The sequence below is a fragment of the Bosea sp. BIWAKO-01 genome, assembly GCF_001748145.1.
Lineage (GTDB): Bacteria > Pseudomonadota > Alphaproteobacteria > Rhizobiales > Beijerinckiaceae > Allobosea.
This window is the reverse complement of record NZ_BCQA01000001.1, coordinates 1658823-1889508: the sequence shown is the minus strand read 5'-3', so window position 1 is coordinate 1889508 and position 230686 is coordinate 1658823. Positions and strand designations below refer to the sequence as shown.

Sequence of the window (230686 nt, the reverse complement as noted above, 5' to 3'; positions counted from 1 at the left end):
CAACAGCTCAGCAGACGATGGTCTTGGCGGCGCTGCCAGTTCCCTGGATTCGCGCGACCTGCTCGATACTGAGCGCGCCTGCCTTCGCAGCCATGCGTGGGCGCATGTAGATCCTGTCGCCGCCCAGGGTGAGGGCGTCTTTGAATACCAGTTTGCCGAGGAAGGGTTCGTAGACGTGGCTGGCTTCGGCCATGATCACGGACGTTTTGGGAAGGAGCAGCCCAGCCGGCAATATGACGTTTGTTGGCGGGGCGGTCGTGTTTCTCTGCGCGCTCCAGCAGACCTTTGCCACCCCCTTATCGTCCACGGTGACGCTGGCGAACATCATCCTTGGCGTCGTGGTGAAGGGGGCCATGATCATTTGCCCGACGAGGAAGATCGTATCGACATCGGCGTCAGACAATGCGGTTCCCCGCGGGGCGCTTCCCGACGCGGCGGCGCTATCCGGCGGGAGGTTGCCCTGCGCGGCAAGATCGACGAGGGCCCGGTTGAGCTGGGTCACTCGGCGATCGGCCATGGCCGCCTGCCCGATCTCGGCAATGCCATAATATAGCAAGAGCATCACAGGCAGGATCAGAGCGAACTCGACAGCGGCTACGCCGTTTGCGTCCCTCTGCAGGTGACACCTGAGGCGGCGCAGCGCGGCCCTGTTGCGGCGGATCGAGAAGAACTGCCTCATGGTCGTTCTCATGGAGGTTCGCTTCGGAACGTCGCGACAGCCATGAGCCCGCGCTCACCGCCATCGATATTGGCCAGGGTGTTAGTCCAGCCGGTCAGGTAGAGCGAATAACGCAATGTCGCCCGCACGACGACGATCTCGCCTTTTCCGGGTTGGTTGTAGCTGAAATTACTGGTGTTCAGTGTGTTCCCGCTGAACGGGTTGAGCTTGGCAAGATCGGTTTGAGCCGCCGCTGGTGATACGTAGCCGCGCACGTCGACGCGCAGCTTCTCGCAATCGACGAGCGCCGGAGCCTGCGCGCAGACCTCGCGCCTGAATGCCTCAGTGGATGTCTTGGCATCGTGCGGAAGGGGGTTCGAGGGGGTGCTGTAGATTGCGACCGATTCCCCGGTCAGGAGCGTCCGCGACGCCTGCTTCACGGCGTCGTCGAGCACCTGGTAGGTCCACAGCATCAGCCCGGTTTCGATGATCGTGAACACGAGCAGGAGGAACGGAAACGCGACGAGCCCGAACTCGACGGCGGTCGCGCCGCGTTGGTTCCTGCAAAAGCCGTTGGATCCCAACCACGGGGTCCTGAGGAGGCGTCGCGCGACACGTCCGTTCGTTCGAGAAGGAGATGTGACCATGACCAGTTAAGCCAACCATCCGGATGCAGAGGCCGCGAGGGATCTCCGCTCTTCAGTGGAGGCACCCTAGCCGCAAAGCATTGCCGACTTGTTAGGGCATGGTTCGCCGAAGCCGCACTGGCGTTAGCGAAACCTTCACCTTGAGCGTTACGAAGCCTATTTGTCGCTGCCGCTGGCGAGAGCGTTGCGTCTTGTCGTCTGCCCGCCGACATCGCCGAAATATTTGGTTGCGTCCCCGAGCTGCACGGTCGGTTGGCAGGTCGGGGTGCAGGAATAGCTCTCCCGCTCCATGCCGCGCTGGACCGTGAGAATGGAATCCGCGGCCGCGCTGACGCGCACGAGCGATTCCGCCAATAGGCTGCCACTGGCATCGAGCGCGATCAGATTGGTGACGCCAAAACTCTTGCCGGTCACCACCATCACTCCGTTCCTTTGCACGGAGACATCGGCGATCGCCGGATTGCCGACGATCACGGTCTGGGCCTTTTCCGGCAGTCTGACGAGCTTGGCGTGATCGACGATGACGGCGACCGTGTCGGGCCGGACTGGTTCCGGCGCCGATCGCGCTACGGGCGCGCTTCCCAGAAGGATCGCGCCGGACGCGGCCATGGCCAGCACTCTGAGGCGCAGGGCACAGCTGAGGACAGTCGACATGGTGGCGCCCTAGGTTTCCAACGTCTGGAGTAAAGCCGAAAATGATGAATCGAATCCTAATGCCCCCCGCGAACATGTTTATTGAGCAGGCAATTTCTAAAATGAGAAATGGAGCATCGCTTAAGGTCACGCTCTCCCGCGAGATAAACATTGCTAGAATGGCCAAATTCAATCGCGATGACACGTATAGTCGTAATTAAATTCAAATACTAATTGATGTTCATCATGATTATGGGTGGTGAATTCAATAAATATGGCGTTAACCATCCGGTAAATGTCTGATATCGACGTCGAGTTCTTTGTTTCGTTTAACCGAAACGCAACGGCTTCTGGGTAGTGTCTGTCTTGTCGCTGACCGAAGCCGTTCAGAGCGAAGGCAGCAGTCAAACCGTGGTGCAATAGGAGTTCCGTCATGAAGAATCTGTTCGCTCGCTTTGCCAAGGACGAGTCCGGCGCGACCGCCATCGAATACGGCCTGATCGCTGGCCTGATCGCCGTCGTCATCATCGGCACCGTCACGACGCTCGGCACCGACCTCAGCGATCTGTTCAAGCGCATTTCCGGCGAGCTGACCAAGGTCGCTAAGCCCGCGGCCTAAGCCATCCTCTGCTCGAAGCAGCGAACGCCCCGGCTGGTCCGGGGCGTTTTGCGTCCCGGTTCTCGCCTGGCCGACCAGATACTGTTTCTACAGAGTTGGATGCGATGCTGGCGCATTGTTCGTGAAGCTGCATTGCCCGGAGCCTTTTCGATGTCGCTTCCACTGCTGTTCCTCCTTGTCCTCTTTCCCGCAGCGATGACCTATGCTGCGGCGAGCGATCTGTTTTCGATGACGATCTCGAACAGGCTCTGCCTCGGTCTCGTCGTGCTTTTCGTGCCCAGCGCTCTCATCATCGGCCTGCCCTGGGTTCAGATCGCCTGGCATTTCGCTGCTGGTGGCCTGGTCCTTGCTGTTTGTTTCGGTCTGTTCGCCGCGGGCTGGATCGGCGGCGGGGACGCCAAGCTGGCTGCCGCCACGGCGCTCTGGTTCGGCTTTGGGCACCTAATGCCCTATCTGGTTGTGGCTGCGATGTTCGGCGCGGTACTGACCCTGATCGTGATGAAGCTGCGCACTGCCCCCTTGCCGGCACTGGGGCAGAACTGGCTTTGGCTGCGCCGGCTTCATGCCGCGAACCAGGGGGTGCCCTATGGGATCGCCCTTGCCTGCTCGGCTCTCTTCGTCCTGCCGGACACGGCGATCTGGCGCGCTGCCATCGGTCTCTAGGCGGTTGATGAAAGTTACGCCGGGTTAACCATAATTTGACGAATCCCGGGTCACGATCCTCTTCGAGAGCCAACGCAGCTTGGCCGAGGATCGGCGTTCATGAGTCCAGCCCGTATCATCATCCTGGTTGTCGCGCTTGTTGCGGGGCTTGGCGCAGCATTGCTGATCCAACGTCCCAAGGCGACACCGGCACCGGTGACACGCTATGAGCCGGCGCCGACGGTTCCGGTCCTGGTCGCAGCTGCCGATATTCCGGTCGGCAATACGCTCGCTGCCAGCGACATGCGCTGGATCGACTGGCCGGCTGACAGTGTTCCGGCCGGGGTCATCCGCAAGAGCGAGGCGCCTGAGGCCGAAACCGAATTGGCCGGGCAGCTGGCGCGTTTCGCGGTGTCTGGTGGAGAACCGATCCGTCGCGAGAAGCTGATCAAGACGGACGGTACCGGATTCCTCTCGGCGGTTCTGCCGGCCGGCAAGAGGGCAACAGCGATCGCTACCGATAGCCGCGGCGCCAATACGGCCGGTGGCTTCATCCTGCCGAACGACCGTGTGGATGTCATCCGGACTCACCAGGAGGGAGGCGGCGGCAACGCGAATAGCGGCGGCGAGAGCTTCATCAGCGAAACGATCCTGACCAATGTCCGGGTGCTGGCGATCGGTCAGAATATTCAGGAACGCAATGGCGAGAAGGTCGTCATCGGCGAGACGGCGACGCTCGAACTCGAGCCCCGTCAAGTTGAGATCGTCGCTCAGGCGCAACGCAACGGCACGCTTTCGCTCGCCTTGCGCAGCCTCAAGGATGCCGGCGACGCCGGGCGCCCCGACACCGAAGGCGGCCTGACCCTCGTGCGCTACGGCGTCACCAGCAAAAGCGTGAAGCCATGATCCCAAGGCGCATTCTTCGTTCCGTCGCGGCGCCGGTTCTGGCACTCCTGCTCGGCCTGCCGGCCATGGCTCAGTCGACGGGGCCTGCCCCGGTTCTGAATGTCGGCTCCAGCGAGCATGCCATTGCCCGCAAGCTCACGCTCTCGATCGGTCGTTCACTGATCGTGGAATTGCCGCGCGACGCCAAGGAAGTCTTCGTCGCCAACCCCAAAGTGGCCAACGCGGTCGTCCGCTCGGCGCGCAAGCTCTTCATCATCGGCATCGCCGATGGTTCGACCTCGATGTTCGTGATCGACTCCGAAGGCCGTCAGATTTCCGCGCTCGAGATCGAAGTCGGGCGGGATCTCAACGTGCTGCGCCAGACGCTGCGTGCGGCGATGCCCAGAGCCCAGATCGAGGTCAAGCCAGCAGGCAATTCCATCCTCCTGCTCGGCAATGTCGCCAATGCGTCGGAAGCGACCCAGGCGGTCGACATCGCGAATGCCTTCGTCGGGACCGCCTCCGGCATCTTCTCCTCGTCCAAGGGCGCCGTGATCAACTCGTTGACGATCCGCGATCGCGACCAGGTGATGGTCAAGGTCGTGATCTCCGAGGTTTCGCGCAAGGCGATCAAGCAGCTCGGCATCAACTCGTCCGGCGAGTGGAAGCTCGGCAATTTCTCGATCACGCCGTCGATCGAGAACCCGCTTCCGTTGCAACCGCAGTCCCTGGCTGCGACGGCGATCGGAGCCGGGATCGGGAACTCGACCAATTTCACCTTGCGTGCGCTGGAGCGCGCAGGCCTCGCCCGCGTTCTGGCGGAACCGATGGTCACTGCGATCTCGGGGGAGAGCGCCAAGTTCACGGCCGGCGGCGATGTCCCTGTGCCCAACGGCTATTCCTGCGACTCGTCGGGCATCTGCACGCTCGGCATCGTCTATAAGCCGGTCGGCGTTTCCTTGAACTTTACCCCGATTGTCCTGTCCGACAACAAGATCAGCATGCGCATTGCCACCGAAGTCACGGAACTCGATTTCGAGAACCAGCTCCGGCTCAGCAATACGAGCAATGTATCGCGGGGCACCAATACCCGGGAATCGGTAAATGCCCCCGCCTTCCGCGTGCGCAAGTCCGACACCACGGTCGAACTGCCATCGGGCGGGACCCTGGCGACGGCCGGGCTGATCCAGCGCGTCTCGAAACAGTCGATCAACGGCTTCCCGGGGCTGATGAACCTGCCGGTAATCGGCGTGCTCTTCCGCTCGCGCGACTATCAGCGCGAGGAGACCGAACTGATGATCACGGTGACGCCCTACATCGCCAAGCCGATGGAGCCGAACCAGATCCAACGCCCGGATGACGGCTTCGTCGATGCCCATGATGCGCAGGCCGTGCTGCTCGGCCGCCTGAACAAGATCTATGGCACCAATAGCGGGCCGTTGCCTCAGGCCTACAGGGGCCGGGTCGGCTTCATTGCCGACTAAGGGGGCTCTCATGAACGCGCAAGGGGTGGCTCGGGCCATGACAGATCGAGGACAGCTGCGGATGAGCCATTGGCCTCTGGCCGCCGTTCTGGCCGCCGGCGTTGCTCTTGGAGCCTGCGCGTCGAAGACCGACACGACGGGGTCGATCAGCGCCAGCGATCTGCGCGAGCGGCACCCGATTGTGCTGCGTGACGCGCCACGTTCGCTAGATGTCTTCATCGTGCGGGCCGGTGCGGGTCTCGATCGTCGCCAGGCCGAGGATGTCGCCAGTTTCGCCGCGGACTACCGGCGCAGTGGACGTGGCGGGCTCGTAGCACAGGTGCCAACCGGTGCCGGCCGGGAGATGGCAACCCATGGCACGCTCGAAGCGATCCGCAGAGCCCTGGCGCAGGGCGGGGTGCCGCCCGGATCGCTCTCGGTCAGGACCTATCCCATCGCGGACCCGAATCTCGCCTCGCCTATTCGCCTGACATTCGCCTCGCTGCAGGCGGGCCTGCCGCATTCCTGCGGACAATGGACGCAGGACGCGGGCGTCTCCGACTGGAAACTGGACATGGCCAACGAACCGCTCTGGAATTTCGGCTGTTCCAGCCAGGCGACATTGGCCGCGCAGGTGGCCGATCCGATCGACCTCGTCCGTGGCCGGACCGAGGGCCGCGCCGATATCGTCAAGCGCATGAACGCGATCGGCAAGCTGCGTGAGGGCAAGGACCCCTCGACCCTGTACCGGCAGGAAACGCCGCAGATCAACCAGTCGGTCGGAGGCCACTGATGGATCCGGCGCAGAATTTCGAAGCCCACGCGGCGAGCAGTGCCGGCGACGAGGTCATCGCGCCGCTGCCGCGCATCACGCTGCAGGCCTTTTGCGAAACGCCCGCCATCGCTGCTGCCATGCAGACGGCAACCACTGACCGGCGCATGGAGAAGACCCATTCGCGCGTCCAGATGGGGGGACCCGCGGCCGCAGTCGAGGCGTTCCGCAGCGCACCCACGCCCAATGTCATCGTGCTCGAAACGGTGTCCGACGGTGCCACGCTTGTCGGCCATCTCGATGCGTTGGCGCAGAGCTGTGACGCCGGCACAAAGGTCGTCGTCATCGGGCATGTCAATGACGTCCAGCTCTACCGCGATCTGATCCGCCGAGGCGTCAGCGATTACCTGATTGCCCCCCTTGAGCCGCTCGACATCCTGCGCACCCTGTCTGAGCTCTATGTCGCGCCGGGCGCTCGCAATCTCGGGCGCATCGTCGCCGTCATGGGCGCCAAGGGCGGGGTCGGCGCTTCGACGGTGGCCCATAACGTCGCCTGGGCGATGGCGCGCAATCTCGATTTATCGACCGTGATCGTCGATCTCGACATCGCCTTCGGCACGGCGGGGCTCGACTTCAATCAGGATCCGCCGCAGGGCATCGCGGAGGCGGTGTTCGCACCGGAGCGGCTTGATGCCAATATGCTGGATCGCCTGCTCTCGCGTTGCAGCGACAATCTCGCCTTGCTGGCGGCGCCGGCGATGCTGGATCGGACACTCGACCTGCAGGAGGAAGCGTTCGAGCAACTCTTCGATCTCTTGCGCGCCAGCGTGCCCTGCGTGGTTCTCGATGTGCCGCATCTCTGGAGCGGCTGGGTCAGGCGCTGTCTGATCGGTGCAGACGAGGTCGTGATTGTTGCCGGCCCCGAACTTGCCTCGCTGCGGAACGCCAAGAACCTGATCGATCTGGCGCGGGCCAGCCGACCGAATGATTCGCCGCCACGTCTGGTGCTCAATCAGGTCGGCTTGCCCAAGCGGCCCGAGATCGACGCGGGAGAATTTGCCAAGGCCTTGGGCGTCGAGGTGCTCGTCGCGATTCCCTTCGACGCGCAGGTCTTCGGCACGGCTGCGAATAACGGGCAGATGGTTGCGGAAGTCCAGGCGGGCGGCAAGATCAACGAGGCCTTCATTCATGTTGCAAGCACCCTGACCGGCCGCGGTGAGGCCAGGCGCGGAAAGCGCAGCCTGCTGGAACCGCTGGTCGCCAAGCTCAAGCGTCGCAAGGCCTGAGCCGTGACGGTTTTGTGCGCTGTTGCCTGCTCGCTCCGATCGGCCCGCCGGCCGTGCCGTAGCGTGAAGGAGGGGTGACATGTTCGGAAAGCGATCCTCGAACGCTGCGACGACGCAGCCGCTGAATGCGAAGGTCTCGGGCCCGGCTTCGGCTGCGCGCCCGCTTGAATCGTCTGCGCCGCCTCCCGACATGCGTCGTCAGGTGTCGGCAGCGCCCGTCGCTCCGGTCGAAACGCCGAAGTCCGACGATTACTACCAGATGAAGAGCATGATCTTCGGGGCGCTGATCGAGGCGATCGACCTCTCTCAGCTCGCGAAGCTCGATGGTGAATCGGCGCGGGAGGAAATCCGCGACATCATCAACGAGATCATTTCGCTCAAGAACGTCGTGCTTTCCATCGCCGAGCAGGAGGAACTGCTCGACGATATCTGCAACGACGTGCTCGGCTACGGGCCCCTGGAGCCGCTGCTGGCGCGGGACGATATCGCCGACATCATGGTCAACGGAGCCTCGCGCACCTTCATCGAGACCGGCGGCAAGATCCAGCTGACCAATGTTCGCTTTCGCGACAACGCGCAGCTGATGAACATCTGTCAGCGCATCGTCAGCCAGGTTGGCCGGCGCGTCGACGAATCCTCGCCGATCTGCGACGCTCGTCTTGCCGACGGTTCACGCGTCAATGTCATCGCGCCGCCGCTGGCGATCGACGGGCCGGCTCTCACCATCCGCAAATTCAAGAAGGACAAGCTGACGCTGGATCAGCTCGTCCGTTTTGGTGCGATCTCGCCACCCGGTGCCGAAATCCTCAAGATCATCGGTAAGGTCCGCTGCAATATCGTTATTTCCGGCGGTACGGGCTCGGGCAAGACGACCCTGCTGAACTGCCTGACCAACTATATCGAGCATGACGAGCGGGTCATCACCTGCGAGGACGCTGCCGAACTGCAGCTCCAGCAGCCCCATGTCGTGCGCCTCGAGACGCGCCCGCCCAATCTCGAGGGTACGGGCGCGGTCACCATGCGCGACCTCGTCAAGAACTGCCTGCGCATGCGGCCCGAGCGGATCATCGTCGGTGAGGTGCGCGGCCCGGAAGCGTTCGACCTGCTGCAGGCGATGAACACCGGCCACGACGGATCGATGGGGACGCTCCATGCCAATACGCCGCGCGAATGCCTGAGCCGCATCGAATCCATGATCACCATGGGTGGGTTCAGCCTGCCTTCGAAGACATTGCGGGAAATGATCTGCTCCTCCGTCGATGTCGTCATTCAGGCCCAGCGCATGCGCGACGGCTCGCGCCGGATCACCCATATCACCGAGGTGATGGGGATGGAGGGCGACGTCATCATCACCCAGGACCTGATGAACTATGAGGTGCTCGGCGAGGATGCGGCGGGCAAGCTGATCGGGCGGCACCGCTCGACCGGTATCGGCCGGCCGCGCTTCTGGGAGCGCGCCCGCTATTTCGGTGAGGAGCAGCGGCTGGCCACGGCGATCGATCAACTCGCCGTCCAGGATGAAGCCAATGCTGCTTGAGCGCGGCTATGGGCGGACTTGAGCCATGGACCTGAGTGTCATCGCGGTTGTCGTATTGGCGACCTTTGCGGCAGGCGGTGTGGTCTACGCGCTGTTCTATCCGGCGCTGAGCGGGCAGACCCGGGTGGAGAAGCGCCGCAAGGAGTTCGCAGCCCCGGTCGCCGTACGGACGGTCGATCGCGAAGTCCAGGCGCGGCAGAAGCGCGGCCAGATCGCCCAGAGCCTGAAAGACATCGAAACCCGGGAAAACGCTCGCAACAAGGTCACGCTCGAACTCCTGTTGCTCCAGGCGGGGCTGAGCTGGGACCGCCGCAAGTTTTACATCATCAGCGCCATTTCTGGCGTGATTGTCGGCTTCCTGTTCTTCCTGGCAACAGCCAATCTCCTGCTCCTTCTGGTCGGTCTGTTCATTGGCGGCTTCGGCCTGCCGCGTTGGCTTCTGTCGCGGACCCGGGCGAAGCGGCTGAAGAAGTTCGGCAACGAATTTCCGAACGCGCTCGACATCATCGTGCGCGGCGTCAAGTCTGGCCTGCCGCTCAACGACTGCCTGCGCATCATCGCTGCCGAAGCCGTCGAGCCCGTCCGGACGGAATTTCGACTGATCATCGAGAGCCAGACCTTGGGGCTGCCGCTGACCGAGGCTGCCGCCAAGCTCTTCGAGCGCATGCCCTGCGCCGAGGCCAATTTCTTCGGCATCGTGCTGGCGATCCAGCAGAAGACGGGCGGCAATCTCGCGGAGACCCTCGGCAATTTGTCGAAAGTCATTCGCGAACGTCGCAAGATGCGCGACAAGATCCAGGCGGTTTCGATGGAAGCGAAGGCCTCGGCAGCGATCATCGGGGCCTTGCCCCCGGTGGTTGCGACCCTCGTCTACGTGACCAGCCCGAGATATATCGAGCTTCTCTGGCTCACGCAGATTGGCAAGGTCGCGCTCGTCGCCAGCGGAGTCTGGATGCTGATCGGCATCATGACGATGCGCAAGATGATCAATTTCGACATTTGAGGCTGCGGGAATGATTGCCCTCATCGCCGACAAGCTCGCCGACAGCCAGTTCCTGGTTGCGTTGCTTGCTGCCGTCGCTGCCGCTGCGACAGTTCTGACCCTGGCGATGCCCTTGGTCGAGGGCAACGACCTCAACAAGCGCATGAAGAATGTTGCGATCGAGCGCGACAAGATCCGTGCGCGCGAGCGGGATCGCCTGAACCGGCAGAAGGACAAGGTCTCGCTGCGCCAGGAACCAAAGGCGTTCATGCGGCGCATTGTCGATCAGTTCAAGCTGGGTGACTGGCTCGGCACCGAAACGGCGAAGAAGCAGCTCGCCATGGCGGGTTATCGCGGGCCACAGGCCGAGATCGGCTTCCTGTTCTTCCGCCTGGTGACGCCGATCGGCCTCTTCCTGTTCACGCTCTTCTATGTCTTCTTCATCAAGGATTTCGGTCAGCCGCCCTTGATCCGGTTCGGCATGGCGATCGGCGGCGCCTATCTGGGCATCAAGGCGCCGGAGATATTCCTGTCGAACCAGATCTCGAAGCGCCAGGCGTCTATGCGGCAGGCCTTTCCCGATGCGCTCGACTTGTTGCTGATCTGTGTCGAGGCGGGCATGTCGATCGAACATGGTTTCCGCAAGGTCTCGACCGAGATTGGCGGTCAGTCGGTCCCCCTCGCCGAGGAGTTCGCGCTCTGCACGGCCGAACTCTCCTACCTCGCCGAAAGACGCCAGGCCTATGAGAACCTGGCCGCTCGCACCGGGCTCGAGGGAGTGAAGTCGGTCTCGACTGCACTGGTTCAGGCCGAGCGCTACGGCACGCCGCTCGGTACTGCGCTGCGCACATTGGCGCAGGAAAGTCGCGACCAACGCATGATGGCGGCGGAGAAGAAGGCCGCGGCATTGCCGCCGAAGCTGACGGTGCCGATGATCCTGTTCTTTCTGCCGGTGCTCTTCGTCGTGATCATGACGCCGGCGATCATTCAGGTGATGAGGCTGAAATAGCTTCGTCCGCTCGGCCGGCGAGCCGCCACGCGCATATTGGCGCCGAGCAAGGGCAAAGGGCGCGCGCGGATGATGCTGCGGATGCCTCCGGCGGCTCATATGCTCGTGGTTGGAGGCCCCACCGAAGCGGCCGGCGTGCCTAACCCTGTGGGGTTGATCGATCCGCTTGCTCAGGCTGGGCAGATGCTGCTGTTTTTGCCTTGTTGCTGCCCTTGAGCATGTTCCAGCTATTGGGCTGGCTGACGCTGCGCTTGAGATAGGCGATGGTTGCGGCTGCTTCGGCCGGGCTCTGGTCCTGCTGTGCCAGCGTTTCCGCTTCGCCAAACCTGCCCTGCAGGCCGAGCACCAACACGAGATTCTGTCGGATGCGGGCGTCGGCCCGGTTGGAGTTCGAAGCCTCGCGCAGCACGCGCTCGGCCTCGGGCAGGCGCTTCGACAGCGCGAGCGACAGGCCGAGATTGGACATCACCGTGGGCTCGCCGGGAGCGAGCTTGAGGGCGGTTTCGTAGATCTGCTGGGCGCGGGCATGCTCGCCGAGCTGGTCGGCGACGGTGCCTTGTGCCGACAGGACACGCCAGTCAGGTCGTTCCGGCGAATGGGCACGCGAGAGCACCTCGTCCGCTTCCTTGTAGCGGCCATTATCGGCCAGCGAACGACCATAGGCACCGAGCATCTCGCGATCCTCGCTGTGCACGAGCACCGCGTTCTGCAGGACGGCGAGGGCCTGGGCATTCTGGTCGAGCGCCCGCAGCGCGCGGGCATAGTAGAAGGCGGAGTTCCGGTCCTTCTGGTTCGCGTCGTAGCGCTTGCCCCATTGGTCGGCCTCGGCGCGCCATTCGGCGGGTCCGCGTGGCTGGGTCGGGGCGGATCGCCCGATGGAGCCGGTGATGTCGCCGATCCCGCCGCGGCTTTGGCAGCCGGCCAGGGCGAGCGAGGCGAGGCAGACGGCTGCCAACAGCCGGCCGCGGGAGGCCGCAGACGAAGGATACAAAACTGCGGAGAAGCAGCGGGACATGGGCCAGAGTGCCTTGCCACGAGAGAGAACTGGTCGTTCTGGTGGTAAAACGTTAACCCTAATGCTTCCTTAACTGGCTTCGCCGCTCACTCCTTCGAACAGGTTCCTTCAGCCGTGCACAGCCTGCTCCTTGCCTCTGCGCCGTCCGCCGTCCCGGTTCATCTCGTCTCGAAGGCGGGCTGGCCGGCACTCATCGAGCACCTCGCGCCCGAGGCCGCGCGCTTTGCGAAGGCCCATGGCTTCGCCGCGCGTCCCGGACAGCATGTCGTGCTGCCGGATGGGCTGGGCGCTGTCAGCGCTGTGCTCCTTGGTGTCGAGGGAGCATCGGCGCGCCGCCGCGATCCATTTGCTCCCGGCCGGCTCGCCGCGGTACTGCCGGAGGGCGATTATCGTCTGGAGGGCGAGATCGATGATTTCGGCCTTGCGGCGCTCGGTTGGCTGCTCCAGTCCTATCGTTTCGAGCGCTACCGCAAGCCGCAGCCGGTCCGCGCCCGGTTGGTATTGCCCAAGGGTGTGGATGGTGTGGAGCTGAGCGCGCTCGCCGAGGCGGTCGCCTTTGCCCGCGATCTCGTCAATACGCCGGCAAGCGACATGGGGCCCGCTGAGATCGAGGCTGCGATCCGTCAGCTCGGGCAGGATTTTGGTGCGAGCGTCACCAGCCAGGTCGGGGACGATCTGCTCGAGCGCAACTTCCCGATGATCCATGCGGTTGGCCGGGCGTCGCCGCGCGCTCCGCGCCTGATCGACCTTGTCTGGGGCAATCCGGCCGATCCCAAGGTGACACTCGTCGGCAAGGGTGTGGCGTTCGATACGGGCGGGCTCAACCTCAAGACAGATGCCGGCATGCTGCTGATGAAGAAGGACATGGGCGGCGCCGCGGCCGCGGCTGCCGCTGCGCGCATGATCATGCAGGCGAAACTTCCGGTACGGCTGCGCCTCCTTGTGCCTGCCGTCGAGAATGCCGTTTCCGGGGCATCGTTCCGCCCGGGCGATGTGCTCCGGAGCCGCAAGGGGCTGACGGTCGAAATCGGCAATACCGACGCCGAGGGCCGGCTCATCCTGGCCGATGCATTGGCCTTGGCGGATGAGGAAGTCCCGGAGCTGTTGATCGACTATGCGACGCTGACCGGTGCCGCCCGCGTTGCGCTCGGTCCCGAGTTGCCACCCTTCTACACCCATGACGAAGGGCTCGCGGTCGAAATCTCCCGGCTGGGGCAGGTGGTAAACGACCCGGTCTGGCGCATGCCGCTCTGGCCGCCCTATGACGGGCTGCTCGACTCCAAGATCGCCGACGTCAACCACGTCTCCGGGGGCTCGTTTGCCGGCTCCGTCACGGCTGCGCTCTTCCTCCATCGTTTCGTCGAGAAGACACAGTCCTACGCGCATTTCGATATCTATGCCTGGAACCCGTCGTCGAAGCCCGGCCGCCCCGAGGGCGGCGAATGCCAGGCCGCGCGTCTGACCTATGCATTGGTCAAGCAGCTCTATCCGAAGGTCCAGGGATGAAGCCCGGCGATCTCCGCGCGGCATGCCCTTGATAGTCGGCGGTTAAGTCTGTTCGACGAGAGCGATTGCAGCCGCAGGTTGGCGCGATAATGATACGGACCCGTAACGATCGGGGTTCGTATCAGTCATGGCGTTGGAGATCAGGCCTTCGCAGGCGCTCAGGCTCTGGCGGCAGGTGCATCTCGATCTGGTGCATGACGGTCAGGCGGACCTCTCGGCCCGCCAGACCGCGATCCTGTTGACGATCTATCTCGAGCTGCCGCCGCATACCGTGCGCGGGCTTGCTCAGCAGCTCGGCGTCACCAAGCCCGTGATCACCCGCGCACTCGACACGATGGGCAAGCTCGGCCTCGTCACGCGCAGGCGCGACGAGTTCGACCGGCGCAATGTCGTGATCCAGCGGACCGTGGCCGGGGCGCTGGCTGTCGAACGGCTTGCCGATCTGGTGGTGCAACGGGCGCGCGATCTCGGGCCGGGCTGAGCAAAGGCATCTTCGCGCTATAGCAGGCTCCGGCTATGGTGCCCCCATGAACACGATTCTCGACCGCCGCCTGACCCCAGCCCGTTCCGACCTCGCCGCCCGGCACCTGATGGGCCAGGTCGAGGCCCGCGCCTTCGCCGATCCCGTCACCATGCGCGTCGTTGCCCCTTCCGCACCGGTTCGGCGCGAGCCGCGCCCCGATGCCCCTCTCGATACCGAGGCACTCGCGGGCGAGGTCGTACAGGTCTATGAGCAGCATGAGGGCTGGGCCTGGGGCCAGCTCGGCGCCGACGGCTATGTCGGCTATTTGCCGGACGATGCGCTGCGCGCCGATATGCCCGCGCCGACGCACCGTGTTCGTGCGCTGCGGACCTTCGTCTATCCCGGAGCCTCGATCAAACTGCCGCCGCTTGCCGCGCTATCGCTGGGCGCCGGCCTGACCATTGCCGGCGAGAGCGGCAATTTTCTTGTACTCGCCGATGGCGGCCATGTCTGGCGCACGCATCTCGCGGAACTCAGCGAGGGCGAAGCCGATTTCGTCGCCGTTGCCGAGCGCTTCGAGCATGTCCCCTATCTCTGGGGCGGTAAGACAAGCCTCGGTCTCGATTGCTCCGGCCTCACTCAGTTGGCTCTGGCCGCGGCCAGGATCGCTTCGCCGCGTGATTCCGACATGCTGGAAGCGGCGATAGGCGAGCCAATCGCTTTCGACGAGAGCCTCCTCGGCCTGAAGCGCGGGGACCTCGTTTTCTGGAAGGGGCATGTCGGCATCATGACCGATGCCGAGACGCTGCTGCACGCCAACGGCTATACGATGACGGTCCATCGCGAGCCGTTGCGCACCGCTCGCGACCGGATCCTGGACAAAAGCTTCGGCGCCATCACCAGCATCCGGCGGATTGCTGGCGCCTAATCCAGCGCTTTCAGCCGATAGAGGGCGTCAAGCGCAGCGCGTGGCGTCATCTCGTCGAGATCGAGCGCGGCGAGCGCTTCGCGCAATACATCCGGGCCAGGTTCGGCCGCCGCAACTGGTGCAGGTCGCCGGGCCGGCGCCGCAAAGAGCGGCAGATCATCGACCAGCGAGGCGACAGGCTTCTCGCGCTCCGTCTTCTCCAGCTCTCCGAGAATGGCGCGGGCCCGCTCGACCACGGCCGGCGGCAGGCCGGCAAGCTTGGCGACCTGGATGCCATAGGAGCGGTCGGCGGCACCGGGCACGACCTCGTGTAGAAAGACGACCTCGCCATTCCACTCTGTCACGCGCACAGTGGCGTTGGTGACGCGGGCCAGCCGGTCTCCAAGCGCTGTCAGCTCGTGATAATGCGTCGCGAACAACGACCGGCAGCGATTGATCTCGTGCAGGTTTTCGATGGCCGCCCAGGCGATCGACAGGCCGTCGAAGGTCGCCGTGCCGCGGCCGATCTCGTCGAGAATGACGAGCGCGCGCGGCCCGGCCTGATTCAGGATCGCGGCGGTCTCGACCATTTCGACCATGAAGGTCGAGCGACCCCTGGCGAGATCGTCGGCGGCGCCGACGCGTGAGAACAGCCGGTCGACAATGCCGATATGGGCGCTGGCGGCGGGCACATAGGAGCCCATCTGCGCCAGTACGGCGATCAGTGCGTTTTGCCGCAGGAAAGTCGATTTACCCGCCATGTTCGGGCCGGTGATGAGGCAGATGCGTCCGCCGGTGTCGGCTGCGCCAAGCGCCGAGAGCTCGCTGTCATTGGCGACGAAGGGTTTTCCGTCGCGCTTCAGTGCGGCTTCGACAACCGGGTGGCGCCCGCCCTTGATGGTGAAGTCGGCGCCGTCATCGACGAGCGGCCTCGTCCAGTTTTCGTTGGCCGCGAGTGCCGCAAGGGCAGCGGCAACATCGATCTCGGCGAGCGCGAGCGCTCCCGCCTTCACAGGCTCGGCTTCGTCGAGAACGGCGGCATTGAGCGAGGCGAAGACCGAGAGTTCGAGCTTCAGTGCGCGGTCGGCGGCGGAGGCGATCTTCGATTCGAGCTCGCCGAGCTCGACCGAGGAGAAGCGCATCGCGTCCGACATGGTCTGACGGTGGACGAAGGTGGCGCGCCAGGGCTCCCTCAGGAAGTCCTCGCCGGCGGCCTGCGGCACCTCGACGAAATAGCCGAGCATCGAATTATGCTTGATCCGCAGGGTGCGGCAGCCGGTCTCGGCCGCATAGCGCGCCTGGAGTTGGGCAATGACCTTTCGCGAATCGACCTGGAGCAGCCTGAGTTCGTCGAGTGCCGGGTCATAGCCGTCGCGCACGAAGCGTCCGTCGCGGCGGTTGAGCGGCAGATCGTCGGCCAGCGCCTCGGTCAACCGGGCGGGCAGGGTCGGGTCGGTCGCGGCCAGCGTTCGGGCGGCCTGCGTCAGGGCTTCCGGCAGAGTATCATGGTCGGCGAGCGACTGCGCGATCGCCCGTGCCGCACTCAGGCCTGCGCCCAGCGCCGCCAGGTCGCGCGGACCGCCGCGATCGAGCGAGAGCCGGGCGAGGGCGCGGGCGATGTCCGGCACGTGGTCGAGCTCTCGGCGCAGGCTCTCGCGCAGGGGCGCATCGTTCAGCAGCGCCTCGACGGCGTCGTGCCGCGTGGCGATCGCTGCCGGCTCGGTCAACGGTCCGGCAAGCCGCTCCGCCAGCAGCCGCGCTCCGCCGGGGGTCACCGTCCGGTCGATGCTGGAGAGAAGGCTGCCGGTTCGTTCGCCCGAAAGCGTGCGTGTCAGCTCGAGATTGGCGCGTGTCGCAGCGTCGATCAGCATGGTCGCGCTGCCGGAATCGCGTACGGGTGGCGACAGGGGTGGGCGCGCGCCGAACTGAGTCCGCTCGACATAGGCCAGCGCTGCGCCTGCGGCTGCAATCTCGGCGCGGCTGAAGGCACCGAATGCATCCAGAGTGGCTACGCCGAAGAATTCCTTGAGTCGGCGCTCGGCCGAAGCCGCATCGAGGCCCTCGCGAGCCAGTGGGGTCACCGGCACCGTGAGTTCGCGCCAGAATTCCTTCAGCTCGGGGTCGTCGTGGATCGCCTCCGGGCAAACGATCTCGCGGGGCTCAAGCCGGGCGAACTCGACGGCAAGCCGCTCCGGAGGGGCCTCCATGACCGAGAAACGTCCTGTCGAGATGTCGACCGACGCGAGGCCGTAGAGAGCGCTCGAATCGCTGAGCTTGCGGCGTGCAACCGCGACCAGAAGGCTGGCGCGGCCGGGTTCCAGCAATCGCTCTTCGGTGATGGTGCCGGGCGTCACCAGTCGCACGACGTCACGCTGGACCACGGATTTGCCGCCGCGCTTCTTGGCTTCAGCGGGGTCTTCGGTCTGCTCGCAGACGGCGACGCGGTGTCCGGCGGCGATCAGGCGCTGGAGATAGTCATCGGCGCGGTCGACCGGCACACCGCACATCGGGATGTCCTCGCCGAGATGCTTGCCGCGCTTGGTCAGCACGATGCCGAGTGTGCGCGAGGCGATCTCGGCGTCCCGGAAGAACAGCTCGTAGAAATCGCCCATCCGGTAAAACAGCAGGCAATCGGGATTGGCGGCTTTGATCTCGACATATTGCGCCATCATCGGCGTGACGCGGCCGGCGTCGACCGCGGCCGCAGCCTTCGGGACGGAACTCGCTGCTTCGGGAAGGCTCGGGGATTCTGGAATGTCGCGGCGCATGGCCGGCGGACGCTATCAAAAACCACGCGCGCCGCCATCTGTTAGCGAGACTTTCAACAATTGAAAGCACGGTCATTTCATCATTCCGCCCCAAGGCCCGTTCATGCTGCTTCTGGTCAGTCTCGTCGAAAGCCTTTCGTTCCTGCTGCTTGCGGCGTTGATCCTGACCATTGCGGCCCCGTTGATCGAGGGGCGGCCCTGGCTGCGCCAATGCTGCGTCGGAGCCCTGTTTTCGCTCGGCGGTCTGCTCAGCATGGCGCATCCCTTTATTCTCCAGCCCGGCATCGCCATTGATTCCCGCAATGTCTTCGCCATTCTGGCCGGCCCGGTTGGAGGGCCCTTGGCCGCCGCTGTGACGGCTGTTTCGCTTTCGGCCATTCGCTACGCCAATGGCGGGGCCGGCATGCCGACCGGGGTAGCGGGAATCGTCCTGCACGCCCTTGCCGGTGTCGCCTACGCCACCTGGCTGGGTCGGCGCAGGCGACCGCTGACGTTCCGCGATCTTGCGGCGCTGAGCCTTGTCGGGGCCGGCTGTCTGCTCGCCTCGGTGGCCTTCATGCCGAGCTGGGTTGTCGCCGAGCGGTTTCTCCGCGAGGCCGTGCCGGCCATGATTGCTGTCAGCGCTGCGGGCACGATGCTCGTTGGTCTGGTCATCAATAATGATCGTGAGCGGCGCGAGAATTCCTACAGGCTACGGACATTGATCCAGCGGGCGCCGGGGACGCTCTATCAACGTATCCTCCATCCCGAGGGGGGGACGACCTATCGGTTTGCCTCCTTCTCCATCGACAAGTCGCTTGGCATTGCCAGGGAAGAGGTCGAGCGCGACCCCGAGATCTGGCTCGGCAGGATGCTGCCCGAGGATCGGGAGCGCTTCGAGCAGCTGCGGGCGGCGCCGGAAGGGGCCGCCACGCTCTGGCGTTTCGAGGCTCGCTACCGCGGCGCTGGCGGATCAATCGTCTGGCTGCGCAGCGAATCGACGCGACGCAAGATGGCGGACGGATCTGTCGTCTGGGACGGCATCTTGCTCGACATCACCGACGAGAAGACCCTCGAAGCGCGCCAGCAGACCCTGGAGGAACAGCGCAAGGCAGCCTTGACCGAACTTGCCGGTGACCTCGAGGTCACCGTGGGGCAGGCCTTGCGACAGGTTGGCGCTTCGGTGCGCGATATGCACCAGGCTGCGAGCCAGATGGCCGAGAACGCCAATAGCACGGCACTGCGCGCTGTCGATGTGACGCGCCAGGCCGAGAACGCCTCCCAGCGCGTCGGCAGCGTCGCGGTCGCCGCCGAGGAGATCGATGCCTCGATCCGCGAGCTGACGCGCCAGACCTTGCACGCCGACGACACCGCGCGCGAGGCGGCAAGCTATGTCCGCTCCACGCGCCGCGATGTTGCCGGTCTCACCGAGGCTGCCGACAAGGTCAGCTCCGTGCTCGCCTTCATCGAGGACATCGCCTCCCGCACCAATCTGCTCGCGCTCAATGCCACGATCGAGGCAGCGCGTGCCGGGGCGGCAGGGCGCGGGTTTGCCGTCGTTGCCGGGGAGGTGAAGAACCTGGCGGAACAAACGCAGAAGGCGACACGCGACATTGCCGATACGCTGCAGGATATCCGCTCCGCTGCCTCCACCGCTTCGGACGCGATCGCGCGGATCGAAGGCACGATGAGCGCGATCGAGCAGACCTCCAGCGCCATTGCCGAGGTCGTCGGCCGGCAGGCCGGGATTGTCTCCGGCATCGCCTCGGACGCGGTGCTTGTCGCCGGCAGCACCAACGCCGTCAGCGAAAGCGTCGGCAGCGTCGGCGGCGAGGCCCGGATGACCGGCGAGAGTGCCATTCAGGTGGTGGAGGCTGCGCGCCAGGTCAGCGAACAGACGGTTGCGCTCGATCGCTATGTCGGTGATTTCGTCCGCAGCGTCCGCGGCAGGCTCTGAAGCCGGCGACCGTCCGTCATTCGTGCGTCATCGTCATCAGCCCTGATCCGCAATCGCGCCTTGTGGAGCGGCTGCCGGCTGACCTAATGTCGATACCCTTCAGGAAACGCTCACAAAAAGAACAGTCGCATGAACGATAGCCCGCCGACCAAACGCGCCCGCCCGACCTTCACCGATCAGGAGGCGTTGCTGTTCCACTCGCAGGGGCGGCCGGGCAAGCTCGAGATCGTGCCGACCAAGCCGATGGCGACCCAGCGAGACCTCTCGCTGGCCTATTCGCCGGGCGTTGCGGTGCCGGTGCTGGCGATCGCAGAAGATCCGTCGCGAGCCTATGACTACACCACCCGTTCGAATCTCGTGGCGGTGATCACCAACGGAACGGCGATCCTCGGTCTCGGCAATCTCGGCGCGCTCGCCTCCAAGCCGGTGATGGAAGGCAAGTCGGTGCTGTTCAAGCGCTTCGCTGACGTCGACTCGATCGATCTCGAGGTCGACACTGAAGACGCCGACGCCTTCATCAATGCGGTGCGCTATCTCGGGCCGTCTTTCGGCGGCATCAATCTCGAGGATATCAAGGCGCCGGAATGCTTCATCATTGAAGAGCGCCTGCGCGAATTGATGGATATTCCGGTCTTTCATGACGATCAGCACGGGACTGCGATCATCGCGGCCGCCGGCCTGATCAACGCGCTCGATCTGACGGGCCGCGACGTCAAGACAACCAGGCTCGTCGTCAACGGCGCGGGCGCTGCCGCCATCGCCTGCACCGAGTTGCTCAAGGCAATGGGCTTCAAGCCCGACAATGTCATCCTCTGCGATACCAAGGGCGTGATCTATCAGGGCCGCACCGAAGGCATGAACCAGTGGAAGTCGGCCCATGCCGCCATCACCGACCGGCGCACGCTCGCCCAGGCGATGGAGGGCGCCGACGCCTTCTTCGGCCTCAGCCAGAAGGGTGCAGTGACGCCGGACATGGTTCGCTCCATGGCTCCGAACCCGATCATCTTCGCGATGGCCAATCCCGACCCGGAGATCACGCCGGAGGAGGTCGCGGCGGTGCGTGACGACGCCATCATGGCGACGGGGCGCTCGGATTATCCGAACCAGGTCAACAACGTCCTCGGCTTCCCCTTCATCTTCCGTGGCGCGCTCGATGTCCGCGCCACCACGATCAACATGGAGATGAAAATCGCTGCTGCCGAGGCTCTCGCCTCGCTCGCACGCGAGGATGTGCCGGACGAGGTGGCCGCCGCCTATCAGGGTGCGCGCCCGCGCTACGGCAAGGACTATATCATCCCGGTCCCGTTCGACCCGCGTCTGATCCATGTCGTGCCGATGGCTGTCGCCAAGGCCGCGATGGAAACAGGCGTTGCCGGCAAACCGATTGTCGATACCGGCGCCTACAAGGCGCAGCTCTCGGCGCGGCGCGATCCGGTCGCGGGCACGCTGAACCGCATCTTCGAGCGGGTTCGCCGCTACCCCAAGCGCGTCGTCTTCGCCGAGGGCGAGGAGGAGCAGGTCATTCGCGCCGCGACCTCCTTCGTCAATCAAGGACTGGGCCACGCCATTCTCGTCGGCCGCGAGGACCGGATCAGCGAAACCGCGACCTTCCTCGGCGTCGATCTTGAAGCCAAGGGCATCGAAATCCAGAACGCGCGGCTCTCGCATCGAAACACCGCCTATGCCCAGTATGTCTATGAGCGCCTGCAGCGGCACGGCTACCTGTTCCGCGACTGCCAGCGCCTGATCAACCAGGACCGCAACCATTTCGCCGCTGCGATGGTGGCGCTCGGTGATGCCGACGCGATGGTGACGGGCGTCACCCGCAACTACTCGATCGCCCTGGAGGAGGTCCGGCGTGTCATCGACGACAAGCCGGGGCACCGGCTGATCGGCGTCTCCGTCGTGATCTCTCGCGGCCGCACGGTGCTTGTCGCCGACACGGCGATCACGGAGATGCCTTCGGCGCAGGAACTGTCCGAAATCGCCATCGAGGCAGCAGGCGTGGCGCGCCGTCTCGGCTATGAGCCGAAGGTTGCAATGCTCGCTTTTTCGACCTTCGGCCATCCGGCGGGCGAGCGCTCCGAGAAGGTGCGCGAGGCCGTCAAGATCCTCGATGGGCAGCGCGTCGATTTCGAATATGACGGCGAGATGGCGGCCGATGTCGCGCTCAATCGCGACGTGATGAGCCAGTACCCGTTCTGTCGCCTGACCGCACCGGCCAATGTGCTTGTCATGCCGGCGTTCCACTCGGCGTCGATCTCGACCAAGATGCTGCAGGAACTCGGAGGCTCGACCGTGATCGGTCCGCTGATCGTCGGTCTCGACAAGCCGGTGCAGATCGTGCCGCTCGGCGCCAAGGATTCCGACATCGTCAACATGGCGGCGCTCGCCGCCTTCAATATCGGCGGCTGAGCGCGCTGGCCGTCATTGCGACGGTATCACGGCAATCCAGCGCCTCTCCGGTGCTGGATTGCGTCGCCGCCTCTTGGCGATGACGGCAGGTGTTCAGGACGCCTTCTTCCTGCGGGTCTCGGCGGTCTTCCTGCCCGGGGCCAAGTATTCGGCGGCCGGCCTTTGGTGCAGCGCTCGCAGTTGGTGTGCCCCGGCCCGAACATGTCTTGTTGCCGCCGCCGCTCTCATGAGTGCGCCCGGCCTCGCGCCTTTGCTTGTCGGCGTCGGCGGATTTGTTGCCGTGCGGCATGGCTCCATCCTTTTGAAGGATTTTCGGTGGGGCAACGCACTGTTCCAGATCGGGTTCGAGCCGGGCGCCGGCGCAGCCCGAAGGCTGGGCCAGTCCTGAAATTGCCACGGATAGGGCGGAATCTGCGCTCTCGGTTCTTCTTCTGCTCAACCCAGCTTGGAACGGGACTCGTCTGTCGATGCCGGATGAGTTCGCTCGACCGGGAGGACGTGATGCGTGAACCCGATATGCAAAAGCTCGACGCCCTGATCGGGAATCTCGTGGGCGATGTTGGCGCCTCCGTTTCGGGCGCCCTTGTTGTGCTCGGGGACAGACTTGGGCTCTTCAAGGCGATGGCGGATGGAGAGCCCGTCAGCCCGCAGATGCTCGCGCAAAGGACCGGCTTGAAGGAGCGCTATTTGCGGGAGTGGCTGTCTGCGCAGGCGGCCGCCGGCTACGTGACCTATGACGAGGGCGAAGACCGCTTCAGCCTGACCGCGGAACAGGCGATGGTCTTCGCGGAGGACGACAGTCCCGCCTTTTTCGCGGGTGCCTTCGAAATCGTCCAGTCGATGTGGATCGATGAACCGAAGGTCGCGGAAGCGTTCCGGACCGGCAAGGGCTTAGGCTGGCATGAGCACAGCAACTGCCTGTTTCGCGGCACCGAGCGATTCTTCCGGCCCGGGTACAACAGCCACCTTGTGGCGGACTGGCTTCCGGCACTGGACGGTGTGCAGGAGCGCCTGGAGGAGGGGGCCGTCGTTGCCGATGTCGGCTGCGGCCATGGCGCTTCGACCATTCTGATGGCCTTGGCCTATCCCAAGTCCACCTTTACGGGCTTCGACTATCACGGGCCCTCGATAGAGCGCGCGCGCGCCGCGGCAGAGGAAGCCGGTGTCGCCGAGCGGGTGTCCTTTGCACAGGCCAGCGCGAAGGACTTTCCAGGTCGGTCCTGGGATCTCGTCGCCATGTTCGACTGCCTGCACGACATGGGCGATCCCGTCGGCGCGGGCAGGCACGTCAAGGAGACCTTGGGCCCGAACGGCACCTGGATGATCGTCGAACCCTTTGCGCATGATAGCTTGAAGGACAATCTCAACCCGGTAGGCCGGATCTATTATGGCGCCTCGACTTTGATCTGCACACCGGCCTCCCTGTCTCAGGAGGTGGGCCTCGGGCTTGGCGCCCAGGCCGGCGAGATGCGCCTTCGCAAGGTTGTGCTCGATGCCGGATTCTCGCATTTCCGCCGTGCGACCGAGACCCCGTTCAACATGGTCTTCGAGGTTCGGGCCTGAAGGTGCCCCTGCCGGAGTTCAGCCGGTGGCCGTTGCCGCGTCATAGGCATCCTGCAGCATCAAGCGGCAGGCTTCCGCCTGGTCCCGTGCCGAGGGGAGGGTGATGTGCTGGGTGATCTCGGCAAGGTCGCGTAGCGCGACGTCAACAGCCGTCAGAAGGTCGATGTCCAGCGGTTCCGGCATGGTGAGCGGCTGTACGGGTAAGCGGAACTGGAGGATCTGGCCCATTGGGAACTCTAACTGACGGCGAATCGTGCCGTCAGTTTCGTTCCGCAGGGTCAGTAAGACGTTAACGCCGAAGCGGAATGTGGCGGGAACAGCTTCCGGCCCGAAATCCGTGGCCGCGCTCGCTCTACACAGTTCAATCATCGTTGAACTATTTGCAAGGATGCTGAAGTATCCAGGCCGTGCTCGGGATTAGTCCAAGAGTCCGCAGTCGCGCCGAAATGCTCCCCGGGAAATGATCCCGCGCACTCTGCTTAAAGCGTTCTTTACAGATTTTGGTGATTTGATGGGAAATGCACGGCCCTGCCGTGCAGCCTGTCCGCCAGCCCTTGCGTGCAAGGGCTCCTTCTTCTTGGCCGCAAACACGCGCGAGCGTGTCGCGTTGATAACAAAAAAGATAATGCGTCGGGGCGCAGTTCGATGAAGTCCATCCGTATCAAGATTCTGACCATGCTGGTCATTGTTGCAGCGGCCGCGGTCATTTCGGCAGTGCTGAGTTTCTATGCACTCTCAAAGGCGGATAGTCTGAACGAACGCGCGAGCAACCAAGGCGACATCGCCTTGCTGACGGAGCGGCTCAACGGGCACGTAACGGGTGTCGTGATGGAGTCGCGCGGCATCTACATGGCCAAGAACGCGCAGGAGATCGAGCAATACGGCAAGGGGATGGAAGATCGCTTCCCCCAGATGCGGCAGCTCGTCGAACGGCTGAAGGTGCTCTCCCCGGCGAGCGAACGGGAACGTGTTTCTCAGATCGAGAAGGCGGTCGCGGATTTTATTACCTATCGGACTGAAACCGTTCGTATCGGGCGGCAGGTATCGGCCGCTGCGGCCAATGCGCAGGGCAATACCGATGTGAACCGGGCGAACCGGAAGGCCGTGAACGATCTTCTGGTCGCATTCAGCAAGCGCAACGAGGATGTTGGCAACGCGCTCGGCGACGAGGCGGCCGCCTTCACCCAGCAGGCCAGGCTGGTTCTGCCGCTGGTGCTGCTCGTGACCCTGGTGGGTGCGCTCGGTGCAGCATTGATCTTCGCGCAGCGCTCGATCACCTCGCCGATCCTCGCCCTCAGTGCTGTCATGGAGCGCCTGACCGCCGGCGATACCAAGATCGATGTGCCGCATGTCGCCCGTCAGGACGAGATCGGCACCATGGCCCGCGCCGTCTCGGTGCTGCGTGAGAGCACCGAGCAAGTCGCCGCACTGCAGGCGGAGGAACGCGCAAGTGCGGAGCGTCGCCTGCGTCAGGCCGAGTCGATGGCCTCGGTGGTGTCGGATGTCGGCGAGGTCGTTGCGGCCGCTGCGTCCGGTGACTTCTCGGCGCGGCTCGCCATCGATGGCGCTGACGAACAGATGCAGAAGCTGATCAGCGGCATCAACGAGATCAACGCGGTGGTTGATTCTGCCACGACCGAGTTCGCGAAGGTGTTGCAGGCTGTTGCCTCAGGTGACCTGACGAACCGGGTCGATACCACCTATCGCGGTCGCTTCGCCGATCTGAAGGGTGCGATCAACGAGACAGTCGATCGGCTGTCCTCGACCGTGCGCACGATCCAGGTGACCGCCGGCGATGTCGGTCTGGCGTCCCGCGAGATCAACACGGGCGCCGACGACCTGTCGAAGCGCACCGAGGAGCAGGCTTCCTCGCTCGAGGAGACCGCCGCGACGACGGAGGAACTTGCTGCTTCGGTCAAGGCTTCGGCCCAGTCTTCGAAACAGGCCGCGACGATCGCCGAGGACGCGATGCGCGCTGCACAGTCGGGCGGCGAGATTGCCGGCAGGGCCGTCGAGGCCATGGCGCGCATCGAAAGCGCTTCGAAGAAGATCTCCGACATTATCCGCGTGATCGACGATATCGCTTTCCAGACCAATCTGCTCGCGCTCAACGCGGCGGTCGAGGCGGCGCGCGCGGGCGATGCCGGCAAGGGGTTTGCGGTCGTTGCGTCGGAAGTGCGTACCCTGGCGCAGCGCTCAGGCGCCGCCGCCAAGGATATCTCCGGGCTGATCTCCTCCTCGAATGCAGAGGTCACCGAGGGCGTCGAACTCGTGCGCCAGGCCGGTGCGGCCCTGACCGAAATCCTCGATGCGTCGCAGAAGGTTGCGGCCACCATCGCCGAGATCTCGACCGCGTCGGGCGAACAGGCCAATGGCATTGACGAGATGAGCCAGGCTGTCGCGCATCTGGACGAAATGACCCAGCAGAACGCGGCTTTGGCCGAGCAGAGTGCTGCCTCCGCCGCGTCGCTGACGTCGCGGATCGGCCAGCTCAACGACCTCGTTGCGGCCTTCCGGACTGGACCGGAGCAGGGACGGCAGATGGCTGCCCCGATCGCGACTGCGGCCGTCACCCAGATGGCACCCCGCCCCGCGCGCCTTGCGACCAGGGCGGCGTCTTACGCGCCGCCCGCGTTGCGCGCTTCCGACATCGAGGCGATCGATGCAGGAGGTCCCGAGCCCGAGCGCCTGCGCCAGCTTGCCGAGGCTGCCTTCGCCCAGACCAAGGCTGCGCCGAAGCGCCCCGTCATGCCGGCCAAGAAGGTCGTCAACGGCCGCGCGTCTGATGCGGGCTGGGAAGAGTTCTGAGCGGTCGCTCAAGGGCACGACGCACATCAAATGAAAGGGCCACCGGGTTTGCCCGGTGGCCCTTTCGTATCAGCGGACAGACGTTGCCTGTGCGAGGCCGCTCAGGCCCATTCGCCCTGGCGGAAGACTGCGACGCGGCTGCCATCGGCATGCACACCGTCGATATCGACTTGGTTCGAGCCGATCATCCAGTCGATATGGATGAAGCTCTTGTTGCCACCTTGCGCAGCAATCTGCTCGGGCGTGAGCCGGGCGCCATCGACGAAACATTTCGAATAGCACTGTCCGAGCGCGACATGGCAGGAGGCATTCTCGTCGAAGAGCGTATTGTAGAACAGGATGCCGCTCTGCGAGATCGGCGAGGAATGCGGCACCAGCGCCACTTCGCCGAGGCGACGCGCACCCTCGTCGGTGTCGAGAACCTTGTTCAGCACCTCCTCGCCACGCGTGGCCTTGGCCTCGACGATGCGCCCTTCTTCAAAGCGCACCGAGATGCCATCGATCAGTGTGCCCTGATGCGAGAGCGGCTTGGTGCTGACGACATGGCCGGAAACCCGCCTTGCATGCGGCGTGGTGAAGACCTCTTCGGTCGGGATGTTGGCATTGCAGGTCACGCCGTTTTTGGCCGTGGAGGCGCCGCCCTGCCATTCATGGCCTTCGGCAAGTCCGATCGTCAGGTCCGTGCCGGGCCCGGAAAAGTGCAGCGACTGGAAGTTCTGCCCGTTCAGCCACTGCGTCCGGCTACGGAGCGTCGCATTATGCGCAGCCCAGGCCGAAATGGGGTCGGCACGGTCAACCCGTGAGGCGGCGAAAATCGCCTCGGCCAACTTGGCGACTGCGATGTCCTCTGCCTCGTCCGGGAAGACCTGGCGGGCCCAGGGCGCGGTCGGATAGGCCAGGATGTTCCAGTTGATATCGAAGCCGGCGATCTTCTCGAGAGCGGGCTGATAGGCGATCGAATTGGCCTTGTTGGCGCGCGCGACCTTGGCCGGATCCTGCCCTGAGAGCAGCATCGGGTTGTCGCCCACGATGGCGAGGCGCGCGGTGTTGGCGGCGAAGGCTTTGCCGACGCCTTCATAGAGCCAGCCCGGCGCCCGGTCGAAACTTGCATCCGGGGCGTGGCGATAGCGTGAGAGCGTTACCTCCTCATCCGCCAGCATCGGCGTCACGAGCCCGGCGCCGGCCTTGTAGGCATGCTCGGCGATCCGCCGCACCAGCGGCAGGGCGGCGACTGGTGCGGTCAGGAACAGATCCTGCCCGGCCTGGAGATTCAGGCCGACCTTGACGGCGACTTCGGCGAGCTTGTCGAGCTTGGCCGGATCGATCGATGCCAGGATATTCGGCTGATGCGTGGTCATGGAATGCGGCCTCTCATGCTTGGCAAATCCCTGATCGGCATCATGCAGCCGATCAGGGCGTCTTTGCGGTTTGGCAACAAGAACATCGCCCGCTTGGTCCGGTGCAATGGGCTAGCCGAGCAAATTGCGCAGCGTTCGCATGAAGGCGCGCGAACCGGGCTCGATCAGGGCATCGGGAAAATCGAAATCCGGGTTGTGCAGCTGCGGCGAGGTTTCGCCCGAGCCGAGGATGAACATCGCCGATTTCGCCTGGCGGCCGAACAGGCCGAAATCCTCGGAGCCGCGCGATGGCGAGCCCTCGCCGTGCCGGAGCTTCTCGTCATCGAAGGCCTTGCGCAGGAGCGCCACCGCCTCGGCATCGTTTTCGCAATGATGGAAGACGTCGTGATAGCTCAGCTCGACGCCAAGACCCGATGCTTCAGCCGTTTCGCGCACCAGCGCTTCGGCCCGTGTGCAAAGCGCGCCCATTTGCGCATCGTTCAGCGTGCGCAGCGTCGCCCAGATTTCGGCCCGGCCGGGTGCGATCCCAAAGGCAGCTTCGCCGATCGCAGCGTGGGTCACGGTGACGAGCGCATAGGCGGCATCGAGCGGACCGCCGGGGCCGAGCGCCGTCAATGCCGGCATCAGCCGGGCCACCGCCGCAACCGGCGAGATGCCGTGTTCCGGCATGGAGGCATGCGAGGTCTTGCCGGTCAGCACGATCTGCAGTCCGCGCGAGGCACAGTTTGCGGGGCCTTCGGAGAGCGTGATGTAGCCCAATGGCAGGCCGGGTTTATTGTGGAGCGAGAAGGCGTAGTCCGGTGCGATTTCCGCGAATTTCGGATCGGCGATGACGGCGGCGGCACCTGCGCCGTTCTCCTCTGCCGGCTGGAACAGCAGCACCGCACGACCGCGCTGCGGCCGTTGGCGGCCGAGCCCGCGCGAGAGCGCGGCGACCATGGTCATGTGCCCGTCATGGCCGCAGGCATGGGATTTGCCGGGCACCTGCGAGCGATGGGGGCTCTCCGAGATTTCCTCGATCGGCAGGGCGTCCAGTTCGCAGCGAACCATCACTGTCGGCCCCGGCTCGCGCCCTTCATAAATCGCAGCGACGCCGTGGCCGCCGAGCCCGGTCACGATACGGTCCGGCTCGCTCGGGGCAAGGAAGGCAACCACTGCCTTCGCCGTCTCCTGTTCCTCGCCCGATATCTCGGGAGAGCGGTGCAGCTGCTGCCGCCAAGCGACAAGCTCGACCATGTCGGAGTTGGTGAGAAACATTCCGTTATCCCCTGAGCGCCGGCTGAACCAGAGCTGATGCCGGCTTCGTATGGCCAGAGAATTATCAGCTTGCGTGGAGCGGCAAGCGCCATTCTTGCCTGCGGGGGGCGCGCTGTGCTCATTCCACGCCCCCAAACCGATGAGTTTACTGCGGAGGCAGCCTCCCGAAGCAAGCCCTCACCGGCTGCCTTCGAAACCCGCCAGATACTTGCCCAGCAGTGCGTTGAGGGCCGCGTTCTCATCCGCGGAGAGTATGGAACTCAGCTGCGCCTGGGTTGCGACATGTGCCGTGACAGCAGCCTCGATTATCGCAAATCCACGCTCGGTCAGTGAAATGATGAAACTGCGGCGATCCTCGGGGTTATGGGTGCGCTCGACGAGGCCCGCCTTCTCCAGCTGGTCGATGCGGTTCGTCAGCGTGCCCGAGGTGATCATCATCGTCGCCAGCAGATCTCCCGGCGACAGGCTATAGGGAGGGCCGGACCGTCGCAGTGTCGCCAGCACGTCGAAACTAGCGCTGTTGAGGCCATGCTCGGCGAAGGTCTTCTCCATCTCACGGCCGAGATGCTGCGAGAGCCGCTTCAGACGGCCGAACAACCCCATCGGGGTGACGTCGAGGTCCGGTCTTTCCCGGTTCCACTGCGCGAGAATTCCGTCGACATGGTCCATGCCCCCATCGTTGCGACAGAATATCTTGACGTCAAGATATTTGTCATTATCTTGACGTCGAGATAATGAGTGAGACCGCCATCATGGCCCGCAATGCCGACTTGCTGCTGACCGCGATCGCCCCAGCTATCTGGGGCAGCACCTATCTGGTGACGACGGAGTTCCTGCCGCAGGGCTACCCCCTGACCGTGTCGATGCTGCGTGCGCTCCCGGCCGGCCTCCTGCTGCTGCTCGCCGTCCGGCAATTGCCGCAGGGAATCTGGTGGGGACGGGTTCTCCTCCTCGGCGCGCTCAATTTCTCGCTGTTCTGGTGGATGCTGTTCATCGCGGCCTATCGGCTGCCCGGCGGGGTCGCGGCGACCGTAGGGGCGATCCAGCCGCTCGTCGTCCTGCTCCTCGCGCGTCTGCTGCTCGGTTCCGCCATCCGCCCGCTCGCCATCGTCGCGGCCATCGCCGGCATGGCAGGTGTCGCGCTGCTGATTCTGACGCCGCAGGCGGCGCTCGATCCGCTCGGCATCGCCGCTGGTCTCGCCAGTGCGCTGTCGATGGCGGCGGGCACGGTCCTGAGCCGGCGCTGGCAGCCGCCGGTCTCGCCACTGACCTTCACCGCCTGGCAGCTGACCGCTGGGGGAACCCTGTTGCTGCCGGTGGTCTTCTGGCTCGAACCCGCGCCGCCGACGCTGACCGGCACGAACATCCTCGGCCTTGCCTATCTCGGGTTGGTCGGCGCTGCCCTGACCTATATCCTCTGGTTTCGTGGCATTGCCCGACTGGGTCCCTCGACGGTTTCGCCACTCGGCTTTCTCAGCCCGATGACGGCGGTCATCCTCGGCTGGTCGGTCCTGGGCCAATCGCTCAGCCCCGCCCAGATCGCCGGCATGGCGATCGTCCTCGGCAGCGTCTGGCTGAGCCAGCGCGCTCAGCAGGCTGTGCCAGCCAGCGCTCCCACGGTGGGGAAACACCAGGAGGCATGACAGGGCACGCCTCGGGCCATGCGTTCCGTCAGTCGTCCTGGAACAGCTCTTCGTAGGCGAACAGCCCCTGATGGCCGCCGGTGTGCCAGAACACCACTGTTTCGTCGGGCCTGAACGCACCATGCCGAACCAGCGAAAACAGCCCGGCCATGGCCTTGCCGGTATAGACCGGATCGAGAAGGATGCCCTCCAGCCGTGCAACGCTTGTCACGGCCTCGAGCATCGCCGCCGTCGGCTGGCCGTATCCAGGTCCGATCTGCGATGCGTCGATCGTGATCGGGACATCGGCGACATTCTGGGGTCCGGCGAGCGCGAGCGTGTCGCGCGCAAGGCCAGCGACGATACCGCGGGCTTCTTCGGCCTGCCGCGAGACGCTGATGCCGTGGACCGCGCAAGCGAGGCCCTGCGTCTGCACACCTGCAACGATGCCGGCATGGGTGCCGCCGCTGCCGGTCGCGAGCACGATATGGTCGATCTGTCGGCCTGCGGCCTTGGCCTGCCCGGCGAGTTCGACGAGCGCGTCATGATAGGCGAGTCCGCCCAGTGCATTGGAGCCGCCGATCGGGATGAAATAGGGCCGCCGGCCCTGCGCGCGCAGCGCAGCAAGCGTCTGTTCGAGCGCCTCCATGGCGTCCTGCTCGGCGGTTAGGAGGTGGATATCGGCGCCGAGCAATCGGTCGAGCAGGATGTTGCCGTTGGTCCGGTAGCTCGCGCCGCGGCCGCTGATCTTGTCGGTCAGGAGCAGAACGCAGCCGAGGCCGTTCCTGGCGGCGGCAGCGGCCGTCTGCCGCGCGTGATTGGATTGGACGGCCCCGAGCGTGACCAGCGTGTCGGCCCCCTGGAGAAGCGCGTCGCCGACGAGATATTCGAGCTTGCGGGCCTTGTTGCCGCCGCCTGCGAGACCTGTGCAATCGTCGCGCTTGATCAGGATCGTCGGTCCGGGGCCATGACGTCGGAGTTCCTGCGTCAGGCGGGGCAGATCCTCGAGGGGCGTCGGCACGATCGCAAGGGGAGCCCGGCTCCGTTCAGCCAGTGACCAGGGCTTGTTCATGTCGCTTCTTCCTCACCGAGCCTGGCGCAGAGGCGCCGCAGCCCACCATAGCGGTCGTGCCGGAAAAGGCAGCAGCGCCGTTGCTGGACCGCCATGCGAATTTGCTCCCGAGCCCAGCGTCATGCCGCACTCGCCATGGCTGGACTGTCCCGCTGTGAAATCGTCCCTTGCCCGTCGGGCTGGCCGACGGGTGGGAGGAGTCACATCCTCCGCGAGATCCGCGGATCGAGCTTGTCGCGCAGCCCGTCGCCCAGCAGGTTGACCGCGAGCACCACCAACGCCAGCGCGATCGCCGGACAAAAGATCGTCCAGGGCGCGCGCGCCAGATAGAGCCTGCTCGACGCGATCATGTTGCCCCAGCTCGGCGTTTCCGGCGGCACGCCGGCGCCGAGGAATGACAGCGACGCTTCGACCAGGATTGCCGATGCGCAGATATAGGTCGCCTGCACGATCAGGGGCGCGATGGTGCTCGGCATGATGTGAAGCACCAGAATCCGCGGCGTGCGTGCGCCGCAGGCAATGACGGCCTCGACAAAAGGGAGCTCGCGGACGCTGAGGACGATCGAGCGGACCAGCCTGACCACGCGCGGCAGTTCCGGAATGGCAATCGCGGCGACGACGATGCCGATACTGCCCTGGTTGAGAGCGACCAGGGCGATAGCCAGCAAGATCGCCGGGATCGCCATTAGCCCGTCCATCAGACGCATGACCGGGGTCTCGATCCAGCGGTAATAGCCGGCCATCAGTCCGATCAGCAGCCCGGCGCTGATCGAGATCGTCGCGACGCTGAGACCGACAATCAGTGAGACGCGTGCACCGTAGACGGTGCGGGCGAAGACGTCCTGGCCGAGATGGTCGGTGCCGAACCAGAACTGCGCGGATGGCGGCAGCAGCCGGCGTGTTGGCGCCTTAAGCATCGGGTCGCCGGCGAGCAGTGGCGCGAAGATCGCGATCGCGACGAAGAAGATCAGGATGGCGCCGCCCAGCAGCATCGTAGGGTTGCGCCGGGCGAAGCGCCTGAACCGGGCGCCGAGACTGCGCGGCGCAGGGCTGAGGGCTGAAGGGGCGGTATGGGCCGTGATCACGCTCATCGCTTCGCTCCCTCAGTACCGGATCCGGGGATCGATCAGCGAATAGGAAAGATCGACGAGCAGATTGACCAGGACATAGATGCCGGAGAACAGCAGGATCACGCCCTGGATGATCGGGTAGTCGCGCTTCGAAATGGCATCGACCACGAGCCGTCCGATGCCGGGAATGTTGAACACCGTCTCAGTGATGACGACGCCGCCGATGAGAAGCGCGACGCCTATCCCGATCACTGTGATGATCGGCACGCCCGCGTTCTTGAGCGCATGCTTCATCAGCATCTTCTTCGTCGTGACACCTTTGGCCTTGGCAGTCCGGATATAGTCTTCCTCAAGCACCTCCAGCATCGAAGCGCGCGTCATGCGTGCGATCAGCGCGATATAGGCGAGACCGAGCGTGACCGTTGGCAGGATCAGGTGGAGCAGCCACGGCCCCACGCCATCGGCGAGCGGCTTGTAGCCCTGGACGGGAAGCCAGCGCAGCTCGATCGCGAAGATGTAGATCAGGCCGTAGCCGACGACGAAGGCCGGCATTGAGAAGCCTAGAACGGAAAATCCCATCAGGGCACGGTCGACCAGGCTCCCGACCCTCCAGGCCGCGATCACACCGAGACTGACCGCGATGCTCACGGCGAAGAGCATGGTCAGCAGCGCGAGCGAAAGCGTCGGCTCCAAGCGTTGGATGATCAGCCTGCTGACCGGTGTGTTCGAAAAGATCGAAACCCCGAGATCTCCGCTCAGCACGCGTGCGGCCCAGCGCCAGAATTGTATCAGCAGCGGATCGTCGAGCCCGAGCCGCTGACGGATGGCAACGATCTGCTGAGGCGTCGCGTAATCGCCGGCGATGATTGCGGCAGGATCGCCGGCCGAGAAATGCAGCAGCAGGAAGACGAAGATGCCGACGAGCGTCATCACCAGCAGGGTCTGGGCCAGCCGTTGGGCGATGTAACTGAGCATGGGGTCGATCGTCCTCCTTCAACCTAAGCAGGCTGGAAGCGGCAGGCCGGTCGCGCCGCGCGCCGGCTGCACCGTCGACCAGCCCGCCGGAATGGTTCGATGCCGGCCGGGACGGAGCCCGGCCGGTGGAGGCGGCTACCCCTTCTTGACGTTCCAGAACGGGATCAGCTCCGGCATGCCGATCAACCCGGTGAGATTGCGCAGGGCCGCGGGCTGGAACCATTGCCCGTAATACATGTGCGGCACGAAATCCCAGGCGTTCTGTTGCATGTCGCGCGCGATCTGGCGGCGTTCTGCATCATTCGAAGCTGCCGCCCACTTGTCACGGAAGGCTTCGTGCTTCTCGTCGGAAGGCCAGCCGAACCAGCCTTTCTCGCCATTGGCGGCATGGCCGCTGAGCGCCACGGGATTGCCGAAGGCGTTGACCGAGCCCGAGGTGAAGAAGACGTTCCAGCCGCCCTGGTCCGGGGGGCTCTTAACGGCACGCCGCGTGATGACCGCGCCCCAGTCCGAGGCCTGCAGCGAGACGTTGAAGCCGGCCTGGCGCATCCACTGCGCGATCAGGTTCGCGGCATTGTTCATGTAGGCTATGTTGGTGGCGTGCAGCACGACGACGGGGCGGCCGTCATAGCCGGATTCCTTGACGAGCTGCCTGGCCTTCTCGATGTTCTGGCCGCCCTTGAACCAGTCGATATTGGCGTCGTTCTCCATCGGCGTGCCCATGCCGAATAGCGAAGAGCAGCCCTTGAAGTATTTCTCGTCGCCGAAGGTCGCCTTCATCACCTCGGTCGGGTGAATGAGGTAGAGCATCGCCTGGCGGGCCTTGACGTTGTTGAATGGCGGGTGGAGCCAGTTGACGCGGGCCCAGCCGAGCTGGCCCTGCTTGTTCAGGACCTCGAGCTTGATCTCCTTCTCGCCCTCCAGGGAGGAGAGCAGATCGACATTCGGATACTCGATCATGTCGATCTCGCCGGCGCGGATGGCGGCGATCGCCGTCGCCTCGTCGGCGATGTTCTCGTAGACGACGCGGTCGACATTCACGACCTTGCCGCCGGAGGTGAAGACGGCCGGCTCCGAACGCGGCACATAGTTCGGGTTCTTGTCGTAGACGTAGCGCTGGCCCTGGACGACGGCGTCCTGGTTCATGACGAACGGGCCGGAGCCGATGATCGTCTGGATCTGCTGCATCGGGTCGGTCTGCGCTTCCTTCTCGCGCATGATGTAGCAGGCATTGGTCGCCGCCTTGGCGAGCCACTCGACGGCCAGGCTGTAGGGCTCCTTCATCACGAGCTGGAAGGATTTGTCGTCCTTCACGGGAGTGTCGGCGAGGCGGGTCATCATGTGCTGGCCGCCGCCGTCGCGCGCACCCCAGCGCCGGATCGAGGCGACGCAATCGCGCGCTGTCACCGGCGTGCCGTCGGTGAAGCGCAGGCCGTCGCGGAGCTCGAAGCTGTAGGTCTTGCGGTCGTCCGAGAGCGAGTATTTCGACACCATCTGTGGCTTCGGCTCGAACTTGTCGTCGACCCCGAACAGCGTGTCGTAGACCATCGCAGCATGATACGAGGTCATGTTCGCGGTGGTCCAGACTGGATCGAATACGCGAAGATCGCCATGCAGCACGGCGCGGATGGTGCGTGAGACGGGTGGGGTGGTCTGGGCCCTAAGGCGGGCAGGGGCGGCGGTCAGTGCTCCAGCGGCGAGACTGCCCTGGACGAATCTGCGGCGTGTGGTCGTCATGTCTCTCTCCCTCCAAGAGATGCTGAATGACCGCGAGCATTCGCTTCGTCTGGCCACCCTCGATGATCAAATCACGGTCAAGTCTCCTTCGACGCGGCCAGGCTCAGACGACGATGCGGCCGGGTGGCAGCGGGTCGTGAGGCCAAAGCGGCCGGGCGATCTTGCGATAGGGGTATTTGCGCACGTCGAGATGCGATGGCCCGCCGCCGTCGGTGTAGATCACCGCGCTGGCGATCGGCCCGTAAGCGGCATGGAAATGGTTGGTCGACTTGACGCTGACGATACGCTTCTGCGTCGGGTCGATGCCGACGCTGGTAAAGATCTCGAGCCCCAGCGCCTGCGTGCGGTGCGATAACAGCGCGACGTCGATGCCGTCGATGCGGATGCCTACGGCATTGCCGATCGGGACTTTGGCTGTGCCGAAGCTCTGGGTGCCATTGCGGATCGCTCCGAGCACGGTGACGTCGCCATCGACCGGCTTGCCCGAGGTCGAGGCGGCCTTGCCGCCGAAGCGCAGCGGGATGGTGGCGCCGACACCGGCGGTCAGGCAGAATTCGACGGCGACAGGGTCCCAGACCGGACCGATCGCCGCATCGCGAATACCCCGTTCGCGCAGGCGGTGGATGATGTTGGTATTGTCGGACGCCGCCCCTCCTCCGGCATTGTCGGTCGAATCTGCAATGACGCTCGGGCCGTTGGCAGAACTGCCGAGAGCCCGGTCGAGCGCTTCGTCTAGCGGAACCACCGGCGGAGCGAATTGCCCCTTCAGCGAGCGGAACTCCTCGCCGAGCCGCGCGGCGAGCGCATCTCCGGCGGCCTTGGCATTGTCGGTGACGACCAGGACCCGCGTGCCGATCTCGGGCACGTCGCCTTGCTGGAAACCGTGAGCCAGCGAGACCGAAAGCACGCCGTCCTTGCCCTCGAGTGCGCTCATCCGGTCGACGAAGGAGCGCCCGGGCTCGCGCGTGGTCGGCACCAGCTCGATCATCCGGCAGTCATAGAGCGACATCATCGGCTTGATCGTGCCGCGGATCGTCGCAAGGATGATGTCGACCAATTCCTCGGCCCGCTCGACGAAGTCGATATGCGGGTACTCCTTGTAGAGAATGATGGCATCCGCCAGCCGCACGCGCTTTTCGGTCAGGTGGCAATGCGGATCGAGCTCGACCCCGATCGGCACCTTCGGGCCGACGATGGCGCGGACATGTTCCAGGATGTCGCCCTCGCAATCGTCACAGCCATGCGCGACCATGGCCCCGTGCAGCCCGAGCAGGACGCCGTCGACCGGCATTGCGGCTTTGAGTTGACCGAGGATCTCGTCCCGCATCTCCTCGTAATCGGCCTGGGCACAGGTTCCCGAGGGCTCGGCCCAGAAGCAGGAACCTTCGATCAGCGTGAAACCGTCTCGCTCTGCCCGCTGGCGCGCCACATAAAGTGGCGCGGTGCAATGCGTCGCCCGGTCGGGATGCTGACCTGCGGGAAAATAGGCCGATGCCTCGAAGTTCGCGCGGGATGTCGGGATAGGCGAAAACGTATTCGTCTCGGTAGCAAGCGACGCGGCGAACAGACGCATAATCAGAGCCTTCCCGTTTCGTGCGGAGGCAAGCTCCGACGTGAGCAATGCGCCTGTCAAGCTGCGTCGCAGCAAGAAAACCCGCTTTGTGAGGCTCGCAATCCCGGAGCTGAGGTCAATGGCCACTGACGACGGCGATGGGGGCATTCGTCGTTTTACATCCTATCCGCGCAAATCCACTTTTCTCTGTCATCAGGGATGTAGGAGAATCGCGCCGGCCGCGCGAACCTTGGGCCCTCGGATACCGCTCATCATGTCGCTGCGGGCCGCTGTGGCCGTCGGCCCGCCTGCGCTTTGGACGACTTCGGACGACACAGCGTTGGGAACCGCCGGCCGTCGGCGGCGTTAGCCAGCAAGACGGGTCGCGAGGATTTGCCCCATGAACAGCACTCGAATTGGCGGGCTGCTCAGCATTGGCCTGAGCACACTTGTTCTTGTGACACCCGCTCACTCTGCCGGGTTCTTCGATGAACTGGCCCGCGCCGTGTTCGGGAGGCCACCTCCGCAGGTTTACCCGACTGCGCCTGAACCGCTCGATGTGACCGTTCGGCCGACGCGTCGTTCGCCTCAGCGGAAAGCCGTCGTATCCAGGCCGGTGCCCCCCATCGTAAAACTCGATCCGGCTACCGATCACTATTGGTACCTGGACGACCCGACCCTGCGCCGCGGCGATATCGTCGTGACACGTTCGGACGTTCTGGTCTTTGAGGGGCGTGCCAGTCAAAACCACAGTGCCAGCGATTTTACTGCCCTTGGGCAGTCTCGCCTCGTATCCAGGTCCACCCAGCAGAGGGTCGAGGCGGCGGCGGGCGGTCGCAAGTTCGAGCCAGACCCCGGCCCACGAACCATCGCCGAGCGCGACCCAGCGAATTAATCAGCGGCGCATGGATCATTGCACCGTAGGCGGCCGCTCGCAGGGCGGCGTAACCCGGTTCTGCTTCGCGAACTTGCCCGCACGATGCGCCCTGCATCGCGTTCGATCGAGAAGTGCTGCTGATCCCCGCGGAGAGCGATATAATCACCTCGATCGAGAGGAATCCGCCTGACCAATCCTGCTGCTGAACCGTTGAAATCCCCTGGAGGAGGACCCGGATCATGGCCGCCAAGGAGTTGAAGTTCTCGTCCGACGCCCGCGAGAGGATGCTGCGCGGCGTCGAAATCCTGGCCAACGCCGTCAGGGTCACGCTTGGTCCCAAGGGGCGCAACGTCGTGATCGAGAAGTCGTTCGGTGCGCCCCGCATCACCAAGGACGGTGTCGCCGTCGCCAGGGAGATCGAACTTGCCGACAAGTTCGAGAACATGGGCGCTCAGATGGTGCGCGAGGTCGCCTCAAAACAGCATGATGCTGCCGGCGATGGCACCACGACCGCAACGGTGCTGGCCCACGCCATCGTCCGGGAGGGGGCCAAGGCCGTCGCCGCCGGCATGAACCCGATGGATCTGAAGCGCGGCATCGACTTGGCGGTCGAGGCTGCGGTGGCAGATTTCAAGAAGAACGCCAAGATGGTCACGGCCAATAGCGAGATCGCTCAGATCGGAACCATCTCGGCCAATGGCGACACCAAGATCGGGGCGATGATCGCGGCGGCGATGAAGAAGGTCGGCAACGAGGGTGTCATCACGGTCGAGGAGGCAAAATCGCTCGAGATCGAACTCGACGTGGTCGAGGGCATGCGGTTCGATCGTGGCTATATTTCACCCTATTTCATCACAGATGCGGAACGGATGCGGGCCGAATTGGAAGACGCCTATATCCTGATCCACGAGAAGAAACTCTCCTCGCTCCAGCCGATGTTGCCGCTGCTCGAGGCCGTGGTGCAAACCGGCAGGCCGCTGCTGATCATCGCCGAGGACGTGGAAGGGGAGGCTCTCGCCACGCTCGTGGTCAACAAGCTGCGGGGTGGCCTCAAGGTCGCGGCCGTCAAGGCCCCGGGCTTCGGCGATCGCCGCAAGGCCATGCTGGAGGATATTGCGATCCTCACTGGCGGAACCGCCATTTCCGACGATCTCGGCATCAAGCTCGAGACCGTCACGCTCCAAATGCTCGGCGGTGCCAAGAAAATCATGATCGAGAAGGAAAGCACCACCATCGTCGACGGTGCCGGCAAGAAGAAGGAGATCGGAGCTCGCGTGGCACAGATCAAGGCGCAGATCGAGGAGACCAACTCGGACTACGATCGCGAGAAGCTCCAGGAGCGTCTGGCCAAGCTCGCCGGTGGCGTTGCGGTCATCCGCGTCGGCGGCGCGACTGAGGTCGAGGTCAAGGAGAAGAAGGATCGTGTCGACGATGCCATGCACGCGACCCGCGCGGCGGTCGAGGAAGGTATCCTGCCGGGGGGCGGCGTGGCTCTGCTGAGGGCGATGAAGGCCCTTGCCGCCGTCAAGCCCGCCAATGCCGACCAGAAGACCGGCGTCGAAATCGTGTACCGCGCCCTGCAGGCTCCGGCCCGCCAGATCGTCGACAACGCCGGCGCCGACGGTGCGGTCATCGTCGGCAAGCTGATTGAGAAGGATGATTACAACCGGGGCTACAACGCAGCGACAGGTGAATATCAGGATCTTGTGGCGAACGGAGTGATCGATCCAGCCAAGGTGGTGCGGACCGCCCTTCAGGATGCTGCGTCGATCGCCTCGCTGCTGATCACCACAGAAGCGATCATTGCCGAGCTGCCGAAGAGGGAATCGGCTCCGGCGATGCCGGGTGGCATGGATTTCTGATGATCGACACGGCGCGGCCCCTTTGGAGGGGGCGGTCGCGAAGAAGATCCGGCCGCATCATTCGGGAGGAGAATTGCGCGCCATCTCGGAGATTTTCGGCACTGCCTCTCACGCGTTACGCCGGTGTGCCCGGTAAGTATGGGCCAGGTTCAGCTGGGTTGTGGCTTGTTGCGCCTCACGCCAATCGCGACGGCGAGCCCTGGAATGAGATCGAGACGGTTGTAGACGCAAATGGCGGTCGCGACATTCCAGAGCACCATGGTCGCCGTGCTGGCCACTGCTGCGCCGATTGCTCCGAAAAGCGCGATTCCTATGGCGCAGGCTGCAACATTCGCGACGGCGCTCACGACCATTATGACGGCGGCGGCGCGCTCATGTCCGGTCATGGTCAGGACGTTCTGATGCGGGCCGGCTGCCGCAGCAAAGACCTGACCGATCATCAGGATCTCAGCAACATGAACTGCGGCGACGAAATCCTCGCCAAACCATCGCAGCAGCGGCTCGAGCACCACCAGAAGCGGCACGGCGAGCATCATCGCCCCGACGAAGGACAACACGCTGGCGCGCGCGAACAGCGTCTGCAGGCCTAGCCGGTCCCCACGCGCGTGAAGGTCCGCGATCGTGGGGGCAAATACGGTGCTTACGGCGACGCGCGGCAGCAGGAGCAGCATCGCCACATTGAAGCCGACCGCAAACGTGCCGGCATCCCGGATGTTTCCGGTCCAGCCGAGCAGCATCACCCCGGTGCGGTTCATCAGGGTGTCGACGGCCGTCATGATCATGATGGGAAAGACGGCGGTCAACCAATAGCGAGGAGCGTAGGTCGAGCTGACGCCCCGCAGAGCAAGGGGCCAGAGCTGGCGCATGGTCACGCAGACCACGCCCACCGTGACCGCCGAACTGATCAACAGCGCAGCCATGACGAGCGCTGCGTCCAGCCGCCATGAAACCGCAGTGCCGGCCGCGACGACAAGCACCAGCAAAAGACCGTCGCGGACGATGCGTTCCGGCAGAAGAGCCGAAACGATACCGCCGAAGGCGCGTAGCAGCGTTGCTCCAATCAGATACATCGTGACCAGCGGGATTGTGGCCATCCCGATCAGCAGGCTGGTGGAAAGCTCCGAGTGCGGGCGAGCGGAGGAAACGGCCACGATCCCGGCACCAATTCCGGCGAGAACGATGGCTGCCACGAGGGTCCAGCCCACGGCAAACTGAATCACCCCGCGCGCCAGAGACCACTCCCCCTTCGCACCATAGGCCGGCACGAACCGAAGCAGGGCGACATTGAAGCCGAGGGTCGCGCTGTAGGCCAGGAGGCTGACCCAGGCAAACGCATAGGAATAAGTGCCATAGCTGGAAAGGCCGACCAACCGGGCAATCTCGAATTGAGCAACACTGGTAAGCCCTGCGCCGCCGACATAGACGACGAGAGCCCAAACGCTCCCGGACGAGAGCCGGTGAGCCAGGTCACTGCTGCCCTTCGAGCTGGTTTCGCCGCTTGTCGGTGCGGCCGCAGGCTTGGATAGAGCGGCCGTCGTCGGCGGATTGTCGCTGCGGGGCGGCCGGGTGACGGTGTCGTTGGCGTAACCTGTCAACATCAGATCAATACCCAGCGTTGTGGCTGTAATCGATCATGACCGACGCCAGCTCTTGAAGCCGCGGATGTCCTTGAAATGGAAACCGGCATCGCGCTCGGTATCGACCCAGGTCAGCACCGACGCCACGCGGGGAGCGCCATCGGCGTCGGCCCCCGGAGCGCCGCCGACGAGCCGCAGCGCACTTTGCGCCATTTCCCGGCCGGTCTGTGCCCAGCGCACCACGAGCAGTACCTGATCGGCCCAGCCCGCGAGAAAACTCGCTTCCAGCCGATCGACCGCTGCAGGTCCATCGATCACGATGAAGTCGTAGGTCTCGCGGAACTGATCAAGCCAGTGCGGAACCTGCGGGTTTGCGAGGAAATGAAGCAGGTTGCCATCGAGTCGAGGCGGCGGAATGTAGTCGACCCCAAGCTCAGGAAGGTGCTCCACCGCTTCGGCGATCGGTCGGCCGCGGCTCAGGACGTCGACGAGATCGACGCCGGGGGCGGCGGCGCGCGCCATCGTCACGATGTCCCGTTCAGGGAGTCCGCTTGGTTCGCCGAGGTCGATCAGGAGTACGCGCAGTCGAAGGCGCGCCGCCGAGAGGACAAGGCTCCGCGCGACCGTGGTCTTGCCTTCGCCCGGAAGGGCGGAGCTGACAAGGATGATCTTCGACGCGAAGCTGCCGGAGCCCCTGGGCAACACGGAGATCAGCAATGAGCGGATTGACCGCGCATAGATTGATTGAGGCTTCTGCCGCAGCAGATCCTCGATCCGCTTTGCGTGCCGGAGCGTGACCTGCGGGACCTGCCCGAGGCAAGGAACGCCCAGCGCCTCGGCGGCTTCATCCGTGCTGCGAAGGGTATGATCAAGTCTGTCGATGCCGAGCGCAAGCAGGACGCCCATAATGCCGAAGACCATCACGCCGGGCGGAATGAGGAAGGCCGGGTGAATCGAACTTGGCCTTTCCGGCGGCCACGCCGAGGCCATTACCCGGACGTCCGGCTGAATGAGTTGGACCTGTTCGTTCGCCTGCTGCTGACGGCTCAGAAGGGCATCGTAAAGCTGGGCTACCGCGGCCGCCTGACGCTCGAGAGCCCGCAATCCGGACATGCTGGCCGCGGTTTCGGTCGCCGCCGCCTTCAGGGACTGCAGCCGCTCCTCGATTGATCTGGCCTGAGCCTGGAGAATGCGACCGTCGGTCTCGACTTGGCTGAGCGCCTGATCGATCGCCTGCTCCGTTACACGGTCCGCTTCCCGGCGCGCCTCCGGCTGAGGCTCCTGACCGACGGTCGCTGGGGTTGCTTCGCTGTGGGCGAACTCGGCCAGACTCGCTGATCCCAATGCATCCGCAAGGGCGGCGGTGGGTGCGCCGCGCTGGCGCAAGTCGTTGAACCGGTTCAGCCGTTGTTGCGTCGCGGCGAAATCGGACTTGGCCAGGGCCAACTGCCGGGCCAGCTGTGCGATTTGCTGGCCGGTTACATCAGGGGTGCCATCGACCGTTGCGCCATGGAGCAAGCGGTAGGCCTGCAGCTCCTCTTCGGCACGCGCCACCTCCAACCTCATTTCGGGAACGCGCTTGGCGAGCCAAACCACAAGCTGCTCCGCATCGGTGCGCTTTCGTTGCGCAGTATCCTCGATGTAGACATGCGCGACGGTGTTCGCGATCTCGGCTGCACGTCGCGGATCGGAATCGGTTGCAACAACAGACAAGACTCTCGAACGCCGCTCTTGGCCGATCTTGACGGAGCGCTTCAGCTGCTGGGCCAGCGCGCTTTCGTTACTGTCGGGGGATTGGCTGTCGGAGCTACGCTTGAACGGCTGCGTGATAAACGACCAGGCGGCACCGAGCCCATCCTGGACACGGTGCAGCCAGGAATCCGGTTGGTTGCCTGCCGCCACCCCTTCCTCATGGGCGAGAAGGAGCGCCGAAGCGACCCGTCGCAGATGCGCATCGGAGGAAAGCACGGCCAAGTGCGTGTCGATCGCCGCATCGTCGATGGCTTGAGAGGCCTGGGATGTGCCACTCGACCCTTCCGAGGCGCGATCGACGACGATTTGCGTCGTTGCCGTATAGGCGGGCGACATGATCAGGCCAACGATTGCGACCCCTCCGCCGCCGAGTAGCATCATTGCGAGGATCAAACCCCGCCGCCTCGACAGCGCGTGGACGATCCGCTGGAATGGCAGCGGGCCTGGCGCCGATCCAATGATCGGCCTGGTTATCCGCGTCGTCGGTTCGAGTGGCGGCAGATCCGAAGGTCGTGCCGTCGCGATGAACCGCTGGCCCTTGCCGGTCAACGCTTCCATCGTCAGCTCCCCTGCAATGCGAGGTCGAATTCACCGACCGGTGTGGTGGCTGGCGGACCTGCGACTTCGTCGAGCCAGGCCTCGAGCATCAGCACGGCCCAAAGCGCCTGCGAATGGTCGCGACGGCCGCTCAGGTGCTCCGCCCAGCACGCCTGGACCGCCCCCGCGTCGAGAAGATCATGGCGCCGCAGCCGCGATTCGGTCAGCAAGTCGGCTGCCCAGGCCCGTAGCGGGCCCTTCAGCCAGGCACCGACAGGCACGTCGAAGCCCTGCTTGGGGCGCTCGAACAGGTGCCGGGGCAAGTAGCGCGCAAGAACCTGTCGCAGGATCCACTTGCCCTGGCCGTGGCGCACCTTGACCGCTGTCGGCAGGCGCCAGGCGAATTCGACGACGCGATGATCCAAAAGCGGACAGCGGGCTTCCAGGCTCGTCGCCATGCTTGCCCGGTCGAGCTTCACCAGAATGTCGCTCGTCAGATATCCGGTCATGTCCCGAAAGATCAGTTGCGACACCAGGTCGTCGAGGACGGGAGCATCGGGCTCGGCCGCTTCGGCGTCGCGCGCCAGGGTCAGCTCCGAGACACGCGTCAGCCGCCGGTAGATTTCCCGGTCTCCGTTTGCGGCGAAAAGATCGGAAAGACGCCTCAGGCGGTCGCCGCGCAGCGAGCGCCTCAGCCCGTCCGGCACCGGCAGCCGATTGACGATCTCCTCGCTTGCGCCATTCGCCAGGTGAACGAGGAAATCTGCAGCGGTGCGGCGGAGAATTGGGGGCATGCCAAGCAGAGAAGCCAGCCGCACCGCAAGAAAATGCCTGGAGTAGCCGGCAAAGCATTCGTCGCCACCATCGCCCGACAGAGCCACGGTCACGTCGCTGCGAGCGAGGCGGGAGACGAGCAGGGTCGGGATTTGCGACGAGTCGGCGAATGGCTCGTCCCAGATGCGTGGCAATTCTGGGATGACCTCGCGCGCCTCCGCCGGCGTCAGGTGCAGCTCCGTATGATCTGTCCCGATGTGCCGAGCGATACGACCGGCCTCGGCCGACTCGTCATAGCCTCGTTCGCGAAATGCAATCGTGAACGTGCGCACCGGCCTGTTGGACTGGGCCTGCATCAGCGCGACGACGGTCGAGCTGTCGATTCCTCCGGAGAGGAATGCGCCGAGCGGAACGTCGGCGACCATCCGCTCGCGCACGGTGAGACGAAGCAGTTCGTCAAGCTCCGCGACCAGTGCGACATCGTCGGAAACGAACGGATTCTTCCGCCCCTCTTCGGCTACGGCAGCCAGGGACCACCACTGGTGGATCCTCGACTTGAGAGTTGCTGTGTCGGGAGCGTCGGCGATCTCGTCGGCGCTCACTGACAGCATGGCTCCAGGGGGCAGCTTGAACACATCGTGCCAGATGCAGCACCGATCCGGCATCGTGCCGCGCGCCAGCATGGCGGCCACAGCCTCCCGATCGATCCGGGCTTGAAAGCCCGGAAACATACGAATTGCCTTCAACTCGGAAGCAAACACCAGGGCACGTCCGATGCGCGCGATGTAGAGCGGCTTCTTCCCCATCCGATCTCGGACCAGATGGAGAACACGCGCCCTTCTGTCCCAGAGGCCGAGTGCGAACATACCTGTGAAGCGCTGGAGCGCCCTTTCCAGACCCCAGCTTTCGATCGCGCCGAGCATCACCTCGGTGTCGCTGCCTCCACGGAAGCTATGCCCCAGATCTTCGAGTTCGCGGCGCAGGGCTTGGAAATTGTAGACCTCGCCGTTGAAGGTCATGACCAGCCGTCCGCTATGGGAAAGCATCGGCTGGTGCCCGCCCTCGGTCAGGTCGACGATTGCGAGGCGTCGATGACCCAGCGCGACGCCGGCCTCGCGGTCACTCCAAAACCCGTCGCTGTCGGGCCCGCGATGGCGAATGGAAGCCGTCATCGGCCTGATCGCACTCAGCAACCCGGGGTCCGCAGCGTCGGGGGGCAGAAAGATACCCGCAATCCCGCACATCCTGTCATCTCCCGTAGTGAGCGGACGCCGTCCGCCTTCGTGTGCTGCCCTCGGCCAAACACAGGGCGAGGGCGAACCAGAAGATCGGATGGCGAAGAATGAAGTGGCTGATGCTGAACACGGCCACAGAGCAGATCAGTGCCGAGAGGGCATCGAACCGGGCGCGCAGCGTCAGCAAGAGGGTACTGCCGACGAGCCACGCCAGAGTGGCGAGGCCGAGTACGCCTCCTTGGGTGTACAGGTCCAGGGGCGTGCTGTGGGCCTCGAACGGGCCGGGCAGGTTCTGCGGGTTGGGACCTGTGGGGCGTTCGGAATGAGGCCCCGGACCGAGGCCCAGGGAGGCCGACCCCAACCCTTTCAGCAGTGCTTGCTGCCAAAGCAGAAACCGCAGATTGGCTGTGGCTACGGTACCGTCCCCGCCCTTGTCCTTGGCCAGGCTTTTGGCGAAATCCTCAGCCTCATCGGCCGCGGCGACGCCGTAGGGCAACAGTGCGATCGCGGTGGGCGGGGCTGCCAGGATGAAGAGGACAGCTGCGATGTAACGCATGCTGTATCCAGGCATGGCCAGCCAGGTCCGCAGCCGCAACCCGATCAGGAACGTGCTCGAGACGACCGTCGCACCCAGGAAGGCGTCGCTCTTCGTCAATCGCCCGAAGACCACGGGCAGGACCGCCAAAGCGAAGCCGGAGACGCGGCCGAAACCCGTCTCCGCGCTCATCGCCAGATGGAGCGCGAGCGGGCCAAACACGGCGCAATAGAGCGCAGCCTGGTTGGGGTTCTCGGACCAGCCGCGAAAGCGGTCCCAGTACCATGGATCGAGCGAGCCCTGAGGAAGCAGTCCCCAGCCGAGGGCAATCTGCAGCGCGAGGCCGATATTGCCGAAGACGATGACGAACCAGGCCGTCTGCCGCAGGCGGTTGTCACTGTCTGGTTCGGCCATGGACAATATCGTCATGCAGGCCATGAGCAGATAGGCCGTGGAGTCATGCACCATGGCGCCGACGTCGATCAGCGGATCGAAGAGAAGTCCAATGCACGCGCCTATGCCCAAGGTGAGCGCGAACACGGCCCAGAATCCGCTCAGACGGGTCAAGGCGGAACTGGCCGCCATCGGGTACCCGGCCAGAAATCGGGTCGCCGACAGGCCGATCCAGAGCGCGAGGCAGAGCTCGCCTAAGCCGATCGGCAGGCCGGGAAGGCGGAGCTGCGATGCGGAAGAGAGCACGAGCCCCGCTCCGAGGAGCGCATTTCGGATCATTCCCCTTCTCCGACACCGCGGAGCGCGCTGGCCCCCTCCAGAACCGGTGATCGCGACCTGCCCGCAGCCTTGTCCGTACGACCCTGTTCCGACAGAACCTGCCGATAAAGCTCTGTGTAATGTCCAACGATTGTCGAGAGCCCGAATTCGCGCCGAACCAGCGCCACGGATCGACCACCCATTTCAAGCGCGCCGCGCCGGTCTTCCAGGAGTTCGAGGATGCGGCTGGCAAGAGCACCCGGGTTGCGCGGCGGCACGAGGAGGCCGTTCCAGTGATGCGTAACCACATCGCTGCAGCCGGGCATGTCGGTCGTGACGATCGGCAAGCCCGCAAGGCCGGCCTCCAGCAGAACGCGCGGGATCCCCTCCCGATATTCCGTCGGCAGGACGAACAGGTCTGCAAGGCCGAGCAGGGCCGGCACGTCTTTCCGCGCGCCCAGCGCCATCACATGCGGAGCCTGCCGGTCTATCTCGTCCTGAGCGACCGCGAAGGGCCCTTCACTTTCTCGTGGACCGACGAGCAGGAAGCGCACACCCGGGCGCGCTTTCCTGACCAGCGAAGCAGCCTCCAGCAGCGTCGGAATTCCCTTCTGCTGCGTCAGCCTGCTGACCGTGATGACGATCTCGTCCGTCCCGAGGCCGAGCTGTTCCCTTAGCGCCGCAGTGGCGGAGCCACGGGCGTGCGAACGATCGAAGGCGGCAATGTCGATACCCGATCCGCGGATCAAATGAGCGCGATCCCTCCGAACCAGCCTGTGACTCTCGAAATAGGCTTTGTCGTCGCGGTTCTGGAAAACCGTAGCCGCGGTCCAGCGGGAGGCGAGCCATTGCAAGGCGCAGTAGACCGGCCGGAGGGCGAGCGCGCGGGCCGTCTCGGACGAGAACACCCAGCCCATCCCATTGATGGTTCGCACCACGGCGACCTTGCCCCGGACCGCAAGGGGGGCCAGCAGATTGGGCTTGGTATCGAAGGTTTGGACAATGTCTGGGCCGATATCCGCGATCATCTTCGCGAGCTGGCGGATGGCCGCGAGATCCGCGCCGCGACTGTCGAACCGGTCGAACTGATAGCGCCGATGAGCCAAGCCGGCTTGCAAGAAGGCAGCCCCATCTGTGGTCGAGGCTGCCGTTATCCGAAAGCCGCGGTCCTGCAAGGCTGCGAGGAACGGGATGCGCAGCGAATGGTCCTCCCCTCCCACGCAAAGCACATGCGGAACCATTTTGACTCCTCCTGCCAGGAACTGGGACTGCGGGGGCCTGACCCCCGAGTGCAAGCGCTCGGCCTGATGACCTTTCCGGCGCGTTCCTGCCCCACAGGACCGTATCCGGTAGGAAATCACGGTATGGAGCAGGCTCTGCACTGTCCTCATTCATTTGGATGACGGATCGGAACCGGACGTGAATGGCGTAAGGCAACGGCATCGGTGCGGTTCCGCGTAGTCGGGGCAACAATCCGGCGATCGCGGGCCTCGTCGCTTCTGAGGCGGCAGGGTGTTCGCCGTGAAGCCGACAGCGTCTGCCTCATCCTATGGTTTGCATAGAAGAGGCAGACGCGGCCCCGTCTGCCAGCCGGTTCACATGCCGGCACGCGTAGGATGCCAGCATTCGGCGGGGCCGCCGGACGAGGCGTCGCGGAAGCATCCGGGGGCGCGAAAACCGGACAGCCGGCCAACTGTGCAGGGACCGGCGAGAGCGTGTTGTCTCCCGGCGCATTTCCGGGTCGTCACGAATTTGTGCGTGCAGCCGCCAGGGTTGATTTCGAAACGGCCCTGGAGCGACCGCTCTACCTTGGCCACACGAATCGCGTGCCGCACGTCGACCGTCAGCATTCCGTGTTACGCTGGCATAGCCCGCCTGCTGCCCCGACGCAGCCCGCTAGTCCAATTTGGGTAGCCCTTTCTTGCCGGGGACAGCGGCCGGTGTACGCAGACCCGCTGGCATGACCTTTCGGGGGGCGGGAACTTAACCTTTGGGTGTAGGCTGACCGGCTCCTTTGAATGCGTTTTCGCTCGGGGGTTTTCTGATATTGTCCCTCATGGTTCCGATATTGTTCTATAGTAATATAATCTGAGTGCGATGATATATAAGATTGTTTTCCAGATTTACGACATAATCAAAGGTAATTTTAGTACAATACATAGTAAATCCTCTCTCCTTGTGCGCGATGTCTTGCAGCAATTGAGTTTAGCAGAGCTGTGAGTGGCCGCGTCATCTCAACCAACATGGTTTGTGGAGTGAGGTCGGGCGGATGGTCTCTGATCCGGAATGCCGAACATCGAGGAGAGTGCCGATATGTCATTGGTCAGCGGATCTGTCGAAGCGCCGGTGCCACGGGGTGCGCCCGTCCGTCATGCGATGCCCTTGAATGCCGGCCTCGTCGGGCCACTTTGCGCGACCCCAGTTCTCGACCAGGAGGAGGGCGGGGCGAGCGTAGCGCCCCCGAGCAATTATCGCGGCACCGTGGCCCTGAGCATGCTCGACCGCATCGGTTGTGGCTATCTTGTCCTTGAGGACCGCCGGAAGATCGTCGAAGCCAACGCCACGGCCCGACTGATCCTCGGCCGTGAAGCGGGCTCGGTTCAAGGCCTCGACCAACTGACGAGCGCCTTCAAGCGATTGATCGCGCGCGCGCCGAACCGCCCGTCACTCGGCCCGCTGACCTGGATCGTCATTTCGGACAAGGACGATGCGCCTCTCGTTCTCAATCAGGTCGCGGACGACATGCCGGACGGCACCAGCGTAGTCATGCTTCTCGATCTTGATGCTCATCTGGAGCCTAATCCCTTCATGCTTCAGCGCATGTTTGGCCTGACCATGGCGGAGACGCGCCTGGCGATTCAAATGGCGCGCGGCGATGTGCCGGCGGATGTCGCCCGCAGTCGGCGTCTCAGCCGAACCACCATTCGCTCCCAGCTGGCCTCGGTCTTCGCCAAGACGCAGACCAGGCGCCAGGCGGAGTTGGTCACGTTGCTTGCCCGTGTCGCGGTCCTGCCGTGAGGGGCGAACTCGCTTCGGCGCGCCGCCTCGACCCGGAGCAACGCAGCGCCGGTATCGACAGGCTCGTCCGCTGGAGGCACTGGCGGGCGGTCGCCTGGTGCGCCTTCTGCCTCATCGGCATTGCCTCGATCCTGCCCGGAAGCATCGAGTTCAGAACCCGGGCGCCACCCGAGCTCGAGCACGTGTTTGCCTATGCGGTCACGGGCGGAATTTTCGCGGTTGTCTACGGGCGCAAGGGCGCCCCTTTGTCTGCCGCCTTGCTGATCGTTGGCGCCGTCGGGTTCGAACTGGCCCAATTTTGGATTCCGGGCCGCACGCCACGGGTTGTTGATGCGGCCTGCAGTATCGCCGGCAGCATGATCGGCCTGGCGGCTGGTCTTGTTTTGCGCCAAGCGTGGTCGAAGCGATCTCGGGTTTCGGAGTAGCACGTTCGGCGAGGCGGATTGGTGCTTTTGACTCCGAACGGGGACATCGGTTGCGGTGCGGAGCCAAGACATCGCGGCGATGTGGGCCGTTCAGCGAGCGGAAGCTCTGCATCGCGTCTCCTCACATCGTAAAGACAGGTGAGGAGACGGCCGCTACTCCCTTGCGGGTGCGCCAGCCTGTTGCCTGCCCTGCTCCGACGCGAGAGTGGTCTGATGGGGCCAATGGCATTCCAGGCGGATTGCAGGCGAAGGCGTGATCTTTCCAGCGATCGGCTGGCATTCCCGATGGCCTTTCGGCACGCCGGGCATCCGCAGTATCCTTCGAATGGACGATGATGCTCACAAGGCGTCTCCATAGTGTCCCGTAACAGCCTGACCCGCTGCTTCGCGAGACTGCGCAGCCATGATGTGCTCGGGGCCACAGGCAGAAGTCGATTGGCGCCGGAGCTCGACGAGACGCTTGGAGCGAAGCTTCGTCGATCTGGGTGGATGGATACTTGGATAGGAATGGGTCGGCGCGTGGCGGGTAAGGCCGCACATCGCTCAAGGCGTATTGCAGTCATGGAGGTAGGAATGACTAACGCCGCAATGGGGACAGCCGGACGTCTCAGTGCCAGACACTCGGCGAGGCTTCAGCAGTCAGCCGACGTCTTGCAGGACGAGGGTACGCTCCGGCTTCTGGAATTGCCCGCGCTATCGCTGAGCTCGCCGGTTCGATCAACGCGCGTGCGGATTGCCGTGTCCGCTGACGCCAAGCGCGCTATCGCCAAGATAAAGAGCGGCTCCTGTGGGCGAGGGCTTTTCATCGATTGCGGATCAAATGTCGGGCAGGGATATAGCGTATTCAGTCGGTACTATACCGAAGAGTATTTCGATTTCATCATGATAGAGCCCAACAAGAGTTGTCTGCCATATCTTCAGGCCCTGCAGGCGAGTTCGAGCGCGAATATCGAGATCATCGGTAAGGCGGCGAGCGTCCGGGAGGGCTTTACCACGTTGTTTGGGCCTCCGTCGGATCGACGCCAACCTACCTATGAAAGGCGATCGATCGTTCCCGAGCACAACAGCAGCCTGTATGATGCACGGGATGCGGATTCTGACGTCGTAGAGACATTCTCGCTGTCGAATCTCATCATGGCAAAGAAAGCTCTGTATGATGTCGTCATTCTAAAGCTTGATGTCGATGGTTCGGAATATCAAATACTGTTTGATATGATAAATACAGGAGCTCATAGAGAATTATACGCGACATATATAGAGTTCCATTCCTTTTACATGAAGCGCCTCGAGCGAGAAATCAAAGTAATGGCGGAATCTAATATCCGAAAGACGATAGAGAGCGATGGGATATTGTTTAGGGAGTGGATATAGATCCTCTTCGATTTGAATAGATTGGGCTCCTGGCGGTTTTCTAGGCATGGAGATCAACATCCCTCTGTTCGGCCTAATTTTCCGAAGTCAGGTCGCGGCTCCGGGCGTCAAGGCAAGAGGAAGAGGCTTGTAATGATCCTCGAGATGTTCGGCCGTCCGGGGCGGGAAAGACGACGATGGCGTCGGCCCTGACAGCCCATCTACGAGGTCTGGCTATGTCGTGCCCCCCGGATCGGTGTGCGGGCTCACCCGCTGAGGCGCGTTGTCCTCAAATGCCTCGCCAGCGCCCGATTGCTCAACTCCGCTGGTCCGGCCAACGGCGTCGCGGATCTCTTCAGGATCCTGCCACCGAAGGATCGGCTCTGGGGCGTTCGCCTGCATTGGCACCCGGCGCTGCTCCGTCGCGAATGGACTGCGGCGCATTCCTCGGATGCGATCACGATCTTCGATCAGGGCATGGTCCAGGCGGTGGCCTCGCTCGTTCTGCTCAGCGGTATACTTGAGCGCGACCTCATCGGACGCGCGCTCGACTGCCTGCCGAAGCCGGACCTGCTCATCCGCTTCGAGTCGCCACGACCCGTTCTGGGGGCGCGCCTTCGGGATCGTCGGCAGAAGATCGGCCCGCTTCAGCGCTACCTCGAGATCGGCTTGCAAGGCAGCCTGGACCACGTGGACCATGTTGATCTGATCTCGGGCCTGGTCGGCGCGCGGGGGCTCCCGATGATCCGGGTCAGCAGCATCGATGCCCCAAGCCGGAATCTGTCGATCGATCGGATCGCCGCCGCAGTTCTCGCCAGGATGCGCCCATCGCGAGCCGTTGCGGAGGAGCCCGCAGGCGGCTATGCGGCGCTCTCGATTAGAGCATCCGACCGGATCCCGTTTCTGGCCCGATGACTCAACTTGCTGCGATTGCGACAGCTTTTCCGAGAACTGCAATCCATTTCACGGGCTGATGCTCACGATCCGGCGTCGAGGCGGGGACAGGCATTGGGTGGAGTGACTCAAGTTGCCGGCAGGGGCGGAAGGCGACCGCGATCATCGGCTGCAACCCGGGCTGTCGCCCGTGAGAGCCTGGTATCTCCCAGCGCCAGGTGGACTGTGCAGGACGAGGGCAGCCGCTGCGCAGGTTGCGATCAGCGTGCGTCCGTAGCCCGTATCGCACAACCTCCAGAGACACGCAGCATCGGTCGTCCTCCCGTCGAAGGGGCCGTCTGGAACTGTATCGGACCCGGCCAGCCGGCTTCTCAGGAGAGGCGGGATCAGGAGGCGCGCGGGCCGGGAGTGAAGGCTATCGCGGGAAATACGCGGCGCCGGGCCCTGAGGCAGAAGAGCCGATGGCGGCATGCCCCGCCTCCATCATGCAAACGAACGAAGACAGTGGGTTACGGCGCTCATAGCATCCTCTCCCAGATGACCGGGTGAACTCTGTGCGTGGTGATCCAACCGGTGCCTTGTGCCGTGACGTTTCGGGCACTCCGACACCGCTCCACCGCTGTCATGCCCGGCGCCACACGTAGCAAGCCGGAGCGGCACGCAGCCGCAGACCACTTATAGGAGGCTCGGATGAAGGCTGTGATCCAATGCGGCGGCAAGGGCACCCGTCTGCGCCCCTACACTTCGGTCCTGCCGAAGCCGCTGATGCCTATCGGATCGAGGCCGGTCCTGGAGCTGCTGCTCAAGTGGCTCCGCCGGAATGGCATCCAGGAGGTTTTCGTCACGACCGGATATCTCGGCCATCTCATTCGCAGTTTCTGCGGAGACGGCGCGCAGTGGAACATGAAGATCACCTACACCCAGGAAGTCGAGCCGCTCGGTACGATCGGCCCGCTTTCGCTGCTGCGGGACCAGCTCGACAGCACATTCCTCGTGCTCAACGGCGATGTGCTCACCGATATCAGCCTCAGCCAGTTTGCCAGCTTCCATCGGCGCCATCCGGGGCCGGTCACCATTGCTACGACCACACGGACGATCAAGATGGATTTCGGCGTGATCGACGAGGTTGATGGCGAGGTCAAGACCTTCCGCGAAAAGCCGGCGCTACCGCATCTGGTGAGCATGGGCCTGTACTGCATGGATCCGTCGGTATTCGAGTTCATTCCGTCGGGAGTACCCTTCGGGTTCGACGACTTGATGTTCCAGATGCTGGAAACTGGCACGCCCGTGCACGTCTTCAAGCACGAGGGTGTGTGGCTCGACATCGGCCGCGTCGACGACTTCCACAAGGCGCAGGACGTCGCCTGGGACGAGCAGTCGGTAGTGATCGAGCACCCTGTCGCGGCCTGACGACGCCCGTCCGGCCGGCGCCGCTCGGCGCCGGCGACTTGTCCGCCACGCGTGATGGAGCCTTCCATGTTGCTGGTTGCCGAGCCCATCCTGGGTCCCGAAGAGAAGACTGCCCTTGCAGAGGTCATCGACAGTGGCTGGCTGACCATGGGGGACCGGGTCAGAGCTTTCGAGCGGGCCTTTGCCGAAGTCCATGGCGTCGAGGATTCCGTCGCGGTCAATTCCTGTACAGCGGCCCTCCACCTCATTCTGCATGCCTTGGGGCTGGGGCCAGGCGACGAGGTCCTGGTTCCCGCCCTGACCTTCGTCGCCACCGCCAATTGCGTGGTCTATGTCGGCGCGACGCCCGTCTTCGTCGATATCGAGTCGGCCGACGTCCCGCTGATGTCGTTGGCCGACGCCGAGGCCCGCTGCACCGCGCGGACCAAGGCCGTCATTCTCGTTCATTTCGCCGGCTATCTCGCCGATCGTGAGGCCTGGCAGAACTTCGCTCGCCGGAAAGGGCTGCTGCTGCTCGAGGACGCTGCACATGCGCCCGGGTTAAAGCAGGTCGGGACCTTCGGCGAAGCGGCTGCGTTCAGCTTCTACGGCAACAAGAACATGACCACTGCCGAGGGCGGCGCGATCATCGCCCGCGATTCCGCCCTGCTCGAGACGATCCGGCAGGCGCGGGGGCACGGCATGACCAGCGGAACGCGCCAGCGCCTGAATGCGCGCACGCCGACCTATGATGTCACCATGCTTGGCTTCAACTACCGCATGGACGAGATGCGGGCCGCCATCGGTCTTGTCCAGCTGCGGAAGCTGCCAGGCTGGAACGAGGTCAGGAGCCGCCTGGTGGCCGATTACCGGCAGCTCATTGCCGAACGCTGCCCGTCCGTCACGGTACCTTTCCAGCAGCCGCGGCTATCCACGTTCCACATCATGCCGGTTGTCTTGCCGGCCGGTGTGGTGCGGCAGGAGGTCATCGATCACCTGCGCGAGAACGGCATTCAGACGACGATACACTACCCTCCGGTCCATCTCATGACGCTTTACCGTGAGCTCTGCCCCGGCGTGCAGCTGCCGCGGACCGAAGACTTCGCGCAGCGTGAGCTGACCTTGCCCCTCCACCCGCGGATGGGAGCCGAAACCGTCGAACTGGTCGTGGCCACATTGGCGCGTGCCGTGCAGGCCGAAACAGTCGTCAAGGCCGTCGCATGATGCCCCGCCAGATCCGTGTCGGGCATTCTGCGGCGGGCGTCGATATGAACGCGGTCGCGAGTCGCGCCTTCGACGTCTTCGTCGCATCTGCCGCCGCCCTGGTCCTGGCCTTGCCCATGCTGGTCATCGCCTGCGCCATCTGGCTGGAGGGCGGTCGGCCAATCCTCTTCTCCCAGGCGCGCCTGGGAAAGGGCGGGCAGCCCTTTCGCATGTACAAGTTCCGTAAGTTCGCAGCCACCTGCGGCACCGAGGGATGTCCCCTGACCATGGCCAAGGACGGGCGGATGACGCCCGTCGGCCGCGTTCTGGCCGCGACCAAGCTCGATGAGCTGCCGCAGCTTTGGAACGTCCTGAGGGGCGACATGGCCATTATCGGACCGCGCCCCGAGTCGCTGGCCTTTGCCGATTGCTTCCAGAATGGTTTCGAACAGGTTCTGGAGCACAAGCCAGGTCTGTTGGGGCCTAGTCAGATTCTGTTCCGCAACGAAGGCAGTCTCTACCCGCCGGACATGGACCCGACGCGCTTCTATCGGGATGTGCTGTTTCCGACCAAGGCACGGCTGGATCTCGCCTATTTCCCCCATCACAGCGTCGTCGGCGACATTGGTTGGCTCATGCGGGGCGTGCTGGCCGTCTTCGGCTGGGTCCCGTCGCAGGCCGTGCCCGCTCAGCGGACAGGCCGGCCAAGTGTTGCCGAAACCCGCGAAGCAACCAAGTCCGAGGGAGCAGCTCAATGAGCTACAGCGGCATGCGCGTGCTGGTGACCGGAGCCGACGGCTTCATCGGGTCCCATCTGACCGAGGCGCTGGTGCGCGACGGCGCCAAGGTCACGGCCCTTGCCCTCTACAACTCCTTCGACAGCCATGGCTGGCTCGACGATGTTCCCGAGGCCACTCGCAATCAGCTGAATCTCGTGCGGGGGGACGTTCGCGACGCCGCGTTCATCGGGCGAATCGTGCAGGGCCAGGAGATCGTTTTCCACCTCGCCGCTCTGATCGCCATTCCCCATTCCTACTTGGCCGCCCAGTCCTACGTGGAGACCAACGTGCTGGGGACGCTGAACGTGCTCGAAGCGGCACGCCAGCATGGCACGGAGAGGATCGTGCACACCTCGACCAGCGAGGTCTATGGCACTGCGCTGACCATGCCGATCAGCGAAACCCATCCGCTCCAGGGCCAGTCGCCCTATTCGGCGTCCAAGATCGGCGCCGATATGATGGCGGAGGCCTTTGCGCGGTCCTTCGGGCTTCCGGTCGTGACGCTCAGGCCTTTCAACACGTTTGGGCCGCGTCAAAGCGAGCGGGCAATCATCCCTACCATCATTCGCCAGGCGCTCGACCCGGCCTGCACGGCCATCATGGTGGGCGACACCACGCCGATCAGGGACCTGACCTTCGTCGAGGACACCGCCGCAGCGTTCATGGCCGCGGGCAGCGCGGTCGCGGTCGATTACGGACACGCCTATAACGCGGGCAGTCAGCGGGCGGTGACCGTTGCGGACCTGATCGAACTGATCCGAGAGCTGAGCGCGTGCCAGAAGCCGGTTCTGCGCGACGAGACGCGGATGCGGCCGGTCAATTCCGAGGTGCGGGCACTGCTGGCCGACTGCTCCCGCTTCGAGCGCGAAACCGGCTGGCGACCGCGCACGAGTCTGCGCGAGGGCCTGGAACGGACGATCGCGTGGTGGCTCACCCGCGTGGCGGCGGGGCAGGTTCGACGCCAGAAGGACTTCATCACATGAAGCCGGTTCTTCCGAGATCATGGCTTGGCGCACTCCTGGCCGCCGCGCTCATGCCGGCATTCTGGCCCGCGGCTGCAGCCGACAACCTCTCCGCCGCGCAGCTGGTCGCGCCAGTGGACATGCCACTGCCCGGATATCTGCAGCCCGCATCGGACCCGGCCTTCGGCGTGGCATTCACGCGGGTGACCCGGCCGGGGCCACTGGGCTCGGGCATCGTGTGCGGCCCCGGCCACTGCAGCCATCGCTATTCGAGCGCCCAGGCCTGGAACGCGGATCAGAGCCTCCTCGTCATCGTCAATGGCTGCAACGGGCTGTGCTTTCTCGATGGCCGCAGCTATGCGCCGCTTTTCCGGCGCACCCGGAGCGGCGAATGCGAATGGCACCCGCGCAATCCGGAGCTGATGATCTGCGTCGGGGGGCAAACCGTTTCGTTCTGGGCGCCGCGAACCAATCTCGAGCGCGTGGTCTACACCGCGGACCATCATCGCAACCTTCAATTCGGCCCCTACAAGGGAAACCCATCCTGGGACGGTCGCCGGATCGTCGTGCGGGCACTTTCGGAGAGTGGGGCACTCGTTGCCTTCGCCTACGACCTGACGACCCGCACGAAGTTTCCCGACATTGCGCTCGCCAAGCTCCCAGGCCAGAGCAATGCGTGCTCCATCTCTCCCTTGGGCGTGCATGTCTATTGTCTCCAGAGCTTGCCGGACGAGACCAACCAGACCTTCATTTTCACGCTCGAAGGGGCTCTGGTGCAGAGCTGGACCGAGAACCACCGGCCCGGTCATGGTGACATGACGGTCGATGCGGACGGGCGCGAGGTCTATGTCGGCATCAGCAAGGCGCCTCCCGATAGGTTCCAGGTCATCAAGCGGCGTCTCGATGACGGTGTCGTCACCGCCTTGACCCGCTACGGCGAGGCTCAGCACGCTTCCCTGGCGATGCGACGGCCCGGCTGGGTCTTCCTGAGCTATTCCGGGGTGCCGGACGAGGTCGGTCGCCACGCGGCGTGGGCGCCGTTCGCGCAGGAAATCCTGGCACTCAAGATCGACGGCAGCGGCGAGTTCCGGCGGATCGCCCAGACCAGAAATGCGCCCCATGACTACTGGAGTGAGACCCACGCTTCGCCGTCGCCCGATGGGTCGCAGATCATCTGGTCGAGCAACTGGGGGCAGGCAGGCGGCCCCGTCTTCGATTTCGTCTCGCGCCTGGATTGGCCCGACGAGGTCGCCCCTGCCGGGCAGCACGCGAGAGGCCAGTGAAATGACCCTGTTTGCAGTCAAGCGTCCCAGCCTCGGCAGGCTCGCATCCGGCGTCCTGCTGGCCGCCTGCCTGAGCGGCGGAGCCCATGCCGGAGCGCCGTACCGGCTTGCCCCCGGCGATACCATCGAGATGGCCCTGGCCGGATTGCCGGATCAGCGTCAGCGGGCGACGGTCCAGCTCGACGGCACGATTGCATTGCCGGCCGTCGGCTCGGTAGTCGTCGCAGGCCTCACCCCGGCGGAGTTCCAGAGCCGGATGGAGGCCCTGATGCCGACCAAGGTCTTCCGATTTCGCGCTCCAGATGGCCGCGAACAGGTCCAGGTCGTCAGGCCGGGCGACGTGACCACCTGGGTCGCCGAATACCGGCCGATCTATGTCGCCGGCGACGTGCTCACCCCCGGCCAGCAGGCCTATCGGCCGACCATGACGGTCCGGCAGGCCATTACCGTTGCTGGCGGATACAGCCTGCTTCGCTCTCGTGCCGGCCAGCTCGGCCCGGACCCTGTTGACATGCGGCGCGATCATGACTCGCTCTGGACCGAGTATCTGAAGGAATATTTCCACGCTCTGCGCGTGCGCGCTGAATTGGATGATCAGGAGACCTTTGATCAGCGCCCGCCGAGGAGTTCGCCCCTGCCCACGATCGTGGCCTCGGGCGTTGCCCAGAGCGAGGCGGAATCGCTCAAGATCTCGCTGGCCGATTTCCGCGAGGAGCGGAGTTTCCTGGAGCGCGCTGTAAGGGAGGCAGGCGAGCAGGTCACGGTGCTGATCCAGCGCGAGCAGGAAGAGGAAAAGGGCGTGCAGGCTGATTCCCAGGAGCTTGAGCGGGTCAATAAGCTGTTTGGAAGCGGCGCCCTGGTCAGTCAGCGTATCAGCGAGAGCCGACGCGCGCTGCTCCTGTCGTCATCGCGCCGCCTGGAAACCACTGCCCAGTTGATGCGGACGCGGCTGCAGGTCGAAGAATATGGTCGCCAACTCGAGCGCGTCGCCAATCAGCGGCGGATCACTCTGTTGCGCGAGCTGAGGGACTCAAATCTACGCTTGGCGGATCTCAGCGTGAGAATTCAGGCGATCAGCGAAAAGCTCCGTCCCCTCGGCAATGTGAGTTCGACGCCAGCTGCAGGCAACGACCTTCGCTCCGAGGTCGTCATCGTCCGGAAAGCTGGCCAGCAATGGCAACGCCTGCCCTCCACCGAAGACACCGAGGTGGAGCCGGGCGATGTCATCGAGGCCGTGTTTCGCGGAGAGGGCGCCACTGCTGCAGCCGTGCAATAACGGCCAGCAGGATCGCGCAGAGGACGCTCATCGGCCCTCGGGTGAGGTCCACCCACCCGCTCCCTTTTCTCGCTCGAACAGCTTGATGTTCGAGCGGCTGATTCCGGGTCTGCGAGGAAACGGGGAGGCGAATTTTATGAGGATGCTTGCGGTCGGCGAAGGGCGCCTTCGCTTCAGATTTCGAAGGTCCTACGGGGCTCGGGGCAGCACGTCATTGCCGAAGAAATCGGTTTGCCGCGGCGCGCTTGTCGTGTTCGCCTGGATATAGGCTGGGCCGCCTCGGCCGGGAGCGGGACCGACGTCGAGATAGCTGCGCTCGGCCGTGGTGCGGGGCGCGGCAGTGGAGGCAACTGACGGTGCGGCGAATTCCTCGCGCGGCGTGCAGCCTGCAATGCTGGTCAACAGAATAAGACTGGAAACAACCAGAGCAGCTCTCATCGCGCGATCTTTCAACTCATTTCATGCGGATAACAGTATCCGAGAAAAACATGGGGCCGGCAAGTTGGCGATCTCCACCGACCCGATGGATCAACCCCGTCGGAACGGCGGTCGCGGAGCTTGAGCGCCGGGATCGCGAGGGCGCACATTGCGCTCACACCCTGCTTTCGGCGACGGCTTTCAGACCCTCGGCTGGCGGACGTGCCATTCATCGCGGGTACGGTTTGCTGCCGGCGCGCCAGGAGATGCCGTTCGTTCGCCTCAGGCATCTCCTGGAATCAGGTCGCCGTGGGTGAAGCTGCGCTGACCGGTCCATGCAGCAGCGAGCTCAGCAATTCGCTCGCACCCGACCACAGGATCTGTACGCCCAGGCAGAATAGAATGAACGCCGAAAGGCGAACCGCGATTTCCGTGCCGCCTCGCCCGAGAAGTTTTTGCACGCGAACGGCATAGGCAAAGCAGAACCAGATGCTGAGCGCGATCACGGCGATTGCCAGGAGACTGGCGAGAACGAAGACGAGCTCGCCGGACGACGCGGTGAAGGTTGCTCGCGAAAGCCCGATACTGATCGTGACGGCGATCGTGCCGGGCCCGGTGGTCAGTGGCAGGGTCAGCGGATAGAAGGCCTGGGTCAGGAGGTTGGCGCGTGACACATCGTCCGCAGACGCCTCGAAATCCTTCTGGCTGCCTTGGTTGAGCAGCTTCCATCCGGATACCGCTACGATCAGCCCACCCGCCACGCGGAGGATGGGGATCGAGATCCCGTAGAACTGCAGGATGAGCGCGCCCAGAAGGAATGAACCCATCAGGACGAAGAGCGAGTTCACCGCGATACGCCGCGCGAGAATGCGCCTTGTGTCGGGCACCGCGCCGCGCGTCAATCCCAGGAAGACGAGTGCTGATCCCGGCGGATTGACCACGGGAAAGATCGCTGCGAGCACGACCAGGAATGTATTGATGGCCGCCGACATTCAAATCGACTCGAGATGGCCGGGGCCGACAATTCCAGGACCTTGGAACGTCTCCGCGGAGGGCCGTTCTCCGGAAGAAGCGAAGCACGCATCGTCGCCTCCGATCGCATCTTTCATAGCTAAGCCCTCAAATTGTCATGGCACCCTATTCAGGTTCTCCGCTGTGCTGCGCCTCCTGTGGGGCCATAGGACGGCACCGCATCAAGCCGGACCGTGACCGGCAAGCCTGGTTCGCGCGGCGGATGTAGGCACGGTATGGTGCCGCGATCATGTCTCGGCCATCGATCGTCACCGTACGCCTTGCTGTAACTGGACGTCAAAGCCTGCAGGTCAGTCAAACTCTGGCTTGGAACGAGCCTTCAGATGCCAGTTCCTGCGCGTGATCGAGGGCGCGAAAGTCGCGGGCCGATTATGGCTATGATCGCTTCATCGAAACTGCGCGCACTGCTTGCTGACCCGCTCGAAAGTGGGCGCAGCTAGATGGTCATTACGTTATTGAAAGAAATGGCGCGCCGTCGCGAGCGAAGATGAGAAATATATCTACGCTATAGCCCTCTACGGCCCTCCCTCTTCGCAAATTTGGCGGCAAATACTCTGCCTCATCGAGGTGATTGTTGGGCCGTTCTCGTTTCTAGTCGGCTGTCGGTACTTCGCCGCACCTCACACGCTCCTTCCATCGTCGAGGCCCCTTCCGTTAAGGGCGAAGCCGCCAGGCGCTGGTGCGGGAAGCAGGCGAAAAGCAGATTTTTATATTTTATATCAATATCTTATAGGCGTATCGATTTGCGCTCAGCATGCATTTTTGGTATGATTTTTAAACATTTCCGGCTGCCCGGCGTCGGCGCTTTACTCTTCTGCGAGAAGAAGCATGACCTCGCAAATACCTGAGCGGATACTTATCGATGGTAAGCCACATTGGCTATACGCGCAGCCGCTCTATCGCCTGCTTGCGACGCGCAGGACCAAAATAGAAGCGCCCGACGCCTGGACAACGGCGTGTCATTGGTCTGCCCCCATTGGGTGGCCCGGTTTCAGTCTAATGCATGGTCGGCTTTGCGGCCATGTCTGAGATGGATTTGGCGGAGGCATAATGGCGGCCGGTACCGGAGCCCTGTATCCGAGCGATGAGTGGGGCCGCACGGTGTTGTAGTGCTTTCGCCAGCTTTCGATGACGGCTTTTGCCTCGGCGAGGCTGTAGAAGATCTCGCCGTTGAGGAGCTCGTCGCGAAGCTTGGAGTTGAAGCTCTCGCAATAGCCGTTCTCCCAAGGCGAGCCTGGCTCGATGAAGGCCGTCTTCGCGCCGACCGCTGTGATCCACTCCCGCACCGCTTTGGCGGCGAACTCGGGACCATTGTCCGAACGAACATTCCCCGGCACGCCGCGCAGGACGAAGAGGTCCGACAAGACGTCAATGACATCGGTGGACTTGAGCTTCCGGTCTATCCGGATCGCGATGCATTCCCGGGTAAACTCGTCGATCACGTTCAACATGCGGAACTTGCGGCCATCGTGGGTGCGATCCTCCACAAAGTCGTAGGACCAGACATGGTTGGGACACTCCGGTCGTAGCCGAACGCAGGATCCATCGTTCAACCATAAGCGGCCCTTCTTCGGTTGCTTTGCAGGGACCTTGAGCCCTTCGCGCCGCCAGATCCTCTCGACACGTTTGACGTTCACGGCCCAGCCTGACGAACGCAGCATCGCTGCGATCCGGCGATAGCCATAGCGGCCATACTGGGTCGCAAGCTCGACGATGTCGGCTGTCAGCGCTGCCTCGTCGCTCCGTCCCACCGGCACCCTGCGTTGCGTAGACCGATGCTGCCCCAGGACCCGGCACGCCAGCCGCTCCGACACGCCAAACTTCATGATGGCGTGGTCGATGCAGCGTCGGCGGCGGGAGGGGCTCAGAAGTTTCCCGAGGCAGCCTCCTTGAGAATGAGCTTCTCAAGCGTCAGATCCGAGACAGCCTTCCGTAGCCGCTCGTTTTCCTTCTCCAGATCCTTGAGCCGTTTCACCTGGTCGGACTTCAGGCCGCCAAACTCCTTGCGCCAACGGTAATAGGTGAACGCCGTCACACTGATCGTTCGGATTGAAGAATCACGGTCGGCTGAAGAAGGTTGAGCGCGTAGATCGGCATCGCAAACTGCGGAAGATGTTCGAGGTGGTAGCGTCTGCCAAGGAGGTGCCCCCCTAGCCCACCAAGCCATTTGCGTCAGTGCGCCAGTGCGTGGCGCAATCATTGACGCAAACCTCGTTGCGCCAGGGCGCCAGTGCGCCAGCCCCTATAGGGGCTGGCGCACTGGCGCGGCGCAGAACGTGAACCGCCAACTCTGAGGCCAAACATGTATGCTGCCATCTCCAATCATGTTGCGGAGCTGTTTCAGAGCGTAGTTCAGGGCCCCCCGGGCCTTCGCACTAATCCGGTGACCGGAGATAAGTTCATGTTTCCAGACGATCCGGTCAGGGACCAGATGGATCAGGCGAAGCGCGTCTTGATCGCCGAGGCTTGGCACAATGGCCACAGTTTTCCGAATTCGCCACCGTTCCCCGTTAGCAGGGAACAGCGTGACCAACTGAAGTACACGACCCCCCTCGGACATCTCATGGCGATGTTCAGGGACTCTTTGAGCGCAAACGACTTCGATATCGGTCGGCATCCGACGTTCGGTGAGTACGTTTCTGGCGTCTTGGCGTCGCCTGGCGCACCCGAATTCGTGCGAGGCGCCGTTGTGAATGCGAGCTTTAGGCCCAGGGTTGCGCTTAACCTGGATCGGCACTTCCGCTGGAGGCCGCAGGACTGCGGGCGAGATGCTGTCCCAGATAAGGTTCAGTAGCTGAATGGCAATTCAAGTCGACAACTGGACAGACGACAACGCGCCCGCGGCAAGCGCATGCGCTCAGGAGCCTTCGTCGAAGAGTGATGCCTTCATGACCGTGCTTCAGCGTGCGCGAGATGAAGTCCGACAGAGGGCCGCACGCGACGACTGGCATGAGGCTCTGGCGCGTCTTCACGGCACGGTAGGCTCGGACGGCGTCGAGCGTATTCTCACACGCGAGGTGTTCGACTGGCTCGACGTGCCGCTCCGCAAGCGACCTGCACAGACGATTAGGCTATCCCGAATAATGCAGCAGTTGGGCTGGACCCGCATCCGTGCGCGCGGGTTGACGCCCGGATCCTACTTGGACCGAGTGCGGGGGTACGCGCGCATTCGAGACGCGGACGCCGGATCGGTTTCAGCAGCTTGAAGATCTATGCAATGGCGGCCGCTACGAGGAATCCACAGTGTTGCCGTCAAGGCAAATATGACGTCCGCGAGTCAATGCACCTTGGGAGGGGAAGGCAGTCTGGCTAGAGCAGTGGCTCCAGGCGAAACGTCGGTTTCGAGATGGCGTATTATGCGCGCGCTAAAGCGGTACAGCCTCAAAAATTCAATGCTGAATCAAGCGGCCACAAATTTTTCCCATCCTGCACGGCGCAGATCGCAGGCAGGACACGCGCCGCATCCCTTCCCCCAGAGGTGGTCATGCGTCCGGTCGCCATAGTAGCACGTGTGCGTATCATCCCGGATCAGATCAACGAGGGCATCTCCACCAAGGTCATGGGCCAATGCCCAAGTCTGCGCCTTATCGATCCACATCAAAGGCGTGTGGATGACAAATCGGCTTTCCATGCCGAGATTGAGGGCCAGTTGCATCGCCTTGATCGTGTCATCGCGGCAGTCGGGATAGCCCGAATAGTCCGTCTCACAAACACCGGTCACGATATGCTTCAAGCCGCGCCGATACGCAACCGCAGCAGCAAAGGTCAAAAACGCCAGATTCCGACCAGGTACGAATGTATTGGGAAGCCCCCGTTCGGTCATCTCGAGGGCAACACCGCGCGTCAGTGCCGTCTCGCTGACCTGTCCGAGGATCGTCATGTCGATCATGTGATCCTGGCAGAGCTTTTCTGCCCACCGCGGAAAATCACGGCGCAAGCGCGTGATGGCAGTCTGTCGAACCTTTAACTCAATGCGATGGCGTTGCCCGTAGTCGAAACCGATCGTCTCGACGTTCTCGAAGCGATCGAGCGCCCAGGCCAAACATGTCATCGAATCTTGGCCGCCCGAAAACAGAACCAGCGCTTTGTCGGGCTGTGTCATGCCATTGCCTTCGGCTCAAGGTACCGGCAGGTTTCACCTGCGATTTCGCTCCGAACAGTCACGCAGGACAGTCCGGGAAGCTTGGGCTCAAAGCGGTGCCAGATCCACATCGCAACCTCGGCCCGGTGCGAATGGCCGTGGAAGCGACGACTGGGTTCCGCCTTGATGGACCGCTGAAGTGTGGGGCCAGTATCGAAGTTGAAGGATTTCGACAACTCGATCATCAGCGAATTCCTAGGTGTTTGTGGGTCTGGACGCTCAGGCGCCACCTTGGGTGATGAAGGCAGTACCTGATGGCCAGGGCGATGTTTTCAGCGACATTCGGACCATCCATCGGCTGCAAAGAGAAGCGGTCGAAGGCCAGATCTTCGAAGATGTCCGGCAAAGCGCCCTTCTGGGGGTAAACCAATTTCAACTCATGCCCTGACCTCAGTTTCAAGTCAGCTCCGGCTTTGGGACTCACGCAGATCCAATCTAAGCCTTCTGGCGGCAACAGTGTGCCGTTGGTCTCCACGGCAATCTCAAAACCATGATCGTGCAGCGCCGCGATCAAGTCGGCATCAATTTGCAGCATCGGTTCGCCGCCCGTCAGGACGCACAGACGGCCTTCACGACCGCCTCGCCATTCGCCAGAAATCGCATCTGCCAAGTCGGCGGCCGAGCGGTATCGGCCGCCACGCATCCCATTGATCCCCACAAAATCAGTATCGCAAAACGTGCAAATCGCCTTGGCCCGATCCTCTTCCCGGCCTGACCAGAGATTGCATCCTGAAAAGCGGCAGAACACGGCGGCACGTCCCTGATGGGCGCCCTCTCCCTGCAGCGTCAGAAAGATCTCTTTGACAGCGTACGTGCTCATGCGACCGCCACCGCGCGAATGGGTGGTGCATGACGCAACAAACGCATGAGATGATCGCTCACCAAACGATAGTCGGCGCTCGTGTTTTGTAGCGTGTCCCAGCGTCGGCTCTGATCGGGGAAGACCCATTCGCCACTCGACCAGTGCGTGCGGCCCACGAGTGGCCGCAGGCCGAGCACGAAGTCTTCCAACGTACGGCAGCCCTTGTGGTCCAGCTGATCGAGCACGTAGCCCATTGCGATCAGACCTACGCCATGCAGGAGGCGCGACGATTTTGGCTTGTGATCGACCCAATCGCTGGCAAAGACCTGCTGCACGGCGGCGAAGAAATTGCTGACCAGTTCAAAGCCTTCAGTCATCAACCGATCGTTCCGGGCCGCGTGACGGAGTGCGCCATTCTGTAGCGAATTGATCAGCATCTTCTGGATCAGGGTGTCCTTGAGGATCCCGTCCGGATTGGTCTGCTGATGGATCTGGCCGAACAGCGATGAAACTCGCCGATAATTCAGAGCCTCAATCATCCATGCGGCTTCTGACCGGTTCGAAAGCCGGAACGGCAGTCCCGCAACTCCTGGCAGCAGTTCATAAATCAGAGGCTTGGCCAACGGCTTGGTATTGTTGATCAAGATGAACTGGCGATTGAGTTCCGCGCGATCCTCGCAAAGGAACGCCGACACAACGAACTCAAATGGGTTATCATCGCCCAAACGCTTCGACGCGCTGAAGCGCTGCTGGCCGTCAACCACCCATCCCGGAGGCCCGTCGGTAACGTCGACGCACAAACACCCTTGGTCATCTACATAGGCCTTTTCGGAGAAGGCCAACACGATCGCATTCGGTAACATTGCATCCGGCCGGCGCAGATAAGCTTCGATCTCACTGACGTGGGTCGAAATCTGTTGGCGCTGAAAGCCTTTGAGCTTGCCGTCGAGATCTCGGCTGATCCGGTCGATTCGGGCAATCGTGTCAACCTGACGCGGAGTCGCTGTAAAGCAAACGACACGCGGACCACTGCCCTGGCGCGGAGAAATGGTCGGGCCAAAACGCAAGATCGTCATACTGTCTCCTCCAGAGCAACCGGCTCGGATGTCTTTAAATGGCGGTGAAACACGTGCAGGTTGTGCATGCCGCGACGCTTGTTTCTGTTCGAGGAACGGAAGATCAGAGCATCGACGCCGGCCTCCCGGCAGACACGGCAATCGCAACGCTCCCAAGGTCGATCGCCGAGCGTTCGTGTGTAAGCAGTCTCAAGTGTTGCAAGCTTCGCTTCGTTGCGCGCATCGCTCGCCTTATCGTCCCACAGGGCATAGCGACCATAGGTCAAAACCGCTTGGACAGCGGCTTCGACCGTGTCTTTGCGTGCAGCCGACGCCCGCACCGTCTCCAACGCATCCCGCTCCAGGCGCAGCAAGCTTTCCTGGTCAAGGTGACCGCGCTTGGCCCGCCGCATCAGCTTGTCGTTGTCGAGAGCCTGTGGGATCCGAACCGCCGTGTAATAGTCGAGCGATCCGTCAGAGTTGAGACTGTAGTAGTTTCGCTTGCCGTCTTTGAAGGCCCGCAACAGCGGTGAAGTTGTGTCGAAACTCGACACGCCGAAGGCCCGTACGGACTGCAACTCTTCCGTCTTACCAAATCCAAGAAGATGCAATTGGACAGAACTTGGGATGGCCTCTCGGATCGCCTGCAGCGCTTGCCTGATCTGATCGATCTGCAGCGGGACCATGCCACCAACTGCTAGGTAAGAGAATCCGATCTTCACGAGAGCGGCCGCGGACGTAGCCATACTGGCAGCCGACCACCCTTGAATAACCCCAACTGGTGTGAAGTTAGGCCCTAGTGGTCGCGAGGCTGGCAAGAACTTTTCAGCGTACGATAGAGTGATGTCATACCGCCGCTGCGCTTCGTCCGAAGGCGGCAAACCATCGGCCTGGAAATCGAAGATCAAGTGATCGATCGAGCAGCCATGGGTAAAGCCAGCATCATGGTAAAACTCGAGTGTGTTCTCAACGGTATGCGGGGGCACAGCTTCGTTGCGGTAGGTGAACGCGCCGTTATCGCCCATGAGCATGCTGCCAGGATATTGGCTCTCGGGAAAACGCAAGAAAGAGCGCGCACCCTCGCGGCGGAAGCGCATCGCCTGCGAGTCATTGTATTTTCCGACGCGCTTGACGTCGCCGACGATCGCCCGCGAGACCAGCAGTCCGTCATAAGGTGGCGTGTCCAGAAATTCGTGCGGAAACAGGTCGTCATGATGGACCCGGCGTGTGCTGCTCCGCTGATCTTTGACAAAATCGAAAAGCGGATCGACGAAATCGAGACTGTCGGAATAGAGAAACTTCATGCGGCCACCTGGCGGGAGATATCCCGCTCCAAAGCGACCAACAGATTTGACAGCGAGCGCACATCCTTCGGAACGCACTGAATATCGTTCCAGTCGCGACCCAGATGGTCCCAGCGCCCTTCCGTCCAGTGACAGTGCGGGGCAATCCGCTTCAAAACCGTATAGGCCATATTGTAGTCGTTGGAGGCATCGCTGGGTCGGGTCATCACCTGGTCCATCAAGACACCCATCGCTGCCATGCCGGCCGCATGCATCAATCGGCTGCGATCGGGCGGCAGCCCCCAAGCCTGTGAGAAAACGTCGCGAACAGCGCCCCAGAACGAAGCCATGACATGGTACATCGCATCAAGATCGGCAGGGCCGTCCGGTCCGATGTGCACAGCAAGCGCACCGCGCGGATCTTGCAAGCTCCGTCGGATCAAGTTTGTCAGGCTGGTGTCGGTGATCACCGCTGTAGCGGAGACCGCCGACGGTCGCTTGATTAATTGGTAGAATGGCGACCCTGGTGTTTCATTCAAGATAGTGCACAGCATGCTGGGCACGCGGCGCGCCGAGAGATCGCGCGGCAGAACCGAGCCGACTTTCGGTAAGAGTTCATCGATCAAACGGCGATCAAGCGGCTTAGCCTTGTTCACCAGAATGAACTGTTCGCGGTTGATACTGAGATCGCCCGATACAAACGCGATCACCGGCACCGGGAAGCTGCCGCACTCCGATTGGGAAAGTGCAAGCGCCCGTTGTTGGCCATCGACGATCCAGGCCGATTTGCGATTGGGGCGGACGGGAATGGACAGCACGCCGCTATCGCTGCCCTGTTCTACATACTGGTTTTTGGTCCCGCGCTTTGCCGTGAATTTGACGCCAGGGACCAGCGCGAGGATCACCGCATTGGGAAACAGCACATCACCGCGGTTGAGGTACTCTGCGATGCCGCGCACATGCGCTTTGATTTCCGGCCGCTGAAAGCCTTCGATATCACCATTCGGGCCCGGTCCAATGCGGGCGATTTCGGCGATCTCCAGGATTTTTGATCCGGGAAGAAACATGGCGAACACTTCTGTGCCAGCTTGCCGTGTACGGACAGCATGGAGATCAAGATGGAAAGGTGAGGTCACGGGCAGACCTCCGCCTTGACCGCGCGGAACAGCGTTGCAAACCGCCTCTGTTCGCACGAAACACCGGCGACGTGCCGCAGATGTGCCAACATGTCGGAGTTCCGCCAGCCGACGGCCGGGGCAAGCGCCAAGATCAAATCCTTGACAGCCGCATCGTCGACCCGCCGCTGCGGTGGGCGCGAGGGCTTTGGCCGCGCGCCCACCAAGCGCTGCTCCACCCCCCGCCGTTGGGCCGCAAGGTCGAGGGATGTTGGCAGCACGTGGTTGACGAAGTCTGAAAGCGCGCGTTGCGGAAAATCAACCCGAGTCCCTGCTGGGCCGACCGTCTCCAGACGCTCATCGTATGGCATTACGAACGGCTGCAGCGCCTGTGGCAAGGCGCTTGCAATCGAGAGCCCGAAGATCCGTAAGGCAGTCGGATTGGCCTTCGCAATCTGAAGGAGATCGGAGACGACCATTTCGGCATAAGCGCGTGACAAACACAGGAGGATCAGCTTCCTGCCTTTGGCATCGTCGACAAAGTTTGTGGCGAACGGCCCCTTCTGGATGTCTTGCCACCAGCCGACCGGATCAAACGATCCCTCGATCCGCGCAACAACAGATCCAGGGCCAGAAGGCCTGACGGTGAGATCATATGTGGGGATGATCGTCGGCGCAGTCACGTAGCCGAGGCCCGCGGAGAGCACCCGAAAATCGGCCCCCGTGGCCTTTGCCAGTTCGCGCGCCACGCTGAATGCTCGACCTCGATACAGGTGATCTGCGCGCTTGGCCGTCGCGGCGTTCTCTAGGGTCGTCCGCCATTGCGCAGCAACGGTCGCCTGCGGCCCTTTGCCAATCGCATCGGCGATCAAAGCGGTCTGTCGGACGCGCTTTCCAGCCGAGCAAATCGTGATGATAGCCGGTTTCTGATGCATTTCTTCCAGGGTCTTACAGTTTTTAAACGACCATTGTCGTGATTCGTTGCATCAACTGCGGTCCACATCTAGCGCCTAGATGGCACGCCAGTGCTAGATGCGGGATATTTCCACAGTTGCAGTGATTAGCTTATAGCGGGAGTGTGAACTGTCAACGTCGCAATTCAATGCAGTTAATTCGAGGATCTCCAAGAATTGTCGCGCGGTTTCTGGCGCCCCACTAGGGCACCAACCGGCCGGACCCGTTCACTGGCCCGTATCAATTTTTCGGCAAGTAAAATTCTTCCACTGCCCGCACGATGCTGGTGAACCCTCGCCCCTGCGCGTAGGCGAGCGGTTTGTCGCCGCGATGTTGTCGAATAAAGTCCGTCGCCGCGTGTTTCGCCGATAGGGCGGTGATCACCATCAAGTCGGCATTCTCGGAGAGCGCCCGTAAGGGCGTTGTGCCCCCATGATCGTGCGAGATATCGACTATCACGCTCGGGCAAAGCTCCTGGAGGACAATTTGCGCCTGCCGGGTGGCAGACCCCGTTAGCGAGTAAAGACCAATGCGCTGATTCTCGAGGGCCGCGGAAAGCGAGACGTGGCCGGCCTGAGCAGCGGGCGGCGTCGCAAACGCGGTGGTTGGCCAACCCAAAGCCCCCGCCAGGCGCCGCAGGCTGAGACGCTGCAGTTCTCGAAGATGGGCCTCTACGCCTTCAAATCGCCGCAGACATTTGTGCCAGAAATGCAGCCTCGCCCCTTCATCGGGAGTAGAGAATCGAACCGTGCAGTCGACAATCTCTAGAACCCAGTACACGACGTCCGTGCCAAGGGCCTGCCCGATGATTTCATCGATATCATCAAGGACGGCGCGATAGTCGGGCGCCCGCAGGCCGCTTTCGATGAGTGCACAGGCGAGGAGCCCGGCGGACTCATACACACCGTTCCCACGGCGACTATCCAGCGCAAAGAGCGTCAGGATATCGCTATAAAATCTCGACAACGAGGTGCGGGGGAAATGCGGATCTCTGAGGAACCACGCCACTAGAAGGGGAAGAGCCGCGGCAATTCGTTCGGACCCGATCGCAGTCTCAGAGGCATATTGAAGGCTCTGCGCCAAACGGGCGACCGCCGTAGGATCCAACGCCTGATCGTCGATTGGCCATTCGTCCTTACCACGCCGCGCGATTTCCAGGGCCTGGGTGAAGGCGGGGTCTTTGATGGCCTCAAACCACTCAGCCCAATCGCGCGGAACGATCGGAGCATCTGCGATCTCTGCGGTCTCGTCCCAAATATCCTCGAAAGGAGCTTGGCTTAGCAACGCCCGGCGTGCCTCTGGCCCGAGGCGCGCCAACATTTCACGAGCAAGGCGCAAGTTGTCGAGGGTCTCGTTCGCTTCGGTCGAGGCGAGCGAGATCTGAGCCGCAGCTAGATCGGACGGAGCCTTGTCGGCAACCGGAGCAGTCTGGCTCCCCGACGCAAACAGCGCATTGGCCAAAAGCGGGGACTGATGCGGATCGTCACGGGCAAGGGCTGTAAGCGCTGGATCTTCACTCTCCAACGCCTCGAGGCCATAGATGATGCCGCAGCCTGCTCCGAGGGGCGGAGGCTGCGGCACGCCAAGCATGGGCCGAGCAATAGGCCGGGCGCTGTCCCGGTAAGAAGAGCGCAGTGCCGCAAGATCACCCGCCTCGAACGCGCCGCGCAACCGCGTATGAAAAAGAGTTTCGAGTAAGGCCGCGGCAATGCCGGGCGGCTTTCGTGCGGCGCACAGAGGGATGAAGCCCTGCATCGCCCCGATCGCTCGCCAATCCTCGAACGCGGCATGCAATTGGATCTCGAGGAACTGGAGATTGAGGGCATCAAGTCGCAGTTCGGCGCGCATCTGCTCCAAAATGGCGATCGCGTCAGCGCGTGCCAGAACATTGAGCCGATCCTGAAAGCGCGCGAGCAGGGTGCTGGTTGCCACAGTGAATGCCGCCTGCGGTCGTGGCGCTTTTCGCAGTGTCTCCGGTAGGCGGGCCAGAGCCCGCAGGGCTGTCTCTTTGAGACGCGGATTAGCAGGCAATCGGATGATGGCGGTAACGGCCGGATCAAGATCACGGACAAATCGTTCGGTTGGTGTGCCCGTAGAGAGCGCCGTAGATCGCCCATCGAACGAGGTCACCGTTGGACCGGCAAATGATATCAGCAACGGCCGGAGAGCGCGCCACTGCGAACGGCTGTTGGCAATTACCACCACATGCGCTTGATCGCCGTCCAGTGACCCGGGAAACAGCGCCCCTGGAAAATGCTCATCCGTAAGTGTCGAGAGGATGGTGTTGACCGCCACGGCAAGGGCCGGCGGCAAGGCGCCACGCTCGGGCAACGCATCAAATCTTGCGCGAATGGCTGCCGCGTCTGCGCTGTCACTCCCAATCATGACATCCGGCTTTCCCAGACGGTTTCAAGCTCGATCGCCTGCTCAGCCACGATCGCTGGATCACAACGCAGCAGCACGTGTTCATCGTTCACGGTCACCCCATTGAATGTCAGGTTCATCGACCCACTGAGAAAGTAATCAGATCCCAACAGCCCTTTGGCGTGAAACTCCCGCTCAATCGCCCATTTAAGCTGGTCGCCATACTCGCGTTTCAGATCCACCAATCGCTGGAGGAAGGTCTCGTTATGCTCGTGTTGGCGCACGATGACGCGGACGGTTGTCCCGCGCGCTAACAATGCGGCCAGCACCGCTGACAAACGCATCGGCCGCGCGGGCCAATCGGGCTGGATCGCCGAGAATTGCCGGGCGCTGTTGTCGAGAATTTCGAGATCGCTGATCCACGCGAAGAATAGCCAGACTTTCGGGCTCGGCGCCAAGAGTTCCGCCGCAAATAGACTTTGCAGCAAATCGCGGACAGCCCGTGATTGCGAGGGGCCGTGAAGGTCGCGCGCAATGGGCACTAAACCTGTTCCCTTAAAATCAGCCTGACCGCGATGTCCGCGCCGTCGTTCTCGATCCGATCAATGGCGGCGTAGAACTGAAGGTAGCCGACGTCGATGGGAGTTGCAGTCAGCACAACAAGCATCGTTCGTAGAGCTGCGCCCTCAGACGGTGCGGCGACGATGGTAACAGTGCCACGGGCTTCGAGCGCAGCGATCATGGCGTCTCGCCACCCCTCCGGACCAAAGATCACTCGTGGGCCAGCATCGGCCAGGATTAGATGCCGAACCAAGGCGGCGTCACTCGTCCGACGATTGCGGAACGGGTTGTATGACTGCAAAGATCGCTGTCGGATTTCAGCAGCGCGGGGCCAAAGGATGTCGCTGACAAGACCGACAACATCAACGCCTGTTGCGATCGCATGCGGAATAGTGTGGCGGGCAAATGTACGAACGACCTCCGCAATAGGCTCGCAACGGCTCGCAATCACGGAGAATTCCCGCACGCCGACGGCAACCCCGAAGCGCGCCTCCAGACTGTCCCAGAACGCCAGCAATCGCGCCAGCAAGTCGTCTAGCAGCGGCCCGGCACCCGGACGCAGCAGACGACCGTTGAGGGAGACAACAAAGGCGTGTCCGAGATAAAAACCACCACGCCGAGTGAGCTGTCTCGAAAACGCCTTCCAGAGTTCGGCGCGCTCCCGGTGACTGTTTGTCCCTCGCAAGCGCGCAATGCCCGAACCGATCTCAGGATCCTGCACCGAAAAATCGACAAAGCGGCGCAGGCCCTCTGCTGCCAACTCGAGGTCGCTGGGTGCAAGAGCCGCTTCCAAAGCATCAAGAAACACGCGCGGTTCAGCGGCGAACCGTTCGGCAAACGCTTGCAGAACGCCAGCCCCGCCAAGGGTGGACTCGGTAATCCAAATCCGTGCCGACCCGTCATCCGTTTCTGCGAAGTCGAGCAAGAGAGCGTCGGCCGTAATATGCCGTGGCGCCGCCGCGATGCAGGCGTGCAAGAAGGCCTCGCCGAGCGTTTCCAGCAGGGTATGGCGCAAAAAGGCGCCGAAGGCAGTGGGATCAGGCGTTTCAAACTCTTCTGCCAGCGCCCGCAAACGCTCGCGAATGATCGGCCGCTCGAAATGTGATCCGAGCGATCTGGCCAAGCGCGGAATGGCGCCGCCCCGATGCGGACCACGGTCGTCGTCATCATCGTCCTCATCATCTTCAGCATCGGCCTCCTCGGCAGGCGGCGGCGTCGACGCAAAAAAATCCGCCACCGACGCTGCCAAGGGATCGTGCTGGCTAGGCGCATCCAGGATGGCCAATGCAGCCACCATCAGCGTTTGGTCCGTGTTCACGGCCGCCGACAGGGCGGTCACGAGCAGAATTTGGAACAACCACTCCCGTTGAAAGATGTTTAGGTCGTCTGGTAATTGGCGATCGCCGGCAAAGCGCTGGCGCAGATAGGCAAGCCGCAGATTGCTGGCGATCTCCACCGGTAAGTCGGCGGCAAGCGTTGCGGCATCGGGAAGAGTAATATCCACGTGAAGGCCATCGACGTCGATCTCAAAACCAACGGCGGCGGCGGCGCCATCCTCCGCCCGGAACGTTGTTGAAAACGGCATCTCTGTCGATAGAGTCCGCAACGTGCCATGAGCCGTCGAGGCAAAGCGGCGAACGCGGACGCTGCTATTGAAGCGGTGAATATGGAAGGCGATCTCCTGCACCGTCCCGTGCCAGGTCGATCGCGAGGGCAAAGGCACCGTCAGCGCTTCGCCAGTCGGCTCCATATCGCCGCACCAGACAAACCGCGCATTTGTGCTCGGCAGCGCCTCCGCACGCGTCACCTTTGCCAGGGCAATCCGCCAAGGCCGAAAAACCTGGACCTCTTCGCCGGTCCCGCCATTGAGCGTCGCGCTAAATGCGCCGAAAGCATCAAATTCGAGCGCGTAAGTGGCGATCGGAATCGCTTGCACGGGCGCTGCGGGGTCAATTGGAAACCAATGGCTCAACTTTCCCCGTTCCGGGCCGAAGCGGCGTGTGACGCGCCCCGGCGCAAGGTGAGACAGTGCCTGACCGATCGGCAATTCTTCGCGTTTGGGCTCTGAGTTTACGTCGGCCGGCGGGATGTCGATTTTGACCTCAGGCAGACTGAGATCGCTGAACAGACTGCGCGGGGCAAAGTCCGGCAATGGATGATAATCGACATAATGGTCATGGATGCGGCCATCCGTCGGAAACGCCAACCGCCAATCTCGAAACAGTCGCCGCAGCATCGTTGGTACTGCCTCCAAGATGAGAGAGCGCGGCGCCTCCCAGAGGATCGCATCCGCTGTGTCGGCAGAGATTTTCAAAGCGCCAACAAGATGGGTCTTCAGATCTCTGACCGCGTCCGCTTCGCCTTTTGCCAGGGCGCTGAGCGACCCCTGCACATGCTTGCGCACGCGTTGGATCGGATCGGACGGTTTCGGTTGCGGATGGCTCAGAATGTCCCACATCCACACTTTGTCCGAGCCGCTCGTCCGATCAGCAAGCCAATCATACAGCGCGTAAACCGCCTGCATGCGCAGGATCGCCAGATTGTGGATTGGCAAAGATTGCTGCGGCACCGTAGGTTCGAAAAGGTGCTCGTAGCTTTGAAACGCGATGCGATCTCTTCCGTAGTCCGAGAGCACAGTCAGCGTCATGGGGCGCATGATCCGATCACGGCCGGCGCGCCCTTTGCGCTGCACGAACGACGCCATCCCGAACGGCGCCTTGTGTTGAATGACCGCGCCCACGAAGGGATCGTTGTACCCCACCTCCAGGGCGGCCGTCGCAACGACCACATTTGCATCGTTGTTCACACCGGCATCTTGCGAAGTCGTTCGGCCAATCAGCAGTCGTTGCTCGAGCGGATGGCCGATGTCTTCGCACATCCGCCACCGCTGACCCTCAAGATCACGGTCAATTTGACCCGGCAACTGACGTCTGAGACTGGCGAGCGTATCCCTGCCCGGATTGGGCTTTCCATAGATGTCATATGCTTCGGCATCACGAAGATCATGAAACAGCCTGTTCGTGACATCGAGATCGTCCGTAAACAGGAACGCGCGACGCCCAAAGGTGCCCTCGGAAATGGTAGGGCGATGAGGATCGCCAATGCGCGGCGGATCAAGTGAGCGCGCAACCAGCATCGCTGTCTGGATCGTGGTTGATAGAAGGGAGGCCCGCGATGCTGGGTCTCCCCGCAGGAGAACCTGATATTCTGTGCCCTCTTCTATCATCTCGCCGGACAAAGGAGTCACTTCGACGACGTGCTCAACCCGAACCCCTGTAAGCGAGGCAAAGAACTCTTGCGCGCCCTCCAGCGTCGCCGACAAGCCGGCGAAAGTGACGGGTGAGCCCAGCAGGTGGCGCCAGCGCCGAAGGACCAAACCTGCGTGGGCACCACTAGGTCCGACATAGGTATGAACCTCGTCGAGAAGCGCCAGGAACGGCCGCTTGGCGGCGACTTTCCCGATGCCAAAGACAGGTCGCATCCACTGATCGGAAAGACGCTGGTTCAGGGTCTCTGTCGTCGTGAATAAGATATCAGGCGGTTGGCTCTGAATCCTCTGGCGAGTGAGAATAAGCGCGTCATCACCGATGACGGCCCCGCAATCTGTCTCCGTGCAGACGAGGCGTTCTCGTGCCGCATCGAGATCGGCCGCCGGCCAGATCAGTTCCCCCTTGCCGCGGCAGGTAGGGCAACGCAGCCATGGGCATACAAAACCATTCTGTTTGAACGTCCACCTTCGGCGTCGAACCTCGTCCTGCGTCGCCCGTCGCGGCGTTGCCCCAAACAAGGCACCAATTTTAACAATGCGCCGGCCCGTTGCCCGCAGCACGGTGTCTGTGCGCCGCGCCAGCCGATAGGCCTCTGCAATTTGATCCTTGAGCAACTCAATCCGGGGATAGATCGCTATCGCTTTGACCCAATGATCGCTATCGACCCTCTCAGCCACCCGCATGAACGCAGGCAGATAAAACGCCAGCGTTTTGCCGCTGCCTGTCCCGGCCGTTACAATCGTTCCGGTGTCGCCGGTCGAGTCCAGCAGCCGCACGATTGAGCGCTCCTGAAAGGCTGCGAGCGCTAAACCAGGCTCGCCACTGAGCGCGTCCCACAGAGAAGTGCGCAGGGAACTGGCACCGATCGTATTGGCGTGTTGGCGAATCAGCACTGCAGGCAATAGATCCCGTCGCGGGAAACGCCGGCGCCGCCGATCAACGCGGAAGTCAGCGACCAACCGCGGCGCATTCCGCCACGGCCGGCCATCAAACAGTTGGCGCAGCCGATAGAGCAGTCGCATCATTTCTGCGAAACGGGAGCGATAGCGGTGCCCGCCACCGTCGGTGGGCAATTCGTTGATCAGCCGCAATTTGATCAACCGGTCGATCAACTCATCGGCGGCGTCCTCCGATCCTGCGAGATCGAGAGCAAGGTCGAGCAGCTCATCTTCGGCCAAGCTACCATCGACATAGCCCCAACTCAGGGACCGCATCTCCAAGGTTTCGATTTGATCGAGAAGGGTAAGCTCGCGGGAAGAAACGGTCACCGGCTGCCCTTCACGCGGATGCGGAAAACATGGCTGAGTTTGCGATCACTCAACCACTTGAGCACTGTGTCATCCAACAACTCTAGCGACGCTCCGTCTTGGCCGCAGGCCTTCAGGAAACGGATGACTGCCTCTGGAAGACCGCCCGCCGTCATAGTGTCCCACGCAACGGTGTAGGCCTCACGGGCAGCGTTCAATTGAGCGAGAGCGACAGTGAAGTCGGCGGGCAGAGTGCGGGCGAGCCCCGCCAAGGTATTGCGGCACTCTCGAATGCGCGCGACAGGGGCTTGGTAGTCTGGGATCGTTGCTAGGGCTGCAATCAAATCATCGGCAAAGACGGGGCTGTTCTCTGCAACATGCTGCTGCCAAGACACCAAAAGGCTTTCTCCAATGGCCTTGGTGATCCCAGAAAGCCGATCCAAGAAGTCGTACTTAAGGTTATAATCTACCTCGTCCAGTGCTTTTGGATCCGCGTTGAATCCAGACCGCAGCGCAATGGCTTTCTTGCGCAAATCGGCGGCATTCTTGGGCGTGAACGGGACCCTGACACCAGCGGCGGTAAGTGCCTTTAGCCGGGCGCACTGCGACGCCAACGAAGCAGACACTGTGTTGAATTGCGTGGCGCGGGTTTCAAACGATTTCGCCTCATCCGCGTTTTCGCGCAGACGCTGAAAGTTTTGCAGCGAGTCGCGCAGTGACTGAGCTTTCTCAAGCAGCATGATCGTTCTCGGCGGCGCAATTGTCTTCGATCGCAATGATGGTTTCGGCAATCGTACCGAGCGCGTGATCGATCATCTCGAGACTATCAGCGAGCGTCCCGTGTTTCGCCTCGAATTCGGATTGCCGTGTCTTTATATTCACATCGAGTTCGTCGAGCACCGCCTCTGTGCGCGTGCTCAACATGCGCGCGGCCTCGATCGCTGCGACACGCGGTCGGGCAAAAAGCGGCAAGCTGGCAACGATCTCGGGGTTTTCCACGATCGCTTTCGATGCTTGAATCGCATCGTCAAACGTAACCCGCCGAAACGTTTCCAACGCCTCCTGCCAACTCTGAAGGGAGCGCGCATTCACGCCATTCGCGACCACGAGATCATTCAACTCAGACAGAGCTACGACGATCGCGGCTCTACCGGATGCCGCACCGAATGCGCGTTCCATGTCGACCAACCAGGTTGCGCGAAGCGTGTGCTCTGATCGGCAAGCCTCTTCCAATTGCTTGCTGATCTTTCCGTAGGCCGTTGCTATCACTGCGTAGTCGCCGACCGGATCTGTAGGGGGCTTTTGGGTGAGAACCCACTTCGCTGCGCGCAGCCGCTTGAGTGCCGTCACGACAGGTCGCGCATCGATCATCGCCCCTGCCTGACCGCCCTTTGTCGCCGAGATGTGAGCGTGAAGAAAGTCGGCGAATGTTTCATGATCGGTCGAGAGGCTCAGATAGAGCCGCCGAAGATCAGTTGATTCGACCAACGGATCCGGCCATTTTTCAAACAAAGCCGTGACCATATCGCTGTACGTGGCATCGGACTTAAAACGACCTCCAAGGGCAGCGCCAAGCGCGAGAAGTTCAGTTGCGGCCGCCACCGGCGACCAGTCGGGCGCAGGATTGTTCAACGCACGCAACTGCATTTCGACGTCTGCGGTCCAGATGGCGAGGCAATCCAGAAATGCCGCGAGCATATTTATGCCATCGGGGAAATCCCAGCGAAAGTCGGATCCTGCCCGCAGAAGTCCTTCGAGCGCGTATCCGGTTCTCTCAATGCTGACCGCAGTTCCCGGCAGTTCCAATTTGATCAAAACGGCCGCCGGGCGCGCGGTGGTTTGGCGCTCGAACGTAATACTTTGCGTTCGGAGCGGTCGGGTGTTGCCTGCAAATCGCGTTCGCTCCAAGCCAAGGCGATCCCAATCAATTCCCTCTGAAATAGCTGAGAACAGCGAGGTTCTGAGCGTCTGGGCGAGCGTTTGGTCGAGGTCACCACCACGAGCCCAATCTTTGAGCCGCGTGATTTGAGGATCCTCGATGAGCCGCTCAGACACCGGTTGCGGTGGACTCTCATAGACGGCATCAACCGGCGAAACGACCACCTGCGCGTCACTGATCTCCGGAATAGAGAAGGCCGACCGCACCTCTTCGGGCATGTTCCGCAAGCGGCCGCTGCCATCATAGAGTTCGAGAAAGGTTGTCAAACGCCCGGCTGCTTCTGGAAACTGCCGCTTTAGTTTATCGGCACTGCCGAGGTCGAGGCTGGATCTGCCGCCGAGTTGTTCCAACAGTCTCGCAGGCGGAAAGGTGCCGGCGGCAAGTGAATCGGCGCTGTTATCGAAAAACGGCACAAGGACGTTGTTCTGCAAGATGCGAGGATTGAGCTTATCTGGAAGGCCTTGATCAGCCAGGCTCGCTGCTTTGAACAGGGCCGTTTTCGTAAAGGGATATAGCCCATAGCCATCGATTTCTCCGAAGGCGGGATGGCAGGTTTCTCGAAAGTCACACCGCTCGCATCGGCTTGGTGGCGGTTCCGTGGGACGTTCATCGTGCCACGCATCAACCGCCGATCGCCCAATTCGGACAGCATTCAGATAGCGAGCGGCAAACTTGGCGACGGATTCGGGCGTCGCTGTTTTTCCGCCAGGTCGCCCCGCAGAACGATCCATATCAACGATATGGGTCGTTCGCATGTAGGCGGTGTCCGCGACAGTTTCGAAGAAGCCCGTTGTCACCGCGAGCGCAGACCGCATTTTGCAAAAGCGCTCATCTTCAGAATGCGTGATAGCTTGAAGCAGAGCCCGATCGATGCCTTGGAGGCGCGCAAACTCCTCGATTAACAAGACTAGTTCGAGGTTTTTCGTTTTCAGATGGGCTCGCAACCGCCCCATGAGTTCTTCGATCCGATCACCAGAAAAGCTGAGCGTGCGTGCGATCGCCTTGTCCAAGTTGCGATTAATAATATCGACACAGAGAGGCAGCGATACGCTGCGCTCAGTATCGATAGCCAACAGCGCGTTTCGCGCCTGGCGAGAAGCTTCTCTGTAGTCAGTATTACCCAGAGGCAAGTCGTCCACCGCGAAGTCGCGTCGTCCTTCGGGGCGGTCACTTGCTTGCGAAACCGCAAACACGTGGTCAACGATCTCAGCAACGATGGTACCTTCCTTCATAAAGTGGGCATCGCGCATATATGGGTCTTGGAATATGTTGGGCAGATGCTGGATAAGTTCTTGCTCAATCTCTGATCCGCTGTCGCGTGGGACATCTTCTCGGATCGACTGGGCGAGTTCATTGAGGAGGCGCTGACGTTGACCGGCGGTCGTTGTGGTCGCGTCTCCAGCGCGGTTTAGGGTATCCAAGAAGCCCTGGCGCTCTGAGACGGGTAATTCGGCGATGATCATCTCGACGATCGCGCGTAGACTAGTCCCTGATTTGCGGACGACCAGCACAACACGATGGCTGTTTTTCGGTATGTTCAGGCGCATCCAATGGATGAGATGTGACTTTCCGGAGCCTGTCGTTCCTAAGACAACTGCCAAAGCGTGGGGTCGTGTTGAGGATAGAAAGTCTTCGAGAAATGCCCGCGGGGTGACGCTAGAGAGCGCGTTTAAATTAAGCGCTTGAAAGGAGGTACCAGCGGGTGGCCCCACTGGGATCTCCCACTCCGTGTGTACAGCGCGGAAAACGGAATCAGGAATGTGTTCCGCAAACGGATTGACGATGTCACGGACCTTTGCGGGGTCCCAGCAAACGACGTTGCGCATCAGGACGCCCTCACCAGCGATATATGACTGATACGGCGCGGGGCTTCGCCGCCAAGATCTAGGATCATCACATCGGCATCCGACTTTGTCGTCAGCGCGATAACGCCACTGTGCTCTAGGCGCACGAGGGCCAGACTGGTGCTAATCGAGAGCCGTTGATCACTGTCTCGCCCAAACCCGGGAAGGGCAGCCTCTTCGACAAACTGCCGAAAGCTGCCCCCCTCGAAGACGGGATAATGGGCAACGAGTCCCGCCATGAACGCGTGCAATCTCAGTTCATTTTGATCCGCAAAGATCTGAGGCAGGACCGCTAGGATCGCCTCGATCGGATCGGCTACGACAAACCGGCCACGCGTTGACCCGACCAACGTGGCAAAACCCAGGTATCGAGCCCAATATACGAGGTTTTGGAACGTGTTGATGTTCGTGACGCTCATCGCTTCAGTTAGATCCCCGATCTGACTTTTCATCCGGATCTGAGGGGCATCGCCAAACGGCATCGGCGACAAAGGATTTTGCATGAGCAACCATGTGAGCGCAGGAGCGAAATCGCTTTGATCTGCCTCCTTTGCGCGGGCCGCATCGAATAGAACCTGCCTAAGGTACTGGCGAAACTGGTCCTCTAACGGCGCAGATTTTTTCCCTGCCGACACGATGCCGGCGCGTGCAAAGTACTTCTCGCCGCGCTCTTCGATGAGACCGAGGTTGCGGGCCTCCCTCATCGGAGACGAAAACAGGCTTGTCCGCCGATCCTCCTCATCCTTGCCGCGCTTGCGAAGCGGGGGCGGTGTGATTGCCGCTTCAAAACGAACCTTGTCCTCGCCAGACTCACTTTCGAGAAGCGATGCGAAGAGAAGCAGAATGCGATTGGGCACGGCCGGTGCCACGGTAATGATGCTCATGCAGCGACGCGTCCAAAAAATTCATCCAGGTCCAGAGTTTTTCCGCCAAAGACATCGACCAATCGACGGCTCGGCGTCTCGGGCGATGGCAGCTTCTTGTTAGCTATAAAGATCCGCTGGCGACCAACTCTTGGCTCCAAGCTTGACGTCATCAATACGGCATCCGCACCAACAAGGACCACCTCCGGCCCAACCGGCAGCCGGACCTGTGCCAGGCTGTCGACCGTGGTCAGGAAGAGAGCGGCCTGTCCCGCAAAGGCGAGGCCTCGTTCGATGTCGAGTGGTGGAGACCCAAGGACAATGAAATTGTGAACATCGAAGCCATGGAGCCGGCGCATTGTTTCGCCAAAGCGACGGGCGTCGGATCTTGAGAACGGTTCCCGGTCATACGTCACGAGCAAGCGTCCATCTGAGCCAAGCAGCGCTGCGAGGCGGGGATCGAGTGCTACCGCTGGCCAGGGTGAACGCGGCTCTCCCACTGGCTTGCTAGGCTTGCGTTTGGTGGGATCGCTGCGGCAGGTTTTGCAGCGACTGCACACGCGACCGATCCGATCCTTCCCGTAAAGCTCTTCGAAGGTGTCAGCTGCGCAGCAATCATCTCGCAGATAGGACTGCATCAGTTCGAAATTGCGCGCGGCAGCGTCGACCGCGAGGCGACGAACCGGTTCAACGGCGACGAGCCACCGATCGGCTTCCAGATGGCCGTGATCGAGGATCTCAATCCCCATCCACATCCCAGGAGGCAGCGAACCACGTGGTTTGCCAAGCAGCCGGATCAGTCCGGCGCGCGACATCAGCATCAGGACGCGAAGATTCCAGTCTGTATTGCGATCGCCGATCATATCGATGTCGCGCTCGCTCGTTCCCGGCCGATCATCAAGACGTACCGCAAACCCGCCGCCGTTCGGGAGCGTGATCTTCCGAGAAAACATGGTCTCCCATCGTTCGCGACCACGATCTTTTCCGATCAGCCATTTTCTGCTGATCCTCTCGGCCTTTGCGAAATCGCTGGCCGCGGGCACAATCAAAGAAATCGCGGTGCGGCCATCGCGTCCTGCCCGGCCGACCTCTTGATAGAACCGGTCAAGAGTTTCCGGAACGCAAGCATGTACGACCGAACGAGCATGGGCGTAATCGATGCCCAATCCAAATGCCGATGTTCCAACTACAATATCGATCGCGCCGTGGCGCCATTGATTGACAACCTTTTCCCGCATGTCCTGGCTGCTGTCGCCATGCACGAGCCCAAGCCGTCGGAAACCTGTCTCTTTCAACCGCTGGTGCCACAGAATGGCTTGCTCGACCTCGGTGACATAAAGAGCCAGAGGGCGAGGCAAATGATACAGTGCTTCAAGGACGCGCGTGGTTTGGATTTCATCGTTGGTGGGGCGCGCGATCCAGTAGTCCGGCTCCGGGCGCAGTTGAACGGCACTGATCATCTCGAAGCCTTCGCCTTCTCCAAAGAAGATGCGCAGCGTTTCGGTCGAGCTGTCCGTCAACGTTGCGGACAAAAGCAAGGTCCGGAGGCGGGCCTCAGGTTGGGCCTTTCGGAGTAACTCCTGGCGCAGCGCGCCGAGTTCCTGAAATTCAGTACGAAAGCCCGAGCCCCACTGATCGACCAAATGCGCTTCATCAACGACAAGGGCCTTCAGATGCCCTCCCTCCGCCGCCTTGCCCAGAGCGCTGCGAAGCGGGCCGCAAGCAGCCTCCGGTGACGCGAAGCACAAGGCCTGACGACCGTCTGAGATCCGTTCGACCAGGACCGAATTGCGATCCTGGTCACCACTTGAATAACTCAGCGGTGCGTCCAATCCGCATGTTTCAATCGCGGCCTTCTCATGATTGATGCCCAGTGCGACCGTTGGCACGATGACAAGCGTGACGCCGCGCCGCGCCTGCGCCTCCGGCATGCCGGTAAACCCAACGGCCTGTACGATCTGGAAGATGAGACTTTTGCCTTCACCTGTCGCCAACGCGATCGCCAGTGTGGCACCCGGCGGCGTGCTCAGCGCGGCCCGTACCGCTGCGCGCTGCCCAATGCTGCGATAGCCTGGGCGATGAACAGCCTTTAAAAACGGATCGCCGGAGACGACGATATCGTCTTCAAACCGGCGGACCACTTCGGCCTGGGCGAGCGCATCGACACCGCGATCGTCATCAACGCTCAGCCAATCGGGTTTCCACCGTTTGGCCGACACATACAGTTTTCCGCCGGTGACGCGCTTCTCGAGCCCGACGGTCTCCCACGCATCGAAGGCGGCGAAAGCGATGTGCGAGATCTGAGCACCAGGGACACTGGTCCAACCGCGCTTCGCCTCTTCATGGCGAAGGGCCTGCCGTAACAGGACGGCGAGATCAAGAGAGCTTGCCTGGACCGGTGACGCGGTTAGTGCAGCCTGGCATCGCGCAAAGGCTGGCTCCTGAAAACGGGCGCCATCGATCCGATGTCCAGCCAGCAATTGCGTCAACGCTGCAAACTCAGCACCGTCGACGCGATCACGCATGCCGACCTCGCGCGGGTAAGGCGGCCGCGACCACGAAACATCCCATTGCGTCGAGCCTGATGGTCGGATTTGCAATGCCTGCAACCATCTCCTCAGCAGCTTTCAGGGCGGCGGCAGCACAAGCATCACCATCTTTGGCACGCACGGCGAAGCGCTGCCGATGGCGCGCAAGGTCTCGTTGAGCGAACTCCAATGCCTTCGCTACTTGCCCGTCGATATCCAATGCAGCCATCATCGCGCTACGGCCCTGGACGTGGACATGTTCAATGGCCCTTGTCAGAGATGCTCGGTCAATAACGGTGTCAAGGATCGAGATCCGGCTGCCAAGGTTGAGATCGCAGTTTGCTGTTTCGTCGCGCTGATAGGGCCGCGTCAAAACCGCGAGGAGATCAGGATCCCGGACCTCATTGCCCTCAATATCAACATGGAGGACCACGTATTGCTGCGGGAAGTATTGCTGGGCCCGCCGCGACAGGGCCCGTTCCTGCACCGTCGGAAACAACGGATTTGCGCGATCAATTTGGGGCTCGACGGCAAAACAGAGCCGAAAGCCAATCCATGGTTCCAACGTCCACGCGGGATCCGCTCGCCACGTCAGGAACGCGGTCCCCCGGTCGTCCCAGAATGTAAAGCGTTCGATGGCATCGACGAGGGGCGTGCCCGGTCGAAGAAGGGTGATACGAGCGCCTTGGGACGCGACTCGGCGGCGCCAAGTCAAACAGGTCTCATCGATGCCGATACTGGAAAGCCACGGCAGCCGCGGGATCAACGTCTGCGGAGATGCGGTTATGAAAAAAGGATCCTCGGTCGTTGCCGATGAGCGTCGGCGCCTGAGATGTAGAGCGCCGCCCCACCAAAAATCGACGCTTTCATCCAGGCTATCCTCCCGTTCCTCAGCGCGTTCAATCGCCTCGATAACGTCGGCATTAGCCTCCTCATCGAGTGCAATTTGATCAAGGACGGCCTGCTCCGTCTGAGCACCACGCTCGTCGGATATACGAGCACGGATTGACGGGATCATCGCTTCGAGCGCGCGAGCGCCACGCTCGAACAGCGCTAGAACGATTTCCTCTTCGATATCTTCCAAAAGGAACTGCACGTCGCTGATGGAGCGGTTGTATATAAGGAAGCCTTCTGCGAGCAGCTTTTGCCAAGCGGCCCAAGGATAGTGTTCGTCATCTGACGGCATCATGATCCGGTGCCGGATCTGGTCCTGCTTGCGCCCAAAGCGGTCCAGTCTTCCCAGTCGCTGTTCGAGGCGGGTCGCAGAAAATGGGAGATCGAGATGCACAATCGCATCCGCACAACTGAAGTTGAGACCTTCTTCGCAAGCCGCGTCGAAGACGCACACTGCCGCTCCCTTGTGATGGCGAAAGCCAAGAGAGATGGGCGCCTGGTCGGCAAAGCGGTTTTCGCGATCGAGCAGAAAGATCTTCAGATCGGGCTGCTGCTCGCCCAATCTGGCAGCAAAGGCCCGCGCTTGCTCGGTAGAGGAGGAAAAGACTACGACTTTGCGCGATGATCCCCCAATCGCTTTCAGTAGCCGATTGAGGCTGTCGAATGCGATGTTGAAGGGCTCGTTGTCATGCACACCGCGATCTGAAATTGACTGAATGGCGTCGAAGATGTCCCGTTCGTCATCGAACAGGGGAGATAAGCGCTTGGTCGTCTCGGCCAGGTGGTCACAGCCGATGCCAAGCGCTTCGAGGAGGTCGACGTGGCGACGGGCAAGCACCATCGCCGAGATGGAGGTGTCGCGAGCCCGGAAAGCACAAGCCGCAAGCCGCCAACTCTCAAGCTCCGTGAGGCACTCATCAATGCGTGGATCGCCGTCAGGCTCTTCACGCACATGCGATAGACTAGGGGGTTCGCCATCTTTCGGCTGCGGGCCTCGGTTTCGGAATTCCCACCCTTGTGCATCGACCCGCCGTGATCGAATAAGGCGTTGGTGGATCCGGTACGTGTCTGCGATGTGGTAGCGCAGGGCCGAGCAGAGTTGAACGAGATCGGCGCTTCCTGATTGCGCGGCGGCAATCATGCGTGGCGCTAGGTCCAAGACAGTTGGATCATCTGCAAAAAGCCGGGTTGCCTCAAGGCCGCGTTGTTTGAGCACGAACGTGGGTGCCTCTGGATCGAGGCCCAGTAGCAGGCGCCCGTACTGACGCCTTTGTTCCAATTTGGTCCGGAACCCAGCAATGTCATCGAGAGGATGACTGTCCGGGTCGAGCAGGTTCAGGAGAGCTAGGAACTGTTGCTCTCGTCCAAGAACCGGCGTCGCAGACAGAAGCAGCAGTGAGGCGGTGCGATGCGCCAAATTGCGCAGCGCCTGCGCTTGCGCCGATAATGTGCCAGTCTCAATGCCAACTAGGTGGTGTGCCTCATCGACCACGAGGAGGTCGCACGATCCCGCGATCTCGCCGATCGCCTCATGTGAGACGAGCGACCAACTGCCGGGAAACTGATCGAGCCTGAGTTTTGCAACCAGTTCATCCCTCCACTGCGAGAGCAACACGGCGGGGACGCAGACAACCACATTGCACGACGGATCATCGATCAGCCGCTGACGGATCACCAGACCCGCCTCAATAGTTTTCCCAAGGCCAACCTCGTCAGCAAGAAGGTAGCGTTGGATGGGATCCTTCAAAATTCGACGGGCAGCAACGACTTGGTGGGGGACCAACTCCACGCTCGCCGACAACAGCGCTGTCATCCCCTGCGCAGCGGCCCGCATGGATACAAGAGATTGGGTGGCGGACAAACGACGATCGTGCAGGAACTGGCTTTCAGCGCTCCCGCCGAGCAGAACATTTGCAGGTACTTCTGGCACTGACCACGGCCGAACGTAGAGCGTCCGCTCATCAGCGCTGTCCCTCAAGCCGTTTGGAAATTTGAGGTCGTATTCGACCAGCTTGTCGGGAAGGACGTGAAAGCCGACGACGCGGCCAATGCGAAATCCTTGGCCCGAGCGAACATAGACCCGCGTTTGAGGACTGAGATATGCGCGGGACACCTCCTCGATCTTAAATAACGCTGTCTCGATCCGAGAGACGCCATAGAAGATCTCCACGCGGCAGGTACGCCCCTCAACTGCTGCAAGCCTTCCAATCCCTTGGTTGCGCGGCAATTCCACAAGCAGGCCAGTCACTGCAAACTGCAAAGGTGCCGCAGCTTGAGAAGGATATTGAACGCTAAGCGGATCCATGAGAATCGATGCACTGGAAAGAGAGCCAAATCAGCATACTGATGAAAAATTGAAGAACTAGCGATGAAATATATCGTTCGACGTTAGTTCAATTCGCCTCGCCAAGCGCGAAGAGACTGACCCGTGGCGGCGCGTGTGGGCGGCGTAGAACGCCGGCTCAGTCTGTCGGCGGCTCGAAAGAAAAGCGAGGCAGACCGTCTGCCCTCCCTCGGGACGTCGAGGTCCGACATCGGACACGGCTCAACGTGGTCGAGCCGATCGCTAAACAGAAAAGTATGCCGCTGCCGCTCGTGGCGTGTCCGGACCAATTCGAGCGCTTTCCGATGTTGACGAACTGTCAGCCAATTTTTCCGGCCCTGTCTGAGCATGGGGCCCCAAATTCCACCCCGCCCCCGCCCAGGGGGTGGTCCCCTGGTAGTCTCTCTTGGGGCGAGGGACGGGGCCAAGCCTCTAGGGATTTGGGGAGGTCGAGCGCCTGGTTGACGTCGCTCAACATTCTCCGCGCCGCGCCCCAACAGTGGGTCCGCGAGCGCTTTTCTTCCCCCAATCTTCCCCAGACGAGACGCCTGCAAGTCAACTGGGATTTAAGTCATTGAAAAATATGGCGCGCCCGACACGATTCGAACGTGTGACCTTTGCCTTCGGAGGGCAACGCTCTATCCAGCTGAGCTACGGGCGCAATCCGTGGATGGTGGATAGCTGATTGCCGGACGCTCGGCAACAGGCGTTTGAACGAGGGCCGAACTGGATGGGCACAGGTTCAAATCGTGTCGGCGCGTCGATTAAGTCGAAGTTAGAAAGCCCCTGCTGTCTTCTTCGTGGAACATTTCGCTGGCGGCGATGCCGTCAGGGCTGCCGGGATGTTTGGCTTCCGGTACGCTCGAGAGGATCTGCTATGGCATTGCAGCTGCTCTGACCGGAATCCGCTTCGCGACATACAGGCTTGCCACGAATATTCCGGGACTGGCAGCCGTCGCGGAGCGGCGTCTCGTTGTGATCGTCAGGAAGCAGCTTGCCGCCTGGGGCCATGCCCACTCCACGACGGACGCATCCGCCCACCGGCCGGCCGCGACCTGACGCGCCGCCGATCGATTGATCCGTTCGATTATCCATGACCAATCGGTTGCGACCCCCGATGCGGGCAGCGGGGTCGCGTAGGGCGCGTGCCAAGCGGCGGTTTTTCGCCTCCGGTTCGGAGCTGCAAGAAACGCCATGCACATAGATTGGGACGCAGGGCGATGGCGGGTTCGGCTGCTTGGCCTAGATTGACGCGTTCGCATTCGCGCGCACTCTTGAACAAGGAGCCCCATAATGATCCGTTCGATCACGTTCGCCGGCTTTATCGGCCTCGGCCTCTTACTCGCAGGCTGCAATCCCGAATCTCAGTCACAGCGCACGCTTGGCGGCGCCGCAATTGGTGCTGGCGGTGGCGCGCTCATCGGCGGGATCGCGGGTGGCGGACGCGGTGCCGCGATCGGTGCCCTCGCTGGTGGCGTGACCGGTGCGGTTGTCGGCCGGGCGACAACTCCGAACAACTGCATCTTCCAGGACACGAGCGGCCGCCGCTTTACGGGCCCCTGCCCATAAAGCGCCTGAGCGCAGCTGCCGGGCCAAAGGGCGAACCGCCCGGCAGCATCTGGTCTCGTTCGCGGCCGCTCCGATGGGGTGGCCGTCATGCGTGAGGGCCAACATCGCAACCCTGTCGGGGCGGCCCGTCGCGCCGGCGACGGTCCGGCCTTCTTGAGTGAACGAGACTGCCTCGAATGCCGGCACAGTCAATGCGCGGGGGCCCGAGCCAGGACGTGATTGCTGGTTGCAATTTGAATCGAGCGGTTGGGCCGAATCGGCTATCTGCCGGGATGTCAGTTACGTAACCAGTCATCGTGCGACGGTGCCGGAGAGCGAATGAGGCTGCTTGCTGCGAAGGGCGTGAAGGCCATCTGGCTGATGGCCTCGCTCATCCTCTGCGCCTGCTCGGCAGCGGATGTCGGGCCCGTCAACAGTCACGCGGAGAAGGCGCCGCCACCGTCGCCGGAATTCGTCACCGATCGCGGGGATGACGGCTCGATGGTCGTTGGCCTCGCCTTCTCGGGAGGCGGCGTTCGCGCTTCGGCCTTCTCCTATGGTGTCTTGCGTGCGCTTGACGAGATCATCGTCGATCAGAAGCCCTATGAGCGGACGATGATCGACAATGTCCGCATGATTTCCGGGGTCTCCGGAGGAGCTATCACTGCGGCCTATTTCGGCTATCGTGGCCGCGACGATTATCGTGATTTCGATGAGCGCTTCTTGTTTCAACATGCAGAAGCGAGCATGGAAACTTCGCTGGCGTCACCGTTCAGCCTGTCCCGAGCAGTGGCGGGCGGCGTGAATGACCGAAATACCTTTGCGCGCTGGTTGAACGATAACCTGTTCGATGGGGCAGATTTTACCCGCTTCAAATGGACGAACGCACCATCCCTCTGGATCAGCGCTTCGGATATCTACAATCGGACGCCTTTTCTCTTTAGCTACGATACCTTTGCGGCACTCTGCAGCGATCTCGACAAGCTGAAGATTTCGGATGCGGTGGCAGCCTCCGCCGCCGTGCCGGTCGTCTTTGCGCCCGTCGTGCTGGCTGCCTCCAAGCAGGATTGCGGCTACCGCCACCCTGCGTGGTTGAAGGGCGCGCTGAGCGGCTCCAACCCATCCTTGCGGCTGACGGCTTACGCCAACGCATTGGACTCCTACCATGCCGAAGACGGCATCAAGTTTGTGCGGCTGATGGATGGCGGCCTGACAGACAATCTGGGCATAACGGGGTTCGTGCTGGAAAGAAGCGCGTCCAAGACCCCGCACGGACCATTATCGGCGGAGCAGGCCGTCAAGCTGCGCCATTTCCTGTTCATTGTTGCCGATGCGGGCCGGGGTCAGACGGAGGATTGGGGAGCTTCGATCAGGGGCCCCTGGCTGGCGCCGCTGGTCGAAGCGGCAATCGACACGGGCATGACCTCATCGTCTCGTCATGCTCTCGACGCTTTGAACTTTGCAGTCGAAAGGTGGAAGGAGCGGGTGGTCGCCTACCGGTGCGGGTTGCCGTTGGAAACCGTGCGCCGGATCCGGGGCAGCGCCGACGGCTGGGACTGCCGCAAAGTTGATTTCAGGGTCGAACACCTCGAATTCGCGGATCTGGAACCAAACGTCGCGTCCAGCCTGAACCGCGTCGAAACGCGGCTCTCGCTGCCGCGCGAGCAGGTGGAACTGCTCATCGAGGCCGGCAAGACGGTTGTTCACCGGAGTGCAGCGGTCAAACAGGTGGTCGACGATGTCCGCCGCGTTGCCGGCGTCACCGGGAGAGAATGACCGGATCAAGCCCTTGCAGTTCGGGAAATGGGGCGTCCCGTTGCAACGCATGCTCAGATGATCGCCATGCGATCACCCGGGGTGGCTCGCGGCTCACCTGGTAAAGCGGAGCTACGGCGCACGATCTCGGCCAACGCGACCAGCGGGCCGGGCGGTCTTCGACGCCGTCCGTGAGCTCGGCCGCTTGGCGATCCCACCACGTCAGCCCCCATGCAGGCTGCTGCCCTCGTCCAGCATTCGGGGATCGATGCGCGAAGAAACCATGACAGGCAGATTGCCTGGACAGGGTCAAAGAGCGTGTGTTGCAGAATGTTCCGCAATACCACCAGGGGGGATGCCTTAGATGAGATTAGCTGCTGCCTTTGCCTTGCTTGCCATCGTCCTAACTGTAGATTCTGCAAATGCTCAAACAAACCCGTATATTAAGAAGGGGATGATGTGCAAATGCGCGAAAGTTGTCGGAGCGCAGGTCCTGAATGGACGATGTAAGTGGAGTAGCCGGATGACGGATCGTATCTCGGCCTGTGCAATCGCCAGATCCCGTTCATAGCGAAACGTCTGTCCGAGCGCAGGCACCGTTCTGCGTTCGGACAGCGTTGACATTGTGCCCAAATCTTATCCGGCGGTGAATTCATCATTGGCGCATTGGAGGCGCTGAGGCCAAGGGGCGATGTCACTCGGGATCAATCCCATCCTGGCCCAGCCCAGGAATCATATCGGAACTTCACGCGCATACATGTTCGCAGTGATGTCCTGATTGGAGCGGCCAGGGGTGTTGCGGGGGGCAGATCCAAGCCTATTCGAACGGATTGAACGGCGTCGGGAAACGTCCGGTGGGAGCGATTTCCGCATAGGCCGATCGCGCAATCAGCTGTCCGGCTCCGGGCTGCGCCAGCACATTGGCGCCGTCGAAAATCAACTGGCCGCGCTGGTAGGTCGCGGTGGGGTAGCCGAGCACCTCGAGCCCCTCATAGGGCGTGTAGTCGCTGCCATGGTGCTGCAGCGCATTAGTCAGGCGCATGCGCCTGGTCGGATCGAAGACGACGATATCGGCATCGGCGCCGATCGCGATGGAGCCCTTGCGCGGGGCAAGCCCGAAACGGCGCGCCGGGTTGGTCGCAACGAGCGAGACGAAGGTGCGCAGATCGATGCGCCCCTTGGCGACCCCCTCGGAATAGAGAATGGGCAAGCGCGCTGCGAGGCCGGGAACGCCGTTCGGGATCTTGTTGAAGGGGGCCGCTTCGCCGTGTTGCTTCTTGCCGCGCGGATCGTCGAAACGCAGTGGCGAGTGATCCGATGAGACGATATCGATGACGCCGTCTCGGATGAGCTGCCACAGCGCCTCGCGATCGGATGGCGGGCGCAGCGCCGGCGAGATCATGAACTTGGCGCCTTCGAAGCCGGGCCGGTCCATGTCGGATTCACCGAGCACGAGATATTGCGTGCAGGTCTCTGCCCAGGCCTTCTGGCCGCGGGCCTGCGCGCGCGCCACCTCCTCCCCGGACTGCGCGCCCGAGACATGGAAGACCTGGACCGGGGTGTCCAGCGCCTCTGCCAGCGCCAGAATGCGGTGGGTCGCTTCGCGCTCGACCACCATGGGCTTCGCCCAGGCGAGATGCCGCGGTGCGGTCAGCCCTGCCGCCAGCAGCGCCTGGGTCAGCCAGCCGATCAGCTCATGATGTTCGGCGTGCACGCAGACGAGCGCGCCGGCACGGCGCGCCGCCGCGAGCGTCTGCAGGATCTGCGCATCGGCGAGGCGGTTGCTCTCATAGGTCATGAAGACCTTCACGGAGCGATGCCCCGCCGCCACCAGCGCCGGCAATTCCCGCTCGAGCACGTCAGGGGTCGGGTCGTTGATCAGCAGATGGAAGCCGTGGTCGATCCGCGCCTGCCTTGCCTTCACGGCATAGGCCGCGACGGCCTCAGTCAGCGACCCGCCGCGCGTCTGAGGCGCGTGGCAGACGATCGTCGTCGTGCCGCCCGCCGTAGCCGACGCCGTCCCGCTCGCAAAATCGTCGGCGATGTCGGCGCCGGACGAGAAGGGCTGGTCGAGATGCACATGCGTGTCGACCCCGCCTGGAAGGACCAGCAATCCCGTCGCATCGATATCGGTGTCGCCTCGAGGCAGACCGGCGCCGATCGCTGCAATCAACCCATCCTTGACGCCGACATCGCAAACAGAGATGTCGGACGTGGTCACCGTCGTTCCGCCACGAATGACAAGATCGAAATCGCTCACTGCAGTTCTCCGGTTCTGGCGGCTGGCTCGCCATTCACAAGCCGGCGCGGCTGCGCCGCAGTCTCGAGGGGATGATGAAGACGGAATTGCGCGTCCGGTTGGGCGAGCGGAGCTTTGGCGTCGAGCGACCTTGGGGGGATCTGTCCCAAACGCCGGGAAAGATCACCGACGTCACGATCGATGCGGACGGTCGCGCCTATGTGCTGCTGCGCTCTGACGTCGCGGTCGATGCTCCGGGCCCCTGCGTCGTGGTTCTCACCGGTGACGGATGCCGGATCGCGAGCTGGGGCGAAGGTCTCTGCGTCGATGCGCACAAGATTGCGGCAGGCCCCAATGGTGTGATCGCCATTGTCGATCGTGATGCTCACCGCATCCTGTTCTGCGACCGGGATGGCGCGGTGCGGAGCCAGATCGGCGAGACGCATCAGCCCGGCGCGCCGTTCAATCATCCCAGCGATATCGCCTTTGCCCCCGACGGAGGATTCTATGTGGCCGATGGCTATGGCCACGCGCTCGTGCATCGTTTCGACCGCGCTGGGCGGCATGTGTCGAGCTGGGGCTCCGTCGGCACGGCGCCGGGCGCATTCCTGACGCCACATGGCATCTGCGTTCTCAGCGATGGCCGCGTGATCGTCGCCGATCGCGAGAACAGCCGCGTGCAGGCCTTCACGGCCACCGGCGATCTGCTCGCAATCTGGGACGGGTTTCTGCGGCCGCAGGATGTCGTCGCCGATGCGGCCGATCGCATCCATATCTGCGACTCGATTCCCACGCTCAGCCTGTTGGCGCCTGATGGAAGCCTGCTCGGCCGCTGTCGTCCGGTGCTGAACGGTGCGCATGGCATGTGGCTCGCGCCGAACGGCGACATCCTCCTTGCGGAGACCAGCCCCAACCGCCTGACACGGCTGTTTCCGGTCTAGAGCATGCTGCGAAAAAGTGGCAACGGCTCTTCGCACTAAGCATGCTCTAAGTTATTAGAGTCGATCACGTTTCCCGCGTTTGGACGATTTCGTCCAAGCGCAGCGTGATCTAAGGCATCGGCCCGAAAAGCGGAATGCGGTTTTCGGGAGAGTCGATGCAAAGGCAGATGACCTGGCCGGTGGTCCAGATTGGGGGCGGCGATCATCCGGCCTGCGCGACGGCCCTGTGCTGCAGGCGCGACACCATCCGGACGAACGGCCAGAACATCAGAAAATAGACGATCGCGACCGCAACCAGAGGCGTCGGGTTGTAGAGAAGACCCTGCGCGAGCTGAGCGGAGCGCAGCAGTTCCTGCAGGGCGACGGCCGAGGCGATCGAGGTCTGTTTGACCAGCTCGACCGTGTTGCTGATCAGGTCGGGCAGGACATTGCGCGCGCCTTGCGGCACCACGACATAGGTCATGCTCTGGCGCCAGGTCAGCCCGGTGGAGCGCGCCGCTTCGCGCTGACCCTTCGGCACGGACTCGATGCCGGCACGAAAGATCTCGGCGAAATAGCTGGACCCGTTGAGGGTCAGTGCGAGCACGGCGGCGGTGAACTCGTTGAGCTTCAGCCCGAGGAAGGGCAGGCCGAAGAAAATGAAGATCAGCAGCACCAGCGGCGGGATCGCCCGCATGACGTCGACATAGGCGACCAGCAGCATCCGCAGCAGCCTGTTGGGCGAATCCTGCGCCATCGCGATGGCGACCCCGCAGGCGACCGATAGCGGCACGGCGACTGCCGCGAGCGCCAGCGTCATCCAGAAGCCCTGCAGGAGCAGTGGCCAGACTTCCCGGAGGACGTCGATATTGAGGAATGTCGTGACGAGTTCGTCCATCACGACCTCGGATGAGCGTAAGCGCGTTCGAGCCAGCGCGTGAAGCGCACGAATGGCAGGAACAGGGCGAGGAACAGCAGCGCACCGACGGTGAGGGCTGTCGGATTGGCGACGTTCGACTGAATGCTCGATGTCACATTGAGCAGTTCGGGGACTGCGACGACCGAGCCGAGCGTCGTGCCCTTGCTGATGCCGATCGCGCGGTTGGTCAGGGGCGGGATCGAGATGCGCACGACCTGCGGCAGGATGATATGGACCAGCGTCTGGTTGAAGCCGAGGCCGGTTGAGCGCCCGGCTTCCCATTGGCCCTTGGCGACTGCATTGATGCCGGCCCAGAAGATCTCTTCGGAGAAGGCCGAGAGCACGATTGCCAGCGCCAGGACGGTGGCGGTGAACGGACTCAGCATCAGGCCGAAAGAGGGCAGCGCGAAATAGGCCAGCATGATCAGAACGAGCTGCGGGATCGAGCGGAAGAAATCGATATAGAGGATGATCGGCGCGTTCAGCGGCCTGAAGCCGTAAAGCCGCAGGATCGCGATGGCGAGGCCGAGCGGTACGCCGATCAGCACCGTCAGGATCGACATTTCGATGGTGATGAGGAAGCCGCGCAGGATATCCGGCCAATAGGCGGACATCAGCGAGAAGTCGAAGAAATAGCGGACGATCTGGTCCATGACGGTTGTCAGGCCCTGGAGCGCGTGACGAAGTCGCGGATGCGCTGATGTTGCGGCGAGACCAGAATGTCTTCCGGGGAGCCTTCCGCCAGCACGGCGCCATGATCCATGAACACGACGCGGTCGGCTACATCGCGCGCGAAATGCATCTCATGCGTCACGACGATCATGGTCATGCCCATCTCCTTGGTGCGGACCATGACGTTCAGGACCTCGCCTACGAGCTCAGGGTCCAGCGCCGAGGTCGGCTCGTCGAAGAGCATCACCTGCGGCTCCAGCGCCATGGCGCGCGCAATGCCGACGCGCTGCTGCTGGCCGCCGGATAACTGTGCCGGATAGGAGTCGGCCTTGTGCGCGAGCCCGACCAGTTCGAGATGATGGCGCGCCTTCTGCTCGGCCTCGGCCTTTCCGAGGCCGGCCACCTTGCGCAGCGCCAGGGTCACGTTTCCCAGGGCGGTCTTGTGCGGGTAGAGATTGATGCCCTGGAACACCATGCCGATACGCCGGCGCAGCAGGTTGAGATCGACCTTGGCGCCGGTCACTTCCTCACCGCCGACGCGGATAGTCCCCGCCGTCGGCTCTTCGAGCCGGTTGATGCAGCGCAGGCAGGTGCTCTTGCCCGAGCCGGACGAGCCGACGATCACGACGGCCTCGCCCTTGCCGACCCTGAGATCGACGCCGCGCAGGACCTCGACATTGCCGAAGCTCTTCCGCAGACCGTCGATGGCGACGATCGGGTCTGCGGATGCAGGCGTGATTGCGGTCGCTGACGTCACTTACAGACGGCCTTGTGTTCGGTCGCGTCGTAGCCCTCGAAGTCCGGAGCACCGACGCCCGGATAGATCTTCGCCGAGGAGGACGAAGCGTCAGGCTTCACCCCGAACCATTTCTCATGGATCTTGGCGAGTGTGCCGTCCGTCTTGATGCATTCGAGGGCTTCCTCGACCTTGGCGCGAAACGCGGCGTCCTCCTTGCGGAAGGCGATGCCGAAATTGCGACCGCTGTCGAGCACGAACGCGACCTCGGCAGCAGGCGTCTGGGTCGAGACATAGCGCGAGACCGGCGCATCGGCGACGTTGGCGAAGGCGCGGCCGATCATCACGGCCTGCACCGCGTCGGCATTCTTGTTGTAGCGCTGGATCGTATAGCCGTACTTGGCTTCGTTATCGGTCAGCCACTTGTCGGAAATGCTGCCATTGTTCACGGTCAGCGCCTTGCCCTTCAGGTCCTCGAGATTGGCGATCTTGCCGCCCTTCTTGACGAGGAAGCCGAGGCCGGTCGGCATATAGGGCTCGCTGAACAGCATCTGCTGGGCGCGCTCCGGCGTGATGTTGGTCGGCGCCGGAATCATCTCATAGCGCTTGGAGAAGAGGCCGGCGAAGATCGCCGAGAAGTTCGAGTCCGTGACATCGACACCCGGGCGACCCAGCTTCTGCGCCAGCGCCAGCGACATGTCGTAGGTGAAGCCGGTGGTCTCGCCGGCTGCTGTCTTGAAGCAGAACGGAGCAAAGCCGAGGTCGCAAGCCACCTTCAGCTTCTCATTGGCTGGATGATCGGCGTCCTGGGCCAGCACAGGGGTGACAAGGAGCGCCGCCACGGCGAATCCCTGAACGGCCGTGCGCGCCGCTTTGACCGACAAAAACCTCATCATCCTGCTCCCGTTAGATGCTGTCGCCGGGGGGCTGCGATCGCCGCGCCTGTCGCTTGCAACGATCCGGCCACCCAGAGGCAAAACTCTAACAGTGCAAATTCATGCCTTACCAATCACTTGTTGTCGGGTTGCCATAACCTTGTGTTAAGTCTTCGGCATCGGCCCCCTGGCCGTCTCCGCCAGGCGGAGGCGGCATAAGATCGCGCAGGATGCCGACGAAGGCACGTGCCGTGCGTGACAAGGGTTCGTAGCGAACGGTTAGCGTGTGCCGCACACGCGAAACTAGCTCGGGTCAGGTCCGGCCGTCAGGACGAATTCGTCGACGACGGCAACCCCGGCCCCGGCTCTGACCATCGCGCAGGCGACGGGCGTGAAACGAACGACGGTGCTGACGCGAATGGGCTCGGGGCCGGAAGCCAGCGCCCTTTGGACAATGTCTCCATAGCGCGTTTGCGGCCCGGAGCCGATCAGCGGATCGGGCGCGATATCGGCTGGCCGGACGACGCGCAATCGGGTCAGCGGGTGGTCACGCGGCATGCGCCATCAGGTGCCCCTCGGTGACCACCTCCGACTGGATGGCCGGCGCATCCACCGGCAGCACGGAAACGCCGAGATCGGCCCGCGCGCTGGTGATCTTGGCGATCACGTCGAGCTGCGTCAGGATCTCGAATTCGACACGCAGATCGGCAAAGTGCTCGCGCAGTTCCTCGGTGAGTTCGTTGACGCGCAGCACGCCCTGAAGGACCTGGTCGACCTCGGTGAAGAGGCGCTGGGCTTCCGGCGTCGGCTGGGTCCCACCGTGCACACGCTCGAACAGGCGCAACTCCAGCCGGTCCTGCGTATAGGCCAGGAGCCGGCTGATGGCTGGCTGCGAGACCGAGAGCAGGCGCGCTGCGCCGCTGATCGATCCGCTGATCATGATCGTGCGGAAAACGTCCAGCTGCCGCAGGGTTCAGTCGCATGCGAATAACATTCAGTTATGACCCCCAGCCGAATTAGCATGTTTGCTTGGACGTGCCGCCATCTAAGCTCGTCCGGGCGCGGCGGGATGCCGGCATGCCAGGTTGATTCGAGGCTGACCGATGGGACGTTTTCTGACGATTGGGGATGTCGAGGCGGCTATTGCTGGCGGCTCGATCTTTGCCGCTGGCGGCGGTGGCTGGTCCGAGCACGGGCGCATGCTGGGGACTGCCGCGGTGATGGCCGGCCGGCCGGAACTGGTTTCGATCGAAGAGGCGCCGGACGACGCTATCATCGCGACGGCAGCTGCCATCGGCGCTCCTGCCGGCACGACGGACTGGGAGATGCAGGGCGTGGACTATGTCCGGGCCGTGCAACTGCTGCAGGACGCGCTGGGCAAGCCTGTCTATGGCCTGATCATCGGGCAGAACGGCATGTCGAGCACGCTCAATGCCTGGCTTCCGAGTGCTCTCCTCGGCGTGAAGGTGATCGACGCCGTGGGTGATATCCGCGCCCATCCCACCGGCGACATGGGGTCGATCGGCCTTGCCAACAGCCCCGAGGCGACGATCCAGACGGCCGTCGGCGGCAATCGCGCCAAGAATTCCTATATCGAGCTTGTGACGCGCGGCGCGACTGCGAAGGTCTCGCCGATTCTGCGCACGGCCTCGGACATGTCGGGGGGGTTCATCGCGTCCTGCCGGAATCCGGTTCCGGCGGCTTATGTGCGCAAGCACGCGGCGCTCGGCGGTATCTCCATGGCGCTGGCGCTCGGGGAGCGGATCCTGGCTGCGACGCCCAAGGGTGGTTCCGCGATCATCGATGCAATCTGCGATCAGGCCGGCGGATCGATCATCGGGCGCGGGACCGTCGTCCGCAAGGCGGTGCAGTACACCAGCGAGGCCTTTGATATCGGGACTATCCAGGTCGGCTCCGGCACCGCAGCGCGCATTCTCCATGTCATGAACGAATACATGGCGGTGACCGATCTCGATGGCGCGCGCCTTGCGAGCTATCCCGATGTCATCACCACGCTCGGTCCGGATGGCCGGCCCGTCAGCGTCGGCCATGTCACCGAGGGCATGGAGCTCTCGATCCTGCGCATCGCCAAGGATCGTATCCCGCTGAGCTCCAGCGTGACCGATCCGAGTGTCTACCCGATCGTCGAGAAGGCGCTCGGGATGGATTTCACGGACTATGCGCTTGGATGAACAGCACGAACCGCACATGCACTGCTTCCGCCGTCGCAATAACGACCGATTATGGGCGACGACGAAATTGGTATGTTTGGCTCTGAGGCCGAGCAGCTATCGTGACACGCGTGGCCTGCGGGCCCGACAGCATCAACCGGGCATCTGACCATGAGTGATTTCGATCTCGTTCTTCGCGGCAATGTCGTTCTCTCCGACCAGATCATCGAGGATGGTTATGTCGCCGTCACCGGTGGCAAGGTCGGCGCTGTCGGCGCCGGTACACCACCTTCGGCGCGCGAGACGCAGGATTTCCGCGGCCAGTGGATCATCCCGGGCGTGATCGACGGCCAGGTCCATTCCGGGAGCCAGGCCAACCACGAGGGCATCGGCATGTGCTCGCGCGCCGCGGCCGCCGGTGGCGTCACCGTCATGGTCGACATGCCCTATGACGAGCCCGAGCCGGTCACCAACGCCAGGCTCTTCAACGAGAAGGTCGCGATCGTCCAACGCGACGCGCATGTCGATGTCGCGCTCTATGCCACGATCACCATCGAAAACGGCCTGCACGCCATTCCGGGCCTCGTCGATGCCGGCGCCTGCGCCTTCAAGTTCTCGACCTTCGAGGCGAATCCGACGCGCTTCCCGCGTATCGGCGACGACACGCTCTACGAGGCGTTCAAGCTGATCGAGCCGACGGGGCTCCTCTGCGGTGTCCATAACCAGGATCAGGAGATGACGCGCCGGAACATCGCGCGCCTGATCGAGGCCGGCGATACTGGCTCCGACGCCTTCCTGCGCGCCCATACCCCATTGGTCGAGAACCTCGCCACGGCGCGCATCTACGAGATCGGCGCCGAGACCGGCGCCCGCGCCCATGCCGTCCATGTCTCGACCTCGCGCGGCTTCGAGATCTGCAATCTCTACAAGCGCGCCGGCTACAAGGCGACGGTCGAGAGCTGCGTGCAGTATTTCATGCTCAACGCCGAAGAGCACGGGCCGCGCTTCGGAGCCAAGATCAAGCACTACCCGCCGATCCGGCCGAAGGCGGAGAGCGAGCTGCTCTGGAGCCACCTCGCCGCCGGTCATTGCGATTTCATCTCCTCCGACCACGTCTCCTGGGGGCTGGAGAAGAAGGGCGATCCCAATATCTTCAAGAACACCTCCGGCGGCCCCGGCATCGAGACCCTGCTGCCGGCGCTCTGGACCGGCTGCGAGGAGCGCGGCATCTCCCCGACCATGGCGGTGAAGCAGCTTTGCGAAGGCCCGGCTAAGGCCTTCCTGCTCGCCGACAAGGGCCGTCTCGCGCCTGGCTCCGATGCCGACATCGTCGTGCTCGAGCCCGGTCGCTTCATCCATGATCCGAGCAGGAGCCTCGCGGCGGTGAAGTGGAGTTCCTTCGAAGGCCGCGAATTCCGCGTGCGGGTGGCGGCGACCTATGTCCGTGGTGCTCTTGCCTGGGATGGCGCGAAGATCTGCAACGAAGCGGGCGATGGCCGCTTCCTGCGGCCTGCGGCGTAAAGCGGCGAGCGATGTCGATCGACGCAGAGCGCTTGTGGCGGCGTATCGAGGCGCTGTCCAAGATCACCGACCCCGATCGCCCCTGGACGCGGCGCTCCTTTACGCCGCGCTTCCTAGAAGGACGCAATTGGCTGGCGGCCGAGTTCCGCGCTGCCGGTCTGGAGACGAGGATCGACGCAGGCGGCAATCTCGTTGGCCACCTTGCCGGCGCCGATCCCTCGTTGAAGCCGATCATCATCGGCTCGCATTCCGACACGGTTCCCTCGGGCGGACGCTATGACGGGATTCTCGGCGTGCTGGCGGGACTGGAAGTCGCGCAGAGCTTCATCGAGCGTGGCGACCGGCTGCGGCATTCGCTCGAGGTCTACGATTTCCTGGCCGAGGAGCCGAGCGAGTTCGGCCTCTCCTGCATCGGCAGCCGTGCGCTTGCCGGTGCGCTCTCCGACGAGATGCTGGCGATGACGCGCCCCGACGGCATGACACTGCGCGAAGGTATCGGTTTCGTCGGCGGCCGGCCCGACGAACTCGCCTCGGTGCGACGCGCCGTTGACAGCGTCGCGGCCTATGTCGAGGTCCATATCGAGCAGGGACGCGTGCTGGAAAGCGAGGGCACGGCGATCGGTGTCGTTACAGACATCGTCGGCATCCGGCGCGAGCGCATCATCGTGTCCGGGCGGGCCGACCATGCGGGTGCGACGCCGATGCCCTTGCGCGCCGATGCGCTCGTCGGCGCGGCCAAGCTGATCGAGGCCGCGTACGAGCGTGCCGGCGCGCGATCGAACGATCCCCAACCTCTGGTCGCCACCTTTGGTCGCATCGAGGTCAGCCCCAATGCCGCCAATGCTGTGCCTGGTGAGGCGATCCTGACGCTCGAGGTGCGCTCGGGCGATGAGGCGGCGGTCAAGGCGTTCGGCGAGGAGCTGGTGGGTGATTTGAAGCCGGCACTGGCGGCGCTGCGTCTCACCGTGCGGTCGGAACCGATCAGCCATGTGCCACCGACGGCCTGCGCGCCGGCCGTGCGCTCGGCGATCGCGGCCGCCGCGGGCTCACTCGGCCTGTCGATGCGGGACCTGCCGAGCGGTGCCGGGCATGATGGCGTGTTCGTCGCCCGCACCGGTCCGATCGGCATGATCTTCGTGCCCTGTCTCGATGGCCGCAGCCACGCCCCGGAAGAGTCGATCGAGCCACAACAGGCCGCGGATGGCGCACGCGTCCTCGGCGAAACGGTGCGCCTGCTCGACGCGACGCTTGGGTGACGCGATGGAGTGGTCCGTCACCGATCTGGCCGAGCGCGATCTCTACAAGCTGCTCGTCAACACCGTGTTGCCGCGGCCGATCGCCCTCGTCACCACGGTGAATGCTCAGGGGCACGCCAATGCTGCGCCCTTCAGCTTCTTCAACGTCTTCAGCCACGCACCGCCGCTCGTCGTGCTCGGCATCGAAGGCCGCGATCTGGGGGATGCCCCGCTGAAGGATACGATGCGCAACATCCGCGCGACGGGGAGCTTCGTCGTCAACCTCGTCGACCGGGCGCTGGTCGATGCGATGCAGGTCTGCGCGATCGATTTTCCCGGCGATGTCGACGAGATCGCGGCCGCCGGGCTTGAAACAGCGCCCGGCCGCAAGGTCGCCGCGCCACGCCTCGCAGCGTCACCGGTCCAGCTCGAATGCCGCGAGACGGTGTCGCTGTCGCTGGGCACACGCCATCGCAACCTCGTCGTCGGCGAAATCCAGTACATCCATATTCGGGATGGCGCGGTCGATGAACGGCTGCATGTCGATATCGACAAGCTCGACCTGGTCGGCCGCCTGCATGGCGCCGACTGGTATGTCACGATGCGCGACCGCTTCCAGGCGCCGCGCCAGACGCTCGACACCTGGCGCGCGCAACAGGGCGCTCTGCGCGCGAAGCCCGAAGGAGAGGCCCCGTGAGCGGCACGATCTTTGTCATCAATCCCAATTCGAACGAAGCAGTGACCGCCGGTATCGATACGGCCGTGGCGCCGCTCCGCTCGGTCGATGGTCCGCCGATCGCGTGCCTGACCCTGGCCGAGGGCCCCGCCGGCATCCAGTCCCAGCGCGATATCGACGGCCTGATCCAGCCCATGCTCAGGCGGGCGGCCGCGCTGGAGAACGAGGCTTCGGCCTTCGTCATCGCCTGCTTTTCCGATCCGGGCATGTACGCGCTGCGCGAGCAGAGCGAGAAGCCGGTGCTGGGCATTGCCGAGTGCGGGGTCCTGACCGCCTTGACGCTGGGCCAGCGCTTCGGCGTGATCGCCATTCTGCCGGCCTCGATCCCGCGTCACTTGCGCTATTTCGGCGCGATGGGCGTGACGGATCGCCTGGCCGGTGACCTGTCGATCGGCCTGACGGTCGCCGAGCTCGCCGATGACGCGCGGACCATGGGACGGATGACCGATGTCGGGCGCACCTTGCGCAATTCCCATCACGCCGATGTGCTGGTGATGGGCTGTGCCGGCATGGCGCGTTTCCGCGAGCCGCTCGAGCAGGAACTCGGTGTACCTGTGGTCGAGCCGACGCAGGCTGCGGTGACCATGGCGATCGGCCGCGCCCGGCTCGGCTGGGGCGGCCGCCCGCTTCGAGGGCATGCCGCGTGATGGATCTTGTTGCGCGCCTCGCCGACATTGTCGGTGAGAGGCATGTGCTTGTCGATGCCGAAGCGCAGGCGCCGTTCCTGACGGATTGGCTCGGAAAATACAGGGGGGCTGCTGCCGCCATCGTCCGGCCCGGCTCGACCGAGGAGGTCGCGGGCGTGATGACGCTTTGCACGGCGCGGAGGATTCCGGTCGTTCCACAGGGCGGTAACACCAGCATGTCGGGCGGCGCGACGCCGGATATGTCGGGGCGCGCCATCGTCCTGTCGCTGACGCGCATGAACCGCATCCGCGCGGTCGATCCGATCGGCAACGCGATGACGGTCGATGCCGGCGCCGTGCTTGCCAAGGTCCAGGAGGCCGCGAAAGCGGCTGGACGCTTCTTTCCGCTCAGCCTTGGAGCCGAAGGGAGCTGCACGATCGGCGGGAATCTTGCGGCCAATGCCGGCGGGGGCGCCGTCCTGCGCTACGGCACCATGCGCGAGCTGACGCTGGGGCTCGAGGTCGTCCTGCCGGACGGGCGGATCTGGGACGGCCTCACTGCGCTGCGCAAGGATAATACCGGCTACGCCTTGCGGGATCTGTTCATCGGATCGGAAGGGACGCTCTGCGTCATCACTGGCGCGGTCCTGAAACTGTTTCCTCAACCCTTGGCGCGCGCGACGGCTTTCGTCGCCTTGCGCGACGCGAACGCCGCCCTGTCCTTGCTGTCTTCGGTGCGTGCGCGCTGTGGCGATCGCCTGACCGCCTTCGAATTCATGACCGGCGCTTGCCTGTCGCTGATCCTGAAGCACAGCGCCGAGGCGCGGTTGCCGCTTGGCGCCGTTCCGCCCGCGGCGGTGCTGATCGAATTGTCCGATACGGATGACGAGTTGGCGCTGACCGAGCGGCTCGAAGGCGCGCTGGCAGAAGCCGTCGAGACGGAGATCGTTCTCGACGCCGCCATCGCCCAGGATGGTGTGCAGGCCAAGGCGTTCTGGCGTATCCGCGAGGGCGTCTCGGAAGCCCTGGTGCGCGAAGGCAAGGCTGCCAAGCACGATGTCTCGGTGCCGGTCGCGGCCATGGCCGATTTCGTCGCAGCCGCCGATGCGGCTGTCATCGCTGCCGCTCCCGGCGTGCGCCCCATCGTGTTCGGCCATCTCGGCGACGGCAACCTGCACTACAATCTTCTGCCGCGGATGGGACAGAGCGATGCGGATTTTGCCGCCCTCGCACCGGAACTCACCCGCATCGTCCATGACGAGACGTGCAAACGCCGCGGATCGATCAGTGCCGAGCATGGCATCGGTCAGCTTCGGGTCTCGGAGATGCCGCGCTGCAAGGCGCCGATCGAGCTGGACCTGATGCGCTCGCTCAAGACCCTGTTCGACCCACACGGTCTGCTCAATCCGGGCAAGTTGCTGCCCGCCCCCGTCGAGAACTGAGGATCATCATGGCGTTGTTGGATGAAGGCGCGAAGGGCGTCTATGTCATCGCGGTCACTCCGTTCACGGAGGATGGCGCGCTCGACCTGCCGAGCACCGACCGCATGGTCGATTTCTACCTCGAGAAGGGCGCCACCGGCCTGACCGTGCTCGGCATGATGGGCGAGGCGCCGAAACTGACGGCAGAGGAATCGCGGATCTTCGTGCGGCGGGTCCTGGCGCGGGTGCAAGGGCGTGTTCCGGTCGTGGTCGGCGTCTCGGCCCCGGGCTTTGCCGCGATGCGGGAGCTGAGCGACAGCGTCATGGCCGACGGAGCCGCGGGCGTGATGGTGGCGCCGCCCGCAAGCTTGCGGACCGATGACCAGATCGTCTCCTATTACGACATGGTCTCAAGGACGCTCGGGCCGAAGAACCCCTTCGTGCTGCAGGATTTCCCGCTGGTCACCAATGTCCAGATCGCCTCCTCGGTGATCCTGCGCATCGTCGCGGCGCAGCCGAGCTGCGTGATGCTGAAGCATGAGGACTGGCCGGGGCTTGCCAAGATCTCGGCCCTGCGTGCGGCCAGCGACAAGAACGGCGGCCGGCGCATCTCGATCCTGGTCGGGAACGGCGCGATGTTCCTGCCCGAGGAACTGTCGCGCGGGGCCGATGGCGCCATGACCGGATTTGCCTATCCGGAGATGATGGTCGATGTCTGGAAGGCCCATGCCGCCGGAGAGGTCGAACGCGCCCATGACCTGTTCGACGCCTATCTGCCGCTGGCGCGCTATGAGCAGCAGCCCGGTCACGGGCTCGCCATTCGGAAATATCTGCTCGCCAAGCGCGGCGCGATCGCATCGGGCATGGTACGCAGCCCCGGGTCGACCCTTTCGGCGGCCGACATCGCTGACATCGAACGTCTCGTCGCCCGTCAGGCGCGGCGCCTCAAGGAGATCAACTGATGGATCTGGGCCTCAACGGAAAGCGCGCATTGGTGCTCGGTGCCAGCCGCGGCCTCGGCGCGACGATCGCACGCACGCTCGCGGCCGAAGGTGCGACGGTGATCGCGGCGGCGCGCAATCAAGATGCGCTCGCTGCCTGGATCGGCGAGCTGCCGGCTGAGCAGCGTGGCCGCGTGGTTGCCGCCACGCTCGACCTTGCGGATATCGCCTCGATCGATGCGCTGGCCGACAAGCTGATTGCCGAGGGCGGCGTCGATATCCTGATCGGCAATTCCGGCGGACCTCCGCCGGGCGAGGCCCGCGACGCGAAGCGCCTGGACTGGCTGGCGCATTTCGAGGCCATGGCGGCCAACCTGTTTCACGTCGCGCAACGCCTGCTCCCTGGCATGACCGAGCGGGGTTGGGGTCGGATCGTCACCATCGTCTCCTCCGGCGTCGAGCAGCCGATTCCGCGTCTCGCGCTCTCCAATGGCGTGCGTGCCGCTGTCGTCGGCTGGTCGAAGACGCTGGCCTCCGAGGTTGCGGGGCAGGGCGTGACGGTGAATGTCGTGCTGCCCGGTCGCATCCACACCGAGCGCGTCGATCAACTCGACGACGCAGCTGCGACGCGGGCCGGCGCGACGAAAGACGCGATCACGAAGGCCTCGATCGCGACGATTCCGGCCGGCCGCTACGGCAAGCCTCAGGAGTTCGCCGATGTCGTCGCGTTCCTTGCCAGCGAGCGGGCATCCTATGTCACGGGCGCCAAGTTTCGGGTTGATGGCGGTCTGATCCGAGGGATCTGATGGCCGTGTCCGCGGGGATGGGAACATGGGGCGCGATCGTGTGATCACCGTGAACAGATCAGCTGCGCGTTGATAGATTCGCGGCACAATGCCCCCCCGCTCTGCCGGCGGCGAGCGCCTCGGCCGGCATGATCCGAGCCAGGTTGCTTTGTCGATACTGATCCTCACGCGACCGGTGCGGGCCGGCAGCACGACTGGGCGCACTGTCTCATCACGACGGCCAGCATGGCCTTCGGTGCGACCATGGCTCGTCGGTTTGTCCCCAATAGAGCGGGCAAGGAAGGGCCTCGTGGTCGCATCGCACGAGAGCCAAACTTTAGTTTAGTTTCCCTTCGAGAGAAAGGTCCGCCCCGAGGTGAGGCCATGAGGCCAAGTCTCCCTCAGACTTGGTGCCCTAGCGCGTCTCGCGCAATCGCCGGAGACTCAGGCGCTCGGCGAACCAGATGCATCAACCGCAAGAATGCTGCGGTTGCGTCTCATCCGGAGGGAACCTGCCATGGCCACGACGCTTTGGGGCTCAACCACCGTCCAGCCGCTCTCGGTCAGCAACGCGCCAGGTGATCAGTTCGATCCGGTGGTCGCAGATAGCGGCGGTGGTTCATTCGGGGTCGCATGGAGCTCCGCGACCGGGGTGATGGCTCAGTTCTACGATGTCATCGGCGCGATCGATCCCGCCATCTCGTCCGGCACGGTGAGCGACGGCTTCTATCTCGGGTCCACCAGTCCGGCCGTCTATGCGGGGACGGCCATGGCGGCGGGAGGCGGTGGCATCGGCTATGGGGTCGTCTGGGAAGAGACCTCGGCCGTCGATGCTGCCGCCCTCTCCGTCTTGCAGATGCGTTACATCGGCCCGAGCGCCCCGGTGGGCGGCGTGTTGACGATTGCCACGGAGGTCGGCCGCAATCAGCACGATGCGGCCATATCCGGTTATGGGATCGACGATGCCAAGGGCAGGCCCATCGTTGACGGTCTGAACGTCGTTTGGGTCTCGACGGATCCGAGCCAGAACTGGCCGTCCGGCTATGGCGAGATCATGTTCCAGCGTTTCGCCGTGCCGCTCAACAGCAAGAAGGATCCGCTTGGCCCGCCGCAAGCCGCCGGCATCGACGGCCAGATCGGTGGAGTGGACGGCGATGCCGCCGTTCGGCTGACCGCGGCAAATGTTCTTGGCCGTGATCCGGTGATCGCCAATGACCACGGTGACAACTCGTCGATGATCGCCTGGATCGGCGTGGACAATGTCATCCACGCCCGCTTCTACGACAATAGCGGGCATGAGATCACGACGGCTTCCGGCGCGATTACCGGTATCCCCAATCTGGACAATCTCGGCACGGTGACGAGCGGGCAGGATGTCAAGCTGATCAGCACCGGCAGCGGCTTCGCGGTCGCCTGGGTCGACAAGACGACCCATGCGATCATGGGCGAGGTTTTCACCGCGCTGGGAGCCGGTGCCGCCGGGCCGAGCACCTTTGCAAGCGGCGGCGTCATTTCCCTCATGAGCGCAGCGGGGCTCGCCGCCCTGCCAGGCGGGGCTGCCTTCACCGGCGAGTTCGCGCTGGGGGCGCGGCTTGACACGGGCGGCTTCGTGATCACCGTCAACGGACAGACGGCCAGCGGTGAGACTGATTATTTCGGGCAATCCTTCAACGCTGGCGGCGGCACGGACGGGATCATCACGGCGATCGTGACCGCGGCGGGCGACCAGGCGCAAGTTTCGCTGGCAGGCCTTGCCGGAGATCGGATCGTGGCCGTCTATCACGACCCTGCGGCCGATGGCGGCAACCTCTCGGCCACGATCGTCGACACCAGGACCGACGGTGTCATCGACAATCCCGTCGGGCTGACGCTGCTCGGCACGGACCGACCGAACAAGCCGCGTGCGGACCTGCTGGTCGGCGGGGTCGGGAACGACAGGATCGATGGCGGGCCCGGAGACGACAATCTCTACGGCGCACTCGGAAACGATCATATCGTCGCAGGTTCCGGCAACGACATCATCGATGGTGGCGGCAATGGCATTGGCGGCGACACGGTCGAGTTCTCCGGAAACGAATCCGACTACACCGTGACCTATCTCGGCGGCTCGATCTTCACGGTCAGCGACAACCGGGCCGGTTCACCCGACGGTGCCGATACTATCACCAATGTCGAGTTCTTCCAGTTCAGGGACGGGTTGGTCGAGACGCGCTCCCTCGTTCCGAGCGGCCCGGGCGTGACGCCCACAGCCTGGGGCCTGACCGACGCCGACAGCAACACCGCTCCTGACCCGGCCGGCGCCCCAGATGTCGACGGCTTCATCGTCAACCGGTCGACGAGCCAAGCCGGGGTCCAGGCCCATCCCTTCGTGGCTGACAGTGTCGGCGAGTTCTTCGGGGTGCTCTGGGAGGCAGGGGCGCCGGGCAGCACGCATATTCGCGGCCAGTTCTACGACGTCGTCGGCCAGCCCGACGCCTTCATTCCCAATGCCATCGACATCAGCGATGGCGTCGGCATCGAGACCAATCCGACGCTGGTGTCGGGCGGCGCCAACTCCGGTTGGGGAGCGGTCTGGGAGGAGAGAACCGACGCGAGTGACGCCACGCGGGAACTGCGCACCAATTTTGTCGGGCCGGGCGCGCTGACCGGCGCGGAAGCATCGATCCTCCATGAGGATGGCGTCGATCAGCATGACGCGGCCATGGCAGGCTCGTTCCTCGATCGAACCATCGACACGCGCGTGCCACCATCCCCGAACGGGGTCGACCCGAAGACGGTTTCAGACGGCTACACGGTTGCCTGGGTCTCGACCCATCTCGATGCGAGCAACGCACCGACGGATGTCGCCGGGGACGGGCGTTACGGCCACATCATGGTGCAGCGCTTCGAAGTGCCGCTCGACGCGCTTGGCAATCCGGGCGCCCCGGTCGGCGCCGGACTCAACGGATTGCGGGATGTCGGCTTCACCAATCCCTCCGAGCCGAATCCGGATGACGACAAACCGTTCTGGGTCGGTACGGAAACGGGAACCTCCACCGGCGTCCTCGGCAGAAATCCTTCCGTTGCCGGGACGCATGGCTTCGAGACGGCGGTCATCTGGATCGAGGGGAACCCCACCGGCGGCGAGCGAGTGGCGGGTCGCATCTATGACGACCTCGGCCAGATCGTGCCGGTCGCCGGGTTCGACAATATCTCCGGCGCCTATGCGGTCGCGCCCGGCACAGTCGCGCATATCGTCCAGGCCGGGGCGGTCAATCTTGGCATCGTCTGGCTGACGCAGGACAGCAGCAGCCCAAGCGGCCTGACCCTGATGGGCACGATGTACGCCCCGACGGGCGCCGGCAATAATGGCACGGGCTTCGGCTTCAGCGCACCGGCCCCCTTCGTTCTCGAGCAATTGCCCGTCGGCGTCGATCCCAATGACCTGCAGTTCCAGGCCACGGGCATCAGCGGCGAGGACAGTTCGGACATTGTGGTCAGCTGGAAGAGCAGCGCGGCTGGCAATGCCGACGTCATGGCGCTGCATGTCAACGTCGCGCTCGATCCCGCGACCGGCTTCGTGATCGCCATGAGGCCGGAAGGCGAGGTCATCACCGTGAACGCCGCCACGGCCGGCGACCAGGACCAGGGCAGCATCGCCGGATTGCTCGGCGACCGCTTCGTCTCGGTCTATCACGACACCTCCGGCGCCTACACCGACGGCAACGACATCATCGGCCGGATCATCGACACCCGCGCGCCGGGGCAGGTCATCACCGGTGACCTGATCCGCAACGGCGACGTCCAGGCGCGCCGCGACGTGCTGATCGGCACCAATGGCGACGACACCATCCGCGGAGACATTTCCGATGCAAACGGCCTGACCGACACGATCTATGCCGGCCTCGGCAACGATGTGATCATCGGCGGCCCGGGCCTGCGCGGCGCGGCCGGGGTCCCCGAGATCATCGACGGGGGGGAAGGCATCGATATCTCGGTCTATAGCGGCAGGCCGGAAGACTACTCGATCACCGTCAATGGCGACGGCAGCTACGAGATCATCGATCTGCGCCCGACCGCCGATGCAACCGGCAATCCCTTGCAGCATGACGGCATCGACAATCTCTTCGGCATCGAGAAGCTGCGCTTCCTGAACCGTGGGGAGGGGGCGCCGACGGAAATCACGCTCGAATTCCCGGGAAAGCCACCCGCACTGCCTGCGAACTACGATGGCACTCCGGTCGCCTGGAGCCTCACCGATACGTCGGTCTTCAAGGAGATTCTGGTCGGCACCGACCCGGGTGGCTCCGGAACGCCCCAGGCTGGTGCCCAGAGCGGAATTGCGGTCACCAATCTCCAGACTGAAACCGCGATGGCCTGGATTTCCGGCGGGAACGAGGTCTGGGGCATCCGTTACGAGGTGCAGGGCGATCCCGACCCGCTCTTCTCGGGCGTGCCGTTCCGGCTCAGCGACGGTTCCGCCGCGGGCGCAACCGTCTCGGACATCGACATCGGCATGACCGGTGGCCTCGGCTTTACCGCCGTCTGGGAATCGACGGTTTTGGGCGATAGCTCGATCCACCTGCGGACGGGCAGCACCAACACCAACGTCGTGCTGGATCCGGCTGCCGGTGTTCCGGGCTCGGGACTTGCTGGTGGCGAGATCACCGTCGTCGGCTCGGAAGCAGGCGCGCAGATCGCTGTCGATCCGGTCGTGCAAGGCTATGAGATCGTCGACGTCAACAATGACACCCTCGAATTCGGGTTCCATGTCGGCTTCGTGCTCAAGGATCCGGCGGCGAGCCCCGCCGATCCCTATGGGGTCATCAAGCTCGCCCGCTACGAGGTGCCGGTCTATGACCTCCGCGTCGATGCGGCGGGCTTGCCGATCCTCGATGCTGCGGGCCAGGGGCAGCTCGCGCGCGATGCTTTCGGCAATCTCGTGCCCTCGACCGACCTCAACAGGGGGGCGGAAAGCGCCCCGATCTCGATTGGGCAGGACGGACTGCGCGGCACGATCGATGACGCCAGCGCCTTCAATCTCGGCCTCGATGCGACGGAGGTGCGCGGCCGCGATCCGTCCATCGCAACCTTGCATGACGGCCAGCTCGTGGTGTCCTACATCGACACGAGTGAACATGTCCGGCTCAGGGTCTATGTGCCAGTCATCGACGAGACGGCGGATCGCGACCAGACGCTGGGCAATCAGGGCGTGGATATCGTCGCACGCGGCGTGACCACCTATCGCGAGCTTACGCTGCCATTCCCGACCGATCTCGGGGCTGTCGCCTCCGGCTCGCAGCAGCAGGTCGTCGCGCAACTGAACGGCAGCTTCGCCGTCTTCTGGGAAACCCCTGACGTCGCCGGGACGGTGTCCGTCCACGCGATCATCTATCACGGCTTCGGCAATAACTGGAGCCCGAGCCCGCTGCTCACGCTGGAGACGGGCCTGGCTGCTGGCACGCCCTTCCAGGTCTCCTCGACCGGAACCGATCCGAGCGGCGCCCTTGAGGATGGCTACTTCGTCTCCTGGGAAAGCGGCGGACATGTCTTTGGCCAGCGCTTCGACATGATCGGCACCATCGTCGGTCAGAAAATCCAAATCGATGATCCGGCGACGGGGCAGCACACGCTTCATTCCGCCACGGGGATCGACGACGGGCGCATGCTGATCGGCTATCAGGACGCGACCGGCGATGTCCATGCCCAGTTCCTCGACAACCGCGAACCCGGCGTAGCGATCATCGGCCCACGGACGGGGGCTCCGCGGGACGTCGCGGTCGGTACGGTCGGCGACGACGCCATGGATGGTCGCGCGCTCGACGACCAGCTCTATGCCGGGCTGGGCAACGACCTCGTCACCCTCGGTTCCGGCAACGACATCGGCGATGGCGGTGAGGGCAACGACACCATCATCGGCGGTACCGGGCAGGACCAGCTGCTCGGCGGTAACGGCGACGACCTGCTCGTTGGCGGGTTCGGCGGAACGTTCGATCCCAAGATCGAACGGGTCCTGCCGACGAGGGACGCGAACGGTGCCGCGATCGTCGACATAAATGGCAATCCCATCAGCCTCGCGGGGCGAGGGGTTGACCTGATTTCGGGTGGAAATGGCAACGATACGATCTCCTATCAGGGCGAGTTCGGGCGCTTCCATGTCGACCTGGCGTCCGGCGTGGCGCTCAGCATGCGCAGCGGTACGGCCTGGGCGGCGGAGGACCTCATCGGTACGCTGACGACCGACGCGGCCGGCACCACCAGCTTTGTCTATACGCACGACATCGAGAACATCACCGGTGGGATCGGAGATGACATCCTGAAGGGCGACGGTCAGGCCAACGTCTTCGATGGCGGTGCCGGCAACAACGTGATCGACGGCCGCGGCGGCAGCGACACTCTCGTCCTCCACGGCAACTTCGCCGATTTCCTGATCAGCTTTAACGGCGCGACGCAGGCCTTCACCTTCGTTCGGCCAGCCGCCGGCGGCACCCCGGCGCAGACCAATACGGTCACGAATGTCGAGAGCTTCCTGTTCGACGACGGCGTCAAGGCGGCGACGGATCTCGTGACGGGTCCGGTGGCCCAGGATATCGCCGTCACTGCGAACGAGGACAGCTTCGTCTTCGTGAATGCACGCGCGAACGTCGTGAACGGCAATGGCGCCGTCGTGACGGCCATCAACAACACGCAGATCACGGCCGGTGCATCCGTGCAGCTCGCGCATGGCATCGTCGGGTTGGGGGGCGACGGCAATCTGACTTTCACGCCAACGCATGATTATTTCGGTCCGGCAGCCTTTTCCTATACGGTGAGCGACACGCTCGGCCGGTTCTCGACGGCCAATGTCGGTGTCACCGTCGTCAATGTGAACGATGCGCCGACCGATATCCTCTTCAGCGGCGTCACCGCTCCAACCTCCCTCGCCGTTGCGGAGGGGGCTGCGACGGGAACGGTCATTGCAACGCTGGCGACGACCGATCCCGATAACCTCAACGGCGCGGTCGACACCTTCTCCTATACGCTCGCCAATGATTACGGCGGCGCATTCAAGATCGTCGGCAATCAGATCCTGGTCCAGAACGGTGCACTGCTCGATTTCGAGCACCCGAACGGCGTGGGCGGCAGCAACAACTACGCGCTTGCCGTGACGGTGAATGACGGTCACGGCGGCACTTATTCCGAGCAGGTCACGGTCGGCGTGACCAATGTCAACGAGGCGCCGAGCGATATCGTCTTCGGCGGGAATCCGACCCTTGCCTCAGGCAACATTTCGGAAAATGGCGGAACCGTCACGACGCCGGGTGGCGTGGTCATGACCATCCTCGCAGCCGATCCGGACGGGGGAGCATTGCCGACCCTTGCGCTGCTCGACTCGGCCGACGGTCGCTTCGCCCTCTCCGGCAACCAGATCGTCGCCACAAATGCGGCCCTGATCGATTTCGAGGACCCGACCAATCCCCTGCACAGCTATACGCTGCAGGTGGAGGCCACCGATGCCGGGGGGCTGAGCCGCGTCGAGAGCCTGACGATCAACATCACCGACAGCGCGGAGACCCGCGTGACGGGAACCGCCGCCGACAACACGCTGACAGGCGGCTCCGGGAACGACATCATCGACGGGCTTGGCGGACGCGACACGATGCGCGGCGGCGCCGGTAACGATACCTATTTCGTCGACGATGGCGGGGACAAGATCACCGAGAATGCCGGCGAGGGCACAGACACCGTCTACACCACCCTTGCCTCCTACACGCTCGGCAACAATCTCGAGAATCTGAGCTTCTCCGGTGGGGCGACGACGGCCTTCAAGGGCGTGGGCAACAATCTCGACAACGTGCTCGTCGGCCGCGGCGGCAACGATCAGTTGCAGGGCCTCGAGGGCAACGATGGCCTGATCGGCGGCGCCGGCACGGACCAGCTGCAGGGCGGGGACGGCAATGACAAGCTCTATGGCGGCACCGGTAACGACACGCTCGATGGCGGCAACGGTGACGATCTGCTCGAGGGCGGTGCGGGAGCTGACAGCCTCACCGGCGGCAAGGGCAACGATACCTTCGTGTTCAGGCCCGGGTTCGGTCGGGACACCATTACGGATTTCCGCAACGACGCCGGCAATGACGACACGCTCCAGATCTCCAAATCCATCTATGCCAATTTCGCTGCCGTGCAGGCGGCGATGCACCAAAGCGGGAATGATGTGGTGATCGACGCAACGCCGGACGATTCGATCCTGCTGAAGAACATGACGATCGCCGCGCTTCATGCGAGCGACTTTATCTTCGTCTGAAGGGCACTGCCTGACGGTGCCGCTGGTCAGGCGGCGCCGTCCTTCTCCTTCGCGCAACAGGAAGGCTCATCGAGGCGCCCTGAGGAGCCCCTACTCGGCACGAGCGGGCCAACGGCAAAAAAATCTCGCCCCGCGTGTCTGGAGCATCGGCCCGAAAAGTGGATTGCGGCTTTCGGGGAAAGTCGATGCAAACACAGGAGGTAAGATCATCGGGCCGGATACGATATCCGATCCGATGCTACACAAAGAGATAGATGGCCACTTTGTGTCCGGTAGAACGCACGGCGATCTAAGGTCTGCCGGACCGGTGCTCCGGAATATCCCTGGATTCCACCCAGAACGTGCCGACCAGCGGCGCAGCCAGGAAGCGGGCGTTGATCTCTTCCAGAGTCTTGCCGGGATTCAGGGCATTAAAGACATCGGGCCTCAGCCACTTCGCCATGGCCTCGATCGCGACGAGGTGAACTGGTGTATGGACGAAGAGATGCCACAGGCCGAAGGCTCGTTTCCGCGTGATCGCCGCCATCGGGGCGAGATTGCGCCGTTCCAGCAGCCGCGCAAATCCGGCTGCGGCCGTTTGCGGTGAAACACCTGGGCCGAGGGCAAACCCTGCCGCATCGGCTTGGTCGGAGATACCAGTCGCGATGTAGACATCGGGATTGCGCGTGAGAACGTGCTCGATGCTGAGCTGGCCAACGGGAGTGGTGAGCGTCTCGGCCGCGATATTGTGCCCGCCGGCCAACCGGATGAAGCCATCGATGGTTCCCGGCCCCGCCGAAAAGCAACAGTCGGGGCGGGCGGCAAAGGCATGCAGAAAGACCGAGGGCGTGGTCTTTCCCGCACTTTGAAGCTGTGCCTCAATCGCCTTCAGATGCTCACGATAGAAGGTCAGATAGGCATCAGCCTGAGCCTCACGCCCGATCAGGCGCCCGAGTGCTCGCAGGCTCGGCTCGGTGTTTCGCAATGGCTCGAGGAAGAAATCGACGATCACCACGGGAATGCCGGCGGCCTCGATCTGGTTCAGCGCCGGCGTTTCGGCGCTGCTTGCGCCAAACCGGAAGGCATCGAACTTGCTCAGGACAAGCAGGTCGGGCTGTCGGGCGATGATCGCTTCGGCGGAGATCGTCTCGAACGCGTCGCGGCCGATCACGGGCACCGTGTCGATCGCGGGGAACCTGCTGCGCAGGATCTTCGGCTGGATTCCGTTTGCCCCTCCGTTGGCCCAGCCGGCGAGCAGGCTGACCGGGTCAGGATGGAGCAGGGACAAGGCATCAAGGCTGACCCAGGCTCCCAGCACGATCCGCCGCGCCGGCTGCGACAGCACGACCTCGCGCCCGGCGATATCGATCACGCTGATCTGCCCCTGGGCGGGCACGACAAGGGCTGTCAGCACCAGCAGCACGGCCGCCAGCATCATGGACGCCAGGGAGCGGGACAATTCGCGGGGCGTCATCGAGCCGGGCCGGCATCCATTCCTGCGCATGCGCCTCACCACCGGTAGCTGAGCGTTGCCAGAACGGTGCGCCGCGCGCCGAGCGAGCAGCCCGGTACGTTGCCGCATTGCGTGACGTAGTAGGTTTCGAAGAGATTCTTGGCGATGACGGAGAGCTTGGCGCCGCTGAACGACGGAGCGAGTTTTCCGAGATCGTATTGCAGGCTTGCGTCCACCAGCGTGTAGGGCGGAATCCTGACGGTGTTTGCGGCGTCATAGGTGCTGCCGACATAGCGGACGCCGCCGCCGATCCCCCATCCCTCGAACATGCCAGCCTGGACGGTGTAATCCGCCCAGATTGAGCCTTGATGGCCCGGTGCGCTCGGCAGGTGCTTGCCGATATCGGTGACGACGGTGCTCTGGGTGATTTCAGTGTCGAGATAGGCATAGGAAGCGATCAGGCCGAGCCCCTCCACCGGCTGCGCGCGCAGTTCGACATCGAAGCCGCGCACCGAGACCTCGCCAAGCTGGACACGGGCGAACGAACGCGCGGGATTGGGATCGGGCGTCAGCGTGTTCTGCTGACGGATGTCAAAGACTGCCGCGGTCAGCGAGGCATTGATGCCGTTGGGCTGGTATTTGATCCCCGCTTCATACTGACGCGCGGTCAGTGGCCTGAAGGCCGCCCCGGCGAAATCGGTCTCCGCCGTCGGCTGGAACGAGGTCGCGTAGCTGACATAGGGCGCAAATCCGCTGTCGAAGACGTAGCTCAGGCCGGCGCGACCGCTGAAGGCGCGATCATCGGTCGAGCTTCGCACCGTCGTGCCCGGTCCGACATTATAGGTCCTGGTCTTGGTATCGGCCCAGTCGTGCCGACCCGAGAACGTGGCGATCCAGCGATCGAACCTGATCTGGTCCTGTGCATAGATCCCGAGTTGGCGAAGTTCCGCATCCTTGCGCTGGAAATTGATGCCCGGGTCGACGACGGGCGAGCCATAGATCGGATTGAAGATCTGGATCGAACTGGCCGGGCCGCGTCCGACATCGTACTGGCTGTTTTCGCTGCGGTAATCGAGGCCGAGCAGCGCCGTGTGCGACAAGGCGCCGGTCTGGAAGCGGCCTTCCAGGCGGTTGTCGAGGGTCAGGGCCCGCGTGGCTGCGTCGATGCGGAAGGCGGCGCGGTTCAGGGTGCGGTTGTCGGCAAGCAGCTCACCATTACGGTTCAGTCCGCGCAGATAGATGCTGTTATCGGTGTAGCGCAGGTTCTGGCTGAAACTCAGATTGCCGCTGAACCGGTGCTCGAAGGCATAGCCAACCGAGGTCTGATCGCGATCGAACCGGTCGAAGCCTGGCTCCCCGGCATAGCGGCTGAATGGCAGGCGGCGATTGACCGGATTGGGAGAGAGCGTGCCGGAGGTCGGCAGATAGTTGAAGCCCGTCTTGCCGTCGCGCTCACGCAGATACTGGCCGAGAACGGTCAGCGTCGTGGCGTCAGTCGGCTTCCACGTCAAAGCCAGTGCAATGAACAGCCGATCGTCGTCGATGAAGTCGGTCTGCGTTTCAGAGAGGCGCCCCAGCCCGGTCAGGCGATAGAGGAGCTTGCCTTGCGGATCGACAGGGCCGCTGAGATCGAACGCGCCCTGGAGCCGGCCGAAGCTGCCAGTCTGAATCTGGACTTCACGCAACGGCGCTGCCAGCGGTCGCTTGCTGATCATGTTGATCAGTCCACCGGGGCCGCTCTGGCCGTAGAGCGTCGAGGAGGGCCCTCGCAGGACCTCGATGCGTTCGAGCCCGTAGGGCTCGATGACCGATGTGGTCCAATCCGTGGTGGCGCTGCCGTCCGGAAGGCGCATCCCGTCCAGAAAGAGATCCGCCTTGAAGCCCCGGATGAGCGTGTAGCTGTCGAATTTCGAGGCGGCACCATAGGTTTCGCCTCTGACACCGGCGGTATAGCGGAGCGCCTCGCTGACAGTTTGAGCGCCCTGCGCCCTGATCTGGTCCGCCGTCACGACGTTGATGGTCTGAGGGATTTCCAGGATGGGCGTATCGGTCTTGCTCCCCGTGGCCGAGCGGGTCGCGACATAGCCGCTGACCGGGCCGGCCGCGTTCTCGCCCTGGCCGTGAACGTCGATGGTATCGAGTTGGATGGAAGGAGAACTCGTGGGCGGCACACCTTGCGCCATACCAGATGTTGCAAATGCGACGAGCGATAGCGTGACAGAAATACCGATGCGACAGGTGTGACGAAAACGAGTGACTTCCAATAATTTTCTCAGAATTTCGACCGTATCGATCATGTAATATCTGCCGATTGATAGAGATGTATTCGATATCTACTTATAATCGTTCAGTTGAAGTCAATTTAGATTGATTTTAAACTGGAATCGATCTCCATTATTATATCATTGCCCCTTTTGCGAGCACGGATCATAATTGACAGTGATCGGGTCAAATTTGATCTCTTGAGGAACGGTTTGAATGAAAGAGGCGATTTCGGGTCACAATGCGCTCCCGACCATCGATCGCTTGCCGCTCGACGAGGAAACGCCGCGCGCCCCGTCACCGTGCTTCATCAATCCTTCGCAAGTGGCGCAAGGACGCGCTGGCATAGCCACCGCCGCACCGAACTGCTCCATGCGTCGGGCGGATTGCTGGTCCTGAGCACCGAAACCGGTACCTGGACGGTGCCATCGGGCTATGCGCTGCTCGTGCCCGCCGACATCCCCCATGAGCTCGCCGGCTTCGGCTGCTGCGAGATGCGAGCCGCGTTCTTCACAGATGAGGCTCTTGGCCCGGCCCTCCCGGCCGAGTGCCGCGTCATCGCGGTCTCCGATCTGCTCGATGTCGCGATGAAGTCGCTTGCGACCGGCCCGCTGCTCTATGATGTCGCGGGGCGCGGCGGGCATCTCGCGGCGCTCGTCGTCGATGAGATCGCCAAGGCGCCGGAAATCCACATCGCCCTGCCCATGCCGCACGCCATGCGGTTGCGGAAACTCTGTCGCGACATGATCCAGAAGCCGTCGCTGGATCTCGATCTGGACGGTTGGGCCCAACATGTCGGAGTGAGCCGCAGCACCTTTACGCGCCAGTTCCGAAGCGAGACGGGGCTCAGCTTTGCCGAATGGCGGCGTCGCCTGCGCATGCTTCACACGCTGACGCTCCAGGCCGATGGGGTTCCATTGCGACAGGCCGCCCGAACCGCCGGCTACCGCAGCGCCAATGCGTTACGCGACATGATGCGCCGTACCATGTCGGAGACCATGAGGCCGTCATAGGGCTGGCGCGTTCCGCGACTTCAAGGTGATCAGGTCGCCGGGCGTGTGACAACCGCTGTCATCGTCGCGCGGGCGGCGGAGATTGCGGGAGCTCCGCTCACGGTTTCAGTCGCGGCGCGAAACCGATGCCGCTGCCTGGGGGCAGCTTTCCGCCGTCTGTGGCGGCATCTTTCAGCCCCCGGCGGCGATATCGAGGCTCATCGCCGGGCATCATGCGGCCGGCGATGAGCCATTGCGGGGGCTAGCTGCCCGAGCGGGCCGTCAGCTGTGGGACGAACATGTCGCTCCACTTGGCGGGCTTGACCTTGATCGAACCCGCCTTGTGCATGAACTCGGCGAACTGCAGGACGCCGGTCGGTGTCGCCGAGAAGCGCGCGTCGGGATCCTCGATCATCTGTTGGACTTCGGCGACCTCGACCTTGACCTTGGAACTCCTGACGAAGATCTCGGCGGCCAGTTTCTTGTCCTTGGCGATCAGCGCCGTGGCATCGTCCATCGCGTCGATAAAGGCCTGCGTCATCTTCGGATTGGCGTCGACGAACCTCTTCGGGGCGAAGGTGACGTCGAGTGTGATGTTGCCGAGATAGTCGACCGAGTTGAGCACACGGTGGACGCCAGGCGCCTTGGCCTCGATGTACTGGAAGGGCGGTGAGGTGAAATGCGCCTTGATCTCGGTCTTGCCGCCGATCAGCGCCCCCAGCGCCTCCGGATGCGGCAGGCTGACCGTCAGCGGGTCCATCTTGGCATAATTCTCGGCGCCGAATTCCTTGGCCGCGATCATCTGCAGCACGACGGCGGCAAGCGATGTCTTGATGCCGGGCAACGCGATCTTGTCGCTTGGCGTGAAATCCTTGAGTGTCTTGAGCTCAGGCTTGTTGGCCATCATCCAGAGCGCGGTCGAGCTCATGCCGGAGACGCCGACCACCTCGACATTGGGAATGCCCTTGGCCTTGGCCCAGAGCGTGACGAAGCCCGGCGCGCCGGTGCCGGCAAAGTCGAGCGTGCCCGCCATCATCGCGTCGTTGATGACATTGCCGCCGTCGAGCATCAGCCAGTTGACCTTGACGTCGCCGAGGCCAGCGGCCTTGGCGCGCTTCTCGAGGAGCTGCTGGTCCTGCATCACGATCAGCGGCAGATAGAGGATGCCAAAGCCCTTCGAGATCCGGACTTCGCTGACCTCGGCGCGGGCCGGGCCGGCGAGCGGGAGGCTGAGCGCGGCAACCGTGAAGGCGGCGCGCAGGACAGTCTTCAATGCCATTGGATGTTCTCCCTCTGAGTGGTGGCCGTTCGGTCTCTTGAAAGCGGTCGTCAGTGCTGCATGCCCCAGCGCCGGATCGTCTTGCGCTCGATCGTCGCGAAGATGATGTTCTCGACGAAGAGGCCGATCAGGATCACCGTGAAGAGCCCGGCGAAGACATTCGCCGTTTCGAGCTGGTTGCGGTTCTCATAGATGAACCAGCCGAGGCCGCCCGAGCCCGACGACACCCCGAAGACGAGCTCTGCCGCGATCAGCGTGCGCCAGGCAAAGGCCCAGCCGACCTTGAGGCCGGTCAGGATCGCCGGGAAGGCCGCGGGGATGAGGATGAGGCGAACGAGCTTCAGTCCGCGCAGGCCGTAGTTCTGGCCGACCATGCGCAACGTGTTGGACACCGAGCGGAAGCCTGCATGTGTGTTCAGCGCGATCGCCCAGAGCACGGAATGCACGAGCACGAAGATGATGCTGCCCGAGCCGAGCCCGAACCAGATCAATGCCAATGGCAAGAGTGCGATTGCCGGCAGGGGATTGAACATCGAAGTCAATGTCTCAAGCAGGTCGGCCCCGATGCGCGAGCCGATCGCCACTGTCGTCAGCAAGGCGGCCAGCGCGATGCCGATGCCGTAGCCGATGACCAGGGTCTGTAGCGAAACCAGCATGCGCTGCGGGATGACGCCGCTTGCGATGTTGTCGATAAAGGCCTCGACCGTTTGGCCAAAGGTCGGAAACAGCAACGGATTGCCGAGCCAGCGGCCATAGGCCTCCCAGGCAATGGCGAGCACGGCGAGGATCAGCGCCTTGCGCACGAACCCGAGCCGATAGACGCGCTCGACGAGGCCGAGCGTCTTGGCGATGACCGGGGCATCGCTCGAATGGACTTCGCGAATGATCTCGGGGCGGAAGGTGAGAAGATCGGTCATGTCGGTCGTTCCTCTCAATGCGCTGCGAAGAGCATGTCGTTGATGCGGGTCTCCAGCGCGGCCTGCGTGCCGGTGCCCATCTCCTCCGGCGGCACGCTGTTGAGCTCGGCCTTGACCTCGCCCGGATGGGGCGACAACAGCAGGATGCGGGTGCCAACGCGGATCGCCTCCTCGATCGAATGCGTCACGAAGAGCACGGTGAAGCGGGTGTCGTCCCACAGCCGCAGCAGCTCGTCCTGCATCTTGCGGCGGGTCAGCGCGTCCAGGGCGGCGAAGGGCTCGTCCATCAGCAGCACATCCGGCTCCATGGCCATGCCGCGCGCAATCGCGACGCGCTGCTTCATGCCGCCCGAGAGCATGTGCGGATAGCTGTCGATGAACTTCGTCAGCCCGACCTTGTCTATATAGGATTTCGCACGCTCTTCGGCCTCCGCCGCGGACGCCCGTCCGCTCGCGGTCAGCGCGAACACGACATTCTCCAGAACGGTCTTCCAGGGCAGAAGCTGATCGAATTCCTGGAACACCATCATCCGGTCCGGACCGGGTTCGGTGACCTCGCGCCCCTTGAGGCTGATGCGGCCCTCGACCGGCTTCAGATAGCCGCCGATCGCCTTCAGCAGGGTCGACTTGCCGCAGCCGGACGGTCCGAGCAGGACGAAGCGATCGGACGGGTAGACATCGAAGGAGACGCGCCGCGTCGCGGTGACGACGACGTCAGGGGTCTTGTACTGCAGCGTGACGCCTTCGACGGAGAGAAGTGGCGTGGCGGCGCTGATATCAAATGGGGCGTGCATCGGCCCTCCCTTGCTTTCGTTTCCCTGCGCACTTGTGGCGCTTGCCGTGTTAGTAGCGTTCGAAACTGACTCTGACCTGACTCCGACGAAGGATGTTCCGGCCGTGCGCGTTCTTGTCGTCGAAGACACCGCCGATATTGCCGAGGCCATCGTGATGCGGTTCGAAAAGATCGGTCACGCCGTCGACTGGGAAGCCAATGGGCGTACCGCTGCCGAGCTGCTCCAGGTGCAGGCCTATGATCTCGTGATTCTCGACCTGACCTTGCCGGGCGAGGACGGGCTCGCGTTGCTCAGGAATCTGCGTGCGCGGCGTCAGAAGACACCGGTGCTGGTCATCACCGCGCGTTCGGCCGTCGACGAACGGGTCAGCGCGCTTGATCTCGGCGCAGATGACTACCTGACCAAGCCCTTCGACTTCCGCGAACTCGAGGCGCGCTCCCGCGCCTTGCTGCGACGCAGCGCAGGACTTTCCGACAATATGCTGCGTGTCGGTCCTCTCACCATCGATCGCGCGGGCCGGGTCGCGAGCATCGGCGACCGGCCGCTCAACCTGACGCGCCGCGAACTGACGGTTCTCGAGATCCTGGCGGCGCGGCCGGACAGGATCGTGCCGAAGGAGGAACTGGTCGAGCAACTCTTCAACTTCGATCAGGAACCGAGTCCGAACGCCGTCGAGCAATTCGTGGCACGCCTGCGGCGCAAGCTCGCGGATGCCCCCATCGAGATCAGAACCTTGCGCGGTCTGGGCTATCAGCTTGCTGCGACGTGACCTTCTCCTCTCGCTGCGGGTCCGTATCATCGTCGTTCTGTCGGCGGTGCTGGGGCTCGGCGCGGTCGTGCTTGGCGTCGCCGCATGGCACTCGGCGACGATCGCGGCAGAGCAGGCCTATGATCGGCTGCTCAGCGGCGGCACGATCCAGATCGCGGAAAATGTCTATGTCCAGGGTGGCGTCGTCGCGCTTGATCCGCCTGTTGCCGCGATTGCGACACTCTCCGCCTATGATCTGGTTTTCTACAAGGTGGTCGATCCGCGCGGAGTGGTGGTTGCCGGCTATGAGGATCTTGCCTCAGGAGCCGAGCCGGCGGCCGCGCGCAGTGGTGTCGTGCTCGAGGATGGCTCCTTTCAGGGGCAGCCCGTGCGCATCGCGACGGTCGCCCGCCAAATCGATGATGCGAGGCTCGGTGGCTGGGCGACCATCGTGGTGGCGCAGACGATCGATGCCCGAGCCGCGCTTGCGCGCGATCTCACTCTCAAGGCGCTTGGTGTCATTGCCGCGATGAGCGTGCTCGCTTTGCTGGCGACGGGCTTCGCGGTGCGCCTCGCCCTGAAGCCGTTGACTCGGATCGAACTGGAGATCGCACGCCGCCGCCCAGACGATCTGCGCCCGATCCAGACAGAGCCGCCGATCGAGATCCGCAACCTCGTCCATGCCATCGACGATTTCATGCGCCGACTTTCCGATCGCATGGCCGTGATGCAACGCTTCATCGCCGATGCAGCCCATCAGATTCGCACGCCGCTCGCCGCACTCGACGCACAGGTCGAGATCCTGTCGAGCGCGAGCCCCTTGAAGCGCCGCGCGGAACATATCGCCCGCGTTCGCGAGCGCACCACCGAGTTGGCGCGTCTCACCAGTCAGTTGCTCGACCATGCGATGGTCATCCACCGCGCCGACGCGGCACGCGCCGCGCCGGTCGATCTTAACGAACTGGCAAAAGCGGTTCTCGCCAAGGCCGTTCCACTTTCGCTGCCGCGCGAGGTCGACATTTCCTTCACGCCGGCGCCCTCGGCTCCGGTCATCGACGGCGACGCGGTGAGCCTGCGCGAGGCGCTTGCCAACCTCATCGACAACGCACTCGTCCATGGCGCGCGTACGAGGCTGTCCCTGACGGTCTCGGCGGACACGAGGAGCGCCTGGATCGAGGTTGGCGACGATGGCGACGGCTTCCCGGTCGAGCTGGCGGAAACACTGACCAAACCCTTCGAGAAGGGCGGACACTCCAGGGGGTCCGGGCTCGGCCTATCGATCGCCGCAGAAGTCGCACGCGCCCATGACGGTGAACTCAGTTTTGCGAGGAACGCTGGCTTGACGCTCGTTCGCATGTCGTTTGCCCGCTCGGATTGAGCCGCTTCATCGCGGAAGCTCCAGGCCATCCCAGGTGACGCCGCCGCCCGAGGCGCTCCATCCGACGATCTGCTTACGATATCCGCCGGCCGAACTTTTTTGCTCGCGGTGCCGCCCCGAGGGATGATCGATGATGTGACGGCGGGAGCCGATCGGCGTACCGAGGCTCCGCTTTAGAGACCCGTCTTCCCAAGCTCCGCTGTCTCGATCACGGCCCATTCGGAGATGGGGATATCCTGGCCCGACCGAACCACGCAGAGCCGGTCGAAGATGATCGTCCTCCCCGTCAGCATGCGCTGGAATTCGGCCGCGGCAGAAACCTTCGGGGCGGGCGCGACGGGGCCATAGAGCAACGAGACATGCGGCATGAAACTGCCAGCCATGTCGCTGTCCAGTCGCTGCTTGAGCAGCGCCAGCGGCGGGCTGGTGTGAAAGCGCGCATAGAAGGACCGGAAATAGGCGTCGCTGGTTTCGATCGCGGCGACAGCTTCCCGGAAGGCCGGGACCGTGGCAGCGGCCTCCGTGATCCCGCCTGCGAGCGCGGCGATGGGCAGATCCGTGTCTCCCTTGACCGTCAGATGTGGCGTGAACAGCGGCGCGCCGAAGCGGCCGGCGAGATCCGCAACCAGGCCGGCGAGGAACGCGCCGTCCTCGGCGCTCGGCATAAGCCAGATCGAATGGATTTGGGGTGACATCAAGCCTTCATAAACCTGTTGCACATCGGCGCGAGTGTTCGTTATGTTTATTCCAAGCGGTTCAGAAAATGGAAGAGATATTCCATTGAGCTGGAAAAAGGTCGCGCAAGGGAGAAGGCGTTTTGCAAGTGGGAGTGCCGGACAGGGCGCGCAGCGGCGCGGCCATCAGCGTGCGTGACCTGCATGTCGCCTATGGCGGCACGCGGGTGCTGCACGGCGTCAGCCTCGATTTCACGCCCGGCAGCTTCACGGCGCTTCTCGGTTCGTCCGGCTGCGGCAAGACCACGTTGCTGCGCTCGCTCAGCGGATTCGTGCCGGTGCAGTCCGGTTCGATCATCGTCGGCGGCACTGATGTCGCGTCACTGCCGCCGGAGAAGCGCGGGATGGCGATGGTCTTCCAGTCCTATGCGCTTTGGCCGCATATGACGGTGCTGCAGAATATCGGCTATGGGCTGAAGCTGCGTGGTGCGTCCAAGTCCGAGATCGCCGCCAAGGTCGCATCCATGCTCGAGTTCCTCGGTCTCACGGGGTACGAAAGCCGCAAGGTCACGGCGCTCTCGGGTGGGCAGCGTCAGCGTGTGGCGCTTGGCAGGGCGCTGGCGATCGATCCGGGCATCCTGCTGCTCGACGAGCCACTTTCCAATCTCGACGCCAAGATCCGCATGACGATGCGCCACGAGATCCGCGCGATCCAGCAGCGTCTTGGCCTGACCGCCGTCCATGTCACGCATGATCGCGAGGAGGCCATGACCATGGCCGACCGGCTCGTCATCATGCAGGCAGGGCGGATTGCGCAGGTCGGCACGCCCGAAGAGGTCTATGATCGCCCGGCTACGGCCTTCGTCGCGAATTTCATGGGGGCGGAGAATGTCCTTCCTCTGCATGTCGAGCGCTCCGAGAGCGGCGCCTCGCTTAGGGCGGGTGATGCCACGGCCCAGATCGCGGCCGAGGCATTCGATACTTTGCCTGCTGGAGATGCCGTCGCCTATTTCCGGGATGATGTCGCGCGCCTCGATGCGGCCGACGCCCCAGCCTCCGACGACCTGCTGGTGCCAGGACGCATCGCCGCTCGTGCCTATCCCGGCGGAGTCTACCGCTACCGGGTCGAAGCCGCCGGCCGCCAGATCACGGTCGACGACGCTGCCCGTCACGAACTCGGAACGAAAGTCGGCCTGCGCATTCCGCTGCAGCGCCTCCACATCTTCCCGGCATCCGAGGCCGGGATCGCCGCCTGACAGGGAGTCAGCTCATGCGCATTCTTACAGTTGCCTGCTCGATTGCAGCGCTGATGGTGGCGACGCCGCTGTCCGCTCAGACCCTGAACGTCGCCACCGCCGGCGACCAGAACATGGTCGACTACGTGAAGGACTATCTCGGGCCGATGTTCGAGAAGTCGCATCCCGGCGTGAAGGTCGTCTCCGTCGGAACCGGCGCCGGCGATTCCGGATCGCAGAAGATCTTCGAGAAGCTCGACGCCCAGAAGAGCGCTGCTGCTTCGGATTTCGATGTTGTCGTCATCCACCAGAAAGCGGCCGGCACGATGGTGAAGGAAGGTCTCCTCGCCAAGTATACCGACAAGGTCGACACTGCGAAGCTCGTCTCCAGCGAGACCGCGAAGAACTCGCTCGGCGCCGACGTTTCCGGCTTCGTGATCCCGATGTTCCAGTCGCAGACCGCGCTTGCCTACAATGCCGACATGCTGAAATCGCCTCCTGCGACCTATGCCGAGCTGAAGGACTGGGCCAAGAAGAACCCCAAGCAGTTCGGCTATAACGGCATCAAGGGCGGCATGTCCGGCGTCGCCTTCGTGGCGGGCTGGGTCTACGCTTTCGGCGGCGACGCCGACAAGCTGATCAAGGGACCGTATGATCCTGCAGTGAAGGCGACCTGGGATGGCGCGCTTGCCGACCTGAAGGACTTCAACAAGAGCGTCGTGATCACGCCCGGCAATGCCGGCACGCTCGACATGCTGAACCGCGGCGAGATCGCCATCGGGCCGGTCTGGGTCGACATGTTCTATTCCTGGCAGGCGGACGGCAAGCTGCCGCCGAACATGAAGCTGAAGCTCGCGGCCCCCGGCATGCCGGGCCAGCCGATGTACTACGCCGTGCCGGAGAAGACCGCGCACCGGAAGCTCGCCGAGGAGTTCATCGCGCTCGCCACCAGCCCGCAGGTGCAGGCGGACGGCATCGTGAAGAAGTTCAACTGGTATCCGGGCATCGACGCCAAGAACCTTGAAGGCAAGCTCGATCAGGCGGCCTGGAACAAGCTGTTCACCGACATCACCCCGACCGACCTGTCCAAGAACGCCAAGGCGTTCCCGATCGCGCCCTATTTCAACGACATTCTCGAAGGTTACGAGAAGAAGGTCGCGAACTGAGGCGTTCAAGCCATCTCCTGGCCCGACGCAAGTCGGGCCACCTTTCCTCTCGGTCGGCGCACCTGCCCATGTCCCAACGCCAGCTGGCGCTGATCCTGATCACGCCGGGCCTGCTCCTCGTCGCGGCTCTGTTCCTGTACCCGCTCGGTTTCTCGCTGATTTCGGCCTTCACGCGGCCGGACGGCTCCCTGACGCTGGAATGGTTCGCCAAGGCCTTCGAGCTCTACTCCGGCGATATCGTCTTCACGGTGATCATCGTGCTGACCTCCTGCCTGCTGACCGCGCTGGCGGCGATCGCCATCGCGGGAACGCTGACTCTCGGCGAAAACAGATGGGTCGTGGGCACACTGAAGGCGCTCTATCGCTGGCCGCTCTTCATCCCCTTCATCGTCGCTGCGCAGTGCATGCGGACCTTCCTCGCCAAGAACGGGTTGATGAACAACACCTTCGTCTCGCTTGGCCTGATGGACCCGCTGAGCGCGACGAGCTTTCTCGACTGGCGCGGCATCATCGCGACCTTCGTGTGGAAGCAGACGCCGTTCGTGGCCCTGCTGCTGGCCGGCGCATTGGCGTCGATCGATCGGGCGACGCTCGAAGCCGGCCGCAATCTCGGCGCTTCGCGCCTTCGGGTGCTGGTGGAGCTGGCGCTGCCGCAGGTGATGCCGACCCTCCTCGTCGCGCTGGTCCTGTCCTTCGTGACGATGCTCTCGGTGCTGTCCGTGCCGATGATGGTGTCCGGTTCACAGCCGACCATGCTGACCGTCGACATGGCTTTTCGCATCAACGCCTATGGCGACTACGCCACCGCCAATGCGCTGGGCGTCATCACCTATCTCATCAGTGCGGGGGCCGCGATCCTTTACCTGAAACGCGGCATGTCGAAGGAGGCCGCGCCATGATCCGGCTCGTCTCCACAGCGAGGGCGGCGCTGGCGGCTGCTGTTCTCACCGCTTTCGCCTTCGTGCTCAGCGGCCCGCTCGCGAACCTTGCCCTGTGGTCGGTCGCCGAACGCTGGTACACGCCCTACAAGCTGCCGGTGACCTATGGCACCCGCTATTGGGAGCAGGTCTTCCGTCCGACCGGCGATGCCATGGCCTCGCTCGGCACCAGCGTATGGATCGCGGTGCTGACGGTCATCGTCGCGCTCGCGCTCTCGATCCCGGCTGGCTATGCGCTGGCGCGGCTGAAGCTGCCGGTGCGAGCCCTGTTCATGGTGATGTTCCTGCTGCCGCAGGCCTTCCCGTCAGTCGCGATCTACATCAACGTCGCGCGCGTTTTCTACCAGATCGGCATCAACGGCACGGTCTTTGCCGTGGTCCTCGTCCACGCCGCTCACGGCCTCGTCTATTCCGTCTGGATCGCAGCGGCGGCCTTCGCGGCCGTCGACAAGGACCTGGAACTGGCGGCCCGCAATATCGGCGCCTCGCCATTGCGCACCTTCGCCACGGTGACGTTGCCGCTGGCTGCACCTGGCATCATCGCCAGCGGCATCTTCGTGTTCCTGGAATCGCTCGATGAATTCACCGGCACCTTCTTCGTCGGCGTACCGCAGGTCACGACATTGCCGCTGCTGCTCTACAACGCGGCGATGGGCGGGAATTACCAGGTCGCGTCGATTACGGCGCTGATCCTGCTCGTTCCGTCCGTGTTGTTCATGCTGTTCATCGAGCGCTTCCTGCGCGCCGACGTCCTGGCGAAGGTCGGTGCGTGAGGCCACCAGTATGTGCCTGATCGCGGTCCAGGGCGTCTGTCGCGGCATTGCGTCAGCACACCCGGGCCGCCGCCTACCAAAATCCATGAAAACGGGATTCCCTGACTAGCTTTGGGATTCCCTGCTGATCCGTGCCGGGACCTTGCGCGGCATAACTGCACCTGACGGCATGGCCCGGTTGCGACTGTCTGCCGGCTCGGCTGGCGGTCTCGGCGGCAATGCCGTCGCTTGCAGCTACAGCGATGGATTGCGCAACTCATGGCCCAGAATTCAAGCAGGTCCGACCACAGCCTCGTTCGGTTGATGTCGGGCAAGATCATCGCGCTCGGGATCGCACTCGTGATTTGCGGGATCATCGCGATCGCGAGCCCCGCCATCTCGACCATGGCCGTGACCCTGTTCCTTGGTCTGATCCTGGCTGTCGCCGGCGCATTCAAGGTGGTCCAGTCCTTCATGGTCAAGGAGTGGAGCGGCTTCGTCTGGCAGCTGCTGGTCGGGATGATCGAACTGCTGGGCGGCATTCTGGTGTATTTCAACCCGATGAAGGGGGCGATCGCCATCACCCTGGTGATCGCACTCGTGCTGATCGCAGAAGGCCTCGCCCAGCTCGGGCTCGCCATCAAGATGCGCTCGCAGAGCGGCGTAGGCTGGATGTTCCTGTCCAGCATCATCACGATCGTCGTTGGTGTCGCCTTGGCGATGCGGCTGCCCTATGGCGGCATCTATGCGCCGGGCACGCTGGTGGGGGTCTCGCTGCTCTTCGCCGGCTGGGCCTATATCGCGATCGCGCTCGCCGCCCGGAAGGCCGCTGCCTGACCTCCCGGTTCGGCGTATCATCGGCGGAACAGGTTCTCGAAGGTTTCAGGCATGCGCGGTTTCATCGGCAAGACGCTGAAGCGCGGGGGTATTGTCCTCGCGATCGTCGCCCTGTCCCTGCTCGGGCTGCGCATCTACGACACTCAGCGCGGCGCGCCGCTTGAGCCCTGGCACACCTATGTGCCGCATGAACTCTCGATCAAGGAACTCGATCGCGGCAGCTGGGACGACTATCTCAAGGCGGAGGCGGCAGCCTTCGCGGGCGTGCGGGCGGAGGTCACGCAAAAGCTCGCCCCCGAGGAGCGTGTTCCGGTTAATCGCTATTTCGACGGCAGCGCGATCCATCCCGAGCATTTCAAGCAAGATTGGAACCGCTCCTATGTCATGGAGCCGGAGGGCAAGCCGGTTGGCGTGGCCGTGTTCCTGCACGGGCTGACGGATTCGCCCTACAGCCTGCGCCACGTCGCGCGGCAATATCGTGACCGTGGTTTCGTCGCTATCGCGATCCGGCTGCCCGGGCATGGCACGGTGCCGGCCGGACTGACCGAGATCGAGTGGGAGGATTGGCTGGCTGCGACACGTCTCGCCGTCAGGGAGGCGAGAAAGCGAGTGGGGCCTGCCGCGCCGCTGCATCTCGTCGGCTTTTCGAATGGCGGCGCGCTTGCGCTGATGTATGCGCTCGAAGCGCTCGAGAACAAGGAACTGGCGCGGCCGGACCGTCTCGTCCTGATCTCGCCGATGATCGGGATCACGGCTTTCGCACGCTTCGCCGGGCTTGCCGGCCTGCCAGCCATCCTGCCGGCTTTCGCCAAGGCGGCCTGGCTCAGCGTTCTGCCCGAGTTCAACCCGTTCAAGTACAATTCCTTTCCGGTCAACGGCGCACGGCAGTCGCATCTGCTGACCAACGCCCTGCAGCAGAAGATCCTGCGGCTGGCGCGGGAAAACCGGTTGAAGGACCTGGCGCCGCTCATCAGCTTCCAGTCGGTGATGGATTTCACCGTGAGCACGCGGGCGATCATCACCTCGCTCTATGCCCATCTGCCGGCGAATGGCAGCGAGCTCGTCCTGTTCGACCTGAACCGTTCGACCAAGTTCGGGCCGCTGCTGAGCTCGGCTTCAGACACGCTGTTGAGCCGCATGCTGCCGGCACCGCCGCGGAATTTCCGGGTGTCGATCATCACCAATGCCAGCGAGGATTCGAGCGATGTCGTCGAACGGGTGACCGAGGCCGGCGCCTCGGCCGAGACCGTGCGGGACCTCGGATTGTCCTATCCTTTCGACGTGTTTTCACTGTCGCATGTCGCCCTGCCATTCCCCGTGACCGATGGCCTCTACGGCCTCAAACCCGATCCGGCGGAGGATTTCGGCATCAAGCTTGGGGCGGTGGCCGCCCGCGGAGAGCGCGGCACCCTGATCGTCAATCTCGATTCGCTGCTGCGGATGTCCTCAAACCCGTTCTTTCCCTATCTGATCGACCGGATCGACGAACCGCTGCGCGGCGCGGCGTCCGCATCTCCTCCCGTGCCCGTCACGCGATAGGCGACGCCGGCGCCAGTTCCACGCCGATTGGATCATGGCCGGCGGTCCGCGTTCGGACCGCCCGGGAGTTCAGAACCGCCAGATCAGCGGCACGTAGAACACCGCCATGATGAAGAACCAGATCATCAGCGGCGTCCCGAGCTTCCAGTAGCTGTTGAAGCTGTAGCCGCCGGGGCCCATCACCATCATGTTCGTCGCGGTCGCGATCGGCGTCATGAAGGACGCCGCCCCTGCGATACACAGGCTCATCAGGATCGGGCGGGGCGAGACCCCCATGCCAGTGGCCGCCGCCATGGCAATGGGAATGACCAGCATCGTGGTGGCCGTGTTGCTCATGATCTGGCCGAGGCTTGCGGTCAGCACGAAAAGGCCCGCGAGAAACACGACCGGCCCGGCATCGCCGGTGAGCGCAACGAGGTAATTGGCGACGAGCTGTGCGGCGCCCGATTGCACCATGGCGGTGGAGAGCGGCATCATCGCCCCGACCAGGATCACCGTCGTCCAGTTGATGGCCCGGTAGGATTGCTCGACCGTGACGATGCCCGTGAGGATCAGCAGGCAGGCCGAGACGAGCCCGGCCACGGCAGGCGGGACGATGCCCGTGGCAAGCAGCACGACGAGGCAGGCCAGCACTGCGACGGCGACGCCGGCTCCGGCGCCCATCGGCACCGCCTGGCGCCTGACGAGATCGGGCGAGTTGACGACCAGGATGTCGGGGTCCGTGAGCTGCAGGTCGAGTGCTTTCCAGCTGCCTTCCAGCAGGATCGTGTCGCCAGCCTGAAGAACATCGTCGGGTTCGAGATCGACGCCGGCCCGCTGCACCGCCAGCACCACGAGATCGCCGCTATCGGTGATCATGCCGGGGAACATCGCGCGTCCGATGAGGGCCGAGCGCGGCGGGATGACGACTTCTGCAAGGCCGGAGCGGCGGTTGAACAGGCTCGGCCCGGCCTCGTCGTCGCCTCCGTCCTCGCGCAAGGCGAGGTGCTTCTCCGCAGCGAGATCGGCGACGGCTGCCGCATCGCCCTTCACGAGCAGGTAGTCGCCTTCCGAGATCGCCGGCGCGCGCAATGGCGTGCCGGAATCTCCGGCCTGAACGGCCATCAAGGTGAGACGCTGATCGCCGGCGAAGTCCAGGGCAGCGGGTGCACTCCCGATATAGGACGAGGTGGCGCGTACGCGCAGCCGGAAGACGCCGTCGCTCAGTCCGTAGTGCTCGACCAGCGTCTGGGCGTGGCGGCTGAAGTCGGCGGGCAAGCGCGCTCTGCTCTGCTCGGGCAGCAAGCGCTTTCCCAAGAGCAGGATGATCGCCATCGTGCCGGCGAGCAGGGGAATGCCGACGAGGGCGAACTCGGCGAAGGCGAAGCCCTGCAACCCGGCATCTTCCAGCGCTTCCGAGACCAGGATGTTCTTCGGGGCACCGGTGAGCAGCAGGTTCGAGCCGGCATGGGCCGCAAAGGCCAGTGGCATCAGGAGCTGCGACGGGGATTGGCGCAGCCGGATCGCGGCCATCACCACGACCGGCATCAGGGCTGCCACCGCGCCGCCGCCGCTGATCAGGGCGCTCAGGCAGCCAACGGCCGTCATGATGATGATCAGCAGGCGGGTTCGCCTGTTCTCGCCCGCCTTGGCGATCAAGAGCTGTCCTGCCCAGGCGGTCACGCCCGTCTTCTCGAGCGCGGCACTGACGATGAAGAGACTGGCGATGAACAGCACCGCGCGATCGCCAAATCCGGCAAGAGCCTGCTCCAGCGTGACGGCGCCGGTCGCCCAGAGCGAAAGCGCGGCTCCAATAGCCACGACAATGACCGGCAGCCTGTTCCAGGCGAACAGGGCAATCGTGATCACGGTGACGACGGCGGTGCTCTCGATCGGGGTCAAGTCTGGTCCAGTCTTGAGATGATGTGTGTCAAAGCGGCCATGGCACGAGGCCTCCGCTGTCCTGTCGTTCATCGAAGCCGGGTCATGTGCTCCGCAGCAGAAAGAGGGGTGCCGGGCACTGTATCCGACCATGGCCGGGGCGCCAGAGCGCACAGACCCGCTTTGGCTCAGGCTCGGAACATCAGCGCACCCAGCAATACGGCCACGGCGATGAGCGACAGACCCGCCACCGACCAGCGGCGCAGCAGGGCGTCTGCCTGCTCGACCCCGGCAGCGAGGCGGTGAACGACGGAGGTGCCGGCTTCTGCCAGCACGACAATATCGCCTTCGGGGATGGAGCCAGGCAGCTTCGTGATGCGGCGAACCAGCAGCATGGCAAGCGCCCCCAGCAGCATGGGCCAGACGACCTTCCAGAGCGCGGCGGGCTGCAGCAGGCTGGCGATGCTCTCGCCCGCAATCGCGGGATAGAGCATCCACGGGATCACCAGCGATGCGGCGGCGACCGTCAGCCAGGGGAGGAGCTGTCCGGGAGGCGCGGAGGACGGGGAATTCTCCCGCGCGTCGCGTGCCACGATCGAGAGGAAATGTAGCATCAGCAGCGTACTGCCGGCGCCGGCCAGCGCCATGGCGAGGCTGACATAGCCATAACCCAGCATCGGCTTGGTCGCGAGTTTGGCCAGCGCGCCGCTGGTCAGGGGCATGCCGCCGAGGCTGAGCGCCAGAAGACCGGTGAGTAGCAGGACAGGCCGCAACCACGCCCCGCCGGTCGCAGCCAGAATGCCGACCGCCAGGAAGAGGGCACCCTTCACCAGCGTGTGATGCACGGCATAATAGGCAACGAGGCTCGTCGCCCCGGTATCGGCATTGTCGAGCCCGACACCGAGGAGCACGGCGAGCAGGCCCATCTGGCTGACCGTCGAGTAGGCCAGGATGGTCTTGGCGCGCGTCTGGGTCACACCGACGATGACGCCGAAATACGCGGTGACGATGCCGGCCGCGATCAGCACGTTGCCCCAGAACGGCAGGCCGGTTTCGAAGGGCAGAAAGCGGATCAAGCCGATCACGCCCGCCTTGACGACCACGCCGCTGAGCACGGCGGAAGCGGGCATCGGAGCGGCGGGATGGGCGAGCGGCAACCAGACATGCAGCGGCACGAGGCCCATCTTCAAGGCAAAGCCGAGGATGAGCAGGAGGGTGATGCTGTCGCGCATCGGGGATGACGGCAGGGACGCGACCACGTCCCGGATCGCAGGATTGGCGTCCGGGTGGCCGGCTGCGAGCATCACGAAGCCCAGCAGGAGGAACGCCTCTGCGAGCAGTGCCAGCACGACATAGACGACGCCGGCTCTGTGAGCCCGCGCGCTCTGCTCATGCACGATCAGCCCATAGGCGGCGAGGCTCGCCAGCGTGAAGAGCAGGTAGAAATTCGCGATATCGCCGACGATGAAGAGGCCGAGGCTGCCTGTCAGCGTCAGCAGCCACCAGACGGCGAAGCGGGCAGCCGCCGGCTCGCGGCCCATATAGGACGACGCGAAGGCGCCCGCTGCGCTCCAGAGCAGGGCGGCGCCGCCGAGCAGGATTGCACCCGGCCGGTCGAGCACGAGCGACATCCGGAATGGCGGCGGGAAGAAGGCCGAGGTTCCGTCCGGCACCAGAAGCGCCGCGAGCAAGGCTGGCAGGGGCGCCACAACGAGCAGCGACAGCGCGCGGGCCCGGAGGCGTCCGACGATGCAGCAGGCCGCCATGGCGAGCGGCAGGAGCACCGAAGCGGCAAGAAGCAGGCCGGAAGCGTTCATGGCGTCACCGCCGTCATGGCACCCGAGCGCCCCAGTTGCAGGAAGCCGAAGGGCTCGAGCGGTACGAAACCAAGCAGCACGGCCGCCAGCGCCAGAACAAGGGCCACGAGTTCGAGGCGGCGCGGGATCGGCTTCTGTGCGACGAGCGCGATTGCCGGTGTCGCCAGGGCGCGGTCGACGACGCGAAAGACATAGCCCGCTGCGAGCAGGCCACCAGCCAGAATGGTGGCCGCGAGCCATGGGTGGCCGTTCAGCACCGCGGCCGTCAGCAACAGGCATTTCGCAATGAAACCACCGCTCGGGGGTATCCCCATCAGGGACAGGCCGGCGAGGCCGAAGGCCGCCGCGCTGATCGGGAGAACGCGGCCGAATCCGCCGAGATCGGCAATCCGGTCATGGCCAAAGGCCTCGGCGATGACGCCGGCCGCAAGGAACATCGCGGCCTTGGCGAGTGCGTGAGAAACCAGCTGAAGGGCGCCTCCGGTCCAGGCGATGGTTTCCCAGGGAGGCTGCGCCTCGTTTCCGGCTGCGAGCGGGAAGACGATGAAGAGATAGCCGATCTGCGCCACGGTCGAATAGGCGATCATCAGCTTCAGCCGCGCCTGGCGAAGCGCCATCACGCTGCAGAACAGGATCGAGGACGCGCCGAGAACCGCCAGGATCTGCCCGGCCAGGATCGCAGCCTGCGGGGGCGCGATGTCGAGCACGAGACGCAGGATCAGGAAGACTGGCGCCTTGATGACGAGAGCCGAGAGGACCGCGCTCGCGGCTGCGGGTGCGCCGGCATGGGCGGGCGGCAGCCAGAGATGCAGCGGAAACAGGGCTGCCTTGGCGAGAAGCCCCACGATCATCAGGGCAAGCGCCACCCAGAGGGCCGGCCCGCCCTCGCTCAGGTGAGACAGCGTCTGGATGTCGAGCGTTCCGTAGCTGCCATAGATGAGCCCTGTCCCGAGCAGGTAGAGCAGGGATCCGAGCAGCGCGAACATCAGATAGCGCAGCGCGGCTGCGACGGTCTCGGCACGGCCGTCCAGGCAGACCAGCGGGACCGCCGCGAATGTCAGCAGTTCGAGAGCGACATAGAGGTTGAACAGGTCTTCGCCGACGAAGACCGCGTTCAGTGCGCTCCAGATCGCCAGCAGCAATGCCCAGAAGGTCGTCGGGGCCCGGCCGTCCTGCGTCTTCGGGGCGAGCGCGTAGAGGTCCCGCGCAAACAGGGCTGTCGCCGTGATCACCACCGCCGTCACCGCGATCATGGTCGCGGAGAGCCCGTCGGCGCGCAGTGCGATTCCGAGCGGTGGCAGCCAGCCGCCGACGATATAGGTGAGCGCGCTGCCGGTCCGGATCAACTCGACCACGATGGCGAGCGCGGTGACGAGGCCGGCGGCCATGGTCACAAGCGAAACCTGCCTCGCATGGCGAGGAGCGACGACCATCATGGCCAGCACGCCGAGGACGGGCAAGGTCACGGCAAGGACCAGCAGATAGCCGCCGGGGGTGGCGAGGTGAACGGAGGCGGGCGCGAGAGGGGTCATGGCTCGGCCTGCTGCTTGTCGCCGGCCGCCGGCGCGTCCAGGCTTTCCCGGCCGGTGAGATCGAACAGGCGTTGCAGCAGCGCGACGGCAAGGGCAGTCGCCGAGAACGCGACGACGATGCCCGTGATCACCATGGCCTGCGGAACCGGGTCGCCCGAAAAGCCGGCGGCTGCTCCGCGCCGCGCCGCCGCGCCAAAGACCAGGAAGATGCCGGCACCGAGAATATTGAACCCGACGATCCGGCGCAGGAGGCCGGCATGGGCGATCACGATGAACAGGCCGATACCGGCCAGCGCTGCGCCGGTCAGGCCAAACAGGGTGGCGGAGTCGAGGGACGCAAGGCTCATGGGACGGGAGCCCTTCCGGAGGGGCCGGCCACGAGCAGGCCAAGCGTCAGGGCGATTGATGCTGTCAACGCGGCCTCGATGCCGACGATGATGGGTTTCGCTGCGCCCTCTGGATAGGAGAGGAAGCCGTCGGCCACCGCAAAGCCGAGGAAACCGACCGTGAAGAACAAGACCGGGCCTCCGACAAGCAGAAGCCGCAGCGTCGTCCGCCTCGTCTCGGGGGCGGGGCGCAGGCCTGCCAGCATGACGAGCAGCCACATCGCGGCAAGCACGGTGCCAGCCTGGAAAGTCCCGCCCGGCGCGTCGGCCCCCACCCAGCACATATAGACGGCGATCAGCACGCCAAAGGGCGGTAGAATGCGGGCGAGGTAGATAAAGGGTTGCGGCGCGTCCGCCCTCCTCAGTTCTGGCGCGCCACCCCAGAACTGATCGGGCGCCAGCGACCACACCCCCAGGAGGGCAAGCAGCAGGACGACCTTTTCGAGCAGCGTATCCAGCGCCCGATAGGCCAGCAGGACGGCCGTCACGGGATTGCCGAGGCCGGTCGCGTCCAGCGCCGCGGCAGCGGCAGGTGCGAGTGTCGGGGCGGGCGAGGGGAAGGAAAGCACGGCGAGCGCAAGGCCAGCCGCCACCACCGTGCAGCCGATGGCGGCGGCGGCCTTGGTGATTCTGCCGGCTGATCGCGCCTGCGACGAGCGCTCCCGCAGCCGGGCTTCGGCCCGAAGCAGCAGCATCCCGGTGACACCGCCGCCGATCGCGGCTTCGGTCATGGCAACGTCGATGGCCGCTAGCCGCGTCCAGCCCACTCCCAGCAGCAGCCCGAAAGCGATGAAGCCGATGATCGCGCTCTGGTCGTCGCTCGCCCTGGCGACATGGACGGCCAGCGCGAGAAGCCCGGCGATGAGGGCAAGATCGAGGAGCAGGGTCATGGGCGGAGTTTGCGCCGATAGAGCACCCCGGCGATCAACTGGCTCGCCGTCGCGGCCGAGATCTGGGCCAGCAGCCAGACACAGACCAGCTTCAGTCCACCGGTGAAGCTCGCGGCCTGCGGCAGGAGCCCAAGCACGATCAATCCGAGCCCCAGATTGTCGGCCTTGCTCAGCGCATGAAGGCGGCTGAGCGTATCGGGGAAACGCAGCAGGCCGAGCGTACCGGCAAGAAACAGAAGGGCGCCGCAGCCGACGGCGATGAGCGTGAAGGCATTGGCGAGCGACGTCACGCCTCGTCCTCCGCCTGCTCGGATGCGTCGGGGCCGAGGCTGGGCTGCCCGAATGCGAAGGCCGCACAGGAGACGGCGGCCAGCAGCATCAGCAGCAGGGCGACATCCGTCATGGCCGGAGAACTGCTCGCGGCGCCAAGCAGCAGCACCGCGGCAGCGCCTCCCGTGCCCAGCAACTGAACGGCCATCATGCGCTCGGCTGCGATCTCGGAGCGCAGGACCTTGAACAGCCCGAGCGCCGTGACCACCAGGATGAAGAGCGCCGCTCCGGTCAAGAGATCAGCCATGATCGCCCCCGTTCTGCAGCGTGCCGCAGAAGGCTGCTTCATCAGCGGCGATCTGTTCCGCCACGGGTTCCCGCAGATCGAGGCAATGGATGTGAAGCGTGCCATCCGCATCCACCGCGACGGGCAACTTGCCGGGCTGGAGGCTCATGACCGCGCATGAGGCGCTGCGGGCCATGCCGGGAGGCAGCGCGGTGCGATAGGTGACAAAGCCTGGCGACAAGGCCGGCTGCGGGGCAAAGGCACGGCGCGCGACATCCACGCCTGCGACGGCCGATTGCGGCACGAAGCGGATCAGGAAGCGCATGAGGCCAGAAGCGGATAGGTTTCCGCCTTCCGGCCAAAGCGCCGTGCTTGTCCAGGTCGCGGCGGCTGCCGCAATCAGGCCGATGGGCAGATCCTTCAGGGCGGGGCCCATCAGGATCAGCCATAGCGCGAGAAAGCCGAGACCTCTCGTGAGTCTGGCAAGGAGCGGCGTCCCGCCGGTTTCGGTGGTCATGACCATGTCCTGTTGGCCGGACGTCGCCGGTCAGGGGCGGGCGGCTCGATGATCGCATACTGGTCGCAGCCTTGAAGCCATGCCAGCGCCAAAGTATTTCGTTTGATTTGAATCTTGCGAATAATGGATATCGAAGATGATTGTCTCATGTTTCGGCATGAGCGTGGCTGATTGACCATCATGGCATAGAAATAAAGATTCCACCAACGCTGCGGTTGGCGAATGATGTTTGAAATATCGATGCAATCTTGTCTCTCGTGCATTGAAATGACGCGTTCAATTCTATTCAAATCACGATGCGCATTGCATAAGTATCTGATTTTAAAGTAGCATCTGCTCTTTCCCCGGTCATCAGCCCCGTGTCTCACTTCTGTGCTCGGCGTCCCATTCTCGGTTTGGGCATGAAAGTTTGGCCCTGAACGCGTGCATGACGCGGGCATCAACGCTATGTCCTTCGAGGCAACTGAGTTGTGTGCATCCTGATGTTGCCGTGGGGCAAGGCATGACCATTCGACGCCGATCTGCCCCGGCGAGCACAGTTTCCCTGGATCGTAACTGACCATGCCGATGATCATCGAACCGCGAGCCGGTGACGCAGAGGACGACGCCAGCAGCACCAAGAAGCGCTCCCTGATTGCCATTGCCGGAAGCATGCTGGGGGAAATCAACCTGCCCAAGCTTGCGCTGGCCTGGGTCATCCTCGCGCTCTTGCCAGGCTTCCTGCTCGGACTTGCCCCGCTTGTCGCCACGGCCTGGTTCAGCTCGATGTCGGGCCGGATCTACGCGCTGGCAGGAATTGGGCCGCTCATTCTCCTGGTGCTGATCGCGGCTCTTGGCTGGTTCGGTTTCAGGCCGTTGTTTCGTGCTGCCGAGCGCAGTTTCTGGTCGCTGAACTCACTTGCCGTCCAGCCGGGCTATGCCCTGTGCCGCGAGGGGCTCCGGCATCTGGCGGAACGCTTCCTCACGGCGCAGGCCAGCGAGGACAAGCGCGCGGGCCTGCGGGCCGCGACCGCCATTGGCGCTGGCCTTGCTGCCTTCTTCATCGCTGCCGGCATTGCCGCGTTCGCCTGGCCAGCGACACGTTGGTCCGGCGAGATCGCCGATCTGGCCAATCCCTTGCGACTGGTCGTTCCCGCGCTTGCCAATACGGTGACCGTCATGAGCGGATATCTCGCCGTTGCTTCGCTGGCCTGGGGCCTTGCCGATGGGTTGATGGATCAGCCGCGCGATCTTGGAGCCTATGATGAGGCGCCGCCGTCAGCGCGCAAATGGCGGGTCGTGCATCTCTCCGACATCCATGTCGTGGGGGAGCGCTATGGTTTTCGGATCGAAAGCGGACGCGCCGGCCCGCGTGGCAATGAGCGGCTTGCCCAGGTTCTCGAGAGACTGGACGAGATCCATGCCCAGGAACCGCTCGACTTCATTCTGATCACCGGTGACATGACGGATGCGGGTAGATCGGCGGAATGGGCGGAATTCCTGGACGCGATGGCGCGGCATCCCGCGCTGGCCGAACGGAGCTTCATCCTTCCCGGCAACCACGACGTGAACATCGTGGATCGCGCGAATCCGGCGCGGTTGGAATTGCCGACGAGCCCCGGAAAACGCCTGAGACAGATGCGGACTCTGTCGGCCATGGCCGCCATCCAGGGAGACCGGGTCCGGGTCGTCGACCAGGACCGGACAGGGCTGGGCAGCACCTTGTCGGCGGCGCTGGAGCCCCATCGAAAGACGATCGCCGCCTTCGCCGATGCCGGCTCGCTGCGCCTCTCGGCCGGGCTGGCCAATATCTGGGACGATATCTTCCCGATGGTGCTGCCACCGGCGGGAGAGGACGGGCTAGGGCTCGTGCTCCTGAACTCGAACGCCGAAACGCATTTCTCCTTCACCAATGCGCTGGGCCTCGTCTCGGAAGAGGACATCCGAGCGATGCTCGCGATCCTGCGCCAATATCCGAAGGCGCGCTGGGTCATCGCGCTGCATCACCATCCCGTGGAATATCCGAAGCCGGCCAAGGCCTTCTCGGAGCGCATCGGCACGGCGTTGATCAATGGCAGCCGGTTCGTGCGCCAGCTCAAGCCGATGTCGCACCGGCTCGTCGCGATGCACGGCCACCGCCATGTCGACTGGATCGGGCGCTGCGGTCCGCTGAAGATCGTCTCGGCGCCGTCTCCCGTGATGGAGGCGACCGATGACGAGGCAACCGGCTTCTATATCCACACGCTGGCAGCCGCTGCGGATGGCGGACTTGCCCTGCTCGCGCCGCAGCGGATCGAGGTCGCGCCCAGGCCGGACGCCGGCCTCAGCTCTTGACGGCTGCGTCGATCGGGACCGCAGGCGCATCCTTTTCCGGCGAGCCGAAGAGCTCCGCGAGCCATAGGCTCGATGGATGCTGGGCGCAGAAGGTCAGGAATGCGATCGTGATCGGAACGCCGATGAAGGCGCCGAAGACGCCCCAGAGATAGCTCCAGAAGAACACGGAGAACAGTACGGTCGCGGGAGAGATCGAGAGCGCGCTGCCGGCGACGCGTGGTTCGATATAGCTGCCGACGATGAACTGGATCAGGTTGAGGCAGGCAAAGACCGCGATCACCGCCTGCCAGGATCCGAACTGCGTCATCGCAAACAGGGTCGGGAAAACCGTGGCGACGAGCGGGCCCAGGAAAGGAATGTAGTTCAGGGAAAAGGCGATGAAGCCCCATTCCTCCGCAAGCTGAAGTCCGACAGCCTTGGCAAAAGCCCAGACGAGCAGGCCGGTGATGAGGCTCATCAGGGTTCTGACCACCATGTAGCGGCGGATCTTGCTGGCGGTCTCTGTGCTGCCCTGCAGCAGAACCTGGCCGGTCTCGCTGTTGCGCATGGTGCGCACCTTGCGCCCGAAATCGTCGACTTCCAGCAGGCCGAGGATGACGTAGACGAGGACGACGAGCCAGAAGCTCATTGTGCTGTTGAGGCGGCCGGTGATGGTCTGGGCGGTGCGCAGCATCCAGCTGACATTGAAGTTCTCCGACCAGACGCCGGCCACGGCTACGCCATGCCCTTCCAGCCAGACCGTGATCTGGTCGTAGAAGGACTGGAAGCGTGCCGCGTCGCTGACGATCCAGCGGCCGACGCGGCCGAAGGCCCAGACGATCAGGGACCCGAAGGCGAAGAAGGCGACGACCATGACCACGACGCTGATCGCGAGCGCGAGCAAGCGGGGCAGGAAGACCTGCAGGCTCTTCTGAAGCGGCCAGACGAGCGCGATGATGAAGAGCGCGAAGGCGACCGGCGCGAAGACCGAGCTGGCGATCGACAACGCGGCGACCGCCGTGATCGTCGCAATCAGAATCAGGGCGCCTTGATAGATCTTGCCGGTGGTCATCTGCATTCCTGGTGAGGCCTGGTGTCGGGAGGTCGGTGCTGAGGCGCGCGGCAAATGCGGCCGCTATTCTCAGATGCCTTCGGTCAACTCGTCGAGATCGAGCGTCGAGGTCTTGCCGATGTCGTCCCGATGCTCCCGATAGAAGGACTCTGCCGAGCGCCTTCCCTCGTTGTGGAGCATGGTCAGGAACTCCCATTCGGCATTGAGCTTGGAGGAGTAGCCAAGCTCGGTCATGGCGTCGCTGGTGATGCGGTGAAGGCGCATGCGGGCCCAGCGCGCGCCCTCGCCGCTCTCGGGATTGGCCTTCTGCCGCAGCAGGGCCATCATCCGCAATTCCTTCAGCAGCACTGCGTTGAACGACACCTCATTTAGCCGGTTGAGGATGTCGCGCGCCGTACGCGGTGTCTCCGGTCGTTCGACCGGATTGATCTGGACCAGGATGGTGTCCAGCGCATCGCTGTGCTTGATCAGCGGCGTCATCGTCGGATTGCCGGAATAGCCGCCGTCCCAGTAGCTCTCGCCGTCGATCTCGACGGCCTGGAACAGGGTCGGCAGGCAGGCGGAGGCCAGCAGCACGTCGGGCGTGATCTCGGCATTGCGGAACACCCGCCCCCGGCCTGTGCGCACATTGGTGGCGGTGATGAAGAGCTTGATCGGGCTCGTCGCCAGGCTGCCGAAATCGATAACCTCGGCGAGGATATCGCTGAGCGGGTTCGAGCCGCTCGGATTCAGGCTGTAGGGAGAGACCACCCTCGACATCATGTCCATGGCGACGAAGAGCGGCGAGTTGTCGAGTGTCCAGCGCCCGAGCAGGATGTCCAGCGGGCTGCGCTGGAACGGGCTGAAGCGCGCCGCTTCCGAGACTTTTCGCCAGAACAGCTCCAGTGCCTCGCGTGCGCCAGCGCGGCCGCCCTTGGCATAGCCGGAGGCCAGCACGGCCGCATTCATCGCGCCGGCCGAGGTTCCCGAGATCGCCTCGATCTCGAGCCAGTCCTCCTCGAGGATCCGGCACAGCACGCCCCAGGTGAAGGCGCCGTGGGCTCCGCCACCCTGAAGCGCCAGGTCGATGGCGAGGGGCTCGCGCTTGGTGCGATTGTCCTTGGCGCTGTCGTCGCCGCTGCGGGGCGCGCGCGCCGTTGTCGGGGCTTTGCTCACGTCTTTCCCATCCTGAATGCGGGGCGAGCCGGCCGGGTCACGGCGACTTCACCAATCCCGAAAAGCCGGCAACCGCCAGCAGGCTCAAGGCCCAGCCGACGATCGACTGGAAGTAGAAATAGTTGATGGCGATGCGACCACCCGGCTTGGACGGGTTGGGCCGCCAGAAGGTTCTCTGCCCCATGTCGAGCACAGGCAGCAGCGTATCGAGCGAGTACATCCAGGGGCTGAAGGCCGGGTAGCTCGAGGCCTCCCAGCGCTGGCGGAAGCAGGCGAGCTGGGTCTGCCCGGGCTCGGCCAGACCGCTCGTCTGCTGGGTGGCGATCAGCGAGCGCTGTTCGGATCTCTCGATGCCGCACAGGGTCCATTCCGGCGCACGCAGCACCACGGCGCTATTTGGCATCACGGCTCCCCGATGCTCGGCATAACCGAAGATGGCAACGCCCAGAAACCAGAAGAACAGGAGCCAGACGAAGGCCAGCAGTGGCTGACGACCATAAGCAAGGGTGATTCCAAGCACACCGTCGGCGGCGGTCAGAAGCCCGCGCAGCACGGGATTGGCTGCCCGCTTGCGCCGGGCCTGGCGTTGCAGTCGCTCCTTGACGACAAGCACGGCGCGAGCATCCTCGCCATGTCCCATCTCGCGGAAGACGGAAGCCAGTTGCTCATAGGGTTGGGGCCAGAAATCCTCACCCCAGCGCTCTGGCGCCTGTCGCCCCAACCAGTCGAGCCGGCTCGCGGCATCGACCGGTCCGTCGATGAAGGCGCCGTAGCGGCAGCGATTCAGGAGAAGGTCGCCCTGCTTGGGCCAGCAGGCCGCCTCGTCATGGATGGTCCCGATCGAAGCGCCTGTGAGAACCATCGCGCCGTTCACCTGCGCATCCCGGCGCAGGAAGAACGCGCCCTTGATCGCACTGCGGCTCATTTCCAGAGCAGTCTGGCCGGGGGCGCCGAGAACCGCGCCTGAGCAGTCGATGTCGCCGCCGATCTGGGAGGCGATCAGCCGGATCTCGCCCTCTATGCGCGCGCTACGCAGCACGACGCTGCCGCGGTTCTCGATTTCATTCGCATCGATTGCGATGCCGTCGGTGCGGGTGACGACGGCGCCGGCGCAATCGAGATCGGCGGCCAGCACCGCGCCGGACAGGTTGATCCCGCCGCGCAGCGTCGCTCCCCGCAGCAGGACGTTGCGTGCCTCCAGGCTCGGGGCGAGCAGCGCATAGCCGCTCGGTGCGCGAATGGTGGCGCCATCGCATTCAAGATTGCCGCCGAGACGCGACTGAACGAGATCGACCTCGCCAGTGACCTCGGCGCCGCGCAAATAGACGCCGCCGCGGGCCTCGAGCCGCTCGGCCTGGAGGCCCGGAAGGGAGGAACCGTCGAGGAACAGGCGGTTGATGATTGCTGCCCGGAGGATCGGCGCGGCCTCGAAATGGCAATCGTTCAGGCCGATGTCGCGGAAGACACGACAGGCTTCGAGATCGAGAACATCGGTGATCCAGGCGCCGCTGATCCTGACGCCCTTTTCATGGGGGCGGCAGCCCTCCTCACCGCCCAGCATGAGAAAGCGCAGGAACGGCGCCCGGATGACCCGCGCCGGGTCGGGTTTCTCCGGGCGCGAGCCGTCTCCCAGGCGGTCGAAGTTACCGCTGAGAAGCTTGGCGACGACCTCCTCTTCCGCCGGCAGCAGGGGACGGAAATCGTCGAGGCGCGCCGTCGCGATAGCCCACTGGGCCCATTCTGCTCCCGCTCCGGCGCCCCAGTCCTGCGTCATGTGGCGGCCGGAGGAGCCACTTCGGCGCTGGCGCTGGCGGCCAGCGCTTCACGCAGCGCAGCCTCCTTCGTCTCGTCGAAGGAGGTGCTTATCAGCGTGCCGCCGACGCCCTTCAGATCGGCGAGGACCTTGTCGGTGGTCATCTTGCGGATCAGCAGGAAAAGCCCCGCGGTGTTGGGCTGCAACGCGCTGGCCGCGTCCTTCATGAACTTGTCGTTGATGCCGACATCGCTGAGCTTTCCGCCCAATGCGCCTGAGGCGGCGCCGAGAGCCGTCCCCAGCAGCGGTGCCAGGAAGATGAATCCGATCAAGGTGCCCCACAAGGCGCCCGATGCGGCTCCGGCCGCCGTCAAGTTCATCATCTGGTTGAGTTTCACATGCCCCTTCTCGTCCTTGACGACGACGACCGCGTCGCCGAGCTCGATCAAATATTCGCGCTGGAGGGACAGGACTTTCTGACGAACCTCTTCGGCCTGTTGTTCGGTCGGGAAGGCGATGAAAACCAGATCGCTCATGAGTGCAACTCCATTGCTGAGGGGGAGGGGAGGGAAAGGCCATTCGGCGACGCCGCTTCCGCGGCGCGGCCGATGAGGAATTCGGCGAGCAGCGGCACAGGCCGGCCGGTCGAAGCCTTGGTCGTGCCCGAAATCGATGCGGTGCCGGCAATGTCGAGATGGGCCCAGGGATAGGCCCTGGCGAAGCGGGCCAGGAAGCAGGCGGCGGTGATCGCGCTGGCCGCCCGCCCGCCGAAGTTGCTGGTATCGGCAAAGTTGCTGCCGAGCTGGCCGAAATAATCGTCCCAGATCGGGAGCTGCCAGACGCGATCCCCCGACACGCCTCCGCAGCGCAGAAGCTCCGCCGCGAGTGCCTCATCATTGGCGAAGAGGCCACTCGCATGCGAGCCCAGCGCCACGACGCAAGCCTCGGTCAGGGTCGCGATATCGATGACGCAGGCCGGCGAAAAGCGCTCGGCATAGGTCAGGGCATCGCAAAGCAGCAGCCGCCCTTCGGCCTCGTGAGTCCGGATCTCGATGGTCTGGCCCGACATCGAGGTGACGATGTCGCCGGGGCGGCTGGCGCTGCCGCCCGGCATGTTCTCGGCCGCGGCGATCAGTCCGACGACGTTGATGGGCAACTCCAGTCGGGCGACCGTGCGCATCACGCCCAGAACGCTGCCGGCGCCGCTCATGTTGAATTTCATTTCGTCGGGGTCGGCTCCCGGGGTCAGTGGCGTGCCTCCGATATCGAAGGTCATGCCCTTTCCGAGGAGAACGATCGGTCTGCTCCTGGCTTTGCGCCCGTTGGACTGCATCACGATCAGCTTGCAGGGATTGGCTGAGCCCCTGCCGACGACGAGAAAGGCGCCCATGCCGAGCGCTTCGAGATCCTCGCGCTCCAGGACTTCGACATTGAAGCCGAACTCCCTCCCCATCTCCTTCGCCGTGCTGGCGAGGTAGGCGGGGGTGCAGATATTGCCCGGCAGATTGCCGAGATCCTTGGCCAGAGCGACGCCTTCGGCGACCGCGATGCCCTGACGCAGGGCACCGACGATCTCCGACGTGAGGGTTTGCGGAACGAGCAGCATGATGCTGCGTACCGGGCCGACACGCGCCTTCTGGCCATGAGGATGGGTTCCGGGCAGGACGAAGACGTATCCGCCATCGGCCAGAATTTGCGCGGCCTGTTGAACCTGCCAGTTCAAGCTGCGCTTGGGCACCTCGTGCTCTGCCAGGGCTATGACCGCTTCGGACGCGACGCTTTCCGCGATGATCCTTGCCGTCGCCGAAAGAGCCCGCAGATAAGCGCGGTCGGAAAAGGCATCGGGCTTGCCGAGGCTGACGAGCAGGATGCGGGCCGCGACGGAGCCCGGCAGATGATGGATCAGCAAGGTTGCGCCGGGCGCCTCGCCGAGTTCACCGCGCCCGACGATCGCGGAAAGCTTGCCAGCGGTCCGTTCGTCGAGACGCCGCGCTGATCCGGTCAATGCGCCGCCGCTGAAGACGCCGACGACGAGGAGTTCGGTTCTGAGTCTCTCGGCCTCGCCGACCGCGGGGATGATCTCCATAGAATGTCTCCAGGAGGACATCATGGCATCGCCTTGGTGAATGGTGTGATCCCGCCGGGACGTTCTCTGGTTGCAGGGGCCCGCTTGCGGCGGCGGAGAAAGGTCGTCATGAAGGCGGAAGCACCGGGCTTCCCGGCGGCGGAGCCGCGGCCGCGGTGCGGCCGGCCTCACCCGTCGCGGGAAGCGGCTGCACGCGTTGGCCCGGGTGCAACGTCTGAATGCCGCCGGAGACAATCACCTCGCCGGGCTCCAGTCCCTGCGAGACGATAACGAGCCCTGGGTCGAAGCGCAGGATATCGATATTGCGCAGCGAGACCGTCGATTTCACGGGGTCGACGATCCAGACCGCCGGCGACAGGCCTTGCTGGGTCACGGCGCTGGCCGGAACGGCGACGATGGAGGCCGAGGTGAGCTCCATGGTCCCGACCACGGTTGATCCCAGCCTCATCTCCTCCGGCGGGTCGATCAGGCCGATCCTGACCGCAAAAGTACGGGTCACGGGGTCGGCCTGCGGCGCCACTTCGCGGATACGACCGAATGCACTGACTGTCGGAGCCTCGGCGAGAGTGACCCGGATCGGAATGTCGCCGTGCAGCGTCTCCAGCAGTCTGGCGGGAACGTTGAAGACCGCGTCACGGCCGTCTTCACGCGCCAGTTGCAGCACGACTTGCCCGGCCTGCACGACCTCGCCTGGCTCGATGCTGCGCGCTGTCACGACGCCCGAGACGCCTGCCCGCAATTCGGTGAAGCCGAGCCGATCCTGTGCCAGCTCGACTTGTGCTTCGGCGTTCTCGAGCTGGGCCTGTGCGGCCTCTTGCGCCTTGAGCGACTGATCGAAACGAGGCCGGGTGGTGAAGCCCTGCGCCATCAGCCGTTCCTGACGCTCGAACGTGTTGCGCGCCGTGTTCACTTCGCCGCGGGCCGCTTCGAGCGCTGCCTTGGCGGCCGTCAGCGCGTTGCGTTCGAGCGAGGGGTCAAGGCGGGCGACGATCTGCCCGGCGGCCACGCGATCTCCGACATTGACCGGCCGCTCGGCGACTCGGCCGCCGATGCGGAAGCCAAGCCCGACATTCTTCTCCGCCTGAATCTCGCCGCTCAGCTTGATGTCGTTGGCGAGTTTGCCGGCCTCGACCTTGACCACCCGGACGGGACGGCCTTCGGAAGGGGCGGCCCCCTGGTTCTGGCAAGCAGCCAGCGCCAGGACGAGCATCGAGACGGCAGCGGCGCGGAGAATGCGCGTGGCCGAGGGCTGGAACCGGATGGCTGAGATCGGTCTCATCGCGAAGAAACTCCCGCAGCGGCCGTCGCCCGGGCATTCGTCTTGCTCGGTGTCGGTGAGCTTGCGCCGAAGACGGTGACATAGAGCACGGGCAGCAGGATGAGGGTCAGGACGGTCGCGACCAGCAGGCCGCCCATGATGGCGAAGGCCATCGGGCCCCAGAACACGGTTGGGGCGATCGGGATCATGCCGAGCACGGTCGAGACGGCCGTCAGCATGATCGGCCGGAAGCGCGTGCTGCTGGCGTCGAGTGCCGCCTCGACGACACTCTTGCCGCTGGCCCGCTCCGCCTCGATCTGACCGACCAGGATCACCGCGTTCTTGGTGATGATGCCGATCAGCGCCAGGATGCCGAGCAGGGCGACGAAACCCAGTGGCTTGCCCGACACGAGCAGCGCGCTGACCACGCCGATGAGGCCGAGAGGGGCGATGCTGAGCACGATGGCGAAGAGCCTGAAGCTCCGCAGCTGGGCCATCAGCACGGTGAACATGATCAGCAGCATGACCGGCACGACGGCGATGACCGAGGATTGCGACTTGGCGCTTTCCTCGACGGTTCCTCCGACGGCGATGCTGTAGGCGGGCGACAGCGTCTTCCGTAGCTCGTCGATCGAGGGCTGCAAGGCGGAGACGACGGTCTCCGGCAGCGTTCCGGGCTTGACGTCCGCGGCGACTGTCAGGTTCGGAACCCGGTCGCGCCGCCAGATCAGCGGCGTATCCAACCCGTAGCTGAACGTGACGAACTGCGACACCGGCACCGAGCGTCCACCGGGCAACGCGACCTGCATGGTCCGCAACGTATCCAGCGAGACGCGGTCGGCATCCTGGGCCCGCACAACGACGTTGACGAGATAGATATCGTCGCGCACCTGGGTCACGACGGTGCCGGAAACGACGGTGTTCAGGATCGCCGCAAGCGCTTGCGAACTCAGGCCGAGGCGGCGCGCCTCATCCTGATCGACGCGCAGGCGCAGCTCGCGGGAGGGCTCGATCCAGTCGAAATTGATCTGTTCGGTCTTGGGGCTGGTCGCGACGACCTGCGCCAGCTTCATCGCGATCGAGCGCACTTCGGCAATGTCCGGCCCGCTGACGCGGTACTGTACGGGCCAGCCGACCGGCGGGCCGAGTTCGAGCGGATAGACGCGTGCGACGACGTTCGGAAACTCCTTGGCCAGGAGCCCTTCCAGCTTGGCCTGCAGGCGCTCGCGAGCCGGCACGTCCTTGGCGACGATGACGGCCTGGCTGAAGAAGTCGTTGGGCAGTTGCGCATTGAGCGGCAGATAGAAGCGGATCGCGCCACGCCCGACATAGGTGCTCCAGCGATCCACATCCGGGTTGCCCTTCAGTGCCGCGTCGAACCGGGTCGCGAGCTGTTCGCTTGCGTAGATCGAGGCGTTCTGCGGCAAAGTCAGATCGACCAGAAGCTCGGGCCGGTCGGAGGCAGGGAAGAACTGGCGCGGTACGAGGGGCAGGGCGAGCAGGGAGGCGACGAACAATGCGAGCGTCACTGCGATGGTCGCCCAGCGCAGCTTGATGGCCCCGGACAGGAGCTGCCGGAATGTCCGCTCGACCTTGCCGGGGCCGGCATTGCTGGATGCCGGATCCGGCGCCTTCAGCATCGCGACGCCAAGCACGGGCGCGAAGATCACCGCCACGAACCAGGACACCACCAGGGCGATGCTGACCACGGCGAAGAGGGTGAAGGTGTACTCGCCGGCCGAACTGGCCGCAAAGCCGATCGGCACGAAGCCGGCGATTGTCACCAGGGTTCCGGCAAGCATCGCCATCGCATATTTCTTGAAGGCGTAGGTCGCCGCCTTCGCCTTCTCCTCGCCCGCGGCAAGACGCGTCACCATCGCATCGGTCGTCGTCATGGCGTCGTCGACGAGCAGGGCGAGCGCGATGATCAGCGCACCGAGCGAAATCCGCTGCATGTCGATGCCGGCGACGAGCATCACGGCGAAGACCACCGCGAGCGTCAGCGGAATGGACAGCGCAACGACAAGGCCGGGGCGCACGCCCAGGCTGATGAAGCTCACAGCCATGATGATCGCGATCGACTGCCAGAGTGAGGTCATGAAATCGTCGATCGCGTGATCCACCGTCACAGCTTGATCGGCGACCAGCCGCGGTTCGATGCCGAGCGGCAGATTGGCGGTGATCGTTGCCATCGCCTTCTGGATGTTCTTGCCGAGCGCCAGGATGTCACCGCCATCGCGCATCGCGATGCCCAGCCCGATCGCTTCCTGTCCATTGACGCGGAACATCGGCTGAGGCGGGTCGGCCTGACCGCGGCGTACGGTGGCGATGTCCGCGAGGCGAACCATGCGATCGCCGACGGGGAAGTTGACGTTCAGCAGATCGGCTTCAGACTGGAAGGCGCCCGAGACGCGCAGCGAGACCTTCTCGTCCTCGGTCTGGATGATGCCGGCGGGGCGCACGACGTTCTGGCTCTGCAGGGCGCCGAGTAGGGTGGAGCGATCGATGCCGAGATTGGCGAGTTCCCTGACGGAGAATTCGACGAAGATGCGCTCGTCCTGGGCGCCGATGATCTCGATCTTGGAGACATCTGGCACGAGGAGCAGGCGCGAACGGGCCGCTTCGACATGGTCGCGCAGCTCTCGGCTGGTGAAGCCATCGGCCGTGAAGCCATAGATGATGCCAAATGTGTCGCCGAAGCGATCGTTGAAGAACGGCCCAACCGCTCCCTGGGGCAAGGTGTGGCGGATGTCTCCGACGAGATTGCGGACCCGGTACCAGGTGTCCTGCACCTGGCGCGCCGGAACCGACTGCTTCAGGTTGACGAAGATCGTCGTCACGCCGGGAGTCGTGAAGCTCCGGACAAAATCGAGGCCGGGCGTTTCCTCGAGCTGGCGCTCGAGCCGCTCGGTGATCTGCGTCAGCGTGTCTTCCATGGTCGCGCCCGGCCAGGCGGCCGAGACGACCATCGACTTGATGACGAAGGAGGGGTCTTCATTGCGGCCGAGCCGCACGAAGGCGAGCACGCCGGCCGCGACGGCGACGATCATCAGATAGATCACGACCGAGCGGTTCTTCAGGGCCCATTCCGAGAGGTTGAAGCTCATCGTGTTTCCGTCCCGGTCAGCCGCACATGCTGGCCTTCCTGCAAAAGGCTCGCGCCGGCCGTGACAATGACATCGCCGAGTGCCAGGCCCTTGCCGATCAGGGCCGTCGCGGGGTCGGCGCCGAGAATGTCGAGCTTGCGCAGCGACACGGTCAGAGTCTTGGGATCGACGACCCAGGCTCCGGTGTCCTGCGCACGCCGCACCAGCGCTGTCGACGGAATGGCAATGGCGGAGGCTTCGCTGCCACGGATCGTGCCCAGGACCGCGGTCCCGAGCCGGTAGGACTGCGGAGGATCTGAGAGACCGACCCTGACCCGGAAGGTCCGTGTCACCGGGTCGGCCTGGGGCGAGACCTCGCGCACCCGGCCCCTGACGGTGGTGCCGGGATCGCCGGCGAGCGCGACATACACGCGCGCATCGGTCGGCAGGCTGCGCATCAATGCGGCAGGCACTTCGAAGACAGCGTCGCGCCCCTCGCGCCGCGCGAGTTGCACGATCATCCGGCCAGCCGCGACGACCTCACCCGGCTCCGCGCCGATCCTGGTCACGACGCCCGGTGCATCGGCCTTCAGGGTGGTGAAGCCGACGATATCTTCTGCGGAATTGACGCGGGCTTGTGCGGCGTCGACCTGAGCCCGGGCAGCCGTGCGGCCCTGCTCCGCGGCCTCGAAATCAGCCTGCGTCGTGACATTGCGCTGGAGCAGATGGCTCTGGCGCTGCAACTGGTTGTCGGCCTTTCTCAGAAAGCCCTGAGCAGCGGTGAGTGCCGCCCGCGCTGAACGCAGTTCGTTGAGTTCGTTCTCGGGGTCGAGGCGGGCAACGACCTCTCCCTCGCGTACCGTGGCGCCGACCGCGACGCTTCTCTCCGCCAGCCGGCCACCGATGCGGAAGGAGAGCGACGCCTGGTCCTGCGCTTCGATATGGCCGGTGAAATTGATGTCCGCTGCCTGGCGGGGCTCCTCGACCGTGATCGTGCGGACGATCCGCACGGGCGGCGGAGCTTCGTCGGCCTCGCGCTGACAGGCTGCGGAGGTCAGTGCAATCACGGTCAACGCGGCTGCGTGCAGAAACCGGACGGAACCAGGGCTGCGACGCACGCTCATGCCTGCGGCCCCCGGCACGCCGCCGTCGTCGCGCGCTGCGGAATTCTTGCGCCGATCCCGCCATTCCTGCGGAACGGGTTCTCTCGCAAGTCATTCAAAAGCATCATGTTCTTCCTCTGGCAACCGCAAGGCAGAGGCCGTGGAACCTCGGGCGCAAGACAAGGGTCCGTCGCCAATCTCTTCGGGCGGCAGGGACGGACGCTACCAACAGTCCGGGAAGCGCGGATTAGCTCAGAATCCCAACTCTGCGCTGGTCATCCCAATTTTGGGACAGGGTACTCGGCGTCTGGAGGCCCCTGGTGCGGAGCCGTATCCTCCCGTCTCAAGCTGGCTGCGACGGGGATCAGCAAGAGGAAGCCGATGCCGGAAGCGATCGCCATCAGGCCATAAACATGCTCCCCCACGAGCCGTAGAGATAGCCGGCAAGGGTCGTCAGAGCCGCCATCACCCCGGCCCATCCGGCGGCAAGCCAGGACTGAGCCTGGGCCAGCATGCTGCGCGGCGCGAACTTCGCGAGCAGGAAGATGCTGGCCAGATGCGTCGCGCCGAAGGTCAGGCCATGGGTCAACTGCAACAGGACGACGAAGGCGATATCCGGGTCGAGAGCCATGCCGGCCCAGCGCAATGTGGCGACAGCGCCGCTGGCGGCCAGCAGCACGCCTGCTCCGGCCGAGCCCCGTATGATGTATCCGAGCAGGCTGAAGAATGTGATCTCGGACGCGATGCCCGCCGCCCAGAGGCTTCCCATGGTACCCCCGGAAATGCCGAGGCTTTGCCAGTGCAACGTGCTGAAGCCGTAGACGGCGGCATGGCTCGCCTGGACGAGTGCTGCGCCGGCAATCGTCAGGATCAGCAAACGCGGCTTTTCCACCACCCCGTCCCTCTCATCGGAAGGGGCTGATCTCTCCGGCAGGCGAATGGTTGCGACGGCGGCCGTGGCCAGCGCTGTGGCAAGCGCCGATAGCAGCAACATTCCGATGATGGACGAGATCGGCAGCCAGTCGAGCATCCAGCCCGCCGAGAGATTGGCGAGCGCAAAGCCCGCCGAGCCCCACAGGCGAATCCGCCCGTAGCGCAGCTCTGCCGAGCGCAAGCCCTCGAGGCTGCGCAGGGTTACGGCATCGGTCAGGGCGATCAGTGGACCCTGGGCGAGCGCGATCGCAATCACCAGCAGCAGGATTGGCAGGAAGCCTGCGGCAAAGGCGAGAAAACCTGTGCCGATGACGACAGCCGCGGAGCAGGCGACCAGCGCGATGGTCATGCGCACGCTCCGGTCCGCGAGGACGCCAACGACCGGATTTGCGATGATGCGGGTCAGCAGCGGTGCGGCAAGCACGATGCCGATCGCATCGTCACCAAGCGATTGCGCGCGCAGCCAGAGCGGAAAGAACGGCAGATTGACGCCGAGCTCGAAGAAAAGGGCCGCATAGAGAAAGGAGAGGCGCCCCGTCGCCCCCTTCATGCCGAGACGCTCATGCTCTTCGGCTAGCCCGCAAGGCTGTGTGCGGCGCGTTCATTCCCACTCCCTCCCAATGCACCGTCCGGCGCCGCATCCTGCTGGGCAAGGTCAGACGGGAGCGAGGAGATCTTGGTCAGGTGCCTTTCGCGCGCCTCCGTGGGGCTGTAGCCGAACTCACGTCGGAATGCGCGGCTGAAGGTCGAATGATCGATGAAGCCCACTTCATTGCCGATGACGTGGATCGACAGGACATCGCGAGTCGACGCGAGCCGGCGATGCGCCTCGCGCAGCCTTTCGCGATTGATGAAATGAGCGACGCCCCCCGTGCTCTCGAACAGCCGATAAAGCTTGGAGCGGGACATCGCCATGAGGCGTGCCAGCCGCTCGGGACCAAACTCGGGGGAGGCCATGTTCTGCCGGACGACGCGACGGGCACGATCGATCAGAAGGGAGGTCAGCGGTACCTCCGCAGCCTCGGAGCGTTCGACCCGCGGCGCGATGCAGGCCGCGACCAGCGAACGCGTCGCGGTGGCGAGGCCCTGTGCGTGCTCCGCCGAGATATGTGGCAGTTGCCGAGCCAGATTCTCCATGTAGCCCGTGAGCAGGGCGCCCAGCTCGGGGTTGATTTCCAGATCGTGCGCCCGCTCGAAATCGACGAGTTCCTCCCGGCAAAAGTTCCGGGGCAGGAATAGCGTCAGGACTTCCGTGTCCTGGGCCTGGCCTTCGAACGGCATGGCGAGCGAGCGGAAGCTGAGATTGCCTTGCCGCTCCGGCGGCCTCAGGGAAAGCTGGTTGCACTCGGGCGAACAGGAGTGCGCGAGCACCACGCACCAATGATCCATGAAGGACCGCGGCCTGTGCCGCCAATGGCGGGCAGGGGCGTCGGCGTAGAGTGTCCTGGTCAGGACGACGTCGCCGAAGCTCCACGAGGAAAACTCGGCTTCGAATGGCTCGGGTCCGTCCGGCGTAGGCAGGAGATCGATCGTCTCGGAGAGCAGAGAACGCCACGCGTCGAACTGATCCTCCGGGGGCAGTCCCTTGGTCGAGAAATTCTGAACGAAGACCGCTCCGCCCGGGATCCCTGAATTGGTACTAGAGAGAGCCGACACGGCATTCTCCTCGCGATAGCGTTAGGTTAATCTTGGCCCCGCGTACCAACGGGACGTCAATGTTTCTCAGTGGCGTGAAGAAACTGTGACGCTCTGAGTTAGCAATGGCAAGCAATAAACTGCTGAGAATTGTCGTTATCGGGTCGGAGAGAATGATCCTGTTGCGGCAGTTGGCTCGCTACTGGCGCGGGGACGCTGCGTCGAAGACGCGAATTGGCGCGGTAACGATGAGGCTGGCAGCCGAACCAAGGGCATCCGCAGCCATCAGCGGCGGAGAAATGTCGGAATCGGTAATGACCTGGCCCTGGAGCAACCGGCCACCAATGAGGCGGACCGCATCGGGGCTGGCGGCAAAGAGGTCGTGATTGATGCGATCTCCGGCATTGATGGCGCTGAGATCGAGCACTGTGATGCCCGATAGCCCCGCGAGCTGCTGCTGATATTCGTCGCGCGTCAGGTCGATTCCGCCGAGGCGGGTCGCGCCGCGGGAGATGAAGCGGGAGAGCTGGAGCGCCCTGTCGTTCTGCGAGACGAAAAGCGTGATCTGCGGACGCTGGGAGCCCATGTCCTCCACTTGCCGGCGGAACACGCCGACATCGAGATCGGGCGAGGCCAGAATGAGATTGTTGATCTTCCGGGGGACCCCGCCCTGCTCGAGAGCGATCTGCCTGACGGCCTCGACGGCCGGCCAACTCCCCATGGAATGGGCGAGGATGACGATTTCGCCGACGGAGGGGCTGCTTGCAGCCGCCTTCAGCAGATAGGCGAGGTCCGATCGCGAATACGACGCATTGTCGAAATCCCGGCTGTAGTCGAGCAGATGGCCGCGCGACGGCCAGGAAAAGAGCACCGGGGACGCGTCGGCATCGGCGTCATGGGTCAACTGCGCGAAACGAAAGACGGCGCGGTCGAACGGCGTGTTGAAGCCGTGGACGAACACGAAGACCCGGCGCTTGCGCCCACCCGTCGACTTGAACCATTTGGGCAGATCCGCCTTGGCGACCGGTGTCGTCGAGGTGACCACAAAATCCGTTGCCGCATTCCCGGGAGCCGTGCGCGGCAGCTGGATGGTGCCGACCTCCCGACCCTTCGGGATCGAGACGACGATATTGCTGAACGAGACCGTATCTCCGCGCTCGCCGCTGAACAGGACGCCTGCTTCCGCCGAGGGGGCGCGCGTCGTCGCGGCAAGCATGTTCACGCGGTCGGTACCGGCAACGGGCTCGACGGGTTGAAGCAATCCGCGTGGCGCCGAAGCGCAGGCACTGAGGCCGAACGCGACGGCAAGTCCCGCCAGACTCATCCGCAACCTGTCGAGGCGGCGGCCCATGGTCAAAGGGCTCCAGGATTCGGGCGCGTGCCAGGCATCGCAGGCAGTAACGGGCTTACCGGATCGCTCTTGCATGCCTTACCGTGCGTCGGCATCACGTCGACGTCCCCAATCTGCGAATAGGAGATCGGAGGATCTCGAACGGCTGTGCCAGGATAAAGAACCGATCCGGCGGCAGCAAGCTTGCGAAATGCCTTGCCGTCGCACGGCCGTCTGGCCGTCAATTTTGGGACAGGCGGTGCAAGCTTTGGGATTCTGTGCCGATGCCCTTGGCGCACAGGGAATTAAGTTGCCGGTATGACCGCCTCGGCAACGATTCCGGCGGCCTACCTGCTTACCGCCCCCGTGAGGCGGAAGTCCAAGGCTTAGGGGAGGCAAGACATGTCCGTGTCCAGTGGGGACGTCGCGCCAAAGACCGCGATGCAGAGGTTTCTCGACGGTGTCGAGAAGGTTGGGAACATGGTTCCCCACCCCGTCGTCATCTTCCTGATCCTGATCGGGATCGTCATGGTCCTGTCGGCCGTGCTCAGTCTCTTCGGAGCGGCGGTCACCTTCGAGCGCATCAATCCCGACACACACAAGGTTGAAACCGCGACGACGGCGATCCGCAGCCTGCTGAATGCTGAAGGTATTCGTTTCATCTATTCGTCGCTGATCCCGAACTTCATGAGCTTCACGGCCGTCGGGCTCATGATCGCCGCGATGATTGGCGCCGGTGTCGCTGAAGAGTCCGGGCTGGTCACCGCGCTCATCCGCAAGCTCGTCATCGTCTCGCCGGGTTGGGCCCTCACCTATATCCTGTCCTTCGTCGGCATTATCTCAAGCGTCGCAGCGGACGCCGGCTATCTGGTCCTGATCCCGCTCGCAGGTGTTGCCTATTTGGCGGTCGGGCGGCATCCCCTTGCCGGCCTGGCGCTCGGTTTCGCTGCCGTCGCCGCAGCCTTCACGGTCAATATGCTGATCAAGCCGCTCGATGCGGTTCTCGTCGAATTCACCAATGACGCGGCCCGTCTCGTCGACCCCAATCGCTCGATCGGCCTGGCCTCGAACGTCTGGTTCTCAATCGCGTCGGTGCTGTTCCTCACCGTCGTCATCGCCTTCATCACCGACCGGATGATCGCGCCACGCCTTGGCGTCTACGATCCGAAGCTGGCGGCCGAAGGCACCGCGACGGAGCAGGGCGCCTCGCTGTCCGAACAGGAATCGCGCGGCCTGCGCTATGCCGGCTTCGGCATGCTGGCGCTGATCGCGGTGTTCTGCCTGCTGACGCTGCCGTCGGGAGCGCCGCTGCGCAACCCGACAACTGGCGAACTGATCGGCAATTCGCCCTTCATGAACGGGCTGATCGCCCTGATCATGCTGATGTTCCTGGTGAGCGGCTGGACCTACGGCATCGGTGCCGGCACCATGCGCACACTGGCGGAGGTGATCGCGGCGATCGAGAAATCGATCAAGAGCATGGGTGGCACGATCTTCCTGTTCTTCGTGCTGAGCCAGTTCGTCGCTTATTTCACCTATACCAACATGGGCACGGTCATGGCGCTGAGCCTGTCCGGCGTGTTGCAGGCCGCCAATATAGGCGCGCTGCCCCTGCTGCTCGGCTTCATCGTCGTGGTCGCGATCATCGACCTGCTGCTGACCGGGGCGATTGCAAAATGGGCGATCTTCGCGCCGGTATTCGTGCCGCTGCTGATGAAGCTCGGCGTCGAGCCGGAAGCGGTGCTGGCGGCCTATCGCGTCGGCGATTCCCCGATGAACGCGATCACCCCGCTCAACGCCTATTTCGCCCTCGTCGTGGGCTTCGCCCAGAAATACGACAAGACCGCGGGTGTCGGCACAATCGTCTCCCTGATGCTGCCCTATGTCGTCTGGATCTTCGTGCTGTGGACGGCACTCTTCGCGGTCTGGAAGATGCTCGGCCTGCCCTGGGGCCTGTGACAGCCGGTCGCACAGCCCGAAACGAAGCAACCCTGACCTGATCGGATGAACATCATGAGCAGTCCCTCAATCCCTCTCGACGTCGCCAGCGCGATCGATCACCTGATGAATTTCCTCTCGGTCGAAGGCGTGACCGGTCAGGAAGCCAAGATCGGGGCCGCCGTCAGCGAGGCGCTGAAGAAGGTCGGGGTCCCTGCTTCCGCGATCCGCTTCGACGATGCCAACAAGCGCATCCCGGTGCCGACAGAGACCGGCAACCTCTTCGTCGATCTGCCGGGCACGCGGCCAGGGCCGCGCCTGCTGTTCTCCACCCATCTCGACACGGTGCCGCTCTGCGCCGGCGCCAAGCCCCGGCGTGAGGGCGATCGCATCGTCTCCGACGGCACGACGGCGCTCGGCGGCGATGCCCGCACCGGCGTCGCGCTCCTGGTCGTGCTTGCCGAGACGCTGATCAAGCACAAGCTGCCGCATCCGCCGATCACCCTGCTGTTCACCGTCCGCGAGGAGAGCGGACTGCACGGTGCCCGTGAGCTCAACCCGGCTGATCTCGGCGGCGCCGCCATGTGCATCAATGTCGATGGCCAGCTCGCCTCGGAGCTGCTAGTCGGCGCAGTCGGTCAGGAGAACTGGGAAGTCGAGATCAAGGGCAAGGCCTCGCATGCCGGCGTCGCGCCGGAAAAGGGCATCTCGGCCACGCTCGTCGGCGCCATCGCGATCGCCGAGGCCCAGCGTAACGGCTGGTTCGGCAAGGTCGTCAAATCCGACGGCCGCGGCACCAGCAATGTCGGCATTTTCGGCGGCAAGGGCGGCACGGTCGCCGCTGGCGATGCGACCAACGTCGTCACCGACTACGTCTATATCCGCGGCGAGGCGCGCAGTCCCGAGGCTGCCTTCGCGACCAAGATCGCGAACGGCTACAAGGAGGCCTTTGCCAAGGCGCAGGGCGAGGTGAAGGATCACGAAGGCAACACGGCCGAAGTGAAGTTCAGCCAGAAGCCGGCTTATCCACCCTTCGAACTCGGCCAGGACGCTCCGGTCGTGAAGCGTGCCACCAAGGCGCTCAAGCTGCTCGGCATCGAGCCGACCTATCTGTTCTCCAATGGCGGCCTCGACGCCAACTGGTTTGACAAGCACGGCGTTCCGACCATCACCATTGGCGCCGGGCAGGCCGAGATCCATACCATCAAGGAATATGTGAATCTCACGGAGTACGAAAAGGGTTGCCGCATCGGCATCCTGATGGCGACCCTGGAAGACTGAGGCCTTGGCTGGGCGCGGCGTGCCGGAGCGCAGCCTGCGCCGGCACACTGCGCCCTGAGCATTTCTGCGGCCTGGCAGGGCCCAATAGGGAGCTGAGCGATTGAGCCCGATAGCCTATACCGGCACCATCATCGCCGTTGCCGTGGTCTTGTTCATCTGGAACAAGATTCCCGTCGTTCTGGTCGCGATGGGAGTAGCGCTTGCCCTCTGGGCGACCGGGGTCCTGACGCTGCCCCAGGCTCTGGGTGGTTTCGGCGACCCTGCTGTCATATTCATCGCCTCGCTCTTCGTCGTCAGCTCCGGGCTTGAGGTTACGGGCGTCACCGCCTGGGCTGGACAGCTCCTGATCAAGGGAGCGGGCGAGGAGAGCCGAACCCGCCTTCTGCTGCTCACGATGATTCTCGTGTCGTTGCTGACCGCGGTGATCAGCCTCAATGGCGCGGTTGCCGCCTTGCTGCCGGTTGTTGTCGTCATCGCGGTCCGGCTCAAGCGCAATTCCTCGCAGTTGCTGATGCCGCTGGTCTTCGCCGCGCATGCGGGCTCGATGCTGGCGCTGACGGGAACTCCCGTGAACGTGCTGGTCTCCGAGGCCAGCAGCGATGCAGGGATGGGCAGCTTCGGCTTCTTCGAATTCGCCTTGGTCGGCGTGCCGCTGCTGGCGGGCACGATGGCGATCATCATCCTCTTCGGCCAGCGCCTGCTGCCTGAGCGCAATGGCGCGACCATGCCTGCCGATTTCAGCCGGCATGCCAAGACGCTGGTCGAGCAATACGGCCTTGCCAGCGGCATCTATCAGATGCGCGTGCGTGCCAGTTCGCCCTATCTCGGCACTGCCCCCGCCAGCATTGATCTGTCGGCCTATCCGGGACTGCAGCTGGTCGCTATTCAGGAGGGCGAAACCGCACGCCCCATTCGCCGCTCGGTCATTGCCGATGGCGATCATCTCTTGGTTCGCGGTGAAGCCGATGCGGCCGCGACACTGGCGGCGGAGATGCATCTCGCCTTCCGTGAGGAGGCAAAGCAGGGGCAGGGCGCGGAGACGCTGTTCAACCAGCGCTCCGGTCTGGCCGAGGTCGTGATCCCGCCGCGCTCCGGCCTGATCGGCCAGACCGTCTTCCCTGGGATGGTCACCGACAGCGGCGACCTGATTGTTCTGGCCGTACAACGCGCGGGGGCGGAACTCGCCGCGGCCAATGCAACCAAGGATTCCGGCGGCATCGTGCTGCAAGCCGGCGATACCATGCTGCTGCAGGGCACGTGGAAGGCGCTCGACGTCCATCTCGACGATCCCGATGTCCTCGTCGTGAGCTCGCCCGAGCTGGTGCGCCGTCAGGCCGTGCCGATGGGGCCCGGCGCGAAGCAGGCGGTCGTCATTCTCGTCGCGATGGTTCTGCTGCTTGCCACGGGCGCCGTCCCGCCCGCAGTCGCTGGCTTGCTGGCCGCAGGCGCGATCATCCTGTCGGGGATCATGAATGTCGAGCAGTCCTACCGCTCGATCAGCTGGACGACCGTGATCCTCGTCGGCGCCATGATGCCGCTCTCGACCGCGATGGTCGAAACCGGGGCGGCGAAGCTCATGGCCGAGCGGCTCGTCTACATGGTTGGCGATGCCGGGCCGGTCGCTCTGCTTGCGGGTCTGTTCGTGCTGACTGCCATCATGGGGCAGTTGATCAGCAATACCGCGACCGCGCTCATCGTTATCCCGATCGGGGTGGCTGCGGCTGCCAGCATGGGGATTTCGCCGCGGCCGGTCTTGATGAGCACGGCGGTTGCCGCCGCCGGAGCTTTCCTGACCCCGATCGCGACGCCGACCAATCTGATGGTGATGGGGCCGGGCGGCTATGCCTTCAGCGATTACTGGAAGCTCGGCTTGCCGCTGCTGATCTGGTTCTTCGTGGTGGCCGTCTTCATCGTACCGCTCATCTGGCGCTTCTGAATTCTGTCCGACAGCCGAGAGTTCTCGCCGATCTCGCGGTCAAAGCGGGCGGAGCAGGAACGATCGGCCATGACAGAGGCCGATCGATTGCCTGGCGTGGGGATGCGCCGGGTCAACATCTGGCTTGAGGCCAAGGAGGATCAACTGGTTGATATTCGCGGAGCGGCGTTCGCTGCTGGGATGGTTCTCGGAGCCCTGTGTTCGGGCACTGCCTTTGCGGCTCCGGTATCATCAGGTGGTGGCGTTGCCAGCAATCCCGGCGTCGAACTCGCACAATGGCACCGTTCGCCCCCGCGGCATGTCGCGCCACGCCATGGCCGCTGCTGGTGGGAAAACCGTCGCGTGCGCGACCATCGCGGCCGCTGGGTCGTCCGCCACGTGCAAGTCTGCCGCCGCTGATCGGGCAATCTCGAGCCCCCGCACCCGTGCGGGTGGTCGGCTCGCTTTGCAGGAATGAAGCTGCATAGCCGCGCCTGTCGCGCTTCCCTTGCGGCCGCGACGTAGACGCTGAGAAACGCTGAAAACCCCAGTGCTTCTCGGCACATTGCGGCTGGCCGGTGAGAGCCGGCGCCACGCCGAACTCAATCTCCGAACCGCAGCGATTGAGGATGTTCCGGCCTTCGGTGCGGCGCTCGATCCCCCAAACGTCGCGTGTAATAGTGCAGGCCCCTCGCTCCGCTCGCGATGCCGCAATGGATGCGCCATGGCGCCAGCGCCGATGACCACGATCGTCTGGGCCATGCCCTCTGAAAGATGCTGCCGAAAGAGCCGCGAGAACGGCCGATCCGCCTGGAATTTGACGAAAGCGCGCATCTTGTTCGCGCCGGTGCAGGGTCAAATCACATGAGCTCATGCCGGCATTCGCGTGTCATGGGCGAGGCGCCTCGTCCGGGATATCCCTTGTCTGTGCCTGAGCAGATGAGCCCGAGTTCGGGGCAGCCGGTGACGATGAGGGGGGCTGCGCAAGCTGATGACCAGTCTGCCCGGCGGCACGCCAGGGGGCCACGCCTCGTGCCAGGTCGCGAAGCCGCCGCCCGGCCAGCAGCATGCATTGCTGCGCATTCTCGGCCTCGCCTGCTTCGGCTCCTCGCTTGGAGTGTTCCTGTTCGACCCCGTTCTGCCCCTGCTCAGCCGGGATTTTGCGGTGCCTCGGAGCCAGGTTGTGGCCATGGCGACAGCATTTGCGCTCGCCTATGCCCTGGCACAGCCCATTGCCGGCGCGCTCGGCGACCAACTCGGCAAATTGCGGGTGATGCGCGTCTGCCTCGGGGTGAGCGCGCTTGGTACGGTGTTTGGCAGCCTTGCCCCCAGTTTCGAGCTACTGCTCGCCACCCGGCTCGTCGTCGGCTTCTGCACGGCCGGCACATTCCCGCTGTGTTTTGCCATCCTGGCGGAGCGGATCGCGCCTGAGGGGCATCAGGAGGCTTTCGGCAAGGCCAGTGCGGCCTCGGTCACGGGGTCGCTTGCCGGGGCCGTCGGGTCCGGCTTCATCGCCGATGCGCTCGGCTGGCGCGGCAGCCTGCTCGTGGCCGGCCTGATCGGCCTGACCTGTTTCGCGATCGTCACGGCGGCGCTGCGCGATACCCGCGAAGTCTCGTCATCGCGCGCGGGGTTCGGTTCGGCGTTCTCTGCCTATCGCCGGATTCTCGGGCTGGCGAGCGCTCGCCGCGGTCTTGGGCTGCAGCTTGCCCTGACCGGACTGACACAGGGCTTGTTCCCGCACATTGCGTTTCTCGTCGGAGGCAGTGCGTCCACCGTCGGCATCGTGCTCTCCGGCTTCATGATCGGCAGCATTGCCTATGGGGTCAGCCTGCGCCGCACTCTGCGCTGGATACCGCCAGTCCATCTCACACTGGCGGGCGGGCTGGTCATGACGCTCGCCATGGCAAGTCTGAGTGCCCATCTTCCCTGGCTTTTGCAGTTCGGGGCATTGCTGGCGTTCGGCTTCGCCTATCGCAGTGCAGCCATTCCGCTTCAGACCTATCTGGCGACCCTGACCCCTCAAACCCAGGGCGCGATGATGGCGTTGCACTCCATGGCGGCCATGCTCGGGCAGTCGGTCATGCCGCTGATCTATGCGGCAGGCTTCGACAGCGCCGGCATCATGCCGACCCTGCTTGTCTCGGCATGTCTGCTCGGCCTCTGCGCCGTGGCGGTGGCGTCAATCATGCGTTCCAGCAAACGCTCGCGTTGAGCAGGATCGTCCGGGGCACGGGGTCGTGAGGGCCGATGCACCTTTCGTCGCGGCAGGTCGAGGCGTTCCGCCCCGTCATGATGACCGGCCGCATGACGGCCGCCGCGGAGGCGTTTGCTGTCACCCAACCAACCGTCAGCCGCCTCATCCACGATTTCGAGATGGTACTGGGCACTTCCCTGTTCGAGCTATGCGGCTATCCGACGCCAGCGGATCGGTCGAATGATCGCAGTCGATTAGCCGGCAACCTGCCTCTGGCCAATGCGCCTTGGCAGCACGCGCCTATCTGATTGCCACGCCCGGCAGGCTGCTCGGACATCGCGGCGCCGTTCAAAAGGCGACCTTGTCTGCCCCCTTGAGGTGCAGCAATTCGCGCGCATCGTCCGGCGTCGCCAGCTCCAGTCCGAGGCCTTCGATGATCTTCCGCGCCGCCCGGACCTGTTCGGCATTGGATTTTGCCAGTTGTCCCGGCCCGATCCAGAGCGAATCTTCCAGGCCGACGCGCAGGTTGCCGCCCATCGCGACAGCCATCGCGGCGATCGGCAACTGGTGGCGCCCGGCGCCAAGCACCGACCAGTGGTACTGGTCGCCGAAGAGCCGATCGGCCGTGCGCTTCATATGCGCGACATCCTCCGGGTGCGGGCCGATGCCGCCGAGCAGGCCGAAGACCGACTGGACGAAGAAAGGCGGCTTCACCAACCCGCGATCGACGAAATGCGCCAGCGTATAGAGATGTCCGATATCGTAGCACTCGATCTCGAAGCGCGTGCCGTTCTCGGCGCAGGTCGTCAGGATGTTCTCGATGTCCTGGAATGTGTTCTTGAAGATGCGGTCCTTCGAGCCTTCGAGATAGGGGTGCTCCCAGTCATGTTTGAACGCCTTGAAGCGGCTCAACATCGGATACAGACCGAAATTCATCGAGCCCATGTTGAGCGAGGCGACCTCGGGCTTGAAATGGGCGCAGGGACGCAGACGCTCCTCGACGCCCATGGTTGGCGCTCCGCCCGTGGTGATGTTGATGACGCAATCGCTGCGTTGCTTGATGACCTTAAGGAAGGGCTCGAATGCCTCCGGCGATTGGTCTGGCTTGCCGGTTACGGGATCGCGGGCATGGACATGCACGAGCGCCGCCCCTGCCTCCGCCGCGCCGACCGCAGCATCGATGATTTCATCGGCCGTCACCGGCAGGTAAGGCGACATCGAGGGGGTGTGGATCGCGCCGGTCACCGCGCAGGTGATCATGACTTTGCGGTTCTTGGCCATGGCGGCTCCCTTCAGGCGAGCAGGATGGAGGATTTCAGACAGGCTTGCGCGCGGCGGAGCGCTTATGGGCTTGCAGTGCGGCCAGCCGCGTGTCGCGCCAGTCGCTGAGATGCTTGACCCGTTCTGGCGATTGCGTGCCTGGCCATTCGCTCATCACCTTGGTCACGGTTTCCGCGCCAAACGGGTCGCCGCCGACGGCCTGTGCCGCCATGGCCTCGATCGAAGCCCCGTAACGGGCGCAGTAATCGGGAATACCGCCGGGTGCGTTGAGCTCGATCGTCTCGAAGGGGCCCATGAAGGACCAGCGCAGGCCGAGCCCGTCGCGGATCGTCTTGTCGACGTCCTCCGCGCTCGCGACGCCCTCGCCAACGAGGCGAAAGGCTTCCGCCAGCAGCACGGCTTGCAAGCGGTTGAGGACGAAGCCCGGCTTCTCCTTGCGCAGCACGATCGGAACCTGTCCGGCCTGTTCGTAGAGCGCCTTGGCCCGGGCGAGGACGGCCGGATCCGTCCAGGGTGCCGGCGCAAGCTCGACGATGGGTACGAGATGCGGCGGATTGACGGGATGGGCGACGAGACAGCGGGCCCGCCCCGGGAGCGTTTCGCTGAACACCGACGCCATGATGAACGAGGTCGAGGAGGCGAGAATCGTCTCCGGCGCGGCAAGCGTATCCATCTCGGCGAAGAGGGCGCGCTTGGTGTCCACGGCCTCCGGCCCGTTCTCCTGGACGAGGTCGGCGCCGCTCAAAGCATCCGCCAGGCCCGAGGCGACGCGGATACGTGCGAGCGAGCCCCTTGGGTCCTCGACGAGGCCGTGGCCGGCGAGTTCCTCGAGATTGCTGCTGATATGGGCGCGGGCGGCCTCGGCCGCTCCGGGCGCGACATCATGCAGCGCGACGTCGAAACCATGACTGGCGAAGATGGTGGCCCAGGCACGGCCGATCAGTCCAGAGCCTATGATCGCGATCTTGGTCATGCGTGTTGATCCTGCGGGGAGCGACGAAGGTCGGGATAGGGGTGAGGCAGGGCCCTCACAGCCAGAGCACCTGCCGGCGCAGCGCCAGGTCCTGGCTGAGAGCCTTCGACGGGCCGATATGACTGACCTGGCCGCGCTCAAGCACGACCGTGCGGTCCGAAAGCGCCAGCGCAAGGTCGAGATGGTGGTCCACGATCACGATCGCGATCTCCTGTCTCAGCTTGTCGAAGGCCTCGAAAAGTTCCTCGACCACAGCGGGAGCGAGGCCCTCGAAGGGCTCGTCCAGCAGCAGGACACGCGTGTCACCGGAGAGCGCGCGTGCCACCGCCACCATCTGCTGCTCGCCACCGGAGAGGTAGTCGGCGGGGGAATGCCAGCGCTGCTTGATGCGCGGGAAGAAGGCGAAGATCTTGTCGTCCTCCCAGCGCGTGCCGTTGCCGGTCAGGCGCTTGAGGCGGCCGAGCTCCATGTTGTCCTTGACGCTCATGCCGGCGAAGAGACCGCGCCCCTGCGGCACATAGGCGATGCCGGCGCGCGCGATCACGGCCGGTGGTAGGCGTGCGATGTCGGCACCGGCAAGATTGATCGTTCCCGTGGCGGGCGGTGCGATGCCGGTGATCGTCTTCAGCAAGGTCGATTTGCCGGCGCCGTTGCGGCCGAGCAGCGCCACGATCTCGTTCTCATGAACGTCGAAGCCGACGTCGCGGAGAATATGGCTCTTGCCGTAATAGGTATCGACACTGGAAAGTCCGAGCAGGACCTGCTCCCCAGCCGCACTGGGGCGCGGCTTCTCGGCCAGCGCATGCGCGCCCGAGCCGATATAGACCTCCTGAACCTTTGGGGAGGAGCGCGCGTCCTCGACCGTGCCGTCGACCAGCACGCCGCCTTCGTTCATCACCGTGACATGGTCCGCGATCTGGAAGACGCGGTCGATGTCGTGCTCGACCAGCAGCACAGGCAGGTCGGTCGAGATCGACTTGATCAGGTTGCCGACGCGTTCGCGTTCTGCCGCCGCGAGGCCCGCGAGCGGTTCGTCCAGGAGCAGGACGCGCGGCTTGGTCGCAAGCGCGAGGCTCATGTCGAGCAGGCGCTGGCCGCCATAGCTGAGCGAGCCGGCCTCGGCGCTCTCGATGCCGCGCAGGCCCATCGTCTCGATGACCTGCCGCGTCTCGTCGGAAACCTGTGCCAGCGATCCTGCCGCGCGCCAGAAGCCGAAACGCTCCGGAGCGCGCGCCTGCACGGCGAGGCGGACATTCTCGGCGACAGAAAGCGACGGGAACAGATTGGTGATCTGGAAGGCGCGGCCGATGCCGGCGCGGGTGATCGCTTCGGGCGCGAGGCCGGTAATGTCGCGTTCGCGCAGGCGAACCTCGCCACGATCCGGCCGGAACTGACCCGAGATCAGGTTGAAGGCGGTCGTCTTGCCGGCACCGTTCGGGCCGATCAGCGCATGCAGCGCCCGGTCGCGCATGGCGAGGTCGACGCCTTCGACCGCCTTGATACCGCCAAAGCTCTTGGCGAGGCCGGTCGCGATGAGGATCGGGCCCTCGACCCAGTCCTGCGGCTTCATGAAATCCGGGAGCGTGACTGCGCCGACCTTTCGCGCCGACATTGCCGCATCTTCGGCGGCCTGCTTGCGGAAGGGCCGCAGCAGCCGCTCGCCGACGCCAACGAGCCCCATGGGTGAGAAGACGATGAAGCCGACGAAGAGCAGCCCGAACCAGAACAGCCAGTTTGGCGTCAGGCTCGAGAGATAGTCGCGGAAGATCACGAAGAAGAGCGCGCCGAGAGCCGGGCCCAGGAAGGAGCGCATGCCGCCGATCACGACCATCGCCAGCAATTCGCCGGAGAAGGCGACCGAGATCGGCTCGGCCGAGGTCATGCGGTTGTTGAACAGCAGCAGCGCGCCGGCGAGCCCGGTCAGGGCCGCCGAGATGGTGAAGGCGACGAGCTTGTAGCGGTTCGTCTGGTAGCCGAGAAACCGGGCACGCTGTTCGTTCTCGCGGATCGCGACCAGAACGGTGCCGACCGGCGAGCGGTGGAAGCGCCAGAGCCCGTAGACCACCGCCATGCTGATCAGTGCGACGAGGATGTAGAACGGCAGCGCCTGATCGAAATCGACGCCTGCGAAGAGCGGGCGCCTGATGCCGCCGAGGCCATCCTCCCCGCCGGTCACGGCGGTCCAGCGGAAGGCGATCGAATAGGTCATGGCGGCGAGTGCCAGGGTCAGGAGCGAGAAATACACGCCCTTGCGGCGCAGGATCAGGGCGCCGAACGCGAAGGCGAGCACGCCCACGAAGAGCACCGCGAGCAGGATCGGCAGGGCGAACTGGCCGGGCAGCCAGTTGCGCTGGATCAAGCCTGCAGCATAGGCGGCGAGCCCGAACCAGGCGCCGTGGCCGAACGAGACAAGTCCCGTGGTGCCGACGAGGATGTTCAAGGCCATGCAGGCAATGGCGAAGACGACGATCTCGGTCGCCGAAGTGGTGCCGAGCCCGATGAAATGCATCAGGAAGGGCAGGGCGGCGAGGCCGATGGCGGCAATGAGGAGAGGCGCGCGGTCGCGCTGAGCGGCTGTCATTTCGCCCTCACTCGAAGCGCTGGATGCGTTCGCCGAACAGGCCGCGCGGCCGGAACAGCAGGACGAGCAGCATCATCAGGTAGATCACTGCGGTCGACCATTGCGTGAAGCCGAGGCCGATGGTGATGCCCTTGACCACGCCGACCATCAGCGCCGCCACGACCACGCCCCAGAAGGAGCCGAGGCCGCCGATGACGACGACGACGAAGGCCGGCGTGATGATCTCCTGCCCCATGGCGGGATGGATCGAGTAGATCGGCGCGAGCAGAACGCCGGCCAGGCCGGCAAGCCCGATGCCAATGCCGGCCACGGCCATCATGTAGGGCTGCAGTGAAATCCCGAGCGCACCGAGCATGTCGGGATTTTGCACGCCGGCCCGGACGACGCGACCGAAGGCCGTGCGCTGGAGCAGGAACCAGAGCCCGAGTACGCAAGCTGCTGCGATCAGGAGCAGAAGCGCGCGATAGCGCGAGTAGATGAATTCGCCGAGGAAGATCTGGCCGCGCAGTGCAGGCGGGATCGAGAACGAGAGTGGTGGCGCTCCGAAGATCATGCGCAGGGATTGCTCCGCCACCATCGCGAGCCCGAAGGTCAGCAGCAGCGAGAGGATCGGGTCCGATCGGTAGAAGCGCTGGAACAGGCCGCGCTCGACGACGATACCGATCAGCGCCACCAGCACCGGCGACGCGATGATCGCGCCGCCGAAGCCAATATGGGGCGCGAGCACGATCGTGAGATAGGCGCCGATCGCATAGAAGGCGCCATGCGCGAGATTGACGATGCCGCCGAGCGAGAAGATCAGCGACAGGCCGAGCGCGATCAGGAGGTAATAGACGCCGTCGAGCAGTCCGTTCAGCACCTGCTGGATGAAGAGAATGAGCAAGGGGATGCCTTTGCTTGATCGACAGGGCCGGGCAGGGGCGCGTCGCGCCCGAGAGGTTCGGGAGGCGCCTTGATCCCGGCCGCAACGAAGCGGGGTGCCGGGACCATCCCAGGGCGCTGGGCTCTACGATGGCTTCCGGATCGGCGTCGCTGGCGCGGCCGATCCGGACTTGACGGCGCGGATCTGGCAGTGGGAGCGCCTCAGCTCATCTTGCAGACCGCCTCGTCCCCCGTTGTCGCGATGACTTCGAGGCTTTCGTTCGGTCCCGGTACGGGCGGCGAGGAGGTGAAGAGATCCCACTGGTTCTTGACCTGCGCTGCCGGCAGCGCCGTGATCGTGTACATCTCGCTCATCAGCTGGTGGTCCGAGGCGCGGAAATAGCCTTCGCGCGTCTTCATGACGTCGAATTTCGCGCCCTTCTCCCAATGCTCGAGGATCTTGGCCGTGTCGGTGCTCTTCAGCTCGTTCATCGACTGGGCCATGATCTTCACAGCCATGTAGTCGCCCCAGGCCTGGTTCTCGGGCGGCTTGCCGTATTTCTTGGTGAAGGCGGAGACGAAGGTCTTGCTCGCCGGCGTGTCGATCAGGTGGTGCCAGACGCAGGGCCAGACGCCGCCAAAATTGTCCTTGCCGGCAGCCCAGGCGAGCGCCGTGTCGAAGCCGAACCCGGCGACCGGGAAGGTCAGGCCGAATTCGGAATACTGCTTGAGGAAATTGGTGATCTGGTTGCCGGCAAGGTTCGAGATCACGATGTCGGGCTTGGCGGCGCGGATTTCGATCAGGAGCGCCGAGAAGTCGGTTGCGTCGGTCGGCACCAGCTTGTCGGCGGCGAATTGGCCGCCATTGGCCTCCATGAAGCGCTTGGCGACCTTGAGCAGGTCATGGCCGAAGGCGTAGTCGGCGGTCAGCGAGAACCACTTCTTGCCCTTGACCAGCCCCTGCGCCATCAGCGAGCGGCCGCAGCTCTTCACATACATCGAGTTCTGGTGCTCGACATGGAACATGTAGCGGTTGCAGCTTTCGCCGCGCAGGGCATCGGAATTGCCGCCGGTATTGACGAAGAGGATCTTGTTGCGCGCTGCGACCTGCGAGATCGTCAGGCAGGAGGCCGAGGAAATCTCGCCGAGGATGCACGCGACCTTGTCACGTTCGATCATGCGCTCGGCCTTGGTCGAGGCGGTCTGCGGATTGACCGAATCCTCCTTCAGGGCCTCGAGCTTGCGGCCGTTGATGCCGCCCGCCGTATTGATCTCCTCGACGGCGAGATCGACAGCCATGACACCGTACTCGCCGAGCGGACCGAGGAAGCCGGTGCGCGGCGTCAGGTGGCCGAAGCGGATGGCGTCCGGCGTCTGCGCCAGGATCAGCGACGGGCTTGCGATCAATCCGGTGGCGGCACCGGCTCCGAGCCCGGCAAGGGCCTGACGTCGTGACAAAGAAAATTTCGACTGCTGATGGTCTGCCATTGCGTTCCTCCCAGAACGGTTCCGCGCTTTGCGCTGGAAATTGTCGACCTGCTGTCTGCTCTGCTTACGGCTTGATATCCACTTGTCGTGATCTGTGATCACAGTTAGGTTGGCAGACATGGTTGCCCCTGTCCAGTCCTTCGCGAACCCAGCCGCCGACGATGGGATCGGCGATGCCTCGACCGGCCGTGATCCCTCAGCCCTCGACGAGGTCGGCGCGCTGACGCGCGAGACCCTGGGGGAGAGGGTCACCGGGGAATTGCGGGCGCTTCTCGTCGCCGGCCGGCTCGCTCCGGGCGAAAAACTCTCGCTGCGGCGTGTCGCGGAAGCTCTCAGTGTCTCGATGATGCCGGTGCGCGAGGCCGTCAGCCGGCTTGCCGCGGACGGTGCATTGGAGGTGCTGCCCGGACGTGCCGTCCGCGTCCCCGTACTGAGATTGGCGCAGTTTCGGGAGTTGACGCGGGTGCGACTGGTTGTCGAGGGTTTTGCGGCCGAAGAAGCCGCGAAGGCAGCGAACGAAGCCGAGATCGAGGAGATCGCTCGGCACGAGGCCGCGTTCCGACAGGCGGCGAGCGCCGATCCCCCAGACGCCGCCGGCGCAGTCGCAGCCAACCGCAATCTGCATTTCACGCTCTATGAGGCTGCGCGCATGCCGACCTTGGTCGAGATGATCGAGCGACTCTGGCTCAAGGCCGGCCCCATCCTCAATCTCGATATGCGCCACGAACCGCGCCGCCTTGACGGTGGCAGTGCCGTGGTTTCCCACGCCGCCTTGCTCGATGCCCTGCGTCGCCGGGATCCGCAGGCTGCAAGGGCCGCGCTGGAAGCCGATATCGCTGCAGCCGCGGCCCATATCGAAAGCACCGGTGGCCTGGCGCCATAGTCCGGGTTCACCGCAATCTGAGAGGCGCTACGGCGCGGGCATCGGGGGGAGACGACAATGGATTTGCAGATCAGGGGACTGCGCGTTCTGGTTACGGCTGGCGCCAACGGCATCGGCCGGGCGACGGCGCGCGCCTTCGCGGCGGAAGGCGCCAGGGTCCATATCTGCGACGTCGATCGCGAGGCCCTGGCAGCGATGGCGGCCAGCGATCCGGCGATCACGCAATCGGTCTGCGACGTCTCCGACCGCGACGCGGTGGCCAACCTGTTCAATGAGGCGCTGGCGGCGCTCGGCGGGCTCGACTGCCTCGTCAACAATGCCGGCATTGCCGGGCCGACCGGTCGCGTCGACGAAATCGACCCCGCGGACTGGGATGCCTGCGTCGCGGTCGATCTGACCGGTCAGTACAACTGCACCCGGCTTGCCGTGCAGCATCTCAAGCAATCCGCCAATGCCAGCATCGTCAATCTGTCGAGTCAGGCCGGCAAGCACGGCTTTCCGCTGCGCTCGCCCTATGGCGCGGCGAAATGGGGTGTCATCGGTTTCACCAAGGCGATCTCGGCGGAGCTCGGCGAGTTCGGAATCAGGGCCAATGCGATCTGCCCCGGCCTGGTAGACGGTGCCCGTATCCAGAGCGTGATCGCCAACAAGGCGCGCAGCTTCAACATCTCGCATGAGGAGATGACGCAGCGCCTGTTCGCGGGCGTCTCGATCAAGCAGTTCGTCGACCCCAACGACATTGCCAGGCAGATCGTCTTCCTGGCGTCCCCCTTCGCCAAGACGATCTCCGGTCAGGAAATCTCGGTCTGCGGCGACACGCGCATGCTCAGCTGAGGGGGAGCAGAGCGACCGCAAGATCCTTGCTGCGACCCGGCTTCGCTCGGAGGCCGGGTCGAATTGCGGCGGCGGGGCGCCGATGCCGAAGTTCAGAGGTCGGACAGGCGGCTGAAGCGCACGATAGCGTCGGCGCGCTTTTCCAGCCCAGGGAGCAGCTCGAGGCCGAGGCCGGGCGCGTCCGATATTGTGATCATGCCGTTCTCGGCCTTGGGCAGGTCGGTGACCAGCTCGGTGTACCAGCCGGTATAGAAGGCTCGGACCGATTCCTGGATCAGCGTGTTCCGGGCATGCATCGAGAAATGGCACGATGCCGCGTAGACGACCGGGCCTGTGCAGTCATGCGGGGCGACCGGCGTGTGCCAGGCCTCGGCCATGCCCGCGATCTTGCGGGCTTCCGAAAGGCCGCCACACCATGACAGGTCGAGCATGACGACCCCGGCTGCACCGGTCTCCAGATAATCCCGGAAGGAATGGGTATAGGCCAGTGTTTCCGAGGCGCAGACCCAGGCCTTGGAGTGGCGGGCGTATTCGCCGAGGTCGTGGACATTGTCGAGCCGGAACGGGTCCTCGTGCCAGTAGGTGTCGAACTCGGCCAGGCGCTCCGCCAGCTTCTTCGCCATCGGCAGGCTCCAGAGCGAGTGGAACTCGACCATGATGTCCATCTTGTCGCCGACCGCCTTGCGGATCTTGCGGAACGGCTCCAGCGCGGTGTTCAGTTCCTGAGGCGTGATGTCCCAGCCGGCCGAACGTTCTGCCGCGATATCGAAGGGCCAGATCTTCATACCGGTGATGCCCTGCTCGAGCAGGGAGTGGGCGAGCTCGTCGGCGCGATAGAGGAAGCCTTCGAGATCCTCATAGGGGCCGCCTTGCTCGCCGACATGCCAGTTGGCGACAGCCTGCGAGCGCGCATCGCGAATATATTTGTAGCCGGCACAGGTGTTGTAGGTGCGAATCGTGTCACGCGACTTGCCGCCGAGCGCGACGCTGACCGGCTGGCCGATCGCCTTGCCGTAGATGTCCCAGAGCGCGATGTCGACGGCCGAGTTGCCGCGCGTCTCGACGCCCGAGCCGCGCCAGCCGAGATAGTTGTTCAGGCTGGCGTTGCGCGCCTCGATCTGGAGCGGGTCCTTGCCGAGCAGCTTCGGCGCCACGGTTTCGTGCAGATAGGCTTCGACCGAGGCGGCGCCCATGAAGGTCTCGCCGAGGCCGACCAGGCCCGCATCTGTGTGGAGCCGCACCCAGATGATGTTGCCGAACTCGGTCAGGCGGATGGTTTCAACAGCAGTGATTTTCATGAGGTTTCTCAAGCGAGAGGCTTGGCGTAGCGGGTGAGGGCCTCGGCGGTCGGCGTTGTGCCGGCGCCGGGCTGCTGGGGTCTTAGGAAATAGCCATCGGCGACATTGGCGGGCTCGACGAAAGCATCCTTGATCCAGGGAATGTATTCGAGGATCGGCGTCGCCTGATGCCAGTAGGCGAGATGGACATGGACCTGGCTCATCTCGCCAGCATGGGGCGCGACAGGCAGGCGGCTGGCGAGTGCAAGCTCGGAGACCTGGATGTACTCGGTGATGCCGCCGAGGCGGGTCACGTCGGGCTGGACGTAGTGGATCGCGTCGGCCGCGACGAAGGCGCGGAAGGCGTCGAGCGAATAGAGCTGTTCCCCGAGCGCGATCGGTATCGACGTCGCCTTCGCCAGCGCGGCATGCGAGCCGACATCGTCATACCAGAGCGGCTCCTCGAACCAGAAAATGTCGAGTGCCTCGGCCCGCGCGCAGAAGCGCTTGCAGGTTGGCAGATCCCATTTGCCGTTGCCGTCGATGGCGAGTGCGATTTGGTCGCCAATGGCACGGCGCACGGCTTCGAGCCGGGCGATGTCTGTGCCGGGATCGGCATGGCCGACCTTGACCTTGAGACGCCGGAAGCCGTCGCGTTCCACCGCCATGCGGCAGCCTTCGACAAGCTCGTCCCGCGGAATCGAAAGCCAGCCGATATCGGTGTTGTAGGCTTCGAGCTTCGGCTTGGTCGCGCCGCCGAGCAGGTGCCAAAGCGGTACCCCGACCGCCTTCGCCTTGAGGTCCCAGAGCGCGATGTCGACCGCGGCAAGCGCGAGCTGCGTGATACCGGCGCGTCCGACCCATTGCAGGGCCGGGTGGCGGGCGAGCTTCAGCCAGAGCCGGGTGATCTCGGAAGCGTCCTCGCCGATCAGCAACGGCGCGTAGCAGTCGCGGATGCAGGAAGTGATCAGCCGATCGGAGGCAAGGTCGGCATGAGTGCCGGTGAAACCGTAGCCTTCGAGGCCGTCCTCGGTGACGATTTTCGCGCCGACGACGCCCCAATGGCTGATGCGGTGGGTCGAGTCGGCGATCGAGCCGCCCGTTACCGGGATATGCAGGATGAAGGGTTCGATGCGGGTGATGCGCATGGCGGTAGCCCCAGAGCGATAGTGTGGCTCCGGGGCCCTCCTGATCAGTTGGTGCCGCGGATCTTGGCGAGATCGGCCTTGAGACGGTCGATCGTCTCCTTGCCGATCGTGGCCTCGTGGCGCTGGTAAACGGCCGCGGTAGCCTCGCGCATCTTGGTCAATTCGTCGGCTGAGACGTCCGAAACCTGCATGCCCTGCTTCTTCAGGTTCGCCATCGACGTGTCGTTGAGCGTGCGCGAGACACGGCGCTCCTCATCGCGGCCAACGGTCGAGCACTCGTTCAGGATCGCCTGTTCTTCGCTGGAGAGCTGGTCCCAAAGCTTCTTGGAATAGAGCACCAGGAACGGGGTATAGGCGTGGCGTGTCATCGTCAGGTACTTCTGCACCTCGTAGAGCTTCGAGGTGTCGATGGTGACGAGCGGGTTTTCCTGGCCGTCGATCGCGTGCGTCTCGAGCGCCGCGAAAACCTCGCCGAACGCCATCGGCGTGGCGTTGGCGCCCATGCTCTTGAAGCTGTCGAGGAAGATGTTGTTCTGCATCACGCGGACCTTGAGCCCGGTGAGCTCTTCAGCCTTCGAGACGGCGCGCTTCGAGTTGGTCAGGTTGCGGAAGCCGTTTTCCCAGTAGGAGAGATTGACGACGCCGAAAGCAGGCAGCTTGTCGGAGATGTACTTGCCGAAGGCTCCGTCGAGGACTGCATCGGCTTCCTTTTCGTTGGTGAAGAGGAAGGGCAGGTCGAAGACGCCAAGCGCAGGCATGATGCCGACCAGCGGCGAGGAGGAGGTGATGACCATCTCCTGCGTGCCGGCGCGCAGCGCCTGCGTCGCCTGCAGGTCGCCGCCGAGCGCGCCGCCCCAGAAACCCTGAAGCTTCAGCTTGCCGCCGGACTTTTCAGTCATGCAGGCGCGCATCTTGGCGACTCCGTTGCCGACCGGGTGGTCCTCGTTGATGCCGTTGGAAACACGGATGTTGCGTTCCTTGATCTGCGCCTGGGCGGACCCTGCAAGCGCCGCAAGTGCGACGCCGGCGAGGATGGAGACGAGACGTGAGCTCAGCATGGGCTTTCTCCCTGATTGCCTTGGTTTTTGGATTAGCGGCCGCTCAGCCAGGCAAGCGGAACGGTCACGAGTTGCGGGAACAGGATCATCAGGAACATCGCGACGGTCTGGGCGACGAGGAATGGCCAGACGCCGCGGATCACCAGCGTCATCGGGATACGGGCCACGCCGCAGACGACGTTGAGCACGATGCCGACCGGCGGCGTGATCAGGCCGATGGCGTTGTTGATGATGAAAAGCACGCCGAAATAGATCGGGTCGATGCCCGCCTGCTTGATCACCGGCATCAGTACCGGTGTCAGGATCAGCACTGTCGGCGTGAAGTCGAGCGCAGTGCCGACGACCATGACCAGCAGCATGATGACGATCATCAGGACCGTCTTGTTGTCCATGAAAGGCTCGAGCACGCTCGACAGCTCGGCGGGGATATTGGCCTGGGTGATGAGCCAGGCCGAGACGACGGCCGCGGCGACCAGCAACATGACTGCGCTCGTCGTCTTGGCTGCGGTCAGCGCCACCTTGTAGAGGTCGCGCGGCTTGAGCTCGCGATAGACGAACATGCCGACGACGAGCGCGTAGACGGTCGCGACCACGGCCGCCTCGGTCGGCGTGACGATGCCGAAGCGGATGCCGCCGAGGATTGCGAGCGGCATCAGCAGGGCAAGCGAACCGTCCCAGGTCGCCTTCAGGCGCTCGGCGCCGCTGCGCCGCGGCAGGACCGTGATCTTGTCGTGGCGGCAGACGATGAACCAGGCGATCACCAGCGACAGGCCGATGAGCAATCCGGGAAAGACACCCGCGAGAAAGAGCTTGGTGATCGAGAGATTGGCGGCCACGCCGAAGACGATGAAGCCGATCGAGGGCGGGATGATCGGGGCGATGATGCCGCCAGATGCGATCAGGCCGGCCGAGCGACCGGTGTCGTAGCCGGCCTGGCGCATCATCGGCAGCAGGATCGAGGCGAGCGCAGCGGTATCGGCCGCAGCCGAGCCTGACAGCGAAGCCATGATGATGGAGGCGAAGATCGCGACATAACCCAGGCCGCCATGGAGATGGCCGACCAGCGAGAGCGCGAAATTGACGATTCGCTTGGACAGGCCGCCGGCATTCATCAGCTCGCCGGCGAGCAGGAAGAACGGGATCGCCAGGAGCTGGAATGAATCCGCGCCGATGATCATGTTCTGGGCGATGATCTGGGTGTCGAAGACGCCGAGCCAAAGCATCAACGCGACCGCACAGACGATCAGCGCAAACGCGATCGGCATGCCGAGCGCCATCGCCCCGCAGAGCGAGAGGAGGAAGATGGTGATCGTCATTCGAGGTGGCCCTTCAGGTCATGCGAAGGGTTGCCGCTGTAGTCGCCGGCAAACTCGGCCAGTTCGAATTCGCCGAGCTTTCCCGTCAGGGCGCGAACGAGCCGGGCAAGAGTGATGAAGCCGATGCCAATCCCGGCGAAGTACAGCACACCATAGACATAGCCCATGCTAAGCCCGGTGACCGGCGCGACCGCGGTGGCGTTGATCTCATGCTGCTTCCAGGTGCCGTCGAGCAGCATCAGGCTGCAGGCCAGGATGAAGGCGTCGCTGATGATCATGCAGATCAGCCGGCCCTGGCGGCCGAGGGCGCCAACGAGCGTGTCGACGCCGAGATGCCCGTTCTCGCGCATCACCACGACCGCGCCGATAAAGGTCAGCCAGACGAAGAAATAGCGCGACAGCTCCTCGGACAGGTCGAGGCCGGAATTGAAGGCGTAGCGCAGGACGACGTTTCCGAAGACCATCACGACCATCCCGGCGAGCAGAATGACCAGGACAGCCTCAAGCCCTCGTAGGATCCAACTTTCGGCTTTGGCGAGCATGATGCGTTTCCTGTGCGTTTCTTTTTGTCGTGCCTTCGTCCCCGACGGGAACCGCCCGCCCGGGGGCGAGGTCGATATCGGCCTGGGCAACTTTCAGAAGCGCGATCATGGTCTCGCGGGCCTGCTCGGGCCTGCGCGCGGTGATCGCGGATGCGACATGGCGGTGGATCGCGACGGAGGCCTGTGCCCGCTCGTGGTCGTGCATCGAAAGCCGGAACGAGGCCTTCAGCACGGCATGCAAGATCGGCTTGAGCTGGAGCAGGAGACTGTTTCCGGACGCCTCCAGAATGGCCTCATGGAAGCGAAAATCTGCCGCCTCATGTTCCGCTTTGCCCGGGGCGCTCGCCATCTCCTCCAGCGCCGCCGTGACGGTCCCGATCTGAGCGGGAGTACCGCGCTCGGCGGCGAAGGCTGCTGCCGCAGGCTCGATCATGCTGCGCAGCTCGAGAAGATCGCGCTCGAAGCCGCTCGCCATGTCGGCGTCGGTGATCCAGTCCATCACCTGAGGGTCGAGCAGCCGCCACGATGACATTGGCTGGATGCGCGAGCCCACGCGGGGGCCCGTTGTGATCAGCCCGAGCGCCTGAAGGGTCTTCGTCGCTTCGCGGATCACCGTGCGGCTGACGGCGAATTGGGTGGCGAGCTCGTCTTCCCGCGGCAATGCCCCGTCGTTGCCGATCTGGCCGCCGACGATCATGCGGCCAAGGCGGTCGACCAGATGCGAATGGAAATTGGAAGGGCGCGCCATGATATGATCATATCATCATATGATTGATTGACGCGCAAGCCGCCGGTCGCGAGCCCGCAACGGCATTGCGAGGATGCGTCGTCGAAGGGCGTCCGGTAGTATGGGGATGTCCGTTCGCCCGGCTGCGATGGTCAGCCTGAGGTTGAGCGATGCAGTGCCCGTGCGGTTGTCGCGGGTGCGCAAAACACGGCAAGGGGCATGAACCTTCACCTGATCATCTCTGGCCGCGTTCAGGGCGTTGGCTATCGGCAGTGGTTCTGTGCGCGCGCACGCGCTGCGGGTGTAGCGGGCTGGGTGAGAAACCGGGCCGACGGCACGGTGGAGGCCGTGATTTCGGGGCCGCCCGACATCATTGAGATGCTTACCGCGGATGCCTTCGATGGGCCGTCTGGGGCCGGCGTCCAAGACATCGATCGCAGCGAGGTTGATGCCTCGCTCCTCGGCGCTCCGGGCGAGGGCTTCGTCATCGCGCCCAGCGTTTGAACGGGTGATGGGCAAGGCGCCAGGAAGTGAACGGAGGCGGTGACGGGCAGGTTTCCCGCGCTGGTCGCCCGCCATCGTGGCGCAATCGGACACGAAGAGGTTGGCCCGCGCAGAGCCCACACCGGTCCTCTCGATCAGTCCTGCGGATCGGCCTTCGGGTCGGAGTCCAGCATCTGGCGCCAGCCCGCATGCAGCACCGACGGGTCTTCACGGTCGACGCTGTAATGGCGCAGGACGTGCTGCACATCGTTCATGCGGCCGATCAGCTGCGGGCCCTGACGCAGGCCGACAAGGATCATCAGCACTTCGATGGCGATGAGCTGGACCACATAGGCATCCGTCCCGACCAGCATCGCAGTGTCGTGCGGAACATCCAGCGGCAGCGCGACGTCGGCGAGCTGCGCAAGCGGCGTTCCGCCTTGGGCCAGCGCGATGATCGTTGCTCCACGGGCCTTGCCGACCTCGACGGCGCGCAGCAGTGCCGGCATGCGGCCGACGAAGGAGATCGCGACCAGCACATCCTCCGAGGTCAGCGTTGCTGCCGCGACGAGCTGAAAATGCGCATCGGAAAAGGCATTGGCGTTCAGGCCGAGGCGGAACAGCCGTGCCTGCAGATCCTGCGCCAGGAAATGCGAGGTTGCGCCGGTGCCGAGGCAATCGATCCGCCTTGCCTTGCTGATCGCAGCCGCGGCGCGATCGAGATCGAGCGGATCGATGCGGCGTTGCCATTCGGCGAGAACGGTCGTGATGCTGCCGGTGACGTTGCGCAGCACGTCGCTCGCGGTCTCCCCCATCCGCACGGAGCGGTGCAGGAATGGCGCGCCGAGCGCCACCGCTCCGGCGAGCTTCAGCTTGAGGTCCCTCAGGCCCTGGCAGCCGACCAGCCGGGCAAAGCGTACGATAGTCGGCGCGCTGACCCCGGCGCGCGCCGCGATATCCTCGACATTCGCCTTCACCACCCATTCGACTTCGTCGAGGAACAGGCGCGCCACCTTCTGCTGGCTCTCGGACATCGCGCCGAGCCCCTGCCGGATGGAGCTCATGATGTCCGAGGCGCCAATCGAATCGTCGGGGCCGCTGGGGCGGCCGGCTGCGTCAGCAGGGACGATGTCTGTCATGCGCTCGGACTGTGGCTGATATCGAAATGACAGGCAAACTGATGTTCCGATCCCGCCCCGCGCAAGACCGGGGCCTCCCTGGCGCAACGCTCCGTCGCGTGCACGCAGCGGGTACGGAAAACGCAGCCCGAGGGGGGAGCGAGCGGAGACGGAATGTCGCCGGTCAGCATGCGCTCGCGCGGCGGCGCGTCCGGGTCGGGCCTCGGCGAGGCGGCGATCAGCGCCCGCGTATAGGGATGGCGCGGATGGCGGGCGACCTGCTCCGTCGAGCCGACCTCCATGATGCGGCCGAGATAGAGCACGGCGATCCGGTCGCACATCAGCTCGACGACATCGAGGTCATGCGAGATGAACAGCATTGCCAGCCCGAGCCGGCGCCGCAGGTCCTGCATCAGGTTCAGCACCTGCGCCTGCACCGAGACATCGAGGGCCGAGACCGGCTCGTCGGCGATGATCAGTCGCGGCTCGACGGCGAGAGCCCGCGCGATGCCGATGCGCTGCCGCTGCCCGCCGGAGAACTCATGGGGGTAGCGCTCCATATGTGCGGCGGGCAGGCCGACGAGTTCGAGCAGTTCGGCGATCCGCGCCTTGCGAGCCGCGCCGCGCGCAAGGCCATGGGCATCGAGCGCCTCGCCGATGATGCTGCTGACGCGCAGCCGCGGATTGAGGCTGGCATAGGGGTCCTGGAACACCATCTGCGCCTGGCGCCGGAACAGCCTCAGCCGGCGTTCCGGCGCTGCCGTGATGTCCTGTCCTTCGAAACGGATCTGACCTGCCGACGCATCGATCAGGCGTAGCGCAAGCCGGCCGATCGTGCTTTTGCCCGACCCAGACTCGCCGACCAGCCCGAGCGCTTCGCCACGCGCCAGCGAGAAGCTGACATCGTTGACGGCGCGCACCAGGTGGGGGGCTTTGCCAAAGCTCTTGGAAAGACCTGCAATCGTGAGGAGCGGTTCTGTGCTCATGCAAGTTCCCTCCAGCGCAGGCAGCGTGTCTGCCGCCCCGCATCACTCTCCAGCATGGGGGCCTCGACGGAGCAGGCAGGCGTTGCATCAGCGCAGCGCGGCGCGAAGGCGCAACCGCGCTCGACGCGCGAAACCTGCCCCGGGATCGAGCGCACGACGCGCCGACCGCTTGCATCCTGGATTGCGCGCGACGGCATGCACTCCAGCAGGGCGCGCGTATAGGGGTGGCGCGGTGCGTTGAAGAGGTCCCGAACCGGCGCGCTTTCGACCACCTCGCCTGCGTACATCACCGTCACGCGGTCGGCGATCTCGGCGACGACGCCGAGATTATGCGTGATGAAGAGCACGCCCATTCCAAGCTCGCGCCGCAGCCGGTCAAGCAGCGTCAGCACCTGCGCCTGGATCGTGACGTCGAGCGCCGTGGTCGGCTCGTCGGCGATCAGCAGCGCGGGCCGGCAGGAGAGCGCCAGCGCGATCATGACGCGCTGGCGCATGCCTCCCGACATGTGATGCGGATAGTCCGAGGCGCGGCGCGCGGCATCGGGGATTTCGACGAGGCCAAGCATCTCGACGGCGTGGGCCCAGGCCTTGCGTCGGTCATAGCCGAGATGCAGTCGCACCGCCTCGGCGATCTGCTCGCCGACGGTCAGCACGGGGTTCAGGCTGGTCATGGGCTCCTGGAAGATCATGGCGATCTCGGCGCCGCGCAGCGCCTGCATGGTGGCCCGGGGCGCGGTGGCGAGGTCGATCGTATCGCCGGAGCGGCGGCGGAACAGGATGCGGCCCCGCGAGACCCGCCCCGACGGGCGTGGCAGCAGGCCCATGGTGGCAAAACTCGTCACTGACTTGCCGGAGCCGGATTCGCCGACCACCGCGACGGTTTCGTTCTCCGAGATCTGCAGCGAGACGCCACGCACCGGTGTCACCTCGCCTTCCTCGGTGCGGAAGGAAACGGCGAGATCTTCGATGGCGAGAAGGGGCGCAGTCATCTCACAGCGCCTTTCTGAGCTTGGGGTCGAGCATGTCGCGCAGGCCGTCGCCGACGATCTGCAGCGAGAGCGCGACCAGCACGATCGCGACACCGGGAAATCCGACGACCCAGAATGCGTCCTCGGCATATTGCTGGCCCGACGCGATCATCGTGCCCCAGGTCGGCGTCTCCGGCGGAACACCCGCTCCGAGGAAGGACAACCCGGCTTCGGCAAGGACCGCATAGGCGAAGATGAAGGTCGCCTGCACCAGGAGGGGCGAGGCGACGTTGAGCAGCACATGCACGAAAAGGATGCGCCAGATCGAGACGCCGAGCGCGCGTGCCGCCTCGACGAAGGGCAGTTCCCGCACCACCAGCGTCGAGGCGCGGATCACGCGGACGACGCGCGGCGTATAGACGATGGCGAGCGCCAGCACGACATTGCCCGCAGAGGCGCCGAGCACCGCGACGAGGAAGATGGCGAGCAGGATGTCGGGCAGAGACATCAGGGCATCGACCAGGCGCATGATCACGGCGTCGGCGCGCTTGAAATAGCCGGCGACGAGGCCGAGCGCAGCCCCGATCGAGATCGAGATCACGACGACGGCAAGCCCGATTCCCAGTGAGGCGCGGGCTCCCCAGATCACCCGGGAGAAGACGTCGCGGCCGAGCTCGTCCGTACCGAACCAGTTCACCTCGCCAGGCGGGCGCAAGCGCCTTGCCAGGCGCATCGAGGCAGGATCGAACGGGGAGAGCCAAGGGGCGAGCAGGGCGAGCGCGAAGGCAATCACAAGGATCACGGCTGCGAGGAGCACCAGCTTGCGGCGGAAGAGCCGGCGCAGGAACAGAAGTGTCGGAGCTGAGGTCACGGCGGAGCTCATTGGCGCACCCGCGGGTCGACGAGGGTGTAGATCACATCGATCGCCAGGTTGATCAGTGCGTAAATCGCCGCGACCGCCAGAAGCGCGCCCTGGATGACGGGATAATCGCGGCGCAGCACCGCCGACACGACGAGATTGCCGACGCCGGGCAGGCCGAACACGGTCTCGGTCACGATCGCGCCGCCGATCAGCAGGGCGAGCGTCAGGCCGAGCACGGTGATGATCGGGACGAGCGCATTGCCGAAGGCGTGGCGCAGCACCACGCGCAGTTCCGAGATGCCCTTCGCCCGTGCCGTCCGCACGAAATCGGCATCGAGAACATCGAGCATGCTGGCGCGGGTGAAGCGCGTGATGAGAGCGGAGTTGACGACGCCGAGCACGGCGGATGGCAGAAACAGGTGCTGCAGCCGCTCGAAGAAGGAAGCGTCGGGCGCGCCGTAGCCAGCGACGGGGAACCAGCCGAAACGCACGGCAAAGAGCTGGATGAAGATCAGGCCGAGCCAGAAGCTCGGGATATTGGCCGCGAGCATGGCGAGCCCGCTCACCGCCTGGTCGATCGGGCGGCCGCGCCAGACCGCGGAGGCGATGCCAGCCGGGATGCCGATCGCCGCGGCAATGGCGAGCGAGAACATCGCGAGGAAGAAGGTCGGTTCGGCGCGCTGCAGCAGCGCTTGGGTCACAGGCTGTTGCAGGAAGATCGACTGGCCGAGATTGCCGGTCGCGCATTCCTTCAGCCAGAGCACGAATTGCAGCAGGAGCGGCTTGTCGAGGCCGTAAGCCTCGCGCAGGCGCGCCACATCCTCCGGCGTCGCCTGGTCGCCGAGCATCAGGGCCGCGGGGTCGCCGGGCGCCAGCCGCGTCAGGAAGAAGACCAGCGCGGCAACGAGAAAGAGGACCAGCAGCAGGCCGGCGAGGCGACGTCCGATATGTGCGAGCACCGGATGCGCTCCTTTCGCGGGAAGCGGATATGACTGTGGCGGGGTGCGCGAACGCACCCCGCCACATCAAGCTTGCGCCTTACTTGGCGAGAGCGACGTTCCAGAAGGACGGCCACGGCATGGCCGCATAGCCGGACAGCTTCGGCGAGGCGCCCGCCAATGCGGCGAAGTTGCCGGCGCGGATATAGGGCACCTCGTCATAGACGACCTGCTGGACCTTGCCCCAGAGCGCGCCGCGCTTCGCCGGGTCGGGCTCGTTGTTGAAGGCGCTGAGCGCGGCCTCCTTGGCCGGGCTCGACCACCAGCCCGGAGCGCCTTCGCCGAGTTGCGGCGGAGACAGCATTGGCTCGGGCAGGAAGGCCGAGTGGGTGATGTAGATGTCCCACAGCGCCGGGTCGCCGCGGCGCTGGACAAGGGTGGCCCAGTCCACGACATCGAGCTGGACCTTGAAGCCCGCGGCCTTGAGCTGTTCGGCCATCACCAGCGCCATGCGGTGGTGGAAATCATACTGCTTCGAGTTGAGGATACGGATCGGCGCTCCGTCATATTTGGCCTCGGCCAGCAGCTTCTTGGCGCCGGCGACGTCCGGCTTGCTGTACTTGTCCTTGCCGGCCTCCGAATAGAACGGCGAGCCCTTCGGGAAATGCTCGGCCGCCAGTGCGAAGAACTTCGGCTCGCCGAAGCCGGCCATCATCACCTCTTCGAGGTCGAGCGCCATCTGGAAGGCCTGACGGACCTTCAGGTCGGCCATCGGCCCCTGCTTGGTGTTGGTCGGGAAATACGGGAAGCCGAAGGGCATGGTCAGCACGGGGCGCGTGCCGCTCGCGGCCGAGACCTTCTTGTAGCTCTCGACCGGCAGCTGGTCGGCGAACTGATACTGGCCGGCGATGGCGCCTTCGACGCGGGTATTGGCGCTCGGCACCGGGATGAAGCGCAGCTCGTCGATCTTGGCTTCGCGCTTGCCGGCATAGCCGGAGGCCGGCTCGCTGCGTGAGGCGTAGCCATCATGCTTCACCAGCACGACGAACTGGTCCGGCTTGCGCTCGCGGAACTTGTAGGGGCCGGTGCCGACGAATTCGGTCAGCGGGGTGGCGATCGATTCCTTCGCCATGATCGCGGCGAAGCCGGAGGGCAGCGCCAGATGGGCGAGCAGCGCCGGCTCGACCTTGCTGAGCTGGATCTCGACGGTCGACGGGCCCTTGGCGGTCAGGCTCGCAAGGCTCTTCGCCAGGCCCTTGCCGCGCGGCGTCATCTCGAGCCAGCGCTTCAGCGAGGCGACGACGTCCTCGGAATCGAGGTCACGGCCGTTATGCAGCTTCACGCCCTTGCGCAGCTCGATCGTGTAGGTCTTGCCGTCCGCGGACGCCGTCGGCAGCGCGGCCGCCAGCATCGGCTGGGTCGCCCAGTTCGCATCGAAGGTGAACAGCGGCTCGTAGACATGCTGCATGATCGTGCCGACCAGATCCGCAGTCGACGCCATCGGATCGAGCGACTGCGGCTCGCCGACCATGGCGAGATTGGCGCTGGATACGCTCTGGGCCATGGCCGCCATCGGCATCAGCGCAGCCGAAGCACCGAGGGCCGCTGCCAGGATGCCCAGTCCGCGCCGGGTGACAGAATTCTGATTGTGATCGCGGTTCCGCATTGGCCTCTCCCTGCCGTTCGCGTTGCCTATTGTGAGGGTGATGAAAATTTATTACGCAAATAACATCTGTCAATCGTCAAATTTCATGCTGCATAGCAATATGTGGGTGAATATGCGCCGAAGTGATTGATATTTCTATCTGGCTCTGTAATTAAATTCCATATGACCCAGGGGTAACCAATGTCCTCTCTCGATCTGGTTCTGCGCGGCGGGCGGGTTGTCGACCCTGGCCAGGGCATCGATGCGGTTCTTGATGTCGGCATTGCGGACGGGCGCATTGCAGCCCTGGCGCCGCGCCTGGAGGCTCCGCAGATCCACGATGTTTCCGGCAGGATCGTCACGCCCGGCCTGATCGACCTGCACACCCATGTCTATTGGGGCGGGACGTCGCTGGGGGTCGACCCGCTGACCCTCGCGCGCCGCGGCTGCACCACGCTCGTCGATACCGGCAGTGCCGGTGCCGGAAATTTCGACGGCTTCCGCCGGCATGTCATCGACACCTGCCCGGTGCGAATCGTTGCCTATCTCAACATCTCCTTCGCCGGCATCTATGCCTTCTCGAAGACCATCATGGTCGGCGAGAGCGGTGACCAACGCCTGCTGGCGCCGATCGACACCCTGGCGGTCGCCGAGGCCAATCGCGATGTGCTCGCCGGTCTGAAGGTGCGCGTCGGCCATCACGCATCAGGCACTGCCGGCCTCGTCCCGCTCGAAATCGCGCGCCAGACGGCGGAGCGGCTCGACATGCGCATGATGGTGCATATCGATCATCCGCCTCCGACGCTCGAGCAGGTGCTCGCCCTGATGCGCCCCGGCGACGTGCTGACCCATTGCTTCCGGCCGTTCCCGAACTCGCCCGTGACGCGGGATGGCGGCGTGCTGCCGGCCGTCAGTGCGGCGCGTGAGCGCGGCATCATCTTCGATATCGGTCATGGCATGGGCTCGTTCTCCTTCGACGTCGCCCGCACCATGCTCGCCAATGGCTTTGCTCCGGACACGATCTCCAGCGACGTCCACGCCTTGTGCATCGAGGGGCCGGCCTTCGATCTGACGACGACGATGTCAAAGTTCCTCTGCCTCGGCATGCCGGTAGGTGAGGTCATCAGGCGCACGACGGTCAATGCAGCGCAGGCGATCGAGCGTCCGGAACTGGGTACGCTTGCCCCCGGGACGATCGCCGACATCTCGATCCTGTCGCTTGAGGCCGGGGCCTTCGACTATATCGATTCGACCGGCGCGATCCTGCAGGGCGCCGAGCGCCTGACGGCGGCGGGGATCGTGACCGGCGGCCGCCTCTGGGAGACTTGCCAAGAGGCGAGGCAAGCTGGCTGAGGCATCGCGCCGCGACATGCGTCGCGGCCGCGCTTCCGGGTTGCTCGGCGGCTGCCTGGCGGCGGCTCCCGGCTCGCGGGCAGCCTGATGCTGCAGAACCGTCGCGGCGACGGCCTGATGCCGCGGGCGTCAGGCCCGCGACGGTTCATTTCCTGTGCTTTGGAAGAGGTCGAGCGCGGGGGCGCATCGGCCTCGGCGGATCAAGGGCTCGGGGAACGACGCCCGGCACTTTCTTTCCTCAATGAAACGGTAGTATAGTTCTGCATTCTGCATCCGATGGCGGCCGGACGCAGGATTTTCTACTCGCGGCAGTAATAGGTCCGGTTCTTCCGGGCAGACGGAAAGGCCGGCAGCCATGATGAGGGGAACTGAACCGCTTGAAGTCTGGGAGATCATTTCCTCCCCAGCCGGCTATGCGGCCCTGCAATACGCAGCCGAGCAGGGGGATCCTCCCCTCGAGCCTTTGGTCACACTCATCGAAGAAACCTGCGGAACTTGGTTATCCTGCGACCCCGCAACCCATCTCAAGCGCATTCACAGGATGGTGGCGCGGCTGATGATGGCCGATGGCTGGCAGGAGGCCGGCGTGAAGCCGATGCGGCGTGGACGCCTGATCACCGAGGCCATGACCTTCCAGCGCGGCCCCGCCCAAATGGTCCAATAGCGCGGCTTCAGCTGGCCTCGACCCAGGGCATCTCCGTCCCCGTGGGATCGCCCTGTGCCGCCAATCTCTCGATCAGGCGCATCTGTCGGTCGAGGCAGCTTTCCAGCTCGAATCTCGCCTGCACTGTCGCCCGTGCCGCGCGGCGCAGGCCCTCGAACTCGCCCTGCCGTTCGAGGGCTTGCACGATCGTGGCTGCCAGGGCCGGCACGTCGTGAAACGGAGCGAGCAGCCCGTTGCGGCGGTCGGTGATCACCTCCTGGACCGGAGGAGTGCGTGAGCCGACGACCAGGCTGCCGCAGGCCATCGCTTCCAGCAGGGACCAGGAGAGGACGAAGGGCACAGTCAGGTAAACATGAGCCGCGGAGACCTGGAACAGCCGCCGAAGCTCCTGATGTGCCAGCCAGGAGATGTGAACGAGGCGCTCGCCAAGCCGGGTTTCCTGCAGCATCGCCTCGCGCCAGAGGCGCCCATCCGGACGCGACCGGCCATAACCTGCGCCGTCCCCGCCGACGACAACGAAGCGGGCATCGGGTCTTGTCTGTGCGACCAGCGCGGCGGCGCGCATGAATTGCGGATAGCCGCGATAGGGATCGAGGTCGCGGGCGACGAAGGTGACGATCTCGTCGCCGGCGCGAATCACGCTGCCATCGGGCAGTGTGAAACTGGCCTCCGCATTCGGCCGGGATAGCTGCGTATCGATGCCGTCATGGCAGATCGCGATCCGGTCCCGGATGCTGGCAGGGTACTGTCGGTGCTGCCAGCGCGTCGGGGTATAGGCGGCGTCGATGGCCTGCAGGGTCAGGAGTTGCGCGGCATTGCGCATTCTCAGCCGCATCCGCTCGGCGTCCGTCGCTTCGTCCGCGGGTTCGAAGTCAAAATCCGAGTCCCGATCGTTGTAATAGTACTCGCAATAGCCGAGCATCGGCGTGTCCGGCAGCACGTCCTTCGCGAAGAGCAGCCCACCCCAGCCGGTATGGCCGATGATGACGTCGGGTCGTTCATTGCGCGGCAGTCGCCGCAGGACGGAAGCCACGGCTTCGCCTGTCCTGACGTGATATTCCGTCGCGGCGAGGCTGGGGCTCGCCGTTACGGGTCCGCTGACGGTGTAGAGAATCTGGCGCAGTCCGGGACGGACGGCTTCCGCATGTTCCGTGACCAGCGTCACCTCGGCGCCGTCGCCGAGGAGGCGCCCGATCAGGTGAGCGAATTGACCAGATCCTGAACGATGAACGAATAAGACGCGCATGACGCCAGCAGAACCCCTCCATAGCGCAGGGCGTCGCTCCAGAGTTGCTCGAGACGCCGCAAGGTGTCGTAGGTCGTTCGCATGTCCGGTTCGACGTCGAGATCCTGGCTCGGGCCGAACTGGTTGCTCTCATCGAGCTGCTTGAGTCGCTCGACCAGAAGCTGGCCCTTGGGGGACAGCGAGATTCGGGCAAGCCGCCGGTCACGCGGCGAGGCGCCGCGCTCGAGATAGCCGCTCTCGACCAACTGCTTGAGGTTATAGGAGGCGTTCGAGCCGAGGTAATAGCCACGGTCGAGCAGGTCGCGCACCGCGATCTCCCCAGTGCCGATCGTCAGCAGCACCATCACCTGCGAGGGCGAAACATCATCGACGCCCAGCCGGGTCAACTCCAGGCGCAGATAGTCGAGAAAGCGCCGGTGGACCCTGTCGATCAGGCGGGCGAGGTCGAGCTGGGTGACGGTGTTCCTCGAAATTCCATTGTCCGAATCAGTTTTCCGCTCTGGTCGGCCGGGCTGGCCGTTGACTGCGGCACCCAGGAACTGGGCGCCGTATTGCGGTTTCGAATGCATTCTCTACTCCGCCTCGTTTGAAAATGGGCACCCCGCCCGAAGAAAACCCCTTCTGGAGTGGAATAGCCTATACGCAAAGCACATGCCATCGACGATATGTGGAAACTAAGATTGTAGCAATTTTTTGATAGGTATAAACTGTTTCAAAATTCAAAGTATTGCGTTTTTTGGCCATATTCCTCTTTAATAATCGAAGATATTCGATTCTTAGTCTGTCATCATAACGACACTCCTAGCGCAACATGCTAGTAATCGATCGTGTCCCCTTCTAGCGATATTTTGTGGTTGATGATTGGCCGTCACCCCGGCCGATCCGGACCCCTCTGCAACGGAGATATGAATGAAGGTCGCAGCCTCGGCGCCCGATGGTTTGATCCGTGAACTGCAGCGCTCCTTTGCCGGTGGCCTTGCCTATGCGGCCTTCCTGAGTTTCTGCGTCAACATCCTGTTGCTGACCGTGCCGATGTTCATGGTGCAGGTACAGGACCGTGTCATCGTCAGCCGCAGCTTCGACACGCTCACCATGCTGCTGGTGATCGCGATCGCAGGTCTCGTTCTCTACGGCGTCATCGAGTTCATTCGCTCCCTGACCTTCCAGACCATGGCGAGCGGCTTCGCCCGGCGCCTCAATCTGCCGGCGCTGGAAGCGGCCGTCAGTGCTTCGCTCGAACAGGGCTCGGCCCAGGCCACCCAGGCGATTCGCGACCTGAACGATATCCGCTATTTCATTGCGAGCTCGGCCATCGCGACGCCGCTCGAGGCGGCCTGGTCGCCGATCTTCCTTGCCGTGCTCTTCGCCTTCCACCCGGTTTACGGGCTCGTAGGTGCAATCTCGCTGGTCATATTGCTGATGCTCGGCGTGCTCTCCGACGTGCTGACGCGCCGCGTGCTGAAGGAGGCCAACGAAGAAGGCGTCGCCAGTATCAATGATGTCGGGGCCAGCCTGCGGCACGCCGAGACGATCGAGGCCATGGGCATGCTGCCGGCTCTGGCCAGGCGCTGGCGCGGCAAGCAGGTGGCGATGATCGAGCTGCTCGATCTCGGCACGCGCCGCGGCAAACTGATTGCAGCCGTGACCCGCGCCTCGCGCATGACGATGCAGCTCGCGATCTATGCGACCGGTGCCACGTTGATCATCAAGAACGAAGTCTCGGTGGGCACGCTGATGGCGGCGAGCATCCTGCTCGGCCGCCTGCTGGCGCCTTTCGATTCGATGATCTCCGACTGGCGGCAATGGGTGCTCGCGGCCGCCGCATGGAAGCGCGTTCGCGATCTGCTGCTGCTCGGCTCGTCACGGCGCCAGACCACCGCCAATCCACCGACCCAGGGCGATCTGGTGATCGACCGCGTCGTCTACGCTCCGACCGGTGCCGAGCAGACGGTCATCAAGAGTGTCTCGTTCTCATTGTCGCCGGGCGAGGTGCTCGGCATCGTCGGCCCGTCTGGAGCCGGCAAATCGACTCTGGCGCGACTGCTCGTCGGGGTTCTCAAGCCGAATGTCGGCGGCGTCTATCTCGACGGTCACAATGTCTATCTCTGGGAGCGCGCCTCCTTCGGCGCCATGGTCGGCTATCTGCCGCAATCGGTCTCGCTGCTGAACGGTACCATCGCCGACAATATCGCCCGGATGCGTGTTCCGGAGCCGCAGGCCATTCTCGAGGCCGCCCGGACTGCCGGCGTGCATGAGCTGATCGGGCGCATGCCGCTCGGCTACGACACGAACGTCAATGACGGCGACTTCAAGCTCTCGGGCGGCCAGCGCCAGCGTATCGGCCTCGCCCGGGCGCTATACGGCGCGCCGCGCCTGCTGGTGCTGGACGAGCCCAATGCCAATCTCGATGCGGAAGGCGAACAAAGCCTGATCCGCGCCATCAATGCCGCACGCGACGGCGGTGCCATGGTCATCCTGATCGCGCATCGCCCCTCGGTGATGCAGATCGTCGACAAGATCCTGGTGCTGCGCGAAGGCAGGATCGCCCAGTTCGGACCGCGTTCCGCGATCGCCGGCATGATCACGCCTGGTGGTCTCGTCGAAATCGAACCCAAGCCGCAGACCGGCGCGAGCAAGCCCCGCGAGGTGACGGCATGAGCAAGCTCCCAGCCCCCATGAGCATGAGCCGCGCGCTCGTCCCGGTCACCCCCGTCGAGGAGCCGGAGGAGCGGATGCCCTCGCTGCGCAATCTCGTGCTGGCCGGCGTCAGCGCGATCGCGATCGGCTTCGGCGGCTTCGGGGCCTGGGCGGTGACGGCAAGGCTCGACAATGCTGCCGTCGCGGTCGGTACCGTCGTGGTCGACAGCAAGCGCAAGACCGTCAGCCATCTCGAGGGCGGGGTCCTGAAGATGCTGCTCAAGCTTGAAGGGGACCGCGTCGTCAAGGATGAGCCCCTGCTACGGCTCGAGGACGCACGTGCCCGCGCCGAGCTGCAGCAACTCCACGGCAAGCGCGTCGGCTTCGAGGCCAGGCTGGCCCGGCTGCGCGCCGAGCAGAACAACGCGACGGAGATCGACTTTCCCGATGATCTCAAGATGGCGGGAACGCCGATCGCGCAGGAGGTCATCAGAGCGGAACGCAAGCTCTTCCAGGCGCGCACCCAGGTCTATGACGGGCGCATCAGCATCCAGAAGCGTGTCATCGAGCAGCATCAGGCCGAGACCGAGGCGCTTCAGGCCCAGATCGAGGCGACGCGCTTTCAGCGTAGCCTGATCGACGAGGAGGTCCGCGTGGTCGGGGACCTCTACGAGAAGCGCTATGCCAAGCGCAGCCAGCTCGTCGAACTCCAGACCAAGCAGAGCGAGCTTGCCGGGCGCAGTGGCGAAGCCGCGGCCCGCAAGGCCAAGGCGGAGCAGGCGGTCGCCGGCGCGCAGCTCGAGATCACCTCGCTCGGCCTCGAACGGCAAAACGAGATCGCCAAGGATCTGCAGGATAGCCAGCTCGCCTTGTCCGAGGTGGTCGAGCGCATCGTTCAGGCTGAGGACGTGCTGCGCCGCCTTGTGGTCATGTCCCCGCAGGAGGGTATCGTCGCCAATATCCGGGCGCGGACCGCCGGAAGTGCGATTGCCGCCGGGGAGGCCATTCTCGACATCGTGCCCGAGCGCGAGCCCCTGATCGTCGAGGCCAAGGTCGATCCGCGCGACATCGACTCAGTCAAGCTCGGTGCCGAGACGCGGGTGCGCCTGACCGCCTTCAATGCGCGGCTGATGCCGCCTCTGATCTCGAAGGTGACCTATGTCGCTGCCGACCAGCTTGTCGATGAGAAGACCGGCGTCGCCTATTTCATCGTCCGGGCCGAGATCACGCCAGAGAGCCTCGCCCAGAACAAGGTCACCCTTCATGCCGGCATGGCGGCAGAGGTGCTGATCGTGAACGGCTCGCGGCGCGCCGTGGACTATTTGCTGGCCCCCTTCGCCGAGAGCTTCAACCGGGCGTTCCGGGAGGACTGAACAGGGGCGGGCTGGTGCGAATTTTCGCAATGAATTCAGCAAAGTAAGAATACGTTTCGATTTATATTTCGAATTTTGAAATTCATTCAACGTATAACGCTCGACAATTAGAGAATTAATGGCAGTAAATCTTTTCGCGCCATAATATTGTCACAACAAAACTCTTGCTGCATCGCACATATTCGGTAGGCTTAGCTCCGTTGAGCAATGACGAGTCATCTGCTCGTCATTGGGGCGGCGCCGTTAGTCGGAGTGAGCGGCGAATGCGCGCCGGTCCTCAAGGCGCTTCAATCCACTCCCAGGAGGTGACTATGGCCACGATAGAAGGCAGCGCGTTCGACGACTTCTTGATCGGTAGCCGGTTCAGCGACGTGATCCACGCCGGAGCCGGAGACGACATCGTCAAGGGCGGCAACGGCGTCGACACGCTGTTCGGCGAAGAGGGTAACGACCTGCTTTTCGGAGATGGCGGCAACGACGCGATCTTCGGCGGCGAAGGCAACGATATCCTCTTCGGCGGCCAGGGTGACGACATCCTGTCCGGCGACGAGGGCAATGACGCGCTCTTCGGCGGCGAAGGCAACGACATCCTCTCCGGCGGAGCGGGCGACGACATCCTGCGCGGCAATGACGGCGATGATGTCCTGCTCGGCGGTGAGGGCAACGACATCCTGCAGGGCGGTCCTGGCGACGACATCCTTCAGGGTGGCGCCGGCAACGACGTGCTGCAGGGCGGCGACGGCACCGACGTGCTCATGGGCGGTGATGGCAACGACATCCTTCAGGGTGGCGCTGGCGATGATCTGCTCTTCGGCGGTGCCGGCAACGACATCCTGCATGGCGGCGCCGGTAGTGACGTCTTCGTCTTCGACGGCGGCGGCGGCAACGATCTCGTTCTCGATTTCGAAGCCGGCCACGACATGCTGCAGATCGCATCCGACATCAACGGCACCGGCGTGTCCTCGGCCGAGGACGTCGCCGCGCGCACGACGTCGGTCAACGGCAACGCCGTCGTCGATCTCGGCAATGGCGACACGCTCACCCTCGTCGGCGTCAGCGCCGAGGACGTCCAGAGCGATCCGAACTCCTACTTCACCGTCGCGTAACGACCTCGCGACGCCGGCCGCTCCGGCCGGCGTCGCCCCCCTTCAGTCGGAATCTGCGCCATGTTGACGATCACGCCCAGCCACTTGGCCGGCGATCAAAGCTCCAATCCCGAGTTGCTGCGGCTCGGCGGCTCGGTGTTCCTGCTGAGCTGGAGCCTCGATGGCCCGCTTGCTGATCGGCAGGTGGTTTCGCTGGCAAGCCGGGAGCGACGGGTCTCCTCAGCCTCGCTTACGCTGGGGCTTGGCGACGGGCGCACCCGGATCGTTTCGGTGTTCCGGCATACCGGCCATGACGAGATCATTGCGACCTTGTCCGGCGGCAATCTCGGTCCGGATCAGGCCGTCTCCTTCGACCCCGAATTCGTCCATGCGATGGCGGAGGCTCCCGAGATCCTGCGCGAACTGACGCCAGCCTCCAGAATTGCGCTTGCAAGCGCCCTGATCGCTACCTGGCCGACCCTGTTCAGCCTGCGCGAGACCAGTGCCTATCTCGGCTTCCTGCGCCAGTTCCTTCTCGCCTTGTCGCGCAAGCCGACACCGGTCCTGCCCGTCGCAGCCCTTCCCGAAGGCAAGGTTCTCCTCGAATCCTCGGTGCCCGCGCGCCTGGAGGCCGTCAAGGCCGCCTATTGGCTCGGCCCTGCAAGCCTGACGCGCATCGTCGCGCGTCCGCGGCTCGGCAAACCTGACCGGAGCGCGCGCCGCTCGCTGCACCTGATCCTCGATGAGCCCCAGCCGCGCGGAGCGGGGCTGCTCGTCCTGCACAGCGATGTCGGGCTGATCGTCCGCGCCCTTCCCGAACGTGCCACGGCGCCGACGCTCGGCCGCTGGTGGGCCGGGAAGGCCAGCGAGCATGACGATCTGCGCAGCTGGCTCGTCGAGCAACTGGCCGGCCAGTCCGAACAGGGCCGCCTGCTCGCGATCGAGATGCAGCGGCGACTGCCCTTGCCGGTCCAGAGCGTCCGTCGTCGCGACGACCTGCCCTCGGCGGAACTCGATCTCGCGGTCTCGACCCCTGCCGGCCTGCTGCTCGGTGGCTGGTACCGCGATTCGGACGGTCTGCTCGATCAGATCCTCATCCATCGCAGCACAGGCGCGCCGAGCCCGATCGGCGACCGGATCGCGCGATTCCCGGCCCTGATGGCCGAGCCCGGCGGCGACAACCGGGCCGTGACCGGCTTCCTCGGGCTCGTGCCCGACTATGCCGGCGGCGCTCCTGTCCTGCAGCCGCGCTGCGAGCTGAAGCTGAGATCGGGGACCACGCTTTTCCTGCGCCCGGCGCCGCAGCCCGCCGACATCGCGACCATCCGCGCCCGGGCCCTGGCCTCAATCCCGCCGCAGCACCTCACGGCTGAAATCCTGCAGCAGAGCCTCGCGCCGGTGCTTGCCGCGTGCCAGTCCGCGCTGCGCGACAGCCTGCCGGAGCCGCGGCTGCGGACAATCGGCACCCTGCCGGACCGGCCGGGTGTCTCGGTCGTGATCCCGCTCTACCGCGTCTATGACTTCCTGCGGATCCAGGTGTCGGCCTTTGCAGCCGATCCCTGGTTCGTCGAGAAGGCCGAGCTGATCTATGTGCTCGATTCCCCCGAGCATGAGGCTGAGGTCGCGCATCTGCTCGGCGGCCTGCATCTCGCCTATGGCCTGCCGATCCAGCTTGTGGTGATGGGCCGCAATGGCGGCTTCTCGGCCGCCTGCAATGCCGGGGCCGAGGCGGCGCGTGGCGATGTGCTCGCGATGGTCAATTCGGATGTGATCCCAAGCGAGGCCGGCTGGCTGCCCGCGCTGGCGCGCAAGCTCGACCGGCGCGGGCGTGTCGGCGCCGTCGGGCCCAAACTGCTCTATGACGACGGCTCGCTGCAGCATGCCGGCCTCCTCTTCAAGCGGGACCGTCACGGCGTCTGGCTCAACCATCATTACTTCAAGGGCATGCCGGGCAGCTATGGGCCCGCCAATGTCGAGCGGCTCGTACCGGGCGTCACCGGCGCCTGCATCATGTTGCCGCGTTCGCTCTTCAACGAGGTGGGTGGCTTCGACGACAGCTATGTCATCGGCGACTACGAGGATAGCGACCTCTGCCTGAAGATCCGGCAGGCCGGCTTCGGCATCAAATATGTGCCGTCCGTCGCGCTCTATCATCTCGAGCGCCAGTCGATCTCGAAGAGCCTGGACTACACCCGCGGCGTCGCCTCGCAGCACAATGCCTGGCTGCAGACGAGCCGCTGGGATGCCCAGATCGATGCGTTGATGGCCGATGAATCGGCTTTGCCACGCAAGGCGGCGCCCGCGCGCGACGCCGAAATTCTTCCCCGTACCGTCCTCAGGAGGGCAAACGCTGCATGACGGCGACCCTGGCACTGCGTCCCACCGAGCCCGGTCCGGGCGCGATCCTCAACCCTCCCGGCAAGGAATTCGACTGGCTGCTCGACCATATCCGCACCAACCGCTTCCTGCCGCATCCGCCGGCCGAGAACATCTTTGTCGGTGACGGCGACTACCGCGAGATCGGCGCGGAATTCCTGGGTCACTACGTCCGGATCGGCCGCTTGCAGCCGACGGAGCGTGTCTTCGACATCGGCTGTGGCATCGGCCGCATGGCGGTGCCGCTGACGCAGTATCTCGATCCGTCGAAGGCGAGCTACGACGGGGTCGACCCCGTGATGGACGGCATCCTCTGGTGTGCCCAGACGATCACGCCGGTCTACCCGCGCTTCCGCTTTCAGCGGCTCGACATCGCCCATCCCCTCTACAATCCGCAGGGCTCGCTGCCCGGTACCGAAGTCGCCTTCGGCTTCGCGAACCAGAGCTTCGATTTCATCACGATGGTCTCGGTGGCGACGCATCTGCCGCCGGAAGAACTGACCGTCTACCTCAAGGAAGCTTGTCGCCTGCTTGCGCCGGGAGGGCGCCTGTTCCTCACCGCCTTCGCCATTGACGGGCAGCCGACCGGACAGGAGCGCCTGAAGTTCAAGCGCTGGCGCGAGGGGCCGGGCTGGTACGCCATCGAGGAGGCACCGCTTGCTGCCGCCGGCATCGAGGAGGAATTCCTGATCGCGCAGACGCAAGCTGCCGGGCTGCTCGTCGAGAGCCTTGGACGCGGCCATTGGCGCGGCATCAACGCACCGCATTACCAGGACGTGCTGATCGCGACCAAACCGGAGCGCAGCCGATGAGCCGCCGCATCCTCGTCGTCGCGCATAACCATCCAGATCTGCATCCCGGTGGCACCGAGATTCTGGCTCATGACCTTGCCGGCGGCTATCGCGAGCAGGGCTGCGACGTGCTCTTCCTCGGCGCAACCAACGCGATCCACCGCGAGGCGCATCCCGGCACGGCATTGCAGGCTACCGGAACCGATGGCGATGTCCTGCTGTGGAGTGGCCATTTCGACCGCTTCTACCTCAGCCAGATCGATCACTACGGCACCCTGCAGGATCTCGCGGGCCTGCTCCAGGAATACCGGCCGGATGTGATCCACATCCACCATCTCGTGCTGATCGGGGCCGAGTTCCTGACGTTGGCGCGACGCCTCCTGCCGGCGGTGAAGATCGTGATGACGCTGCACGACTATTACCCGATCTGCCATAATGACGGGCTGATGGTGCGGCCGACCGACAAGGAGCGCTGCACGGCAGCTTCTCCGACACGCTGCCGGGGCTGCTTTCCCGGAATCGGCTCCGACCGCTTCCTGCTGCGCGAGCGCTTCCTGAAGACCCATCTCGCAGCGGTGGATCAGTTCGTCGCGCCGAGCCGCTTCCTGCGCCAGCGCTATGTCGACTGGGGGCTGGCGCGCGACCGCATCGACGTCATCGAGAACGCCCGCCCGGCTCGCGAGCCGGCGCCGCACCGGGCCAAGCGCGGGCCCCGTGCCAGCTTCGGCTATTTCGGCAACGTCAATCCCTGGAAGGGAGTGCTGGAGCTGGTCAAGGCAGCCTCGCTGCTCAGTGCGTCGGGCCTGCGCGGCTTCGAATTGCGCATCCATGGCGGGGCCCCGTTCCAGAGCGAGGCCTTCGTTGCGCAGTTCGAGACGGCGCTCGCGGCGTCGGACGGCATGGTCACCCATTGCGGTCCCTATCATCGCGAGGAGATGCCGGAGCTGATGGCCGAGATCGATTGGGTGGTGATGCCCTCGATCTGGTGGGAGAATGCCCCGCTCGTCATCCAGGAGGCGTTCCAGCACCGCCGCCCCGTCATCGCCAGCGGTATCGGCGGCATGGCGGAGATGGTGCGGGATGGCATCGACGGGCTGCATGTCCGGCCGGGCGATCCGGCCCAGCTTGCCCGGACCTTGCGGCGCGCGGTCGAGGAGAAGGGCCTGTGGGAGCGCCTCGTCGACGGCATCCGGCCCCAGCCGACCATCACTGAATGCACCACGGCGCATCTCGCGCTGTTCGACAGGCTCACACTCGCGGAGGCGGCATGACGGTGATGCGCGATCCCGACGGAACCGAGCGGCTGCCCAATGTCGTTCCGGCGCGCCTCAATGGCCGAGTCGATGCCCTCGACGGCAACCGCCTGCATGGCTGGATCTGGGATGAAACCCGTCCCGAGGAGCGGCTCAAGGTCCGGCTCAAGCTTGATGGGCGGGTTGCGCTGGAGGCCGTCGCAGACCAGAGCCGCATCGACCTTCGCCGCAACGGCATTGGCGACGGGCGCCATGCCTTTGCGATGGAACTCGATGACACGCTGGTCGCAGCCCGCGATCGGCTGAGCATCGTCGGCGTCTCTCCGAGCACGGATCTCGAGCTCGAGCTCAGATTACCGCCGCCGGCGGAGCTCGCAGCCGAGGCTGCGATCGCCGTGCCGCTTGCGCGCTTCTTCGATCGCGTCGAGGCGTTGATCGCGCTCAACCGGCGTGGGCAGCTCGCCCAGAAGGAACTCGTCGAGAAACTCGACGAGATGACGACGCGCATGGCGGACCGCGGCGTACAGCGCGACGAGGCAGCGGAGGCCGCGCGTGCCGACCATATTTCCCAGCGCCTGGCCGAGCTCGATGTCTTCCAGCTCCGTTTCGATGCGACGCTGCGCAGCTTCGACGAGCGCCTGGTCACGATCCGCAAGGAGGCGCAGCGCCCGATGCGGCAGGCGACCATCCTGCTCGGTTCGCTCTCCGGGCTCGCCGCATTGATGTCTTTCGTGACCCTGACCCTGATCCTGCTGGACCGGTGATGCGATGAGTGAAGTGATCGTCCCCGATCAGACCCGGATCAGCCCGGCGCCGACCGTCGCCTGGACGCCGCTCGGCGAGAACGCCATCCTGATCATGAGCACCTGCGACGCGATGCCGGGCAAGGTGCCTGTCGCCGTCGACGGCAATCCGCGCAACAAGGCCGAGACCATGGCGCTGACCTGGCGCCGGCCGCAGGCCGAGGCCCCGGCAGCCATCGGCTTCCTTTGCCTCGCACCTGCGCCCGCGACCGACCGATCCGGCTCCGGCGCCCTGCTGCTCGGTCGTCCCGGCCGGCCGCTGCGCCTCGTGCTGGCGTCGAAGCCGCTGCCGCTGCAATCCTTCCTTGCCGGCCTTGCCGAGGATTCGGGGCAGGCTTTCCCAATGGTTGTCGACGGGCTCCTGGAGATCCTGCTCGCCGGAAAACCCAATCCGCGCCGCCTGCGTGCTGCCTCGATGCTGCTCCAGTCGATCGCCAAGCCCGGCGGCTTCGTCGAGGTCATGGGGCCGATCGACGACGGCGTTTTCATTCAGGGCTGGACCTCCGATTTCTCGGCAGGCCGGACCAAGCTGCTGATCGCCCATGGCGGGCTGTCCTTCGCCGTTCTGGAGGCAGGAACCTTCGAGCGTGACGATCTTGCCGACGGCGCGCGGGGCTTCTTCGGCCTGCTCGAAGAATGCCAGATCCGCCATCCCAGCGAGATCGAGCGTCTGTTCTTCCGCGCCACGGATGGCTGGCGCGCGCTCGATGTCTATGAGCGCCATGTCCTGCTCGAACCGATCACGGTTCCCGGTCATTTGCGAGACGGGCTGCAGCGCGGCAGCGCGCCACAAGCGACGTCGGACAAGCTCCGGCGTGCCTCGCAGCGCTTCGATGGCCGCGACACGGTTGCATTGCTGGAGGCGCCGGTGCGGGCCGGCATCGACGACGCGACCATCGTGGAGGGCACCGGCACGCTGATCATCGGCTGGCTGTTCGATCCGGACCGCCATGTCAGCGCGGTGACCCTGCGCTCCGGAAGCCAGTCCTGCGTGCTCGACCGCGTCTGGACACGCGTGTCGCGTCCGGACGTCGCCGATGCCTTTGCAGGCGACCCACGCTTTGCGCATATGCTCGGCGGCCGGCGCAACAGTCACGGCTTCATCGTCTTCGCACCGAAGCTCACGCCCGAGCCCGGGCAGCCGCTCTATCTCGAGTTCGAGATCGAGGGATCCGGCCCTGCCTTCCTGCCTTTGGAGGCCGGGCGCGGCCAGCCGCGGCGCACGCTCGAGCGCGTCTTCGCGCTGCTTGATCCGAAATCCTCGACCGCAGCCTCGGTGGTCGAACGCCAGATCGCTCCCGCCTTGCAAGCCGCCGAGATCGCCCCGCCGCGCGTGATCGAGACCTTCGACATCGGCGCCTTCAAGGCCGATGCGAATCTGGGGCTGGTGATCGGCCTCGACCATCGCCAGCGCGAGCTCTCCTCGCTCTTTGCCCTGCTCGCGATCGACCCCGAGATACGCCCGGTGCCGATCGTGCTCGCGGTCCCCGGCGAGAGCTTCGACCGGGTCGGTGCCGAGGCACGCCGGCTTGCTCGCTTCTACGGCCTCGCGGTGCGGCTTGCGCTCGTCGATGGGGTCGAGGATGCCTGCGACGCGATGGAGGCCGGCGCGCGCGCCTGCCGCTTCCAGACCATCGCGTTACTCTCGGGGGCCGCGCAGATCCGCATGCCCGGTTGGCTCGGCCGGCTTGAGCGCGCGTTCAAGGCGCGCGGCGGACAATGCGTCGCGAGCCCGACGCTGCTCTTCGAAGACAACTCGATCCGCTGGGCCGGCGCCTGGATGGAAGGGGAGGGGCCGAGCCGGCGCGTCTTCAACCGCTTCGTCGGCTATCCCCTGGAGGCGATCGGCAATCTCGGCCCGATGGAAGTCGCGGCCGGCGCCACCGAATGCTGCGTGATGTCGCGCGCGGCCTTCATCGAGGCGGGCGGCTTCGCCCGCAACTACTTCACGACGGCCGAAAAGGGCCTCGATCTCTGCCTGAAGCTCAGGATGAACGGCTTCCCCTCGATCTGGGTGCCGGAGGTCGAGGTTTACGTCGTCGATGATGGCGAGATGGCGCGGCCGCATCTGGTCTCGCTTGCCCAGCTCGCCGACCGCTCCAGCTTCGACCGTCGCTGGGCGCTGGCCGTTTCGAACATGCGAGGATGATGATGCGCGTACTCGTCGTGTCCCATGGACACCCGACCCTGTCTCTCGGCGGCGCCGAAATCGCCTCCTACAACCTGCACAAGGGCCTGCAGGCAAGCGAAGGCCTCGACGCGCATTACCTCGCCCGTGTCGGCTCGCCGACGCCGCGCCATGCCGGCACGGCGCTGATGAGCCTGCGCCAGCGTGGCGGCGAGCTGCTCTACTACGCCGAGGAATACGATCACTTCCTGCTCTCGAACCGGAACACCGAGGAGATCGAGCGCGATTTCGTCCGCGTGCTGCGCGATCTGAAGCCGGATGTGGTGCATTTCCACCATTTCATCGGGCTCGGGCTCGAATGCCTGTTCGCGGTGCGGGACACGCTGCCCGACGCTCTCATCGTGGTGACCTTCCACGAATATCTCAGCATCTGCCATCACCACGGCCAGATGGTGAAGACCGGTGCCTTCAAGCTCTGCTACCGGGCTTCGCCGACCGATTGCAATGCCTGCTTCCCGGATATCGCACCCGGCCGCTTCCTGGCGCGCGAGACCTTCATCCGGGGCATGCTCAATCTCGCCGATCATTTCATCTCGCCGAGCCGCTTCCTGGCCGAGCGCTACCAGGATTGGGGCCTCTCGGCCGATCGCTTCTCGGTGATCGAGAACGGAATCGACGTTGCCGAGGTCGCGCCGCCCCGGCCCTTGCCGGACAAGGCAGCACGGCGGTCGCGCTTCGCCTATTTCGGCCAGCTCACGCCCTACAAGGGGGCCGATGTGCTGATCGACGCGGTCACCCGCATTCCGGAAGCCGTCTGGGGCGAGGATTCCATCCTGCTCGTCTATGGCGGCAATCTCGAGCGCCAGCCCGAGGCCTACAAGAAGAAGTTCGCGGAGCTCGTCGAGAATGCCGGTCGGCGGGTGCGCTTCTGCGGTGCCTTCCAGAACCATGAAATGCCGAACCTGATGCGCTCGGTCGACTGGGTGGTGATGCCGTCGGTCTGGTGGGAGAACTCGCCGATCGTGATCCAGGAGGCCTATTTCCATGGCCGCCCGATCCTTTCGAGCAATATCGGCGGCATGGCGGAAAAGATCGTCGACGAGGTCAACGGCCTGCATTTCCGCTCGGGCAGCTCGGAGGACCTGGTCGACTGCATGACCCGTGCGCTGAGCGAGCCCGATCTCTGGTCGCGCCTGCGCGCCGGGATCACCCGGCCGCTCACCCATATCGACTGCGCAGCCCAGCATATCGCGCTTTACCAGCGCCTGATCGAGCAGCGCGGCATGCCGGTTCCGGCCAGTCGCGCGGCCACGCCAATGATCGCCTGATGCCAGAAGAAGCTGACACGAAAACCAGGGGAGACAGAACCATGGCCCGCATCCTCGTCATGATCCCGTCGGGAGAGGTCTACGACCATGACAATGTGCGTTGGTACAGGCACGCGGACCTCGCGAGCCATATCAATCACTACCATAATATCGGCGACGCCTTCGTCTTCGACTCTTCGTTGAAGCTGCTGAATTTCGAGAAGCTCGACGTTCTGCCGATCGCCAATCCGGACATGGCGCTGATCGACCGGATGAATGCGGAATACGACTACGTCTTCCTGCGCGGTTCGAACTACGTCCACGCCGAGATGAAGTGGAGCCAGACGGCCGATGTGCTGCGCCGGCTCAAGATTCCGGTCATCGCCTTCGGCATTGGCGCGCAGGCTCCGGTCAGCGGCAAGCTTGAGCTCAGCGAGGACACCAAGACCGTACTCAGGCTGATGGCGGATTCGACCGCCTCGCTCGGCGTGCGCGGCACCTATTCGGCCGAGATCCTCAACGAGATCGGCATCAAGAATGTCCGGATCATCGGCTGTCCCACGGCGTTCCGCGCCAACAAGCCGGATCTCGCGATCAAGTTGCCTGCACTTGATAGCGTGAAGAAGGTCGGCATCACGCTGCGGCGCGAGGTCTCGCCGACCTATGCGCAGGACATCAAGCGCTACCTCACCTTCCACCGCGACCTCGTGAAGTCGCTGGCGGGCCGGTTCGAGGCGACGCTGATGGCGCAGGGCGAGATCGAGGAGAAGAAGCTCGCGCTGGGAACACCGGAGCAGAAGGAGGAGGCGATGGCGGCGCTGCGCCGGAACGAGTGGGCCACCTCCTGGTACCTCGATGAGGCGATGGAGGCGCTCTATCGCGGCCGGATGTTCTATTCGGACGTGGTTGCCGACTACGAGAATCTCGTGCGCAGCCTCGATCTCGTGCTTGGCTACCGGCTGCACGGCAACCTGATGGCGCTCGCCAACGGCACGCCCTCGATCTACTTCACCTATGACAGCCGCACGGTCGAGTTCGCCGAGACCTTCCAGATCCCGAGCTTCGACGTTTTCTCCGGCCAGGATTTCAGGCTGGAAGAGCATTGGGATCAGGCGCGCTTCGACCGCTTCAACACGACCTACGCCCAGGTCTACGCCGCGATGCGCGACTTCCTGGTCGAGAACAAGGTCGACACCAAGATGCGCGCACCGGCGCCCAGGGCGGCGCTCGCACCCGCCATTCCCGAGGCCGAACGAAAGGTGGCCTGATGGCGGAACGCACCATCCTTGCGGCCACGCTAGCGGCCTTGCCGCTGCTCGCCGTTCCGCACCTGTCGTTTGCGCAGGCTCCCGGCTATCGCGTCGAGATCGTTCCCGGCGCCATGGAGGAGACCGTCTACGCCTGGTCGCGCCAGCGCTGCGAGGAATGGCATATTCCAGACGCACCATTGCGGGCCTTCCGCAATCAGAATGGTGCGGTGGTCGCCTTCGCCAGCAATTACCGCAACCGCGCCATGGCCGGCCCCAGCCTCGACCGGATCGGGATTTCCTGTTCGGTTTCCTACGAGGCCAAGAGCAGTCCCGACCCGAGCGAGTTCAGTGACAAGAACTGGCTCACCGCGACATGGACCAGCGACGGTCGCGACGTCTTCGGGCTGGTTCATGCGGAGTACCATGCCGACCGCTACGGCACCGCCTGCCGTTTCAAGGACAGGATGAGCTGCTGGTACAATGTCGTGACGGCCGCGCATTCGACCGATGGCGGGCGCCATTTCAGCGCAGAGCCGCGCCAACTCGTCGCCGCGCCCGCCTTCCGCCAGGATGTCGGCCAGGGGCGCCATCGCGGGTTCTTCAACCCGTCCAACATCATCGAGCGGGACGGCGCCTGGTATGCGCTGATCGCGACCACCGGCGGCGAGGGCCAGAAGGGTGGTGTTTGCCTGTTCCGCAGCACCGACATCAAGGACGCCGCCTCATGGCGGGCCTTTGACGGTACCGACTACACGGTGCGCGCGGTCGATCCCTATCGCGAGGACCTCTCGCAGGCGAAGCCCTGCCAGCCGCTCAAGGGACTGCCGACCACGGTCGGCTCCGTCACCAAGCACGAGCCGAGCGGACTTTATCTGGCCGTGCTCCATCTCGGTCCCGACCCCAGCCAGGGGATCGCGGGCGGCCGCGTCGCCTATAGCTGGTCCGCGGATCTGCTGCGCTGGTCGCCGCTGCAGACGCTCGTCGTGCAGCCGACGATGTGGAGCAAGAACTGCGCGGACACGACCCGCTACGCCTATGGCGCGGTTGCCGACCCCGACTCCACTTCGCGCAATTTCGAAACGACCGGGGACGAGGCGTTCCTGTTCATGACCCGGATGCGGGTGAAGGACTGCAAGCTCGGTCCCGAGCGCGACCTCGTCCGCGTCAAGATCCACATCGTGAAGGACCAGCCTTGAAAATTCTGCGTGCCACAACGAACGAGATCGTCGTCTCCGTCGCGAAGCGTCCCGATGGGGCTTGGCCGGCGCTGCGCCTGCGGCTGGACGGTCAGGATTATGCGACGATCCTGCCGGGCGCGGTGATAACCGGCGACGCGGCCGTTGCCGAGCTCACCATCCCGCTGCCCAGGCTCGCCGACGGTCGGCCGCGCGAGATCGCGGTGCTTGATGCCGAGAGCGGCAAGATCGCGCCCGGCTCGGGCCTCGCCCCGATCGCGACCGAGAAAAAGCTGCGCGCACTGGTGATCTACCCGGCCGGCGAGGTCTACGAGCACGACAAGGTGCGCTGGTACCGGGCACCGATGGAGAAGCTGCTCTCCGACTATTTCAACATCGGCGACATGATCGTCTTCGACTCGACGCTCAAGCTTCTGCGCTATGCGCATCTCGAGCCGATGAAGATCATGAATCCGATGGAGGCCGATATCGAGCGCTATGCCAGCGAGTTCGACTACGTCTTCGTCCGCGGCTCGAATTTCATCCATGAAAAAATGGAGTGGTTCCGTGCCGTCGAGGTGCTGGAGAAGGTCAAGCTGCCGGTCTACGCCATCGGTGTCGGCGCGCAGGCGAGCCAGAACCGCGCCATTGAACTGCCGGACGCCTCGAAGCGGTTCTGGCAGATCGTTTCCGACCGCTGCGCCGCCATTGGCGTACGCGGCGCCTTCAGCGCCGAGACGCTGCGCCATAACGGCATTCGCAATGTCGACGTGGTCGGCTGCCCCTCGATCTTTCGGACCCGCAAGCGCGATCTCGCCATCCGGGTTCCAGACCAGCGCGAGATCCGCAAGGTCGCCTTCAGCCTCAGGCGCGAGGCGGACAAGAGCTATACCGCCGACCCGGAAGCCTATCTGCGCAACCAGAAGGCCGCGCTTCTCAAGGTCGATCGCCAGAGCGAGATGGTGATGTCTTCGCATGGCGAGCAGGAGGAGAAAGCCTTCTTCCTGCGCGACGAGAAGGCGATGGAGAAGGCCGTTGCCGAGTTCGTTCACACGGGCTGGTGGAGTGGCTCCGATGATGCGGCGATGCGCCGGATCTACGAGAAGCAGCTTTTCACCTTCTTCGATGTCGAGCGCTATGACGCATTTGCTCAGGGGCTCGATCTCGCGGTCGGCTACCGCGTCCACGGCGTGCTGCCGGCGGTGGCGCAGGGCGTGCCGGGCGTACTCGTCGCCTATGACACGCGCAGCCAGGAACTGGCCGAGACCCTGAAGATCCCTGTCGTACCGGAGTCCGCCCTCGCCGAAGGCGGGTGGCGAGCTGTCTATCAGGAAGCTCAGCTCAACACGCTCGCGAAGAGCTATGCCGCCTCCTACGACCGCATGCGTGACTTCCTCGACAGGAACGGCGCCCCCCACCGGATGTGAGGCTGACCCGTTGTCCTGAACCCTGATTATTGAAGGGCGAGGGCGAGCTTCGCCGCAGCGCGTAAGCTATGGGGGCGCCTGAACTGAACACCCTGAAAAAGGCCGGCGGCAAGGTGTCGACGGCCAGGAGCGGCAGGAGCAGACCATGAAGATCGAATACGACGCGGGCACCGCGCTCACGATCATGCGCGGCAATCCGGTGCGCGGCTGGATCTCGGGCAAGCCCGAGCGCATGGCCAAGGAGCGGCTGACGACCGGCAACTATCTCTCGGTCGAGCATAAGCCGAAGTTCCAGATCGATCCGGCCTGGCCGATTTTTACGATGGGCTCCTGCTTCGCGCGCGAGGTCGAGAACGTCCTGATGATGCGTGGGCTGTCGCTCCTGCTCGAAGGCCACGGCGTTCCCGCCGAGCATTTCGAGAGCTGGAACGAGGCGACGGGCCGCGGCGGCGGTGCGGCGCGTGGAAGTTTGAGTCGCGGCGCGCTCAACAAGTACTCGGTGCGGTCCATGACGCATGAGCTCAAGCGCGTCCTGCTCGACGAACCCTATCCGAACGAAGGGCTGATCGAGCTCGCGCCCGACCAGTGGTTCGATCCCCATGCCAGCGGCCTGAGATTGCTCGACCAGCAGACCGCCCTTGCCAATCGCAAGCGCCTGACGGCCGCGACCGCGCGGATCAGGGAGGCGCGGATCTGCTTCTTCACGCTCGGGTTGACCGAGACCTGGCTCGACTCCGAGACCGGGCTCGCCATGAACATCCATCCCGGCCCGACCTGGCTCTCGCGCATGCCCGAGCGCTTCCGTTTCGTCGATTACGGTTACGAGGCGACCCTGAACGACATGCTCGATACGATTGCGCTGATCCGCGAGCACTGCCATCCCGAGATGCGCTTCATCGTCACCGTTTCGCCCGTGCCGCTAGGAGCGACGTTCAAGGATGCCGATGTCATCGTGGCCAACAGTGCCTCGAAATCGGTGCTGCGCGCCGTCACAGAGGAACTCTACCGGCGCTTCGATTTCGTCGATTATTTCCCGAGCTACGAGATCGTCCTGAACTCGCCGCGCGCCATCGCCTTCGAGGAAGACCAGCTCCATGTCGCCCGCAACATGGTAGCAACCGTGATGGAGACCTTCGGGCGCAGCTATCTCGGTCAGACGATCGGTGCGGCTGGCAGCCCGGCCCTGGTCTGACGCAGGCTCGCCGGCTTCCGGTCAGTCTGTCCCCGTCCACACGGAGGTGATCGCCTCGATATCGGGGCGCCGGCGCTCGGTCGGCGCTTCCTTCGCCGTGCCGATATGGACGAGGCCCGCGAGCTTCTCGCCGCTCGAAAGCCCGAACAGGGCGTGCACGCCGGGGCTGTAGGCGGCCCAGCCGGTGAGCCAGTTCGCGCCGAAGCCAAGCGCGTGGGCTGCGGTGAGCAGGTTCATGCAGACCGCCCCGGCGGAGAGATCCTGCTCCCAGACCGGGACGCGCGCCTCGGGGTCGCTCTTGCTGACGACGAGGACGATCAGGGGCGCATAGGTCAGCGAGCGGCCGATGATCCCAGTGAATTTCTCGCGCTTCTCGGAATCCATCGCCGCGTTCTCGGTGGCATAGAGCCGCGAGACATGCTCGCTTGCCCGCTTGCGCGCTTCGCCGGCAAGCACGATGAAGCGCCAGGGTTCGAGCACGCCATGGTCGGGCACGCGGGCGGCGATCGTCAGGATGCGGGCCAGCGCTGCCGCATCTGGGCCCGGCTCGCTGAGCATCGTCATCCCGACCGAGCGGCGCGTTTCGAGCAGGCGCAGCATTGCCTCGCCATCCCCGGGCGCTGCGGCAAGGGCCGCCTGGCTCTGGTTCATGTCCTCACGTCCTCGATCGTTGGCGCTTGCGCGCGTGCCCGCGCCTGAAGCATCGGTCCGAAAAGTGGATAGCGGTTCTCGGGAAAGCCGATGCAAACCCTAAAACTCAGATCACCGATGATCTAAGCCCGGCCGGCAACCTCGACCAGCCTCAGATCGGCGATCGGCGCCGGTCTTGCCAGGCGCGCCAGGGCCGACTGCAGGGTGTCGATATCCTGCTCCGGGCTCGGCCGCCAGCCGCATGGACAAGCGTCCTCATGGCGATGGGCATCGGAGACCTCGCGATAGATCGAGCCGATCGCCTCGGCGGCGAGCCGCATCACGGTCATCGGGGCGAGCTGGGAATCGTGCAAGGCGTTGCAGAATGCCGTCATCACCACCTGCCGCAGCGCGGCGCGGGCGGCCTCGGTGTTCTCGTCATGGATCAGTTCAAGCGGCACGGTGCGCGTCCTCCAGTCGGCTGCTGGCCTTGCTCTGCGGTGTTGGTTCGACGCCCCGGGTCGAGCCCTCGAGCGCGGCGGTCAACAGATCGACGAGGCGCTGCATCCGCGCCGGCAAGGCCTGGTAGGCGGCCGGGCTCGCATTGGCCGGGCCCTTTGCGAAAGCGAGCGCGCGGCGCAGTTCGAGCAGCGTCGCCTTGGTCCGCAGCATTTCCCGGATGATGAGTTCGTCGCTTCGGCCGATTGCCGCAACCACGTCCCCTGCAGAAATCTCGCTCATCTCGATGCCTCGCCGTGACCGATTCTTACATGGCGAAACTCAGTACGCGCGAGGCTGTTGTTGTGCAACTTATTGTTTTCATTGAATAAATAGAACAGTTCGAAACTGCGAGGTGGCATTGGTGCCGCAAGGTCAGAATTATTCAGCCCCGGTTCATCGAGCGCACGCTAGGCGCCGTGCTGGCAGGCGTGCGCATCAACCGGGAAAACCCGGGGGTGTACGCGTGCTGTTCCGATCCGGGGGGATCATTGTTCTTGCTGAGATCTGTCGAAGCGCCTGGTGTTGCTGACAGCCTGCCCTCTGACCGGCAGGTCGCCTGGCGCTTTGCCGGTTTGACCGGCGGCTTCTGGCGCGGGGCGACCAGCGGCAAGGCCTGGTTCTGGACGCTGTCGCTGGCGGCCTCCATCATCTTCAGCGTCTTCGTCAATGTCACCGTCAATCGCTGGAACGGCTGGTTCTTCGATGCGCTGGAGAAGAAGGATACGGAAAGCGCGCTGACCGCGATGGCGGTCTTTCCGGTGCTCGCTGTCATCGTCGCCGGCATAGGCGTCGTCATCCTGGTCACGCGCGAGACACTCCAGGTGCACTGGCGGCAATGGGTGACCGCGAAACTCGCGGACGGCTGGATCGGGGAGCGGCGCTTTTTCCGTCTGGGCCTGTCGAATGATGAGCCGGCCAATCCCGAATACCGCATCGCCGACGATGTGCGCTGGGCAACCGAGCCGCTCGTCGATTTCGCCATTGGCCTGCTCTCGGCCTTCATCACCATCGTGATGTTCATCGAGATCCTCTGGGAAATCGGAGGCGCCCTGACGATCCCGGTGGGCTCGCGGGCGATCACCATCCCGGCTTATCTGGTATTGGCGGCGATTCTCTATGCCGTGCTGGTCTCGCTGCTGATCACCGTGGTCGGCCGCAGGCTGCCGCGCCTCGTTGCCGCGCGAAACGAGGGCGAGGCCAAGTTGCGCTTCGCCCTGATGCGCATTCGCGATCATGGCGAGCCGATCGCGCTCGCCCGCGCCGAGGCGGGCGAGCGTCGCGCCGTCGCACGCACCTATGACAGCCTGGCGCAGCGCTGGCTCGCCATGATCCGCCAGCGCGGCCGGCTGACCTGGATCACCAATGGCAGCGGTGCGCTCGTTCCGGTCGTTCCGCTGCTGCTGGCCGCGCCGAAATATCTCTCCGGCGAGATGTCGCTCGGCGGGGTCGTTCAAGTCGCCGCCGCCTTTGTGGCCGTGCAGAACGCCTTCAACTGGGTGCTCGACAATTTCATGCGCATCGCGGAATGGCTGGCCGCTGCGCGGCGCGTCAACGAACTTGCCGACGCGCTCGACCGTGTCGAGTTGAGCCCGCCGGATGACCATCTGAGCGTGAAGCAAAGCCCTGACGCTCAGCTCTGTCTTGCAGATGTCACCTTGACCGATCGCGATGGCCGCAACCTGGCCGCCGATCTCAGCTTCTCCCTGCCAGCCGGCGCGACCTTGCATCTCTCGGGCGAACTCGGGCTCGGCAAATCGGCGCTGATCCAGGCGCTCGCCGGTCTCTGGCCCTGGGGCAGAGGCGAGATTTCCCTGCCGGAGGGAGCACGGGTGACCGTCGTGCCGCACAGCCTGCACCTGAGCGAAGGCAGCCTGCGCACGATTCTCGATACCGCGCTGACCCGTCCGGGCGATGCGCTTGCCGATGCCTTGCGCCGTTACGGGCTCTCTCCGCTCGCCGCGAGCCTCGACGAGCATCGCGACTGGGACAAGCTTCTGGCGACGGGCGACAGGCAGCGCCTGGCGCTCGCCCGCGCCGAACTCGAAGCGCCCGATGTGCTCCTGCTCGACGAATCCACCAGCGCGCTGGAAATCGACACTGCGCTCGAACTCATCGCCGAGCTGCGCGCCGCTCGGCCCGGCGCCATCGTCCTGCTGATGGGGCAGAGCCCTGGCTTTGCCGAGGCCGCCAGCCACCATCTCGTGATGAAGCGGGCCGGCGGCGTGACGCGAATGGCCAATCCGGATGGCACGTCCGCCCTGCGGGCCGGTGCGGTCGAGCGGGGCCTGACATGACGACCCCTTCGTTCGGCCTTGCCGCGAAATCCTGTGTCTCGGGCCCGACCAGGCCCTCCTTGCCTCATGCCGCAGGTCTGCCGACCTGCCTGTTACGGAGCTGATCGCATGCTGAATATCTGGGACGTCTATTGGGGCCTGCGGGTCGAGCAGTGCCCTTGCGACGTGCATTTCGTCGAATGGCTCGAGGAGGAGAACCTCACCGGCAAGCGCATCTATCATTTCGGGACCGGCGGCCACCACTATATCGGCATCCGCTGCGCCGAGCCGGAACTCGACTGCACGGTGCTGGGTATCACCGCCTCGCCCAAGGAAAATGATGCTTTCGTCAAGCTGGCGACCGAGAACCCCTCGATCACCAAGACCTATTCTGCCTATTTCGGCGACATCTATACCAGCAACGCAAAGCTGCTGCCGCGCTTCGACATCGTCACCCTGTTCCATTCCTGCGAATTCCGCAGCGAGAAGAACGATGCCTATGGCGCGCTCACCGATCTCGAGGTGATGCAGCTCTTCACCGACCAGACCGACACTGGCGGCCATATCCTGTTCTATACCGGCTCCTTCGCCTATGCCTCGGCCGAGCCGATCATTGCGGACTGGGTGAAGTCGCGCCCGGTCGAGGAGGTCGGCCTGTTCAAGACCCTGCGCGTGTTTCGCAAGACAGCCTGAGGCCAGCTGCGGTTGCCAATGATCGGGAACGGCGCTAGGGCAGTTTCCATCGCCATTCGAGAAAGGGGGCTGCGTGATTACGTTCTTTCGTCACCATCGTCAGCGTGGCCCCGTTCAGGCCCTGCAAGCAGTCTTGCAGGGCTGACCCAAAGACGATCGCTCAACGGTTCTCTTCCCGGTCTGCCCTTCGTGGCGGCGCAGCATCGAGCCTTATGCTCAGGTGATCTGCGCCTCTCCCAATCCAACGAGCTGACGCCGCACAGGCATCTGGCATCCGCATCCTCAAGGCCGTGGAACGCGCCTTTCCTGGATGCCGGACAACGGCTCGGGCAGTCCAGAGAACGATTATGGCCTTGATCAACGCTCGCAAACTCGGCGTCACGCTTGGTGCGCCGCTCTTTTCCAATCTCAATCTTGCGATCGGGCCGGGCGATCGCCTCGGCCTCGTCGCAGCCAATGGTCGCGGTAAATCCACCCTGCTGCGCTGCCTTGCTGGTTCCCATGAGCCCGCGACAGGCGAGATCACGCGTTCGCGCGGACTTCGCGTCGGTCATGTCGAGCAGGAGATTCCGGCCGAACTGCTGGCATTGCCCTTCTATGACCTCGTGCTTCGCGCCCTGCCGCCAGAGCAGGCTGAGACGGAATCCTGGCGCGTCGACGTCGCGCTGGAAGCGCTCGAAATTCCCGAGGCGCTTCGCCGGCGCCCCCTGTCGCAGCTGAGCGGTGGCTGGCAGCGCTTCGCCATGCTGGCCAGCGTCTGGGTGACCGATCCCGACATGCTGCTGCTCGACGAGCCGACCAACCATCTCGACCTCGCCCGGATCAACCAACTCGAGGAATGGCTGAACGGCCTGCCGCGCGACGTGCCCGTCGTGATCTCCAGTCATGATCGCGCCTTCCTCGACGCGGTGACCAATCGCACGCTGTTCCTCAGGCTGGAGAGCTCACCGGTCTTCGCGCTGCCCTATACGCGGGCGCGCGCCGCGCTGGATGAGGTCGATGCCTCGGAGGAGCGTCGCTACCAGCGCGAGATGAAGGCAGCGCAGCAGTTGCGTCGGCAGGCGGCGAAGCTGAACAATATCGGGATCAACTCCGGCAGCGACCTGCTCGTGGTCAAGACCAAGCAGCTCAGGCAAAGGGCCGAGCGCCTGGAAGAGGCGGCGAGGCCTGGCTACCAGGAGCGCTCATCGGGCGCGATCAGGCTGGCCAATCGTGGCACGCATGCCAAGGTCCTGGTGACCCTCGACGATCTTTCCGTCGAGACACCGGACGGCACGCTGCTGTTCAGGACCGGCAAGCGCTCGATCGCCCAGGGTGACCGGATCGTGCTGCTTGGCCGCAACGGGACCGGCAAGTCGCGACTGATTGGCCTGATCAGGGACGCGATCGCGGAAACCGACGCTGCGCGCATCAAGGTCACGCCGTCGCTTGCCCTTGGTTATAGCAGTCAGAGTCTCTCCGAACTCGCCGATAGCGATACGCCGCATGGCGTGATCACCCGGCGCTTCGATGTCGGCGACCAGCCGGCGCGCAGCCTGCTGGCGGGTGCGGGAGTGTCGATCGACATGCAGAGCAGCCGGATCGGCGCGCTCTCGGGCGGGCAGAAGTCGCGGCTCGCCATGTTGGTCCTGCGCCTGGCCAATCCGAATTTCTACCTGCTCGACGAACCGACGAACCATCTCGATATCGAAGGGCAGGAGGCGCTGGAAGCCGAACTCATGGCCCATGAGGCGAGCTGCCTGCTGGTTTCGCATGACCGCAGCTTCGTCAGGGCGGTCGGCAATCGCTTCTGGCTGATCGAGAATCGCAAATTGGTCGAGATCGAGGGGCCGGAGGCATTTTTCGCTGCGGCTCAAGCCGGAGAAACCTGAAATTGGCCAAGAGCTTGCGCTGAGGCGGACAGATGTCGTCGGGCCGTCGCAATGCCGGCCCGACGCGACCTGCATCAGCCTCATGGTGCGCATTCGCCGCGTCGTCGCGTCTTGTGGATCGCGGCCGAGGCGCTATCTGTCGGGGCCAGGGCGCTGCGGTGCCCTCCCGTCCGCAATCGACGCGAGCACATTCCCACCTCGCGCAATTGACCATGAGAGAGCATGTCGTACGGCCCGCACGAGCCCGGAATGCCGCTGCGCAAACGCAGTCGCTGGCGCTGGCTCGGCCCACTTGCCAGCACGGTCATCTTCGTCGCTTCGCTGGCCGTCCTCTGGCTGATCATCCGCGAGATGGAGCCGGGCCAGGTAGTCGGTGCCTTCGCCGATGCCAGCCGCCGCCAGATCGGGCTGGCGCTCGGCTTCACCGCGCTGAGCTATCTGCTGCTGACCGGCTATGATGCGCTGGCGCTGAGAAGGCTGGGGATGTCGATCCCCTACCGAACGACCGCACTCGCCTCCTTCACCAGCTATTCCGTGTCCTTCACGCTCGGATTCCCGATCGTGACGGGCGGCACCGTTCGTTACTGGATCTACTCGGCCAAGGGGGTGCGCGCCTCCGAGGTCGCTCGACTGACGATTATCGCCGGCCTGACCTTCTGGCTCGGCCTCGGCGCGATCCTCAGCGCCTGCCTGTTCTATGCCACCGATTCTGTCGCGATGCTCGCGCGCACCTCGCCCTGGGTCGTGCTGGTCGTCGGCGGCGCCACGGGGCTCGCCATCCTCGGCTATCTCGTCTGGGTCGCGACCGACGAACGCACTTTCCGGGTCCGCGGCTGGAACCTGCCGCTGCCGGGGCTCGGCATCACGCTAGGCCAGATGACGCTTGGCGCCTGCGAGGTCTGCGCCGCCGCCGCCGTGCTCTTCGTGCTTCTGCCCGGCGGCTATGGGCTGGAATATCCGGCCTTCCTGGCGGCCTATGTCTTCGCCTGCCTGATCGGCATCGCTGCCCATACGCCCGGCGGGCTGGGAGTCTTTGAGGCGACGATGCTCGTCGCGCTCAACCGGCTGCCCTATGGCCATGTGCTTGGAGCCTTGCTGCTCTTCCGCATCATCTACTACCTGCTGCCCTTCATCCTGGCGCTGGTGATGCTGGCGCTGCACGAAATGATCCGCCGCATCAAGCGCCACGACATCTAGGGCGCGGTCCCTTGGCCGGGCGCCTTCAGATCATCGGACCGGTTCTCGTATCCGGTTCGATGATCTGACCTCCTGTGATTGCATCGGCTTTCCGGAAAGCCGCAATCCACTTTCCAGAGCGATGGTTTAGCGGCTGTTGCGGGCTACGTAGGCGACCTGACGGCGGCTCCGCTTGTGCCCATACCAGGAGGCCTCACGCGCTCCGACATCGACATGGACGAGACCGTTCGGGTAGGAGCCGACGCCGCCGGTGCTCGCGAGGGCCTTGGCAGCCGCTACCGCGCTCCGCGTCGAAGCAGCCACGGGCCTGAAATCGATCGCCCGTCCGCTATAGTGCTGCGAGTTCCGGGCATGGCGACCGCCGCAGGTCGAAGTGATCTTGATCGGGCCGATCTTGGCGACCAACTCGCTGATCATCGCCAGGGTTTCCGGTTTGAGGCAGCCCAACCCCTTCACTTGCGGTTGGAAGGAAACCTTGCCGGTGGGGACATTGGCTTGGGCGGTCGCAGGAAGGCATACTGCAACGCATGCAGCCAAGATAAAATGACGCATAAATACTCAACAAGACTAGGGGGAAATGGAAGGCTCAAGCCACCAGATTCTTGGTCTGGATGAGCAGTTCCATGTCCGAATAATGTCTGTAGAAGGCCAAAAGATGGCTGGCTTGATCGATGGTCATCATCCCGTCAGCTGAGCATCATTATCTGTAGCCTTTCCAAGGCCGATTGTGCCCCAATCAAGAGGCCATAATTGGCTGAAGATACATTCTTTATCTGAGCGAGAGCGGTCGGTCACAATCCCGGATCACGGTCGAAACAGCCTCTGCCTCCGCGGCGCCCAGCGCGTCGCGAAGTGACCACCTGCGCGTGCCTTCACTCCTGCTGAGATCCTCGATGGCGCGGATTTCGCGGACACTGTCGCCGCATGCTGTGGGGGCCTCGCAAGTGCGGGGCATCTCGCCCGGGGCGATTGGCAGAGAGCGTGCCACCCCCTATGAGGGCGCCAGCTTCCTCCTGATAGGCATGTTCACATGGTCGATGTCGTCGATCCTCACGCGCCGGCTACTGCAGCGCTGATCGAGGCGCTGGGCGCCGCCGTGGTGCTGCTCGATGCGCAAGGGGTGGCGCAGGCGCTGAGCCCGGCGATGCGCGCGCTCATTCCAGCGCTCGAACGCGGCCAGTCGCTCACGCTCGTCCTGCGCGACCCCGACCTGATCGACGCGATCGAGCAGGTTTCGCGCCGTGGGGGGCGCCGGGTCATCGAGCTGGTTGAGCGCGTGCCGGTCGAGCGCACCTTCCGCATCCACATCGCAGCTTTGACCGGGGGCGTCTGGCGTAATCCCGTGGCGCTGACCTTCGAGGATCTGAGTGAGCTGCGCGTCACGGAACGCATGCGCGTCGATTTCGTGGCGAATGCCAGCCACGAACTGCGCACGCCGCTCGCCTCGCTTCTCGGCTTCGTCGAGACGCTGCAGGGACCGGCGCGCAACGATACCGGCGCGCGCGACCGCTTTCTCGCCATCATGCGCGAGCAGGGTCTGCGCATGGCGCGGTTGGTCGACGATCTGCTTTCGCTCTCGCGCATCGAGTTGCGCGCCCATCTCGCGCCGGACACCCCCGTCGATCTCTCCGCGATTTCGCGGGAGATCGTCGACTCGCTCACCTTGATGGCACGCGAGCGCAAGGTGGCGTTGAAGCTCGAGACGCCACCCCAGCCGGTCCAGGTCGCGGGGGACCGCGACGAGTTGCTGCGGCTGATGGAGAATCTCGTCGAGAACGCCATCAAATATGGCCGCGAGGGCGGCGCCGTTGCAATCAATGTGGTCGAGAGCGCGAGCGAAGCCAGCGTCAGCGTTCGTGACGACGGGCCAGGCATCCCGCCCGAGCATCTGCCCCGCCTCACCGAACGCTTCTATCGTGTCGACACGGCGGCGAGCCGCGAGGCCGGTGGCACGGGCCTTGGCCTCGCCATCGTCAAGCACATCGTGCTACGCCATCGCGGCCGTCTCACCATCGAGAGCGAGTACGGCAAGGGTGCCCTCTTCAAGGCGATCCTGCCGCGCCTCGGCGCGATGATGCGGAACCCGTCCTGACCAATGTGACGGCGAACGTGACGGTCTGTCATCTGTCTGTCATATGGAAGGTGTTCTAGCGGGGCTGCTAAAGACTGCGACCCAGACGAGGACTCCTCTAATGCGCAAAATTCTCATTCTCGCGGCTGCGACGATCGGCCTGGCCGGCGTTGCCCAGGCCGCCGACATCACCGGCGCGGGCGCGACCTTCCCTTTCCCGATCTACTCGAAATGGGCTGAAGCTTATAAGAAGGAGACCAATATCGGTCTCAACTATCAGTCGATCGGCTCAGGCGGCGGTATCCGGCAGATCAAGGCCAAGACGGTTGCGTTCGGCGCGACCGATGCCCCGCTCAAGGGCGAGGACCTGACCAAGGACGGCCTGCTCCAGTTCCCGACCGTCATGGGTGGCGTCGTTCCGGCCGTCAACATTGCCGGCGTCGAGCCGGGCAAGCTGAAGCTCACCGGCGCGATCATCGCCGACATCTATCAGGGCACCATCAAGAAGTGGAACGATCCCAAGATCGTCGCCATCAATGCTGGCCTGACCTTACCTGACGCCAACATCAACCCGGTCTATCGTTCGGACGGCTCGGGCACGACGTTCGTCTTCACCGATTATCTCTCGCGCGTTTCGCCGGATTGGAAGTCGAAGATCGGCACCAACACGGCGGTGCAGTGGCCTGTCGGCATCGGCGGCAAGGGCAATGAGGGCGTCTCGGCTTCCGTCAAGCAGGTCGCAAACTCGATCGGTTATGTCGAATACGCCTATGCCAAGCAGAACAAGCTGGCCCATGCTCTGGTCGAGAACGCCGAAGGCCAGTTCCCGGCTCCGGACGACAAGTCCTTCCAGGCCGCTGCCGCCAATGCGAACTGGAACGAGGCTCCGGGCTTCGGCATCTCGCTGAACAATCAGAAGGGCGCTCAGGCCTGGCCGATCACCTCCGCCACGTTCCTGCTCGTGCACGCCAAGCCGGAGAAGCCGGAAGAGGTGCAGTCCGCGCTGAAATTCGTCGACTGGGCCTACAAGAACGGCGACAAGCTGGCGCTCGATCTCGACTACGTGCCGCTCCCGGCCAACGTCAAGGATCAGGTCCGGGCTACCTGGAAGGGCGTCACCGACCCGGCCGGCAAGCCGATCTTCTGATCCATTCTATGGCGCGAGGCGGGTTGTTCCCGCCTCGCGTTCGACTTTGTGAGACCCGTTTCCTCGTGCTTCTTATGCGACCGGAGTAACCACGGATGGCTGCCGTGACAGACCAGATGGCCGCGCCCGGCGCGCCTGCCATTCGCCGCACTCCAAAGGGCACCTTCGACATTGTCTTCCGCAATGCCAGCCGGGCCGCCGCGCTCTTCGTGCTGGTGCTGCTTGCGGGCATCATCGCCTCGATGATCATCGGCGGCTGGCCCGCCTTCCGCGAATTCGGCCTCGGTTTCATCACGTCCAGCGTCTGGGACACCCAGAACGAGCAGTACGGCGCCTGGCCCGCCATCGTCGGCACCTTGTCGACCGCGCTGATCGCGCTGGTCCTGGGCGTGCCGCTTTCGCTCGGCATTGCCGTCTACCTCACCCAGCTCGCGCCGCCCTGGTTCAAGCGTCCGGTCTCGACGACGATCGAGCTGCTCGCCGCCGTGCCCTCGATCATTTACGGCATGTGGGGCCTCTTCGTCTTCGTGCCGCTCTTTGCGGCCTATGTGCAGATCCCGGTCTCGAACATCGTCGAAGGCATTCCGCTGGTCGGCACCGTGCTATATTCGCGCTCGCCCTCGGGTCTCGGCATCCTGACGGCCGGCATCATCCTCGCCTTCATGATCATCCCCTTCATCGCTTCGATCACCCGCGACATGCTGGAGCAGATCCCGTCCGTGCTGCGTGAGAGCGCCTATGGCATTGGCGCCACGACCTGGGAGGTCGTGCGCCATGTGCTGGTGCCGCAGGCCGGCGTCTCGATCATCGGCGCCATCATGCTCGGTCTTGGCCGCGCGCTTGGCGAGACCATGGCGGTGACCTTCGTTGTCGGCAATGCCAACCGGCTTTCCGCCTCGATCATGGATCCCGGCTCGACCATTGCCTCGCGCATCGCCAACGAATTCAACGAGGCGATGGGCCTGCAGCTCAACGCGCTGATCGCGCTCGGCTGCATCCTCTTCTTCGTCACCTTCGTCGTCCTCGTGATCGCGCGCATCCTTGTCGCGCGCGTCAAGTCCTTCTGAGCGGAGCCTGGCCATGAACAGCGCCGTCACCCCGCCCGCAACGACGCCTCATCAGGTCTGGGGCCGCGTCCGTCCTGCGCGCCGCACCGCGGACCGGGCGATGAAGATCATCGCCACCAGCTTCACTCTTCTCGCCATCTTCGTGCTGTTCTGGATTCTCGGCATGCTGCTCGTGAAGGGAATCGGCGGGCTCTCCGTCGCGACCTTCACCCAGGTCACGCCCGGTCCCGGCAGCGAGGGGGGCGGCCTTGCCAACGCCATTGTCGGCTCGATCGTGCTGACCTTCCTCGGCATCGCCGTGGCGACCCCGGTGGGCGTGCTCGCCGGCACCTATCTTGCCGAGTATGGCAAGGGCTCGAAGCTCGCGGACCTGATCCGTTTCATCAACGACATCCTGCTCTCGGCACCGTCGATCCTGATCGGCCTCTTCGTCTACGTCGTCCTGGTCGAGCCGTTCCGCGGCTATTCCGGCTGGGCCGGCGGCGTGGCGCTGGGCATCATCGCGATCCCGGTGATCGTGCGCACCACCGAGGACATGCTGCGCCTCGTGCCGAGCTCGTTGCGCGAAGCCGGTGCTGCGCTCGGCGCCCCGCCTTCGGTCGTCATCACCAGCGTGACCTGGCGGGCGGCGAAATCCGGCATGGTCACCGGCATCCTGCTGGCCCTGGCGCGCATCGCCGGCGAGACGGCGCCGCTGATCTTCACCGCCCTGAACAACAATTTCTGGTTCTCGCCCAGCCTCGTCGGCGGCGTCTCCAACCTGCCGGTGACGATCTACCAGTTCGCCTCCGCCCCCTATGAGAACTGGCAGCAGCTCGCCTGGGCCGGTTCGCTGATCATCACCGTCTCGATCCTGTGCCTCTCGCTTATCGCCCGCCGCATCGTGCGGGGCGGCAAATGAACGGCCTTAAACCCTCGTCGCGTTCGATCTGAAGGAACAAGTCGATGCTTTCGACGCTGGAACTGAGCCCGCAAGCGCTTGATGCCGAGGCCCCCGTCCGGATCGCGGTCAAGAACCTCGATTTCTACTACGGTGAGCACAAGGCGCTGAAGAACATCAATCTCGACTTCCGGGACCGCCATGTCACGGCCCTGATCGGACCGTCGGGCTGCGGCAAGTCGACCCTGCTGCGCATCTTCAACCGGATCTACTCGCTTTATCCCGAGCAGCGCGCCACCGGCGAGATCCTGCTCGACGGCCGCAACGTCATCAGCAACGATATCGATGTGAACGAGCTGCGCTCGCGCGTCGGCATGGTGTTCCAGAAGCCAACGCCCTTCCCGATGTCGATCTACGACAATGTCGCATTCGGCATCCGCCTCTACGAGAAGCCGCCGAAATCCGAGCTCGATGATCGCGTCGAAGGGGCTCTGCGCCGCTCCGCGCTCTGGGACGAGGTCAAGGACAAGCTGAAGACCTCCGGCATGGGCCTGTCCGGCGGCCAGCAGCAGCGCCTCTGCATTGCGCGCACCATTGCCCAGAAGCCGGAAGTCATCCTGTTCGATGAGCCGACCTCGGCACTCGATCCGATCTCGACCGGCAAGATCGAGGACCTGCTCGAGCAGCTCAAGACCGACTTCACCATCGTCATCGTCACCCACAACATGCAGCAGGCGGCGCGCATCTCGCAGTACACCGCCTTCATGTATCTCGGCGAGGTGATCGAATTCGACGCCACCAACACCATCTTCATGAACCCGCACAAGAAGCAGACGCAGGATTACGTCACCGGCCGCTTCGGCTGAACCGGCGCCCAGCCTTCCAACTGCTTTGCCGACAAAGGATACGCCGCGATGACTGATCACATCGTCCGCTCTTATGATGCCGATCTCGAGGGGATCCGCCGCAGCCTGGCCGAGATGGGGGGCATGTCGGAGCGCATGCTCGGCGATTCGACGGTCGCCCTGGTGCGCCGGGATACCGGGCTGGCACAGAAGGTCATCAGCGCCGACCAGCGCCTCGACAATCTGCAGCGCGAGGTCGAGGAGAAGGCGGTGCTCACCATCGCCCGGCGCCAGCCGCTCGCCAACGATCTGCGCGAGCTGATCTCGGCCATCCGCATCGCCGCCGATATCGAGCGCGTCGGCGATCTCGCCAAGAACATCGCCAAGCGCGCAGTCGCCATCTCCGGCCAGTTCCAGCCGCCGTCGCGCGCGGTCGTCGGCCTCGAGCATATGAGCCGCCTGGTTCAGGCCCAGCTCAAGGACGTGCTCGACGCTTACGCCGTCAGCAACGAGCAGAAGGCCATGGAGGTCTGGCGCCGCGACGACGAGATCGACGCGCTCTATACCTCGCTCTTCCGCGAGCTGCTTACCTATATGATGGAAGACCCGCGCAACATCACCTTCTGCACGCATCTCCTGTTCTGCGCCAAGAATGTCGAGCGCATCGGCGACCACACCACCAACATCGCCGAGACGATCCACTATCTCGTTACGGGCGAAGCCTTGGACGCAGCCCGTCCGAAGCTCGACACGACCAATATCCTTCTGGACGCCGCCACCGGTGAGTGACCGGCGCCCGACACCTTTGGGACCGAGTGAGACATGCCTGCACGCATCCTGATCGTTGAGGACGAAGAGCCGCTGACCCTGCTGCTGCGCTACAATCTCGAGGCCGAAGGCTTCGAGGTCGATAGCGTCGCGCGGGGCGACGATGCCGAGCTGCATCTGCGCGATCATACGCCGGACCTCGTGCTGCTCGACTGGATGCTGCCGGGTCTTTCCGGCATCGAGCTCTGCCGGCGGCTGCGGACTCGTCGCGATACCGAGCGGGTGCCGATCATCATGCTCACCGCCCGCGGCGAGGAGACCGAGCGTGTGCGCGGCCTCGCCACCGGGGCCGACGACTATGTCGTCAAGCCGTTCTCGCTGCCCGAGCTGATCGCTCGCATCCAGGCGCTGCTGCGCCGCGCCAAGCCGGGTCATGTCGCCGGCCTGCTGGCTGCCGGCGATCTCGAGCTCGACCGCACCACCCGCCGTGTCCGCCGCTCAGGGAGCGAGCTGCATCTCGGCCCGACCGAGTTCCGCCTGCTCGAGTTCCTGATGCAGGCGCCGGGGCGGGTCTATTCCCGGGCCCAGCTGCTCGACGCGGTCTGGGGCCGCGACGTCTATATCGACGAACGCACCGTCGACGTCCATGTTGGCCGGCTGCGCAAGGCGATCACCCCTGACAACGCCAAGGATCCGCTGCGGACCGTTCGCGGTGCCGGCTACGCCTTCGACGAGACCTTTGCGCGGAGCTGAGACTTGGATCATCGGGTCGGATATCGAATCCGGTCCGATGATCTGATTTTCTATGGCTGCATAGGCTTTCCAGAAAACCGCAATCCACTTTTCGGGCCGATGCCCTAGCGCGGCCCTGCGATGATGATCGCGGCGCCGGCGAGGCAGATCAGCCCGCCGGCAATGTCCCAGCGGTCGGGGCGAAAGCCTTCCACGGCCCAGAGCCAGACGAGCGAACTGACGATGTAAACGCCGCCATAGGCGGCATAGGCCCGTCCGGCGGCTTCGCTCTCCGCCAGGGTCAATAACCAGGCGAACAGGGCGAGCGACACCAGTCCGGGCACGAGCCACCAGACCGGCTTGCCGAGCCGGAGCCAGCCCCAGAACGCGAAACAGCCGGCGATTTCGAGAATGGCTGCGCCGAGATAGGCGGCGATGGTCGGCATGGTTCGTCCCTGTCGGTCGCCCTTGAGGGCGGATCACCCTTGACCGCAGGGCGCGCTGACGGCAAGCCAGACCGATGCCAGCACACCACATTGCCATCATCGGAGCAGGACCCTCCGGGCTGATCGCGGCAGAGCGCCTCGCGGCAGCCGGGGACACCGTCACGATCTACGATCGCATGCCCTCGCCGGCCCGCAAATTCCTGCTGGCCGGGCGCGGCGGATTGAACCTTACCCATTCCGAGCCGCTCGACCGCTTCCTGCCCCGCTATCGCGATGCGCAAGCCTGGCTGGAGCCAGCCATTCGCGCCTTCCCGCCACGAGCCCTGCGCGACTGGGCCGATGCGCTCGGGCAGGATACGTTTGTCGGCAGCAGCGGGCGCGTCTTCCCGCGCGCCATGAAGGCCTCGCCCTTGCTGCGGGCATGGCTGCGCCGGCTCGAAGGACTCGGTGTCAGCTTCGCGCCTGGTCATCGCTGGACCGGCTGGAGCGAGGCGGGTGCTCTGACGTTCCGGAGCCGCGATGGTGCCGATGTCGAGGCGCAGCCGGACGCGACGCTGCTCGCGCTCGGCGGCGCGAGCTGGCCACGGCTGGGTTCGGATGGTGGCTGGGCACCCTTGCTGGCGGCGCGCGGGGTTGCGATTGCGCCGCTGCGCCCGGCCAATGGCGGCTTCACGGTCGATTGGTCCCAGACCATGCGAGAGCGTTTTGCTGGAGTACCGTTGAAGCGCATCGTCCTGAGCTTCGGCGGCCAATCCGTGCCCGGCGAGGCGATGATCGATGCGTCGGGTCTGGAAGGCGGCGCGGTCTATGCACTTTCTGCCCCGATCCGCGAGACGATCCTGCGCGAGGGCAGGGCGGTCATCACCATCGATCTGCGGCCCGATCACGAGGCAGCGCTGCTGGTCCAGCGCCTCGCGCATCGTCGCAAAGGCGTGACGCTGAGCAATCATCTGCGCAAGGCTGCAGGCCTTGCTCCATCCGCGATTGCGCTGCTGCGCGAAGCGGCGAAGGGGCCCCTCCCCGAAGACGCGGAGAGGCTGGCCGCACTCATCAAGGCCGCGCCTCTGGTACTGACCGGTCTCAGGCCGATCGAGCGGGCGATCTCCACCGCCGGTGGCGTCGCCCCCGCCGAGATCGAGGAAGGCTTCATGCTGAATCGCTTGCCCGGTACCTTTGCCGCAGGCGAGATGCTGGATTGGGAGGCGCCGACCGGCGGCTATCTGCTGCAAGCCTGTTTCGCGACCGGAGTCGCAGCTGCAGCAGGGATTCAGGCCTGGCTCGCCCGAAGCTGAACGATCGCCTCAGGCGATCGTGATGATCTCGACCGCCTCTGTGCCGATGCTGACGCTCTCGCCAATGCCCTTGCCCATCAGCGCACTCGCCAACGGCGCGACATAGGGCAGCGTTCCGTGTGCCGGATCGGCCTCGTCCTCGCCGACCAGCCGCCAGTTCTGCGTGCGCCCGTCAGCCCGGCGGATCGTCACTGTCGAGCCGAAGCGGACGATGTCGTGCCTTTCCTGCGCAGGGGCCAGCTTGGCGCTGGCGCGTCGCGCCGTCCAGTAGCGGAACTCGCGTCGCGTCTGAGCGATCTCGGAGCGGTCGCCTCCGGCCAGCGCCGCCGCGTGTTCGTCATGCCAGCGCGCCAGCTGGGCCTCGATCTGTGCGAGCCCCTCAGGCGTCACGAGGTTTGGGTGCGGCGAGACCGGCCGGTCCGGCAGCTCGTCCAGGGTCCCTCTTTCCTCGGCTTCCTTGACGAAGGCGCGAGTCATTCTGGCCTCCTCCTATTGATCTCGGCAAATCCGGCGAACCGGACCAGAGTTTTCAGTGTTACGTCCTCACGACTGCTTGCGATGCAGCGCCAAACCGATGCCGGAATTTGAAGCGGCGATCACTTGGAGATGGGGATCAGGCACTGCCGAAGACAAGACCCGAACAATCTACACCCCCGTGTCCGCCCGCACCATCGAGAGCAGAACCATCGTGGGCTGCCGCTGGCCCGGGATCATGAGCGCAGTCTCGCTCCCCTGAAGGGTGCCGCCGATACCGGAAGAGCGCCGCGCTTGCGTCGGGCATTCCATCGCGGCCACGCTGATACTGAGTTGCGAGACCCGAAGGCGATCGTCCGGGAGACGGGTGGGCAACGGCGATCGTTGCGCGCGAATGCCTCGATTGACTGACGCATAGCCCAATGATTATGAATGCAGATCAATAGCCGTGGAGTTATGCATTTTGATCCCGTGCATCCGCACCGTGCTCTTCAAAACGTTGCCGGGTTCAGCTGGCCTCTTCGAGAGGTCGCGCTGCGATCTCGAGCAGACGGTTGGCCCGATCCCAGACGCGAGAGTTCCGGAGAGAAGGGAAGATCATGAGCCAGAGCGAGTCCCGGAACGAAAACTCCCCGTCTCGGATGATCGACGAGCGGATCACAGCGCTGGGCGATTGGCGAGGCAAGATGCTCTCCCAGCTCCGGGCATGGATCAGGCAAGCCGATCCCGAGGTGCTCGAGGAGTGGAAATGGCGAGGGGTTCCAGTGTGGTCCCACGACGGATTGATCTGCACTGGGGAGACCTACAAGAGCGTCGTCAAAATGACCTTTGCCAAGGGGGCCTCACTCGACGACCCATCGGGCCTCTTCAATTCCAGTCTGGATGGCAACACTAGGCGTGCCATCGACATCCACGAGGGTGAGACGATTGACGAAGGGGCATTGAAGGCTCTCATTCGCGCAGCCGTGACCCTCAACACGTCCGGCGGCCGCGGCAAGACCAAGTCGCGCAGATAAGTCTCGCTCCGTCTCGAGATGCGCCGGCGCGCAACGAAGGCCTGGACTTCCGTCGCGCCCGCCCCGGGACTGCTTCAATCTGGGTGTGCTCGGCACGATAAGCTCCTGTCACCTGCTGTCAGCTATCCGCCTGCTGCGACGGCGTACCCCTCGCGCTCCGACCGGTTTCGCCCCATATTGCCGCCATGCCGAAAAGCTCCGACACGACCGCCAAGGCTAAGCCTGCAAAGAAGCCCGCCTCCGCGCGCACGCCGAACTCCAAGGCTACCAAGCCCGAGTTGAAGCCGCTCGAGGGCTATCTCGCCGATCTGCTCAATCCCGCGATCAACCGCGGCAGGGCGGTCCCGGGCGGCGCTTCCGGTTTCAGCGATCAGCCGCAGGCCGGTTATGGCGAGCCGCGCCCCGGCGACACCAAGCTCAAGAAGAAGCCGAAGAAGAACGACGCGGCCTCCGCCTTCGGCGAGGCCGAGGGCGAGACCGCGGCCTCCCTCACCGCACATTCGCTGCAGCATCTGCTCGAGTCCGGCAGCCCCTTCATCGATCCAGGCAAGCCCTGGACGCCGCACCGCCCGGCCCGTCCGGACAAATCCGAGGGCGGCATCGCCTTCCGCATGCAGTCGGATTTCGAGCCTGCGGGGGACCAGCCGACCGCGATCGCCGATCTCGTCGACGGCGTCGCACGGCAGGAGCGCGACCAGGTCCTGCTCGGCGTCACCGGCTCCGGCAAGACCTTCACGATGGCCAAGGTGATCGAGGAGACGCAGCGCCCGGCATTGATCCTCGCTCCGAACAAGACGCTGGCTGCACAGCTCTACGGTGAGTTCAAGAGCTTCTTCCCCGACAACGCGGTCGAGTATTTCGTCTCCTACTACGATTACTACCAGCCGGAGGCCTACGTCCCGCGCTCGGACACGTTTATCGAGAAGGAATCCTCGATCAACGAGCAGATCGACCGCATGCGCCACTCGGCCACGCGTTCGCTGCTGGAGCGCGACGACGTCATCATCGTGGCCAGCGTATCCTGCATCTACGGTATCGGCTCGGTCGAGACCTATACGGCGATGACCTTCGCCATCAAGCTCGGCGAGCGCATCGAGCAGCGCCAGCTCATCGCCGATCTCGTCGCCCTGCAATACAAGCGCACGCTCGGTGATTTCGCCCGCGGCACCTTTCGCGTGCGGGGCGATGTCATCGAGCTGTTTCCGGCCCACTATGAGGACCGAGCCTGGCGCATCGGCCTGTTCGGCGACGAGGTCGAGAGCATCTCGGAATTCGATCCGCTGACCGGTCAGAAGACGGCCGACCTCGAATTCGTGAAAGTCTACGGCAATTCGCACTACACCACGCCGCGCCCGACGCTGACGCAGGCGGTCAAGTCGATCAAGGAGGAGCTCAAGGCCCGCCTTGAGGAACTCAATCGCATGGGGCGCTATCTCGAGGCGCAGCGGCTCGACCAGCGCTGCACCTTCGACATCGAGATGATCGAGTCGACCGGCTCCTGCAACGGCATCGAGAACTATTCGCGCTATCTCACCGGCCGCAAGCCGGGCGAGCCGCCGCCGACCCTGTTCGAGTACCTGCCCGACAATGCGCTGGTTTTCACTGATGAGAGCCACGTCACCGTGCCGCAGATCGGCGGCATGTACCGGGGCGACTTCCGCCGCAAGGCGACATTGGCCGAATACGGCTTCCGCTTGCCGTCCTGCATGGACAACCGGCCGCTGCGCTTCGAGGAATGGGACGCGATGCGCCCGCAATCGGTGCATGTCTCGGCGACGCCCGGCGGCTGGGAGATGGACCGCACCGGCGGTGTCTTTACCGAGCAGGTCATCCGTCCGACCGGGCTGATCGACCCACCGGTCGAGGTCCGCCCCGCCAAGCACCAGGTTGCCGACCTGCTCGATGAGATCAAGGAGGTCACCGAGAAGGGCTACCGCAGCCTCGTCACCGTGCTGACCAAGCGCATGGCCGAGGACCTGACCGAATACCTCCACGAGAACGGCGTGCGCGTGCGCTACATGCACTCAGACATCGACACGATCGAGCGCATCGAGATCCTGCGCGATCTCCGCCTCGGCGCTTTCGACGTGCTGGTCGGCATCAACCTGCTTCGCGAAGGCCTGGACATTCCGGAATGCGGCTTCGTCGCCATTCTCGACGCCGACAAGGAAGGCTTTCTGCGCTCCGAGACCTCGTTGATCCAGACCATCGGCCGCGCCGCCCGCAATGTCGACGGCAAGGTCATCCTCTATGCCGACCACATCACCGGCTCGATGGAGCGCGCGATGGCGGAAACCAATCGCCGCCGCGAGAAGCAGGAGGCCTATAACCTCGCGAACGGCATCACGCCGCAGACGATCAAGCGCGCCATCGGCGACATCCTCGGCTCGGTCTACGAGCGCGACCATGTCACGGTCGATAAAGGGTTGGTCGATGCGCCGATCGCCGGTCACAACCTCAAGGCCGCCCTGGCCGATCTCGAGAAGCGCATGCGCGAGGCTGCCGCCGATCTCGAATTCGAGACGGCCGCCCGCCTGCGCGACGAGATCAAGCGCCTGCAGGCGACAGAGCTCGCCATCTCCGACGACCCGCTCGCCCGCCAGAGCGATGTCGAGGCCTCGGCTGGCAAGTACAGGGGGGAGCGCAGCTACGGCGCCGCGGCCAACTTGCCGACGCGGGCACGCAAACCCACCGATGAGGATATGGGCCCGCATAACTGGGGCGGCGGCGAAGCGAAACCGGTTTCCCGCCCGCGCAAGCCGAGCTTGGACGAGATGGGCCCGGTGCCGGAATCTCGGCCGAAGGGCGCGGGGGAACAGGCCAGGCGACGCGGCCGGCGCTAGCTGCCCGCAGTGGCTCTGCCCGAGTCCAGCATCTGCCGTTCCCTGATCCGGGCGCGCTATCGCCACGGCCAAAGGGCTGCAAGACCTACAGCCCGAACGCTCTTCGACCTTGGTCCGTAGTTCCACGACTGCACCGCCGGTATCCTTTCGAACGAATGGTGCTCGAGGGGGGATGGCCATGGAACAGGCATTCGAGACCGCCGCTGGTACGTTCACAATTTCCCGACGGGCCGCTCTTGCGGGCGCCGCCATCCTGGCCGGGGCGCTGGTCGCTCCAGCATCGGCTTGGGCGCTTGATCTGCCGCGACAGAAGGTCGAGTTCGTCGCGCCGCCCTTCGTTCATCCTCACGAGCAGGCGACCAAGCTGGGCCCAAGGATCATGGAGTTCAGGCTCTGGGTTGAGGAGAAGAAGATCGTTATCGATGAAGAGGGCACCACGTTGCAGGCCATGACCTTCAACGGGTCGATCCCTGGGCCGCTTTTTGTCGTGCACGAGGGTGATTATGTCGAGGTGACGCTTGCCAATCCCGACACCAACTCGATGGCGCACAATATCGACTTCCATGCTGCTGCGGGCGCATCAGGCGGTGCCGATCTGACCTTGATCAACCCCGGAGAGCAGACCGTATTGCGCTGGAAGGCCACCCGGACGGGTGTGTTCGCTTATCACTGCATCCCAGGTGCCATGACCCCCTGGCATATCACCTCGGGCATGAGCGGCGCCGTGATGGTGCTGCCGCGGGACGGCCTCAAGGATGCGGCCGGACGGCCGCTTCACTACGA

183 protein-coding genes, 1 tRNA gene and 2 pseudogenes (1 of these 186 running past the window's edge) are annotated in these 230686 nt (G+C 64.2%); 89 read left to right on the top strand and 97 right to left on the bottom strand.

Translation table 11 applies throughout. From position 1 onward, the window contains the following. Positions 1 to 7: 7 nt before the first annotated feature. From BIWAKO_RS08590 to BIWAKO_RS08580, 4 genes and pseudogenes are all read right to left on the bottom strand, one after another. Positions 8 to 502 carry a hypothetical protein gene (locus BIWAKO_RS08590; protein ID WP_244523382.1) on the bottom strand — a complete coding sequence of 165 codons (495 nt, stop codon included), beginning with the start codon at positions 500 to 502 and terminating at the stop codon, positions 8 to 10. A 3-nt stretch (positions 503 to 505) separates the two neighbouring features. Next, positions 506 to 679, bottom strand: a pseudogene (locus BIWAKO_RS37300) (TadE/TadG family type IV pilus assembly protein); the annotation flags it as partial. A gap of 8 nt (positions 680 to 687) precedes the next feature. Continuing rightward, positions 688 to 1242, bottom strand: a complete 555-nt coding sequence (locus BIWAKO_RS08585; protein ID WP_069878345.1) for a TadE/TadG family type IV pilus assembly protein — start codon at positions 1240 to 1242, stop codon at positions 688 to 690. 219 nt (positions 1243 to 1461) lie between these two features. Continuing rightward, positions 1462 to 1959 (bottom strand): pilus assembly protein N-terminal domain-containing protein, encoded by a 498-nt coding sequence (locus BIWAKO_RS08580; protein ID WP_084651225.1) that lies wholly within the window; start codon positions 1957 to 1959, stop codon positions 1462 to 1464. A gap of 412 nt (positions 1960 to 2371) precedes the next feature. Here BIWAKO_RS08580 and BIWAKO_RS08575 point away from each other — a divergent pair, with 412 nt between their 5' ends. The 9 genes from BIWAKO_RS08575 (at position 2372) to BIWAKO_RS08535 (ending at position 11133) form a co-directional block, all read left to right on the top strand. Next, entirely contained in the window at positions 2372 to 2557 is a 186-nt protein-coding gene (locus tag BIWAKO_RS08575; protein ID WP_069878343.1) for a Flp family type IVb pilin, read from the top strand. A 150-nt stretch (positions 2558 to 2707) separates the two neighbouring features. Beyond that, positions 2708 to 3220 carry an A24 family peptidase gene (locus tag BIWAKO_RS08570; protein WP_069878341.1) on the top strand — a complete coding sequence of 171 codons (513 nt, stop codon included), beginning with the start codon at positions 2708 to 2710 and terminating at the stop codon, positions 3218 to 3220. Between the two features lie 99 nt (positions 3221 to 3319). Further along, a complete protein-coding gene (gene cpaB, locus BIWAKO_RS08565; RefSeq protein ID WP_069878340.1) occupies positions 3320 to 4105 on the top strand; it encodes a Flp pilus assembly protein CpaB in 786 nt (261 codons plus the stop codon). After that, the gene (locus BIWAKO_RS08560) at positions 4102 to 5568 is read left to right on the top strand and encodes a type II and III secretion system protein family protein (RefSeq protein WP_069878339.1); all 1467 of its coding nucleotides are present in this window, start codon (positions 4102 to 4104) and stop codon (positions 5566 to 5568) included. Before cpaB ends, BIWAKO_RS08560 begins: the two co-directional genes overlap by 4 nt. Positions 5569 to 5629: 61 nt before the next feature. Next, on the top strand, positions 5630 to 6340 hold the full coding sequence (locus tag BIWAKO_RS08555; protein WP_141740026.1) for a CpaD family pilus assembly protein: 711 nt from the start codon (positions 5630 to 5632) through the stop codon (positions 6338 to 6340). Then, entirely contained in the window at positions 6340 to 7605 is a 1266-nt protein-coding gene (locus BIWAKO_RS08550; RefSeq protein ID WP_069878336.1) for a CpaE/TadZ family protein, read from the top strand. The genes BIWAKO_RS08555 and BIWAKO_RS08550 overlap by 1 nt, the downstream gene beginning before the upstream one ends. A gap of 79 nt (positions 7606 to 7684) precedes the next feature. Further along, on the top strand, positions 7685 to 9142 hold the full coding sequence (locus BIWAKO_RS08545) for a CpaF family protein (RefSeq protein ID WP_069878334.1): 1458 nt from the start codon (positions 7685 to 7687) through the stop codon (positions 9140 to 9142). A 25-nt stretch (positions 9143 to 9167) separates the two neighbouring features. Continuing rightward, complete coding sequence (locus tag BIWAKO_RS08540) at positions 9168 to 10145, top strand: type II secretion system F family protein (protein ID WP_069878332.1); 978 nt, start codon at positions 9168 to 9170, stop codon at positions 10143 to 10145. 10 nt (positions 10146 to 10155) lie between these two features. Then, positions 10156 to 11133: a type II secretion system F family protein gene (locus BIWAKO_RS08535; RefSeq protein WP_069878330.1), complete on the top strand. Its 978-nt coding sequence runs from the start codon at positions 10156 to 10158 to the stop codon at positions 11131 to 11133. Between the two features lie 139 nt (positions 11134 to 11272). On the opposite strand, the gene BIWAKO_RS08530 is transcribed toward BIWAKO_RS08535, so the two are convergent. Beyond that, positions 11273 to 12088, bottom strand: coding sequence for a tetratricopeptide repeat protein (locus tag BIWAKO_RS08530; protein WP_244523381.1), 816 nt, complete (start codon positions 12086 to 12088; stop codon positions 11273 to 11275). Between the two features lie 174 nt (positions 12089 to 12262). On the opposite strand from BIWAKO_RS08530, the gene BIWAKO_RS08525 reads away from it, so the two are divergent. From BIWAKO_RS08525 to BIWAKO_RS08515, 3 genes are all read left to right on the top strand, one after another. Then, positions 12263 to 13654 (top strand): leucyl aminopeptidase family protein, encoded by a 1392-nt coding sequence (locus BIWAKO_RS08525; RefSeq protein WP_069878327.1) that lies wholly within the window; start codon positions 12263 to 12265, stop codon positions 13652 to 13654. A gap of 127 nt (positions 13655 to 13781) precedes the next feature. Continuing rightward, positions 13782 to 14135, top strand: coding sequence for a MarR family transcriptional regulator (locus BIWAKO_RS08520; protein WP_069878324.1), 354 nt, complete (start codon positions 13782 to 13784; stop codon positions 14133 to 14135). 46 nt (positions 14136 to 14181) lie between these two features. Further along, positions 14182 to 15045 (top strand): C40 family peptidase, encoded by an 864-nt coding sequence (locus tag BIWAKO_RS08515; protein ID WP_069878322.1) that lies wholly within the window; start codon positions 14182 to 14184, stop codon positions 15043 to 15045. On the opposite strand, the gene mutS is transcribed toward BIWAKO_RS08515, so the two are convergent. Beyond that, a complete protein-coding gene (gene mutS / locus BIWAKO_RS08510) occupies positions 15042 to 17792 on the bottom strand; it encodes a DNA mismatch repair protein MutS (RefSeq protein WP_069878320.1) in 2751 nt (916 codons plus the stop codon). The two genes, BIWAKO_RS08515 and mutS, sit on opposite strands and share 4 nt — an antisense overlap. A gap of 103 nt (positions 17793 to 17895) precedes the next feature. Between mutS and BIWAKO_RS08505 the strand changes: the two genes are divergently transcribed. From BIWAKO_RS08505 to BIWAKO_RS08490, 4 genes are all read left to right on the top strand, one after another. After that, positions 17896 to 19728, top strand: coding sequence for a methyl-accepting chemotaxis protein (locus BIWAKO_RS08505; RefSeq protein ID WP_069878318.1), 1833 nt, complete (start codon positions 17896 to 17898; stop codon positions 19726 to 19728). 129 nt (positions 19729 to 19857) lie between these two features. Then, on the top strand, positions 19858 to 22143 hold the full coding sequence (locus BIWAKO_RS08500; protein ID WP_069878316.1) for an NADP-dependent malic enzyme: 2286 nt from the start codon (positions 19858 to 19860) through the stop codon (positions 22141 to 22143). Positions 22144 to 22216: 73 nt separating this feature from the next. Next, on the top strand, positions 22217 to 22531 hold the full coding sequence (locus tag BIWAKO_RS35895; protein ID WP_176733284.1) for a hypothetical protein: 315 nt from the start codon (positions 22217 to 22219) through the stop codon (positions 22529 to 22531). A 113-nt stretch (positions 22532 to 22644) separates the two neighbouring features. Continuing rightward, positions 22645 to 23706, top strand: coding sequence for a class I SAM-dependent methyltransferase (locus BIWAKO_RS08490; protein ID WP_069882284.1), 1062 nt, complete (start codon positions 22645 to 22647; stop codon positions 23704 to 23706). 18 nt (positions 23707 to 23724) lie between these two features. Here BIWAKO_RS08490 and BIWAKO_RS35285 read toward each other — a convergent pair whose 3' ends face one another. Then, a complete protein-coding gene (locus BIWAKO_RS35285) occupies positions 23725 to 23934 on the bottom strand; it encodes a hypothetical protein (protein WP_141740025.1) in 210 nt (69 codons plus the stop codon). 417 nt (positions 23935 to 24351) lie between these two features. Between BIWAKO_RS35285 and BIWAKO_RS08480 the strand changes: the two genes are divergently transcribed. Then, positions 24352 to 26514, top strand: a complete 2163-nt coding sequence (locus BIWAKO_RS08480) for a methyl-accepting chemotaxis protein (protein WP_069878311.1) — start codon at positions 24352 to 24354, stop codon at positions 26512 to 26514. A gap of 101 nt (positions 26515 to 26615) precedes the next feature. Here BIWAKO_RS08480 and BIWAKO_RS08475 read toward each other — a convergent pair whose 3' ends face one another. From BIWAKO_RS08475 to BIWAKO_RS08465, 3 genes are all read right to left on the bottom strand, one after another. Beyond that, a complete protein-coding gene (locus BIWAKO_RS08475) occupies positions 26616 to 27872 on the bottom strand; it encodes an aminopeptidase (protein ID WP_069878309.1) in 1257 nt (418 codons plus the stop codon). Between the two features lie 111 nt (positions 27873 to 27983). Continuing rightward, positions 27984 to 29129 (bottom strand): amidohydrolase, encoded by a 1146-nt coding sequence (locus BIWAKO_RS08470; protein ID WP_069878307.1) that lies wholly within the window; start codon positions 29127 to 29129, stop codon positions 27984 to 27986. Between the two features lie 177 nt (positions 29130 to 29306). Beyond that, complete coding sequence (locus BIWAKO_RS08465) at positions 29307 to 29798, bottom strand: MarR family winged helix-turn-helix transcriptional regulator (RefSeq protein ID WP_069878304.1); 492 nt, start codon at positions 29796 to 29798, stop codon at positions 29307 to 29309. Positions 29799 to 29881: 83 nt separating this feature from the next. Here BIWAKO_RS08465 and BIWAKO_RS08460 point away from each other — a divergent pair, with 83 nt between their 5' ends. Next, on the top strand, positions 29882 to 30772 hold the full coding sequence (locus tag BIWAKO_RS08460; protein ID WP_069882283.1) for an EamA family transporter: 891 nt from the start codon (positions 29882 to 29884) through the stop codon (positions 30770 to 30772). Between the two features lie 28 nt (positions 30773 to 30800). Here the strand turns inward: BIWAKO_RS08460 and BIWAKO_RS08455 are convergent, their stop codons facing one another. From BIWAKO_RS08455 to BIWAKO_RS08435, 5 genes are all read right to left on the bottom strand, one after another. Then, positions 30801 to 31823, bottom strand: coding sequence for a D-cysteine desulfhydrase family protein (locus BIWAKO_RS08455; protein ID WP_069878302.1), 1023 nt, complete (start codon positions 31821 to 31823; stop codon positions 30801 to 30803). 200 nt (positions 31824 to 32023) lie between these two features. Then, positions 32024 to 32914 carry an ABC transporter permease gene (locus tag BIWAKO_RS08450; protein ID WP_069878300.1) on the bottom strand — a complete coding sequence of 297 codons (891 nt, stop codon included), beginning with the start codon at positions 32912 to 32914 and terminating at the stop codon, positions 32024 to 32026. A gap of 12 nt (positions 32915 to 32926) precedes the next feature. Continuing rightward, on the bottom strand, positions 32927 to 33868 hold the full coding sequence (locus BIWAKO_RS08445; RefSeq protein ID WP_069878298.1) for an ABC transporter permease: 942 nt from the start codon (positions 33866 to 33868) through the stop codon (positions 32927 to 32929). 135 nt (positions 33869 to 34003) lie between these two features. Further along, on the bottom strand, positions 34004 to 35605 hold the full coding sequence (locus BIWAKO_RS08440) for an ABC transporter substrate-binding protein (protein ID WP_069878296.1): 1602 nt from the start codon (positions 35603 to 35605) through the stop codon (positions 34004 to 34006). A gap of 103 nt (positions 35606 to 35708) precedes the next feature. Further along, entirely contained in the window at positions 35709 to 37178 is a 1470-nt protein-coding gene (locus BIWAKO_RS08435; protein WP_069878294.1) for a M81 family metallopeptidase, read from the bottom strand. A 379-nt stretch (positions 37179 to 37557) separates the two neighbouring features. Here BIWAKO_RS08435 and BIWAKO_RS08430 point away from each other — a divergent pair, with 379 nt between their 5' ends. Together BIWAKO_RS08430 and groL are read left to right on the top strand one after the other, a co-directional pair. Then, positions 37558 to 38052 carry a hypothetical protein gene (locus BIWAKO_RS08430; RefSeq protein ID WP_069878291.1) on the top strand — a complete coding sequence of 165 codons (495 nt, stop codon included), beginning with the start codon at positions 37558 to 37560 and terminating at the stop codon, positions 38050 to 38052. A 221-nt stretch (positions 38053 to 38273) separates the two neighbouring features. Beyond that, positions 38274 to 39896 (top strand): chaperonin GroEL, encoded by a 1623-nt coding sequence (gene groL, locus BIWAKO_RS08425; protein WP_069878290.1) that lies wholly within the window; start codon positions 38274 to 38276, stop codon positions 39894 to 39896. A gap of 149 nt (positions 39897 to 40045) precedes the next feature. On the opposite strand, the gene BIWAKO_RS08420 is transcribed toward groL, so the two are convergent. From BIWAKO_RS08420 to BIWAKO_RS08400, 5 genes are read right to left on the bottom strand one after another with little or no spacing between them, the layout of a single operon-like run. Beyond that, the gene (locus BIWAKO_RS08420) at positions 40046 to 41494 is read right to left on the bottom strand and encodes a lipopolysaccharide biosynthesis protein (RefSeq protein WP_084651224.1); all 1449 of its coding nucleotides are present in this window, start codon (positions 41492 to 41494) and stop codon (positions 40046 to 40048) included. Between the two features lie 33 nt (positions 41495 to 41527). Further along, entirely contained in the window at positions 41528 to 43774 is a 2247-nt protein-coding gene (locus BIWAKO_RS08415) for a GumC family protein (RefSeq protein WP_176733283.1), read from the bottom strand. 11 nt (positions 43775 to 43785) lie between these two features. Next, entirely contained in the window at positions 43786 to 45780 is a 1995-nt protein-coding gene (gene asnB, locus BIWAKO_RS08410; protein WP_069878285.1) for an asparagine synthase (glutamine-hydrolyzing), read from the bottom strand. A gap of 4 nt (positions 45781 to 45784) precedes the next feature. Continuing rightward, on the bottom strand, positions 45785 to 47005 hold the full coding sequence (locus tag BIWAKO_RS08405) for an O-antigen ligase family protein (protein ID WP_244523380.1): 1221 nt from the start codon (positions 47003 to 47005) through the stop codon (positions 45785 to 45787). 29 nt (positions 47006 to 47034) lie between these two features. Further along, on the bottom strand, positions 47035 to 48258 hold the full coding sequence (locus BIWAKO_RS08400; protein WP_069878282.1) for a glycosyltransferase family 4 protein: 1224 nt from the start codon (positions 48256 to 48258) through the stop codon (positions 47035 to 47037). 1072 nt (positions 48259 to 49330) lie between these two features. On the opposite strand from BIWAKO_RS08400, the gene BIWAKO_RS08395 reads away from it, so the two are divergent. The 3 genes from BIWAKO_RS08395 to BIWAKO_RS08385 all read left to right on the top strand — a co-directional run bounded on the left by BIWAKO_RS08395 (position 49331) and on the right by BIWAKO_RS08385 (position 51831). Continuing rightward, entirely contained in the window at positions 49331 to 50035 is a 705-nt protein-coding gene (locus BIWAKO_RS08395; protein ID WP_141740024.1) for a helix-turn-helix transcriptional regulator, read from the top strand. Beyond that, on the top strand, positions 50032 to 50460 hold the full coding sequence (locus BIWAKO_RS08390) for a VanZ family protein (RefSeq protein WP_069878280.1): 429 nt from the start codon (positions 50032 to 50034) through the stop codon (positions 50458 to 50460). Before BIWAKO_RS08395 ends, BIWAKO_RS08390 begins: the two co-directional genes overlap by 4 nt. Before the next feature lie 573 nt (positions 50461 to 51033). Beyond that, positions 51034 to 51831, top strand: a complete 798-nt coding sequence (locus BIWAKO_RS08385; RefSeq protein ID WP_069882280.1) for an FkbM family methyltransferase — start codon at positions 51034 to 51036, stop codon at positions 51829 to 51831. 213 nt (positions 51832 to 52044) lie between these two features. On the opposite strand, the gene BIWAKO_RS35280 is transcribed toward BIWAKO_RS08385, so the two are convergent. After that, on the bottom strand, positions 52045 to 52767 hold the full coding sequence (locus BIWAKO_RS35280; RefSeq protein WP_141740023.1) for a hypothetical protein: 723 nt from the start codon (positions 52765 to 52767) through the stop codon (positions 52045 to 52047). Positions 52768 to 53394: 627 nt separating this feature from the next. Between BIWAKO_RS35280 and BIWAKO_RS08375 the strand changes: the two genes are divergently transcribed. The 6 genes from BIWAKO_RS08375 (at position 53395) to BIWAKO_RS08350 (ending at position 59596) form a co-directional block, all read left to right on the top strand. Further along, a complete protein-coding gene (locus tag BIWAKO_RS08375) occupies positions 53395 to 54114 on the top strand; it encodes a nucleotidyltransferase family protein (protein WP_069878276.1) in 720 nt (239 codons plus the stop codon). A 66-nt stretch (positions 54115 to 54180) separates the two neighbouring features. Further along, positions 54181 to 55317 (top strand): DegT/DnrJ/EryC1/StrS family aminotransferase, encoded by a 1137-nt coding sequence (locus BIWAKO_RS08370; RefSeq protein ID WP_069878274.1) that lies wholly within the window; start codon positions 54181 to 54183, stop codon positions 55315 to 55317. Between the two features lie 44 nt (positions 55318 to 55361). Next, on the top strand, positions 55362 to 56054 hold the full coding sequence (locus BIWAKO_RS08365) for a sugar transferase (RefSeq protein ID WP_069878272.1): 693 nt from the start codon (positions 55362 to 55364) through the stop codon (positions 56052 to 56054). Next, on the top strand, positions 56051 to 57058 hold the full coding sequence (locus tag BIWAKO_RS08360; protein WP_069878271.1) for an SDR family NAD(P)-dependent oxidoreductase: 1008 nt from the start codon (positions 56051 to 56053) through the stop codon (positions 57056 to 57058). The genes BIWAKO_RS08365 and BIWAKO_RS08360 overlap by 4 nt, the downstream gene beginning before the upstream one ends. Then, a complete protein-coding gene (locus tag BIWAKO_RS08355) occupies positions 57055 to 58320 on the top strand; it encodes a hypothetical protein (protein WP_069878269.1) in 1266 nt (421 codons plus the stop codon). Before BIWAKO_RS08360 ends, BIWAKO_RS08355 begins: the two co-directional genes overlap by 4 nt. A 1-nt stretch (position 58321) precedes the next feature. Further along, the gene (locus BIWAKO_RS08350; protein WP_069878268.1) at positions 58322 to 59596 is read left to right on the top strand and encodes a polysaccharide biosynthesis/export family protein; all 1275 of its coding nucleotides are present in this window, start codon (positions 58322 to 58324) and stop codon (positions 59594 to 59596) included. 189 nt (positions 59597 to 59785) lie between these two features. On the opposite strand, the gene BIWAKO_RS08345 is transcribed toward BIWAKO_RS08350, so the two are convergent. The 19 genes and pseudogenes from BIWAKO_RS08345 to BIWAKO_RS08240 all read right to left on the bottom strand — a co-directional run bounded on the left by BIWAKO_RS08345 (position 59786) and on the right by BIWAKO_RS08240 (position 88888). Next, positions 59786 to 60034, bottom strand: coding sequence for a hypothetical protein (locus BIWAKO_RS08345; protein WP_141740022.1), 249 nt, complete (start codon positions 60032 to 60034; stop codon positions 59786 to 59788). 278 nt (positions 60035 to 60312) lie between these two features. After that, positions 60313 to 61005 (bottom strand): MarC family protein, encoded by a 693-nt coding sequence (locus BIWAKO_RS08340; protein WP_069878266.1) that lies wholly within the window; start codon positions 61003 to 61005, stop codon positions 60313 to 60315. Positions 61006 to 62004: 999 nt separating this feature from the next. After that, positions 62005 to 63098, bottom strand: a pseudogene (locus BIWAKO_RS08335) (IS3 family transposase); the annotation flags it as partial. A 1347-nt stretch (positions 63099 to 64445) separates the two neighbouring features. Further along, on the bottom strand, positions 64446 to 65147 hold the full coding sequence (gene queC / locus BIWAKO_RS08315; protein ID WP_069878262.1) for a 7-cyano-7-deazaguanine synthase QueC: 702 nt from the start codon (positions 65145 to 65147) through the stop codon (positions 64446 to 64448). Continuing rightward, the gene (locus tag BIWAKO_RS08310; RefSeq protein ID WP_069878261.1) at positions 65144 to 65371 is read right to left on the bottom strand and encodes a hypothetical protein; all 228 of its coding nucleotides are present in this window, start codon (positions 65369 to 65371) and stop codon (positions 65144 to 65146) included. Before BIWAKO_RS08310 ends, queC begins: the two co-directional genes overlap by 4 nt. Further along, positions 65371 to 66006, bottom strand: coding sequence for a 7-carboxy-7-deazaguanine synthase (queE, locus tag BIWAKO_RS08305; protein WP_069878260.1), 636 nt, complete (start codon positions 66004 to 66006; stop codon positions 65371 to 65373). The genes BIWAKO_RS08310 and queE overlap by 1 nt, the downstream gene beginning before the upstream one ends. After that, positions 66003 to 67064 (bottom strand): DGQHR domain-containing protein DpdB, encoded by a 1062-nt coding sequence (gene dbpB, locus BIWAKO_RS08300; protein WP_069878259.1) that lies wholly within the window; start codon positions 67062 to 67064, stop codon positions 66003 to 66005. The genes queE and dbpB (BIWAKO_RS08300) overlap by 4 nt, the downstream gene beginning before the upstream one ends. Beyond that, the gene (gene dpdA / locus BIWAKO_RS08295; RefSeq protein WP_069878258.1) at positions 67061 to 68347 is read right to left on the bottom strand and encodes a tRNA-guanine transglycosylase DpdA; all 1287 of its coding nucleotides are present in this window, start codon (positions 68345 to 68347) and stop codon (positions 67061 to 67063) included. Before dpdA ends, dbpB (BIWAKO_RS08300) begins: the two co-directional genes overlap by 4 nt. After that, entirely contained in the window at positions 68344 to 69462 is a 1119-nt protein-coding gene (gene dbpB, locus BIWAKO_RS08290) for a DGQHR domain-containing protein DpdB (protein ID WP_069878256.1), read from the bottom strand. The genes dpdA and dbpB (BIWAKO_RS08290) overlap by 4 nt, the downstream gene beginning before the upstream one ends. Continuing rightward, positions 69459 to 70376 carry a hypothetical protein gene (locus tag BIWAKO_RS08285; RefSeq protein ID WP_069878254.1) on the bottom strand — a complete coding sequence of 306 codons (918 nt, stop codon included), beginning with the start codon at positions 70374 to 70376 and terminating at the stop codon, positions 69459 to 69461. Before BIWAKO_RS08285 ends, dbpB (BIWAKO_RS08290) begins: the two co-directional genes overlap by 4 nt. A gap of 259 nt (positions 70377 to 70635) precedes the next feature. After that, positions 70636 to 72780 carry a protein DpdD gene (gene dpdD, locus BIWAKO_RS08280; RefSeq protein ID WP_141740021.1) on the bottom strand — a complete coding sequence of 715 codons (2145 nt, stop codon included), beginning with the start codon at positions 72778 to 72780 and terminating at the stop codon, positions 70636 to 70638. Further along, entirely contained in the window at positions 72777 to 73301 is a 525-nt protein-coding gene (gene dpdK / locus BIWAKO_RS08275) for a phospholipase D-like domain-containing protein DpdK (protein WP_069878251.1), read from the bottom strand. Before dpdK ends, dpdD begins: the two co-directional genes overlap by 4 nt. Then, positions 73301 to 77857, bottom strand: a complete 4557-nt coding sequence (gene dpdJ, locus BIWAKO_RS08270) for a protein DpdJ (RefSeq protein WP_069878249.1) — start codon at positions 77855 to 77857, stop codon at positions 73301 to 73303. Before dpdJ ends, dpdK begins: the two co-directional genes overlap by 1 nt. Next, a complete protein-coding gene (locus tag BIWAKO_RS08265) occupies positions 77854 to 78576 on the bottom strand; it encodes a hypothetical protein (RefSeq protein ID WP_069878247.1) in 723 nt (240 codons plus the stop codon). The genes dpdJ and BIWAKO_RS08265 overlap by 4 nt, the downstream gene beginning before the upstream one ends. Next, positions 78566 to 81601 carry a protein DpdH gene (gene dpdH / locus BIWAKO_RS08260; protein WP_141740020.1) on the bottom strand — a complete coding sequence of 1012 codons (3036 nt, stop codon included), beginning with the start codon at positions 81599 to 81601 and terminating at the stop codon, positions 78566 to 78568. Before dpdH ends, BIWAKO_RS08265 begins: the two co-directional genes overlap by 11 nt. Beyond that, a complete protein-coding gene (gene dpdG, locus BIWAKO_RS08255; RefSeq protein WP_069878238.1) occupies positions 81601 to 82503 on the bottom strand; it encodes a protein DpdG in 903 nt (300 codons plus the stop codon). The genes dpdH and dpdG overlap by 1 nt, the downstream gene beginning before the upstream one ends. Then, positions 82500 to 85007 (bottom strand): protein DpdF, encoded by a 2508-nt coding sequence (gene dpdF, locus BIWAKO_RS08250; protein WP_069878236.1) that lies wholly within the window; start codon positions 85005 to 85007, stop codon positions 82500 to 82502. The genes dpdG and dpdF overlap by 4 nt, the downstream gene beginning before the upstream one ends. Beyond that, positions 85000 to 88209, bottom strand: coding sequence for a protein DpdE (gene dpdE / locus BIWAKO_RS08245; protein ID WP_084651221.1), 3210 nt, complete (start codon positions 88207 to 88209; stop codon positions 85000 to 85002). Before dpdE ends, dpdF begins: the two co-directional genes overlap by 8 nt. A 602-nt stretch (positions 88210 to 88811) precedes the next feature. Continuing rightward, positions 88812 to 88888: transfer RNA gene (locus BIWAKO_RS08240), tRNA-Arg, on the bottom strand. A 632-nt stretch (positions 88889 to 89520) separates the two neighbouring features. Between BIWAKO_RS08240 and BIWAKO_RS08230 the strand changes: the two genes are divergently transcribed. Then, positions 89521 to 89796: a YMGG-like glycine zipper-containing protein gene (locus tag BIWAKO_RS08230; protein WP_069878230.1), complete on the top strand. Its 276-nt coding sequence runs from the start codon at positions 89521 to 89523 to the stop codon at positions 89794 to 89796. 342 nt (positions 89797 to 90138) lie between these two features. After that, a complete protein-coding gene (locus BIWAKO_RS08225) occupies positions 90139 to 91551 on the top strand; it encodes a patatin-like phospholipase family protein (protein WP_244523379.1) in 1413 nt (470 codons plus the stop codon). A 796-nt stretch (positions 91552 to 92347) separates the two neighbouring features. Here the strand turns inward: BIWAKO_RS08225 and hydA are convergent. Beyond that, on the bottom strand, positions 92348 to 93790 hold the full coding sequence (gene hydA / locus BIWAKO_RS08220) for a dihydropyrimidinase (RefSeq protein ID WP_069878226.1): 1443 nt from the start codon (positions 93788 to 93790) through the stop codon (positions 92348 to 92350). 74 nt (positions 93791 to 93864) lie between these two features. On the opposite strand from hydA, the gene BIWAKO_RS08215 reads away from it, so the two are divergent. Then, positions 93865 to 94710 carry an NHL repeat-containing protein gene (locus BIWAKO_RS08215; protein WP_084652178.1) on the top strand — a complete coding sequence of 282 codons (846 nt, stop codon included), beginning with the start codon at positions 93865 to 93867 and terminating at the stop codon, positions 94708 to 94710. A gap of 202 nt (positions 94711 to 94912) precedes the next feature. Here BIWAKO_RS08215 and BIWAKO_RS08210 read toward each other — a convergent pair whose 3' ends face one another. The 6 genes from BIWAKO_RS08210 to BIWAKO_RS36600 form a co-directional block, all read right to left on the bottom strand. After that, on the bottom strand, positions 94913 to 95587 hold the full coding sequence (locus BIWAKO_RS08210) for an amino acid ABC transporter permease (protein ID WP_069878222.1): 675 nt from the start codon (positions 95585 to 95587) through the stop codon (positions 94913 to 94915). Continuing rightward, on the bottom strand, positions 95587 to 96261 hold the full coding sequence (locus BIWAKO_RS08205; RefSeq protein ID WP_069878220.1) for an amino acid ABC transporter permease: 675 nt from the start codon (positions 96259 to 96261) through the stop codon (positions 95587 to 95589). The genes BIWAKO_RS08210 and BIWAKO_RS08205 overlap by 1 nt, the downstream gene beginning before the upstream one ends. A gap of 8 nt (positions 96262 to 96269) precedes the next feature. Then, the gene (locus BIWAKO_RS08200) at positions 96270 to 97037 is read right to left on the bottom strand and encodes an amino acid ABC transporter ATP-binding protein (protein ID WP_274533579.1); all 768 of its coding nucleotides are present in this window, start codon (positions 97035 to 97037) and stop codon (positions 96270 to 96272) included. Continuing rightward, on the bottom strand, positions 97034 to 97909 hold the full coding sequence (locus tag BIWAKO_RS08195; RefSeq protein WP_069882278.1) for a substrate-binding periplasmic protein: 876 nt from the start codon (positions 97907 to 97909) through the stop codon (positions 97034 to 97036). The genes BIWAKO_RS08200 and BIWAKO_RS08195 overlap by 4 nt, the downstream gene beginning before the upstream one ends. 285 nt (positions 97910 to 98194) lie before the next feature. Next, positions 98195 to 98449, bottom strand: a complete 255-nt coding sequence (locus BIWAKO_RS36605; RefSeq protein WP_069878218.1) for a LysR substrate-binding domain-containing protein — start codon at positions 98447 to 98449, stop codon at positions 98195 to 98197. Beyond that, positions 98439 to 98852, bottom strand: a complete 414-nt coding sequence (locus tag BIWAKO_RS36600; protein WP_274533611.1) for a LysR family transcriptional regulator — start codon at positions 98850 to 98852, stop codon at positions 98439 to 98441. The genes BIWAKO_RS36605 and BIWAKO_RS36600 overlap by 11 nt, the downstream gene beginning before the upstream one ends. Before the next feature lie 142 nt (positions 98853 to 98994). Between BIWAKO_RS36600 and BIWAKO_RS08180 the strand changes: the two genes are divergently transcribed. The 9 genes from BIWAKO_RS08180 (at position 98995) to BIWAKO_RS08140 (ending at position 115593) form a co-directional block, all read left to right on the top strand. Next, the gene (locus tag BIWAKO_RS08180) at positions 98995 to 100083 is read left to right on the top strand and encodes a DUF917 domain-containing protein (protein WP_069878214.1); all 1089 of its coding nucleotides are present in this window, start codon (positions 98995 to 98997) and stop codon (positions 100081 to 100083) included. A 150-nt stretch (positions 100084 to 100233) separates the two neighbouring features. Beyond that, a complete protein-coding gene (locus BIWAKO_RS08175) occupies positions 100234 to 101583 on the top strand; it encodes a dihydroorotase (RefSeq protein WP_069878212.1) in 1350 nt (449 codons plus the stop codon). 11 nt (positions 101584 to 101594) lie between these two features. Further along, entirely contained in the window at positions 101595 to 102839 is a 1245-nt protein-coding gene (locus tag BIWAKO_RS08170) for a Zn-dependent hydrolase (RefSeq protein WP_069878211.1), read from the top strand. Between the two features lie 4 nt (positions 102840 to 102843). After that, on the top strand, positions 102844 to 103515 hold the full coding sequence (locus tag BIWAKO_RS08165) for a flavin reductase family protein (RefSeq protein ID WP_069878209.1): 672 nt from the start codon (positions 102844 to 102846) through the stop codon (positions 103513 to 103515). Next, positions 103512 to 104201, top strand: coding sequence for an aspartate/glutamate racemase family protein (locus tag BIWAKO_RS08160; protein ID WP_069878208.1), 690 nt, complete (start codon positions 103512 to 103514; stop codon positions 104199 to 104201). Before BIWAKO_RS08165 ends, BIWAKO_RS08160 begins: the two co-directional genes overlap by 4 nt. Then, the gene (locus tag BIWAKO_RS08155; RefSeq protein WP_069878206.1) at positions 104201 to 105622 is read left to right on the top strand and encodes an FAD-binding oxidoreductase; all 1422 of its coding nucleotides are present in this window, start codon (positions 104201 to 104203) and stop codon (positions 105620 to 105622) included. The genes BIWAKO_RS08160 and BIWAKO_RS08155 overlap by 1 nt, the downstream gene beginning before the upstream one ends. Before the next feature lie 8 nt (positions 105623 to 105630). Next, positions 105631 to 106563, top strand: coding sequence for a dihydrodipicolinate synthase family protein (locus BIWAKO_RS08150; protein ID WP_069878204.1), 933 nt, complete (start codon positions 105631 to 105633; stop codon positions 106561 to 106563). After that, the gene (locus BIWAKO_RS08145) at positions 106563 to 107348 is read left to right on the top strand and encodes an SDR family oxidoreductase (RefSeq protein WP_069878203.1); all 786 of its coding nucleotides are present in this window, start codon (positions 106563 to 106565) and stop codon (positions 107346 to 107348) included. Before BIWAKO_RS08150 ends, BIWAKO_RS08145 begins: the two co-directional genes overlap by 1 nt. A 496-nt stretch (positions 107349 to 107844) precedes the next feature. Next, entirely contained in the window at positions 107845 to 115593 is a 7749-nt protein-coding gene (locus tag BIWAKO_RS08140; protein WP_069878201.1) for an Ig-like domain-containing protein, read from the top strand. A 289-nt stretch (positions 115594 to 115882) separates the two neighbouring features. Here the strand turns inward: BIWAKO_RS08140 and BIWAKO_RS08135 are convergent, their stop codons facing one another. Next, a complete protein-coding gene (locus BIWAKO_RS08135) occupies positions 115883 to 117076 on the bottom strand; it encodes an ABC transporter substrate-binding protein (protein ID WP_176733282.1) in 1194 nt (397 codons plus the stop codon). Between the two features lie 5 nt (positions 117077 to 117081). Then, entirely contained in the window at positions 117082 to 119208 is a 2127-nt protein-coding gene (locus BIWAKO_RS08130) for a TonB-dependent siderophore receptor (RefSeq protein ID WP_069878197.1), read from the bottom strand. Positions 119209 to 119589: 381 nt separating this feature from the next. Here BIWAKO_RS08130 and BIWAKO_RS08125 point away from each other — a divergent pair, with 381 nt between their 5' ends. Then, positions 119590 to 120300 carry an AraC family transcriptional regulator gene (locus BIWAKO_RS08125; RefSeq protein ID WP_069878195.1) on the top strand — a complete coding sequence of 237 codons (711 nt, stop codon included), beginning with the start codon at positions 119590 to 119592 and terminating at the stop codon, positions 120298 to 120300. 241 nt (positions 120301 to 120541) lie between these two features. Here the strand turns inward: BIWAKO_RS08125 and BIWAKO_RS08120 are convergent, their stop codons facing one another. The 3 genes from BIWAKO_RS08120 to BIWAKO_RS08110 are packed head-to-tail and all read right to left on the bottom strand — an operon-like array spanning position 120542 to position 123269. Continuing rightward, complete coding sequence (locus tag BIWAKO_RS08120; RefSeq protein WP_069878193.1) at positions 120542 to 121558, bottom strand: ABC transporter substrate-binding protein; 1017 nt, start codon at positions 121556 to 121558, stop codon at positions 120542 to 120544. Positions 121559 to 121608: 50 nt separating this feature from the next. After that, positions 121609 to 122475 (bottom strand): ABC transporter permease, encoded by an 867-nt coding sequence (locus BIWAKO_RS08115; RefSeq protein WP_069878191.1) that lies wholly within the window; start codon positions 122473 to 122475, stop codon positions 121609 to 121611. 14 nt (positions 122476 to 122489) lie between these two features. Continuing rightward, positions 122490 to 123269 carry an ABC transporter ATP-binding protein gene (locus BIWAKO_RS08110; RefSeq protein ID WP_069878189.1) on the bottom strand — a complete coding sequence of 260 codons (780 nt, stop codon included), beginning with the start codon at positions 123267 to 123269 and terminating at the stop codon, positions 122490 to 122492. Between the two features lie 103 nt (positions 123270 to 123372). Here BIWAKO_RS08110 and BIWAKO_RS08105 point away from each other — a divergent pair, with 103 nt between their 5' ends. Beyond that, positions 123373 to 124038 (top strand): response regulator transcription factor, encoded by a 666-nt coding sequence (locus tag BIWAKO_RS08105; RefSeq protein WP_069878187.1) that lies wholly within the window; start codon positions 123373 to 123375, stop codon positions 124036 to 124038. Then, complete coding sequence (locus BIWAKO_RS08100; protein WP_244523378.1) at positions 124025 to 125395, top strand: sensor histidine kinase; 1371 nt, start codon at positions 124025 to 124027, stop codon at positions 125393 to 125395. The genes BIWAKO_RS08105 and BIWAKO_RS08100 overlap by 14 nt, the downstream gene beginning before the upstream one ends. A gap of 173 nt (positions 125396 to 125568) precedes the next feature. Here the strand turns inward: BIWAKO_RS08100 and BIWAKO_RS08095 are convergent, their stop codons facing one another. After that, positions 125569 to 126090, bottom strand: coding sequence for a 2'-5' RNA ligase family protein (locus BIWAKO_RS08095; RefSeq protein WP_141740019.1), 522 nt, complete (start codon positions 126088 to 126090; stop codon positions 125569 to 125571). A 134-nt stretch (positions 126091 to 126224) separates the two neighbouring features. On the opposite strand from BIWAKO_RS08095, the gene BIWAKO_RS08090 reads away from it, so the two are divergent. The 6 genes from BIWAKO_RS08090 to BIWAKO_RS08065 all read left to right on the top strand — a co-directional run bounded on the left by BIWAKO_RS08090 (position 126225) and on the right by BIWAKO_RS08065 (position 132536). Then, positions 126225 to 127325 carry an ABC transporter ATP-binding protein gene (locus BIWAKO_RS08090; RefSeq protein ID WP_244523377.1) on the top strand — a complete coding sequence of 367 codons (1101 nt, stop codon included), beginning with the start codon at positions 126225 to 126227 and terminating at the stop codon, positions 127323 to 127325. A 14-nt stretch (positions 127326 to 127339) separates the two neighbouring features. Continuing rightward, positions 127340 to 128470: an ABC transporter substrate-binding protein gene (locus BIWAKO_RS08085; protein WP_069878182.1), complete on the top strand. Its 1131-nt coding sequence runs from the start codon at positions 127340 to 127342 to the stop codon at positions 128468 to 128470. A gap of 68 nt (positions 128471 to 128538) precedes the next feature. Next, positions 128539 to 129369 carry an ABC transporter permease gene (locus BIWAKO_RS08080; protein ID WP_069878180.1) on the top strand — a complete coding sequence of 277 codons (831 nt, stop codon included), beginning with the start codon at positions 128539 to 128541 and terminating at the stop codon, positions 129367 to 129369. Further along, entirely contained in the window at positions 129366 to 130181 is an 816-nt protein-coding gene (locus tag BIWAKO_RS08075) for an ABC transporter permease (protein WP_069878178.1), read from the top strand. The genes BIWAKO_RS08080 and BIWAKO_RS08075 overlap by 4 nt, the downstream gene beginning before the upstream one ends. Positions 130182 to 130439: 258 nt before the next feature. Next, entirely contained in the window at positions 130440 to 130997 is a 558-nt protein-coding gene (locus BIWAKO_RS08070) for an HdeD family acid-resistance protein (protein ID WP_084651218.1), read from the top strand. 51 nt (positions 130998 to 131048) lie between these two features. Then, positions 131049 to 132536: an alpha/beta hydrolase gene (locus tag BIWAKO_RS08065; protein ID WP_069878177.1), complete on the top strand. Its 1488-nt coding sequence runs from the start codon at positions 131049 to 131051 to the stop codon at positions 132534 to 132536. Between the two features lie 69 nt (positions 132537 to 132605). On the opposite strand, the gene BIWAKO_RS08060 is transcribed toward BIWAKO_RS08065, so the two are convergent. The 8 genes from BIWAKO_RS08060 to BIWAKO_RS08025 all read right to left on the bottom strand — a co-directional run bounded on the left by BIWAKO_RS08060 (position 132606) and on the right by BIWAKO_RS08025 (position 140094). After that, a complete protein-coding gene (locus BIWAKO_RS08060; protein WP_069878175.1) occupies positions 132606 to 134417 on the bottom strand; it encodes an SLC13 family permease in 1812 nt (603 codons plus the stop codon). A 167-nt stretch (positions 134418 to 134584) separates the two neighbouring features. Beyond that, a complete protein-coding gene (locus BIWAKO_RS08055; RefSeq protein ID WP_069878173.1) occupies positions 134585 to 136213 on the bottom strand; it encodes a complex I subunit 5 family protein in 1629 nt (542 codons plus the stop codon). Further along, the gene (locus BIWAKO_RS08050) at positions 136210 to 137745 is read right to left on the bottom strand and encodes a complex I subunit 5 family protein (RefSeq protein WP_069878171.1); all 1536 of its coding nucleotides are present in this window, start codon (positions 137743 to 137745) and stop codon (positions 136210 to 136212) included. The genes BIWAKO_RS08055 and BIWAKO_RS08050 overlap by 4 nt, the downstream gene beginning before the upstream one ends. Then, on the bottom strand, positions 137742 to 138092 hold the full coding sequence (locus BIWAKO_RS08045) for an NADH-quinone oxidoreductase subunit K (RefSeq protein WP_069878170.1): 351 nt from the start codon (positions 138090 to 138092) through the stop codon (positions 137742 to 137744). Before BIWAKO_RS08045 ends, BIWAKO_RS08050 begins: the two co-directional genes overlap by 4 nt. Next, a complete protein-coding gene (locus tag BIWAKO_RS08040; RefSeq protein ID WP_069878168.1) occupies positions 138089 to 139021 on the bottom strand; it encodes an MnhB domain-containing protein in 933 nt (310 codons plus the stop codon). The genes BIWAKO_RS08045 and BIWAKO_RS08040 overlap by 4 nt, the downstream gene beginning before the upstream one ends. Further along, positions 139018 to 139311 (bottom strand): monovalent cation/H(+) antiporter subunit G, encoded by a 294-nt coding sequence (locus tag BIWAKO_RS08035; RefSeq protein ID WP_069878166.1) that lies wholly within the window; start codon positions 139309 to 139311, stop codon positions 139018 to 139020. The genes BIWAKO_RS08040 and BIWAKO_RS08035 overlap by 4 nt, the downstream gene beginning before the upstream one ends. Beyond that, positions 139308 to 139598: a monovalent cation/H+ antiporter complex subunit F gene (locus tag BIWAKO_RS08030; RefSeq protein WP_069878164.1), complete on the bottom strand. Its 291-nt coding sequence runs from the start codon at positions 139596 to 139598 to the stop codon at positions 139308 to 139310. Before BIWAKO_RS08030 ends, BIWAKO_RS08035 begins: the two co-directional genes overlap by 4 nt. After that, positions 139591 to 140094 (bottom strand): Na+/H+ antiporter subunit E, encoded by a 504-nt coding sequence (locus BIWAKO_RS08025; RefSeq protein ID WP_069882275.1) that lies wholly within the window; start codon positions 140092 to 140094, stop codon positions 139591 to 139593. Before BIWAKO_RS08025 ends, BIWAKO_RS08030 begins: the two co-directional genes overlap by 8 nt. 561 nt (positions 140095 to 140655) lie before the next feature. Here BIWAKO_RS08025 and BIWAKO_RS08020 point away from each other — a divergent pair. Beyond that, on the top strand, positions 140656 to 142407 hold the full coding sequence (locus tag BIWAKO_RS08020; protein ID WP_069878163.1) for a metallophosphoesterase family protein: 1752 nt from the start codon (positions 140656 to 140658) through the stop codon (positions 142405 to 142407). On the opposite strand, the gene BIWAKO_RS08015 is transcribed toward BIWAKO_RS08020, so the two are convergent. The 11 genes from BIWAKO_RS08015 to BIWAKO_RS07965 all read right to left on the bottom strand — a co-directional run bounded on the left by BIWAKO_RS08015 (position 142397) and on the right by BIWAKO_RS07965 (position 157818). After that, complete coding sequence (locus tag BIWAKO_RS08015; RefSeq protein WP_371331877.1) at positions 142397 to 143464, bottom strand: AI-2E family transporter; 1068 nt, start codon at positions 143462 to 143464, stop codon at positions 142397 to 142399. The two genes, BIWAKO_RS08020 and BIWAKO_RS08015, sit on opposite strands and share 11 nt — an antisense overlap. 63 nt (positions 143465 to 143527) lie before the next feature. After that, on the bottom strand, positions 143528 to 144526 hold the full coding sequence (locus BIWAKO_RS08010; protein ID WP_069882273.1) for a patatin-like phospholipase family protein: 999 nt from the start codon (positions 144524 to 144526) through the stop codon (positions 143528 to 143530). 124 nt (positions 144527 to 144650) lie between these two features. Continuing rightward, on the bottom strand, positions 144651 to 146387 hold the full coding sequence (locus tag BIWAKO_RS08005) for a hypothetical protein (RefSeq protein ID WP_069878161.1): 1737 nt from the start codon (positions 146385 to 146387) through the stop codon (positions 144651 to 144653). Then, on the bottom strand, positions 146384 to 146902 hold the full coding sequence (locus BIWAKO_RS08000; protein ID WP_069878159.1) for a DUF1269 domain-containing protein: 519 nt from the start codon (positions 146900 to 146902) through the stop codon (positions 146384 to 146386). Before BIWAKO_RS08000 ends, BIWAKO_RS08005 begins: the two co-directional genes overlap by 4 nt. After that, positions 146899 to 148452: a leucyl aminopeptidase gene (locus tag BIWAKO_RS07995; RefSeq protein ID WP_069878157.1), complete on the bottom strand. Its 1554-nt coding sequence runs from the start codon at positions 148450 to 148452 to the stop codon at positions 146899 to 146901. The genes BIWAKO_RS08000 and BIWAKO_RS07995 overlap by 4 nt, the downstream gene beginning before the upstream one ends. Positions 148453 to 148558: 106 nt before the next feature. Next, positions 148559 to 149731: an efflux RND transporter periplasmic adaptor subunit gene (locus tag BIWAKO_RS07990; RefSeq protein WP_084651216.1), complete on the bottom strand. Its 1173-nt coding sequence runs from the start codon at positions 149729 to 149731 to the stop codon at positions 148559 to 148561. Further along, positions 149728 to 152817 carry an efflux RND transporter permease subunit gene (locus tag BIWAKO_RS07985; protein WP_069878156.1) on the bottom strand — a complete coding sequence of 1030 codons (3090 nt, stop codon included), beginning with the start codon at positions 152815 to 152817 and terminating at the stop codon, positions 149728 to 149730. The genes BIWAKO_RS07990 and BIWAKO_RS07985 overlap by 4 nt, the downstream gene beginning before the upstream one ends. Beyond that, a complete protein-coding gene (locus BIWAKO_RS07980; RefSeq protein WP_069882271.1) occupies positions 152814 to 153920 on the bottom strand; it encodes an efflux RND transporter periplasmic adaptor subunit in 1107 nt (368 codons plus the stop codon). Before BIWAKO_RS07980 ends, BIWAKO_RS07985 begins: the two co-directional genes overlap by 4 nt. 379 nt (positions 153921 to 154299) lie before the next feature. Beyond that, positions 154300 to 155382: an MFS transporter gene (locus BIWAKO_RS07975; RefSeq protein WP_069878154.1), complete on the bottom strand. Its 1083-nt coding sequence runs from the start codon at positions 155380 to 155382 to the stop codon at positions 154300 to 154302. Between the two features lie 23 nt (positions 155383 to 155405). After that, positions 155406 to 156488 carry a helix-turn-helix transcriptional regulator gene (locus tag BIWAKO_RS07970; protein WP_069878152.1) on the bottom strand — a complete coding sequence of 361 codons (1083 nt, stop codon included), beginning with the start codon at positions 156486 to 156488 and terminating at the stop codon, positions 155406 to 155408. A 178-nt stretch (positions 156489 to 156666) separates the two neighbouring features. After that, entirely contained in the window at positions 156667 to 157818 is a 1152-nt protein-coding gene (locus BIWAKO_RS07965; RefSeq protein ID WP_244523376.1) for an alpha/beta hydrolase, read from the bottom strand. A 381-nt stretch (positions 157819 to 158199) separates the two neighbouring features. Here BIWAKO_RS07965 and BIWAKO_RS07960 point away from each other — a divergent pair, with 381 nt between their 5' ends. The 5 genes from BIWAKO_RS07960 to BIWAKO_RS37295 all read left to right on the top strand — a co-directional run bounded on the left by BIWAKO_RS07960 (position 158200) and on the right by BIWAKO_RS37295 (position 165436). Continuing rightward, on the top strand, positions 158200 to 159756 hold the full coding sequence (locus BIWAKO_RS07960; protein ID WP_141740017.1) for an AbgT family transporter: 1557 nt from the start codon (positions 158200 to 158202) through the stop codon (positions 159754 to 159756). A 54-nt stretch (positions 159757 to 159810) separates the two neighbouring features. After that, entirely contained in the window at positions 159811 to 161016 is a 1206-nt protein-coding gene (locus BIWAKO_RS07955) for a M20/M25/M40 family metallo-hydrolase (RefSeq protein ID WP_371331875.1), read from the top strand. 100 nt (positions 161017 to 161116) lie between these two features. After that, on the top strand, positions 161117 to 162952 hold the full coding sequence (locus BIWAKO_RS07950; RefSeq protein ID WP_069878149.1) for an SLC13 family permease: 1836 nt from the start codon (positions 161117 to 161119) through the stop codon (positions 162950 to 162952). A gap of 970 nt (positions 162953 to 163922) precedes the next feature. Continuing rightward, positions 163923 to 165146 (top strand): MFS transporter, encoded by a 1224-nt coding sequence (locus tag BIWAKO_RS07940; RefSeq protein ID WP_069878146.1) that lies wholly within the window; start codon positions 163923 to 163925, stop codon positions 165144 to 165146. A gap of 35 nt (positions 165147 to 165181) precedes the next feature. Then, the gene (locus BIWAKO_RS37295; protein WP_069878144.1) at positions 165182 to 165436 is read left to right on the top strand and encodes a LysR family transcriptional regulator; all 255 of its coding nucleotides are present in this window, start codon (positions 165182 to 165184) and stop codon (positions 165434 to 165436) included. A 40-nt stretch (positions 165437 to 165476) separates the two neighbouring features. Here the strand turns inward: BIWAKO_RS37295 and kce are convergent, their stop codons facing one another. The 5 genes from kce to BIWAKO_RS07910 form a co-directional block, all read right to left on the bottom strand. Further along, positions 165477 to 166409, bottom strand: coding sequence for a 3,5-dioxohexanoate:acetyl-CoA acetone transferase (gene kce / locus BIWAKO_RS07930; protein ID WP_069878143.1), 933 nt, complete (start codon positions 166407 to 166409; stop codon positions 165477 to 165479). A 34-nt stretch (positions 166410 to 166443) separates the two neighbouring features. Next, on the bottom strand, positions 166444 to 167382 hold the full coding sequence (locus tag BIWAKO_RS07925; RefSeq protein WP_069878141.1) for a 3-hydroxyacyl-CoA dehydrogenase: 939 nt from the start codon (positions 167380 to 167382) through the stop codon (positions 166444 to 166446). A 55-nt stretch (positions 167383 to 167437) separates the two neighbouring features. After that, complete coding sequence (locus tag BIWAKO_RS07920) at positions 167438 to 169963, bottom strand: branched-chain amino acid ABC transporter ATP-binding protein/permease (protein WP_069878140.1); 2526 nt, start codon at positions 169961 to 169963, stop codon at positions 167438 to 167440. Between the two features lie 7 nt (positions 169964 to 169970). Then, entirely contained in the window at positions 169971 to 170852 is an 882-nt protein-coding gene (locus BIWAKO_RS07915; RefSeq protein WP_201788693.1) for a branched-chain amino acid ABC transporter permease, read from the bottom strand. A 194-nt stretch (positions 170853 to 171046) separates the two neighbouring features. Beyond that, a complete protein-coding gene (locus BIWAKO_RS07910) occupies positions 171047 to 172312 on the bottom strand; it encodes an ABC transporter substrate-binding protein (protein ID WP_069878136.1) in 1266 nt (421 codons plus the stop codon). Between the two features lie 118 nt (positions 172313 to 172430). On the opposite strand from BIWAKO_RS07910, the gene BIWAKO_RS07905 reads away from it, so the two are divergent. Both BIWAKO_RS07905 and BIWAKO_RS07900 read left to right on the top strand, forming a co-directional pair. Then, positions 172431 to 173195, top strand: a complete 765-nt coding sequence (locus BIWAKO_RS07905) for a GntR family transcriptional regulator (RefSeq protein ID WP_084651215.1) — start codon at positions 172431 to 172433, stop codon at positions 173193 to 173195. A 57-nt stretch (positions 173196 to 173252) separates the two neighbouring features. After that, complete coding sequence (locus BIWAKO_RS07900; protein WP_069878134.1) at positions 173253 to 174029, top strand: SDR family oxidoreductase; 777 nt, start codon at positions 173253 to 173255, stop codon at positions 174027 to 174029. A gap of 92 nt (positions 174030 to 174121) precedes the next feature. Here BIWAKO_RS07900 and BIWAKO_RS07895 read toward each other — a convergent pair whose 3' ends face one another. From BIWAKO_RS07895 to BIWAKO_RS07870, 6 genes are read right to left on the bottom strand one after another with little or no spacing between them, the layout of a single operon-like run. Continuing rightward, positions 174122 to 175327, bottom strand: a complete 1206-nt coding sequence (locus tag BIWAKO_RS07895) for a mandelate racemase/muconate lactonizing enzyme family protein (protein ID WP_069878132.1) — start codon at positions 175325 to 175327, stop codon at positions 174122 to 174124. Positions 175328 to 175335: 8 nt separating this feature from the next. Beyond that, a complete protein-coding gene (locus BIWAKO_RS07890; protein ID WP_069878131.1) occupies positions 175336 to 176454 on the bottom strand; it encodes a mandelate racemase/muconate lactonizing enzyme family protein in 1119 nt (372 codons plus the stop codon). Between the two features lie 44 nt (positions 176455 to 176498). Next, positions 176499 to 177512, bottom strand: a complete 1014-nt coding sequence (locus BIWAKO_RS07885; protein ID WP_069878129.1) for a TRAP transporter substrate-binding protein — start codon at positions 177510 to 177512, stop codon at positions 176499 to 176501. 32 nt (positions 177513 to 177544) lie between these two features. Continuing rightward, positions 177545 to 178828, bottom strand: a complete 1284-nt coding sequence (locus tag BIWAKO_RS07880; protein ID WP_069878127.1) for a TRAP transporter large permease — start codon at positions 178826 to 178828, stop codon at positions 177545 to 177547. Continuing rightward, positions 178825 to 179370, bottom strand: a complete 546-nt coding sequence (locus tag BIWAKO_RS07875) for a TRAP transporter small permease (RefSeq protein ID WP_069878125.1) — start codon at positions 179368 to 179370, stop codon at positions 178825 to 178827. The genes BIWAKO_RS07880 and BIWAKO_RS07875 overlap by 4 nt, the downstream gene beginning before the upstream one ends. Continuing rightward, positions 179330 to 180118: a FadR/GntR family transcriptional regulator gene (locus tag BIWAKO_RS07870; RefSeq protein WP_069878122.1), complete on the bottom strand. Its 789-nt coding sequence runs from the start codon at positions 180116 to 180118 to the stop codon at positions 179330 to 179332. The genes BIWAKO_RS07875 and BIWAKO_RS07870 overlap by 41 nt, the downstream gene beginning before the upstream one ends. A 198-nt stretch (positions 180119 to 180316) precedes the next feature. Between BIWAKO_RS07870 and BIWAKO_RS07865 the strand changes: the two genes are divergently transcribed. Beyond that, positions 180317 to 180601, top strand: coding sequence for an acylphosphatase (locus BIWAKO_RS07865; protein ID WP_069878121.1), 285 nt, complete (start codon positions 180317 to 180319; stop codon positions 180599 to 180601). Between the two features lie 134 nt (positions 180602 to 180735). Here BIWAKO_RS07865 and BIWAKO_RS07860 read toward each other — a convergent pair whose 3' ends face one another. The 6 genes from BIWAKO_RS07860 to BIWAKO_RS07835 form a co-directional block, all read right to left on the bottom strand. After that, positions 180736 to 181719 (bottom strand): MurR/RpiR family transcriptional regulator, encoded by a 984-nt coding sequence (locus BIWAKO_RS07860; protein ID WP_069878119.1) that lies wholly within the window; start codon positions 181717 to 181719, stop codon positions 180736 to 180738. Next, positions 181716 to 182684: an ABC transporter ATP-binding protein gene (locus tag BIWAKO_RS07855; protein ID WP_069878117.1), complete on the bottom strand. Its 969-nt coding sequence runs from the start codon at positions 182682 to 182684 to the stop codon at positions 181716 to 181718. The genes BIWAKO_RS07860 and BIWAKO_RS07855 overlap by 4 nt, the downstream gene beginning before the upstream one ends. Then, positions 182681 to 183673 (bottom strand): ABC transporter ATP-binding protein, encoded by a 993-nt coding sequence (locus BIWAKO_RS07850; RefSeq protein WP_069878115.1) that lies wholly within the window; start codon positions 183671 to 183673, stop codon positions 182681 to 182683. The genes BIWAKO_RS07855 and BIWAKO_RS07850 overlap by 4 nt, the downstream gene beginning before the upstream one ends. A 1-nt stretch (position 183674) precedes the next feature. After that, positions 183675 to 184535 carry an ABC transporter permease gene (locus tag BIWAKO_RS07845; RefSeq protein WP_069878113.1) on the bottom strand — a complete coding sequence of 287 codons (861 nt, stop codon included), beginning with the start codon at positions 184533 to 184535 and terminating at the stop codon, positions 183675 to 183677. Next, positions 184532 to 185473 (bottom strand): ABC transporter permease, encoded by a 942-nt coding sequence (locus tag BIWAKO_RS07840; protein ID WP_069878112.1) that lies wholly within the window; start codon positions 185471 to 185473, stop codon positions 184532 to 184534. Before BIWAKO_RS07840 ends, BIWAKO_RS07845 begins: the two co-directional genes overlap by 4 nt. 79 nt (positions 185474 to 185552) lie before the next feature. Further along, positions 185553 to 187118 (bottom strand): ABC transporter substrate-binding protein, encoded by a 1566-nt coding sequence (locus tag BIWAKO_RS07835; protein WP_069878110.1) that lies wholly within the window; start codon positions 187116 to 187118, stop codon positions 185553 to 185555. A gap of 180 nt (positions 187119 to 187298) precedes the next feature. On the opposite strand from BIWAKO_RS07835, the gene BIWAKO_RS07830 reads away from it, so the two are divergent. Then, positions 187299 to 188450, top strand: coding sequence for an amidohydrolase/deacetylase family metallohydrolase (locus BIWAKO_RS07830; protein ID WP_069878109.1), 1152 nt, complete (start codon positions 187299 to 187301; stop codon positions 188448 to 188450). A 355-nt stretch (positions 188451 to 188805) separates the two neighbouring features. Next, positions 188806 to 189114, top strand: coding sequence for a hypothetical protein (locus BIWAKO_RS07825; protein WP_069878107.1), 309 nt, complete (start codon positions 188806 to 188808; stop codon positions 189112 to 189114). Positions 189115 to 189121: 7 nt separating this feature from the next. Here the strand turns inward: BIWAKO_RS07825 and BIWAKO_RS07820 are convergent, their stop codons facing one another. Together BIWAKO_RS07820 and BIWAKO_RS07815 are read right to left on the bottom strand one after the other, a co-directional pair. Beyond that, positions 189122 to 190279, bottom strand: coding sequence for a glycosyltransferase (locus BIWAKO_RS07820; RefSeq protein ID WP_371331871.1), 1158 nt, complete (start codon positions 190277 to 190279; stop codon positions 189122 to 189124). 29 nt (positions 190280 to 190308) lie between these two features. Next, the gene (locus BIWAKO_RS07815; RefSeq protein WP_084651214.1) at positions 190309 to 190929 is read right to left on the bottom strand and encodes a MarR family winged helix-turn-helix transcriptional regulator; all 621 of its coding nucleotides are present in this window, start codon (positions 190927 to 190929) and stop codon (positions 190309 to 190311) included. A 340-nt stretch (positions 190930 to 191269) separates the two neighbouring features. Here BIWAKO_RS07815 and BIWAKO_RS07810 point away from each other — a divergent pair, with 340 nt between their 5' ends. From BIWAKO_RS07810 to BIWAKO_RS07750, 13 genes are all read left to right on the top strand, one after another. Further along, positions 191270 to 193018, top strand: a complete 1749-nt coding sequence (locus BIWAKO_RS07810) for a type I secretion system permease/ATPase (RefSeq protein WP_069878104.1) — start codon at positions 191270 to 191272, stop codon at positions 193016 to 193018. Beyond that, positions 193015 to 194370 (top strand): HlyD family type I secretion periplasmic adaptor subunit, encoded by a 1356-nt coding sequence (locus BIWAKO_RS07805; protein ID WP_084651213.1) that lies wholly within the window; start codon positions 193015 to 193017, stop codon positions 194368 to 194370. The genes BIWAKO_RS07810 and BIWAKO_RS07805 overlap by 4 nt, the downstream gene beginning before the upstream one ends. 311 nt (positions 194371 to 194681) lie before the next feature. Continuing rightward, the gene (locus BIWAKO_RS07800) at positions 194682 to 195476 is read left to right on the top strand and encodes a calcium-binding protein (protein ID WP_069878102.1); all 795 of its coding nucleotides are present in this window, start codon (positions 194682 to 194684) and stop codon (positions 195474 to 195476) included. A gap of 60 nt (positions 195477 to 195536) precedes the next feature. After that, a complete protein-coding gene (locus BIWAKO_RS07795; RefSeq protein WP_069878100.1) occupies positions 195537 to 197813 on the top strand; it encodes a glycosyltransferase in 2277 nt (758 codons plus the stop codon). Continuing rightward, on the top strand, positions 197810 to 198643 hold the full coding sequence (locus BIWAKO_RS07790) for a class I SAM-dependent methyltransferase (RefSeq protein ID WP_069878099.1): 834 nt from the start codon (positions 197810 to 197812) through the stop codon (positions 198641 to 198643). Before BIWAKO_RS07795 ends, BIWAKO_RS07790 begins: the two co-directional genes overlap by 4 nt. Continuing rightward, entirely contained in the window at positions 198640 to 199893 is a 1254-nt protein-coding gene (locus tag BIWAKO_RS07785) for a glycosyltransferase family 4 protein (RefSeq protein WP_069878097.1), read from the top strand. Before BIWAKO_RS07790 ends, BIWAKO_RS07785 begins: the two co-directional genes overlap by 4 nt. Next, the gene (locus tag BIWAKO_RS07780) at positions 199890 to 200639 is read left to right on the top strand and encodes a hypothetical protein (protein WP_069878095.1); all 750 of its coding nucleotides are present in this window, start codon (positions 199890 to 199892) and stop codon (positions 200637 to 200639) included. The genes BIWAKO_RS07785 and BIWAKO_RS07780 overlap by 4 nt, the downstream gene beginning before the upstream one ends. 4 nt (positions 200640 to 200643) lie before the next feature. Beyond that, a complete protein-coding gene (locus tag BIWAKO_RS07775; RefSeq protein ID WP_084651212.1) occupies positions 200644 to 202827 on the top strand; it encodes a glycosyltransferase family 2 protein in 2184 nt (727 codons plus the stop codon). A 2-nt stretch (positions 202828 to 202829) separates the two neighbouring features. After that, entirely contained in the window at positions 202830 to 204134 is a 1305-nt protein-coding gene (locus BIWAKO_RS07770; RefSeq protein ID WP_244523375.1) for a glycosyltransferase family 4 protein, read from the top strand. Positions 204135 to 204175: 41 nt separating this feature from the next. Further along, positions 204176 to 205381, top strand: coding sequence for a polysaccharide pyruvyl transferase family protein (locus BIWAKO_RS07765; protein WP_069878092.1), 1206 nt, complete (start codon positions 204176 to 204178; stop codon positions 205379 to 205381). After that, a complete protein-coding gene (locus BIWAKO_RS07760; protein ID WP_069878091.1) occupies positions 205381 to 206559 on the top strand; it encodes a glycoside hydrolase family protein in 1179 nt (392 codons plus the stop codon). Before BIWAKO_RS07765 ends, BIWAKO_RS07760 begins: the two co-directional genes overlap by 1 nt. Continuing rightward, on the top strand, positions 206556 to 207965 hold the full coding sequence (locus BIWAKO_RS07755; protein WP_069878089.1) for a polysaccharide pyruvyl transferase family protein: 1410 nt from the start codon (positions 206556 to 206558) through the stop codon (positions 207963 to 207965). Before BIWAKO_RS07760 ends, BIWAKO_RS07755 begins: the two co-directional genes overlap by 4 nt. 145 nt (positions 207966 to 208110) lie before the next feature. Beyond that, positions 208111 to 209157, top strand: a complete 1047-nt coding sequence (locus tag BIWAKO_RS07750) for a GSCFA domain-containing protein (protein WP_069878087.1) — start codon at positions 208111 to 208113, stop codon at positions 209155 to 209157. A gap of 21 nt (positions 209158 to 209178) precedes the next feature. Here BIWAKO_RS07750 and BIWAKO_RS07745 read toward each other — a convergent pair whose 3' ends face one another. The 3 genes from BIWAKO_RS07745 to BIWAKO_RS07735 form a co-directional block, all read right to left on the bottom strand. Continuing rightward, positions 209179 to 209808 carry a nitroreductase family protein gene (locus BIWAKO_RS07745; protein WP_069878085.1) on the bottom strand — a complete coding sequence of 210 codons (630 nt, stop codon included), beginning with the start codon at positions 209806 to 209808 and terminating at the stop codon, positions 209179 to 209181. A 122-nt stretch (positions 209809 to 209930) separates the two neighbouring features. Continuing rightward, the gene (locus BIWAKO_RS07740) at positions 209931 to 210248 is read right to left on the bottom strand and encodes a hypothetical protein (RefSeq protein WP_069878083.1); all 318 of its coding nucleotides are present in this window, start codon (positions 210246 to 210248) and stop codon (positions 209931 to 209933) included. Then, complete coding sequence (locus BIWAKO_RS07735) at positions 210238 to 210528, bottom strand: hypothetical protein (RefSeq protein ID WP_069878081.1); 291 nt, start codon at positions 210526 to 210528, stop codon at positions 210238 to 210240. Before BIWAKO_RS07735 ends, BIWAKO_RS07740 begins: the two co-directional genes overlap by 11 nt. A 254-nt stretch (positions 210529 to 210782) precedes the next feature. On the opposite strand from BIWAKO_RS07735, the gene BIWAKO_RS07730 reads away from it, so the two are divergent. The 4 genes from BIWAKO_RS07730 to BIWAKO_RS07715 all read left to right on the top strand — a co-directional run bounded on the left by BIWAKO_RS07730 (position 210783) and on the right by BIWAKO_RS07715 (position 216322). Continuing rightward, on the top strand, positions 210783 to 212582 hold the full coding sequence (locus BIWAKO_RS07730; protein ID WP_141740016.1) for an ABC transporter ATP-binding protein/permease: 1800 nt from the start codon (positions 210783 to 210785) through the stop codon (positions 212580 to 212582). 108 nt (positions 212583 to 212690) lie between these two features. Continuing rightward, on the top strand, positions 212691 to 213254 hold the full coding sequence (locus BIWAKO_RS07725) for a hypothetical protein (RefSeq protein ID WP_201788612.1): 564 nt from the start codon (positions 212691 to 212693) through the stop codon (positions 213252 to 213254). Between the two features lie 347 nt (positions 213255 to 213601). Next, positions 213602 to 215125, top strand: coding sequence for an ABC-F family ATP-binding cassette domain-containing protein (locus tag BIWAKO_RS07720; RefSeq protein ID WP_069878077.1), 1524 nt, complete (start codon positions 213602 to 213604; stop codon positions 215123 to 215125). 249 nt (positions 215126 to 215374) lie between these two features. Further along, on the top strand, positions 215375 to 216322 hold the full coding sequence (locus BIWAKO_RS07715) for a lysylphosphatidylglycerol synthase domain-containing protein (protein WP_176733280.1): 948 nt from the start codon (positions 215375 to 215377) through the stop codon (positions 216320 to 216322). Positions 216323 to 216448: 126 nt separating this feature from the next. Here BIWAKO_RS07715 and BIWAKO_RS07710 read toward each other — a convergent pair whose 3' ends face one another. Next, the gene (locus BIWAKO_RS07710; RefSeq protein ID WP_176733279.1) at positions 216449 to 216739 is read right to left on the bottom strand and encodes a peptidoglycan L,D-endopeptidase MepK; all 291 of its coding nucleotides are present in this window, start codon (positions 216737 to 216739) and stop codon (positions 216449 to 216451) included. Positions 216740 to 217352: 613 nt separating this feature from the next. Between BIWAKO_RS07710 and BIWAKO_RS07705 the strand changes: the two genes are divergently transcribed. From BIWAKO_RS07705 to phoB, 7 genes are all read left to right on the top strand, one after another. Further along, the gene (locus tag BIWAKO_RS07705; RefSeq protein WP_069878071.1) at positions 217353 to 218414 is read left to right on the top strand and encodes an ATP-binding protein; all 1062 of its coding nucleotides are present in this window, start codon (positions 217353 to 217355) and stop codon (positions 218412 to 218414) included. Between the two features lie 100 nt (positions 218415 to 218514). Next, on the top strand, positions 218515 to 219540 hold the full coding sequence (gene pstS / locus BIWAKO_RS07700) for a phosphate ABC transporter substrate-binding protein PstS (protein WP_069878069.1): 1026 nt from the start codon (positions 218515 to 218517) through the stop codon (positions 219538 to 219540). A gap of 95 nt (positions 219541 to 219635) precedes the next feature. Next, positions 219636 to 220607, top strand: a complete 972-nt coding sequence (gene pstC / locus BIWAKO_RS07695) for a phosphate ABC transporter permease subunit PstC (protein ID WP_069878068.1) — start codon at positions 219636 to 219638, stop codon at positions 220605 to 220607. Between the two features lie 13 nt (positions 220608 to 220620). Next, positions 220621 to 221508, top strand: a complete 888-nt coding sequence (gene pstA / locus BIWAKO_RS07690) for a phosphate ABC transporter permease PstA (protein ID WP_069878066.1) — start codon at positions 220621 to 220623, stop codon at positions 221506 to 221508. A 44-nt stretch (positions 221509 to 221552) separates the two neighbouring features. After that, complete coding sequence (gene pstB, locus BIWAKO_RS07685; RefSeq protein ID WP_069878064.1) at positions 221553 to 222353, top strand: phosphate ABC transporter ATP-binding protein PstB; 801 nt, start codon at positions 221553 to 221555, stop codon at positions 222351 to 222353. A 48-nt stretch (positions 222354 to 222401) separates the two neighbouring features. Next, complete coding sequence (gene phoU / locus BIWAKO_RS07680; RefSeq protein WP_069878062.1) at positions 222402 to 223121, top strand: phosphate signaling complex protein PhoU; 720 nt, start codon at positions 222402 to 222404, stop codon at positions 223119 to 223121. A 33-nt stretch (positions 223122 to 223154) separates the two neighbouring features. Continuing rightward, on the top strand, positions 223155 to 223853 hold the full coding sequence (phoB, locus tag BIWAKO_RS07675) for a phosphate regulon transcriptional regulator PhoB (protein ID WP_043235687.1): 699 nt from the start codon (positions 223155 to 223157) through the stop codon (positions 223851 to 223853). Positions 223854 to 223957: 104 nt separating this feature from the next. Here phoB and BIWAKO_RS07670 read toward each other — a convergent pair whose 3' ends face one another. Beyond that, the gene (locus BIWAKO_RS07670) at positions 223958 to 224278 is read right to left on the bottom strand and encodes a YnfA family protein (RefSeq protein WP_069878060.1); all 321 of its coding nucleotides are present in this window, start codon (positions 224276 to 224278) and stop codon (positions 223958 to 223960) included. Between the two features lie 74 nt (positions 224279 to 224352). Here BIWAKO_RS07670 and BIWAKO_RS07665 point away from each other — a divergent pair, with 74 nt between their 5' ends. Next, positions 224353 to 225570, top strand: coding sequence for a TIGR03862 family flavoprotein (locus BIWAKO_RS07665; RefSeq protein ID WP_069878058.1), 1218 nt, complete (start codon positions 224353 to 224355; stop codon positions 225568 to 225570). 9 nt (positions 225571 to 225579) lie between these two features. On the opposite strand, the gene greA is transcribed toward BIWAKO_RS07665, so the two are convergent. Next, the gene (greA, locus tag BIWAKO_RS07660; RefSeq protein ID WP_069878055.1) at positions 225580 to 226047 is read right to left on the bottom strand and encodes a transcription elongation factor GreA; all 468 of its coding nucleotides are present in this window, start codon (positions 226045 to 226047) and stop codon (positions 225580 to 225582) included. Positions 226048 to 226643: 596 nt separating this feature from the next. Here greA and BIWAKO_RS07650 point away from each other — a divergent pair. The 3 genes from BIWAKO_RS07650 to nirK form a co-directional block, all read left to right on the top strand. Beyond that, complete coding sequence (locus BIWAKO_RS07650; RefSeq protein WP_069878051.1) at positions 226644 to 227060, top strand: DUF1801 domain-containing protein; 417 nt, start codon at positions 226644 to 226646, stop codon at positions 227058 to 227060. A gap of 185 nt (positions 227061 to 227245) precedes the next feature. Continuing rightward, on the top strand, positions 227246 to 229903 hold the full coding sequence (uvrB, locus tag BIWAKO_RS07645) for an excinuclease ABC subunit UvrB (RefSeq protein WP_084651209.1): 2658 nt from the start codon (positions 227246 to 227248) through the stop codon (positions 229901 to 229903). 178 nt (positions 229904 to 230081) lie between these two features. Continuing rightward, on the top strand, positions 230082 to 230686 hold the 5' portion of the coding sequence (gene nirK, locus BIWAKO_RS07640) for a copper-containing nitrite reductase (RefSeq protein ID WP_069882262.1). 526 nt of this gene lie beyond the right edge of the window; 605 of the gene's 1131 nt are visible here — the first part of the coding sequence; its start codon is at positions 230082 to 230084; the stop codon falls past the right edge of the window.

Coding starts and splice junctions, on each gene's coding strand:
- BIWAKO_RS08385 (WP_069882280.1), top strand. CDS start 51,034: ATGACTAACGCCGCAATGGGGACAGCCGGACGTCTCAGTGCCAGACAC.
- dpdF (WP_069878236.1), bottom strand. CDS start 85,007: ATGCGTGATCGCGTCGACGGTGCTGAGTTTGCAGCGTTGACGCAATTG.
- BIWAKO_RS08345 (WP_141740022.1), bottom strand. CDS start 60,034: ATGAGAGCTGCTCTGGTTGTTTCCAGTCTTATTCTGTTGACCAGCATT.
- BIWAKO_RS07845 (WP_069878113.1), bottom strand. CDS start 184,535: ATGAGCTCCGCCGTGACCTCAGCTCCGACACTTCTGTTCCTGCGCCGG.
- BIWAKO_RS07920 (WP_069878140.1), bottom strand. CDS start 169,963: ATGACAGCCGCTCAGCGCGACCGCGCGCCTCTCCTCATTGCCGCCATC.
- BIWAKO_RS07980 (WP_069882271.1), bottom strand. CDS start 153,920: ATGAGCGTGCGTCGCAGCCCTGGTTCCGTCCGGTTTCTGCACGCAGCC.
- BIWAKO_RS08130 (WP_069878197.1), bottom strand. CDS start 119,208: ATGGCGCAAGGTGTGCCGCCCACGAGTTCTCCTTCCATCCAACTCGAT.
- BIWAKO_RS07870 (WP_069878122.1), bottom strand. CDS start 180,118: ATGGCGCGCCCTTCCAATTTCCATTCGCATCTGGTCGACCGCCTTGGC.
- BIWAKO_RS08065 (WP_069878177.1), top strand. CDS start 131,049: ATGCGCGGTTTCATCGGCAAGACGCTGAAGCGCGGGGGTATTGTCCTC.
- BIWAKO_RS08490 (WP_069882284.1), top strand. CDS start 22,645: ATGCGTGAACCCGATATGCAAAAGCTCGACGCCCTGATCGGGAATCTC.
- BIWAKO_RS07860 (WP_069878119.1), bottom strand. CDS start 181,719: ATGACAGACATCGTCCCTGCTGACGCAGCCGGCCGCCCCAGCGGCCCC.
- BIWAKO_RS08350 (WP_069878268.1), top strand. CDS start 58,322: ATGACCCTGTTTGCAGTCAAGCGTCCCAGCCTCGGCAGGCTCGCATCC.
- BIWAKO_RS08215 (WP_084652178.1), top strand. CDS start 93,865: ATGAAGACGGAATTGCGCGTCCGGTTGGGCGAGCGGAGCTTTGGCGTC.
- BIWAKO_RS08545 (WP_069878334.1), top strand. CDS start 7,685: ATGTTCGGAAAGCGATCCTCGAACGCTGCGACGACGCAGCCGCTGAAT.
- BIWAKO_RS08030 (WP_069878164.1), bottom strand. CDS start 139,598: ATGGCTGATCTCTTGACCGGAGCGGCGCTCTTCATCCTGGTGGTCACG.
- BIWAKO_RS07960 (WP_141740017.1), top strand. CDS start 158,200: ATGTCCGTGTCCAGTGGGGACGTCGCGCCAAAGACCGCGATGCAGAGG.
- BIWAKO_RS08475 (WP_069878309.1), bottom strand. CDS start 27,872: ATGACCACGCATCAGCCGAATATCCTGGCATCGATCGATCCGGCCAAG.
- dpdD (WP_141740021.1), bottom strand. CDS start 72,780: ATGATTGGGAGTGACAGCGCAGACGCGGCAGCCATTCGCGCAAGATTT.
- BIWAKO_RS07650 (WP_069878051.1), top strand. CDS start 226,644: ATGAGCCAGAGCGAGTCCCGGAACGAAAACTCCCCGTCTCGGATGATC.
- BIWAKO_RS07825 (WP_069878107.1), top strand. CDS start 188,806: ATGATGAGGGGAACTGAACCGCTTGAAGTCTGGGAGATCATTTCCTCC.
- BIWAKO_RS08070 (WP_084651218.1), top strand. CDS start 130,440: ATGGCCCAGAATTCAAGCAGGTCCGACCACAGCCTCGTTCGGTTGATG.
- BIWAKO_RS08205 (WP_069878220.1), bottom strand. CDS start 96,261: ATGGACCAGATCGTCCGCTATTTCTTCGACTTCTCGCTGATGTCCGCC.
- BIWAKO_RS07795 (WP_069878100.1), top strand. CDS start 195,537: ATGTTGACGATCACGCCCAGCCACTTGGCCGGCGATCAAAGCTCCAAT.
- BIWAKO_RS07805 (WP_084651213.1), top strand. CDS start 193,015: ATGAGCAAGCTCCCAGCCCCCATGAGCATGAGCCGCGCGCTCGTCCCG.
- BIWAKO_RS08265 (WP_069878247.1), bottom strand. CDS start 78,576: ATGCTGCTTGAGAAAGCTCAGTCACTGCGCGACTCGCTGCAAAACTTT.
- BIWAKO_RS08230 (WP_069878230.1), top strand. CDS start 89,521: ATGATCCGTTCGATCACGTTCGCCGGCTTTATCGGCCTCGGCCTCTTA.
- BIWAKO_RS07800 (WP_069878102.1), top strand. CDS start 194,682: ATGGCCACGATAGAAGGCAGCGCGTTCGACGACTTCTTGATCGGTAGC.
- groL (WP_069878290.1), top strand. CDS start 38,274: ATGGCCGCCAAGGAGTTGAAGTTCTCGTCCGACGCCCGCGAGAGGATG.
- BIWAKO_RS08085 (WP_069878182.1), top strand. CDS start 127,340: ATGCGCATTCTTACAGTTGCCTGCTCGATTGCAGCGCTGATGGTGGCG.
- BIWAKO_RS08375 (WP_069878276.1), top strand. CDS start 53,395: ATGAAGGCTGTGATCCAATGCGGCGGCAAGGGCACCCGTCTGCGCCCC.
- BIWAKO_RS08120 (WP_069878193.1), bottom strand. CDS start 121,558: ATGGCATTGAAGACTGTCCTGCGCGCCGCCTTCACGGTTGCCGCGCTC.
- BIWAKO_RS08055 (WP_069878173.1), bottom strand. CDS start 136,213: ATGAACGCTTCCGGCCTGCTTCTTGCCGCTTCGGTGCTCCTGCCGCTC.
- BIWAKO_RS08210 (WP_069878222.1), bottom strand. CDS start 95,587: ATGGACGAACTCGTCACGACATTCCTCAATATCGACGTCCTCCGGGAA.
- BIWAKO_RS08080 (WP_069878180.1), top strand. CDS start 128,539: ATGTCCCAACGCCAGCTGGCGCTGATCCTGATCACGCCGGGCCTGCTC.
- BIWAKO_RS08075 (WP_069878178.1), top strand. CDS start 129,366: ATGATCCGGCTCGTCTCCACAGCGAGGGCGGCGCTGGCGGCTGCTGTT.
- BIWAKO_RS08480 (WP_069878311.1), top strand. CDS start 24,352: ATGAAGTCCATCCGTATCAAGATTCTGACCATGCTGGTCATTGTTGCA.
- greA (WP_069878055.1), bottom strand. CDS start 226,047: ATGACTCGCGCCTTCGTCAAGGAAGCCGAGGAAAGAGGGACCCTGGAC.
- BIWAKO_RS08420 (WP_084651224.1), bottom strand. CDS start 41,494: ATGTTGACAGGTTACGCCAACGACACCGTCACCCGGCCGCCCCGCAGC.
- BIWAKO_RS07895 (WP_069878132.1), bottom strand. CDS start 175,327: ATGAAAATCACTGCTGTTGAAACCATCCGCCTGACCGAGTTCGGCAAC.
- BIWAKO_RS07785 (WP_069878097.1), top strand. CDS start 198,640: ATGAGCCGCCGCATCCTCGTCGTCGCGCATAACCATCCAGATCTGCAT.
- BIWAKO_RS08430 (WP_069878291.1), top strand. CDS start 37,558: ATGAACAGCACTCGAATTGGCGGGCTGCTCAGCATTGGCCTGAGCACA.
- BIWAKO_RS08555 (WP_141740026.1), top strand. CDS start 5,630: ATGAGCCATTGGCCTCTGGCCGCCGTTCTGGCCGCCGGCGTTGCTCTT.
- phoB (WP_043235687.1), top strand. CDS start 223,155: ATGCCTGCACGCATCCTGATCGTTGAGGACGAAGAGCCGCTGACCCTG.
- BIWAKO_RS08040 (WP_069878168.1), bottom strand. CDS start 139,021: ATGACCCTGCTCCTCGATCTTGCCCTCATCGCCGGGCTTCTCGCGCTG.
- dpdH (WP_141740020.1), bottom strand. CDS start 81,601: ATGCGCAACGTCGTTTGCTGGGACCCCGCAAAGGTCCGTGACATCGTC.
- BIWAKO_RS08515 (WP_069878322.1), top strand. CDS start 14,182: ATGAACACGATTCTCGACCGCCGCCTGACCCCAGCCCGTTCCGACCTC.
- BIWAKO_RS08500 (WP_069878316.1), top strand. CDS start 19,858: ATGAACGATAGCCCGCCGACCAAACGCGCCCGCCCGACCTTCACCGAT.
- BIWAKO_RS07885 (WP_069878129.1), bottom strand. CDS start 177,512: ATGCTGAGCTCACGTCTCGTCTCCATCCTCGCCGGCGTCGCACTTGCG.
- BIWAKO_RS07750 (WP_069878087.1), top strand. CDS start 208,111: ATGAAGATCGAATACGACGCGGGCACCGCGCTCACGATCATGCGCGGC.
- BIWAKO_RS07865 (WP_069878121.1), top strand. CDS start 180,317: ATGAACCTTCACCTGATCATCTCTGGCCGCGTTCAGGGCGTTGGCTAT.
- kce (WP_069878143.1), bottom strand. CDS start 166,409: ATGGCCAAGAACCGCAAAGTCATGATCACCTGCGCGGTGACCGGCGCG.
- BIWAKO_RS08470 (WP_069878307.1), bottom strand. CDS start 29,129: ATGTTTCTCACCAACTCCGACATGGTCGAGCTTGTCGCTTGGCGGCAG.
- BIWAKO_RS07720 (WP_069878077.1), top strand. CDS start 213,602: ATGGCCTTGATCAACGCTCGCAAACTCGGCGTCACGCTTGGTGCGCCG.
- BIWAKO_RS07815 (WP_084651214.1), bottom strand. CDS start 190,929: ATGCATTCGAAACCGCAATACGGCGCCCAGTTCCTGGGTGCCGCAGTC.
- BIWAKO_RS08150 (WP_069878204.1), top strand. CDS start 105,631: ATGGCGTTGTTGGATGAAGGCGCGAAGGGCGTCTATGTCATCGCGGTC.
- BIWAKO_RS08365 (WP_069878272.1), top strand. CDS start 55,362: ATGAACGCGGTCGCGAGTCGCGCCTTCGACGTCTTCGTCGCATCTGCC.
- BIWAKO_RS08450 (WP_069878300.1), bottom strand. CDS start 32,914: ATGAGCGTGATCACGGCCCATACCGCCCCTTCAGCCCTCAGCCCTGCG.
- BIWAKO_RS08165 (WP_069878209.1), top strand. CDS start 102,844: ATGGAGTGGTCCGTCACCGATCTGGCCGAGCGCGATCTCTACAAGCTG.
- BIWAKO_RS07925 (WP_069878141.1), bottom strand. CDS start 167,382: ATGACCAAGATCGCGATCATAGGCTCTGGACTGATCGGCCGTGCCTGG.
- BIWAKO_RS08550 (WP_069878336.1), top strand. CDS start 6,340: ATGGATCCGGCGCAGAATTTCGAAGCCCACGCGGCGAGCAGTGCCGGC.
- BIWAKO_RS07780 (WP_069878095.1), top strand. CDS start 199,890: ATGACGGTGATGCGCGATCCCGACGGAACCGAGCGGCTGCCCAATGTC.
- BIWAKO_RS08020 (WP_069878163.1), top strand. CDS start 140,656: ATGCCGATGATCATCGAACCGCGAGCCGGTGACGCAGAGGACGACGCC.
- BIWAKO_RS08195 (WP_069882278.1), bottom strand. CDS start 97,909: ATGAGGTTTTTGTCGGTCAAAGCGGCGCGCACGGCCGTTCAGGGATTC.
- BIWAKO_RS08145 (WP_069878203.1), top strand. CDS start 106,563: ATGGATCTGGGCCTCAACGGAAAGCGCGCATTGGTGCTCGGTGCCAGC.
- BIWAKO_RS08095 (WP_141740019.1), bottom strand. CDS start 126,090: ATGTCACCCCAAATCCATTCGATCTGGCTTATGCCGAGCGCCGAGGAC.
- dpdA (WP_069878258.1), bottom strand. CDS start 68,347: ATGAAGTTTCTCTATTCCGACAGTCTCGATTTCGTCGATCCGCTTTTC.
- BIWAKO_RS07890 (WP_069878131.1), bottom strand. CDS start 176,454: ATGCGCATCACCCGCATCGAACCCTTCATCCTGCATATCCCGGTAACG.
- BIWAKO_RS35285 (WP_141740025.1), bottom strand. CDS start 23,934: ATGGGCCAGATCCTCCAGTTCCGCTTACCCGTACAGCCGCTCACCATG.
- BIWAKO_RS07955 (WP_371331875.1), top strand. CDS start 159,811: ATGAGCAGTCCCTCAATCCCTCTCGACGTCGCCAGCGCGATCGATCAC.
- BIWAKO_RS08355 (WP_069878269.1), top strand. CDS start 57,055: ATGAAGCCGGTTCTTCCGAGATCATGGCTTGGCGCACTCCTGGCCGCC.
- BIWAKO_RS08435 (WP_069878294.1), bottom strand. CDS start 37,178: ATGCGTCTGTTCGCCGCGTCGCTTGCTACCGAGACGAATACGTTTTCG.
- BIWAKO_RS08170 (WP_069878211.1), top strand. CDS start 101,595: ATGTCGATCGACGCAGAGCGCTTGTGGCGGCGTATCGAGGCGCTGTCC.
- BIWAKO_RS07985 (WP_069878156.1), bottom strand. CDS start 152,817: ATGAGCTTCAACCTCTCGGAATGGGCCCTGAAGAACCGCTCGGTCGTG.
- BIWAKO_RS07880 (WP_069878127.1), bottom strand. CDS start 178,828: ATGACGATCACCATCTTCCTCCTCTCGCTCTGCGGGGCGATGGCGCTC.
- BIWAKO_RS08340 (WP_069878266.1), bottom strand. CDS start 61,005: ATGTCGGCGGCCATCAATACATTCCTGGTCGTGCTCGCAGCGATCTTT.
- pstB (WP_069878064.1), top strand. CDS start 221,553: ATGCTTTCGACGCTGGAACTGAGCCCGCAAGCGCTTGATGCCGAGGCC.
- BIWAKO_RS07775 (WP_084651212.1), top strand. CDS start 200,644: ATGAGTGAAGTGATCGTCCCCGATCAGACCCGGATCAGCCCGGCGCCG.
- BIWAKO_RS07940 (WP_069878146.1), top strand. CDS start 163,923: ATGACCAGTCTGCCCGGCGGCACGCCAGGGGGCCACGCCTCGTGCCAG.
- BIWAKO_RS08285 (WP_069878254.1), bottom strand. CDS start 70,376: ATGCATCAGAAACCGGCTATCATCACGATTTGCTCGGCTGGAAAGCGC.
- BIWAKO_RS08455 (WP_069878302.1), bottom strand. CDS start 31,823: ATGAACAAGCCCTGGTCACTGGCTGAACGGAGCCGGGCTCCCCTTGCG.
- BIWAKO_RS07705 (WP_069878071.1), top strand. CDS start 217,353: ATGGTCGATGTCGTCGATCCTCACGCGCCGGCTACTGCAGCGCTGATC.
- BIWAKO_RS08115 (WP_069878191.1), bottom strand. CDS start 122,475: ATGACCGATCTTCTCACCTTCCGCCCCGAGATCATTCGCGAAGTCCAT.
- BIWAKO_RS08460 (WP_069882283.1), top strand. CDS start 29,882: ATGGCCCGCAATGCCGACTTGCTGCTGACCGCGATCGCCCCAGCTATC.
- BIWAKO_RS08520 (WP_069878324.1), top strand. CDS start 13,782: ATGGCGTTGGAGATCAGGCCTTCGCAGGCGCTCAGGCTCTGGCGGCAG.
- BIWAKO_RS08505 (WP_069878318.1), top strand. CDS start 17,896: ATGCTGCTTCTGGTCAGTCTCGTCGAAAGCCTTTCGTTCCTGCTGCTT.
- BIWAKO_RS07975 (WP_069878154.1), bottom strand. CDS start 155,382: ATGAAGGGGGCGACGGGGCGCCTCTCCTTTCTCTATGCGGCCCTTTTC.
- BIWAKO_RS08560 (WP_069878339.1), top strand. CDS start 4,102: ATGATCCCAAGGCGCATTCTTCGTTCCGTCGCGGCGCCGGTTCTGGCA.
- dbpB (WP_069878259.1), bottom strand. CDS start 67,064: ATGACGATCTTGCGTTTTGGCCCGACCATTTCTCCGCGCCAGGGCAGT.
- BIWAKO_RS07850 (WP_069878115.1), bottom strand. CDS start 183,673: ATGACTGCGCCCCTTCTCGCCATCGAAGATCTCGCCGTTTCCTTCCGC.
- BIWAKO_RS08535 (WP_069878330.1), top strand. CDS start 10,156: ATGATTGCCCTCATCGCCGACAAGCTCGCCGACAGCCAGTTCCTGGTT.
- dpdE (WP_084651221.1), bottom strand. CDS start 88,209: ATGGATCCGCTTAGCGTTCAATATCCTTCTCAAGCTGCGGCACCTTTG.
- BIWAKO_RS07995 (WP_069878157.1), bottom strand. CDS start 148,452: ATGGAGATCATCCCCGCGGTCGGCGAGGCCGAGAGACTCAGAACCGAA.
- pstC (WP_069878068.1), top strand. CDS start 219,636: ATGGCTGCCGTGACAGACCAGATGGCCGCGCCCGGCGCGCCTGCCATT.
- BIWAKO_RS07990 (WP_084651216.1), bottom strand. CDS start 149,731: ATGAGACCGATCTCAGCCATCCGGTTCCAGCCCTCGGCCACGCGCATT.
- BIWAKO_RS07790 (WP_069878099.1), top strand. CDS start 197,810: ATGACGGCGACCCTGGCACTGCGTCCCACCGAGCCCGGTCCGGGCGCG.
- BIWAKO_RS07905 (WP_084651215.1), top strand. CDS start 172,431: ATGGTTGCCCCTGTCCAGTCCTTCGCGAACCCAGCCGCCGACGATGGG.
- BIWAKO_RS08580 (WP_084651225.1), bottom strand. CDS start 1,959: ATGTCGACTGTCCTCAGCTGTGCCCTGCGCCTCAGAGTGCTGGCCATG.
- BIWAKO_RS08000 (WP_069878159.1), bottom strand. CDS start 146,902: ATGAGCGATCTGGTTTTCATCGCCTTCCCGACCGAACAACAGGCCGAA.
- BIWAKO_RS07835 (WP_069878110.1), bottom strand. CDS start 187,118: ATGCGGAACCGCGATCACAATCAGAATTCTGTCACCCGGCGCGGACTG.
- BIWAKO_RS08155 (WP_069878206.1), top strand. CDS start 104,201: ATGGATCTTGTTGCGCGCCTCGCCGACATTGTCGGTGAGAGGCATGTG.
- dpdG (WP_069878238.1), bottom strand. CDS start 82,503: ATGAGCATCATTACCGTGGCACCGGCCGTGCCCAATCGCATTCTGCTT.
- BIWAKO_RS08025 (WP_069882275.1), bottom strand. CDS start 140,094: ATGACCACCGAAACCGGCGGGACGCCGCTCCTTGCCAGACTCACGAGA.
- BIWAKO_RS08140 (WP_069878201.1), top strand. CDS start 107,845: ATGGCCACGACGCTTTGGGGCTCAACCACCGTCCAGCCGCTCTCGGTC.
- BIWAKO_RS08440 (WP_069878296.1), bottom strand. CDS start 35,605: ATGACGACCACACGCCGCAGATTCGTCCAGGGCAGTCTCGCCGCTGGA.
- uvrB (WP_084651209.1), top strand. CDS start 227,246: ATGCCGAAAAGCTCCGACACGACCGCCAAGGCTAAGCCTGCAAAGAAG.
- asnB (WP_069878285.1), bottom strand. CDS start 45,780: ATGTGCGGGATTGCGGGTATCTTTCTGCCCCCCGACGCTGCGGACCCC.
- BIWAKO_RS07910 (WP_069878136.1), bottom strand. CDS start 172,312: ATGGCAGACCATCAGCAGTCGAAATTTTCTTTGTCACGACGTCAGGCC.
- BIWAKO_RS07710 (WP_176733279.1), bottom strand. CDS start 216,739: ATGATCAGCGAGTTGGTCGCCAAGATCGGCCCGATCAAGATCACTTCG.
- BIWAKO_RS08540 (WP_069878332.1), top strand. CDS start 9,168: ATGGACCTGAGTGTCATCGCGGTTGTCGTATTGGCGACCTTTGCGGCA.
- BIWAKO_RS07765 (WP_069878092.1), top strand. CDS start 204,176: ATGGCCCGCATCCTCGTCATGATCCCGTCGGGAGAGGTCTACGACCAT.
- BIWAKO_RS08445 (WP_069878298.1), bottom strand. CDS start 33,868: ATGCTCAGTTACATCGCCCAACGGCTGGCCCAGACCCTGCTGGTGATG.
- BIWAKO_RS08110 (WP_069878189.1), bottom strand. CDS start 123,269: ATGCACGCCCCATTTGATATCAGCGCCGCCACGCCACTTCTCTCCGTC.
- cpaB (WP_069878340.1), top strand. CDS start 3,320: ATGAGTCCAGCCCGTATCATCATCCTGGTTGTCGCGCTTGTTGCGGGG.
- BIWAKO_RS07965 (WP_244523376.1), bottom strand. CDS start 157,818: ATGGGCCGCCGCCTCGACAGGTTGCGGATGAGTCTGGCGGGACTTGCC.
- BIWAKO_RS08400 (WP_069878282.1), bottom strand. CDS start 48,258: ATGGTTCCGCATGTGCTTTGCGTGGGAGGGGAGGACCATTCGCTGCGC.
- BIWAKO_RS08175 (WP_069878212.1), top strand. CDS start 100,234: ATGAGTGATTTCGATCTCGTTCTTCGCGGCAATGTCGTTCTCTCCGAC.
- queC (WP_069878262.1), bottom strand. CDS start 65,147: ATGACACAGCCCGACAAAGCGCTGGTTCTGTTTTCGGGCGGCCAAGAT.
- BIWAKO_RS07745 (WP_069878085.1), bottom strand. CDS start 209,808: ATGAACCAGAGCCAGGCGGCCCTTGCCGCAGCGCCCGGGGATGGCGAG.
- pstS (WP_069878069.1), top strand. CDS start 218,515: ATGCGCAAAATTCTCATTCTCGCGGCTGCGACGATCGGCCTGGCCGGC.
- BIWAKO_RS37295 (WP_069878144.1), top strand. CDS start 165,182: ATGCACCTTTCGTCGCGGCAGGTCGAGGCGTTCCGCCCCGTCATGATG.
- BIWAKO_RS08570 (WP_069878341.1), top strand. CDS start 2,708: ATGTCGCTTCCACTGCTGTTCCTCCTTGTCCTCTTTCCCGCAGCGATG.
- BIWAKO_RS07810 (WP_069878104.1), top strand. CDS start 191,270: ATGAAGGTCGCAGCCTCGGCGCCCGATGGTTTGATCCGTGAACTGCAG.
- BIWAKO_RS08310 (WP_069878261.1), bottom strand. CDS start 65,371: ATGATCGAGTTGTCGAAATCCTTCAACTTCGATACTGGCCCCACACTT.
- BIWAKO_RS07830 (WP_069878109.1), top strand. CDS start 187,299: ATGTCCTCTCTCGATCTGGTTCTGCGCGGCGGGCGGGTTGTCGACCCT.
- phoU (WP_069878062.1), top strand. CDS start 222,402: ATGACTGATCACATCGTCCGCTCTTATGATGCCGATCTCGAGGGGATC.
- BIWAKO_RS08135 (WP_176733282.1), bottom strand. CDS start 117,076: ATGCGCAGGAATGGATGCCGGCCCGGCTCGATGACGCCCCGCGAATTG.
- BIWAKO_RS07855 (WP_069878117.1), bottom strand. CDS start 182,684: ATGAGCACAGAACCGCTCCTCACGATTGCAGGTCTTTCCAAGAGCTTT.
- BIWAKO_RS07875 (WP_069878125.1), bottom strand. CDS start 179,370: ATGCTCGCCAAAGCCGAAAGTTGGATCCTACGAGGGCTTGAGGCTGTC.
- BIWAKO_RS08045 (WP_069878170.1), bottom strand. CDS start 138,092: ATGAGCCTTGCGTCCCTCGACTCCGCCACCCTGTTTGGCCTGACCGGC.
- BIWAKO_RS07735 (WP_069878081.1), bottom strand. CDS start 210,528: ATGAGCGAGATTTCTGCAGGGGACGTGGTTGCGGCAATCGGCCGAAGC.
- BIWAKO_RS07900 (WP_069878134.1), top strand. CDS start 173,253: ATGGATTTGCAGATCAGGGGACTGCGCGTTCTGGTTACGGCTGGCGCC.
- BIWAKO_RS07715 (WP_176733280.1), top strand. CDS start 215,375: ATGCCGCTGCGCAAACGCAGTCGCTGGCGCTGGCTCGGCCCACTTGCC.
- BIWAKO_RS08015 (WP_371331877.1), bottom strand. CDS start 143,464: ATGCAGATGACCACCGGCAAGATCTATCAAGGCGCCCTGATTCTGATT.
- BIWAKO_RS36605 (WP_069878218.1), bottom strand. CDS start 98,449: ATGCCGCGTGACCACCCGCTGACCCGATTGCGCGTCGTCCGGCCAGCC.
- BIWAKO_RS08465 (WP_069878304.1), bottom strand. CDS start 29,798: ATGGACCATGTCGACGGAATTCTCGCGCAGTGGAACCGGGAAAGACCG.
- BIWAKO_RS08360 (WP_069878271.1), top strand. CDS start 56,051: ATGAGCTACAGCGGCATGCGCGTGCTGGTGACCGGAGCCGACGGCTTC.
- BIWAKO_RS08370 (WP_069878274.1), top strand. CDS start 54,181: ATGTTGCTGGTTGCCGAGCCCATCCTGGGTCCCGAAGAGAAGACTGCC.
- pstA (WP_069878066.1), top strand. CDS start 220,621: ATGAACAGCGCCGTCACCCCGCCCGCAACGACGCCTCATCAGGTCTGG.
- BIWAKO_RS08575 (WP_069878343.1), top strand. CDS start 2,372: ATGAAGAATCTGTTCGCTCGCTTTGCCAAGGACGAGTCCGGCGCGACC.
- BIWAKO_RS07770 (WP_244523375.1), top strand. CDS start 202,830: ATGCGCGTACTCGTCGTGTCCCATGGACACCCGACCCTGTCTCTCGGC.
- BIWAKO_RS08395 (WP_141740024.1), top strand. CDS start 49,331: ATGTCATTGGTCAGCGGATCTGTCGAAGCGCCGGTGCCACGGGGTGCG.
- BIWAKO_RS08005 (WP_069878161.1), bottom strand. CDS start 146,387: ATGACGCAGGACTGGGGCGCCGGAGCGGGAGCAGAATGGGCCCAGTGG.
- BIWAKO_RS08180 (WP_069878214.1), top strand. CDS start 98,995: ATGGGACGTTTTCTGACGATTGGGGATGTCGAGGCGGCTATTGCTGGC.
- BIWAKO_RS07725 (WP_201788612.1), top strand. CDS start 212,691: ATGCTGAATATCTGGGACGTCTATTGGGGCCTGCGGGTCGAGCAGTGC.
- BIWAKO_RS07665 (WP_069878058.1), top strand. CDS start 224,353: ATGCCAGCACACCACATTGCCATCATCGGAGCAGGACCCTCCGGGCTG.
- queE (WP_069878260.1), bottom strand. CDS start 66,006: ATGAGCACGTACGCTGTCAAAGAGATCTTTCTGACGCTGCAGGGAGAG.
- BIWAKO_RS08050 (WP_069878171.1), bottom strand. CDS start 137,745: ATGACCCCTCTCGCGCCCGCCTCCGTTCACCTCGCCACCCCCGGCGGC.
- BIWAKO_RS07670 (WP_069878060.1), bottom strand. CDS start 224,278: ATGCCGACCATCGCCGCCTATCTCGGCGCAGCCATTCTCGAAATCGCC.
- mutS (WP_069878320.1), bottom strand. CDS start 17,792: ATGCGCCGCGACATTCCAGAATCCCCGAGCCTTCCCGAAGCAGCGAGT.
- BIWAKO_RS07760 (WP_069878091.1), top strand. CDS start 205,381: ATGGCGGAACGCACCATCCTTGCGGCCACGCTAGCGGCCTTGCCGCTG.